Origin of the sequence: Roseimaritima multifibrata, from assembly GCF_007741495.1 — a bacterium.
Lineage (GTDB): Bacteria > Planctomycetota > Planctomycetia > Pirellulales > Pirellulaceae > Roseimaritima > Roseimaritima multifibrata.
Window position 1 is genome coordinate 5,017,415 of record NZ_CP036262.1, and the last position, 230,686, is coordinate 5,248,100.

Sequence of the window (230,686 nt, forward strand, 5' to 3'; positions counted from 1 at the left end):
AACGGAACGATTCACCAGCAGAACGGTGTACCGATTCATCTTTTCCTGACTCCAGGATTTCTCTACTCTGCATTGTCCACGGATCTCGCCGCTTCTTTCAGCGCCCGATTGGTCTGGCTACCGCTTGCAATCGTTGGATCGATTGCCATGAAAGAAAATTTCGAGCAAGGAAGACATGGTCGGCGATTCCAAAAACGATCCCAACAATATTGAAAACCGAGGTCGATGCGGGCCTGTTTTTATCTGGGCTACCGGTGTCCTGTTGTTGCTGCTCGGTTGCCGGTCTTCCTGGCTTTCCGAGCGACCATTGGAGGACGCAGCATCCACCTCCGAGGCTGTCGCTCTAGCCGACGTTTCCGGTGAGGCACTCGGTTCACGTGATCCGATCGAGGTGAGCCAAATCGCGTACACCCGTGCGCAACAACTGCGAACGGACCTGGACCCACGTTGCACAGCACATTATCTCGCTGCCAATCGTCTAGCGTGGAAAACGGCAACCGACGCATCCCTTACCGATGACGCGCAGCGGAACCTCGCGGCGGAGCTGTATCACGAAAGTCTGCGAGGATTGATCGAATCAGCGCAACAATTTGGGCAAATCGATCCGATCAAAGGCATTCGCTTGACCACCACAGAAGGCGAGGTGTCTATCCCTATCGTTTACGACGGTTTCGCATGGAAACCGGAGGATTTCAATTGCTGGATGCCAGTCGGTGAGTATCAGGACAAGCATTTGACCCACCAATACCGACGCTCGGGTTGGGGAGTTCCGCTGGTGGTGCTGCGGCAACGAGATGAGCAAGAACGATTCATGATTCCGCAAGTGCCCTTCGCGGCGACCGCGATACTTCGAAATCTCCCGATCGATGACGATCGCGAATCCGCTGAAGCCACGCCAGATCAAGTCCTGGAGGTTTTCAATCCTCTCGTACACTCTGATCTGGCGAAAGATAACGGCGGTGAAACTCCATTGGCGGCTGACCTTTCGGCGCCCATTGCTTGGTTAAGCAACAACACACCCCATCTCAATTACGAAGGCTTCATGCATCCCGATCGCCTGCACCGAAGTGGTCAGTTGTTCATGCTTGAGCCTTACCAGGCGGGCAAGATCCCGCTGGTTTTTGTCCATGGATTGGCTTCCGATCCACTCACTTGGAACGGACTGATCAACGAACTCCGCACGACCGACTGGGTCAATTCGAGATACCAGATTTGGTTGTTCGGCTATCCAACCGGTCGTCCCTTTCTCCGTTCAGCTGCCGATTTGCGACGCGAGTGTAGTGAGGCAATCGAATCATTGACGAAAACGACCGCCGACCCTGCGCTCCATCGCAGTGTCATTATCGGCCACAGCATGGGAGGATTGCTGACAAAACTGCAAGTCGCCCCGAGCGGAACATCTCTTTGGAAGTCGTTTGCCAAGCAGCCGATCGACTCATTGCAGGCGGACCAGCAGATGCACGAGTACCTCTCCGAACTGTTCTTCTTTGAACCTTCGCCGTTTGTGGAGCGAGCCATTTTCATTGGCACCCCGCATGGAGGTTCGCCCATCGCGGATGAATGGATCGGTCAATTCGCCTCACATCTCGTCTCACGTTCTCATGATTTCTCCGAGGAGTACGATACGTTTCTGGCTCGCAATCCTGAGGCGATCACTCCATTCTATTCTGAACAGATTCCAACAAGCATTCACATGCTGGAACCGGAGGATCCAACCCTGCAGGCGATGAGACAATTGCCACTTGCACCCCACATCCGTCTGCATTCGGTGATCGGAAACGGACATAAAATGCTTATCGGTGGGCCCGCCGATGGCGTCGTGCCGGTCGTGAGTGCTCGCCACCACGGTGCGGATAGTGAGCGAATCGTGCCGACAACCCATCGACGTTTGCAAAGCCATCCCGAGACGGTTGAAGAAGTGCTTCGCATCCTGAAGCTGCATTTGGACGAACCGACTGAAAAGTCGGAAATCGATCCGCTGCTAACCGAACGCGTCACTCCGTCAGCAAGCCGGTAGCGGATTGCTCTGTTTCGAATCGCTTGCGACCTATGCTGACACAGGCGGTGTGGCAGACCACTCACTCACCTGGTTTGGCAATTCCAAGAATCGATTGGCTACGCATGACGTAGCGGATGTCGACAAGACTTTCGTTTTCGAGTGCAGCCGAAACTCTTGAAGAGTTGCGCTGCAACCGTTATTCGTTAACCGAACCTGAGCTAAGCCGCTCGTTGATAAGGATGGTCGAATTCGGTCTCCATGACAATGTTCTGGGCTGCCTTCATCGCACTCGTTGACGGGAGTACTGGTGCCGGTTCCGGGGGCGCTGATTTCGGAGCAATCGGTGCACTGGTCAACCAACCGCGTCGATAAAAATAGAGGATCGTTCCGGCGACCATCGACATCATCAGCCCCAATGCGATCGGATAGGCATGCGGAAACCTGAGTTCCGGCATTTCACTGAAATTCATCCCATACACGCCTGCAAGAAACGTGGGGGGAACAAAGACGCTGGTCAGCAGGGTCAGTACTTTCATGACCTCGTTACTGCGATGTGCCACGGACGACATGTAGGTATTGACCAGCCCGCTGGTCGCTTCGCGATACATGTCGACCACATCGGCCAGTTGATTACAGTGGTCGGCGGTGTTCTGGAGGTACGTCCGGGTATCGTCAGCGAGAAAATGGCTCTCGCCAGTCAATAGGCCGAGCACCATTTCGCGTTGAGGCCAGATGCTACGTCGGACTCGGGACAACAGATTCTTGGCCGTGTGAATTTTGGAAAGAAGTTCGGGACGGGGATTACCCAGTGCTTCTTGTTCCAGCGATTCGATCGTTACCCCAAGCCCCTCTAAAAACGGGAAGCAGCCGTCGACGCACGAGTCGAGAATAGCGTAGAGAAGATAGTCAGGACCGCGACTTCTCATCCGCCCCGTGGGATTCTCAATACGATCGTGAATCGGAGCTAAAACATGATCGCAATCTTGATGAAACGTCAGCAGGAAGTTCTTGCCCAAAATCATCCCGATCTGTCCAAGTGACGCTTTGTCGTCATCACTAACGACCAAGCAATGCGAAATCACCAATTGGTGATGTTCAAACATTTCCGATTTCGGACGTTGCGGAACGTTGACAAGATTTTCCATCGCGAGCGGTGAAATCCGGTAGCGTTGGGCGATTTGTTTCAGTACCGACCCATCCCCCAGTCCATGCACGTCCAGCCAAAGCATGGCCCCGGGATTCTCATGACTGGGAAGCTCGTCGACGGATGGACATACGTAGGCCGACCGATTCTGGCCGTTTACGTAAGTAACACGAAGTTCCACAGGCGAAGCATGTGGACAGATGACTAAAGTTCCAGGAGGTGAACCAGCTTTTGGGTGTCGTTTTTTGAACATGGTTGAACTGCAAAGTTATGAGATCACGCAGAGTGCTACGGTTTTCAGGCAACCATCGCAACTCATGGCGGTCAATGTCAAGGCGAATGTCGTCTCGAGCCAAGTTGACGAAACGATCCGCCGTCTTTTAGATTCTGCCAGCGATAAAAGCAAAGGAGCAAATTTACTAGGTCTGGGCTACATTTCCATTCGTTAAGACTCAAACGACCGAGCCAAAAATCAATAACTTTGTCGAGAATTTCCCGAACGCACCGACAATCGCCAATTCTGTCCGCACATGATCCCGCTCAAGAGTCGTCCTTTTCGCCTATTTCGTCTTTTTCGCGGTTGAAACATGACAGCACACGAATCCGGATCCCCAGAAAGAATGACAACCGCGAAAGATGCGAAATACGCGAAAGTAAGGAAGTCGACAACGACTCAGAAGAATTCTTCACCCAACGAACATTAGCGGTCACCCGGTCGCCACGTTTGAACAACCATTGCCCAAGCGACACTCAAGGGCTCCGCGTGCTTCGGTTGATTCATTGGTGCTTGGAAACTACGAAAACGCGACCATGGCCCCAAACCGCTACAGTGAGTTTCCCGAACGCACTACCACGTGCCAATTCTGTCCGCACATGCTCCCGCACTTTTCGCGTATTTCGTCTTTTTCGCGGTTGAAACATGACTGCACACGAATCCGGATCCCCAGAAAGAATGACAACCGCGAAAGATGCGAAATACGCGAAAATAAGGAAGTCGACAACGACTCAGAAGAATTCTTCATCCAACGAAAGTTAACAGTCACCCGGTCGCCACGTTTGAACAACCATTGTCTAAGCGAGACTCGAGGGCTCCGCGTGCTTCGGTTGGTTCGTTGGCATTTTGAAACTGCGAAATCGCGAAATCGCGACCATGGCCCCAAACCGCTACAGTGAGTTTCCCGAACGCACTACCACGTGCCAAATCCGTCCGCACATAATCCCGCACGGGAATTGTCCTTTTCGCCTATTTCGTCTTTTTCGCGGTTGAAAAATGACTGCACACGAATCCGCATTGCCAGAAAGAATGACAACCGCGAAAGATGCGAAATACGCGAAAGTAAGGACGACGACAACGACTCATCGGAAGCGCGCCTCGTGTCTGAACCCGGTAACAGTTCGCGACAGCAATGGGAGCACTGCCATCAATGAAGACGCGGCCAACCCGAAACCGACCGTGTCAACCATTTGCCCTGACCAAGACGTTGCCGCTAAAAGAATCCTTCACCCTACAAACGTTGGTGGTGACAGGACGGCGATCGGCGATATTGCTTTCCCCAATCGACGCCGCCGCTTAGGTGCGACACACGGTTCTTGCGACGGTCTTAATGCACAACGAATGAATCGTCGGTCGCATTGATATTGCATGCCCTGCACATACGGTCCGAAACGGAGCCGATCAACAAGAATCGATACCTAGTAGTGGAGCAGCAACAACACGCACCTAGGTCGAACTCGCATCACGAGCCCTATCATTCGCGTAGATTAGCGTTATTCGCGGGCAAAAACACGCGCGCAACATTGCCCGCTAATAACGCTAATTTCGCGAATGGATGCGCCAGGTTGCTCTAGTCAGATGCGAACAATGACTGCCCGACAGACTTAGGCTACCACGAATGCGGCAAGGGACGCTGGGCCGAAAGAACCGATCGATCACCGAGAGTATTGGTTGCCAGCATGGAAGACGTGCCAGCCGGCAAAAACAAAACGCGTCACCGGGAACGCGAGGAAAGGTTTCTGCTAGCCAAATCGCTCACCTTGCGTTCTCCGGTGGACGCGATGGTTATCCGCCGTCCGGGTCCGGCCACGCATGGTGAATGTATCCAACCAGCTCGTTCGCTTCGCCATAATGTTCAAAGCGGTGACGAACGTTCAACGAGATTGCTTTCTCGTTGTGGTGCCCTAAAACGAGGCGCGTGCCCGCAGCCGTCCGTTTCATTTTTTAAATTTTGCCGTGATATCGCCTCCTTCGTCAATCCGAAAAACTGTAGCTCCCTCCGGAATGGGCAAATCACTGAAGAAGGAAACAGGAAAATCCGGGTCTACCTTGAAGCCGGTAACAGCATAAGTTTTACTCCAGATTGGCTCCTCAATTCCGTCGGACTGAATCTTACGCTTGTCGAACGCAGTCTTGCTCCAACGCGCGGGGTACCACAACCCGTCATGGACTTCCCCAAACTCTAACACTTTTCCTCGACCCACAGGAACCGTCTCAGACCATCGATACGTAAAAGCCTCGAATCTTATCGGTATGTAAGAGCGATCTGTACAGATCCACAGCCGACAGCCGACGACAGGTTTCCGTTCCGAACCTCTCACTTCGTCAGCTTGGACTATTACACAACGGAGGCCGTCGATACTCTCCTCCCCAACAATTGAGAATTCGACCTGCTTGCTTGCGTCCCAATTAGAGCCTGGAAAAGCTTGGATACTATCTCTGCCGCTAAGGTAAACACTGAGCGGAACAGTGTATTCATAATCGTGAAGAAACAGCATATGTGGGTAGAAATTCCCACGGTCAACCGCCAGTCCCTCTTGCAAATTGACTTGTTGCCTACTGACAGCTCGGGAAGTTGTCCCATCAAATTTCCGCAGCCGCTCCTGCGCAAGAAGCTGCCTATCATCTCCAACTTCCGACTGTCGACGAAATCGAGAGGACAGCATTCCATCTTGCTTAACGATCTCGTATCGCTCCGAATATTTCCGGACCGGCCGTCCCTTACCGGGACCAGGATCGTGTCTCTCGACTAGGTGCTCGTAGGTCCCTGACAACGAACATTCAAAATCTGAAAGCAATCGTTCATGGGCCGCCAGCTTTTCAATCAGTAATCTCTGTTTGTCGATCGCCTGGCCAATGGCAGTGCCGCCTGCACAGAGTGAGATAGCAAGAGCCCCAATGGAGATCCTGATGTAACAGCATTGAGCGATAGTTCCCATTGCGTTCCCTTTTTTAGTTCGATTTCAAGAGCGACGACGAGGTCACTTCGATACCACATGGAAATTCGCAGCAGTACCCAGCTTGGCTCGCAGTCATCTTAAAGCGTTGTATTCTGTGGATTGGTGTATTCCATTCGAACGGTGGCGATCGTCGGACGGCGGGAGCGGACTTGCACGCAGACGAGAAGGGCGACCACCACCGCTCCGCCACCATCGAATGGTTCGCCCCGCATTGTCAGCAGCGAGAATAGTCAAATTCTGGCGTTCGATTCTGAATCAGCTCGCCAAAAATCCAGTCTAACATCTCTGAAAACGAACCGACAACGTACGACGCTCCATTCTCATGCGACAAATACCCGGCATCGCCCGACGAGTTACAAATCATCATGTCGCCGCAGGGTGAGTTGCCAAATACCATCGTTGTGTCTGCGGGAAACGTTGGATTTATTGATGGTATACCGCAGTCGTCGAGGGAAATTTGGTTGCAATAGGGAACGATGCCGCCAGCAAAACCAATCGAATCCCAATGCACCATCGATAGGCAATCGTAAAACGAAGCAAAACAATCGTCCTCACAGTCCGAAGTCGGCGTGCCAAACATGCAAGCGTGTTGGACTAGGTGAAACCATTCGAATGCAGCAATCGTCTCGCGGTCCATCATATACGTGTCTGCGAGCAGCAGACTCCAGCGACCGTCGGCGACAAAGTTGGCCAGATATTTGCGCAGGTTGGGTATCGTTGTACGTGACGCAATTCTAGAAAAGTACGCCGCTGGATCGCTGAGCGCATCCTGAACGGAATCGGTGATCATGTCACGATGCGAGTCCGGCACGCAAGCTAAGTCGTCGCCGTCATCGAGGACCAATGTTGTGCCGCCACCATCATTTGGTCGTGTTATCATTTTAATCTGGCGAACGGTGGCGATCAGCGGGCGGCGGGAGTTGACTCACCACTTGCAGAAATGTCGTCACTGCCGCTCCGTCGCATCGCATGGTTTGACGGCTTGCGTGACGGTCGGCGAATGCACGTACGCCCAGACTCGGCCTGTACACGACGAATCCGAGCAAAAATACGGTCAAGGTCAAAACCATCATCCGCCCCAAGTTGATGGCGGATACGCTTGATTTCAGCGGTCGGGTCAGGAATCATCGAACGCCTCCAGCAGTTGTTCGGGGGTGCAAATCGTCGCCGGCTCGTAGCCCGCGTTTCGACAGATCGCGTCAATTAGGTGCTGCGTGGCAGGATTAAGTATATGCTTGAAGTTCCATGTTGCCAACAATTCGCTCCCGTTCACGGCGGCAATCGCGATGTGGGTTGCGTCCCGCGGCTCGGACCGAGGAACCGCGTTTCCATTAAGCAGCAAATCAGCGAGCGATTTTGCATGCCCTTAACATGCTGGCCGAAATGGAGCCGAACAACAAGAATCGATACCGAGTCGTGGAGCAGCGGCAACACACATCAAGGTCGACTGAGCATCACGAGCCCTATCATTCGCGTAGATTAGCGTTATTAGCGGGCAATGTTGCGCGAGTGTTTTTGCCCGCGAATAACGCTAATTTCGCGAATGGATGCGCCAGGTTGCTCTAGTCAGATACGAACAATGGCTGGTCTACAAACTTAGGCTACCACGAAAGCTGCAAGGGACGCTGGGCCGAAAGAACCGATCGCTCACCGAGCGTATTGATTGCCAGCATGGAAGGCGCACCAACCGGCAAGAACGGTGGAATCACGTGGGATGGGCGAACGACTTGCAGGCAGAACAGTAAACGCTACTCCCGCCCTCGAGTGCATTTCACTGTTCTTCCTCTCCAAGCATCTCAGGAACCAGTATTCGGCTGCCGCGGATGACAGTCAATACGCGGATTTCGTCTCTCGCGATTCGATAGATTAGTCGAAACGAATAGACAAAAACATTCATGAATATCGTCACGCCCAAATTCGGGCACGACGGATCCAGAGTTGGGATGAACGGTGAGCTGTCCGGGCCGTTCGAGAATTCGTTCGTAAACGGATTCTGCGTATGCGAGAGACTGAGCCGCGACATAGTCGAAGATACCAAGAGCGTCGGAAGAGGCTTTTTCGGTCCATCGGATATCCATCAGCCGCGATTTTCTCTTGCACGTTTATGTGCAGCAAGACGTCTCCGGATTTCGTCTGTATCGATAAGTCGCCCAGCGTTCTCGTCAACCAGTCCGGCTTCAATCTGCTGTCGAACATAGAGGTGATACTGAGCGTCTTCCAACGAAGCGTCAGTCGGAAGTAATCGAGCGATTTCGGTCAATGTATCACGCACAGGGAATGGTGAATCCGCCATGGCAGTCTCCTTTTTGGTGCCTGCATCTAGCCGAACGGAGCCGGCCAGCAAACGCGACGGCTTCAATGGCAGCCGTCACTGGCACGGAGAAACGACTTTCCATTTCAAAAACCGCGCAAGCTGTGGCGAGTAGACCGGGGTCTCTTTAGTTTAGGCGGCGAACGCCATCGCTCATCCGGTCCGAGCGTTTGTACAACCATTGCACAGGCGACACTCGGGGACTCGACGTGCTTCGGTTGGTTCGTTGGCGTTTGGAAGTTGCGAGAATGCGGCCATGGCCCCAAACCGCTACAGTGAGTTTCCCGAACGCACCACCACGTGCCAATTCTGTCCGTACATGATCCCGTCCTTTTCGCCTATTTCGTCTTTTTCGCGGTTGAAAAATGACTGCACACGAATCCGCATTCCCAGAAAGAATGACAACCGCGAAAGATGCGAAATACGCGAAAGTAAGGACGACGACAACGACTCAGAAGAATTCTTCATCCAACGAAAGTTAGCAGTCACCCGGTCGCCGCGTTTATACAACCATTGTCCAAGCGACACGCGAGGACTCCGCGTGCTTCGGCTGGTTCGTTGGTTCGTTGGTTCGTTGGCATTTTGAAACGGCGAAATCGCGAAATCGCGACCATGGCCCCAAACCGTTGTCGTGAGTTTCCCGAACGCACTACCACGTGCCAAATCCGTCCGCACATAATCCCGCACGGGAATTGTCCTTTTCGCCTATTTCGTCTTTTTCGCGGTTGAAAAATGACTGCACACTAATCCGCACTACCAGAAAAAATGACAACCGCGAAAGATGCGAAACACGCGAAAGTAAGGACGACGACAACGACTCATCGGAAGCGCGCCTCGTGTCTGAACCCGGTAACAATTCGCGGCAGCAATGGGAGCACTGCCATCAATGAAGACGCGGCCAACCCGAAACCGACCGTGTCAACCATTTGCCCTGACCAAGACGTTGCCGCTGAAAGAATCCTTCACCCTACAAACGTTGGTGGTGACAGGACGGCGATCGGCGATATTGCTTTCCCCAATCGACGCCGCCGCTTAGGTGCGCCCCCGGTTCTTGCGACGGTCTTAATGCACAACGAATGAATCGTCAATCGCTTTGATATTGCATGCCCTGCACATACGGTCCGAAACGGAGCCGATCAACAAGAATCGATACCTAGTAGTGGACCAGCGACAACACACATCAAGGTCGAACTCGCATCACGATCCCTATCATTCGCGTAGATTAGCGTTATTCGCGGGCAAAAACATGCGCGCAACATTGCCCGCTAATAACGCTAATTTCGCGAATGGATGCGCCACGTTGCTCTAGTCAGATGCGAACAATGACTGCCCTACAAACTTAGGCTACCACGCAAGCGGCAAGGGACGCTGGGCCGAAAGAACCGATCAATCACCGAGAGTATTGGTTGCCAGCATGGAAGGCGCACCAGCCGGCAAGAACGGCGGACATTACGGGGGACGGACGGAATACTTTCCACTTCAGAAACCGTGCAAGCCGTCCTCCCGTGCATGTCATGGTTCTGCCTTCTTTTTACCGAATATGGAGGCACAATTGTGCGCCGGGTAGTACCACGCAGAACTGCCGGGGATCTCGTAGTGATATTCTCCGTATAGCCTGAATTGGTGTCCAACTCGATAGTGTACCTGAATGGGAAGCAAGAACCGATTTCCGATTCGGATTCCGCTATCGGCGGCATTGTGCACTCTAATTACATTAACGTTGCAACTTCCAAGATTGCCACTAGAAGGTGGAGCACTTGATTCGATTTGGACAGTGACGCACACAAGCGTGCTGAGAAGTTCTTTGTCGCGCTGGTCCGCGTGGTACGGGAATCCATGGCCGTTCGAAATGAATTGCGAGGGCCGAATGCCCAAAACAGGAGCGTTCATTGCGTTGGCATCTTCGTCCACCAGCACATTCCGATCACTTATCTTCGCGATGCGGTCGCATCCAATTGTGCCCCACGCGATAGAGGTGAGTATCACGCACGCGAACGTGTGATTCAGTTGTGCCAAGGACTTCTCCATCACAGCAGAACGGTACGGTTCAGCGGGCCGGGAAAGTTGATTGTCCATCGTCAAAACGCTTGCAAGCCTTGCTCCGGGCGAGTAGACCGGGGTCTCTTTGGTTTAGGTTAGTGCTTTAGTTCACCGTTTACCACCGATTTCTCGATGCGGTGTGCCAAACCCCCAACTTCGTCGCATTGACCTCCGGCCCCTCTCAGATCCGGACGTGCCACTTTCTAGCATCCGGCTCCCAGACTTCACCTGGTATCGTTCTCGAAGACAGGCAGGTCACATTCGATTGCCTCTAAGCCACGCGGAGGTGTACGCGTGGACGAAACAACGTCGTGTGCTACTGAACTCCTATCTCAAAAGCGAAACTGCGATACCACTGGGGGATCACCGAGAGTCCGTCACTGAGTACGGTCGGTGCCCAAACTGCATCGCGTGAAATCCTGACCGCCTTCCCTTCACCAGCATTACCCGGCTTCATTCCACTTGATTGGTCTTCAAGCTTCTGCGGTACTATTCGGTCATCCGACTCCCTGAATGTCATTTGTCTTCGTCGCTTATTCCACTCCTAAGACATACCCGGTCGCTTGCGACTGGAGGTCGCCGAGCGAGCAAGAACATCAGGGTCTCACTGGTTGCCTGCTTGGCTTAATGTGTAGTGCGAATGGGCCGCCGACCCCGGGTCTTCCCTTGCAACTTGCCAATAATCCTGCAAACGATGTTGCCTTCAGGCGTGAACAAACCTTGGGCAGGATCCAACAGGTACAAAATTTCGGGGCAACCCCAAAATCCATTCAACGTTGCATGGCCACCTACGATCGCTCCATCCTCACTAACTTTAGGTGCACGCGGAAGCGGCGACTTCGACCAAAGGTCTTATACAGCCGCTGCAACACTCGATACTGGGCACGTGGCTAGCGTTTACCCAGGCGGGGTTCACACCCGCTAGTCAAGCAGACCTTGCCAGTCCGCACTTGCAACACATGGTTCCCCGCCTCGTTACCGAGTCGCATCCCGTTTGCGTTCAATTTCCGCGATGCAATTGCCAATGTATTCCGCATGATCGGGCCACCGATCGGCAGCCTCGCGAAACGCTTCGATAGCATCATCCCAGTCTCCCACCCTTTCAAGCTTCGATGCGGCGGCAATCGCATCATCCACGTTATCGGACAATTCAGTATCCGATTCAGCGTCGCCGAAGTCGAAGTCATCTGGCCATTCGCTGGTCCCAACGTCCATGAATGCGGTGCATTTCGGGCAGTTTTGGGTCGTGCCGTTCTGAGACGCGGGAAACTCGCTGGCAACTCCGCATTCCTCGCACTCCGATACGATAGGAGGCGAGTCGTCGAGTTCCTTGCAGCGTTGATCTCGTTGTAATTCAAATTGCCGAAGAAAGTCACCAGCACGATCGATATCGGATTTGTCCACGAACACCTGCGGTTTGTGGAATTGGCTAATCGTACCGAAGGCGAAAAGGCTAACGCCGGAGTTGTCCTCCACCGCGTAGGCCCGAATGCCGTTCGATTCAAGCCAAGTCACAATTGCGTGCGCTTCGAGATTGCCGTTCGCAGTGTATGCGGCTATCGGGTTTTTCAGTTCCACGTCGGATTGCGTGTTGATGGAGTCTTGTCGGGGAACGGTGGCGTTAACGCGGCGGGCGCGTTGGATTATGACTTCAAGACCGGCGTGATCGCCCGCTCGCGTTCAACGCTTGGTTCTGTGCCTTTGTCGTGGCGACCGTAGTCTAAATAGAGGGCGACAATCATGACGCACAAGAGTGCAGCATACCACCAACCCATGTGCGTGCGAAACAGGATGCGGAAAAACGTGAGATCATCGACGTACAGATACGAGCAGTACAGCACGGCAACAAACATCAGGAAGGAAAACCACACGATCGGTTTCCGTATGTCGGATGAAGAACGATATGACAAGCCAAAGGCGATCAACCCAGCAATCAGATTTGAGACTGAGAATATGCGAAGGTCAGCGATCAAGGCGTTCAGAGTATTGTCGTAAAATGTCCGTATCTTGTTTTTGATTGCAGCGCCCCTTTCGTTCAGTGGGTTCGCGTTTGCCGCCGGAGCATCGCGTAGCTGCTGCCGGGTAAGGTCGGCAATGTAAACACTGGGATCGCTTTGATAGTCCGCAATCTCACGGCGGATGGCAGTCTCTTGGTCATCCGATAGGAGTTTCTTGACCAGTGGTGAATCGAGTGCCTCGTCAGCCACGTCCACGACAGGCTTGGAATAGTCGAGCGTCTTCTCGGTTACGAAATCGCGAGCAAGAGAGTCGAGGTGCTGTCGGGCGACAAACATGTAAGCAAGGAAGCAGATGAAGAAAGCGACGACGATCAAGTTGAGCGCTAGTGTCGTTTTACGCATGGATCATCTTTGTCACAGAACGATTGCGACAACCGGGTGGCCGCGGTTAATCTTCCATTTGTAAACGCGCTACCGGCCACTCCGCGTTCATCGCTTAGTTACCCGCGATTTGCCGCAAGCCGAGAAATCACCCGTCGCCGGCACAAGAGCCCAATGTACAGGAACGAGGAAAGCGAGAAAACAACCCCCATGATAACGCCTGGATTCTCGACCGCCCACGACTGTGTCAGGACCGGCACGAACGAGGTGACAAAGCGAACAATGACAACCGAAGCCACAACGGCAAGAACCCACAGTGCATACACTGCGAGTCGAGCGATGCGTGTTCCGGGAAACCATTCGGCGTATGCGGCAAGTCCCGTCGTGACGATGATCGCGATGCCCATTACGTTACCGATCGGATTGTCGAGTGGATGAAGCGCATTCGACCACAATTCCGGCAGTGTCAGGAGAGCACCAAAAACACACAGCCCAAGCGACACCATCCCGTAGCGCGACACCTCTCGATGCTCATCAATTCGAGAATTCGGCGGCGAGTAGGGATTCGTCATTCTTAGGTCGGGTAACGTTGGCATTCACGTGGGTCGCGCTGGGGATGTTCTAACAACCAATTAATCTTACTCGCGATCTCACGTGCAATTCTCTGGTTATCCGCCGTTGTGAATCACAGAGGGCGTTGAAACTTCAATCCACATACCGTCACTATCTTTGAGCGGTGGAGTGTAGCGTGGCGGGTGAATAGGAGCAAGGAATTTCGTATTTCGTATGCAGCCAGCATATGTTCCGTAGCCGTCGCCCTTGAGCTCGAAGTTAGATCCCCAGTCTTTCTTGTCGACTGGGTCAGTCCACATAAAGTGTACACGAAACGTGTCATCCGTTTCGGAATACCGAACATCGGTAACTTTGCAAGGCAGTGGATGATCCGCGATATGACGATGCACCTCAGTGACGACGGCGTCAGGTGAAATCGGCATTGCGGTGAGATCGACTTGACTGAGGCTGTTTCTCAGTCGCGAAACCTCCTGTCTCGTTGTGAAGATCACGATCGCCATTGCGACAATTACTGTCAGGGAAATAAGAGAAGATATGCGGAATTGAAAGCGTTTGGCCATGTAGTTTTACAAATCGGTCAGTCGAATAACGGCAGACATCACGGGGGACGGATAGTTGATCACCCATTCCAGCAAACACCGCAACCCGTCCTCCGGTGCATGCCACTGTTCTGGCATTTGTGTGGCAGACACAGACCCACCATCGGCCGCGATGTGCATCAATGTACCATATTCATTATTCGGAACCCGTCGTTGGCGTCCACACGCTGCGACCGTCTTGATAACGAATTGGCGATCCGCCAGCAGATTTCATGTTGTACGAGATGTAGTAGCTCGCGTATTGCCACCAATCATGTTCATGATCTTCCGCTACCGGAAATGTCTCAATAGGTTCCGTTGTCTCTGACGAGAATTGCCACCATCGAAACTCGCGAACAATCCGGCGGCAGTTTCCACACAAGTGACACGACTCAAGTCGCGTTTCCCGGTGATGAGGCCTTGGCGGTATTAGCGCCACGATAACGGCGAGAACAACACCGATGGCGAGCCATTCGAGTTTGGTCGGTCGGGCAAGTCGCATTGATGATCACGATTTGTGTTCGGGTTACATACTTGCCAGCCAGAACGTCCGCCGTAACCGGGAACGGACAGTTGGCTTTCCATTTGCAAAACCTTGCAAGCCGTTCTCCGGGCGAGTAGACCGGGGTCTCTTTGATTTAGGTTAGTGCTTTAGTTCACCGTTTACCACCGATTTCTCGATGCGGTGTGCCAAAACCCCAACTTCGCCGCATTGACCTCCGGCCCCTCTCAGATCCGGACGTGCCACTTTCTAGCATCCGGCTCCCAGACTTCACCTGGTATCGTTCTCGAAGACAGGCAGGTCACATTCGATTGCCTCGAAGCCACGCGGAGGTGTACGCGTGGACGAAACAACGTCGGATGCTACTGAACTCCCATCTCAAAATCAAAACTGCGATACAACCGTGGGATCACCGAGAGTCCGTCACTGAGTACGGCCGGTGCCCAAACGGCATCGCGTGAAAACCTGACCGCCTTCCCTTCACCAGCATTACCCAGCTTCATTCCACTGGATTGGTTTTCAAGCTTCTGCGGTACTATTTGGTCATCCGACTCCCTGAATGTCATTTGCCTTCGTCGCTTATTCCACTCCTAAGACATACTCGGTCGATCATGATTGGCCTTCATGGGTCGTCCAAGGACATCAGGGTCTCACTGGTTGCCTGCTTGGCTTAATGTGTAGTGCGAATGGGCCGCCGACCCCGGGCCTTCCCTTGCAACTTGCCAATAATCCTGCAAACGATGTTGCCTTCAGGTATGCACAAACCTTGGGCAGGATCCAACAGGTACAAAATTTCGGGGCAACCCCAAAATCCATTCAACGTTGCATGGCCACCTACGATCGCTCCATCCTCATTAACTTTAGGTGCACGCGGAAGCGGCGACTTCGACCAAAGGTCTTATACAGCCGCCGCAACAATCGATACTGGGCACGTGGCTAGCGTTTACCCAGGCGAGGTTCACACCCGCTAGTCAAGCAGACCTTGCCAGTCCGCACTTGCACGGCATTGTTATTCGACAATTCGGTTTGATGCTTCATGCTGTGTGGGTTCAGCAAATTACTCAATCGTTTTTTTCAAAAGGGAATCTTCGGGGAGATCTCGCAAAAACTCAGTAATGGATTGTTCATCAAACTCTAGATTAGCCCTTTCAACATTCGCGAAGAACTCATTTACAGCTGACGACGGTTTCAGATTGCGGAAGTTGCTCTCTTCAACGAGTTCACCGCCATCGTAGTATCCCATCGACTCCAAGTTACCGTTTCTAGAAAATGCCACGTACTGGCCGTGGATTTCACCGTTTCGATAATTGGTTATATTGCTATATGTTTCCTTCAGGCCAGTAGTGAATAACAGGTCCTTCTCTCTTGCCATCACGATTGTAAAACGCGAACCATTCAGGTTTGCTACGACTGTCGGTTTTGGATACACCGCCACGCCACGCGGCGTCATCCCTAAAGAACCCTGTCAAATGCCCAAATCCGCGGCCTGACCCAACTGGAGAATCCAGCGTTTGATAGCTGTAACTTTGGCTAGAGCGAATTAGCCCCCCTAACAAGATACCCAACGGCAAGCAAACGATCGCTGTAATCGCGATCGTGGGAAATCGGTCTTTCATTTACAGGCCTCTAGCAAGTCGACGTTACCGATCAGCCGGCGGCAACGGTTGATCATCCATTTAAAAACGTCCGACTTCGCCTCTCAGTTGCATCGGATTGTTCGCCGCATTGCAGCGGGTTCGCGCCTGCCACTGCAATCGACGTTACATGAAATATAGCAATCGCATTTACCGACATCAAATCGAATCGCAATCGATCCTGCGCACGGGAAGCTGAAAAGCGAATCAGCGAACGACATGCAAGTCAATTTGGTCCGGTTCAAGTTGACGAACCACGGTGCCGGTCGGTGCGTTTGCTGATGCGAGCAAAGTCAGTATGTGCGGCATGATGCGGTTGACATCGGAAGTCTCAAACACAACGTGACAACCCTCTATCATCCCAGGCACGGCGTAGGTTCCCCCGGCGACGACATCACCATCCTCCAAGTCATCAAAAATGTCGCAGAGTGGAAGGTCGTACAGTTCGCCGCGTTCAAGCGGTTCAAGTGGCGAGGGGATGACGATCTCGAGTACAAACGGCACGTAAATCAGCGTCCAGCTTGGTTAGTCGCGGTCCGAACAATCGGCCTCATACAGCCTGTCGGCGCACGTTGGAAATCACGGAGATCGCCCCCTAGACGATCGATCAGTGGAGGCGACATGGCGATCTCGTATACATTTCATGGTTCGCCTTCATTATAGACAAGCAATCCACAATCAACTTGGTCGCCAACCAGAGATATAAGCCAACGTAAACACCAAAAAAGGCACGAGCAAAACAACAAGTGCCGATCCGACATACCATCGCCGGTAAGTTCTCCCCAATTCGGATAGCGTGTCAGTGTCCGTCAAAAAACTGCTGTTAAACCAAACCCAGCGATGGACATGGTTCATGGGACCAGAGGGTCTACTGTGCATGAGCGTTGATTCCTTGCGCATCAAGAAAAAGGTGGCGATGTTAATCAAGACGCAAACTGGTACCGCAATCATCCCGATCGAAAAGACAATGACCAAGAGAACTTTTGCAACGACAATTATCATTTTAATTCGGTCGGCGAACGTTTGGGATCAGCGGGCGACGGGAGTTGACATGCAAGCAGGCCAAACCTGTGACCACCACCGCTCTGTACCATTGTTTGGTTATCGGATATTTAGAGGTGCAGGTAACTGGCAACCAATTCAACGGATACGGTTACAATAGCATAGCCGATCAAGTAGGTCCGAGCGAATGTTCCTCGTCGGGCCATCCGTCGAAGATCGTGAACATTGAATGAACTAGTCACGCTATTGGGTTCTTGTGGAATGTACGAACCAGATGAACCAGCGGAACAAACGCGGCGCCGACCTCGATCGCAAACCCAAGCCCGTCGTATCCGACTGCACGTAGGATTGCGAACACCGCTGCGGCGATGGTGACAGCTGCAAAGATAGTACGTAAATGAAACTGCAACGACGCTGCAGGGCGATCACAATTGGATGGTTCAGCGGAATCGCGAAGGTGCTTTGGATAGCCACATGAATCACAGCTAGCGTCCCAGGCAGATCGTGGTGCGGAACAGTTTGGGCAGGGATACGATGGCGGCATTCGAGCTAGCAAGAGAAAGAAAACGCTGGAGGCAAATACGTTCGTCGGATTTCGGTTCGATAACGGCAACCGTCACCGGGCACGGAGCGACGACTTTCCATATGTGAAAACTCGCAAGCCGTGCTCCGTGGCGAGTAGACCGGGGTCTCTTTAGTTTAGGTTAGTGCTTTAGTTCACCGCTTACCACCGATTTCTCGATGCGGTGTGCCAAAACCCCAACTTCGCCGCATTGACCTCCGGCCCCTCTCAGATCCGGACGTGCCACTTTCTAGCATCCGGCTCCCAGACTTCACCTGGTATCGTTCTCGAAGACAGGCAGGTCACATTCGATTGCCTCTAAGCCACGCGGAGGTGTACGCGTGGACGAAACAACGTCGTGTGCTACTGAACTCCTATCTCAAAAGCAAAACTGCAATACAACAGGGGGATCACCGAGAGTCCGTCACTGAGTACGGTCGGTGCCCAAACGGCATCGCGTGAAATCCTGACCGCCTTCCCTTCACCAGCATTACCCGGCTTCATTCCACTTGATTGGTTTTCAAGCTTCTGCAGTACTATTCGGTCATCCGACTCCCTGAATGTCATTTGTCTTCGTCGCTTATTCCACTCCTAAGACATACTCGCTCGCTTGCGACTGGAGGTCGCCGAGCGAGCAAGAACATCAGGGTCTCACTGGTTGCCTGCTTGACTTAATGTGTAGTGCGAATGGGCCGCCGACCCCGGGTCTTCCCTTGCAACTTGCCAATAATCCTGCAAACGATGTTGCCTTCAGGTATGCACAAACCTTGGGCAGGATCCAACAGGTACAAAATTTCGGGGCAACCCCAAAATCCATTCAACGTTGCATGGCCACCTACGATCGCTCCATCCTCACTAACTTTAGGTGCACGCGGAAGCGGCGACTTCGACCAAAGGTCTTATACAGCCGCTGCAACACTCGATACTGGGCACGTGGCTAGCGTTTACCCAGGCGGGATTCACACCCGCTAGTCAAGCAGGCCTTGCCAGTCCGCACGTTCACCGCTTGGTTCTGTGAAATCAGTTCGCGTCTACACTCAACAACAGCCTGATTCTGTGTGAACGACCGCCCGTAGTTGGACGAGTCATTCGTTCAGCCGCTTTCCGATAGTCGCCATCTAATGCATTTAAATCAGCGCCAAATTCAAGCAACAAGTTTACCATTTCTAAATCCTCCTTCCAAGCAGCACGTCCTAGTGCGGTCATCGCACTGAAACCTCCCCATTCATTGATTGTTTTCGTCGCACCGTGCGAGAGCAGCGTGCGGGCCATTGGAAGGCAACCGTTTTCAACGCTCACACGTAGTGGAGAATCGCCTTCCGAATCCCGCACATTGGGGTTTGCGTTTGCCACTAATAGCAGTTTCGCGACACTAGCTAAATCCAGGGCGGCGGCTACGATTAATGGGGCACCATCGTTTCTGTCATTATTGGCGTCAACACGTGCTCCGCGAAAGATCAGCGTTTTCACCGCTTCGATCGAACCGCCTTCGGTCAATTCGTCAATGGCGGAATTTAGAATGGTCCAGTTACGATCGTTCGGATGAGTCAGATTGGGATCGCCCCCACGATCGAGGTGCGCGACCAACGCCGCGATGTCATGGCTTTCAATTGCGTCAAACAACGGAACCTCAGTCACAGAACGGTGGAAATCACGCGGGACGGGCGAACGACTCGCAAGCAGACCAAAAACCGCGACTCCCGTCCTCGCGGGCATTTCATTGTTCTGCTTTCTTGCGTTTGCGAGCGACGGAGATCTCCGCGCTCACCGGCGAGTCACCGTTCACGACGAATCGCTTGTCCCGCTGCAGATAGTGTAACAGTTCCTCATCCGAGAATGCTACGTAATCGTGCAGCCAAAGGTCGGTGTGGAAATCAGACAGTGTTCGAGGTTTGCGTTTTCTGCGGAGAAATGCGTAGCAGTCATCCGAGACGCCATGATCGAGCCGTACGATGCCTGGCGGCTCGGCCCAGTCGAAATCAGCTTCCGTTTGTCCGAGTGCAAACAATGCGTCCAGAATGTGATGCGAGAACATCCCCGCGCCGGGGTGATCACGTTCCAATGTCGCCCCAAAATCGATTGCATCTTTGTAGTTGCCGTTCAATACGTATGCCTGTAGCAAACGCTCGGCGGCGTAGAGGTCGGTTGGCGAACGCTTCACTTCGTCCATACAGTACGCCACCAAACCCACGTAATCACGCCGGTCGTGAAAATGACAGTGATCTTCCCATGATTCGAAGTCGTGCATCTCTTCAATAGCAGAACGGTAGAAATCACGGGGAACGGGCGAATGACTTGCAAGCAATTAAAAAAACAGACCACCCGTTCTCTCGTGCATTTCATGGTTCCCCGCTTTGTTCGGTGTCGGGTTTAGTCAATCGGCTCTTTCGCGTCGGGTACGGGCGTCCCGCTCTTGTCGTAGTACAGTGGGAATTCAGCATTGCCATAGACGTTTAAGTCGGGCATGTATTCGTACGTGTATTTGCTGCGTATCGTCCCGTCTTGTCGAAGATAGTAACCGACGCCGCCATTCCTCTTGTCGTAGGTCTCTGTTGCGATCTCGCGTCCGTCCGGCATAAACCATGTTGTGCGATAGACCAATCCGCGAAAATACCATTCACGCATCATGAGAGCGCCGTTGTCGTAGTGGTATTCGGCTTGTCCAGTGCCCTGCGGAAAGCCATGTTCGTTCTTGTGGTAAGTCCCTGGCAACGCGTCCCAGTATTTGTAGGCCGCAAACAGCAAGGCAGACAGTGTGACGATTTCGATTAAGGTTTTGAGGCGATATTTCACAGTGGTGCGCGTGCTAAGTCGCCAGCAGGTTGTGTCCGCATTTCAGTCGGGGAACGTCGGCAATCACGCGGTCGCCGCGGGTGATCAACCATTTCAAAAAAAGTCAACTCGGCGACTCGTCGTGCATTGCATTGTTACCCGCTTTCCACAACGTTCGGGCGGCCAAACAACCCTAGATTATCGACCATCAGGCATCGGAACGCAATCACAGACGTCACTGTCTGCGAGGTCATCCCAGCACCAAAGAAACTCGGAGCAACCTCCGTCCACGAGTATTGCGTGGATGTCACTCGCAACGTCATGAATTTGTCCCGGTGTCGCAACCACAACCGTTCCCAAGAGTCGACGGATCCAGCCCGGAGATTGTGCCGGCGCAATTTGAAGTATCCAACGTCGATCATCGCCATGGTATTGAGAAACAACAATAACAATGTTTGCTTTTTCGTGAACCAGCGGAATCAGGAATCCGGCATCCCGCCAATCATCAATCTCGCCGATCGACCAGTCGCGTGATGCTAACCCATCGGCGATTAGACGAGCGTATGATTCGCCGCGTATGCGGTCACCAATTGACTTGGGCTCGTCTCCGCGAAACGTTGCGTTCTGCGATCGAGCCATGCGTTTGTGGGGTTTTCTGTCGGGTAACGTTACGGATCACGCGGTCGCCGCGAGCGATCCTCTACTTCAAAAACCACGACTCGGCGACTCGTCGTGCATCCGATGGTTACGTGGTATTCGTCGCCTGCCATTCATCTTCAAGCATAGCGTACGTAAAGTCGTCGATCCATTCGTCGCCCTCAAGACTGGCATGAATGAAGTGAGCCTCGCGGCGCATTCCAATACGTTCCATTAGTCTCCAAGAGCGTTCGTTTCGAGTGTCAACACCCGCGAAAATGCGGTGTAGTTCCATCGCTGAGAATGCATACCCAAGTGCGGCGTTTACGGCTTCGGTGGCGAGACCACGCCCGCCGAAGTGCGGATTGAACGCGAATCCAAGTTCGCCTTGACGATCCTCGACGCTGTTAATCGTAATCTGCACTGACCCGACAAGTGCCTCCGAGGCGTTTTCGATTGCGGCGAGAGTAAACGGAACGCCTGGGTCGCCGAGGTAGACATCAGACTGAGAGTAAATGAGGTCGTTAACCTGTTCGGCCGACCAAGCCGGCGAAAACTCAAAGCGTGCATTATCTTCGTTGCCGTAAACTGCGAGCAGGGCAGCGGTGTCGTTCGGCTGCAGCCTTCTGAGTGACAGTCGCTCGGTCGTGATGGGCAATCGGTCGTTCACTGCGATTCGTCATCCCTCGTCCACGTAACGTTACGCGTAACCGGGAACGCGCGGAAAAGTCTCTAACGGCCAGATCGCTCAGTTCGCGTTCTCCGGTTCACGCGATGGTTATTTGCTATCCGACGCCAAGGTCCTCAACGAAGCGAGCGTCGGGAACTACTTCGTCAATGTCAACACCCAGTACGTCCACAATCAGTGGGCGTAGTTCGCAAAGAACATCATCGGCAGTGCGAAGCTGTAATTGTTTGGTCGCGGAAGTAACACTCACAATTTTAGTCGTGATGTCCCCAAATGTAACCCATTCTGCGGGAGGCACCGTTCGGAACGGAACCGTGACGATGTGCAACAGGAATATACAGAAGGCAGCGACCACAAGTGTCACGGGCAAAATGCGAAGGTCGATCGCTACCGCAGCAATTAAGGCGATGCCAAGAAGGGTAACTACGGAAATGCCGAGTAATTGTCGGAGTAAACGTGGGCGGCGCAAACCTCGGGGCGGCGAACCAAGCATTTCGGAAAGCCGATTCCACAGTTGACGGCGTTGGGTAACCGTCAGCCGGTCGACAATGCGTTGTCGAGGTCGAATTCGGTATGTGTGATCGCCAATCGCATCGCGAACGTTTGTCCGCAACTTCAGGAACGCGGGAAGCGTCGGACAATACGATTCGTGTGCTACGGCGATGCGACCATGTATTAGCGTGACGAGATCCGCAACGGTGCGGACATGTTCCGCCTCCGTGTTCTGGATCGTGATGCCGAAGTGGTCTTCAACATTCATTACGATTTCGACAGCATCAAGTCCCATGATTCTTGCAAATAACGTCAACGATCACGTGGTCGCCGCGAACGACTCACCACTTCAAAAACCTCAACTCGGCGACTCACGTGCATCGTCTGGTTCCCCGCCGTCCTGTATCACGGTTCGTGCTCCAGCAGGAAGTCCGTCAACGGAACGGAAATTAGACCACCACCAGAGTAGCACGATCCCTCGACGGCTGGCGATTCAGCGCACTCGTAGTCGATGTCGAGCATACGATCATAAATGCAAGTCGATAGTTTCAGGCAGCCACTCGCGGAGTTTGTCGTACCGAGTGTGTGTTTGATTTCGCCAATAGAAGCACAAATGAACCGTTTGAACGAGTCAATCAGCGGACCACTTGCAACCGGAGCATCGTCAGCGAGTAATCGAAGCTGCGAAGTTGAAAGCAAGATGGATTGTCCTGCTTCAGGGGGAATCAGCCACTGAAACGTCATTCCAGATGTATCCAAATGGGTCAGCAATGCTGCGGTGTTGTCGATTTGCATTGGATCACCGTTAGACATCGCTGCCTGGTGTGAACACGTCAGTCGGGGAACGTTACCGATCACCCGGTCGCCGCGAGAGATCTTCCATTGTCAAAACGCCCGGCTCGGCGACTCGGGTGCATCGGATGGTTCGTCTCCCCCATTGGTGCCTGCGAGTGATCCAGGCTGAACACCAAGGCGGCCAGCGGATATGTAAACGGTGTCGCACATTTTTATGGTGACGGGAGTGTCGAGCACTGGTCTATCATGCGTCCCACGAACGTTGAGGTCAACGCGGACCTGAAGATCCGTAGCGTTAAAGTCAGGCCGCATTATCCAAACCTTTGGAGGCCAAACACATTTGCGAGTGTGGTTGGATTGGAGCAAAGAGGGAATATCAGGGTAGTCGTTCCGTCGGACAAATGTGGTTGAGAACTCGTCAGGCGTCGAGATCACGAGATGATAGTATCCGCCTGAGTGTTTTGACCGCTCGGTTTTCGTCGCGTATCTGTGGACAGATAGAGTTAAGGCCACGAGAAGGACAAGCAAACCGAGTGAACGCAGAGTGAATCGCATCGGTCGCAGCACTCGCGTGCTCGGCAACGGTATCTCGATCTTGATATGACGACGTTCCATCAGGTGTGCGGTCGCGGTTAGATGCGGTCCAGTCGGCGAACGATCCATTATTCCCGGACGGTCCGGGTTGGAAAATGTTTATGCCTTGGACCATCCAGGGCATAATCCCTTTTATACCATGGTTGATCCCTGGATAATCGGCTCCCCCCGAAAGAGTGCCCTTTTTCCCAAAAATTTCTTGCTCCGCCCCCTCGGATACTGTACAAATGATTCGAGTGTACGATTGTCCTTCAGTCTTATGTCTCGGAGGGGTGCTATGTCGGTATCGAGATTTAAACGTCGATTGCAGCGGTTGGCGATTCGCAAAGCGGATCTGGATTGGTTTCCTCGGTGGCTCGACGGCTACTGCCGACACCACCACTTCGATCCCGATAGCCAGATGGAAATTTCGGAGGACCGCGTTGTCAATTTCCTGAAGTCGCTTCGTGACAACCGTTTCCCCGCCTGGCACGACTGCAGGCTGCTCGCGCCCTGGAAACTTACCAGAAGCATTTTTCGACTAAACAAAATCTAGACTTCTCTTTCATTTCCAGAAAGCTGGAGGAAGTCTCGCGATTCGAACGACTCGAATTAGGTGAAAATCCGCAGGGGCAATCGACTTTGGTTTTGGGCGAAGGGAATCCGGGACGAATCGATCCATCAGAGCCTCTCGCCGTCCGCCAGTTACGTGAACGGATGCGGGTGATCCGACACCCTAAAAGTACGGAAGATGCCTATGTCGGCTGGATCAAACAACTGGTTCGCCATATGGATGACGAACATCTGGAAAAATATGGTGAACGTGAAATCTCCGATTTTTTAACCGAATTGGCTGTAACGCGCGGAGTCGTTGCAGGGACTCAAAACCAAGCTCTCTCGGCCATTAAATTTCTTTTCGAGAAAGTCTATGGGCGGGAACTGGGCTTCATCAATTCAATGCGTGCACGTGAGAGCCTATTTCTGCCGACGGTGCTTACGAAATCCGAAATTTCCAAGATGCTGGATAAAATTCGCAACCGCAATCGCGTCATGTTTCTGCTGATGTACGGCAGCGGACTTCGGCATCGCGAATGCCGGACGCTTCGCATCAAGGATGTCTGTTTCGACAACCGCCAAATCACCGTCCGCGACGGCAAAGGACAAAAGGACCGAATCACCGTGCTTCCCGAAGTTTTAATCGAGTGCTTAAGAAATCAAATCGCCTCGGCGCGCGTGCTTCACGAACAGGACCTGGACGAAGGCTTCGGCAATGTCTATCTCCCTTTCGCTTTGGCGCGAAAGTATCCCAGCGCCGAACGTCAACTCTGCTGGCAATACGTGTTTCCTGCCGGTCGTCGCTCTCTTGATAAGCGGAGCGGGACGATCCGCCGTCATCACGTCTACGAAAACACCTTCTGTGACGGATTTAGAAAAGCGCTGCGATTAACAAACATTGACAAACCTGCCGTTCCGCATACTTTGCGACACAGTTTTGCCACCCATATGCTGGAGGACGGCGCCGATATCCGCACGGTGCAAGAACTGCTTGGGCACAAAGACGTAAAGACGACGATGATTTACACGCATGTGATGAACCGTCCTGGATTGGCCGTTACCAGTCCGCTTGACCGGCTGATGAAAGCGAACGCTTGAGTTTGCTACCATCCAGCACGCCCGCGCCGCGGAACCCGCAACGGGCGAACCGAATGGCGGTCGCCATCTGCTTCTGTATCGAAAAAATCCGAAGCGTCGACCAACCATTGCCTCCCTGGAAAGACTTCGGCATCAAGGGCATACCGTTTTCGCTAAGGCTTCGGTACTGAAACGCGTTGCGAAGGTATCACGATAGGTCTGTGCGTTGGCCGGGAACAGACTGTCGAAGGTCGAAGCCGCTACCGCGCCGCGTTGAAAACGCCTTTTCTCGAACCGAGGCATTTCAACCCCCGTCCATTCTCGAACGCCAGCGGCGACCACTTTGCCTTTAAGCGAATAGAGAAGCTCTGGATTCCATTCGGTTAATTCAACAAACGGGATTTGCTCGGCAGCTTCGATGACCGTTGGCAGCGCGTACGGGCTGAAGCCCTGGAACCCGTAGCGACGCGCCGGCGCCCAGGTCCGCACATGGCCTCGACTTTGCCCGCCGCTGTACGTCTGAGAATGTTTCAGCGCATCGATCCCCCAGCCTTCCTGGTAGAGCAACCGATTCCCGAGGACGTCTTGCATGCTAAGCGACTGGTGATCCTCTAGCGGGTAGTCCTTTAAATTTTCGTCGCCGCCATCGCCATCAATCAAATATTGCCACTCGGGATACTTGGCCCGGATCGCTCGGCACATCGCCAAGGCCATCGTCGCCGATTGGACATCCAGCGGTTTGTAGTCTTCGATCACTCCGATCGCATCGCGGTAGTCGACATCCGAAAGCGGAACCTGCATGACCTCTAGGTCTAGATCGATCCCGGTCTGTTGCAAGAATTGGCGAGCCTGCGCAACATCCTCACCCGAATCGTCTACAGCCAACGTAAAAGGGGTCAGACGCCCAATATCCTCGCCAGCTTCCTTTAGAAGATGTGCAAGGACGATCAGCACCGAACCACTATCGACCCCTCCTGAAAAGAGGACACCGATCGGTTGCTTGGGATCAAGACCTTCCAGCCAAGCCTGGCAGGCGGCCAGCAAACGGCCGACGTAACGTGACCCGATCAATGAAATATCAGCCGGCCAACGTTCCTGGGGAGGCACCAAGAACCTTTCCATCCGAGGGGCTGCCACCGGTACATCCCCCCCGGTGGCCTCATGCAACGGAAGGTCGACCTCTACCAAATGGTGGGCTGGTACCATCCGAGTGGCAGACGGTACAAACTGCCCAGCCATCCCTAACTTTGCTAATTGGCAATATATTTCGTCTATTCGTTCTGCGACGATTAGGCAGTTCTTGCCCCTAGCAGACGCTTGGTAGTACCTCATTGGGCGGGCGATGGTTCGCGCAAAACGAAGTTTGTCTTCGGCTTGCTGACAGATCGCGAATTGTCCGTTAATACCAGCAATTCCGTTGATATCGCCGTCCCTGACGGCTTGGGCAGCTTGGCTGGGCGACTGATTCAGAAGCACATTCCCGGCAGGGTCGATCAAGTCGATCCAGCGTCCGTCCGACATAGTGGAGAAGGACACGGCATTTACCTTGTAAAAGAGAACGTAGGGAACCCCGCACAGGCAGGTTATCCACAACTGGCGACAATGGTTAAACTAGCCGATGGGTGGCAACTTGGGAAAGCCTTCCACTTTTCTCCCACGATATTGATGGACTCCTACGCTTGGACGTTGGCCCGATGTTGAATTTGCAGCGTTATTTTGAAAATGGCGAACCGCCACGCACCAATTTTCTCGATATTCTTGAGTATTGGAGTGCGCAGCGTGTCGACCTGCCAGCTTTCCATTTTACCGATGGCGAAAATGAAACCGCCACGCTGTCCTACAAACAACTATGGGAAGAGGTCCGCGGGCTAGGGGGATATTTACAGTCCCAGGGAGTCACACGCAATGAGCGGGTCCTGCTTCTTTATCCGCCCGGGCTGGATTTTGTCATTGGATTCTTCGCCTGCCACGCGGCCGGAGCGATCGCGGTTCCCGCCTACCCTCCACGGCGAAATCGCAAAGCGGGCCGAATCCGCTCGATCGCCCAAGACGCCTCTTCACGATTCGCCCTTTCGATCGACTCGGTCGCCGACCAATTGGGGGGCGAAAATCGGCATCAGGACCTACAAGACATCCAGATGATCGGGACCGATCACCCGAGCAAACGCGACCTTGCCAATTGGAAACGGCCGTCGCTCAACGCCGATGACATCGCGGTCCTACAGTACACTTCCGGTTCCACGGGGGCTCCCAAGGGAGTCATGCTGACCCATCAAAACCTGATCGCGAACTGTGCCCAAATCACTTACGCATTTGAACCGATCGGGACCAAAATCGGCGTCACTTGGCTGCCGACCTACCATGACATGGGATTGGTCGGCGGCGTCCTGCAACCGGTCTTCTTTGGCAAATCAAATGTCTTCATGAGCCCGATGACGTTTTTGCAGCACCCGGTCAAATGGCTGCGAGCCATCACGCATTATGGTGCACACATCAGCGGAGGCCCAAACTTCGCTTACCAGTTGTGCGTCGACAAAGTCGGCACCGACGAACTGGAAGGCCTAGACCTATCGAGCTGGAAAATCGCCTTCAACGGTGCCGAACCAATCCGAGCTTCCACTCTGGAAGCGTTTGCGGAAAAGTTCGCCTCGGTTGGTTTTACACGTGAAGCTTTCCTGCCCTGTTATGGGATGGCGGAAACCACGTTGATCGTGACCGGTGGACCAAGTTCCTCACGCCCGTTCTACCGCTCGTTTGATCGCCATGCTCTGGACAACGGGGATGCGATAACAATCGATGCCAAGGATGACAAGGCGCGTCCCTTGGTCGGTTGCGGTGCAATCATTCCCGGAGAACGAATCGAAATCGTTGATCCTGAAACCCACCAAATCCTTCCCGCTGGCAAGATTGGTGAATTCTGGATTCAGGGGCCAAGCGTCGGCAAAGGTTATTGGCAATCCGAAGAAGCGACCAAAAACACCTTCGAAGCTCACACCGCCGACGGTGAAGGTCCGTTCCTGCGAACGGGTGACCTTGGCTTTATTTCCGAGGATCAGTTTTTTGTCAGCGGCCGTTTAAAGGACATGATCATCATTCGCGGCGTCAATCGATATCCGCAGGATATTGAACAGACCGTCGAACAAGCGAGCGATATCGTGCAAGCCGGCGCCGTGGCGGCATTTGCGATGGAACATGAAGGGCGTGAGCAACTGGTCATTGTCGCAGAGACCGTTCGCACCCGAGACATCGACCGTGACGAACACCTGCAAGCGATCCGGCGCGCGGTGATGGCGGAACATGAATTGCCCCCGGAAGCGGTCTACTTGGTACGCAATAGCTCGGTACCCAAAACCAGCAGCGGAAAAATCCAAAGGCACGCCTGCTTCGATGCCGTCCGCAATGACACTCTAAGAGTCGTCGCGAAGTGGGTACGCTGGGAAGAAGCCCAATCTTCGGCAAGAAAAAACAGTGCCCCTGCGATGCAAGCGGCTGGCACCAACCAGCCCAGCCTTAACGGACAAACCGTTGACGCCGATATCGTCGCTGCAGTGGTCGAACATGTGCGGAGCGTTGCTCAAGAACGCGCCGGCCACTTGGACATCGACACCAATATCGTGCTGGATCTAGGGCTGGATTCCCTGGAACGGATGCAGATCGCTCATTCGCTGGAACAACTGTTCGACGGCCGCTTCCCTCAGGAAGTTCTCGAGCAAGTCGAAACGATTGGCGATGTGGCTCGAGCGATTGAAACGCACATGGGCAAATCGGCACTCTCCAGAATTCGTCAACTGTCGGCGTTGGATTCTGACGAAATGCCTGCGGAGAAAAAAGAGATCACCGAAGCCTCTTACAACTTCGCTCAGTTCCCCGAATACCAGCGTCTTCAGCAAACCAAATCCCAGTTACTGATGACGGGGGTCCCGAACCCTTATTTCTCGGTCCACGAATCGGTACTGCGTGATACCACCATCGTTGATGGTAAAGAGATGGTCAGTTTTGCGGCATTCAACTACATCGGAATGTCCGGCGATCCGCAAGTCACGCAAGCGGCTCAGGAAGCTTTGCAGAAATATGGCACCAGCGTGTCCGCCAGCCGCTTGGTTTCGGGCGAGAAACCGGTCCATCGTGAACTGGAACGAAAGATCGCGGACTTTGTTGGCGTTGATTCTTCGATCACGTTTGTCAGTGGCCACGGAACCAACGAATCGACCATCGGACATCTGCTGGGACCGGGAGACTTGATCCTCCATGATTCCCTTTCGCATAACAGTATTGTCCAGGGTGCGTTGCTTTCGGGAGCGAGACGTCGTCCGTTCCAACATAATGATTTTGAAGAAGTCGACCGGATCCTACATGAATCCCGAGACCACTACCGACGTGTGATGGTCGTGGGAGAAGGGGTCTACAGCATGGACGGGGACTTCTGCGATCTGCCGGCAGCCGTTGAAGTCTGCAAACGGCATAAAGCCCTATTGATGATCGACGAAGCCCACAGCATCGGCACGATGGGTGCGACCGGTCGCGGGATCAGCGAGCACTTTGGCATCGACCCAAGAGACGTCGATATTTGGATGGGTACGCTTAGCAAAGGCCTGGGATCGACGGGCGGTTACATCGCTGGCCCAAAAGAGCTGATCGAATTGCTGCAGTACACGGCCCCCGCGTTTGTGTTCGCTTGTGGACTATCGGGACCAGCCGCCGCGGCAACGCTAAAGGCCATCGAAGTCCTTGAAGCCGAACCACAACGCGTCGCTCGATTGAAAGAGAACAGCGAACTGTTCCTTTCCTTGCTGCGGAATGCCGGCGTCGCCACGGGACTTAGCGGAGGGACGCCCGTCGTCCCCGTGATCACAGGAAATTCGTTGGTGGCGCTGCGACTGTCGCACCGCATGGCACTGGATGGTGTCAGCGTGCCTCCGATCCTGTACCCCGCGGTGGAAGAATCGGCCGCGCGAGTCCGATTTTTCATCAACTGTTTGCATACCGAAAAACAGCTGCGTGAAACCGCCGCCAAGGTGATCAAACATGCCGACGCGATGGGCCTGCTGTCCGAAAGCCCACAAGCTGCCAGTTAGCAGAGGGCGACCATCTAGCAGCATTCACACTCTCTCTCGGGGAGAGTGAACACTTAGCCCGGAGGGCGGCAGAAACTTGCCGGCGGCGAGGTTTCCGTTGGCTTACGCCACGGCAAGTATCTGCCGCCCGCTGGACTAAAAGCACTGCACTCAGACTCGGGTGGGCAGCCACTTTCACGGAGTCGCGAACCCAACTCCAACCCTAACCCACCCCCCAAACGCTCGGTTCCTTCTCTTCAAATCCCCCTCGCCGGAAAAGACTCTCCATCGAACCTGCCCTCTCCTCAGTCGATCCTGTCGAATTAGCGGCATGGCTTCGGCAGCAAGCTAGCGACCACGGATTCCATCTGTTCGGGATTACGCAGGCGGCAACTCCTAACGGTTTCCACCACCTGTCCGACTGGATTGAGGCGGGCTACGCGGCGGAGATGGACTACATTCCCAAACGGTTGACCGCGTATGAACACCCTCGCCATGTCATGGAAGGGGCTCAGTCGCTTGTCATGCTGGGGTTTCCGTACCGGACCAGTTCCCCACGGACGCCTGGCCCGCTGCAGGGAAGAGTCGCCAAATACGCTTGGGGATCGGCTGACTACCACGATCTAATTCACGCGCGGCTGAAACAAATTAAAAAAACGCTGGCGAAAAACCACCCGGCGATTGGTTGTCGCGGCGTGGTCGATTCGGCTCCGCTTATGGAACGAGAGTTCGCTGAACTTGCCGGACTGGGCTGGACCGGCAAAAACACATTGCTGATCAACAAGCTGGAGGGAAGCTATTTTTTGCTTAGCTGTCTGCTGCTAGATGTCCCCCTTCCCGCTAGCCTTCCTCATGCGACCGACCACTGTGGCACCTGCCAGCGATGCCTGGAAGCCTGTCCGACCGACGCCTTTGTTTCGCCCGGAATCCTCGATAGCCGGCGATGCATCAGCTATCTGACGATCGAACATCGCGACCCCATCCCGCATGATCTGCGGCCCCTGATGGGGGACTGGCTTTTTGGCTGCGATGTTTGCCAAGACGTTTGTCCCTGGAATCGGCGTGGGTCGGAGGCCACCGACGAAGCGTTCGAGGCCGCCGAAGATTTAAATCCCATCGATCTACCTGGATTGTTCGAATGGGATGACGATCAATTTCGCGCACGTTTTCGCAAATCGCCACTTTGGCGGACTCGTCGTCGAGGCATTTTGCGGAATGCTGCCATTGTGCTAGGCAACCAGGGCGACCCTGCAGCGATCCCGGCACTCCGCCAGGGCTGCCTGCAAGACCCCGAATCGCTGGTCCGCGGGGCCGCTGCCTGGGCGCTGGGACAAATCGCTACGCCTGAGTCCCATGCGGTGCTAATCGGGGCAGCGGAGACCGAAATCGATCCTGAGGTCCGCGAAGAGATTTCCGCTGCGATTGCTAGCATAAAAAAATAGTTTCAAAGGGATGCCGATCCTCTCTTGGTTTAGTTTAGCCATATTGGCTAAACTGCACGCCTGCCGCAGTTCGCGGCTTTTATCCAGGGAGGGAAACATGGCTGCTGAATCATTCCGTTTTTTGCACGCAAGCGACTTTCATCTTGAGCGTCCTATGGGGGACCTTGATGAACTTCCGCCGCACTTGCTGGAAACATTGGCCAATGCGCCATGGAAAGCAGCCGAAGCGGTTTTCGATGCGGCGATCGTTGAGAACGTCGACTTTCTGGTATTGGCAGGCGACCTTTTAAATCCAGCGATGGCAGGTCCACGTGGGATCTCGTTGCTGATCGATGGTTTCGAACGTTTAGACGCCGAAGGCATCTCGGTTTTCTGGGCAGCGGGCGAAACCGACGACCCACAAAAATGGCCGGAAGCGATTTCGTTGCCAAAAAACGTGACCCTCTTTCCACGCGGTCGAACCGAATCGATCCCTGTGGTTCGCGGCGGCAATACAATCTGCATGGTCATCGGACGCAGCAGTGAAGGGCGGTCAACCGTGCACGTTCCTTCGTATCGCATCGATCCGACGGACTATTTCACCGTGGCGATCGGAGTGGGTGGCGCGGATGCCGCTGCTCTGGCCGAAGGACGGTTTGATTACTGGGCCCTCGGCGGCCGCCATCAACGTCAAGAATTAGAAGACGGGGCAACCGTCGGCGCGTATTACTGTGGATCACCACAAGGACGCAGCCTGGACGAACCTGGCGCCCACGGTTATTCGATCGTGGATGTCGATTCCGACGGAAACGGACGCGTCCGCCACGTCGACTGCGACACATTCCGCTACTGCCATATCCACGGGGACGCAACCGAGATCTCCATGGCCGGCGACATTCGCCAGTTCCTCAGTCAGCGGATTCAGCGGTTGCAGCATGAACAAGGGGACCGCAACCTTCTTATCGGTTGGGATTTGGCTCTTGCCGGAGGCGACGCAATCCAAGCGGTTGGCGACCCTGCACAGCTTTTAAAATGGCTACGGCAGGAATACGGCCACGGCAAACCATCGGCTTGGACGGTCAATCTGAAAGTCCATCCGCCGAAAACCTATCCCAAAAGCTGGCAAGAGGAAGACACGATCCTGGGCGATTTTTTACGAGTCACCGAGCGGCATCGCAAGTCCTCTGGCAGCGAATTGAACCTCAAGCCGGCAACCGAAGAACATGTCGGATTGCCCTCAACCAGCGACACCCTGCTTGCGGAACCAACCGCAACGGTAAGGGCAGAATTGCTTGACCAAGCAGCGCTCCTCGGTGTCGAACTGCTGCGTGGCGGGAAGGTCAATTTAAGTTGATGATTCAGTATGATCGCGAGTTGGTTCACGGGTTTGCCATACGATTTGGCGAACGGACTAAAACATTCCACCGGCCAGGGAGGATCCCCCGGTGAAAATCCGAGACATTCAAATAGACGGCTTTGGCGTTTGGACCGGTTTATCGGTCGATTCACTATCCGAAAACATGACGTTGTTTTACGGCCCCAATGAAGCGGGCAAAACAACGTTAATGCAGTTTGTCCGCGCGATGCTGTACGGATTCACTCCGGAACGTCGTGGGCGGTACCTCCCGCCCATTCATGGCGGGACACCCGGTGGAGCGATTCGCGTTACCGGTCCCGGTGGCGGCTACGAAATCCGCCGTCGCGCCCAATTGACCGATACCGATAGCATGGGGCAGCTAACGGTCACCGGCGCCGATGGACTAAGCCAAGGGCAGCACCGCCTGGCAAGTCTGCTGGGGCAGATCGATGAATCGATCTTCAAAAACGTATTCGCAATCGGGCTACGCGAACTGCAGGAACTAAGCACGCTTGACGACACGTCGGCCGCCGACGAACTGTACAAGCTTTCGTCGGGCCTGGACCGTGTGTCGTTGGTCGACTGCATGCGTTCGCTCCGTAACGGACGAAAAAAACTGATCGGCGCCACCGTCGCCGAAGAAGAGGAACTAGGCCGTTTGGTCGGTTGGCAACGCCGCCGCGAAAAACTCCGCGACGAGATCGAAGACCTTACCCGCAGCGGTCGCCGCTGGACCGAACTGGCTGCACTAAAACGAACACAACAACAAGAAATCACCCAGCTAACCGAACGAGTCTCTCGCTGGGAACATGATGGCAAAACGGTCGAAGTCGCGATTTCGGTTTACGACATCTGGACACAGCAAGCGGCACTTCGAGAGGAAATCGAAGGATTCCAAGGGGACGCCGACCTGGCCGAGGATGCCCCTGCGCAGTTAGAGCAACTAAACGGTCAACTGGAAGAACGCAAACAGAAGCTTGAAGACCTCAAGCAAAAACGCCGTGAACTGCGTGAAAAAGCAGAGAACCTGCCACTCAGCCGCCGCCTGACCGACATGCAGGGCCGGATCGATGCGGCCAGCCAACAAGGTACCTGGATCGAAGCCCTTCAAGAACAAATCGATTCGCTTGACGGTCAAATCGCCAAAGCCGAACAGCAATTGGAAGCGGATGCCGAGAAACTAGGCCTGGACGAAGAAGATCGCTTGGCGTTGCTGGACGGCAAACAATCGGCCGTCCCCGATCTCTCGCGTGCGACTTTATCCGCCCTCTCTGAACCTGCCAAGAATGTCAAAGACCATACGTTCCGGCTGCGGCAGTCGCGTGAAGAAGGCTTGCGAGACAAAAAGGAAGTTGAGCGTTTAGAGATCAAACTTGGCGAAACCCTGGAACACGCTCACGCCACCGATCTGCAACTTGCCTTGAAACGACAGGGCGAAGCGATCGCCTCCATTCGGCAGTGCATCCAGACCGAAGAACACCTGGAAAAACTGAAACGCCACTACCGCGAACTGGAAAAAGAGTCGCTTGATCTGGCGACCGACCAAGCACTCCCCATCGAACGAACCATCCTGCTGTTCCTTCCCTTTGTGCTGGGAGGAATGAGCTTCCTTTATGGGCTGTTCCATCTGTTTGGATGGACTGCCATGGTGGAATCGCCGTCCAACAATACGGGCATGTTATGCATCATGTTCGGGATCCTCGCGCTCGGTTGGTATTACTTTATCCGCGAACGGGGCGACCGTGGCACGTCGCTCGACCTGGAAGACTGCGAACGTCAAATCGATACGCTGCGTCACCAGGTTCGCGAAGTCGAAATCGAACGGGATGAACTGCAGCGATTGCTCCCCCCGGGAAACGGTTCCTTGGAAACGCGACTGCGTGAAGCCGAAGAACTTCTTGCCGAACTAGAAAACGCCCTGCCGCACTACCACAGCCACTTGGCCGCGACCCAGCGTCTAGCGACCAGTCGCAAACGGGCCGAAGCCGCTTCCAATGGTCTGAAGGATGCTCGCCTGCAGTGGCAAAAAACGCTTGAGCAGCTTGGTTTAAGCGAATCGCTCTCGCCCAGCAGCATTCGCAAACTGAGCGAAGGTTACGAAACCTTGATGGCCAGTCGCCGCCGGGTCCAAGAACTGGAAAACGAACGATCGCAACGACGGCGTGAACTCCAGGCCCTAGCTAAGCGGATCGAAGGGTTATACCTCGAAGCCGTCGGTCCAGAAGCCGACGCTGGTGTCGCGACGAAACCGGCCCGCGAATGGGAGGACGAAGTCGATTCGGATCGAAATCCGCACGAATCGAAATTGAATTCGAAATCCAAGCAGCCTCCGAAACCGGAAACCACCGCAGGCCCGCCACTCCGCAAAGATCCGCTCGGCCAGCTCAATCACTTGAACGAAGAACTCTCGCGACAACAGCACTGGATCAAACGTCGCCGAGAATTGATCGAACAGGACCATCAGTACAAGAAACAGCAAGCCGCTTTGGTCCGCGCCATCGAACGCTCGGAACAAAACAGGCGATCGCTATGGGCGAAATGTGGGGTTGCCACGTCCGACCAATTCTATGCCTTGGTCGATCGCAAAAACAAGGTAAACCAAACGACCGAGAAAGCAGACAAACTGCAAGAACAGTTCCGCAAAATGATCGGCAACCAAGTCGATTACGACGAAGTCGTCGAACAGTTGCAGGATGCGAAGCAAACCGATTTGGAATCGCGTTGGGAACGGATCTCACAGCAGATCACCCAGTCGCAACAACGAATCGACGCGCTCCGCACCAAGCAGGGCGAACTATCGCAGGAAATGAAACAGCTGTGCGAAAGCACCCGTCTTGCCTCTGCTCAATTGGAACTGGGCTGTGTCGAACGGCAAATTGAAGGCTTGGCGCGACGCTGGCAAACGCTGGCCATGACCAGCTGCCTGTTGGAAGACGTCTGCAAAACGGTTGAAAATGAGCGTCAACCCGAAACGCTACGTGAAGCGTCCGGCTTCTTAGCGCAATTGACCGACGGCAAATACACTCGCATCTGGACTCCTCTGGGAACCAACTGCCTGAACATCGATGCCAGCGAAGGTGGATCGCTTCGACTGGAAGTCCTCAGCCGCGGCACACGTGAAGCGGTCTTTATTGCCCTGCGTCTTTCGCTTGCCGCTGCCTATTCACGTCGTGGTGTCATGCTGCCGCTTGTCCTGGACGATGTTTTGGTCAACTTTGACCGAACTCGAGCCCTGCATGCTGCACGCACGTTGCAAACGTTTGCGGAACTGGGGCACCAGGTGATGATGTTCACCTGCCATGAACACATTGCCGACATCTTCCATGAAATCGGCTCGGAAGTGCGTCTGCTTCCCGAACAGGGAGCCCCTGGTGCGGCAACCATCATGGAACCGCCCGAATACGAAGAAGACGAAGAGGAGTACGCCGAGTACATCGAAGAGGAGTCGGAGCCCGAACCCGAGCCGGCACCTGAACCAGAACCGGTTGCTGAAATCGAACCAGAGCCGGAACCCGAACCGGAACCTGCTCCACAACCACCACCGGCTCCGGTCGTAATCATTCAGCCGCCCGCCCCCAAGCCAGTGCCACCACGGCAGCCGGTTGCGCCACCTCCTCCACCACCACGCCCTGAACCGGTTGTCCGCAAACCGGAACCTCGCCCAGAACCGGTCCGACCAGCGCCCCGCCCGGAACCGGTTCGTCCCGAACCACCCGTAGCGCCCGAACCGGTCTACAAGGCTCCAGAGCCCGAACCGGTCTATGAACAAGAATCGGCTATCGACTGGATGTGGTACGAACGTGAAGAAGCAGACCTACCAGCTCCGGAAACGTTCCAACGGCGTGAAGAAGAGATCCAGGAAGACCGCCCTAGGGATGAATCGGAAACCGAAGCGATGCGAAGAGCCTTAGCACAAGTCGAAGCGGCTGGTGCAAACCACCACTGGGCCCCCGAAGGGGAGTCGCAGAATCCTGAATCACCTTCCAATAACATGGAACCGCAGGATGAAGCATGGTGGGACAAACAAAGGTCACTGAACGGCAAAGCCCCGAAATAGCGAGGCGACCTAAGATCAAGCCGCAACCGTTTTCGAAGCGAGTTGTTGGTAGCCTTTTTGAGAAAACGTTCTTTCGCGGGGGACGTGAAATCTATAAATGAAGGGTTTGCAGCCGTTGACGAGTCTAGTTGGGCCGAGTGAACACGTAGCCCGGAGGGCGGCAGATACTTGCCGCCGGAGTGGGTATCGCGAAAAGGAAAGCCCAGCGGGCGACAGAACCATCCTTGTCTGTCGCCCGCTGGACTTTCATGCGCACGCTCGCTAGGTTTCCGCCCGCTGGGCTAAAAGCACTGCACCCAGACTCAGATGGGCAGGGTTGAAATCGTCCCCTATAAGTTTAACGTCCCCGAGCCGAAAGCGGTCGTCCGCAAGGCTTTCGGTTCGGAGAACCGAGCGACATTGATTGTTCCGCTATGATTGAATCCTGCAGCAATAAAATTCACGTCGCGGAGCGAATGGCGACTAAAAGCCACTTTGCCTTTCACCAGGTCTTTACAGCCGGGGAACCAACCACTTGGCGGTTTCGTCAGCGATCACGTTATAGCCCGCGAGGTTCGGGTGGCGATCGCTGTACCAGCCTGGCAACTGCCCAAGAATGGCATCCAGTTCGTTGCCCATCACCATCACTTGATCGCGATGCACAAAAGGTTCCACCAGGGTGTGATAGTTCGCGGGAACTTTGGCGAGCGAGTAACGGCGGTAATTCAGCATATTGTACCCTCGTTCAAGTTCCGCAGCGTAGCGTGGGTAGATGTCAAACAGAGGCAGATCGGCCTGTTCGGCGACCGCTCGCACATGAGCGTTTATCTCCGCACTCGCCTCCTCGCCGGAAAATGGAATGACAGTCATCAGCACAATCTGAGCCGAGGGGTGGTCCTTCTGCAGGAGACCGATCAGCTCGTGAAAGTCGGCGGGAAATTGTTCATTGAAGTTATCCAGTCGAGCTCGATCATTCAGACCATAGCGAACGAAGATCCAGTCCAGACCTGGGAGTTTTTCGACGTCTCGTTTGTACCGTCCACCGTCGATCAGGCGGCGGATGTATTCTCCGCTCACGCCTGAATTGATGGCGTGGCACGGAGGTGTTTCTTCATTCGCCGCCAACAACTGTTCCAAAACCTTTTCTAGATGGGGACCATCGGGACGCAGAATCCGTGGAATGCTCCCTTCGGTAGTGCTATCGCCCAACAGCAATATCTGCACCTTTCCATCATGCTCCGCCCAAGCCGTTGAAACCAAACCAGGCAAGCAGAGAGCCACAACGACCAACAGCGTTCGACGAGCAATCAACGAAAGATTCATAATCGGGTAACCTTAAAACCGAAGAAGGCATTTATATTAAATCGGGCACAACAAAGCAGGTTAACAGTGTAGTCCCCCCACCGCGTCCATTGTTTGTCGCCTTTCGCTCCGCGAAAGAATGTTTTCAGCCCAGCGAACTGGCAAATACTTGCCCCCCACTAGCACAAAACAGATACAAGCACGAAGCACAAGCGAGTAAACAAACGACTCGCCGGCGCGAATCCAATTTACTCGCTTGCGCGACGGTCCTGGATACTCGCCTGCGCTTCGTGCTTGTAAACTTTGCCATTGCACTCCATTGATTCGATCTTTCCGGAGGAACCTCATCGCTTTATCTAAAACCAAGACGCCGATCCGTAAAGACGTCGACAATGCTCCCGCCCATAGCATTCAGGTGCGTGGTGCGCGGGTTCACAATCTTAAAAACGTCGATGTCGATTTGCCTCGAAACGCGATCGTAGTCTTCACGGGGATTTCGGGTTCGGGGAAGTCCTCGTTAGCTTTTGGAACTTTGTTTGCGGAATCACAGCGTCGGTATCTTGATTCGGTCTCACCCTACGCGCGGCGATTGATTGACCAAGTCGGCGAACCGGACGTCGATTCGATTGATGGGTTGCCTCCGGCGGTAGCCCTGCAACAACAACGTGGGACTCCCTCTGCGCGGTCTTCCGTGGGAAGCGTGACAACGATCTCCAATGGCCTCCGGATGCTCTATTCGCGTGCGGGGACGTACCCTCGTGGTCAATCGATTCTGTACGCGGACGCGTTCTCGCCGAACACTCCCGAGGGAGCCTGTCCCCGATGCCATGGGATCGGCCGCGTGTTTGACGTCACGGAGCCGATGTTGGTGCCCGACGATTCGCTCTCGATCCGCGACGGAGCGATCGCTGCTTGGCCGCCTGCGTGGCAGGGAAAAAACCTGCGTGGCATCTTGGTCACGCTTGGCTACGACATCGACAAACCGTGGAAGAAATTGTCCCGCAAGGCCCGCGACTGGATTCTGTATACGGATGAAACACCCGAGGTGCCTGTTTATCCGGACCGGGATTGCGAACAAGTGCGTGAGGCGATCAAGCGGGGCGATTCCCCCAGCTACATGGGCACGTATTCAAGTGCCAGAAGGTACGTGCTGCAATCGTTTGCGACGACTCAAAGCCAACGGACCAAGCAACGAGTATCGCGGTACATGCAGATTTCGCAGTGCCCTGACTGTCACGGCAAAATGCTGAAACGAGAATCGCTGTCGGTGAAATTTGCCGGGCTGGATATTGGTGAACTATCGCAGTTGACTCTGACCGACATGGCGGCAAAACTTCGCGGAGCCATTGCGGACCCGCCGTGTGCAGAGGACAAAAATCCTGAAAAGACAATCGTGGCAACGCGAATCACCACAGATATCCTGGCGCGAGTGGAATCGCTAACAACGCTTGGATTGGGATACCTGTCGCTACACCGCAGCACCCCCACCTTGTCACCGGGAGAACTGCAACGGTTGCGGTTAGCGACGCAGCTTCGTTCCCAACTGTTTGGTGTCGTCTATGTCCTGGATGAACCCTCCGCAGGTTTACACCCGGCCGACACCCAAGCCCTGATCGCGGCCCTTGATGAACTGAAGCAAGCGGGCAATTCCATCTTTGTCGTCGAACATGACACCCGGGTCATTCAGCACGCCGACTGGATTGTCGACATTGGTCCGGATGCCGGGCAACATGGTGGCGAGGTGATTTACAGTGGACCGATCGAGGGACTGCGTAAGGCTAAGCAGTCACATACCGCGAAATACCTGTTCAACCATAAAGCGACAGCAAGTTCGGCAGCGGAATCGAGCGTTCGCGAACCTGCAGGCTGGCTGAACCTGGAGGGATTAGAACGAAACAATTTGCACGGGCTGAATGTTGATTTCCCCCTCGGCGTCCTAACGACCGTGACCGGAGTATCGGGGTCGGGCAAATCCAGTTTAGTCAGCCAAGCACTTGTCGAACTGGTGCGACAGTCGCTGGGACAAAAACTGGAAGTGGAAGTTCCCAGCACCGAAACCGATTTACTGGAACAGAGCGAGGAGGTTTCGACCGGTGGGCAGATCGCAGGCGGGATGGATCACGTCCGGCGTTTGGTCACCGTTGATCAGAAACCGATTGGTCGGACGCCGAGATCAAACCTGGCGACCTACACAGGACTGTTTGATCATGTTCGCAAACTGTTTGCGGCGACAAGCAAAGCGAAATCGCGTCGATACGATGCCGGACGATTTTCGTTTAATGTGGCGAAAGGCCGATGCTCTAACTGCGAGGGGGCCGGATTTGTCAGCGTCGAATTATTGTTCTTGCCCAGCGTCTACGCACCTTGCCCCGCCTGTCACGGGCAACGTTACAACCACAAGACTTTAGAAATTACCTACCGCGATAAAAACATTGCAGAAGTACTCGATTTGACGGTCGAAACAGCTCATGATTTTTTTGCCGAGGTAGCGCCCGTGCAGCGAGCTCTCGAGGCGTTGTTGCAGGTAGGACTTGGCTATCTACGGTTGGGGCAACCCGCCACCGAGCTTTCCGGCGGCGAAGCCCAACGCATCAAACTTGCCACCGAATTGCAGCGGAATCAGCGAGGCGACACCCTGTACATTTTGGATGAACCGACCACCGGTCTGCATCCGCTAGACGTGTCCATGCTGATGGCACAATTGAACGGGTTGGTGGATGCCGGCAACACCGTGATTCTGGTGGAGCATGACATGCAGGTAGCCAGCCATAGCGACTGGATGATCGACGTCGGTCCGGGAGCCGGAGACAAAGGGGGCCGCATCGTCGCCCAAGGCCCGCCGAAAAAAGTAGCCCGTTCCAAGAAAAGCCGCACCGCCCCCTTTCTGCGCGAACTGGATCCGTAGGATAGGCTGCCAGGCTGTCAAACCAGTCCGGGCAAGCGGTGTTTTTTAATGGCAGCATCCAAATAGTGTGCTGCGGTAAGGCAACGAATCAGAAAATCCCAACCCGCTGCGTAAGCGAGGGACCGAGAACACGGTCTGCAATCCCTCGCTTACGCAGCGGGTTGGGATTAGTTGCGTCGACGCTCCTAGCCCGAAGGCTTCCGAAAGAGTTCCGTTTCCGGGCCTGCCCCGGCGGACTCACAACTGGCAGCTACCCACATATGCAATCGAAATGCGGTTCTCCGCCAGCCCCGAATCGCCTAGGCGATTCGGGGCTGGCGGAGAAGGATGAACGATGACGCAGCAATAGGGTAGCTGCCAGTTGTTGTACCGACTGAGACAAGCCCAGCGGAAACAAACAGCTGCCGAAATCCTCCCCCGCTGCGGCAGCGACTTAGGAACTTATGATCCTTCGCCGCACGACAGCAAACGTCATCAATACTTTTTACGTCCCCCGCGAAAGCGACAAGCAATAGAACCACCGTCTGGCGACGGTAGCTACGGCTGCGAGGTCGCTTAACGATTCGCTGATATCCACTGGGCTAGCGTTAACAGATTTTTCCGGAACGTGACGCTGCGAATCATATCGGCTTCCTGGTCCTCCTTGTGGTACGCCAGTCGTCCCGGTTCCACCCAAGCTCCACGAGCATCCTGCTGCGCGATTATCTTTTGCACCTGACTATCGAATTTCGGCGACCGCTTGGCAACTGCCCGCGGCTTTCGAACGTTGAGCTTCTCCACGGGGGTTTCGAGCAGTTTTTGATACCTCCGTTCAATACTATTCAGACCAGACGTAACGATAAAACCGTAGTGGGTGGGCATGTTCGTATCTTCGTACGTCAGCTGATAATCAAGCGTAAAGTACAATGGCCGATTCGTCTTTAATTCATAGAACCGAGCCAATTTCCCATCGGACCGAAGCGACTTTTTGAAATAGGCCAACGCATCGGGGACCGGTTCGAGAAATCGTTTCGCATCCTTTTCATCGGCGGCCGTTCGTTGGTACAGATCCAACAGAATCCGAAGCACTCCCTGGCTCTCACCACCCGAAACGGCGGGCGGTTCGAACTTGCGTGCCCATACCGGGTGCATGTCCGCATCGTACTGCTGTGCCCAGCCAGGTTGTGGCTGCGGCAGCTGAGCCCAACGCAAGAAATCTCCGCCTCGGACCGCTCCTTGCAAATAGGCTTTGTCTCCATAGACCTCCCACGCATCCAGCAGCGTTTCGATCAGATCACTGATCGTATTGTCATTCAGCGTATAGAAAACGCCGTAACTGGTTTTGGTGTAGGTGCGTGACCAAGTCTCCGGAAACGAAGCTTTGATCGGTTTGTCGGGCGTCGCGGCCAATTGCCCTTGGTAACTTTGCGGCCATGCGCCGCAGGGGTACTGGGATTGCAACACGGCATCAAGCGAGGTCATCGCACATTTGTGAACCGCGGCATCCTTGAACTGCAGTTCTTTGTCCAACTGCATCATGAACCGAATCGCCGATTGTGTTTTGTCATCGTCGAACGTGGTGCGATTATTCGCGTTTTTCGCATGCGTGCCATCGACTCGATATGCGTAGCGTTTTCGATCCTCGGGGGCATATTCGATCTTGGTATCCCAGCCTCCCGATTCCAGCTGTCCACGGATCAGGGCATTTGCGGTTTCCTTGGCCGCTTCCAATAGAACGGGTTCGCCCGTCAATTGATACGCTTCTAAATAGGCGCTGCCAACCGAAGGAGTCGCTGGCGGTTCCATCCAAGCCGTAGTCGTACCGACAATCCCTTCGCCTTCGCGTCGTTTCAGGTCGGAAGTGATCTGAAAAACATAGCCACCTCCCGCGGACGCGTTTTCACGAAAGAAAGCAACGGCTTTTAGCATCGCGTCGGTCGCTTCCTTTTCCGTCGGTGCCTTAGCTTGGCAGTCCTCCACAAACGACCCTGTGATGGACAGAACCGATACCACTAGGCATACAAAAATGAAAGGGCAAGAACGCATTACAAGTCCTGAAGCGAGGTGTAACCATTACCGTATCGTCGATACGCGATTTCAAACCGGCAGCCTCAATTCTAGCCTCAGGGAACTTCAACAAGCAATCAATTTTGCAAGTAGCACAGGCTGGCAGCCTGCGTCTACCAACGCAGATGTTTCGGTGATAACGCTCCGGCGTGATCGGCGCCGCAAGACTGAATTAGCCCTGCGACACGTTCGAATGGAGTTCGCAACAGCTCTTCGGCTTGAGCTAAGTAGGGATTGGCCAACGAAGAACGATCCATAGATCCCTCCGTTTGCATGGCCTGAGTGATCAGAGGCTGGCACCACCAATCGATCGCCACCGCCTGGACACCAAGAGCAAACATTTTCACGCAGTCGTCGGGTGTAGGAGCATCGGGCGGCACCACCCACAGATCGGTATTGTCCGATTGCCGGCTAAGTTGCTCCGTCGCTTTCAGCAGTAGCGACGTTAATCGTTCTTCCCTCAGTTCATCACTATCGTCCAGCCGCAAGATCACGATATCGGGTTTCGCAGCAAGGACAGCCGGCAGTTCATTGGCAAGCCGATAAGGCCCCAAAGAAACAGCACAACGAGCGTTTGGTTGCAGGCAGTGGAACTGTTCGATTTTGCGACAGAGCAGAGAAGTGTCTTTGAATTCGGGCAACCAACCGGGTGCCGACACGGATTGCGATTCCGGCACGGAAGGGTTTGCATCCTCATCCCCCGCTAAATCCAAACCGAGCCAGCGCGACATTTGTTCGTCCGAATAGGCGTACCGACCTTGCCAATCACGAGTGCGGGCGAAGCGGAGATCGATCACGTTGGCCGCCATCAGATCTTTGATCCCCAGTCCATAGCGATCGGGGCGATACGGAACCAAGGAGTGTCCCAGCATCAAATCGCCAAGGTCGTTTTCTCCCAGTTCACATCCCAGGGCGGCTACGGGGACTCGCAGGGCATCGACGGCCATCACAATCGAGGCAGCGGTTTGCGGCGAAACGTAATACCAAGGCGGGTCATACCAAAAGAACCGCCCTGGGCTGCCAGCCGATTCAGCACGCTGCCGTACTCCTTGCAGCGGCAGCAGGTCCGTCCACATCTGATCGATGGGCGGTGGCAGAAGGCCAACGTTAGGAAGTAGATCGACTGAGGGCACCCTGAGTCTCCGCGTAGGAAAGGAAGCGGCTACCGCCAGCTTGGATCGATTTCGCCCCGCGGGCGATTTTTCTCTTCTTCGTAAATCGCTTTGGGAACGATCCGTCGGAATTCGTTGGCGTCCCCTTTGATCGCCGCATTGATCAGCAGCAGTCCCAACCGCAACCGTTCGCGTTCCCGCAGTCCGGTTTCGACGACTCCGGGCGCCAGCGATTCGGCTTCACCGCGGATATAGATCGTCGCCTGACCGATCGCTTCGCCAACGCGATTCCCCGCGTTACCACCGACGACGATTGTCCCGCGTCGAGCTCCTACGCCTAGTTGGCTGCCGACGTCACCACGCACAAAGATCTCGCCGCCACACATCGCGGCACCGCAACTGTTACCAGCGTGTCCATAAACGGCCAGCGTTCCGCCACTCATCGCGACTCCGACACCATCGCCGGCACGACCGTAAACGCGAACGGCGCCACCGGTCATCCCATCGCCGACGCCGTTTCCGACATTCCCGCGAATCATCACCTTTGCCGCTTGGTTATAGGCACAAGCGAAATCGCCAAGATCTCCACCGACGTTAACGCGAATGGATTGGCTCAGCCCCATTAAAGCGGAGTGCTGCCCGGCCGTGTCGAGGGCATGAACGACCAGCATCGCCCCCTCGTCGGCTTTGACGTTGGTCAACAAAGATTGCAAGGCCAACTGCAAGGCTCGTCCCGATAACTGGGACGCCTGGAGCACCAAATCGGGAGAAGCTTTTGAGGTCTTTTTAGCCATGCTTCCCATCGTATCATCCTTTCCGATCCACTTCGATGTGAATTACTTCCACTTCGATGGAGCGGGAACGTAGCGGTCGATGGCCTCTAAATCAGAACCGTCTGATTCGCTAGCGAACTGAACACCGATCTGAGCGATTTCGTCGGCAGCGGCAGAAAGAGGGCCGGCGTTGCCTAGTTTTAGTTTGATCGAACCGTAGACGGCCAAGACTTCAGCCAAACGGCGGTTATTCAGTTTTCCTTGAGCACTCTTCAAACGTTTTGCGGCTCGGTCGGCCCGTTTCGCTACGGTGACTCCAAAAGTATCCTTCACCGTTGCCGACGCGACGGCTCGCAGGCTACTTTCCAAGTCGGCGATCAAGCCCGCGACAAACATCACTCGCAAGCGTTGTTTGGTGCTCGCTTCATTGGATTTGCCATTGCTGCGAACAAAGTTATGGCGGACCAGTCCCTGAGACCAAGTCACCATTTCAAAATCAAGACTGCCTGCGGTATGGCCTCCGACGTTGACCAGTTCTTCATCCCCAACGGTATGACAGCGATAACAGCTTTGTGCCATCCGGTAGAGGTTATGTGGATTTCGCATCCCGTTGGCGATGCTATTTTCTAGACGTTGTTGGCGATGAGCGGGCGATTCGCTCTCACGTGTCGCTTGGCTGCCACCGTAATCGTGGTGGATATCCAGCCAGTCCTTGGCCGCTCCATGGCATGATTCGCAGGAGACACCGGAAATCGCGGAAACCTGGTTACCGGCGGCGGGATCGGCTTGTTGGGTATAGTGACAAGCGACGCAGCGGCCATCGTATTTGATCGACGAGACATTCAATTTGGCAGCAATTTCACGGGCTTCTGGCCGGCGATGGAGCTGTTCGAAGGTCTGGGAATGGGGCGTTTTCTTCCAGACTTCGACCTCGGAAGCATGGCATTTGACACAAGTCTGCACGCCCAGCACCGAATGTGGGTCGGCAGCCACGGCCGAATCGCTAGGAGCGGCCATTCCCGACGGGTCAGCAGCCAGGCAGGGAAGGGCGGTTCCCAGCAGCGAAACCAGGAAAAAACCTAACGCAGCGATTGGATTGATCAATGGAAAAGATTTCATCAGATAATGTCGATCAACAGGTCAGAAGCAAGGCAATGGCGGGGGAACCGCCGCTCAACGGATACTAAAACCTAGGTCACGAATTAGTTCCTGCGCCCTAAACCGACAGGTTTCAGGGCCTTCATTGCCGTTACAATAGTTTTCTCTTGCCCCCCGACACCTTTTCTCCCCAACCTCTGCATGCACGACCCCTCCCAGCCCGAACAAGAGGACAACGACGTCGACGTGGCATTCGCCGCCTACTTGCAGGCGTGTGATAGTGGGACCCTTCCCAGCCGCGAGGATTTCCTTGCCCAGTTCCCCAGCCTATCCGAGGAATTGGGGAAACTGATGGAAGCGATCGACTTGGTCGAAACGGCAACCAATGGGAATGACTTGCCAGAAACGCAACTCCTCCCCGCCATCCCCTCCGACGCCGAAACCATCGGTACGGCGACCGGGGGCAGTTTCTACGATGGGGCAGGGCCGGGTAGCCAGTCTGGACAATCCCAGTCAGACGCGGGGATGCCTCAAACGCTTCCCGTCGCCAAGCGGCAAGCGGGCGACAATGGACCAACCCTTCCTTACACGCTGGGCGACTACCAACTGGTCAGCATGCTGGGCCGCGGTGGCATGGGCGTCGTCTACCGCGCGATCCAACAGCCACTTCAACGCGAAGTCGCCGTCAAGATGATCCGTTCAGGCATGTTGGCCAGCGGCGCCGAGGTCAAACGTTTTTTTGCAGAAGCACGAGCCGCTGCGAAACTTCATCACCCGGGGATCGTAAGTGTCTTCCATTTTGGCCATCGCGATGGACACCATTTTTTCTCAATGGAGTGTATTCGAGGAACCGACTTGGCTCGGCGTATCGACCATTCTCCGCTCCCGCCTGAAGAGGCCGCGCGGTACGTTCGCGATGTGGCCGAAGCCATCGACTATGCCCACCGCCACGGAGTTCTGCATCGCGACTTAAAACCGGCCAATGTCCTAATCGATGAACAAGACCAAATTCACATCACCGATTTTGGATTAGCCAAACAGATCGACAGCGACAGCAGCTTAACGGGCAGTGGCGTCGCGGTTGGAACGCCCAGCTACATGGCGCCAGAACAGGCAAGCGGGCACAGTGACCGCGCGGGCCCGACCACGGATGTCTACTCCCTGGGTGCGATCCTGTTTGCAGCGCTGACCGGCGAACCTCCGTTTTCAGGATCGACGGTCCTCAAAACGATGATGCAGGTGATCCATTCCGATCCCCCGCGTCCGAGCAACTTGGTTCCAGACATTCCGGCGGACGTCGAAACGATCTGCTTGAAATGTTTAGAAAAAGACCCCGGCAAACGTTACCGATCGGCCGCGGCGCTTGCCGAGGATTTGGCTCGGTTCCTAGCGGGGCGTCCAATTTTGGCGCGTCCACGTCCGGCGGTTGTCCGCGCGATCAACTGGATGGAAAGCGTCCCCTTGGTCGCTGCCGTCACCGGCCGTCGCCAGCTTTCGGAAGCGAGCCAGGGGCATCGAAGATTCCAGGCGGGGATTTTGTTGCTTGCGATGCTGATCCCATTGCTGATTGCCGGATTCGTCACCGTTCGCCACTCGGTTGCGCAAAAGATGCCCAGGGAGATCCACCTTGGTGGCGGCCTGGAAGGGGGCGCCTACAGCGAAGTCAGTGAACTGCTTGCCAAGCGGATCCACAAACGTGGCAGCCTGCCGGTGACGGTAAGCAAGAGTGGCGGTTCGCACGACAACAGCAAATCGGTCTTAGACGGAACCGTCCACTTGGCCCCCATGCAAGCGACTTCGATCACGGGAGCGGACCTGAGTGTTGCAGCCCCGCTGTTCTACGAAGCTGCCCACGTGCTGGTGCGCCGCGATTCCAACATCCACAGCATCGAAGAACTTGCCGGCCATGCCGTGGCGGTAGGCCCCGATTCCAGCGGATCCAGGCAGGTCGCGGAGTACTTGCTCGACTCGTATGCGCTTGCTCCCCAATCGGTCCCGCGAAAGGTCATCCCCTGGCCGCAATTGAATTCAACAGAAAATCTTGACGCTGCGGTGATCTGCATCGGGCGGCGAAGCAAACTAATCGGCGACCTGCTGGACCAAGGATGGGGACTGTTACCAGTGCAGCAAGCGATCGAGGTTTCGCTTCAGCATCCGACGCTGCGGACGATGACGATCCCGCCAACCGATTTTCCTTCCGCCAACCTTCCGCCGGGCGGAATCCCCACGGTTGGGACGACCGCATTTCTAGCGGTCCGAACCGACCTACCCGATAAACTGGTCACGCTGACCCTTGAATCGCTTTACGAATCGCCTCCCTTGTTCCCGGGAATGATCCCACGCCTAAATGCCGCAGAATGGCAAGGACTCGTTTTTCATCCCGCAGCCCGCAAGTACTACGCACAGTCACAGGCCAAAGATGAACCGGTCGCCAAGTGAAAAGTTTCCGGGGCGGTTTCCCAGCGGGACGTGCAATATATAAGTTGACGATTTCCGCTCAGGCTGCTCTTGTTTGCTTCCGCCGGGCTCGTCCCGGTCGGTACAACAACTGGCAGCTACCTGAATGCCTACCCCCACTCGATCCATCATGCCAACGTCCTCCAACGCCGACTCCACCGATTCGACCACCGCGTCTGGTGAAGCGTTCGCAGAATCGGCGTTTGAGCAGAGTCCGGGTTTGGTCCGTGAATTCTGGGATTTTTTGCATGACAACAAAAAATGGTGGCTCGTTCCTATCCTGTTGTCGATCGCCTTGTTATCCCTGTTTGTTACATTGGCGGCTTCGTCCGTTTCACCTTTTTTATACGTGCTGTTCTGAGGCTTTCTGTTGACCCGCCAAATAAATGCCAAACCTCACGTCGTGATCGTCGGTGGAGGGCTTTCCGGATTGACGACGGCCTTTTATCTGCAACGCGCTATCGCAGACATTCAGCTGAGCATTCTTGAATCCGCACCACAAATCGGTGGGGTCATTCAAACTGAGCAAATGGACGGCTACCTGGTGGAGCACGGTGCGGACATGTTTGCAACGCAGCCAGGGGATGCTTTTCAACTCTGCCAAGATCTGGGGATCGAAGAGGAACTTTTGGTTCCCAATGTGGAGGGACGCGGTGCCATGATCGTACGCGGCGATCAACTGCATCCCGTTCCAGAAGGGTTCGTGTTGATGCGTCCCACACGAACGGCTTCGATCCTGAAGACTCCTTTGCTTTCTCTATCGGGGAAGATGCGGCTGTTGGGTGAACGGTGGATCGCCACACGGAAAGAGACGACCGACGAAAGCGTTGCGGACTTTACCAGGCGACGCCTGGGACAAGAAACCTTAGATCGGATCGTGCAGCCATTGGTCGGGGGAATCTACACCGCGGATCATGAACAACTAAGCATGGCCGCGACGATGCCTACATTCGTCAACATGGAACGCCAACACACCAGCCTTGCTGCAGCGACCGCAGCGCGCCAACGACGTAGCGAAGACAGCCCCGAACGCAACAGTAGCGGAGCCCGCTACTCTCAATTCCGTGGTTTTCCAAAAGGGATGAGCTCTTGGCTGCAGACGATTGCCGATCGCCTTCCCAAAGACGCGATGCGACTGCAGACCTCCGTCCGATCGGTGACTCCGACAGCAACCGAAGGTCACGACCAGAGATGGGATGTCGAAACGAGCGAGGGAAAACTGCCTCAAGCCGATGCCGTCGTGCTGGCAACTCCCGCCGCCGCGGCAGCCAAACTATGTGCTCCGTTTGCATCCTCGATAGCGGAACCCTTGAGTAGTTTAAAAACCGCCAGCTCGGTGATCACGATCATTGCCGCGGCGAACAAGGATATCGCTCGGCTTCCCAAGACCTTTGGATTTGTGGTTCCAGCTGCCGAAAGCAAATCGATCCTAGCCTGTAGTTTTGCCAACCATAAATTTGCCGGAAGGTGTCCCGAAGATACGACACTGATGCGTATCTTCATGGGAGGTGCGTTGCGAACCGATTTGCTGGAGCGAACCGATGCTGAACTATTGGCGTTGATCCGCGAGGAGCTGGGCACTTGGATCGGCTGGAATGGAAAAGCGATCTGGACCAAGGCGGTCCGCTGGAACAATGCGATGCCGCAGTACCATGTGGGACATCTTGATCGAGTCGGTAAAATCGAAAGCGGTTTGGCGGCCTACCCAACGATGGCACTTGCCGGCAACAGCCTACACGGCGTGGGGATTGCCCCAGTCATTCGTACCGCAAAACAAGCCGCTGCCAGAATCGCGGCTTCACTCGCCGTGGACAGCGAAAGCGGCGTTCCAAAGCCCTGATTCGGCACTCAACCGCAAGATCGGTTCAACCTTGGCGTAAGGAACCGTTCGGTCGGTGCGAATGCGGACCGGCGCCTCATCGCCATGCTTGTCTCGATGGCTGGCCAAAATGGCCGCCAAACGAGGCTCATCGGCTTCGGTCCCCGCAACCAACCAGCGCCCGTCCTCATCGACATTGATCGTCAGGACATTTCGGGGATCGATTTCTTCTAGGTGCGTATCCGCAACGGGAAGCGCCAACGGCAGATGGGCTTCCTGGCGGGCAAGGTGGCTGGAAACCAGAAAAAAGATGATCAACAGAAACACGACATCGATCATCGGCGTCATGTTTGTCGCCAAGCGATCGCCATCGTCCGATGGGGGAATTCGCATCCAACGCCCTCCTTTTTGTCGCGACTAAGAAGGTTCGCGAGGTGGTGGCGGTGGATTGCCTGGTCGTTTTGCAGCGGGAGGCGCGGGTGGCGGCTTTACCGATTTGACCGGTTTGGTAGGTGGCGAAGCGACCACTTGTTGTGGCGTCACCGTGCGGGGCGGCGATGCACTGCCGGGCTTTGCTGGGCGACCTTGTCGCCGCTTAATCGGAGCCAACGCATGTTGTGCCTGATAGGCCGCTTCGGCGATCAAAGTGTCGACGCGATTACGAAAGACGGCGTACGCTGCCAACGATGGAATGGCTACGATCAATCCTCCAACGGTCGTGACCAAGGCCTGATAGATCCCCTCGGCAAGGTCACCAGCGCCGGCGGCCCCCTGGGAACCAGCGACTTGTTGGAAAGCAAAAATCATCCCCGTGACCGTTCCAAGCAATCCTACCATCGGGGCAATATTGCCGATCACCGAGAGGTATTCGATCTTTCGCATCAAACGTGCCGATTGATCGGCCAGCCCATCCTCGACCGCCTTTTCGACCTCTCGCCAGCCAAAATCCATTTCGGCGATCCCGTTCAGCAGCACAAAACTGAGCACACTAGGGGACCGTCGGCAGGCCGCGTCGGCTTCGGGAATGCGGCCGGTGAGAAGTGCTTGGCGGACCGCATCGGAGACCCCCTCGGGGAGGATTTCGTTATGCCGCAAAGTCATGATCTGATCAAAGACCAAATAGGCCGCCGACACGCTGAGGGCGAACAATAACAACAGGATCGCCAGACCAATCCAGCCACCGCTAAAAATAATCTCACCGATCCCGCTCATCACTCGCCTTAGGGTCCTGCAGCCACAAAGGAACGTGTCCCTCCGTAGCCGATGCCTGCAAACATTGACAAAGTTTGCTTAACGATTGCGGACCTAGATCCTCATTAGCTTAAACAAACCGATTCACTCTGCTCCGCAGCATCGTAGCCGATTGCGGGGCGGTTGTGGTAACCATTCTCTCCCAACCAGTTCCAAGAATCGATAATACAGGTGTCCAGCGATGGGATCGAATACCCCAGGCGATCGATCGCTTTCTGGCTGTCATAGAAGTGATCGTCGACGGCTGCCTGGATCGCAGCACTATTAAACGAAACCTCGTCCATTCGCAGCATGGAAATCATGTCACCAACCGTCCCGACCAGCCTTCTTGAAACAGGCCCCATCGAAAGTCTCGGTGCACGTCGCTCGGTCAATTCGGCGATACGATTCCAAAGCACAGCAATCTTGATGTTGTTTCCTGCGAGGATGAAATGTTCGCCGACCTGCAAGTCTTCGCACAGCGATACGATCGCATCTGCAACTTGTTGCACGTGACAGACACTCATTCCCCCCGGGGGAACCATCAGCGGTTGGTATTCGGAAACCTCCAATAGCATCCGTCCAGAAGACGGCGCCCAGTCCCATTTACCTAACATGAACCCTGGATGAACGACGGTCGCCCGGAGCCCCTCGGCGATCGCCGCATCCACGACCTCTTCGGCCGCAATCTTGCTGTCGACATAGCTGCTGGAAGCTTTGCGGTGACGGGGCGATTCTTCGTTGATCCATTGGCCCGGATGCTGGGCGGAGCTCAACGTGTCGACAGACGAGACATAGACGAGTGCAACGTCCTGTTTGCGGGCAGCCGCAACAATATTTTGGGTACCCCCTACATTGATAGCAAAGGATTCATCCCTCAATCCACTGCCAATATGTACCAAAGCGGCAGCGTGAACGACACAATCGACCCCCTCGACAGCACCAGCGACAGCCCCCGCGTCTCGCACGTCTCCAAGGACGATTTCGACCGGCAATCCTTCAAGGGTTTCCCGGTTACTGGTACCCCGCAACATCGCCCGCACGGAGATTCCTGCAGCAATTAACTGTCGTACGACGTTGTTCCCTACCAAGCCGGTCGCTCCGGTGACCAAGACTCGCATAACGTATCCCTCGTTTATGAACTAGCCCGCGTTTCCAGCCGCTTGCCCTCAAGGGAGGGACCAAGCCTAAAAACGTACCAAGCGGCGTAAACATCCGTGCAAACGCCGGGCCAAATCCCGGCCGCAAACGACTCAGCTTAAGCGTTCTTTCCAGATTGCAACTTGCTGAGCAACTCTCTTGGGGGAGGTTGATCCTTCGCTGACGAAGGCTTCCACCGCTTGCTTCGACCCCAACACCTCTCGCACCGAAGCATCCAGCTCAGGTGCATGCTCCTGCATCACCTCGAGCGGCAGATCGGAGAGCGTTACGCGACGGCGCATCGCTTCGCCAACAATCGCGCCGACCAAATGGTGTGCTCGGCGTTGAGGCATCCCCTTGCGAATCATAAATTCCATCAACGAGGTGGCATCCAGATACCCCTCTTCAATCGAAGCAGAGATTCGCTCTCGCTGCAGTTCTGCACCGGCGACCAATGGGGCGGCCAATTGCAGGCAAGCTTGGATCGTGTCGAACGAATCGAAGAGCGGAGGTTTATCTTCCTGGAGGTCACGGTTGTAAGCCAACGGCAAACCTTTGACCAACACCATTAACGTCTGCAGGTTCCCAAGAACTCTGGCCGATTTTCCACGCGTCAATTCCAGGACATCCGGATTGACCTTTTGCGGCATGATGCTGCTACCGGTGCAGAACGCGTGTGGCGATTTGATGAAACCGAATTCGACGGTGCTCCAGAGAATCCACTCCTCGGCCCAGCCGCTTAAGTGGGTCGCAATCACGCCTAGCACAAACGCGCTTTCCAAGACGAAATCTCGGTCGCTGCTGGTGTCCAAACTGTTGGCGGTCATGCCTTCGAAATCAAGCGATTTAGCGGTCGCGTTGCGATCGATCGCGATACTCGTACCCGCCACCGCGGCGACCCCCAAACTGCACTGATTCACTCGCTTGCGACAATCCTTAATCCGCTGCCGATCGCGTTCAAATTTTTCGATGTATGCCAACCAATAGTGCGGCGCCAGCACCGGCTGAGCCCGTTGCAGGTGGGTGTAGGCGGGCAGGATCACATCGGCATCGGCGTCGCAGCGACTGAGGAAGGCCTGCTGCAGTTCAAGCAGCAAGCGATCGATATCATCCAACGCATCGCGAACCCACATCCGAAAATCGGTCGAAACCTGATCATTGCGGCTACGGCCGGTATGCAGTTTGCGGCCGACATCGCCCAAACGTTCGATCAACGCTTGTTCGATATGCATATGGATATCTTCCAGCTCGATGCGAAGAGGCAATTCATCCGCATCCAGTTGTTTTTCAATTTCATCCAAAGCGGTGCAAATCTGCTCCGCTTCGTCGTTCGAAATCAGCCCTTCGCTGGCCAGCATTTGGGCATGCGCTTTCGAGCCACGAATATCATGTCGATAGAGTCGGCGATCAAAACTGATGCTCTCAGCAAATTGTTCGACGCGAGAGTCGGTTCCTTCGCTAAACACACCGCCGCGGGATGGGCTTTCCAAAACGAATGTTTCCTAAACAAAGAAGGGGAAGAAGTCTGCCATAAATCGTAACGTTTTTGACAATTTTGACGAGCCGTCGGATGGAGCTTTGAAATCCGTCGACAAGATCGTTTTTTTTGGTCGTGATATGTCTGAAAACTCGCGATCATAAAATACCCACCTACAATGGGGTCGGCAAACGACTCTACCCCCAATGAATCTCCACGAGGACAAACCTAGTGAATAAGGCTTTGGTAACCGGAGCGACCGGATTTATCGGCACGCAGCTGTGCGAGCGATTATTGTCCGCGGGTTACCAGGTTCGCGCCACCGTCCGCAAAACATCCAATCAAGAGCGGTTAATCAAGCTGGGGGTCGAAACGGTTCCTTGCGATCTGGCCAGCGAATGCCCGACGCCGCAGCAGCTTGACGGGATCACTCACGTGTTCCATCTGGCAGGCCTAACGACCAGTCCAAACCTAGAGAAACTTCGCAGCGTGAACGTCACGGGGACCGCAAACCTAGCAAAGGCCGTCGCCTCCCTTTCCAATCCCCCCAAAATCATTCACGTTTCCTCCATCGCAGCCTCCGGTCCAGGCAAACGCGATCAAGTTCGATCGTCGAATGAATCTCCCAAACCGGTCTCCAATTATGGACGCAGTAAACTGGAGGGAGAACAAGCGATTGCCGCGATCGCCGATCGGACGTCCGTCAGTATCGTGCGTCCCGGATTGGTGTTTGGTCCCGGAGACCACGAAGGACTTCGGATTGCCAAACCAATTGCACGGGTCGGTATCCACATGACTCCCGGCTTTCGAACGCCGCCGCTAAGCGTCATCTATGTGCATGACCTAGTCGATATTCTGATGCGGACCGCAAAGCAGGGTTGCAAGCTCCCGTCGGCCTCGTCGGCAGATCTTAAAGGACGTGGCATCTATATCGCGGCGGCATCCGAACACCCCACCTACCGCAAGTGGGGGCAAATGATTGGTGCAGCTTTGCAGCGCAAAATGATCGCTTGGCCCATCTTCCCCAACGTCGCTCGAGTGGTCGGACTGGTGGCGCAGGCCATCGGCAGTGGGACGCTGCACTACGACAAAATTCGCGAAGCTTTGGTTCCCTCCTGGGCTTACTTCGATCCACAACTGGAAACCGACCTGGGATTCCAACCCTCCGCCACCGTCACCGACCAATTGGCCGACACCATTGCCTGGTATCGCCAGGAAAAAATGCTTTAAGCCTGCACCGCGGCACCAGCACATCTTGCCAGCTCTCTCGCGTCGTTGTGTTTTACTCCGCTTCCTCAGCGGTAAAGACCACTTTGTATTCTCGATCGGTATCGCAGGATCGTGGATTAGGCACCAATATAAAGTCATCGGTGATCACGGGATTCAGATCTTGGCCTGCGGTCACCGTCGCGGTCTTGATGCGATTGGGCAGCCACATGACTATCGGGCGCCAGCCTCGCTGCGAGCCGTTCTCATTGATCGGTTTAAAGGAGTCTTCACCAGCCTGCGGATCGATCGTAAAGGTGTAGACTCCGTTTTCAATCGTTAGATTTTGCTCGTAAGCTTTTGGCATCGCGTGCATCCGAGCCTCCCAGGCCGGATCCCCATAAAAGGCTACGACGTCCCGGTCCCACATCAATCCGGTAGCATCATGTTGCGTCAACCCCAACGATTTGCCTCGCGGCGTTGTTTGAATCGGCTTGCGCAACTGGACTCCTGGGCGACCTTCCACTTGATGCAGGTTACTGAAACCAGTTTCCAGACGATGGATCAGAGCATGATGATTTGCGTGAAATGCTTCGGCCAAAGTGTAACGTCCGGGCTGTTCCACAAAGTAATCCAGCACGCCCCAACCTCCGTACCCATACCAAGTCGTAACGGTGTACCCGATCATCTGATGAACGCCAACGCTATTCATCCAAGCCAACGCCATCGCGTCCTTTCCATCAATGTGCCCCATCAAGCAATTGCCGATCGGCAACAGGACCTTGGGATTCTTGGAATCGATTTCAAACCGCTCGCCGGTGGTTGTCTGGCCAAACATCTGGCCATCTTGAGACCGAAAGTATCCGTTTCGATAGGCGAAACCGATTTGCCAATTTCGTTCGGTCGCGTGCCCCGAAGTCACAAACAGATCGGCATGATAGGAGGTTAACGTTTCGGCCAGAGCACGGGTCGTATCTTGGGGGCCTTGCCGTTGCTCCGCTGGCGTTCCAGGCCGCCGGACAACATGTTTCTGCGGAACCAATTCATCATACAGGTCCGCTTCCATGCACATCTTCCAAGCAACCTCCGTCCCGCCGGCCACCTTTTCAATGATCAGCGGATCGCTCCGCTTAGCGATCAGGTTAGCGTTTTCAGCATCGAATCCTGTCAACACGCCCCACAGCGTATCAGTGTAAGGATCAGCGTCGAACCGCCGTGTCAGTTGATGCACATCGGCCACGAACTGCCGGCCCGCCTCTTGGGGTGTCGCGACGAAACAGGTGTAACGAGGATGCTGGACCTTCAATTCCTCCAACGCTTCGTCAACCTTTTCTTTCCAGACAACCAACTTTGCTGCGGGATGTTTCTCTTGCAGCGTTTGCGTGACAGCTTGCCACCGAGGATCTTGGTGCGTTGATTGCGAAACGACAATCGCGTAAGAATCGGCAGCAAAAACGACTGAGACTTGCGAAAGCAGGACCAGTAAACCGCCCCAGCGGCAAAAAGACGAATACATAGATTTGGCGACCCGGGAGAACAATGAATGAAAGCGGCATTGGCCCGTATTGAATCCAAAGGTACATAGCGACCGGAATACGGGTCCGAACCGCCCCTTCGACCAGAGCACGCAAGAAGCACCCGCAACCGAGAAGAGCGACAGCCCAGGGTGCGAGAATGCCCTCTGTGCGGATTATAACTTCTGAAGCGATCGCATGGTGGGCAGTTACGTTGGTGATGCAATTGCTGGTATGCCATGTCCCAACTAGGTTACTTAGATCCTTAGTCGTTTATTGACTTTCCCGCGGTCTCCCTTTTCTTTTTAAACTCCAACCTCATCCCCAAATGGCACCCAGTTCATCGTTATTGATGAGCGTTGCGCGCGCACTGATCGGCCGCGGGTTGGGGGCTGCTGCGCAGTTGGTGGTGACGTTTGCCCTCGGACACCTATTCGGTGCCGACGGGACGGGGACGTTTATGCTGGCGTTGACCTTTTTCCTGGTCTGTTCGCTGCTGGGCCGTCGAGGCTTAGATTTTGCGTTGCTGCGAATTGCCAGCGAAGCCTGGGGAGCCGGGGAGAACGACCGATTTTGGAGCAACGTGTGGGCGGCGATTAAGGAGTCACTGATCTACTCCGTCGCCATCTCTACCTGCCTCTTGTTGACAACCGGGTGGCTGGCTGAATCTGTCTTCCATGACCAGGCCCTTCGCCAGGTATTGCCATGGATCGCTTTAGCAATTCCGGGGTATGCGGTCCTGGCACTCTGCAGCGAATGCCACAAGGCCATCGATCGCCCCGGAAGCGGCAATTTTTATCACACGGCCGCCGTCCCAATCATGTTCGTCGTGGTGTTGGGGATTCAGTACGCCTTTGAGCTGGAATCATTGCAGGGCGCTGCGATCGCTTATATGGTCGCCACGTACCTGGCCGCGGCCGTCGTTGCCGTATCCCTCTGGAAACATGCCGCTCCACCAAACGGAACACAACGCTTTCAGTCCCAGACCAACGAACTGCCTGCGATGCGAAAGGCAAGCATCCCGCTGATGGCGTATAGTTTGTTCTCAATGGCAGGAAGCTGGTTGCCATTGATCTGCTTGGGGATCTTTGCGACTTCCGACCAGGTGGGGCAATTCGGAGCTGCCAACCGGCTGTCGATCGCGATCATGTTCATTCTGTTGGCTTTCAACAGTGTGATTCCCGCTCGCTTCGCCCGGTTCTATGCAAAGAAAGATCTTGCCGCGATCGATCGGCTGGCTCGCAGCAGTTCGGCAGTGATGACCGCCGTCGCGTTGCCGCTAACGCTTTTCTATATTTTAAAAGGAGCTTGGATCCTTTCTTGGATGGGCCCCGATTTCCAGCCCGCGGTCTATGCGATTGGAATCCTGGCAGTCGGTCAGTTGATCAATGTCGCCACCGGTTCGGTTGGCTACCTGTTAATGATGACCGGACATGAAAGAGAACTGCGACGCGCGGCAACGCTGGGGTTCGCCGTTAATTGCCTCGGCTGCCTGACGATGATTCCCTTTTGGGGAATCGAAGGTGCCGCCATCGCAGGTGCATTGGCGATCATTTTCGAAAACGTATCGGCAACGGTGTTGGCCTATCGCAAACTGGGGATTCTCTCGCTCCCTTGGCCTCGATTCCAGACGTCTCCGCTTGATTTCCCGAGAAGCGATATCCAACCACTGGAGAGAGAGACCAATGTCTGAATCGACCCTATCGGATCGGGCGGAGATTCCTCTTCAACGTCCCCTCGAACACCATGCTCGCGGCGCGCTGGTTCAGCGTTTTGCTGAAATCGTCGTGCTGCTATTAGCGGTATTCGTTCCAATTGTGGTCGTTCCTTTGGGAGACCGATTTGGGACAAGCGATTTGATGCTTCCGGCGATCACCGGCATCCTACTATTCAGTCGTTTCCGAGGACGAGTGGAATGGAGCCACTGGTTGTTGGCGCTCTTCTTGGCAAGTGCGGCGATCTCTTTGTTGCAGATCACAGACGGCCGGCTGCAAATGAAATCGAGTCTAAAGTGGATTCGATTGCTGGGCATCTGTGCTCCCTTTTACCTCGGGGTCCGGATGCATGTTGACGAACGGCTTTTAAAGAAAGTGGGCTGGGGATTATTTTGGGGCGGCCTGGTGGCAATCCTGATCAGTTTGGCGGTCTGGTGGTTACAGATTCCAATCCGCGATTCGCAACAAAAGCTCTGGTATCGGGGGAGCGGGGCGGCGCTTCGGGCGGGTGGCTTAGTGGGCGAAACGACTCACTTCGGACACCTGACCGCAACTTGGATGACGCTGTCGGCAAGCCTGCTTGTTTTTGCAAATCGAGTGCGACAGTGGCGGTGGGTTTTAGCGATCCTGCTGGGGTTTGGATTGTTCGCCATTTTTGCGGCGTCCAGTCGGTCTGCGATTATCAACTTGGTGGGAACCGTGATCGGCGTGTGGCTTAGTTTTCGCTTCCACCCCCGCAGCCTTTCGAATGTGGTGATCGGAGCGTTTGCCGTTCTGATGCTACTGGTTTCAAGTTTCGTCGTGCTGCAGATCGCAAATCGCTCGGGGGCTTTGCCGTCGTCCTCGCGAATCGGTCATCAAATCGACCGTTTCTTGCCATCCGAATCGAACAGCGTGAACCGCTTTTCCAGTGGCCGCCTGGAATCATGGGAACGCTACCTGCGACTGGCGAACAAACATATTCTGCTGGGCTGCGGCTATAAAAACAGCCCGTCCTTGATCCCTGGCCGAGTCCCCGACAACAGTATCCTTTCGGTGTTATTAGAAACGGGTACCGTTGGCCTAAGCCTAATGGTTGCCTTTGTCGGTTCATTGCTTTTGGTGCTGTTCCACTGCGGACGCAAAGGCAATCCGTATGCGGTGCTGCTAACAGGGGTCTGGTGTGGGCAAGCGATGCAAGCGTTACTGGGGGACACGTATACGTTGTGGCTGTCGATGCCGGTGCTGTATCTGGTGACGGGGCTTGTCATTCAGTACCCCCGTGAGGACGAGTACACCTGATGCGAATCTTACAAGTTGTTGCAGATGGGACTCCAGGGGGCGGAACCACCAACGTGCTGGCCCTTAGCGAAGACCTGATTGAGCGAGGCGTGCAGGTCGCGTTCTGCACCCAGCAGAACTCATACGCCAGCGAACACGCGGCGAGCCTCGGTGCCCAGGTGGTTGGCGACATCGATTTTTTCAAAGGGCGTTTAGACCGCCAGGCGGCCGCTAAACTGGGCGATGTGGTGCGAAATGCGAAAGCGGATATCGTCCACCTACATGGTGGTCGAGCCGCCTTCTTTTATGCTCGTAGCGGTACATGCAAACTGGGGCTCTCGGCGTATACGGTTCGCGGTTATCACTTCCTTCGCAAACCTTTCTGGCAACGGCAACTGGCCGCGATGGCGGAACGTCGAAGCAGTCGCTGTATCGACCAGACCGTTTTAGTCTGTCACTACGACCAACGCTTGGCCGCTTCCTACCGCTTATTGCCAGCGGGAAAACAGGGGGTGGTTATCCATAACGGAATTCGAATTTCCGACATCCCGCTCCAAAGTCCAACTGCCGACATGCGGCGGATTGCGGTCCTAGGACGTTTAACCTTACAAAAAGATCCTCACCTTGTGCTGGATATCGCTCGCCGCATGCAACCGAGCGGATTTCATTTTGACCTTATCGGCGGCGGGGATTTAGAAAAAGAGATCCGTTCACGGATAACCGATCAGCAAATCGACAATGTGACCGTCCATGGTTCATTGCCCCGCGAACAAGCTTTGGCAACGATGCAACAGTGTGGTCAATTTTTGTTAGCATCTCGCTGGGAGGGCCTGCCAATCGCTCCGGTCGAAGCAATGCAGATGGGGCTGGGCGTTGTCGTTAGCGATGTCAGCGGAAACGGGGAGGTTGTTGACAACGGAGCCACCGGTTTTGTGGTGAAACAAGACGATATCGAAGGCTACGAAACAGCCTTGCAATTCCTGGCCAATGATCCCGCGCAGCGTGATGCGATGATCGAAGCAGGACGAACAAAAGTTGCATCTCACTTCACGCGGCAGCGTGTTGTCCGTCAATACTACCAAATGTACGAAGACCTACTAAAACATGGACACGGACGCTAACGAACCTTCCTCACGTCTACAGTGTCAAGGAACGGTCGATCCACTTGGAGTGCAGGCGATCCGGCAGATCCTCGCTAATGGAATCTGCCAAACCGCCGCTTACCACGAAGCGACTTCTTCTACCAATACATGGGCACTGAACGAATCCGTCGAAGCCGATTCGTTGCCACGATTAGTCGTCGCGGACAGCCAGACCGCCGGCCGCGGACGACTGGGACGCAACTGGCATTCGGATCAAGGGACGCTGACGTTCTCGCTGCGAGTTTCGGCAACCGCACTGAATCTGTCGTCAGCGGTTAGCCCGATGATCGCCTTAGCCGCGGGGATGGGCGTCGCCGACGCTATCGAGCACCGTCTAGCTCCGCTGCGGGTGCAACTGAAATGGCCCAATGACGTTTATCTGGGAAACCGTAAGATTGCCGGGATCCTGGTCGAAGCGACTGGCCCCAAAGCCGAACGCGTCGTGGTCGGAGTCGGCATCAATATCGATACGCGATTCGAGCAAGCGGCTGAGCCGTTATCCGCGACGGCAACGTCTCTATCCGAAGCCGCAACCACGGGGCTTACGCGATACGAGCTACTCCCTTCGGTCGTGCAGCAAATCGTTGCTAGAATCAACCAACTGAATCAGCAGACTAGCGAATTTTTGGATGAATACCGCACACGCTGCTACCTAACGGGGAAAACGATTCGGATCGAACGCCCCGACCGGATCTTCACCGGCACCGTGCAGGGAGTGGCTACCGATGGCGGCCTAACCGTCGTGACCCCAACAGGGCCAGAAACCATCTATTCTGGTGTCATTGAAATCCTCGCCGCGAAGTAAACGCCCCCTTTAGCAAACCAACAAGGACCTCTTCATGGAAGCGATCATTGACTGGCTTTCTTCGCTGCAATGGGAACGCTTGATCCCCGAATGGATCGGCAAAGCACTCGGTTTCCTTTCTGGTTTTGTCGCCAGTTGGTTCCTGCTTTTCCGGCGGCGTCTAAATGCGATTCAGAAAGCCCAATCCGGGGATTCGGACGACATCATCTTCCAAATGCATGTTCTCCACCCGAACCCTTCAGAGGATACGGGGCAGCGTGACGAGGAACAGCCGAATGCCAGCGATTCAGAGTTGCAGCCAGAAAATCCTGGCCCCACGAAAGCGACTGCGAAAAGGCATGCCAGTCACACGCTATTATTTCGCAACATCGCCCCTAAGACGACCTTGAACCAGTTGTATGACAACATCGCAGTCCGCGAGGAACTACAGAAGTTTGCGGATCAAACATCGCTTAATGATCCTGTACTGGACACCACCGGGACGCTCGGTTTTGAAATACTGAACGATGCGTTGGGGCACATCGCAGGCTTGATGGCGATCACCTCGGAACCGCGTGAACCATGGCTATTCGCGATGACCTGCGAAGACCGGCAAGTCGTTCGCAAACGGTGCATCCGTTGCTTCTTAATCCGTCCCGAGGATCTCGAGAAATTTGCAAACTGGACCTGGTGCCAAGAAGAGGTCGCGGTCGAAAAACCTTGGCATTGGTTCCGCGTAATCGCGTTGCACCGGATGGCCATTTTGTGGCGAAGCGAACAGCAAGCGACCCTCCGGTCTGGGCAGTCCGACGAACGAGCCATGCCGATGGTCGATTCTCAAACCAAACATGACCGCGTCCGTACGATCTCGGTCGGAATGAACACTCAGGAGCAACCGATCGGTTCGCCTCATCAAATCGACTGGACGGCTCATTTACCTGACCTCCAAAAACTTGGCATCGAACTGGTTTCGCAAGAATGAACTGGGAAGACGTAGCCTCCGCCACTTTGACGCTTGTTTTGATCATGGATCCGCTGGGAAACGTGCCGGTCTTTCATGCCGTGTTGTCTCAGGTCCCCGCAGAGCGACGCATCAAAGTCCTGACTCGCGAGCTGGGGATTGCGTTCATTATCCTGCTCGGTTTTTTGCTGACAGGAAATTTCCTTCTTGCTTTCCTAGGGCTAACGCAGCCCTCGCTTAACATCGCAGGGGGAGTTTTACTGTTCATTATCTCGCTGCGGATGATCTTTCCTGGGCGGCACGAAGCGAGCGAGGAAACTGAATCCGACGAGCCTTTCATTGTGCCGCTGGCGGTACCGTTGATAGCCGGACCGTCAACGATCGCCGTGCTCCTTCTGTTAAGTTCCAATCAGCCCGAGAAATTGCTGGAATGGGGCATCGCCCTCTGTATCGCGTGGCTTGGCACGACCATTCTGCTGGTCGCATCGCCAAGGATCATGCAACGAATCGGCAACCGAGGGGCTCGAGCGATGGAGCGTCTGATGGGAATGATTTTGGTCATCCTAGCGACTCAAATGCTGTTAGACGGAATCCGTGATTTCATTACCAGCCTGTCGATCTAGCATCCGGTCGAAGCCCTCAAGCGGTTTTCAGCTTGTGAAGTTTGGGCGGCCGAATTACTGCGAATTTTTGGGCAAGAAAATGGGGGCAAGAAAATGAGAGCCGGTACCAGTCTGAACCAATTCGGATATCCGAGCCCAGCTTTCCATACGATCCTTGTCATTTTCTTGCCCCCATCTTCTTGCCCCATTTTCATTCACCCAGCAAACGATGAAGTTCGCACGACCGATCGCGATAAGAAATATTGCATGCGTTGTGTAGATTTCGTAGGGTTCCGCTAAGAACGTTTCGATTTCGTCTTTCGGAACACATGTCACAGACGCAAAAGCCATTCGCTTTTGAAGCTTTCCCTCGGAGAAACGACGATGCGGAATCGCATTTTCATTGCTGGAATCCTGTTCGCCACCTGTTTGTTGCCTACGGTTTGGGCTAATTCAGAAATTAGCCAAGAGAAAAAAGAAGAAGTCCGGTACCGCTGCGTTGAATGGCAAACCAAGCACATCCACGAAGCCGACCAAGCAAAAAAAATCAGCAAAACCTTGACCGACCTTAAATGCGAAGTCAAGCAAGAGCAGCACAATGGCCATGTCGACCTGAAATATCGTTGCCCTGAATGGCGGCGGATGCTGTTGGATAGCCACGACGATGCCCACAAGTGGGAAAAATGGTTGAAAACTTACGGTTTTCAAACCGAGCATCACCACTAAGACCGTCGGACTCTGACGTTCAGAGACCGAAAAGGGGTGGGCGAGATTCCTGCCTCGGCATTTTCGTTGAATGCACGACAACCACGGTGAGTCGTGCGGAGAAGTGTCAAAAATCAAGATTCCAAGAAAGCTTGGCAAACCCTCGACTGTGCAAATTCGGTTAAAATCGAAGGATCTTGTTTTCACAATGCCTTCCTGACCACCGAATGCCCACCGATGCCTCACCCAGGTTCTTTAGTTAACACGCTGGCGCTGACTCTTGCGTTGAGCTTTCCCGCCGCGTCTGTGCTTGCTCAGCCGGCTTCGTTCTCCTTCCAGAATAACGATCGCGTCGTCTTTCTTGGCGATGGCTTGATCGAACAAGCTCAATATTCGGGCTGGATTGAAACCGCTCTGACGGCTTCGGCAAGTGACAAAACGCTGACATTCCGAAACCTGGGCTGGAATGGAGACACCCCCGCGGGCGATTCCCGCTTTGGACTTAGCTTGGTCCAAGCCGGTCACGCCCCCGCTGACGAAGGCTGGAAACAACTACAAGCTCAGCTAGAACTGACCCAACCAAACGTCCTGATCATCGGCTACGGGATGGCCAGTTCCCTCGAAGGAGGGCCCGATGGCATCGCCAAATTCATCAGCGACTACAAACGACTGTTGGAAACGGCCCGGAAAATCTCGCCGGACGTTCGCTTTGTTTTGCTTTCTCCTTTGAACCGAACCGACAAGGTTCCGCACGCCCAGACCCTTGTGGCGTACTCCGAAGCGATCCAAAAACTTGCCGCCCAGCAAGATGCAACCTTTATTGACCTATCCGGCGCGGCGAACGATTCCAAACTTCGCCAAGATCCGATTCATCTGAATTCGGACGGGTACCGGCAGATCGCCAACGTCATCGACAAATCCCTGACCGGTGGCGAAGCAAACTGGCAGGAGAGCCCGAACACCGACGCGCTGCGTCAAACGATTCTGCGAAAGAATACCTGGTGGTTCCACCGTTCACGCCCGGCCAACATGGCTTACGTGTTTGGATTCCGAAAACGCGAACAGGGGCAAAACGCTGTCGAAATCCCACGTTTCGATAAACTAATCGAGAAAGAAGAAGAGCTGATTGCTCAGCTGAGTTTGCTGCAAAACGCTGCGATTCAGATGCCTCCGAAACAAACCGAATCGCAATATGCTGAATTCCAGGCTCAACCGACGCCCGAATTCACGATCGCCGACGACTGGGAAGTCACTTTGTGGGCCGAGAACCCGCAATTGAACAAACCGATTCACATGAACTTTGACCCCCAAGGTCGGCTGTGGGTCGCCAGTAGCGAAGCCTATCCGATGATCGAAGTCGGCCAATCGGCTCCGGACAAAATTTTGGTACTGGAAGATACCAACGGCGACGGCAAAGCGGACAAATCGACCACGTTTGCCGACGGGCTGCTGATCCCGACCGGAATCGCCCCTGGCGACGGTGGCGTTTATGTTGCTCAGTCAACCGATTTGTTGTTTTTAGAGGATACCGATAACGACGGCAAAGCCGACCGCAGGACGCGAACCCTCAGCGGTTTTGGCACCGAGGACACCCACCACAACCTGCACACGTTGCAGTGGGGCGTCGACGGCCGGCTGTACATGAATCAGTCGGTTTACACGCGAACGGACACGGAAACGCCGCATGGTGTGGTCCGCTTGAAAGCAGGTGGTGGGTTCATGCTGGACACCGATCGAAAACAGATGAACATCCTGTTCCGCGGTTTATGGAACGCCTGGGGGCACCAATTTGATGCCTACGGGCAATCCTTCCTGACCGACGGTGCTGGTTTTCAAGGAATTGCCTGGGCTTTTCCGGGAGCAGCGTTTAATCCGATCCCACGCGGACGCCGCGTTCTGGACTTGATCAGCCCCGGCAGTTACCCCAAATTTGCTTCGGGCGAAATCGTCTACGGGCCAAGTTTCCCTGCCGATTGGCAAGGGTCGATGGTGACCTGTGACTTCCGAGCCAACCGAGTCACCCGGTTCGACATCGCCTCACAAGATGCCGGTTTTGTGACTTCGCAGGCCCCCGACCTGTTGCGCACCTCGGCCAGCACGTTCCGTCCGATCGACATCAAACAAGGTCCAGACGGGGCTTTGTATATCGCTGACTGGTCCAATCCGATCATCAATCATGGCGAAGTCGATTTCCGCGACCCACGCCGTGACCGTTGGCATGGACGCATTTGGCGTATGCGATGGAAAGGGGCTCCTGAGGCAAAACCTCGCGTCGACCTTGCTCAACTGTCGACCCCCGTGCTCCTCGATAACCTTTTATCCGAAGACCGATATGTTCGCGATCAATCTCGACGGGTCCTCAGCGAGCGAGAAACGTCGGATATTTCCGCTGCACTAACGACCTGGCTGACCACCCAGGAAAGTCCTGAAGCGAAACTGCAGGCTCTGTGGCTCCGCCAGACGCATCGCTCGGTCGATCGCGAATTGCTGGACGAACTACTGGCTGCCGAAGATCCAAGGATCCAAGCCGCTGCGGTTCGCGTCCTCGCCGACTGGTCGCTTCCCTCGGGATCCGACGCTCCTTTGCTGGGTTCGGACGACAATCCGCTTGATCGATTCCGCCCGTTGGTGGCCGCGGCACATCCACGCGTTCGTTTAGAAGCGATTCGTGGTCTGGCAGGTTTCGAAAGTGCCGCTGCATCGTTGTTGGCCCTCAAAGGCCTTGAACATCCGATGGACCGTTTCCTGCAGTTTGCGTTGGCTCAGTTGGTCGACGACAACTCTCAACCGATCATGAACGCGATTGAATCCCAAGAATGGTCGACCGAAGGATCCCAGGCGGCGGCTCGACTGGAATTTGTTCTGACCAACATCGCTCCCGCTCAAGCAGAGAATTTCCTGCAAAGCTATTTGGCAGCCAATCCAATGCCAAGCGATGGTTCGGGCCCCTGGATCGAACTGATCGGTTCAGCAGGCGGACCGGCTCAGCTGGACAAATTGCTGACTCAGACGGCCGAAGGCGGCTTCAACAGTGGGGCAACGGTCCGAGCGTTGACTGCACTAACGTCGGCTCAGCGATTAAAGAAACGACGTCCAAGCAAGAACCTTGGACGCATCGGCAGTTTGCTGAAATCAAAAGACCCTGTCGTTCAAAAGGCTGCGATTTCACTTGCTGGGGCTTGGCGTCTGAAGGGGCAGATCCCTCCGATCGCGGCGTTCGCTGCAGCGGATTCCCAGGAAACCGGACTGCGGCTGGAAGCGATCGCAGCCCTTCAGTCGATCGGTGAAGGGGAGGGCATCGCCAAACTGGCTGAACTGACGGAATCGACCACCGGCGAAGTCCAAACAGCAGCGATCCTCTCGCTTGCGGCGCTGGCTCCACAGCAAGCGGCGCCGCTATTTTTCAGTCAATTAAGTGAAACCGAAGACGAAGCGGCCGCAACCGCGCTTTGGCGGCGAGCCCTCAGCAGTCAGGAAGCGGGCAAAATCCTTGCTCAGGCGATCCCCCAGGACGGCCTTCCCGAACATGCACTGCGAGCCGGCGTCAGAGCGGCGCAGCAAAGCGGACGCCCGGAGGAAGCATTGCTGGCGGTCCTGGAACCTCGCATTGGTCAAGCAATGACCGCCGCGGAATGGTCCCCCAAGCAAATCGCTGCTTTGATCGAAAAAGTCCAGACCAAGGGTGACCCTCACCGAGGTGAAGCGATTTACTGGCGCGAGAAACTGCAGTGCGTCAACTGCCACGCGATCGGTGGCGTCGGCGGCCGAGTCGGCCCCGACATGACCAGCCTGGGTGCCAGTGCACCAGCCGACTACATCGTTGAATCGCTATTTGCTCCGGATGCCAAGATCAAAGAGGGCTTCCATTCGATCGTCGTCGCCACCGAGGATGGCTTGGTGGTTACCGGCGTCAAAGTCGAAAACACCGGCGAAGAACTGGTCCTCAGGGACGCGACCAATAAACTGGTCCGCATCCCGACCGCCGATATCATCGCGAAACAGGCCGGTCGTTCCTTGATGCCTGTCGGCGTTGTCGACCGTCTGTCTGCCGAGGAACAGATCGATTTGATTCGTTTTTTAACGGAGCTAGGCAAACCGGGGCGTTTCGATTCCAGCCGTGGCGGCGTCGCTCGGGTAACCGAGGTCCTTGCCGGCACGCACCGAGTCGAACAGGAGGGGATCCAGCGGATTCTTGACGGAGCCCCTGGATTGAAGTGGCAACCGGTACTGACCCGCGTTGACGGGACCCTCACGGCCGCTCAGTTAAAAGCCGCGACCGTGCACCCGAGCCGAATGTCCCTGATTCACGCGTATATTCGTACGGAAATGAGCGTTAGCGAGCCTGGGATCGCGAAATTTACGATCGCTGGAGCGACGCATGTTACGGCCTGGATCGATGGCGTGGAAATCCCGCAGCTTGCCAATCCAGAAGGTTCAAAAGAAAAAAACATTCAATTCGAAAAAGATCTTTCGGGGGGAACGCACACTCTTTTGCTCCGTTTGGATGCTCGCGAGCTTCCAGAAACCCTGCAAATTCGTTCATCAGACGTCACATTTGCAGTCGAATAGGGCAAGTCAGGCTCTCTGGCAAAAACTTGCAAAAATCATGTTTTTTTTGGAAGTGTCCCCATTGAGCATTTTGGGTACCAAACACTATATTCTTCGATCTTGCTAGTACGACCCCGGCGGTGGTAAGTGCCTCCGTTCTGTCCCTGGTCGCGAAGAAAACCCTTATGGAGGCTTCGATATGCCCCGTTTGATGGGCGTCGACATCCCCAACGACAAACAAATTCAATATTCACTGACTTACTTGTACGGTGTCGGGCTGCATACAGCTCGTGAAGCGTGCGAGAAGTTGGATATTGATCCAACTCGTCCCGCCCGTGATTTGGGTGAAGACGAAGTAAGTCGATTGGCGGCATTACTGGAACGTGATTATACGGTCGAGGGACCACTGCGTCGCCAGTTGACCCAAAACATCTCGCGGCTACGCGAAGTCAAATGCTACCGCGGAATCCGACACCGAGTTGGTTTGCCGGTCCGTGGGCAACGCACGAAAACCAATGCCCGAACTCGGAAAGGCCCTCGCAAGACGGTCGCCGGGAAAAAGGGCGTCAAAGATTTGCGTTAGTCCGCTAATCGCCTCGAACCATTCTGCTTTTGCATCGGAGAGCCAGTTAGGTGGCAAAAACAAACAAAAAGAAACGCGTACGTCGCAATGTCCTTGCCGGCGTAGCTCATATTCACGCAACCTTCAACAACACTTCGGTGACCATCACCGATCCCAAAGGGGATACCTTGTGTTGGTCGACGGCTGGGACCTGTGGCTTCAAAGGAAGCCGCAAGAGCACTCCGTTTGCTGGACAGTGTGCCGCACAACAAGCTGCCGAAAAGGCACTCAAGTTTGGCATGAAGGATGTAGAAGTACGAGTCAAAGGTCCTGGGTCGGGACGTGAAAGTGCAATCACTTCGCTTCAAGCCGCTGGTTTGAACGTCAAGTTGATTGAAGAAGTCACACCGATCCCGCATAACGGCTGCCGACCGCGTAAAAAGCGACGCGTCTAGGCTCGTTCTTTCCATGGCGACCATCGTGTGGTGGTCGCCTCCATGATCTACTTTTTTGAGGCATAGAACGACCATGCATATTCGATGGCGTGGAATGGAATTGCCCAGCACTGTCGAAGCCGACGCCGATACGATGTCGAGCACGTACGGCAAATTCATTGCCGAGCCGTTCGAACGCGGTTTTGGTACAAGTGTTGGAAATAGCCTACGACGAGTTCTCCTGTCCAGTTTGCAGGGGAGTGCTGTTACCCAGATCAAAATCCGTGGTGCACAGCACGAATTCACGACTATCCCAGGCGTTTTGGAAGATGTCACCGACATCGTCCTGAATGTGAAAAGCTTGGTCGTTAAGAACAACAGCGAAGCGACCCGCGTCATCACGTTGGAAGCGAACAAAGCCGGCGTTCTGACCGGTGCCGACGTTCAGGTCGACTCGGATGTGGAAATCATTAACAAGAACCACGTCCTAGCCACCCTGACCGAAGACGTTCCTTTCATGATGGAAATGGTCGTCGAGAACGGTCGTGGTTACGTTTCGGCAACGGAACATAGCACCGGCGATCACGAAATTGGCATCATCCCAATCGATGCCGTATACAGTCCAATCACACGAGTTCGCTACGAAGTCGAAGAGACTCGCGTTGGACAAAAAACCAACTACGATAAACTGACCCTGGAAATTTCGACCGACGGATCCATCTCTCCTGAGCTGGCCCTGGTGGAATCTTCCAAAGTCCTTCGCAAGCATCTGAATCCTTTTGTTCAGTATCGCGAGCTTGGACCAAGCATCTTCTCCGCTTCACGCGGTGGTGCTGGATCAGCCGAAGCTCAACTGGATGCCAAACTGAACATGACACTGGGCGACCTTAAACTGTCGGTCCGTGCCAATAACTGCTTGGAATCCGAAGATATTCAGACCGTTCGCGATCTGGTTCAACGCAACGAAGACCAATTGCTGGAAGTCCGCAACTTTGGTGAAACGACTTTGAACGAAGTTCGCGAAAAATTGGCTCAATATGGCCTGCACCTGGGAATGCGAGTTCCCAACAGCAGCGGCGCGATGCCTTAAGAAGACGCGCAGCATTTCTTTCATCGAACTACCGAATCAAGTCACCGTTAAAGAGTTTCCGTCATGCGTCACAGACGACGAGGCCGGGTTTTGGGCCGTAGCCCAAGCCACCGCAAGGCACTGTTCAAGAACATGGCCAGCGCGCTGTTCCTGACCGAACGCGATGCCGAATTGGACGATAACGCTCCCAAGGTTAAAGGCCGGATCATCACGACCGTCCATAAAGCCAAGGAAGTTCGTCCGTTGGTTGAAAAATGTATCACCATCGCGAAAAAATCGCTTACCGCACAATCCGAATCGGAACAGTTTGGCACGACCGCCGAACGCGGTAGTGACGAGTACAAGCAATGGCGGAAAAGCGAAAATTGGAAAAAATGGGCGGATACCCGCGCTCCAATGATCACCGCTCGCCGCCGCTGCCTCCAATTGCTTGGCGACAAGCAAGCGGTCAGCATCCTGTTTGACACCATCGCCGAACGTTATACCGATCGCCCGGGTGGATACACCCGAGTCGTTCGCCTTGCCAAACCCCGTTTGGGTGACGCAGGTCAACGAGCCATCCTTGAATTGGTTGGTGTGAGCGATAACTCAAACAGCGAACGCCCAACTTTTGACGATGACGAAGCGGGTTCGGAAGAAACCGTCGCCGCCGGAGCCAGCGAAGGTTCGGAAGACTCGAAAGAGTAGTCGCGACAAACCTTCTTAGCAGAAAACGAACAGCCCCATTCGGTCTCGTACCGCTTGGGGCTGTTTTCGTTAGAATGACTTAGGTTCTCATCCATCGCAACAATCGACTCTTTTGTGGGCGATCTGCAACCGCCCCCGCTGGCAAGGAAATATGAGCGAAGATTCAAACCCCGAAAATCCTTCACCGGAACCGACCCCCGATGGATCCCACCTGCGGGCCAGGATTCCTGACCACATCGCCGGAGGCACGTTCAGCTCCGGTGCGATCGTGATGACCGGGCCTAGCGAGTTCGTCATCGATTTCCTGCAAACGATCGGTCGCCCCCATCGGGTTGCTTGCCGTGTCGTGCTGCCGCATCCGGTTCTGCCGCAGTTCATCACCGCGCTGAAAACGAATATCGAACTGTACGAAAAACGCTTCGGGCCGGCTCCGAAACCGTTGACGCCCCCCAATGATGGGCGCCGACCAACGCCGCAAGAGATCTACGACGACCTGAAACTCCCTGATGAAGTCCTCAGTGGATCTTATTCAAACGGAGTGATGATCGGACACGGTGCAAATGAGTTCAGCCTCGATTTCCTAACCAGCTTCTTCCCTCAATCGGCAGTCAGCGCCAGAATCTATTTGGCTGCGGGACAGGTTCCTCGCTTCCTCGATTCACTCGAGAACGCTGCAAAACAACTCCAGCAACGACAGCAGCAACAAAACATCGATCCAAGCCCACCATTTTTACCTTCTCAGGATGACGATTCATCCCCTGAGGATCCTACCGATACGGACAATCCACCACAGGACCCACCGCCTGAAGATCCGCCAGCGGGGAGCGGGGGAAGTGGAGGGATCTGGGTGTGAGCGATACCAATTTGTTTGCCGATTTGCCGCGTGGAACGGTCGCTTCGGGACTGAACCTGATCCTTGCCAGCGGTTCCCCACGTCGCGCGGCACTGCTTCGCGCGGCCGGATATGATTTTGACGTCCAGCCTGCGGACGATGAAGTCGAATGCGGAATATGCAGCCGTGAAACGCCGCCCGAAATGGTCGCCCGCTTAGCTTTTCGCAAAGCGGCCGACGTTGCCCAACACCACCCATCGGCTTTGATCCTGGCAGCCGACACCGTTGCCAGCTGCCACGGCAAAATTTTGGGCAAACCAGAAAACCGCAAACACGCCGAGGAAATGTTACGCCTGCTGCGCGGCCGACCTCATGCCGTCTTTACCGGTATCTGCCTTTGGAATACGCAAAGCAGCCAAGGGGTCGTGGAGGTCTGCCACACCGAATTGACCATGGATGCCGTTAGCGATTCCCAGCTGAACGAATATTTGGACACTCGGCTATGGGAGGGCAAAGCGGGCGCGTTTGGATACCAAGATGGCGTCGATTGGTTGCGGGTGACCAAGGGGAGCGAAACCAATGTCGTCGGTCTCCCAATGGAACGGTTAGCAGAGATCCTCGATCAGTTCCAGCAGATTGCTCAGCCGCTAGGGGCGTAGCGACCTGATTGTCGCCTTTCACTCCGCACAAGAACGCCCTCTTCAAGCGACGTCCTGCGGGGGACGTGAAATCAATAGGTGACGTTTTGCCGGTCGGTCCGCGCACTGGCGAGCGTAGCTACGGGATTAATCGCGTCGCACAACCGCGAACCGCTGGTTCATCTGGCATAACCGTTCCTGTTTCTCATTATCTGTCAAGCTGTACGGACTCTTTTGGATGTCTTAGCGTTGCAACCGCCAACAGCCGAATGACTCGCATATCACGTACATCCTTGATATCGAGAAGAACAGTATGCCCCGCACCGGTCTCCGCTTGAAAATAGTGCTATTCATCGGCATCACTGGCTGCTTTGGATATGTCCACGCGCAAGACGCAGGGGCTCAACTCCCAAACGCTCCCATCGCCAATGCCGACGATGCCTCCGCGGAGACCGTTCAAGAAGCAGTGAACGGGGACGCCGATCCGGAAACGTTCGACACGTTGCCAATGGCCCCGGAAACCACGGTGACTCCGCCTCAAAATCGCTCCAGCAACACCGGCTCTGGATCTCCGCTGGCCAATCCCGGAAGTGCTCCCGTTGCCGTGCCGGCTCAAGTGAGTTCAAACGATACCGGGAATTCGACTTCGGCCAACGGAACCTCAAACGTTCCCTCGAACTCGGTCGTCACCGATTCACGGTCGCTCCGCCCCGGCAACCAAGTCGGCAGTTCGATGACGGTGATCAGTCGTGAAGCGATCCGCAACACTGGTCAGGCAAGCGTTGCGGCGGTCCTCCGCAGTGTGCCTGGACTGGATGTGGTTTCGCAGGGAGGCCCAGGCCAACAGACTTCAGTCTTTATGCGTGGAGCGAATAGCAACCAAACCAAAGTGATGCTTGACGGGATGCCGATGAACGATCCAGGCAGCCCAGGTCGCGGCTTTGATTTTTCGACCCTCACCGTGGATGAAGTCGAACGGATTGAAGTTCTTCGGGGCCCCCAAAGCACGCTTTACGGCAGCGATGCCATCGGCGGTGTGATCAATATCATTACTCGCAAAGGTGGTGAACCGATCACCGTCGTCAGCAGCGAAGGCGGATCGTTTTCAAGCTCAAGAACAACCGCCCGCACGGCGGGCGGAAATGACCGTCTCTACTATGCGCTGGGAGGCAGCTACAACGACACAAACGGCTTTTCCGCCGCAGCCTTGCCCCCCGGGAATACGGAAGCCGACTTCTATCGAAACGGGACCATTTCCGGGCGACTTGGATGGCAGGCAACCGAACAGCTTGCAGTCGATATCGTTGCTCGGCACACCGATTCCGATACAGGAACCGATGGTTTTCCACCGCCAACCTTCACGCTCCAAGACGACCTTTCGTCCCTGGAACAGGTTTCCACGGTGATGCGTGCACAGGCGACCTGGACGACGGCCGATGGGATCTGGAGTCATCGGCTGGGTAGCGGGTATTCCGAATTTGAACGAACTTTCTTCTCCGATTTCGGAGGCACTTTCTACGGACGAACCGGGCGACTGGATTGGCAGAACGACCTCCTCCTGGTCGACCAAGAGGACGTTCGCTGGCAACTCACCAGCGGGATCGATTTCCTGGAAGAAGTCGCTCGGAACGATACGGTTCCCCAGGCAAGGCAGGGGAACTTAGCTGGATACTTCCAAACCAATATCGATTTAAATGATCGCTTGTTCCTCGGTGCCGGTGCCCGCTGGGACGATTACAGTCGAGCTGGTTCTGCGTTCACGTACCGGATTACCGGCCGGTACAATGCAACCGAAGCAACCGCATTGCACGGAGCAATCGGGACCGGATTCCGAGCTCCAGCACTCGATGAACTGCTCGGTTTAGTTGGCAACCCGCTGCTCAATCCGGAACAGAGCAAAGGCTGGGAAGCGGGGGTTCAGCAGCGCCTTCTTGATCAGCAAATCACTTTGGACGCGACTTACTTTCGCAACGACTTTAACGATCTGATCCAGTTCGAATTTGATCCACTGGCCCCCGGGCCGTTCGGCGGGACCCTGCAAAACGTCAAACAAGCACTCGCCTCCGGAGTCGAATTAACCAGTTTGTGGGCCCTGACCGATGAAACGACCCTGTTCGCCAACTACACCTTCACCGACACTCGAGACCGCTCCACAGGCGATCCGCTGTTGCGTCGCCCCAAGAATAAGTGGGCGTTTGGATTCAGCCGATACTATCCCAACAACCGAGCCAACGTCACCTTGCAGGCACTGTATGTAGGCGACCGAACGGATGTTGGCACGGTCCTGGATGACTACTGGTTCGTCAACCTTGCAGCCTGGTACCGGTTCAATGAATCATGGCGAACCTTTGGACGCATCGACAACCTCCTAGCCCAAGACTACCAACCGGTCGCCGGCTACCAAGGGACACCGTTTTCAGCCTACGCCGGACTGGAACTGAGGTTCTAGCGGCGGAGTGGTAGTAAAAAACCGAAGCCGCCGAATGACAGCCTGTTTGCTTTCCTTGGGCTCACCCCGGAAAGTGCAACAAACATTGACGAACCAATCGGCCTGGCACAACGTCCCCTTGTCGGTTTACCCGACAGGAACGAAAGATTTGAAATTAGAAGCGGTCACCCACAGCGTATTGCCCGCGGTTCGGCTTGCCGCTGAAAGCGGCAAGCCGAACCGCGGGCGGGAGCTATTCAAAACATGTGATCTAACTTCAAATCTTTGCTTCATGCCAGACAAGCTGGCATGGGGCCAATGCCACGTAGAGACCTGCAAATCGCTCACTAATAAATCGGACGTCCCTCGCGAAAGTAGCATTGGGCGACGCGACTTTTGGAAATGACCGTTCCCTAGCGGATTGCTGCTGTGCGGGCAATCCATCAGCCCCCAACTCGCAAGGCAAGCGAAAAGCGTTGCCGCTATCGCATTCCAACCGACAACCAACCATCCGTGCTGGTGATATCCCGAGGATAAATCAAAAGGCTTTCGACTTCTTGCATCGGAATTTCCACGGGGCGATTGAGGATCGCTTTGGGGAATGCTTCGGCGAATGCGGTCTGGATGTTCCCTTTGATGGCTACCTGTGAAACGCTAAGCGTTCCGCGTCCAGGAAAGTCGACATCGACTCCACCCTTTCGCAACAAGTAAACCTTGTCCTCGAACTTAACAGGCTCGTAGACCGCGGTGATCTCAATCGGCCTGGCCAACTCGCGTCCGCTCTGGCTGAAACGTGTTCCACGAATCCCAAATCGCAGCTGATTATCACGGGATTCGAAAATGACGGGGCGGAACCGAGCAAAATCGATCTCGTAGGGCTCGACAAGTTTCTCTTCGCTGGCATCCGCTGCGTCAGCTTCAGAATCTTCTGGAGGATCGATAAAGGGGGGCAACTGTTTGGAAGCATCCTCAGGCTGCAAACTTTCCAGCAAGTCGTCCAACTGTTTTTTGGTCATCGTGCGTCCCGCCAAAACTCGCGAGGCGACGTTATCGATAACCGATTCATGCAACTGAACCGAAAGGTAATCGTTCGCGACGTAGCTAGGCGGAAGGGTTAGTGCAGCGACTTGACCTTCAGCGGCCTGGTGGAGATCCAGGTAGACAAAATCGTCTCCTGCATACAACTGCCTATCCGGCGTCGGCAAATCCAGACGCTGCAGAATGACTTGAAGGTCGTTTAACGGCTGATCCATCCGCCGACCACCGAACTCGGCTGTCTGGCGATCAAATTCGCTCGCAACCTGGCTCTCCAGTTTCCGCACGGCGATCCGTTCGGCCTGCGGTTTCTGCTCGGCAGCCCGTTTCGAGGCGATTTTGCGAACCAGCTTGAGCGGGTGATTGATCCGCAGGATGTCCGTATGCACGTTGGCACTGGCGGCCACCGGCTGCAAATGGATTCCCGATTCGTTGATCAGCAACAGCCGAGACGCAGTGACGCTACCACAACCGACCGTATCCACACTGACCGGACCGTTGTAGCCAACATTTTGGCTCGAAAAATTAGCCGCCAAAGTCAATCGGAGCTGGATGGTTTCCTGTGATGGAAGCAGGTCGGCTTGGACCGAACCATTCAGGCTTGCGGAACCTTTGATACGAGTTCCCAAAATACAATCATTGACCGACTGGCAACGTTGAATGTTTCGAGAGGCGACTCGGTTGATCATATTTTCGCCAACCATGACCCGTGCGTTAGGCCGACGGGGCAGCGCTTTGGTAATCGCGGTGAGGGCTTCTTCCTGGTCCGACAATTCCAACATCGTCATCACCACCGAAAGGGCAGCGGCGTCATCGGGTGAGGGGACCGCTTCCATTTCACGCACTCGTGTCGCCAAGCGATCAAGCTGAGTGCTTAACTGGGTGATGGTTTGGTCATGCCGACGAAACCGGACAGCCGCCTGCATGTGCTCGGCCGCGGTCCGCAAACGCCGCAGGGCGGTCAGATTTAAACCGTCCAAATTGCGGCTCATGCGGTGCTGCAACGCCTGAGCCATTCGCCCTTGGTCAGCGGGAGACGCCCCGGATTCAATGGCATCGATCACTGTTTCGGGCTGCAAATAAGCGAACCAAGCGTCGCGGTTCGCATCGCTACTGGTTTGGCTTAGAAATGTATCCAGACTTTCAACCGCCTGGAGAAATTCAGCCTGAGCCGATTCCAGGTCAGGCAGTTGCTCGACATCCAGCAAATCGATGGCTGCGGCCAATTGATCAGCGGCCCCACTTCGCTCTTCCTGAGTCCACTCCGCGAGCGCAAAATTCGGTAAAAGAGCAGCGATAGCCAAACAAACAACCTTTGGCATCCCAACCGACCAGTGCTTCCTGTTCAACCAATGACGCATAGTTCCCATCCTTTGCCGATAGCAAGTCTTCAACGTTTCCTTAACTAACCCTCATTCTCGCCTCAATCGCCCTATATTGTAAACAGGATGGGCTCGCGAAAGAGCCGCATTAATGCGAAATTAGGGGGGTAATGCCAGCTGTTACATGCTGGTCCCTCATCTGCTGAAATTCCTAGTCCATCCTCTTTCCAACGACAGGTGTATTAAATGTCAAATGATTTCCAAGCTGCTGAAAAGAAACTGAACCAACAGTTTTACGCAGATGTGAATGAAGAACTGATGGAGGACCTGCATCGTGACATTGATTCGGTTGAAGAAGCCGAAGCGCTTGCCGCGGTAACGGGGATCTCCGACCGCAATTTATTGATGGAACTGGTGACGTTGAAGGTTTCGGCAGAGACTTTTGCGGCCTTTCGGATGGCTCCTTTGGTTGCCGTCGCATGGAGCGACGGGCAACTACAAAAGCAGGAACGTGAGGTTTTGCTGGATGCCGCCGCCCGCAAGAACATCCAACACGGCTCGCCAGCCTACCGCCTTCTTGATGAATGGTTGGACCGACGGCCTCCCGAAGAACTGATGCGAGTCTGGTTGGTCTACGTTGAAGAAATCTGCGATGCCCTGTCCAACTCCGCCGTATCGGTGCTACGCGCCGAAGTGATCGGGCAAGCCGAAATGGTCGCCCAAGCCGCAGGCGGATTCCTTGGAATCGGCGCAACCAATCAAGCAGAAAAGTCTGTGTTGACGACGATTCGAAATGCCTTTCCTCGTGAAATGACATAGCCCAAAACAGACGATGCTCTTCACGGCTGCGGCTACAGCAAGCGGTGCTGCGAGGCAAACCCTTCGACCTCGGTAGCCGACTGCAAGACATTTAAGCTCAGACGGTACACAACCGTCCCGCCCGGTTCGAGGCTAACGATTCGTCCGGCGGCTTCCTCTTGGCTGCGTTGGTTCGGCAAATTGGTCGCCGGTTCCAATCCGACGACATACCCATCCTCAACCGCAGCGGTGTTTTTCCACATCACCAAGTGGGGCAGGGTCGTCGTATCAAAAGCGACCCCCAGCCCTTGCTGGGAATCGGCCGACTGAAGAAGGGCGGCCGACCAATCGCCGGTGGCCTCTGGGGCGATGAAATAAACCCGTTCGCCATATCCAGAAACGGGCGGTCCGACCTGATTCCATTGTTCGATTTCCGCCTGGGATGTGGCGTCTTTTCCGGTCACATCGGTACTGGCGATCCGGACCTTGGCGCCAGCGGACAACAGCGGGACGCCCACATTGATGTGGTACAACATCTGAGTCTTGGCAGGCTGCGACATCCGGTTGGTCACGCGGTCTTCGACCTGAACCTGCGACTGGCCGGCAGTGACCGTCAGGCACGATTCCAGTTGCAGATTTTTGAAAAACAATCGCGATTCATTGACCTGTCCCGAGAGTGTCAAACGTCCGCTCTCAGCATCGAATTCAACCTTCAGATTTCCGGCTGGCAGGTTGGCGATTCGCCCGTGCAGCGGATAGATCAATTTCCCATCGGCATCCCACTCGGGGGCTCCGTTACTTTCCAATCCGCAGCGGACCAGCAATTCGTCAAATCCCTCCAACCAGCCAATCCCACTGTCGTCATGGATTGGTACCAGAGCAGGATGGACCGGCCCTTCGACAGGCGATTTCCATCCCAAGGTCTGCTCGCCGGCCTGAATCTTCCAGATCCCCATTCCTCGGGTAGGCAAGACCCAAACACAAATGGCGCCGGTATCGATCTGAATGACTTCAACGCCGTCGGCCGCACCTGAGACAAAACGTCCGCGTCGCAAACTTACGTTCGCATCCGCTGCTCCACTAACTCGCTGCACAACCTCGCACAACGTTGGCGTTTGCTCCCACTGAATCGCGGAATCACTCGAAATCTGCATTTTTGACACCTATGGTAAATGGGTCCTCCAATTATCAATGAAAAGAGTTCCAAGCCCAGCCCACATCAGAAGTGCATCTGAATTCGAGCCAAACATTCGCTTCCTCGGCGTTTTAAGCAGGGCGAAGGAGGCGATGTTTATAGGTGACGGTTTTTGAAGCCTTTCGCGGAGGGCGTGAAAAGAATAAATGAAGAAAGTCTGGCTCCCCTCGCCCTCAAAACAAGCTCGCCTAAAACAGGTTTGATACAAGACCAACGGTTCGCCAGCTAATGCAATTAAGGTCGATTCAAAGGCTTATTTTGGGGGAGAGGGGCTGGGGGAGAGGGGCCGACAGCGTTGGGCAAGGCCTGGCATAATCGCTTCAAATCCGAGGCGTTCACCACGTCTTCGCTGCAAAATCGCCGCCTGGAAATCTCCCCCTCTCCCCCAGCCCCCAAGCAAGCTCCACTAAATCAAACAAAGAGGCAGAGATCACGCAATGAGCTAGCAGAGATTTCTTCCGCAACAAAGAGCTCGCTTAGGGGCGAGGGGAGCCAGACTTTCTTCATCTATAAATCGCACGTCCCGAGCGAAAGGCGACAATCACATTGCTATGCTCGCCAGTGCGCGGACTGACCGGCAATCGATTGCAGGTCCCAGCGTTGAATCAATATCTGAACGAGGTTGTCCCGCGACTTCTATTCGCTTTCCAGTTCATTACCGTCCCACCACCAATGATCCGATGGAGTTGGCTTGGAGGCTGCCGGAGATCGCACGCTGGCCAACGTTTGATAGGTTTCCAAATTTGGCTGAAGCGTGTTTGTTGGATCCAAATGGATGCCTCCGCTGGCGACAATGATGTGGTGTCGTTTACTGCCGTGACGCACCGATTGCATTACCGCAATCGAATCCACACTGGTCGGCACCGGCAGCGGGCTGATCGTGGTGGTATTTCCACGGACCAGAAACGGAGCCTGCATAGGCCGCCGAACCTGGTCGGGAACATGCTGTTTTAGCAACTGGGCAACGGCGGCCATACGGTACAAATTCTGCAGCGAATGATAGATCGGATACTGTCGAGAAATCGCAGGCAGATGCTGATTGAAATCGCGGACGAAGCGATGACTTCGGGGATCGGTTGCGACCGGCCTACGATTTCCGTTGACGTCCGGCCGCTGATCTTCGGAAACCAAGCGACAGGGAACGCCTGTCACTTTAAAGACCGTCCGATCCGCGTCCGCCTGGACCGATAACGGCTGACCGGTGAACCACAATCGCAACAACGTACCACTGGGCACTCCTTGACCGATCATCGCGGTTACTTGATCTAAGTAACTGGGGACACTGTCGGGAAGCGGGTGCTGCTCCAACGCCAATTGTTTCATGTGCCGATCCGCATCGACCAAAAACCAGGCCAGCATGCTGTCGGGTTCCGTCCCAAAAACCTCCACACGTTGTCGCCCCAGCGCCTCTCGCATTGCCTCCGCAGCGTCGGCGACCGGGATCTGTTTATTTCCAATCCGTTCAGCCACCTGCAACGACTGAGCAATTCCTTTGTTGGTCGGATCGATCGTGCAGCCAAAGGACTGCCCCGATTCAACCGCTTGAACCACCGCCAACAGCATCGGTAACTGCCAGGGTACGTTTCCCGTCAGACGATCGCGAGGCCAATCATCGGATGTAACGATTCCGCCAACGGGCCCACTCAGCACAACATCTTCATTGACCGAATCGATAAAGACGTAATCGACTTCCGATAGCCCAGCTAAGTTATAAAGCGAAGCGGAGGGAGCTTTCCCCAGGGCCTGAATCCGCACCCACTCCGCCCCCAAACGCTTCAGTGAAACGTATCGTCGTTTCGCGGGCCGCGTCCAATCGGGCAAGAGGCTGTCGTTTGAACGACCTGCATCCGCACTGGGGGCCAATAATAGGTCCGAGGGAAAACCGGAGCGATTCCGTAGATTTTCCGAGGTCACCAGTTCGGTCACCAAGCCGCTTGAATCGACCACGATCCCGCCATAGTAGGGCGCCATCGTGGAGGGCCCTCCCATCGTTTCTTCCCATGATTCCGGCGCGACGGTGGTCTGAATCAGATTCATCAAGGAAGAAAAATCCGCAAGGCTACCGGCTCCAAAACGATTGTCGCGGACGGCTCGAATCCCTGCAGCCTGATCAGCGGGATCAGCGACATGGGAAAGCGATCGCGATGCCCCCGTCCAAGCCCTCGCAGCGGCTTGCTGTTCAGCTAAGCCAGCCCATCCAGGATCACGCTGATTCGCGGGCGCTTGTTCCAACGCCGCTCGAGCAACCGCAAATTCACCGGCAGCCGCCGCGCTGACGACCGCTTGAGCGTGAACGATTTCAACGGAGACAAGCGAGCTCAATCCCACGACCAGAACGCCGAAGAGGACGTCTCGCCAAGTTGTCGTTTTCAGTCCACTCACAAATTCCATCGCAGCCCTCTCGGCAAAAATCCGGTTAGCGAAGACAAACGTCCTCTGCAGTAACAAAAGACTGCTTCCCTTCTTTCTACCAGAGACGCAGCGGAAACCGCAAATTTTGTATTCAATCAAAACTGGTGACGATCGCGACGCGTCCGTGCTTAGGAACATCGACTACCCCACGGGGTGGGACGTGAAATCATTCAGTGACGGTTTCCAAGGCGGGTTGCTGAGATGCGACAAGGCATCAAAAGATCCCAACCCGCTGCGTTAGCGAAGGATCGTGCCTGGCTATTGCTGTCCCTCGCTTACGCAGCGGGTTGGGATTTCGACAGCTGAACGGTCCCTGTCTGCTTCCGCCGGGCTAGTCCCGGTCCGGGGCAAGCCCGGAAACGGAACTCTCGATATTTGGAGCTAAAAAGGTGACGATTTCACGCCAGCCCATCCGAGTCTGAGTGCCGTGCTTTTAGCCCAGCGGGCGGCAGATACTTGCCGTTGGCGCAACGGCTTGCTGAATTAGTGATTGTTGCCTTTCGCTCGGGACGTGCGATTTATAAATGAAGAAAGTCTGGCTCCCCTCGCCCCTAAGTGAGCTCTTTGTTGCAGAAGAAATCTCTGCTAGCTCATTGCGTGATCTCTGCCTCTTTGTTTGATTTAGTGGAGCTCACTTGGGGGAGAGGGGGAGATTTCCAGGCGGCGATTTTGTAGCGAAGACGCCGTGAAAGCCTCGGATTTCAAGCGATTATGCCACGCCTTGCCCAACGCTGTCGGCCCCTCTCCCCAAAAACAAGCCTTTGAATCGACCTTAATTGCATTCGCTGGCGAACCGTTGGTCCAGTATCAAACCTGTTTTAAGCGAGCTTGTTTTAAGGGCGAGGGGAGCCGGACTTTCTTCATTTATAAAACGCACCTCCCCCGCGAAAGTAACTTCAAGGGACCGTTCTTTCGCCTACACGCGTTACCTAGACAGGAACGCCAACAGGGGGACGTTGACTCGTGCCAATCGCTTGCCTAGGCTATTTGTTGTTCGTGGTGACCTGAGGGTTCGTTAAACCTTCAGGTAAACAGGGAATACCGGTGAAATTCCGGGACGGTCCGGCCGCTGTGTGTCACTGGCAATTCTCACAGGAGAATTGCTCCCGTTGCTCCTTCTTTGGAAGTGCCATTGCTCGCGTTGCGAGTGAGAAGGCAGTGAGCGATTGGAAAGGTGGCGAGTCAGAAGACCTACCACGACAAAACGATTAAGTGCCCTCTCGGATTGGGGCGGTCGTTGCAGTGAGTTTATGTGTCTTCGTACTTGATTCCATAAGCCCACTGATCCCCGTTTCCACGGATCACCCCCCGGGACTTTCGTTTTCAACAGCTTTGTTCACCCCGCTTTCATTGTTACGTTTTTAAACAAAGACGCTAACAACCGGCTGAAGGTACGCGCGAACAGAAAGTCTGTTGATCGAAAACGGCTGTCCCGGTTTCCCGGACACCGACAATGCCAGATTTTTCGTTACCCGGACCTCAAGCCTTTCGGCCTGTGCCGTCCCCGTGCATCAAAATTTGCAAGCTGAACCAAGATCAAATCTGCACCGGCTGCGGAAGGTCTCGAGCCGAAATCGGAAACTGGTCGAATTGGTCCAATCCAGCGCGTCGGGCATGCCTCCAACGCGCCGAGGATCGACTGAATGCTGCCGACTGGCTGACCGATACCCAACCGGAATCCGACGCCCAAACCGACAGCAAACCACCTCGATCCGGCTTCACACTTGTCGAACTGTTGGTGGTGATAGCGATCATTGGAATTTTGGTCGGGCTGCTTCTTCCCGCGGTGCAAGCGGTCCGCGAAGCGGCAAGGAAAACACAGTGCAAAAACAATCTCCATCAGCTGGGGATCGCTTTGCACATGTACCACGACGTTCATAAAAGCCTCCCCATGGGCTGCTTGGAATGGCGCAGTTTTTCCTCCCCTCCAACGCACCGGCAGATGGCTTGGTCGGCGATGCTGTTGCCCTTTTTGGAACAGCAAAACGTTCACGACCAAATCGATTTTGGGCTCGCCTTTGATGCCCCCGAAAACGCTGCCGCAGCCGCTCAACGAATCTCCGCATACGAATGCCCAACGGCCCCTGAAAAAATCCAAACTCGCGGCCGAACCGACTATGGCGGGCTGTATGGCGAACGGATCAATGACTCGATCCCCGAAGACGGGCTGTTTCTTTATGAGACCGCGATTTCTTTCCGCGGCATTCGCGATGGATTGACTCAAACGCTGGCCGTTGCCGAGGACGTTGGCGGCCCGGACAGCGAATGGATCAACGGTCGAAACGTGTTCGTCCAAGCCTACGGAATCAACGATCCGGAAGCCTGGGTCGGAGACAACGAAATCCGCTCATTGCACCCCAGCGGAGCGATCGTGTTATTCGCCGATGGACGAACTCAGTTCATGGCCGAAACCATCGACAAAACGATCCTCGGCAAATTGATCACTCGATCGGGCGGAGAAACCGTGTCGGCATCCGACTTTTAGTCGCCAACGTTTTCAAGCGTCCACTGAACAACCATTTTTCAAACTTTCTTCATTATTCCTCCAGAGAAACCACCACGATGAACGCTTCACGATTCCTTTTGATTGCCTTGGCGACCACCGTTTTGCCACTGTCAGCTTCCGCAGCAACGATGATCAGCTTTGACGAATTATCGCTCAGCCCCAACAGCTATTTCGATGGCCATGGCGCCGGTGCGAGCTCTGGAACCTGGACATCGCAGGGAGCCACCTTTAACACAGGGACTTACGGCCCTGGCTGGAGCTATTCCAACGTCTCCGACAACACCACCGCCGGCCACACCAACCAGTGGTCTGCCGTCCCGGGGACCGACGCAAGCGGTAGCGGGAACTACGTTATCGGCACCACGTTCAGTCCCAACGGCGCCTATTTTAATCTTCCCGGCAGTGAAAAGATCTCTTCGATCGCGGTCACGAACGCCACCTACGCCTACCTCTCCATGCTTAATGGTGACGCGTTCGCAAAAGAGTTTGGGGGGACGACCGGCGACGACGAAGACTTTTTCCAAGTCACCTTCACAGGATTTGACAGTTCAAACGCTGGAGGTTCGTCTCTTGGTTCGGTCGACTTCTTTTTGGCCGATTACCGTTTCGCGGACAATGCAGACGACTACATCATCGATAGTTGGCAGACCGTTGACCTATCCTCGCTGGGGAACGCTCGCTCGATCGGCATCTCATTGGCCAGCAGTGATGTAGGGATGTTTGGGATGAACACACCCGCCTACGTTGCCATCGATAACATTGCATTCCAAGCGGCCGCCGTCCCTGAACCAACCAGTCTGTTGTGCATAGGAGCGTTGGTATTAGCCACTAGCGCTCGCCGAATCCGCAATCGATTCGCGTCGCTCGCCAGCTGACGCCAAGCAATGCCGTCTACTTTCTTAGCGGAACGGCGCGAGCCGTCCGGCCCGGCAACCGCTCCATAAAAAAGGCCGGACGACTTGCCGCATGTCGATTTAGTCGAAAGCGGAGGGAGGTTGTAGCCTTTCGCGGGGAACGTCGCATCAATAAATGGCGTAGTGGACGAGGCAACGAGTCCGGCAATATGGGACTCGTTGCCTCGTCCACTACGCTAATGAGAGCGAGGCACCAGAAAACCCCAACCCGACGCGTCACGGGGCGGACGGCTTAGGACCAATGTCCCGAAACTTAGGGTCAAACGGTTGCTTTACCGTATTAAATTTCGAATGGCGGCCCTTCAAACATTCGGCGAAAAACGGGCCTGCGGAAAATATCTTTTTTTGTTGCTAAGAAATCGGTTGGTAGGGCGTTGTCTGGAGTGTATTCCTGAAGCGTCTGCTTATCCTTTCGAACGTTGGAATGATCCAACGCCCTACGAAGGAAACCGAATTGTCATCGAACTCGGCCCCCGATCATCACCAGCAAATCCAAGGCTGGGTGGAGCGTTACGAACGCCCTCTGCTTTCGTACGCGCTGAAGATGAACGGTGGGAATCGCGAAGCGGCTCAGGATGCGGTGCAAGAGACCTTCTTGCGATTGTGCCGCGAAGATTCCTCTCTGCTTGAGGGGCGGATCGCGGCTTGGCTGTTTACCGTCTGCCGAACTCGGGTGATTGACATGCAACGTCTCCATACGCCACAGGTTTTAAAACCGGACCAGATGTCTCAGGTGGAAAGCGAGCAGGGAAGTCCCTGTGATGCCGCCGAACAAGTTGACGAACAACGGCGACTTGCCACCTTGGTCGCCGACCTGCCGGCTCGCCAAAAAGAAGTCCTCCGGCTGCGACTTCAAGCCGGCCTCAGCTACCGCGAGATTGCGGAGGTGACGGGCATTACCGTCAGCAACGTCGGCGTCCAATTACACGCCGCCGTCACCACGCTTCGCTCCCGCTTGCGGACGAACTGAAGCGAGCTTCCTCTTTTAGACATCTCCTATCCTTCGTTTTAGGGTATCCACAATGACCGATTTAAATCCCAACGATCCCCGCATCACCGAATATGTGATGGAAGGGATGACGGCCGCCGAGCGGGCCGAATTCGAGCAACAAATGGCTCAAAATCCGGAACTCCAAGAAGCGGTTCGCGAAGTCACGATGCTTTCGCAAGACCTGCGCGGACTCTTCGGCAGCGAAGAATCGCCAGCCCTCGATCCAGCACGCCGGCAATCGATCGCACAAGCCTCCGTCGCTCAAGCCTCACCTCCCGCTCCGATCCGAACGCATTCCAATAAAACTTGGTTAAGCATTGCGGCGATCGGGATCCCATTGGTCGCATGCCTCGCAGGAGGAAACTATGTCTATCGGTCGCTGCAGTCGGGATCGACTGGCGATGTCGCGTTCAATTCGTCAACCGATTTGGGTGGCGACACCGAATTCACTCCGGCAACCGACGCACCAACCCAGCTAAACGTTCCCGATTCGGCAAGCATCGCTTCCGCGGAACAACCGCTAATTGAAAGCGTTGCCGAAAGTGCGGGTCGCAAAGAGTCAGAGCGTCAACAGTCCCAACAAAGCAATGAACTCCATTCGCTCCAAGCAGGAGGAATTCCGGGCGTCCCACCGCGAGCCACCGAATGGGCGCCAAGTGGCTTGCCCGGGATGGAAATGGATATGGAGGGCGACATGGGCATGGAAATGGGTAGGGGCGGCATGAACATGGGCATGGCAGGCGGCATGGGCACCGAAGGCGGCATGGGCATGGCAGGCGGCGGGGACGCCCCCTTCAGTTCTCCCTCGGCGGACGATTCTTCCAAGTCTTCTGACGCCCCTCAACCGTCAGCGCCCCGTTTTGAATCGCAACTTCAACCGGGCACCGATTCATTGTCCACCCGCCTGGCAAAATCCCCTAACACTGACGAAAGGGGACGTGGAGTTGCGGGGATGCCAGCGGCCAGCCATCCCGAACTTGAAACTTACTCCGTCGAATTACGCACCACAAAAGACTCCGCAGAATCCATGATGCAGATGGTCACCCCACGCATCATCATCCAAGAGGAAGAAGAACTTGCCCAGACCGGTTTTGAAATCGCCGAAGGTTCCTCCGGCGACCGCTTTAAATCGATTACCGACAATCCCTTCATGCCCGTCACCAAGGCACCTCAAAGTACTTTTTCGATCGACGTCGACACGGCCTCTTACAGCAAAGTCCGCAGCTACATCCGTCAAAATCACCTTCCGCAACCTTCCGCGGTCCGGATCGAAGAATTAATCAATTACTTTAACTACGACTACAGCCAAGCGACCCAACCCGAGGCGATCGAACGTGGCTCCGCAGAGGGTGGCTCGGCAGAGGGTGCCAACGAAAAAATCGAATCCGACGACGCCGATTCAACTCCGCCGGTTCCCTTTGGCGCCTCGGTTGAAATTGCGGCCTGTCCCTGGAAGCCCGAACATCGGCTCGCTCGCATCGGCATCCAAGGCCGAGAGATCGCCAACGAAGATCGTCCGGCCAGCAACTTGGTCTTTTTGCTGGACGTATCGGGATCGATGAACCAGCCCAACAAACTTCCCCTGGCGGTGAAGGGAATGCAGATGCTGCTGAAACAATTGGGTGAAAATGATCGGGTGGCGATAGTCGTCTACGCCTCGGCAACCGGGTTGGTCCTCGATTCGACTTCGGCCGACCAACACGCCACCATTTTCAAGGCTCTGGAACGGCTATCGGCCGGGGGGAGCACCAACGGCGGGGATGGGATTCGTCTGGCCTACAACGTCGCTCGCGACCACTTCATTGAAGGGGGCGTCAACCGAGTCCTGCTTTGCACCGACGGCGATTTTAATGTCGGCACGACCAGCACCGATGATCTTGTCGAACTGGCCGAGAAAGAATCCAAAGGAGGCATTTTTCTTTCGGTTCTGGCGTTTGGGATGGGAAACCATAACGATTCGATGTTGGAACAGATCAGCAACCGCGGCAACGGCAACTACGCTTTCATCGATGCTGCCAACGAAGCCCACAAGGTTTTTGTCCAGCAGACCAACAGCACTTTGGTGACGATCGCCAAGGACGTAAAAATCCAAGTTGAATTCAATCCCAAGGAAGTCAGCGCCTACCGCCTGATCGGTTACGAAAACCGGATGCTAAAAACAGAAGATTTTAATAACGACGCGATCGATGCAGGCGAAATCGGAGCAGGGCACCGCGTCACGGCCCTTTATGAAATCACTCCAGCGGCCAACGATGCCGAAATGGACCAAGTCCCCGGTCCGGACGTCGACGACTTGCGTTACCAGCAGGAAATCAAACCTTCCAAACGAGCCATGGAACTTTCTAAGCAAGCGAAGAATGGCGAATTGCTGACTTTGAAAATTCGGTACAAGGAACCCGAGGGTCAAACCAGCTCCAAACTAACCTTTCCGGTTCGCGACTCCGGTCATTCGTTCACCGAAGCGAGCGAGGACTTTCAGTTTGCCAGTGCCGTCGCCGGGTTCGGAATGCAGCTGCGGAATTCACCCTACAAAGGGGATTGGTCTTTAGCGGCGATCGAAGAAACCGCCGAAAGCGCCTCCAGCCCCGATCCCTACGGCCTGCGAAACGAATTCATAGACATGGTGAAAGCGGTCCGAGCGATCACAGGCGAAGAGGAATAAATAAGACGGCAAGGGCCGTGCTTGTTTCAGGGGAAACTGGACCACGCTCTGGCGAGCCGTAGCTACGTGCTCGCCGTAGCTAGTGTCTGCCAGACGGTGGTCCTTGCTCGGAAACCGTCCCTTATTGATTTCGCGGCTCGAGCGAAAGTAGCTTTAGTCTCCAGAGCGTTCTTTCGCGGCGCGAAAGGCGACAATCCCTAACTCACCACCCCCGATCTGCTACTTCTTGCCCATCGCTCGTTTGCTGGCGAAGAAATCGGTTAACAATTTGCCGCAGCGTTCTTTGAATAAGCCCGCCTGAACTTCGCAGCGATGATTTAGGCGTGGGTCGTTCAGCATCTGATACAAACTGGTCACGGCTCCGGCCTTAGGATCGGTTGCACCAAACACGACGTTGGGGACTCGGCCCTGCAGAATCGCTCCGGCACACATCGGACAAGGTTCCAAAGTCACGTACAACGTGCAGCCTTCCAGACGCCAATCGCCAAGGGCCTCGGCCGCCTGCGTGATGGCGATCATTTCGGCGTGGGCCGTCGGATCATGCAAAGCCTCTCGCTGGTTGTAAGCGGCTCCGATGGCTCGCTTATTGTGCACAATCACCGCGCCGACGGGGACTTCGTCTTCCCGAGCCGCTTGCATGGCCAATTCAATCGCCATCGACATCCAGCGGGCATGCACGGCATCGCTATCGGGATCACCCTCAAAGCTGAAATCCATCCCCGAGAAAGAGGAGGAAAAACCTCCCTCGTCGATCACGACTCACTCGCGGGTGACTGACTTGCTTTCTTCGTTGCGTCGGCACTTTTCTTCGGTTTGGCAGCGGGTTCCAACTTTCGCCAACGAAGATTACGCAGCTCCGACTTCACCTGGAACGCGGCGATTCCAATGGGCAGCGAGGGCTCCATTTCGTCTCGAATCGTAAACTTATGCCCTTTCCGTTCGACTTCGGCGTAGTTTTTCCCATCGATCCAACAACGGATATGGTCGTCCACGCGAATGCGAACGGTATACCACTGCCCATTTTCGAAAGTCATGAACGAAGTCGTTTCATTTTCCGAGGCATCAAAACCGTCGATACTGCTGACCCCAACGACTCCGCCCGACCAACCTCCCAGCACAAAACTAGCCGCCCCATCTTTGCCGACGGGGAAGGTCAAACCGCAGAAGAAATCAAATCCGTTGACGCGTCGCGCCTGAAGTTCGATCTCAAAATTCTCGGTCGGGAACCAAGCTTCGTCGTCTTTATCCTTCAACCGGATTCCGGTCAGCGGATCGCCCATCTCCATGACAATCGATTTTGGTGCGAAAACGACATCGCCATCCCCACCAAAATTACAAACCTCCCAGACGCCCTCTTTACCCGTAGGCAACGGCAACCATTGAACGGCTTCCGCTTTTGCTTCCGCAGGGGCGACCACTTTGCCAGTTTCCAGCTGCCCGGACGGCGGCTCCGCTGACATTGCTACACAGCCACAAAAACCGGCGGCGCCAAACAGCACCGTACGCAAGCTGAAAATATTCATGGTGGATCATCTCTAAAGATCAAAAGGGCAGGGGATGGCCAGCTCAGACGTATTGCAGGTCAAATACGTTGCCAAGGAATACGGCAAAGCATTAGGAATTCCCACTATAAACGCTTAGCTGTTCACTCGCTCGACATATTCACCCTTGCGAGTATCCACTTTGATCACGTTCCCTTCCTTGATGAAACCGGGGACGATGAATTCGGCTCCCGTTTCGCACTTGGCAGGCTTGGTCACATTGGTGGCGGTATCTCCCTTGGCTCCGGGAACACACTCGACGACTTCTAGTTCGACGTGATTTGGCGGTTCGATCACAATCGGGTTGGAATTGTAAAGCGTCATCGAGCAAACCATGCCGTCCTTGAGAAATTTCCAGATATCTCCGGCGGTATCGTTACTGACTTCGTACTGTTCAAAAGTCGTCGCATCCATGAAGACATAATCTTCACCTTGACGATACAGGAACTGGACATCGACGGTCTCGACGTCCGCACTTTCCAGCGAATCGCCCCCTTTGTAGGTTCGATCGAGGATCGTTCCACGAACCAGATTTTTCATCCGGCACTTGTAGAACGCGTTCCCTTTCCCCGGTTTGACGAAATTCATGTCCGTCATCAGGTAGGGTTCGCCGTCGATCTGGATCTTCAGGCCTTTGCGAAAATCACTAGTATTATAAGTTGCCATGTTTTCATGTCTCCGCGTCGTACGTCGGCCGCGGCATCCGTCGAGCGACGGCACCAGCGAAACCAGAGGAATTGATTTTGTGGACGAGATTCTAACGAGCGATCGACGGTCTGTCCGCGCCCATTCCGATCCCTCGATTTTTGTCTCGTGGCAGCAGGCGATGAAACAAGCCATTCGAGACGGCCGAGAACTGTGCAATCGGCTGGACCTCCCCCCCGAATTGGCCTCCGACGCGGCAGGGAATGCCTTTCCCGTCTTTGTCCCGCTGGAATTTCTGGCAAGGATGAAAAAGGGAGACCCCGATGACCCTCTCCTCCGCCAAGTCTTGGGTTTGTCGGCGGAAACCGAATCGGCGGCCGGCTTTCAAACCGATCCACTGGCGGAAAAGGACTCCGAACCGCTTCCGGGACTGCTCCATAAATACCACGGGCGTGCGCTTTTGGTCACAACAGGAGCCTGTGCGATCCACTGCCGATACTGTTTTCGGCGACATTTCCCCTACGCTCAGGTCCCCAAAGGCAAAGAGGCATGGCAGGGAGCCATTGATTACCTGGCACAGGATCCCTCGATCTCCGAAGTCCTGCTCAGTGGCGGCGACCCGCTGACGCTTGCCGATTCGATGCTCGGATCGTTGGTCGATTCACTCACGGCGATCCCTCACATCCGGCGATTGCGATTCCACACCCGGCTGCCGATTGCGATTCCACAGCGGATCACCAGCGACCTGATCACACGCCTCCGCTCCACTTCCGCCACCATCTGGTTTGTCGTCCACTGCAACCATGCAGCCGAACTAGACGAACCGACGCTGGCAGCCCTCGAACGTTTAATCGACGCAGGAATACCGGTGCTGAACCAAGCGGTATTGCTGAAGGGGGTCAACGATTCGGTGGCGGCCCTAGCTGAACTGAGCATGCGATTGGTCGACCATCGCATCCAACCATACTATTTGCATCAACTTGACCGGGTCAGCGGAGCCGCACATTTCGAAGTCCCCGCCGAAACCGGAATGGACCTGGTCGAGCAATTGCGAAAGCAACTGCCCGGCTACGCCGTTCCGCAGTATGTCCAAGAAATCGCTGGCGACACTTCCAAACGACCGTTCTAGTAAGCGTCAATCGCCGCCGCCTTGCTGACAGCGCGATCGGCGTGCTCGCGCTGCCTAAACCATCAGAATGACAGGGTTTCCTTCGATACTGGCGGTAAAACGTTTCGTTTGCGAAATCTCTCCGCTACAGAACACCCAAGCGAAGCCCAATAGTTTGACGACGCAGACGCGACCGACGCGACGCCGACTGAGGGAACGATGCACGTGGATCGAAGCCTTATTCCAAGGCTGAATGATGACCGACAGGCGTTGGTATCCCCGCGACTGCAGATCCTCTGCGACAAATCCGAGCAGCTTTTTATAAAGCCCGCCCCCTCGTGCCTCTCTATCCACAAACGCACAGTACAACCACGCTTGTGAGGGCTGCAGGTCGATCCGGAATCCCAAATCGGCTTCGCTGAAACTGCCCGTTCCCGCCCAGACTCCGCCGACATAAGAATAGCCCTCGGCTGGGTCTGGGGGCGAATCCACCTCGGACGTTTTTAAGACGGCGTATCCAAAATCATCCTGGGTCGATTCCAACGGGACCGAATTCCAGGTGAATTCCCGCAGTGCCAACCGGGCGTTCTCGTCCTCGATGCAGGCCATCGAGCCGTCGCCGGAGAGTGGACGACCGGCAGATTCTTGCAACAACTGGAAATCCAGATCGAAGACATCCCCGACCGAGAAGCGAAAAAGCCACTTCGGAACCAAACGATTAAAAACCGTCTCCGCCGTGTGCAAAATCCCACGGCGCCTTAGTCGTTTAAGCAATTTCCAGTCTCACTATCCGATGCGGCGCCGAAAGGTCCTCGGCGACGAAGGACGTGCCTTAACTTGTTGGCACGATCTGGGCCGCAACCAAGTCGCCTTTCAGAACGCGAAAGGCGACAATCACTCGATCAACAGCCCGCTCGCGGTGCTAACCGACTGCAGCAACCGGGCAGAGGGCTCGCGTCCTGCCGCTAAGCATTTTCCCTATAACCGAGCGGCTTGTGCCGCTCCGGTATCGTTTTGGGAATCCTGCGTCTTTTAACGCAACCCATCCAGTTCTTCGCCAAGCTGAGCCACCTGCACGTTGTGGCGAACGACTTTGCCCTTTTCGTCGACCAGCAACATGGTTGGCAGGGTTTGGACCCCAAGCTCGTTAGCCAAGCGACTCGATTCCAAGCCACCTTCGCTAAACAGTTGTGGCCAAGGGAGCGGGTTGCTCTTCAGGAAAGCCTCCGCATCTTCGCGGCGTCCATCGACACTGATCCCTACGACCTGCAGCCCAGCCCTCTGATACTGAGCCTGCAACTGACGCAGGCGTCGCATGTCCTGTTTGCAAGGTTCGCACCAAGTCGCCCAGTAGTGGATCACAACGGGTTTGCCGCGAAGCCGAGAAAGCTGGAAGTTCTTTCCATCGAGCGTTTCCCCTTGTAATTCGAGAACCTTACCGACCGATTCCAAGCGACGAACCGCTCCGGCAGCCTTCTCGCCAGCAGGGTTGCCTGAGAATTCTTTGGCAACGCGTCGGTACCATTTCAACGCTTCGGCTTCGTCCGCTTCGAATTCTTTGCTCAAAGCCAACTGCATCATCGCCTGTCCCGCTTCTGGCGATCCTTCATTTTCGCTAACAAATTTGTTTAGTTCTTCCAGGTACCATTCCTGAATCTTCGCGAAATCCTCTGGCTTCGAACCTTGCAGTCGAGCCGCATATTCCGCCGAGACGATTTGGAAACCGATATAAGAACGCAGGCCAGCGTCTCTGCTACCGACGCCTTTACTAAGCGCGTTCAGGCGATCGATCCCGCCCGGGTAGGTTCCTTCTTGAACCGCCGCGGCCACGGTATCGACCAACTGCTGAATCCAGGTTTGGCGTTCTTCGGGACTGCTGGCGGCGGCCGCCAATTTTTCCACGATATCGGCACGGGTCGCATTGAGTTTCGGTTTGTCTGCGGCACTTGCCGTCGCCAACGACAAATCGATTTTCTCCAGCTGAGCCACCAATTTCTGAGCCTGCTCGCCACCCGCTCCCGCGGGCATCGCGGCAACGGCGGAAGAGACGGGATTGAAGAAATAGCCACTGCTTCGAGCAATTTGATCTTCGCCAACAATCTGCGGCAGATCGATCAATCGCCAAGCCTGACCGAGCCGAACCAGAGTCCCTACGACCAATTGCCCTGGTTTATCGGCACTCTCGAACATCGCGACTGCATTTTCGTACACGACCAAGTCGACCTTCAGGCCTTTATCGCCTGCGGGAACAACGCCAGGCTTAGCGGCAGCGAACTGAACCCATTTCGCGTCGCTCCCAACCACTTTCTGGCGAGCGGCAAACGGTTTGAACTCTTCGCTCGCCCGCGTGATTCGAGAGCCAAGCTTTTCGGCTTCCGCTTTTTCAAAACCGAGCGACCCCAATTCCTTGGGAGTCAACAGAAGACGTTGGAAACGGTCTTGGTCTCCCGAAGCCAACGCTGCGATCAATTCCGCGGTCGCTTCTTCTGCCGAAATTTGCTTCCAGGATTCAATTTCCCCGTCTTCATCGTTATCCATACCCCAGCGGATGCCGGCGGTCCCCAACCAGCGATACTGGTCCGCTTTGCCGTTAAAGTCCGCATCCACGTCGCGGTAAACTTCAACGCCATCTTTAAAATAAGACCAGAGGTCGACCTTCTTGTCCCCGTTGGTGTCAGCAAAACGACGCAGCGTCGAACCGTCGGAAGCCGAAACCTCCCAGCCGTTCCAGTCCCCCTCAAGGTCTTTCAACTTGCACGAATCATACTGAGACTCCGGAACCTGCTCGTACTCAACTCCCTCCTGAATTGGCTTTAGTCCCAGCGCAGCCGAAATCGGAGGCGCGGCGGACAACGAAAGGGGAGCCGCCAAACTGGCGACCAAAGGTAGAACGAACAGCGCAGCCTTGCGTGGCATCGAACGGTACTCCGAGTAGTGGTGCACGAGAAACTTTATGAGTCGAGATCACGGTTAGTGAATTACAGATTCGGTTTTGATGGACCTGAAACGACCAAAGTCGCCTTTTAACCTATTTCGGTTATCCACCGAACCAAACGAGCAAAGAAATGTCGGTATAGAGCAGAATCAACTAAAAAGTCAATAAAACCTTGCCGCAACGCGTCGATCGGGAGCCGAAAAGGGCCGCTCGAAACGCTTGCAAAGAAGGAATTTTGAATTTAAACCCCATTTCGGGCCCAAGAGCCTTTGACAGGACGGATTAGATTCGTAAACTTCTCCCCTCACCGAGTGTGAAACAGGTGTCAGGGAGTTTCACTCCCACCAGTCGACATTCGGGCGTATAGCTCAGTTGGTTAGAGCGCGTCGCTGATAACGACGAGGTCCCAGATTCGAGTTCTGGTACGCCCACTTGTTTGAAACGCTGGCGACGATTAAAAATCCGACCGCCCCTAGTCGAAAGACGAACTGCGGTGTATTTTTGAGACTCGAAAAAACAGCGACAACAAAAGTTAAAAAACGCGAATTGAAACTACAGTCCTCGCTCTGATGAGCCGAAGACTAGACCTTCAAAGAGACCGACAAGGCATCGCCTTGAAAGTGGAGCGTAAAGAAGTGAACGGCTTGACAAGAGCCGCTCGAAAGAAGAAGACATTGCAGCGTAGAGAAGTAAGGGGGTGTAGCTCAGTTGGGAGAGCATCTGCTTTGCAAGCAGAGGGTCGTCGGTTCAAGTCCGTCCACCTCCACTTACCATTGTTTTTTGTTCTTCATTTTGAAAAACACGAAACATTAAAAAAAGCGAAATGGAGCCCTTGACCATTTCTGAGAGGCGTGTAAACTCCGCCCCTCACAAAGAAAACATCAGTGACCAACCGTTCACTCAGCTAACAAAAGCTGGCTGAGCGGCAGTTCACTGAACTGCGTCCCCTGGCTTGCCAGGGCAATGATTTTTGACAATTAGGTTGTTTGGTAGAAGGCATCTAAAGAACACCACAGTTCTTGAGGCCTTTGATGATCTTTCCGTTCATCAAATGAATCAAGAATACTGTTCTCAGGAGCGTTCAGCGATGGTCTTTTAGAGACGAAACTTGTTTCGGATCTAAATGACTTGAACTAGCGATCTTGCATAAAATTCTCCATTGGTTGCCGCCAAAAAATGATTCGATTCATCGTTTGTTCTTTCACGAGAGCTTTCTTTGAGGACTTCATCTGGAATCGGCTTCTAATGTAAAAAAATGATATCGTTGGTAGAATTCTATCGGTTGATTGTCGTTGCTTGGCATTTGCTAAGTAGCGAGTTCAAGATTCCGATGGTCAAGCTACCAAGGGCACATGGGGGATGTCTTGGCGTCAAGAGCCTATGAAGGGCGTGGAAGTCTGCGAAAAGCTTGGGGAAGCTGACAAACGAGCGATGATCCCGAGATACCTGAATACTGCATACTGAATACATAGGTATGCAAGTGGCAACCCAGGGAACTGAAACATCTAAGTACCTGGAGGAATAGAAAGAAAAATCGATTCCGTAAGTAGCGGCGAGCGAAAGCGGATTAGCCCAAACCGAAAGGGTTTCCCTTCCGGTGTTGTAGGGCACATCGTATGGCGGCAAAGAACGAGTAACAGAACGGCTTGGAAAGGTCGGCCACAGAGGGTGACAGCCCCGTAAGTGAAACTCAATTAATTGTCGTCGGTGTGTTCCTGAGTAGGTCCAGTCACGTGAAACCTGGATTGAACCCGCGGGGACCATCCCGCAAGGCTAAATACTCCTTGACGACCGATAGCGAACCAGTAGGGCGACTGAATGATGAGAAGAACCCCTGCTAGGGGAGGAATGTGAACCTGAAACCATGTGCTTACAAGCGGTCGGAGCCCTATATCTCTTCGGAGACACGGGTGACGGCGTGCCTTTTGCATAATGATCCGGCGAGTTGTGGTATGCGGCTTGGTTAAGTCCTTACGGGACGTAGCCCAAGGGAAACCGAGTCTGAATAGGGCGAAATTGTCGTATGCTGCAGACGCGAAACCTGGTGATCTACCCATGAGCAGGTTGAAGCGCGGGTTAAACTGCGTGGAGGACCGAACCCACTTAGGTTGAAAACTGAGGGGATGACTTGTGGGGAGGACTGAAAGTGTAATCAAACCAGGAGATAGCTCGTTCTCTCCGAAATATCTTGAGGGATAGCGTCGAGCCACTATTTATCGGGGGTAGAGATACTGAATCGGATGGGGGCCCCTCCCGGGGTACCCCACCGAACCAAACTCCGAATACCGATAAAACTATCTCGGCAGTCAGTCCGCGGGGGATAAGCTCCGCGGTCGAGAGGGAAACAACCCAGACCATCAGCTAAGGTCCCGAAGTATTACTTAGTCACTAAGGAAGTTGAATTGCTAAGACAGCTGGGATGTTGGCTTAGAAGCAGCCACCATTTAAAAAGTGCGTAACAGCTTACCAGTCGAGCAATTCTGCGCCGATAATGAACGGGAGTAAGTAATACACCGAAGCTATGGATGCTAACCTTATGGTTAGCGTGGTAGGAGAGCGCCGATGGACAGATACAAGCCATACCGTAAGGAGTGGTGTCGGGTCCATCGGGTGATTATGCCGGAATGAGTAACGATAAAGCAGGTGAGAATCCTGCTCGCCGAAAGCGTAAGGTTTCCTGGGGAAGGTAAATCCGCCCAGGGTTAGCCGGTACCTTAGTCGAGGCCGAAAGGCGTAGACGATGGATAACAGGTCAATATTCCTGTGCCGGTTGTACATTCGATGCTGGGACGGCGTCCGGAAAGTGAGCGGTACGAATAGAAATGTCCGTAGCAAACACTGAGGCGTTGGGGGTTAAATGACCCGACATAAACCAAGGTTAAGCTCGAGAGCGCTTAAGTTCTCGAAGTCATTGGAAGGACGTCCAAGAAAAGCAGCTAAGTTATGTGTACAACTGACCGTACTAAAACTGACACAGGTACGTGAGACGAGTAGTCTAAGGCGCTCGGGAGAACGGTGGTTAAGGAACTCTGCAAAATGGCCCCGTAAGTTCGCGATAAGGGGCGCCCCCGATGGTTTACGCTGTTGGGGGCCACAGAAAATCGGCTCTAACGACTGTTTATCAAAAACACAGGTCTCTGCTAACACGTAAGTGGATGTATAGAGACTGACGCCTGCCCGGTGCTGGTAGGTTAAGGAAGAAGGTTAGCCTCACGGCGAAGCTTGCGACCGAAGCCCCAGTAAACGGCGGCCCTAACTATGAGGGTCCTAAGGTAGCGAAGTTCCTTGTCGGGTAAGTTCCGACCTGCATGAAAGGCGTAACGATTGGAGCACTGTCTCAACCACCGACCCGGTGAAATTGTAGTTGTGGTGAAGATGCCACATACCCGCGGTTAGACGGAAAGACCCCGTGAACCTTTACTGTAGGCAGTTATTGGGTTGAGTTATGTTCTGTGTAGGATAGCTGGGAGGCTTCGAAGCAGGTGCGCTAGCACTTGTGGAGCCGTCCTTGAAATACCAGCCTGGTCATAATTTAATTCTAACCTTGATCCCATGAATCTGGGCAAGGGACAGTTGCTGTCGGGCAGTTTGACTGGGGCGGTCTCCTCCCAAAGAGTAACGGAGGAGTGCAATGGTACACTCAGCCTGGTCGGTAATCAGGCGAAGAGCGTAAAGGTATAAGTGTGCTTGACTGCGAGACCCATAAGTCGAGCAGGAACGAAAGTTGGTCTTAGTGATCCGGTAATCCCGAATGGAAGGGTTATCGCTCATCAGATAAAAGGTACTCCGGGGATAACAGGCTTATCGCCACCGAGCGTCCACAGCGGCGTGGCGGTTTGGCACCTCGATGTCGGCTCATCACATCCTGGGGGTGTAGAAGCTCCCAAGGGTTTGGCTGTTCGCCAATGAAAGTGGTACGTGAGCTGGGTTCAGACCGTCGTGAGACAGGTCGGTCCCTATCTGCCGTGGGCGTTCGAATCTTGAGGAGATTCAACTTTAGTACGAGAGGATTTAGTTGGACGAAGCTCTGGTGTACCAGTTGTCGCGCTAGCGGCACGGCTGGATAGCTAACTTCGGAAAGGATAAACGCTGAAAGCATCTAAGCGTGAAGCCCGCTCCGAGATTAGGATTCGTAGTCGCGCAAGCGACGAGAGCCCCCTGGAAGACTACCAGGTTGATAGGCTGGATGTGTAAGTACCGTAAGGTATTGAGCTAACCAGTACTAACGGGCGAAGGCTTGACCATCGATATCTTGCACTCGCATAGAACATCAATGATCTTCTGAGAATCTTTAGATAAAACCTACTACCAAACAACTGGCTACCGGCAAGGTGAAATATTCCTTCCGGTAGTCTTTCCGGCGACCATATCAGAAAGGTCACACCTGTTCCCATCTCGAACACAGTAGTTAAGCTTTCTGAGCCGATGATAGTGCATACCAGCGTGAAAGTAGGTATTGCCGGATTTTTAAAACCTCTTCTGTCTAACGACAGAAGAGGTTTTTTTATGCGCGAATAGAAACATCGCCGATGCAAAACCCGCTCGCCAAAAGAGAAGCGTCCGTTGTCGCGGCTCGGAAATTCCAGGCTACGACGAAAGCCTCGCTCCCCTCGCCCCTAAGCGAGCTCGTTGTTGCGAAAGAAACACTAGCGAGATCATTGCGTCATCTCTCGCTTCTTGTCTGATTTTGCGGAGCTTGCTTGGGGGAGAGGGGAGCCAGACTTTCTTCACTTATTCTCACCCAAGGCGTGACCAATATCCGCCACTTATAAATCGCACGTTCTTCGGGCGTATCTCGAGGGAGCCTAAAGGCTCCACTCTTTCCAGGCCCGAAGGGTCGACACAATCTCTGCCGGGGGTGAAGCCCCCGGAACAGGAACATTCGATATCGAAAAGGCCCGAAGGGTCGACACAACAAAACTGCGACAGGATCCACCGTCTGCACGGAATTAGCTGGCGAACCGTTGATCCAGTATCAAACCTGTTTTAGGTGAGCTTGTTTTGAGGGCGAGGGGAGCCAGACTTTCTTCACTTATTCTCACCCAAGGCGTGACCAATATCCGCCACTTATAAATCGCACGTTCTTCGGGCGTATCTCGGGGGAGCCCAAAGGCTCCACTCTTTCCAGGCCCGAAGGGTCGACACAATCTCTGCCGGGGGTGAAGCCCCCGGAACAGGAACATTCGTTATCGAAAAGGCCCGAAGGGTCGACACAACAAGACTGCAGCGGCAACCAGCTAGCTACGCTCTAGCGATGTGTCACGAATAAATTCCACGTCCCGCGCGAAAGAAGCTTGAAAAGAGGGTTCTCTCGCGGCCCCAAAGAAGCCAAAGATTCCGGATTCTGGCTTGAGGAAAGGCCAGCGTTTCTGGCCTCTCTCGTGCTATGAAAATTGGCACCGGCAGACGGGAGCGAAAGAAGGATCGGCTCCTTCTCTCGACTCCACATCTGAACACTTTTCTAAGTCTTAGGCTTCGACGTATAGGTACCGGTCGGGGTCACCATCTTGATGGGTGTTTTTCCGATACCTTCCATCGCCTCCCAAACTCCCTTCGGACTCAGCCGAACGTTTTGCTCGGGAATCAGGGTGACGGACTTCTTTTCGATGCTACAAAGCACCTTGGAAATACCTTTGACACCTTCAAAACGTTTGGTGATCTTCTTCACGCAACCGCCGCACATTTCACCAACGGTCATCTCGATATTCGACTTCGCTGGCTCGGCTGCCTGAGCAGGCGAACTGACGAAAAGCGAAACGGCCAACAACATCACCCCAGCCACCAAACCAGTACTACGCAATAACTTTGACATGCCAATAATCCTTCTTGGGAAAGGCATCACAGAAAACAGGTGCTCAAACGCACGTGACCTTCACATGCCGATTCAAACAACAAAATATTTAGAAAACATGGCTCGCTGCAACCACCGGTTCACTTGAAAGATTCGCTCACAAGCGATCACAACAAAGCATTCGAGCAGTTCAGATCAACCAAGATTGGTGAGCCACACGCACTTCGCGGCCGCCAAGAAATTTCCCGAGAGGGAACGACAATCGACGCAAGAAAATCGCAATCCGATTTCCCAAAACCTGCTGTTCCGACTTCGAGGGCTCTAGCCAATCGACGGTCTCAACCGCTCGATCGGGCAATTCCACACACGTCTCGACAACCGCGCCTTCGCAGATACAACCTTGGCAATCACAATCGCCGCCACATGGCTCTGGCACTTCGGAAGGGGAAGCCTCTTGATCGTGCGAGCAGCAAACACAGGTCTGCGCACACTCCTCACCCACCGTCCCTTTCGCTTCGCACGAAAGGCAGCGCACCGGACACGCCAACAGGTTGACGATCAACAGCAGGGCAAGGAATGGACTTCGCATAACGCCAAACAGTACTGAAAAGGGAAGGGCGTCGCAACATGTACGACCGGTCCCCACCTGGACATTCGTCCCCGTTGCCTAACGGCCAATGCCATTTACTTTCTTAGCGGAACGGCGTGAGCCGTCCGGCAATCGTATTGAAAACAGAATGAATTTGCCGACCGGCAAGGAAACCGCCCGCGGATGCTAAAGTAAATGACATTGGGCTGGCGGGTTCGGTATGTTTTTCAATGGCCGGAGCGTCTAGCAGCCCCTGCTGGGAAACTGCATGAAGATGTCTCAGCCTCCGTCGCTTCCACCAAACAACACCCGGGTTTCCAGCGAAACGACCAGAAAACAACATCGCTTGTCAGCAGAGCCCAGCCGGACCAGCCCCCATTCGGCGAAGGCTTGCCGGCCCGTTTTTTTTACAAGCTAAGTTCCTTCACGGCGAACTCGCCCACCAGTGACCATGTATGATGAGTCTATCAAAACGCACCGTTAAGGCAGAATTCACATGCGAAGTCCCAACATGGATCCCAGCCAAAACCGGACTAGCGTAAGGCTCTCGCTTGCTGCAATTGGACTCGCATTCCTCCTCTTGATGGCGCCGACTTCCATCGCGGAAGCCGCCTCTCCAGCAGACCCCGCGGTCTCCGACGGAAATAGCGAGGTCGTCGAAAAAGAGAGTCCGCGTAAAGAACGTCGACGAAAACGGGCTGCTAAGAAACGCAAACAACGTCGCGACCGGCAGTCGCAGGAAACTCCGCCTCCTCCCTTTGGCCAGATCCAATTGCACGGTTCTTTTGAGCTGAATTTTGGCGGAACCAACGTGGTACAAGGCGAGGGGAAGCTTTCAATCGAACTCGATCGCGAGACCGTGGAAGGTTTAAGCACTCTCTTAAGCGGAGCGGGCACGCTACCTGCGTCCGGGCTAGACAATTGGATCCGGGCATTCCAACAGCTTCCCGAAACGCTCAAGACAACAAATGAAATTCTCAATCGCCTAAGCGACCCTCAAACGCAAAAACAACTGAAACAGGTGGAACAGCTCCTGCAATTTTTGCCACGCAAGGCGGAAACACCCGCCTCCTGATGGCAAGCGATCCAATCACGACTGGCTCAGATCCTCTGCCTCCCCAGCGGAGCCGATGCCTACTCCGTAAATGGACTACGAAGACCAAATCGGGATACGTCGACAGAATCAATGCTTGGCGGCAAAACTTAGAACTGCCATCCAAAGCCGACATTTGAGAAGAAGTTCGCAGACTGTTGATTGAATCCCCATCCCGTTCGAACTCCCACCTCTAGATCAGGCGTCAGCAGGTAGTGAACTCCGGGACTGAAGTAACTTTTGGCGGTCGCGTTTTCCTGGCCATCGGAGAACAAGCCAAAATACTCTGCGTGAACCTTCGTTCGCTCTCCCAAAGGGATTTTCAGAACCACCGACGGTGCCCAAATATTGAAATCGTCCTCCTCCAGACTCCCCGTCGCATACCGAAGTGCGGATGCGAGCTCCCAGCCATCTGAAAATTCCCAGCCCATGGTTGCGGATGTGACCAATTGAGTTGCCGTCGACTCGCCCGCCGTTGGTGTCTGGCCCATCACCGTCACATTACTTTGCGGCCTCCAACCGTCTTGTTCCTGCAAAAGAAGTTTGAAGCCATAGAGGACTTTCGCTTCCTCCTCCAATCCATTGGCACTTCCGCCTGGTTCAAATTCGAAGCCCCCACTTCCCGAGGTCGTACTGGATTCGCCACCGATTTCGTAATTGGTTCCGAACCGCAATTCGAAATTCTCGGTCGCTCCGAAACGCAGCAACAATTCAGGAAAGCTATGAGTCTCCTTGGCATTCCGATTATCGACGAACGAATACGAAGATTCGACCATCAGTAGGCCTTTATCGACGGTCGACAAAGCGGGAGTGAAAGAGTCGCGATCGGTCTCTATCTCGCGTTCCTCCTGTCCATTTGCCGCGCAAGCCAAAATGCTCAGACCGACACTCGCTGCCAGCCGCACTACAAAACGAAGACGTCGATCCATCTCAAATTCCTTCACTTGCCAGAGCCAATACGGTCCATAGGTTTACATGGGCTGAGCCAATCTCCTAACCAACATCCATCGCTGGCCGGCCCCTTCTCCAAAATCGGAACCGACCTGTGGTGCAGGACACAAAACCTGCCGGTGAAGACACAATCGTTTTCACCCTAAATCGCGTCTTCATCTAGGTTCCGATCTCCGCCAAGAACCGCCATCTGGTTTGGCGGGCCGTAAAGCTAGCCGCGAGGGATGTGCGATATATAAGTTGACGGTTTGACAGCAGCTGGCACCTGCCCAGACATCCAAGCGCCACGTCCCCTCGTCGGTTTACCCGACAGGAACGCAAGATTTGAAATTAGAGGTGGTTGTCCCCACGGTTTTCGCTTCCCGTTCGGATTGCCGCTGAAAGCGGCAATCCGAACGGGAGGCGTTTTTCTAGAGCCATGCGAACTAATTTCAAATCTTGGCTTCATGCCAGGCAAGCTGGCATGGGGCCTTTTCTCCCTGCCACACTCACTACTTATTTATCGCACAACCCAAGAGGCTGGGGTTTTGAAACCAAACCGAGCAACGCTGCACGTGCCGATTTAGAAACAGCTCGCTAACTCGGTTTCGCACAGGCGTTTTATCGAACGGAATGAGCGTCTGGGGGTTTTCACACCTATAGACATAGCGTGATCAGAACCACAAAAACCGAATGACGCAGGCTATCGACCGGCAAGATCCGCAGGACCGGATTCCACTCATTTCGATTCGTTACGAGAGGCCCCAAAGTCGATAGTACCAATCCGGCAGCGAAGGAAGGCCCCACGGGAAAACCAAACCAGAACAGAACCGATCGTTTTACGGGCAATTGGGAGCCAAGAATCGGGAAAATCAGCTGTCCACCCAGACGTTTTTGACATCGAACCAAAGGTTCGCGGAAAAAAACAAACGGCTAACCGGGCAACGACCCAGTTTAACAATCCAGCGTTTTCCCTAGCAAAAACGCCCAACAAAGAGCGTGCAAGAGAAGCAAAAGATGAAGCTTTCGAGTGGTTCTCTTTTTATTTTCGCAGAACTGGTCGTAAGCCATTGACGGTCCCCGGGGAGGGCACTAAGATTCCGCCTCAACAGCAGTGAACCACCTTTCACTCAGACTTAACCGGCCGCTTAACCAAGCGTGCGAAGGGCTAAATAACTGAGCGAAAGGCAGTTCACTGAACTGCGTCCCCTGGCTTTCCAGGGCAATGATTTTTGACAATTAGGTTGTTTGGTAGAAGGCATCTAAAGAACACCACAGTTCTTGAGACCTTTGATGATCTTTCCGTTCATCAGATGAATCAAGAATACTGTTCTCAGGAGCGTTCAGCGATGGTCTTTTAGGGACGAAACTTGTTTCGGATCTAAATGACTTGAACTAGCGATCTTGCATAAAATTCTCCATTGGTTGCCGCCAAAAAATGATTCGATTCATCGCTTGTTCTTTCACGAGAGCTTTCTTTGAGGACTTCATTTGGAATCGGCTTCTAATGTAAAAAAATGATATCGTTGGTAGAATTCTATCGGTTGATTGTCGTTGCTTAGCATTTGCTAAGTAGCGAGTTCAAGATTCCGATGGTCAAGCTACCAAGGGCACATGGGGGATGTCTTGGCGTCAAGAGCCTATGAAGGGCGTGGAAGTCTGCGAAAAGCTTGGGGAAGCTGACAAACGAGCGATGATCCCGAGATACCTGAATACTGCATACTGAATACATAGGTATGCAAGTGGCAACCCAGGGAACTGAAACATCTAAGTACCTGGAGGAATAGAAAGAAAAATCGATTCCGTAAGTAGCGGCGAGCGAAAGCGGATTAGCCCAAACCGAAAGGGTTTCCCTTCCGGTGTTGTAGGGCACATCGTATGGCGGCAAAGAACGAGTAACAGAACGGCTTGGAAAGGTCGGCCACAGAGGGTGACAGCCCCGTAAGTGAAACTCAATTAATTGTCGTCGGTGTGTTCCTGAGTAGGTCCAGTCACGTGAAACCTGGATTGAACCCGCGGGGACCATCCCGCAAGGCTAAATACTCCTTGACGACCGATAGCGAACCAGTAGGGCGACTGAATGATGAGAAGAACCCCTGCTAGGGGAGGAATGTGAACCTGAAACCATGTGCTTACAAGCGGTCGGAGCCCTATATCTCTTCGGAGACACGGGTGACGGCGTGCCTTTTGCATAATGATCCGGCGAGTTGTGGTATGCGGCTTGGTTAAGTCCTTACGGGACGTAGCCCAAGGGAAACCGAGTCTGAATAGGGCGAAATTGTCGTATGCTGCAGACGCGAAACCTGGTGATCTACCCATGAGCAGGTTGAAGCGCGGGTTAAACTGCGTGGAGGACCGAACCCACTTAGGTTGAAAACTGAGGGGATGACTTGTGGGGAGGACTGAAAGTGTAATCAAACCAGGAGATAGCTCGTTCTCTCCGAAATATCTTGAGGGATAGCGTCGAGCCACTATTTATCGGGGGTAGAGATACTGAATCGGATGGGGGCCCCTCCCGGGGTACCCCACCGAACCAAACTCCGAATACCGATAAAACTATCTCGGCAGTCAGTCCGCGGGGGATAAGCTCCGCGGTCGAGAGGGAAACAACCCAGACCATCAGCTAAGGTCCCGAAGTATTACTTAGTCACTAAGGAAGTTGAATTGCTAAGACAGCTGGGATGTTGGCTTAGAAGCAGCCACCATTTAAAAAGTGCGTAACAGCTTACCAGTCGAGCAATTCTGCGCCGATAATGAACGGGAGTAAGTAATACACCGAAGCTATGGATGCTAACCTTATGGTTAGCGTGGTAGGAGAGCGCCGATGGACAGATACAAGCCATACCGTAAGGAGTGGTGTCGGGTCCATCGGGTGATTATGCCGGAATGAGTAACGATAAAGCAGGTGAGAATCCTGCTCGCCGAAAGCGTAAGGTTTCCTGGGGAAGGTAAATCCGCCCAGGGTTAGCCGGTACCTTAGTCGAGGCCGAAAGGCGTAGACGATGGATAACAGGTCAATATTCCTGTGCCGGTTGTACATTCGATGCTGGGACGGCGTCCGGAAAGTGAGCGGTACGAATAGAAATGTCCGTAGCAAACACTGAGGCGTTGGGGGTTAAATGACCCGACATAAACCAAGGTTAAGCTCGAGAGCGCTTAAGTTCTCGAAGTCATTGGAAGGACGTCCAAGAAAAGCAGCTAAGTTATGTGTACAACTGACCGTACTAAAACTGACACAGGTACGTGAGACGAGTAGTCTAAGGCGCTCGGGAGAACGGTGGTTAAGGAACTCTGCAAAATGGCCCCGTAAGTTCGCGATAAGGGGCGCCCCCGATGGTTTACGCTGTTGGGGGCCACAGAAAATCGGCTCTAACGACTGTTTATCAAAAACACAGGTCTCTGCTAACACGTAAGTGGATGTATAGAGACTGACGCCTGCCCGGTGCTGGTAGGTTAAGGAAGAAGGTTAGCCTCACGGCGAAGCTTGCGACCGAAGCCCCAGTAAACGGCGGCCCTAACTATGAGGGTCCTAAGGTAGCGAAGTTCCTTGTCGGGTAAGTTCCGACCTGCATGAAAGGCGTAACGATTGGAGCACTGTCTCAACCACCGACCCGGTGAAATTGTAGTTGTGGTGAAGATGCCACATACCCGCGGTTAGACGGAAAGACCCCGTGAACCTTTACTGTAGGCAGTTATTGGGTTGAGTTATGTTCTGTGTAGGATAGCTGGGAGGCTTCGAAGCAGGTGCGCTAGCACTTGTGGAGCCGTCCTTGAAATACCAGCCTGGTCATAATTTAATTCTAACCTTGATCCCATGAATCTGGGCAAGGGACAGTTGCTGTCGGGCAGTTTGACTGGGGCGGTCTCCTCCCAAAGAGTAACGGAGGAGTGCAATGGTACACTCAGCCTGGTCGGTAATCAGGCGAAGAGCGTAAAGGTATAAGTGTGCTTGACTGCGAGACCCATAAGTCGAGCAGGAACGAAAGTTGGTCTTAGTGATCCGGTAATCCCGAATGGAAGGGTTATCGCTCATCAGATAAAAGGTACTCCGGGGATAACAGGCTTATCGCCACCGAGCGTCCACAGCGGCGTGGCGGTTTGGCACCTCGATGTCGGCTCATCACATCCTGGGGGTGTAGAAGCTCCCAAGGGTTTGGCTGTTCGCCAATGAAAGTGGTACGTGAGCTGGGTTCAGACCGTCGTGAGACAGGTCGGTCCCTATCTGCCGTGGGCGTTCGAATCTTGAGGAGATTCAACTTTAGTACGAGAGGATTTAGTTGGACGAAGCTCTGGTGTACCAGTTGTCGCGCTAGCGGCACGGCTGGATAGCTAACTTCGGAAAGGATAAACGCTGAAAGCATCTAAGCGTGAAGCCCGCTCCGAGATTAGGATTCGTAGTCGCGCAAGCGACGAGAGCCCCCTGGAAGACTACCAGGTTGATAGGCTGGATGTGTAAGTACCGTAAGGTATTGAGCTAACCAGTACTAACGGGCGAAGGCTTGACCATCGATATCTTGCACTCGCATAGAACATCAATGATCTTCTGAGAATCTTTAGATAAAACCTACTACCAAACAACTGGCTACCGGCAAGGTGAAATATTCCTTCCGGTAGTCTTTCCGGCGACCATATCAGAAAGGTCACACCTGTTCCCATCTCGAACACAGTAGTTAAGCTTTCTGAGCCGATGATAGTGCATACCAGCGTGAAAGTAGGTATTGCCGGATTTTTAAAACCTCTTCTGTCTAACGACAGAAGAGGTTTTTTTTATGCGCTGACAGAAACAACCCAAATCCAAAACCCGCTCTCCCAAAGAGAAGCGTCCGTTGTTGCGGCTCGGAGATTCCAGGCTACGACAAAAGCCTCGCTCCCCTCGCCCCTAAGCGAGCTCGTTGTTGCGAAAGAAACACTAGCGAGATCATTGCGTCATCTCTCGCTTCTTGTCTGATTTTGCGGAGCTTGCTTGGGGGAGAGGGGCTGGGGGTGAGGGGGAATTTCCAGGCGGCGATTTTGCAGCGAAGACGCGGTGAAAGCCTCGGGTTTCAAGCGGTTATGCCACGTCTTGCCCAACGCTGTCAGCCCCTCTCCCCCAGCCCCTCTCCCCAAAAACAAGCCTTTGAATCGCACTTAATGGAATTAGCTGGCGAACCGTTGGTCCAGTATCAAACCTGTCTTAGGCGAGCTTGTTTTGAGGGCGCGGGGAGCCAGACTTTCTTCACTTATTCTCGCTCAAGGCGTGACCAATATCCGTCACCTATAAATCGCACGTCCTTCGGGCTTATTTCGGGGGAGCCCAAAGGCTCCATTCTTTCCAGGCCCGAAGGGTCGACACAACAAAACTGCTACGACAATCACCTAGCGACGCTCCGGCGATGCGTCACGAATAAATTCCATGTCCCGCGTGAAAGAATCTTGAAAAGAACGTTCTTTCGCGGCCCAAAAGGCGACTCAATTCATTCCATCCCAGTCGGCGCAAAAACTGCGGGGAAGAACCAGAACGTCAGCTTTAAAACCCACGACTGAAAGAGAGACAAAAACGGTTCGGATCCGACTCTTTAATACGGGCGCATTTGACTCGCTTGCCCACTACACATCGGTTCTTCAGAAGCCCACAATGCTCTTCTTTCCGAGACGAAATTTGTCTCCGTTTTTCACTTCGTTGTTTGCCCATTTCCCTTTCGAAAAATGACTTTTGCTAATGTCTATAGCCACCGGCAGTCGCGCTTGGTCGACCAGTGAATCCTCCGAGCTTTATGATGTTTCGCGTTGGGGAAATGGCTATTTTTCGATATCCGATTCGAGCGGAAATGTGTTGGTTCATCCCGATCGAGATCCTGCAAAGGGTGTCGATCTGAAGGACATTATCGATCGACTTCAACAGCGCGGTTACGAGCTCCCCATCCTGCTGCGATTTAATGGCATCCTGCGTGATCGCTTGCGGGAAATGCGTGATTGCTTCGCAACAGCCATCAAAGAGAGTGATTTTCAAGGAGACTATCGCTGCATCTTTCCAATCAAAGTCAATCAACAACGGGAAGTGATTGAGAAACTGGTTGAGTACGGTGTTGAAAGCGGGATCGGACTGGAAGCAGGTAGCAAACCGGAATTGATGGCGGTCGCTGCATTATGCGATCGAGACATGCCGATTGTTTGCAACGGGTTTAAGGATGACGAATTCATTCGCTTGGCAATGATCTGTCAGAAACTTGGGCGGACGGTCATCCCGGTCGTCGAAAAGTTCACCGAGCTCGCCTTGATCTTGAAACATGCAAAACAGTTAGGGGTCAGACCCAATATCGGAGTCCGAGTCAAACTGGCCTCTCGCGGCCAAGGACGTTGGCAATCTTCCGGTGGCTATCGCTCCAAGTTTGGATTGACCGTCAGCGAAGTGATGAAGGTCGTGACGGTGCTGGAAGCGGAGGGAATGGCCGACTGCTTTAAACTGTTGCACTTTCATCTTGGCAGCCAAATCACGAACATCCGTCCAATCAAATCGGCGATTAACGAGGCGGTCCGAATCTACTGCGACCTGCACCGCCGAGGACTCGGCCTGCAATACCTTGACGTTGGTGGCGGGCTAGGCGTTGACTACGACGGTTCGCAAACCAACTTTGAATCGAGCATGAACTACTCGACGCAGGAGTACGCGAACGATGTGGTCTATCAAGTCAAAACGGTCTGTGACGAAGCGGAGGTTCCGCATCCAACGATCTTCAGTGAGAGTGGACGCGCGGTGACGGCCCATCACAGCGTGTTGGTGTTTGGAGTTTTAGGCGTGACCCGGCAAGGTGCGTCTCAGGAACTTCCCGGCGAGATCTCAACCGATTTCGAACAACCCGTTCAGGATCTGTGGGCGACGTATCAGGAAATCAATCCACGCAATGCCGTCGAATCTTTCCACGACGTGCAAAGCAGTTTAGATATGGCGATGAATTTGTTCTCAACGGGCTACCTGCCTCTTGAGCAACGAGTCCTTGCCGAAAACCTCTTCTTCGCCAGCTGCCAGCGGATCCGCCGCTGTGCCAAGGAAATGGAATACGTACCGGAGGACCTGGCAGGGCTAGACCAGATGTTGTCGGACATCTACTTCTGCAATTTTTCGCTTTTCCAATCGATCCCCGATAGCTGGGCGATTCATCAACTGTTCCCGATGATGCCGATCCATCGCCTGGAAGAAAAGCCAGATCGTCACGGAGTCCTAGGGGACATCACCTGCGACAGCGACGGAAAAGTAGATCGATTTACAGATCGCCGGAATGTCAAAACGACTTTGGAACTTCACGACTTCGATGGTTCGCCTTATTACCTAGGCGCATTTTTGGTGGGAGCCTATCAAGAAATTTTGGGGGATCTCCACAACCTGTTTGGGGACACCCATGCAGTCCATATCGATGTTGAGCAGGGGCAAGCTGTCATTCGAGACATCGTCGCCGGGGACACCGTCCGGGAAGTATTAGGATACGTGCAGTATGACGAGCGTGACCTCGTCCGCCGGATCCAAAGTTTTGTCGAGCAAGCGGTAGGCGAAGGCAAAATCGACAATAGTGAAGCAGGGCAGTTCATCCGCTTCTACGAAAAAGGCCTATCAGGTTACACCTACCTAACCGGCCCCGAAGAAACAAACGCCCCCCCACCACCAAAAGATCCCTCCTAAGCCAACCAACCGCCCACAGCCATTTTCGGAGGATTGTTAGGAGCAGCTTTTTTGGGGCAAGAAAATGGGGGCAAGAAAATGAGAGGATTTAACATTTTGCTGTCTTTATCTTTTATCGTGATGGAGGATATCTGCGTGTTTGACGCCTAAAAATCAGGTGTCACGACGGGGCAATTTTGAGTCAGATAGGAGGCAGAAAAATGCCGGTGAAGTGCGAGTACGTTATGGAACGTGCGTCAGCGGAGGCGTTCGCGAAACTGGACTACTTGGTCATGGGGCAGGCCTTTAAGTGCCACAATCAGTTCGGACGATTGGCCGATGAGAGAATTTATGAAAGGAACCTGGTAGCACGCTTGGTAGAGATTCCGGTGAGTACCGCCCGGCAAGTTCCGGTGGTTGTGTCTCACCGTTCTTTTAGAAAGATGTATTTTCTAGATTTGATCGTTTCACGCCTGGGGCTCTATGAGCTTAAGACGGTCACGGGGTTGAACAATGAGCATGTCGCTCAACTGCTGAACTATCTATATCTACTGGATTTGCCACGCGGGAAACTTATTAATTTCCGATCCCCAAAGGTGCAGTCAAGATTCGTAAATGCACCGTTGTCGCGTGAGCAACGCACCTCGTTTTCGATCAAAAAGGATCGGTTTAACGGCGATCCCTATTTGCTCGACATGACATTAGAGATGGTTCGAGACCTCGGCACAGCGTTGACGAGTTCGTTATATCAAGAGGTCTTGGTCGCGCTGCTTGGAGGTGAAGACGCTGCCATTGCCATGTTGCCGATGAAGGCGAACGGAATCCCTCTTGGCAAGCAGCGTTTCCATTTGGCATCGCCCTCTGAAGGGCTTTGCGTGACCTGCTTTCGTCACATCCCTGTTGACTATGAGTATCAGGTTCGCTCGCTCCTTCGACATAGTCCACTCACCGCGACTCAGTGGATAAATATTGATTCAGGTTCCGTCACCTTCAAAACAATTCGCGTCTAATCCGATTTAGCATGCATAGTGCCGACGTAGCCACTCCCTTTCGGCACAGCCTATCGCGAGCTCTTCGCAGCAAAATTTTTCATTTTCTTGCCCCCATTTTCTTGCCCCCATTTTCTTGCCCCCATTTTCTTGCCCCCATTTTCTTGCCCCCCGTTTCCGGGTCAACTGATCGCTGTTTTCTTTGAAACCAGATCGCTAGCCTTTGACAGACTTGGCCTAGTGCGCTCACTCCTATTCCTATTCGTGTGACTCTTGGTTCTACCCAGAACGCTACAAACAGACAGGAGAAGAATCCACACCATGGTATGAACCGCGGGTCCCGCCAAATTCGCAGCGATCCCAATGCTGACGAAAGCCCCTGTCCCCAAGATGGAACCGAGCCCCATCATCGTCGCTCCGACGATTCCGACTTGGCGTTGAAGCCGACCGGACTCTGCCGATTTTTGATTCGCGACTCGCACGACCAGTTAGCTCTCCAGGGGAGCAAAATGAGGCGTGCAATGACGCTGATTTGCTAACCCTACCAAGCTTGGCCTGCAGCGGAAGTTCGGCACAAACGTCATCCAATCGCCGGGGGATTTTGCCGCCCGCTTCCGCCGGGCTTGCCCCGGTTCGGGGCGTGCAACTGGCAGCTACCTCCAAGCTAATCAAGAGGCATTTGCAAAGACCTCCGTTTTCGGGCTTGCCCCGGCGGAGTCAGCGACTCACTTGGCGGTGATTTACTCTTCGCTGGGCTTTTCGGCGGGGATGATTTTACCGAATAGGTGGCCCCCTTTGTCGCCGTGATCCCATGTCCCGGCATAGCGTCCGTGATGGATAACAACCCTTGATGAAAAAGTCCCCAGCCCTGGGATCCAGAGATTTTCGAGCGTGATCACGGGGGTTTCTCCCGCCCATTTGACTTCTAAGTCCATTGGGACTTCGGTATCGGTGTCGCCGTACCGAATCCTTGCGGTAAAACGAAAGCGGTCCAGACCGGGCAGTTTTTCACATTTCGAAATGGTGTACTCTTCTTCGGGCATTTTGCCGTCCGCGTTATTCATCACCGTGAAGCGGCCAACAAATTTGGCTCCGGTCATGTACTTGGCGAACTTAGCCTCTCGTTCCGTTGGCTGAACATCGGTTTTCTTTGCCTTGGCTTCGGTTTGCTTGCTGGCGGGTGGCTGTGCCGTCGCTACCATTTGATTTCCGCAGCAGAGCAGGAGAATGAAGGTCAACGAGTGAATGCGTAACATGGGAGTCCTCGCAATGAATGGAATTGAGTCAGGTCAGCGACGGGTTAATCGACGTTGTAACCCCGCTTCGTTAATTCTTCAGCCAGCACCTTCTTGGCATGGTACTCGCCATGCACCAAGCGAATCTTCTTGGGACGAGTTTCAAATTGCTCGACAAAATCAATCAATTCATTTTTGTCGGCATGCGCAGAATACCCGGAAAGCTGGTGAACTTTTGCACGGATCGGAAACTTACGACCGTCCAGCCGCACGAATTCTGATTTTCGCTGAATGAATCGTCCCGGCGTTCCGTGGGCTTGAAAGCCGACAAATACGATATCGGTTTCGGGCTCGCCCAGAAAACGTCTCAGGTAATTTACCACTCGGCCGCCCGTACACATTCCGCTTCCCGCCACCACGATGGCAGGGAGCTTATGTTGGGCCAAGTGTGCAAGCGTATCCAGATGCTCGCGATGATCGCCGACGGTCGTCAGGTTTTCAAAGACCAATGGCTGGTCATCCATTTTCAAAACCTGCTGAGCTTCCTCGCCCCAGTACGGTTGCAATTCTTTAAAGAGCTGTGTGAACCGAGTTGCCAGCGGGGAATCGACAATCACGTCGATCGCCTTCATCAGACTACAACCATCTTCTTTTTGGATTCGTTCGAAGATGTTATTCATTTCGAACAGCAAAGCCTGGGTCCGTCCCAGACTAAACGCAGGAATGATGGTGACGCCCTTATCATCAAGCGTGTTCCGCAAGATCGCCTCGAGATGGTTTTGGCGATTTTCGACCGATTCGTGCAGGCGATCTCCATAGGTACTTTCCAGCACCAGTAAATCAGCCTGAGGAGGACTGGTCACGGGATTCAAAAGAGGAGCGTTTCGACTGCCGATATCCCCGGAGAAAACGGCGATTTCACCATTGGGTGTTTTGATTTCAAAAACGGTCGACCCGAGCACATGGCCTGCGGGGCGGAGCCGAAGTTCGGCGCCTCCGTCGATCGCATGCCAGTCGCCGTAATCGAGCGGCCGCAGCCATTTGCCGACATGTTTTAAGAAACTGTCGATCATCCGGCGATTTCGCGTAAACCCGATTCGGATCGCATCTTCCATTACCAACGGAAGCAGTTTTGCGGTTGGATGACTGCAGTAGATCGGTTTTTTAAACCCGGCGCTCAGCAGATAAGGGATGCGGCCGCAGTGATCGATATGGACGTGCGTCAGCAGCAGCGCCGCAATTTTATCAAGCGAAAATTTGATCTCAGGATTCGGATGCCGCTTCGCATCGTCTCCCTGGAACATTCCGCAATCAACTAGATAGTCCTGGCCGTTATCCATCTTCAACCGATGGCAGGACCCCGTCACTCCGTTGTGTGCACCGTAGTGAGTTAACTTCATCAGGCTGGCAATCGCGAGGAGGACTACAGTAGTTTTTTGGCCGCTTCCAGAATCGCTTCGGGTTCAGCCATTCTACCAGGTCCTTTGCGTCGACAGCTAAGCCAACCGTGGTCGGGGCCGATCATCTGGATGCCATCTTCACGCAGCTGGGCGACGTTTCGTTGTACGGAAGGTTTCTCCCACATCACATTGCTCATCGCGGGCGCCAGCAGAAGAGGGCATTCGGCCTGCAGCCACATCGTTGTCAGCAAGGTGTCGGCGATCCCGTTAGCGAATTTACCCAGCAGGTCGGCGGTTGCCGGTGCAACGATCAGCAGATCGGCATCCTTGGTCCATTCGATATGGGTACCGAGAGGGTGGTGTGCGGGATCAAAACGATCGCTCGCCACCGGGTGACCACTCAACGCAGCCAGCGTGGCCTGCCCAATAAATTCTTGGGCTCCAGAAGTCATCACAACGCGAACCGCAAAGTCCTGTTGGACTAAGCGGCTGACAAGCGTTGCCGATTTATAAGCGGCGATCCCTGCACCGATCGCCACCACGACATGCCGAGGAGGCATGTTATAGGTCCATTGAATCGAGATCTGGACCTTCGGAACTAGCGGCCATTTCTTCAAGCGAAACGACCTTGTTGTCCATGTTCAACATGATCTTATCCTGCATGATTTCTTTCAGCACGATCGACATTTTGTCATGGGTATCCGCGCTTACCAACGCGCGACTACCTTGATTCAACTGGACCAATCGTTTTTGAATCAACGTGCTCAATTTGAACCGGCCACCGACCTTTTTGACGATCTCTTCTTCTTTTAGTTCTTCAAGCATGCTTTAGGTTCCCTGCGATTGGCGGAGGATGCTGCAGATTTCGTCGACCGCCCGTTCGACGTCATCGTTAATTATTGCGTATTGGTAGTGTGCGAGGGACTTCATTTCCTCGGCCGCTGTCTTCAAGCGGGCCTGGAGGTCCTGTTCGGTTTCGGTGCCGCGTGCTCGCAAGCGTTTTTCAAGTTCTTCGTGGCTGCCGGGGTGAATGAACAGAGTAATCGGGTCCAGATCACTCGCCATCACCTCGATCGCCCCTTCAACATCTATCTCTAGAATAACCCACCGCCCCATCTTTAGGCCAGTAGCAACCTGTTCATGCAGGGTTCCGTACCACCTGCCCAGGGAAAAAACCTCTTTGGATTCCAAAAAGGCTCCCTCTTGCCTCAGTGCTTCAAAACGCTCAGGCGAGAGGAAATGATACTCTTTGCCATCGGTTTCGCCTTCCCTTGGAGCCCGCGTGGTCGCCGAAACACTTAATTCGAGAGGCAACTGGCAGCATTCGATCAACCGCCTGACAACGGTCGATTTACCGGCTCCGCTGGGGCCCGAAACGATAATCAGCCGACCCGGCGGCGGTACAGTCACTGAAGCTTACTCTATGTTTTGAATCAATTCTCGCATGCGTTCGAGCGCACACTTTATTTCGACAACGTCTGCTGAAATCTGACTATCGGAAGCTTTACTACCGATCGTGTTGGTTTCTCGCCCCATTTCTTGGATCACGAAATCCAATTTACGGCCGTTGGCCCCGGACGCTTTCAGGTGCTTTTCGAAAGCCTTGCGATGCGCATCCAAGCGAGTGACCTCTTCACTAATATCACTTCGATCGGCAAACAATTGGATTTCACGCAGGATTTCAACCTGAGCCACCACCAGACCTTTTTCGGCCAGGTAGGTATCCACTTTTGATTCCAAGCGATCGCGATAAGCCGAAACGACATCCGGACGTCGCGCCGCAATCGACGCCAAATGCGTCTCAATCACCGCCAAATCCTGAAGAAGTGCCTCTTGCATCGCACTTCCTTCTTCATCCCGCATCCGATTGAGGTTCTCAATCGCCTCACACAGGACGTCTTCAACCGCTTTCCAAACTCCTTCGTCCTGCTTCCCTTCGTCATCAGCCTCGTTCAGCACTCCAGGGAACTGAGCGATCCGAGCAAGGTCCAGCGGGGCGAGTGAGCCATCGAATTCGCTACGCACCTGTTCGAGTTGCCGGCAGTAACTTAGGAGCTGCTGGGAATTGATCGAATAGGCCGAGCCCGAATCACTACGATCCAAGCGAACCTTCAACTGAACACTTCCACGATGGACATGCGATCGCAGAACCGCCTCAACCTGCGGTTCAAAGCAGGCCAGCGTCTCACTCACGCGAGACACGATCTTCAGTCCTCGATTGTTTACCGTGCGAATTTCCACAGAGAGGAGCCCATTGGGTCCATTCTGTCGAGCCTGCCCTTGGCCGGTCATACTTCGCGTCATGTAACTCCCTCCTTACACAAGGAATCACTCAAACTACGGAGTTTCATCGGCAGGGGTATCGGCTTTCGCAGGAGTTTCCGTTTCCGCTTTAGCAGGAGCCTCGGCTTCGGTTTCTGGAGCAGCAGGAGCTTCGGTTTCTGCTGGAGCAGGCGTTTCCGCTGGAGCTTCGGTTTCCGCTGGGGCTTCCATCTTGGGTTCTGCGTCGGCTGGTGTCAGTTCGACATCACCTTCGACAGTTTCTTCAGATTCGATCTCCGAAAGGCCTGGGAAAGACAGATTGCCGAGGTCTTCGTCCCCTTTGCCTTCGATGACTGCAATTTCATCGTCAGGTTCTTCAGCAAGCGGTTTGACTCCCATCGATGCGGTTGCGATCGCACAGAGGCCAATCCACAGCAACGCGGTAACACTTGTAATTTTCGTGAACATGTCCCCGGCTTTGCTACCGAAAGCGCTTTGCCCACCAGGACCACCCAAGGCTCCTGTCAGACCGCCGCCTCGCCCCCTCTGGACCAATACCAGAAGAATCAAAAAGACGGACAACAAGGACATGGTCCAACCCAAAAAGAAGCCAACGAGGCCGAACAAAGGGGTCATCGTGAAAATCTCTTAACGAAAGTATGGGTAAAGGAAGGAGAGGACTACCGAACTAGACGGCGTTGATAATACCGAGGAAGTCTTCTGCCTTTAGACTAGCGCCTCCAACGAGGGCACCATCAATATTTTTCTGTCCGAGCAATTCAGCCGCGTTACCCGGTTTGACGCTTCCGCCGTACTGTAACCGGATTTGGCCTGCGACGTCTTCGCCAAAATCATCCGTCAGGATACCACGGATAAAGGCGTGTACCGCTTCAGCCTGATCAGGAGAGGCTGTCAGCCCGGTTCCGATCGCCCAGACAGGTTCGTAGGCGATCACAATCCCAGCAGCCCGAGCTTCATCAAGGCCGGCCAAGGAGCCTTTCAGCTGGTCGCTGACGACCTGTTCGGTTTCGTTATTTTCGCGCTGTTCTTGGGTTTCGCCGACACAAACGATCGGAATCAAATTACCCGCGAGGGCCGCGTGCAGTTTTTTGCTGACGTCCGCATCGGTTTCGCCCATCAGCTGACGGCGTTCGCTGTGGCCAAGGATGACATAGCTGCAACCGATATCGGTCAGCATGCCCGCATTCACTTCGCCGGTGAAGGCTCCGTCTGCCGCGGCGTAAAGGTTCTGGCCGCCCAGACCGACAGGCGAACCGACCACACACTCCGAAACGGTCCCCAAATAGACCGAGGGAGGACAAAGGGCGATTTCGACGGCGCATTCCTTGGGAATGCCATCGACAACGCCTTTGGCCAAAGCCGCCGCATCGCGACGACGGGTATTCATTTTCCAGTTACCAGCAATCAGAATACGTCGAGTCACGCTGCAACCTCAGGGTTCGGTGGGGAGATAGTCTTACCTAGCAGTTCGGCCATTTTTCGCATCCGGCCCGCTAATTCTTGATATTGTTCGGGTAGCAACGCCTGGGGGCCATCGCTCTTGGCAACTTCAGGCTCGTCGTGGATCTCGATATGGACCCCGTCGGCTCCGGCAGCCAGCCCGGCGAGGGCACAGGCGGGGATCAGATCAGGACGACCGGTCGCATGACTGGGGTCGACGATCACGGGCAAATGGGTCAAGCCAGCCAAAACGGGGACCGCAGCCACATCAAACAGATTCCGTGTGGAGGGATCAAAACTCTTGATCCCTCGCTCGCAAAGCACCACATTTGGGTTCCCCTGCGAGAGAATGTATTCGGCACTCATCAGCAGATCTTGGATCGTGGCGCTCATCCCGCGTTTCAGCAGGACCGGGCGGGACGATTTACCAACTTCGGTCAGGAGGACGAAATTCTGCATATTCCGTGCTCCCACCTGAAGCATATCGGCATATTCACTGACGATTTCAACGTTTCGAGGGTCGGTCACTTCGGTGACCACGGGCAAACCGTACCGGTGACCAGCCTCTTTCAAAATTTTTAAACCTTCGACGCCCAATCCCTGAAACGCATAAGGGCTGGTGCGTGGCTTGTAAGCCCCCCCACGAAACAGGTTGGCCCCCGATTCGCGAGCCGACTTTGCTAGCCGATCCATCCGCTCAGGTTCTTCAACCGAGCATGGGCCAGCGATCATGCCCAAATTGCCTCCACCCACCAAAACGCCACTTACATCGACAACCGATCGCTGCGGATGGGCTTCCAATGAAGCGAGTTTGTAGGGAGGCAAAACGGGAATCACTTGGGCAATACCTGGAATTGATCGCAGCGAATCTTCAGAAACCTTGCTCTCATCACCAATCACCCCGACGATCGTCCGGAAAGTCCCCCGGCTCAGATGGGCCTGCAAACCCAACGCTTCAATGCGTTCGATCACATGATCAATTTGCTGATCACTTGCACCCGATTTGAGAATGACAATCACGGCAGATTTAACGGTTCAGAAGGCAAAATGGAATAAAATGTTTCGGATTTAGGTGCGTAATGTAACAACTGACGGGGATCTCCCACAGCCCACCCTTATCGAGGCCCCAAAACGGTGCAGAAGCCTACTATTTCAAGTGATAAACAGCGGCGGAGGCTTCCAACGGCCGCGGAAACAGCGGCGGACGGCAAACACTGGCGGAGAGACGTCTGAATGAATCGTGATGGATTTCAAATCGCCGCTGGATCGGGCATGGTGATCCGATCGCGGAAAGAGCGATCCGCCTTCACTTTGCCGGTTACTTTCAGGGGTCCAGACGGAATCGACAACCAACCCGCGTGACCTTGGGTTCCCGCTGGCGTAGAATAGAAGGTGATGATCATTTCAAAGATTAGCGACTCCTAAAAAAGCCGCTATCCGCAATACTATCCCACCTCCCTGGAGACCTCTCCCATGCGATTCCTTTCTTACGCTGTCGCCGTTCTCGTTGCTGCTGGTTTGATTTATTACGTCGGACAGAACCCTAATACCGACACCGAAGCAGCTACAGAGACCACCGAAGTGGCAGTCGCCGCAGAAGCGACCACGACCACCGACTCGGCAGAACTTGAAGGCCAACTGGTCACGCTGCATGTCCCCAAAATGCATTGCCCCTTCGCCTGCTACCCCGCTGTGAAGGAAACTTTGGAAAAGACACCTGGCGTCGTCACGGTTGTATTGGCAGAGCAGAAGGACAAAAACGCGATCGATAACCCCGAAGTCAAAATTCAAGTGAGCGAAGACTTTGACACGGAAGCCGCGATTGAAGCCTTAGCATCCGCTGGGTTCAGCGAAACGACCAAAGTGCAGTAGTTCGTGAGCAAAACGGGGTTATTACTCGTCGGTCATGGCACACGCAACGACCAGGGCGCCGAACAATTCCAAGTTTTAACCGCAGTCCTCAAAAAACAATTGCCCCACTTTGTTGTGGCAGGCTGTTTTCTGGAACTGCGGCCTCCAACGATGGAACAGGCTTGGCAGACCTTGATCGAGGCAGGTGTTACGGAGGTTGCGGTGCAGCCTCTGCTGCTTTTTTCCGCTGGGCATGCCAAGCAAGACATTCCCGACGCGGTCGATAAATTGGCCACCCCCGACATTCCGGTCCGCTATGGCCGGCCGCTCTCTCGTGAACGCAACCTGGTCACACTCGTTTGCCGAACGGCAGCGAACCTACTTGCCGAATTGTCGCCTCCGCAGGGGTCGGTATCGCGGACCGCATTGGTCATGGTCGGTCGCGGAAGTTTCGATCCATGTGCTCAAGCCGACATGCGATTGCTTGCGGAAACGGTTTGGCGAACGGTCAACGAACAACTGCCTAGCGGTTCGGCTGGATTCTTATCGGTCGACACCGCCTTCTACGCGATGGCTCAGCCTCGCCTGCCCGAAGTCTTGCGTGAAGTCTGCAGTCGTGGGAATGTCCAAGACGTTATCGTTCAGCCTCATTTGCTTTTCGCCGGTCAGTTGCACTACGCTATCGAAGCTCAAGTTCAGGAAGTCGCCGACCAGTTTCCCAGCAAACGGATCCTTGTGGGACAGCCCCTGGGCCCCGACCCATTAATCGCAGCCTCCGTCTGCAATCGCATCCAAGAATAAAGACCAACCATGCCCGCCCCCAAAGTACTGATTGTCATTGGTGACGCCTCGGAAACGCTGGATACGATGTATCCGTTCTACCGACTACAAGAAGCGGGTTTTCAACCGGTCGTGATCGCTCCGGAAAAACGTCTGTACCAGATGGTGATGCACGAAGTAAAACCGGGCTGGACCATCACCAAGGAGTGGGAGGGATACACCCTTCAAGCCGACCTAGCCTTCGCCGATGTCGATCCCGAAGCGTACGCGGGGATCATGTTCTCCGGTGGAAGAGCTCCCGAGTACATTCGCTACGACGAGAATCTGGTTCGCATCACCAAACACTTTTTCGCCACCGACAAACCGATCGCAAGCGTCTGCCACGGAGTCGAGATTCCTGCCTACGCCGATTGTGTCCGTGGACGAAAAATGGCGACCGTTCCCAAATGCAAATTCGATTTGGAAGTCTGCGGTGGTGAATTCGTCGACGCCCCATGTGTGATCGACGGGAACTTAGTCAGCGGACGAACGTTCCACGATAACGGGCACTACATCGGCCCCTGGATTGAACTGTTGCAAGCGGCGGTTTAGTCGAGCGATGGCGAAAGACGGGTCGCGATAAACCGGCATGCGTCGAGGGGAATCCTTTTTGTTAGCGGATCGGCGCGAACCGACCGGCAAAGACGTGTGGGTTTCCAGGGCGACGGCCGGACGGCTTGCGCCGTTCCGCTAAGAAATGCGAAAGCGCGAGCCGTCCGGCCTGTGCGCATCGTTTTCAGGACAGTGGCCGGACGGCTTGCGCCGTTCCGCTAAGAAATGCGAAAGCGCGAATCGTCCGGCCTGTGCGCATCGTTTCCAGGACAGTGGCCGGACGGCTTGCGCCGTTCCGCTAAGAAGGGTGTGCTAGGACAATCCGGCTAGCTCGCACAGGTGAGATTGCGCGACCGGTTGCGGGCAGCTCCAGACCAAAAAGAAGAGCGCCTCCTGACACCAGCGGCCGACTGGATGTCCGGCGACGTATCCGGCTCCTTTCGCTGACATGAGTGCCGCTTGGGTGGCTCGCAGCACCAAGCGGTTTGCTTCGCCACGCAGTTCGGCAAGATCGCATGCGGGATTCCCCGCGGCAGCCGACAACAGCGTTGCTTCGACTTGCTGAACATCTTCAAGCATGCGGCCGGCAATGTCCTGCAAATCTTCTCGCCGCTCCGATTCAACACTTAGAAATTCGATAGCCGCCTTCGCCAAACCGATCGCAAGTGCCGAGGTTTGAATGCCTCCAGTCATTCCACCGGTCCCTCCTTGCATGACGTTTTCGATCGGTCCGGCTAAAACCTGTTCGCCCTGGGCGAAGACATTGTCAAAATCGACTCGTGCGGTACAGCTTGCAGACAACGCCACCAAGGATGTTCCTGGCGAAGGTTTTACCCCTTCGGCATCCGCTGGAATCGCGGCCAATAATTGTTCGCCGCTGCGCAGGGTAGCTCCGACGACAAACAAATCCGCGTACGGTGCTGCCGTCACCCAAGGTGAAAAACCGCTCACGCGGAATCCGCTTCCGCTTGCCTCGGCGCGCAAAACCGGTTCCCGCAAATGCTGCCGACTGGTCGTTAAGTGACTGATTCCCACGGTTGGATGTGCCGTCCCCTGCAGCAAACGCGGCAGCCACTGTTCGGCAACGCTGGAGTTCGGACTCCCCGCAATCCGGCGACAAGCTCCGATCGCCTGCGTGATGACAAACGTGGTCGTCAGATCGGCTGCGGCCAAGCGGAGGAAACCGCGGGTTTGATCTTCGACATCCCATTCCAATCCGCCGACAGATTTCGGGAGAAACCAGCGATAGACACCGGCATCCGCACACCACTGCAAGGCTTCCGCCGGCCAGTCCGAAACGGTTTGTCGATCGTTGGCTGACCGGGCAAGACGCTCACACAAATGGTCCAGAGCCGCCGACTGAGGGGACAAAACAAGCGCAGACATCAGGGTTCGTTTCGAAAGGGTTTGTTCAAAAAATCAACTTGCCAGAATTCTCTTCCAGGCGGCAGGAAACGCATCGATCAATTCGGTCACCAGCATCGCCTGTGCGGTTTTCTCCGTCGCGACGATATCCGCCGCTAAACCATGGAAGTGAGCCGCAAACTGAGCCGCTGAAAACGCTTCCATGCCCTGAGCCAGCAACGCTCCGATCAATCCGGTCAGCACGTCGCCCGCCCCGCCACGAGCAAGACCGCTGTTGCCGGTTCCATTGACGGCCAGTCGGTCGCCATCGGTGATGACCGTTTGAGCCCCTTTCAACAAGACGACCGCGCCGGTTTGCCGGGCAAATTTTACCGCGACGTTCTCTCGGTCACGCTGCAGTTCTCGCACTTCGATTCCCAGCAACCTTGCCAGCTCACCGGGGTGAGGCGTCAAAACGCGAGGTGCCTCAAGTGCACAGGCCAACTGGTCCACATGGCCAACAAAAGCGTTAAGTCCATCGGCATCCAAAACCAGCGGCAACGGACAACGCGAATAACAGACTTTTACCAGATCCGCGACCTCGGGCGTTTGCCCCAGCCCAGGACCAACGGCCAACGCGGTTTTGCGTTCCCACGCCGACTCGATCACTGACAGCGATTGCAAACGGCAGCAGCCATCTTGCTCGGCAAGTGGCAGCGTCATCCAGGCAGGGTTTTCGGCGGCAACGATTCCCCAAACCGATTCGGCAGTGGCGACCGTTAGCAGACCGACGCCTCCTCGGAGTGCCGACAATGCGGACAGCCGCGCGGCCCCGCTCATCGTTTTGCTTCCCGCGACCAACAACAGATGTCCGAAGGATCCCTTATGAGATTCCGAATTCCGCGCCGGCGGAGCGGGTAGCGTGGCGACACGTTCAATGGCGTTCAAGATTCATCGCTTTCCAGTAAAGGATGCAAAGTCGGCATCGGCGGGGAAGCGGTAAAGATCAACGGCAGACGGACATAAAACGTACTACCGCGTCCTAACTGACTTTCGAAACTAACTTCGCCGCCAAGTAATTTGCTCAGTTCTTTCACGATCGAAAGGCCCAGTCCGGTTCCCGAAAACTCACGCGTCAGCCCTTCGCCATCCAGCACTTTACGACTCTGACGAAATTTCTCGAAAATGATTTTCTGGTCTTCGCTAGCGATCCCAACTCCGGTGTCGGAGACCGACAATTCGAAACGGTCTTCGTCGCAGAGTGCCAGCCGAACGTTGATCATCCCTCCTTCGGGCGTGAACTTAATCGCGTTACTAAGGAGGTTGGTTAGGATCTGGCCAAACTTATTTTGGTCTTGTTTGGCTTGAGGGAGGTCGTCATCCGCTGAAACCGTCAGTTGAATATTCTTGTCCTCCGACAAACTTCGGACCATATCGGCCTGAGCTCGGACAAGCATTTCCAGATCGAACGGGACAGGTCGAACCTCCATCTTGCCAGCTTCAACCTTCGCCAGGTCCAGAATGTCGTTGATCATTTCCAGCAACACACGACCACTTTTTTGAATATTGGTCGCATAACGCCGCTGCTTGTCATCCAGCGAATCGATCCCACTAAGGACTTCGGAAAAACCGATGATACTGTTCAGCGGAGTCCGTAGTTCGTGGCTCATGTTGGCAAGGAAATCGCTCTTTAATCGATTGGCCTCATACAGCTGCAGGTTTAATTGTGCCAACTGATCGACGCGTTGATCCAGTTCATTGTTGACCAACTGAATCTGTTCGCGCGTTTCGACAAGGTACCGGAGCATTCGGTTAAACGCGTTCGCCAATTCGCGGAATTCGTCTTCGGTGTCGATCGATGCGCGTAGGTTTGTATCGCCGTGGGTAATCGCATCGCTGACGTCTCGCAGATGGTACAGCGGATGCAGAACCAGATATCGCATGATCCGATGCAACACGACCACCGTGATCGCGATGATCAACATTGCCACGGCGATCACCACCGCTCGGATCCAATTATTCGCTTCCTGGGTCGCGTTGTAGGGCATGCTGACCCGAATCACACGAAACGGGTACTGCTGAGCCAATAATTTGGGATCGGCATCGGGAGCAAACGAGACGGGCACTTTGGGGCTGTGGCAGCTAACCAAGCATTCCGGTTCACTAAAGACCGGCGTGTAGTGGATGTAGCGTCCATCGATGGGGCCGCGTTCCAGGGACAGCGGTTGGCGGCCTGGCGCGATTTGCGTGAAGGCTTCGTTTTCCTCCAGCAGCATTGGACGCTGGACCAAATCGGGGCGATCCTTGGCCAGATATTGTTCCAACCGGAGATAAAATTTGTCTCGCAGCTGTTCCAGCAGCTCCCGTTCGGTCTCGTCATCCGGCTGCGTTGCGTCGGTCAAATTGTCGTAGGTCGTTTCTTCTCCGAGGCTGAGGACCGCGTACTCATACTCGGGACGAAGCAGTTTCAGTTCGAGGTCATTCAGCACTTCCAGGCTGGTCTTCCTCACATCGGGGCTCAGCTCGACCCCGTAGATAGCGTCGCAGTGGACCCGCATTAACTTGGCAGCTCCGAAGTCCCTCGCCACCTGTCGCGTCCGGTCGATCACCAATTTTCCAGCCAAAAGCTGCACGACCCAAAATGCGGCCAGCATCAGCGGGACCAACGCTGACACGAACAACAAGACCGATTTCCGTTCCAGGCTCATCGACGCAAAAGCGTTCTGCAGCAGCCGAATCATTGAGTGGCGACCCTTCGAATTCACAGTAAAGAGGGCAAAAAAACGCGATTTGAAGGATTCCGCCACAATCCTTGCAAAGCAAAACATCCCCCGAATCACTTCCCACGTCAAAATTCCGGGTAAACTACCTTGAACGTATCGCTTGCCGCTCGCTAGTGGCACAACTAGCATAGCGGTAACAGCTTTGCCTTCCAACTTCAGATTTTTCAGCGAAAATCCTCGCCAGTACCACCGACTCCGATGGAGTCCACCCGCAATAGCGGAGGAGTAATTTAGTGATGAGCCGTAAGTCCCGTCGTTTCCTGCAAGCCTCAATCGTCGGCCCGTTGGTATTGGTCCTGAGCGTCAGCCCCGCGTCCGCTGGCTGGCTGAAGAAACATTTGCACTGCGCCCCACCTCCTTGCCCGCCGGTTAATTGCGTTCCTGTCTGCCCACCAGCACCTGTCTGCTGCGACCCAGTGCCAGTGGAATGCGTACCAGTAGTCCCTGATTGTTGTGGTTCGGTACCGGTTTACGCAGAGCCGATGCACCTCGAACCGACTCCGCTAGAGCACCACCCATCCGAAGAGTCCCTGAAGCCAGCGACCGACGAAACCGCTCCGGCCCCTTCCGACGAAGTCTTTGACGCAGCTCCACCTTCGCTTCCTGCAGAAGAAAAGGCACCGGCCGAAGAGGTCACTGCCCCAGCTCCGAAGGAAGCTGCTCCTGCTCCCGCTCCTGAACCAAAGGAAGCTGCTCCTGAACCAAAGGAAGCTGCTCCTGAACCGAAGGAAGCTGCTCCCGAGCCAAAGGAAGCTGCTCCTGCTGTTGAAGAAGCCGCACCTGCTGAAGACATTTTTGGAGCTCCAGTAGAAGAAGCCGCTCCTGCGATGGAAGCTCCCGCTGCAGAACCCGCTCCTGCCGGTGACGACATCTTCGGTGCTCCAGCTGAAGAAGCCGCTCCAGCGGGTGACGACATTTTTGGTGCGCCTGTTGAAGAGGCCGCCCCTGCGATGGAAGCTCCCGCTGCAGAAGCCGCTCCTGCCGGTAACGACATCTTCGGTGCTCCCGCCGAAGAAGCCGCTCCTGCGGGTGACGATATTTTTGGTGCCCCTGTTGAAGAGGCCGCTCCTGCGATGGAAGCTCCCGCTGAAGAAGCGGCTCCTGCCGGTAACGACATCTTCGGTGCTCCCGCCGAAGAAGCCGCTCCAGCGGGTGACGATATTTTTGGTGCCCCTGTTGAAGAGGCCGCCCCTGCGATGGAAGCTCCCGCTGCAGAAGCCGCTCCTGCCGGTGACGACATCTTCGGTGCTCCAGCTGAAGAAGCCGCTCCCGCTGGCGACGATATTTTCGGTGCCCCAGCTGCGGACGCTCCTGCCATGGAAGCCCCTGCCGCTGGCGATGACATTTTTGGTGCACCAGCCTCTGATGCTCCTGCCGCAGGCGACGACATTTTCGGAGCCCCGCCAGCAGACGCTCCTGCCATGGAAGCTCCCGCCGCTGGCGATGACATCTTTGGTGCACCTCCTGCAGGCGACGACATTTTCGGAGCCCCACCAGCAGACGCTCCTGCCATGGAAGCTCCTGCCGCTGGCGATGACATCTTTGGTGCCCCTCCAGCAGAAGCCGCCGAAGACGACATCTTTGGTGCTCCTTCAGCCGAAGCTCCTGCAGCCGAGCCACTGGACAACGACATCTTTGGTGCGGCCCCTGCAACGGAACCAGCTGAAGTGGCTGTTCACGCCGCGGTGAATGTTATGGACACCACGGAAATGCGAGTTTGGATTGACAACACCGGAGGGTTTTCCACCACGGGACGCCTGATTGAAATCCAAGACGATTTCGTGCGGCTCCAGAAAGAAAACGGCCGGACCTGTACGGTTCCAGCTCGTCGCCTAAGCCCAGCCGACTCGGCTTATGTGGAATCCATCGCCAATCAATTGCCATCGGAAACGATCGCAATGTTGATCAACAACTAGGTTCTCTATGAGCCTCCCAGTCCGACTGTCGCACTACGACCCCAGCTGGCGTCAAGAATTCGAGCAAACCCGCTCGAGTATCTTGATGTCGTGCTCGGGTTGGGTGCAATCGGTCGAGCACATTGGCGGAACGGCCATCCCCGGCTTGATCGCTCAGGCGATCGTTGACTGCGTCGCTGGCGTGGTCGCCCCCGAAGGTCTGGAAGCGGCCTCGACAGCTATCGAAGGGCTCAATTACCGACGCGAAAAACTTCCCACGTGGGTCGACGATGGGATCCTTTTTACGAAACCGCGTCACGGCCCCACGACCCATCGAATCTTTCTGACTCGTATCGACAGCCCGCTTTGGAGCCGAGTCCTACGCGTCCGCGATTGGTTGCGAGAGCATCCTGAGGTCGCTTACCGATTCGAAGATGCCAAGGTCAAACAGTGGAAGGCGGCCGGTGGAGATCCCTGCCGTTATGCTCACGCCAAGGCAATTTTCTTTGCCCACCTAGAAGACCAAATTCACACGACCGGCTAAAGGTGAGGCATCTGTGATCAAACGGAAGCAGATGACTGCCGCCGACTACGCGGCGTTAGCGGTTTGCCCAAGCATGATCGTGATCATGCTGACCGCCCTGACTCACTTCTTCATCCTCTGTGTCTACCGTGGCGAATACTCGTTGCGGATCACTTACATCCTCTTCATGTTCATCATGGGAGCGACCGGGATTGCTCGAATTTCGGTGGAATCGGGGAGGCTGTACGCGACCGGTTATGCCAGCGCGCTCGGCCTAGCGACGGTGTTTGTCCTTTCCGGATTTACCAATCCTCTCTTTGCCGTCGTAACCGTGGCAGCGATTTGGTTTTTAGCCGACCATATCACCCACGACTGCACCGTTCTTCATGACCAAGAAAGCAGCGGAGACGAAGGGTTGCTGGCCCCCAGCACACTCTTTCGTACCAGCAGCCCCCAACCAGCGGTCGATGTCAGTCTGGACGGAACGACTCAAATCGACGGCGACGAAAGCGACTCGCGAGCCACCCCATCCAAGCGAGGAAAACGCAAAGCGAAACCAAAACCAAAAAAACATGGTCGCTCCGTCTTCTTTCTAGCACTCGCCTCCCTTCCGCTTTTTGGATTCGGTCAGTGGTTGCTGCCAGACAATGACGCGATTCGAAACCGAGCCCTCTGGGCGCTCGGGTTTTACCTCTTTGCAACCCTAATGCTGTTGGTAACCACCAGCTTCTTAGGCTTGCGGTCCTACCTTCGGAAACGAGGCGCTGACATGCCCGCCGAAGTATCGCTCAGCTGGATCGGCGGTGGTTTTCTGCTGACACTAGCAATCCTAGCCGTCTGTTTTATCCTCCCCCTTCCAGGACGTACGATTGCTCAACTGGAACTTCCAGCCAGCCTCGATTCACCCGACTGGCTGAAGCCAAGTCGATTCGGTTGGGGCGAAGAAGGGGTGGAGGGGGAGTTGGGAGAGGGGGAGTCGGGAGAAGGGGAGTCGGGAGCGGCGAGTGGGGAGAAGGGAAAGCAGGGTGGAAAGCAGGGTGGGGAACAGGGTGGGGAGCAAGGTGGGGAGCAAGGTGGGGAGCAAGGTGGGGAGCAAGGTGGGGAGCAAGGTGGGGAGCAAGGTGGAGAGCAAGGTGGAGAGCAAGGTGGAGAGCAGGGTGGGGAGCAAGGTGGAGAGCAGGGTGGAGAACAGGGTGGGGAACAGAGTGGGGAGCAAGGTGGAGAGCAGGGTGGGGAACAGGGTGGAGAACAGGGTGGTGAGCAGGGTGGGGAGCAGGGTGGAGAACAGGGTGGAGAGCAGGGTGGAGAGAAAGGTGGGGAACAGGGTGGTGAGCAGGGTGAGGGGAAAAGTGATGCTCAGGGTGGTGAAGAACGAGAATCTTCTTCGGGGGCTGAGCAACAGCCTCCTCCGCCTCCTCCTTCCAGTTTTGATCCGATGCAATGGCTGCCTGGACTGACCTCGCTCCTGAAAGCGTTTTTGATCCTTGCCTTAGTCGGATTCCTGTTGTGGTTTGTCTATTTCAACCGAGCCTGGCTGGCGAAGGCCTGGGCAAATTTCTGCGAATTCTGGAATGGAGTTCGCCGCGATGTCGACGCACAGTTCGAACCAGCCAAAACAGAGGAGCAGGCTCGGGTCTATCGCCGATTCGCGTCTTTCACGAACCCCATTCAAAGCAAACAAAATCCACAACAAGTGATCGTCATCACCTTCCAAGCACTTGAGGCTTGGGCACGCGAAGCGGAGTCGCCACGTGATCCCGACGAAACTCCCGGCGAATTTTCTCGGCGACTAGGGCGGGAACATCCGGTGCACCGCGAAGAATTTGCCCGTTTGGCAAACGCCTACAACAATATCGTCTATGGTCGAGGGCAAGCGGACCGCCAAGAGATCGGTGCCGCGTCGCGTTTATGGAAATGGATGCAACAAGGCCTCCCGCCCAAAAAAGAGCCCCAGGAAACGGAATCTCCCGTCACCTGAGGCTTTGTTGTCATCAGCCCATCACGGGGCTATGGACGCTTCGCTTGCAGAGGTCTCTTATACGACGCCTAGCGGAGGCCTCGCAGCTTTGATTCAAGCGTCCCCAAGTAGGTGCTGGCCGACGGCAGTTCGCTTACCAACTTGCTCTTCAGTTCATCGATTTGCAAATCGGCTTTCGCCAGAATATCTCGCGTCGCCATATGTTGTTTCCCAAGCAGATCCTGCAGCTTAGCCATTTGCTGTTGATGTTCGACTTGGATCCGAGTGTTCAATTTCTGTTTTGCATCTGCAATCTGAACGTTGAACGCTTCTTTCATTCCTTCCGACAGGACTCCCGTCAGATTCGTCGACAGACTCATATCCAAATCGCTCCACGTTCCAGAAAACTCCGCTTGGACTTCCAGTCGGTCGATCGACGACAGTCGCGATTGTAAAGATTGCACCGCGGCCAGTTCTGAAATCTTCGCAGAAGTCTCCAGTGCCAAATGGGTGTCGGCCTGCCGAGAAATCAATTTGCCGTGCATCTCATCGCCGATCGCTTCGATCTGAACATACAGGTCTAGGTCTCCGCCACGAATCGCCAATTGTGCGTCATCGGAATTGCCGATGTGATGCGGCCGCACTTCAAGATTAGGCCAATGAATCGTTAGCACATCCCGAGGCTTCGGACGTTTCTCGTCGAAGTAACGCTGGAAATCGACACGTACGACTCGCGGGCCTTCCAGTCGCATCCGAGCCCGTAGCGGTTCGGTCAACCGTTCGGTCTGCGGTGTCAGGTTTTCCAGGATCCCGGTCATCGTATAAACTTCGTTGTTGATGCTCAGGTCACCATCGATCTGGCACTGCTGAACGAGCAACGAAGGGGGCAAGGGACCGGCAACCAACCGGATGTCATCCCCTCGAGTCCGTTCGACATCGATCGGTTCGGTGATGGTCCATCCTGCGATTTCACGCGCCGTATCCAGATGGCTTCGCACGCGATCGATTTGCCCTTGGACAATTCCCTTAAACAAGTCGGGACCGATCTTATCGGTATCTCGAAAATCTTGGGGGACAAATTCCTTCACGCGGTTCAGGTCATTCTGTTTCGCTTGTTCCATTGCCAACCAGTCCACCTGGACTTGCTGTGGCAACGAATCCAGTTTTGAACGAATCGCAATTAGCTCTTTGCGAACCGCTTCGGCGCGGGCAATGGTTGCCTGCAACCTTGGAAGGTCTCGAAGCGGATTATCGATCCCTTTTGCCTCATCACGAATCGCGCGGACTTCCACTTCCAACGATTCCGCTCGCATCTTCAAAGAAGCGTATTCAGCTTCCCAGCGTTGACGAATTTCTTCGCTCCGCTGGTACGTTTCCAGGTCTTTGCCAAAGCTCTCCAGGCCGTCGACCGCCTGGTCTGTGAAACCACCCAACCATTGCCCTAACATCGAAGGGCCAGCCGGTTCTTCGATAACTTCCGGTACTTCTAAGTGCCCGGAGGAGTCACGACCTTCACCTATTTTCAATCCTGAAATCCGCCCACTACGAGCGACCCAGCGGCGTTTCAGCAAAGCATTGCCATCCAATTCAAACGACACGAGGTCGGCTTGAAAAGCATTTGTATGTGATTTGCCTTCACGTGGATCGCCGATCTGCAGACCGGCATACTCCAGTCTTGGAGGGAACAAGCCAACCGTGGTGCTGGCAATATCGACTCGTGCGCCAACGCTTGCTTCCAAGGCCTGAACACTTGCGTATTGGACAATGGGCCCAATCGACCAACGCAACAATGCGATGACGACCACAACAATCAAAATACGGGGAATTAGGAATCGCCAACGAATCATGACGTTTTCTCCTGCTGCGCTTGACGCAATCGTCGGAGTAGATAATTGAGAGCTTGATTGATTTGAGCGTTGTCAGCATCACTAGCTGGCGAAGTGACCTGCATATGGGCCCCGTCGATGCGCCGCCCATTTTGCGATCCCTTTTCGGTACCGCTGGGTTGTCCGCCAGCACCTCGATCGGCAACGCGAATCACGTCGATCCGAGTTTCCATCCCGACGGGTACCGTCGATGGCGGAACCGGTGCTTCCGAACGGGTTTGCGTCGCATCACGTTTCTTACCAATCGCAAGCGGAGCGGGAACGTTTTTTGAAATCTCAGCTGACGTCGGATCCGGCGTCTCAGTGACCGCGGGAACGGTCAGTGAAAAACCAAAATAGCTAAGCACGTAAACGGGAATCAACGCCACGATTCCAAGCAGCAGGCTGCCCATTACCACGGTATTGTTCAAGTCGGTCCAAGGAACAAACGGCAACTGCCAAGCCTGAGCAAGCGGTGCCACCATCTGAGGATGATGGAGAACATACTCGCCCAGTTGATGAGAATAGGGGTCCAATTTGACGGCAAAAAATGAAATCGCCAGTCCCGCCAAACCGGTCATCGCATGGTTCAGGTTTAAACACAGAACCATCACCACTAAACCGATGGCTAGCAAATTGCCGTGTGGGATAATGCCTAGCAAAACCCCAAACGCTAACCCCCAAGCCAACTGGTGAGGGTGCCGTCGCCCCGCAAGCGCGTTTTTCACCGCAAAAATTTGTTTGATCAACCAAAGGAACATAGCGGGCGCCTCCCGCGCACCAAAATCACAAAAAAGAATTCGTTCCAGGACTCCGTATCGGCTTGCCGTGGCCATTAAATTAAGCACAACCCGAAAAACCGGCAAACTTAGCCTGTTTGTTTCAATCGCTTTGGATTTGGCATGTATACGATTTTGTTCCTAGCCTTATTTCCGATAGGGATCTTCCTTGCGTTTGTGGTCGTGACGGTCATCATCACCCTCCGTGAAATTCACTACGTCTGGTACCTAGCACCTCAGGAATCAGTGTCCGATTCGGTGTCAGCCAGCGATACCAGTTCCCGGGCACTGAACGCAAGAGTTGACATCCCTTACCAGCCTCCCGCCTACCAACAACCAACCCTCCCGTTGACTCCTTATGCAGGGCAAAAATGTCGCGATTTTGATAGCATGCAGTATGAGTACTTAGGCGATTTCCGGCATGCCAAAGGTGGCATCTATAAAATTCGCTACGACGTTTGGTGGTCGAAAGATCGTTACGTTCTGGCGTTGATCGAAGCGGGAAAAGTCGCGGGGATCCCTGTTTCCAATGTCTCCCTGATAACCCTGGGAAATCCGACTCACAAAGGGCACCCCGGCAGCTCACCGCCCCAGTCAGCCAAAGACCTCCCGTCCATCTGCATCACGACCATTGTCACCGAAGCGGCTTATGAACCGGACCTGACGGGGGCGACGCAAACGATGTTATTTCCCCATGCCAATTCTGGCGATCAACAACGGTTTCATTACCAACGGCTGAAGTTGCCATCAGCAGTCCCGTTCTCAGCGAATCCGTTGGAGGACCTATACCAATTTCGTATCGCGGACGCAGCGCGAATTTTCGAATCCGGAAACGCTCAACACATCGAAACTTCACAAAAAATGTGGCGTCCAACCCTTCGCGGAACCATGCGTATCGTTGCCGATCAGTACGCATTTATGCTGGCCCGTCGCTTTTACTCCGACAAACGCAGACTCCGCAAGCAGTTAGGGAAACTGGAGTCCGAAAGCAGTAGAATGAGCCCTACTTAATAACCAGCCTATCCAAATGCTTCACACCGCGTTCCACGCTCTCACTACCTGGATTTAAGAAGATGCCACGACTGCAACTCTGGGGGATTGCCCCTTCCAACGAACACGGGACTTCCAACACCTTTCGATTGCTAGGCCTCTTCCTAGTGACGCTGGCGTCCGCTCCATTTGCGTTTGCAGCGGAACCAGCTGCCGCGAATCTTCCTCAGTCTTCCAAAACACCCAAGGTCCTGCTAATCGGGATCGATGGACTTCGAGTCGACGCACTCAAAAAAGCGAACACCCCGGCACTCGATCAACTGGCCGCCGCCGGATCCATTCGCTATCAAACTCGGGTTATTTCCGAGCAAGTGCCCGATAGCGATACGATCAGCGGTCCTGGCTGGACGACTTACCTGACCGGGACCTGGGCTGACCGACATGGCGTCCTAGACAACTCCTTCAAAGGTCGTAAAAGCGATCAAGCCCCACACCTATTTCGTTTGACCAAGCAAGGCAATCCAGACCTGTTGACCGCATCCTTCTTGGACTGGACTCCGCTGAATCAACATGTCACGACCGATGCAGATGTGAACGTGATTGTTTCGCCAAACGCAAAGATGGACGAATACGTCGGCGGTGACGAAACGATCGCCCACATGGCGGCCGCCTTATTGGCCAGCCGCCCGATCGATATCGCTTTTGTCTACCTAGGGGCCGTTGACGAAACCGGTCATAAACATGGTTTCCATCCCACGGTCAAACCATACATGGACCAAATCGAAACGACCGACCGACATATCCAACGACTTCTCGAAGCGATTGCCGCCCGTCCCACCTACGATCAAGAAGACTGGTTGGTGGTTGTTGGATCGGACCATGGTGGTGAAGGAACCGGACATGGTGGGGGACGAGAGAATTCGATGGTCTATCACACGGCGATGATCGTCAGTGGTGACGCGGCATTGCCCAACTCAAAAACCGATGAAACGCCTTCGGTGTCGACCACCGATATCACGGCCGTTGCCCTGACTCACCTGGGGATCACATTGGAACCGGAATGGAAATTAGCCGGCGACGCAACGCTATGGCTGAAACCTTCGGACCGCCAATAAGCGGCGTCCGCGGGCGGGCAACCTTTAAAAACGACTCGGACACCTACGCGACGCGTCGGCATCGCCGCCGACGACAAGCGCGGTGGGGGTGTTATAGAGTGTCGCTTTTCGCCCGGAACGCGAGAAGTATTGCTGAGGTTTTCCCAATAGGTTGCTGAAGTGCGGCAAGGCATCGAAAGATCCCAACCCGCTGCGTCAGCGCGGGATCGTGTCCGGTTATTGCTGTCCCTCGCTCACGCAGCGGGTTGGGATTTCGGCATCTTAACGGCCTCTGTTTGTTTCCGGGCTTGCCTCTGCGGGCTCGAAGCGTCGACGCAACGGATTCCAGAGCAAGCGGGGCGGAAGCAAGCCCAGCCGATTCGCAGCAAGACTTTTGTCCGTTGAAATCCACGTCCCGAGCGAAAGGCGTCAAGCAATCGAACCAACGTCCGGCGACGGCAGCTACGGCAGCTACGGCAGCCACGCGTCTACCGCAACCGCCTTCTAAGCAGGCGAGTTGGCTTGGGCACTTCTCTTTGGAAGTGAGCGTTTACCGACCGATGGCACTCTGCCACCGCTTAAAGTCTGCATCGCCAACGGGAAATACCGCGTGGTAAGTACGGCAGCGACAAAACAGCCCACCACCACAAGGGGTGTCAAAACCCAACAGGTATACGGATGCGGTACCACCTGGTCCGCACCGCGAACCAAAATCGCCCGAAGCGGGAATTCGTGAACCAGATAAACGAAAAACGCTGCTCCCGAAAGACGCATCAAAATCGGATATCGCAGGCGGTACGCCACCCCAAATAGGGCAACCCCGCCGACCAGGATCGCCGTTTTGTGTGCAAACAGATCAAGCCAGCCGTAACTATCGGAGTACCAAAGATCAAAGTCCGCCCGCAGGTTGATCCGCAGCAACAACAGCACTCCCCACAAGCCAAGTAGCCCGCATACCCCGACGGTGGAAATTCGGCATATCGATTCCAGCCAATCGGGATATCTTGTCGCGACAGCCCCTAAAGCAAAAAAGAAAAGGGTTTCGATATGGAGAAAATGCCAGCCCACCAGAATGGGAAACGGTTCCCACTGCAGGAACCAGGCTCCTCCTAGAATCAGAATCACCACAGCCGCCCGCAAACCGCTTGCCCCAAGTGCGAACCGGATAACTGGAGCGATCAGAACCAAGACCAACAGATCTCGCAAAAACCACAACTGCTCGGCGGGGGGATGAAGCCACCAAGTCGCCACAAACTGTGGCCAATTCATGTTAGCCGGATCATTGGTCAAACGGCGAATCATCAGCCAAGCGAAGATGGCAACGGAAGCGACAATAAAGTAGGGCAGCCCCACCGATCGTCCGCGCTGTCCCAATTTTTTTAAATAGCATCCCCAGGTTCCGTCATCACTGCGGTAATAGAAAAAACCTGCAGCAAAAGCAAACAAAGGGACGGCGACGCGTGCGATTCCACCAAACAAAAAGTCTTGGGTCAACGCATTCCAAGTTGCGTCGGCTGCCTCCGCCGACAGGGGGACTGCAGACTTGTAGTGAATCCCGACCACCATTACAGTCGCAATCAACGCTACAACCTGAAACGTTTCTTTAACGGAAACGGAAACATCGTGGTGGCGGTACGGTGCACTCATTTTTAGTGACGGGTGTTCCCACCCATTAGAGAAGCTCTGCTCATAAACCCGCTCAACGATAGGTTATTTCCTGGCCCGAGATTACAGAAAATCAGCAATCGATCATCGTAATTTTCCGGCCAACGGCTATGCTAGAAACCTTAGCGCTTCCAAAGCGTCCCACCTAAAAACCCCGCCACCTCCCCTCCGAAAAAGCATAACCCTCTGCAGCGGGAAACCTCTCCCGCTACTCAGTGCGAGTTATGTGCAATTGGTTATTTACATTCATTCGATCGAATGGGTCGTAAAGAACCTTGCTATCTACCCCCCCGCTATCCATCAGTATTTTGTTTTCTTTTTGATCAATTGGAGTGACACATCATGAATAAAAGACCAACACGAGGTTTCACGTTAGTCGAATTACTTGTCGTGATTGCGATCATTGGCGTTCTGGTCGGGCTGTTATTGCCTGCCGTCCAAGCAGCGCGCGAGGCAGCGCGTCGAATGCAATGTTCGAACAACTTGAAACAACTTGGGTTAGCGCTACACAACTATCACGATTCCCATCGCTCGTTTCCTGCAGCCGGAACGCTTCCGCGCGGGACCAACGTGGCCAAATACTACCCGGGCATCATGGTTTCCTTGTTTCCGTACATCGAACAAGGAGCACGCTATGACCAGATCCAAGACCGGCTGCGGATCACATCGGATCCCTGGTCGGCACTGTTTACCGGTTCGCCATACGACATGACATTGCCGGCGTTGCTTTGTCCGTCCGAGCCGAATGGAGATTCCCCCTCGCCACATGCCTCCAACGCGCGTATCAACTACATGTTCAACATGGGGGATGGAATGCTCAAACTGGACGCGGCATGGCATCACCCCAATTACATCAGCAACCAGTACGTTCAAGCGCAGAACCGCGGCCCCTTCCACATGGATTCATGGAAAAAGTTTGCATCGATCGTCGATGGAACCAGCAACACCTTGGCTTTCAGCGAATCCGCTTCAGCTTCGCAAGGCTATTGGTCGCGTGAAGTCAAAGGTGGCGTAGGAATGAACTCGGCTTTGCTTGAACCCGATGGTGCTCAACCAATCATCCACCCAGACGTCTGCATGACCGGCACGATCGACCCCAACAATCGTCGCCAATACTTGACACCGACAGACACCTGGCGTGGTAACTTTTATCAGATGGGAACTCCATGGAATGGCTTCCATACCGTTGTGCCACCAAACGGCCCAAGCTGCATGGACAGTCTAACGGGCCTTTACACAGCGATCTTCACTCCAAATAGCTACCACCCATCGGGTGTCAATGCCGTCTATATGGATGGCTCGGTTCGCCTGATCACCGACACCGTTGATTCGGGGGACCTCACTCAAACGCAACCGGTTGCCGGCCCCAGCCCATACGGCGTTTGGGGAGCCATGGGAACTCATGCTGGCGGTGAAGTCCAGTTCTAGTGCGATAACCAGCAAATAAAAAACGGCTTGACTATCTTAAATAGTCAAGCCGTTTTTAAGTCGCAACAATAAAATTCATCCGCGTGTTACTCAGCGACGGCGGATTCGCCCATCGGTACATAGTCAGCACTGCCACCACCTACTGCACTCGCTTGCTGATCCTTTTCTTTGACGGCCGCCCCCACATCAAGGGTGTAGGAATTCTCTGCATCCGGCGAAACGGTAACGGTCAGAGAGGTTTTATCGGCTGTCCGAAATTCCTTTTGAACGACCTGGAAACTCTCTCTTGATCCCGTCTTAATTGCCCGGTCATACGCTGCACGTTCTGCAGGTGATGCATCGGCCGCAGGCGATTCGGGAATCGGATCCCCTTCATGGACGGTTTTATTCACCATCACTTTGAATATACCTGCGGGGACGCCTTCATACTTCCCATACGTCACCAATTCGACATTGCCTGAGGCATCGGACATTCCACCAACAGGCCATCGCGTCAGAGATGAATTTTCGGGATAGAGACTTACCATTGCATCAGCTAACGGTTCACCATCCTGCGTGACAACTAAAGTTACAGGGTAAAGATCAGGAAATCCGTCAGGGCGAAGCTCTCCGCATCCGAGCGTCATTAGGCAAGCCATCGTTGCACAACCGGAGAGGAAGCTATTCAATAATTTTTTCATTGGTGATGCCGATTAAAGATCAAAGTGCGAGGCCATTAATACATGGAGGCCCCTTGCTATCGCTTTATAAAGTATCAATAGAAAACCGCAATCCATCAATGCTTGAATCACGCGGCATTACACCTTTTTCTAGCATGAAGCAGACGACCAGAATGCCGCGAGCTGCTGGGCTTTCTAACGTTACGGAGACGTAACGACGGGCTGAGCGACCGTGCTGCCAATACTTGGATGTCGCAGCAATAAAGGAGGCAGATTTGCGTTTGGCGAATCAGCAACCTGCGGCGAGTGCAGCTGTGCGATGGGACCTGCCGCCGGGTACGAAGCAGCACCGCCTGCGGCAAGTTCATTGCCCGCTGCATCGGCGACTCGATCCGTGGCATCCAGCTCGGCCATGTGCTCCAAGAGAATTCGGCGAACCTCCAAGATGGTTTGACTTTTCGTGTGCACACTCGTGTGATCCGAATTCACCACAATTTCGCTATCAGCGTTTTCTAGATGGGCACTATCAAATTCAACAATCCCATCACTCCCTTCGATAATACGCCCAAACAAACCATGCTTTTCGACCAAGCCCACGATGTTATGCAATTTCACCTCAGAGGATTCCTGGGCGCGCATCATCACGGGGAAAATGGGAGATTCGGGTGCCAACGAATCGATCGCGTTGGATGTCGTTAGCATCTTCGTATCTTTAAAGAAGCCAGGGTTCCGGGCTGCCAACAAGGTGCCCGTATTTACCGCCATCCGTGGCAACCGAATGAACTTCCTAGCCAACCAACGTGTGTAGTCATTTGCGAAATCGCTTCCCCGGTGTGGGGTCGCTATCGTGACGACTCTTTGCACCGACTGGTTCGGTTTAAAGAACAGGGCACTTGCTAGTTTGGCTTTCGTTTCCGAAGGCCCCTGCAGTTCCTGGACCGGTTGATTACTAACGATATTCCAAAAGTCTTGGTGGCTATCGATGGTCTGCATCCGACTGACCAAGCCACCCATGCTGTGGCCAACCAGGACCATCTGATCCATGGTTCGATCATGGTGCATCGGGTCGAACGCATCGCGAACGTTCGCTAGATCCGCTCGCATTTCAGTGGCACTGTTCCAAAAAGGTTGCCCCGATGGATACATATAGAACCAGAACTGGTATCGCTCCCGAATCGCCGGAAAGGATCGCAGGTCGTTAAACATGTCCATCCAGGTCAAAGGACTGGACCACAATCCATGGACCATGACGACAGGAATCCGCTTAGGGTCATACGGTTCCAACATGTACAGCCCGCGAGTCTCCTGTGACTTGGCCGGATTCAGCAATCCTTGTGTCGCATTGTCCCGCTCGCGGAATTGGGGACTATCTAAATAGTATGCCAGCGGAGTCGTTAAGTCGGTTTCCAGAGGGACCCAACGATTGGCTAATTCAACATGGTTGTGACTTAACGGATCAAAAAATTCCAACACACAATGCTTGGGGGGTTCGCCCGGTTTCCGATCAATGTCGGTACATCGAAGCAGGGCGGTTACGGCATAGCTGAGCCCGTCGGGATAATACTTTTCGCGATGTGGGTCACCATCTTTGGGACGCCGAACCGCTAGAAGTGGGACCCCTAATCCGTAGGTCACGTGGCGGTTATGAAGGGTTTCTACCTTATAATCGCTGACAAATTCGTAGCGTTCAAATTCGGCAGCAGGCCATTTGCCACGCGCCACCGTGTCGATCGTAAAAGTCCGTTCCGGGGTTTCGATCGTGTAATTCTGCCCGGGCCGCAACTTGTTCTCGGCACAAAGCAGTCGCAGCATGTCCTCTAAAGATTCGTTATACAGTTCGCAAGCTTCACGGAACTGAGGATCATAGGGATTGCGGGTTGCATCCAGATCGGCAGCAAACAGGTACTGGTAACTGTTTGACATCGCCATCCCGTAGTGATGCAGGGCCGTACTTTCAATGCCCGCCCGCTCCGCTTTGACCCCTTCGACGTAAGACAGTTCCCCGACCGCAAACGTTAACTCCTGGTCCTGGCTCATCGCCATTTGCTGCAGTTTTTCCAGCGTCGCTTTGGGATCCTTCTCGTACTGGTCAAGCAACCCGAATCGCGTTAACTGCAAACTGGTTCGCTCCGAAAGGGATGGCCCCTTCCAACGCATCAGGTTTAAAGACGTATTGAGAGCATTCTCGCGGACATGACGCTTCGAGATATAGCGAGTGGTGGTGCAGCCACTGGTCAACCCGATCACACAAGCCCATAGCAACCCCGTCGCTACCGCGATCTGCCATGAGGAGCGAGACGGGGACTGCGCTGGCAACATGAAGGCGTTACGTCATTTGGGGTACATCAATAGGATTACATTGCACCAATTTAAGGAGCGGGAGGAGAGTAGGCGGAGCCGACAAATGGTGTCAATGCGAATCCGATTTCCATCGAAACCAATCTTGCTAGCAAAGCAGCAAGAGAACGGCGAAAGAGAGCATTATTTGAACAAGGTTGGCAGCCGCATATCAAACTGACTGCGCGTCAAAACCAATTCAATTCCAGCCTCTCGGGCGGCTTTCAGTTTACTGACCTGAACATGAGGCCCATAAGCGAGCCAAGTGGCATGAGGAAATCGATTCCGCGAATCGGCATCCAGGGTAGGTAGCATCCCGCCACGCGTCGACAGATCAAGAATCATCCAGACCGGATCGAGCGAGCGATTTTCTGCCGAAGTCTGATTTTCGGCATCCTTTGGTTCATCGGATGCTTCCGATCCCACGGTTCCCGTTGGAAGTCCACTAGACATTCGGAATTCCAACCCAGCCGCTTCCGCCGCGGCGCGAATCCGAGACCCAAACATTAGGTCCCCGGACAGGAACCAGACGGTTGGTTTGGCGGGAACAAGGGAGACCGAAGAAAACGCGGGGGTTTCCCGTTCACGAAAAACGACATCGCAGCGTTGCCCATTTTGCAGACTTTGAGTGATCGCTTCCAATGTTTGCTGGGTATCAAGCGTCTGCTGTTGATAGATTGCAAGATCCGATTCCGGTTTCGTAAATCGCAGCAGCATCGCCTGTTCCTGATTGCCCTCAAACGAATGAGATTCGGCCGCCCCCGTCCGATCATGGCTCCAAAAGCGGGCTTCACGCTCGGGCCAAGGACGCGTGAAATCATCGCACACGATCGATCCGGAATCGCCGGCGACTTCGAACCACTTACGAGTCGTCACATCGTACCCACAGTTAATCGTCGCGGTCACATCATCGGGGAACCACATCATCGCGGTCATTCGGTACGGAACCCCATGACGCATCACGGCCGTCGCATAGACCGACAACGGGCGACCGGCAAACCAGATCGGCAACCCAACGGCATACCACCCCAGATCAAGCACGCAGCCCCCTCCCAACGATGCATCCAAACGATGGTCGCCGGACTGAAAAGGTTCGTAGAAGGAAACGGCCGAGCTAAGGTGTTTCAGCGTCCCCAGTTTCCCGCGTTGTTCCAAGCCAGAGAAGTTTGCCGTCCGAGGATGATGTAACCATCCAGTCGCATCCAACCAACGAACCTGCTTCTCCTGGCAAACGGCGTCGACGCGATGGGCTTCCTCAGCGGAGATCGCTAACGGCTTTTCACAAAGCACGTGTTTCCCATGTTCGGCCGCCGCGACGGCCCACTGACAATGCATCGACGGCGGCAAAGCGATATAGACGGCATCCACATCATCGCGGCCGAGCAACGCTTGGTAACCTTCGACTCCCGTAGCAATCCCGTACTGTTGGGCGTACCAATCCGCGCGATCGACATCACGACTGGCGATCGCAGTCACCTGCACCCCCGCAGTCGATTGCAAGTCCGCTACCAAACGACGAGTAATTCGCCCCGTTCCCAAAATCCCAAAACGCATAGTGACACAATCAAAGGGGCTAAAGATTAACAAGCAGTTCCAACATCTCACTAGCGGTTGCAATCACTCGGGATGAAGCCTGGAAGGCCCGCTGGTAAGTGATCATTTTGATCGCTTCTTCGTCTAGATTAACACCTGTGATCGACAGGTGTTGAGCTCGCAACGTTTCATAAAAATCACTGACGCCATCGGCGCTGCTGCGTTGCACGCTGACCCGCTGGGCAATCGACCCCAACGACCTCTGCTGGAGCGACTGCAGCGACAATCCTCCAAACTGTTCCTGCGGCTTTTTGATCAAATCGACCAGGTCTGCCAACGCGTTGGTATCCTGGCCGACGCCCGATTTACTAACCGACAGCTGGTCAGGATTATCGACCAAATAGCTATTGACCGAGATCGTGCTAGCGGTGGTTCCCGTAAAGAACGTATTCAATCCTGCAGCCGCCAAAAAACCACTGTTATCATCGGAGAACGTGAACCCCATGCCGGGGCTTTCCGATTCAATCTGAATCGTTCCACTACCATCGACGGAAGCTTGAATCCCGTCGATCGCGTCGATGTCGGCGACAATCGAATTGATTGTCGAATCACCGATGATATCTAACTTCTGCACATTGATTCGGTGCGTGCTGACCAAATCCCCATTCGCATCCACCACTTGGATATCAAAGGTTCCATTGGTGGGTTCGGTCTGCAGCCCCGCACGCTCAAGTGGCACGCCAGGTTCAAGATTCTTCACCCCCGACATCGAGGTGTGCCCTAGGCTGCCTTGTCCCTGCGAATGGACCTGATTGAAAACACTTGCAAGATTTGCGGCGAATTCGTCTAGTTCCTCAACGTACGCGCCCCAGACCTCATCACGGGCGGCCGTCGTGGCACCGACCATTCCTCCTTTGGCCTGAAGCGGTGAATCGGTTTCGACGATTCGGATTTCCTGTCCTTGAGTGTCGCTGTCATAAGCCGTATAGACTTCTCGGGCATATTTTTCCGAGACTAGGTAATCGCCGCCGACAAACACGCTGACCGAACCGCTGGCTTGTTCCTGGACATTGATATCAACAATTTTCGCCATCTCTTCCAACAACTGATAACGTTCGTCACGGAGGCCGGTCGCGTCACTGGAAAGAGCCCGCCCCCCCTCAAGCACCATGATCTCTAAATTAAGATCCGCAATCCGCGAGGTGAGCGAATTCAGTTCAATAGCCACGCCGGGCAATTGATCGTTGGCACGCTCCATTCCAGCGGTCGCTTCCTGGTACGTCTGATTGATCATGTTGGTCAAAGCAGAGGCTTGTTCCAGTACCAGCTCTCGAGCAGCCGGATCGGCCGGTGCATTGGACAGATTATGTAAGGCTTCATTGAAGGTATCCAGCTGAGCCTCCAAGCCGCCTCCGTTTAAACCTCCGACTAAATCTTCTAGCTCCGTATACGCTGCCTGCAGACTATCGGCTCCCGCGGCCGCAGTGCTCGCGTTCCACATCCGCTCAGCGAGCGCCTGATCGATGATCTGCCGGGTTGCCTTGGGGATCACCCCCTGCCCGATGATCAATTCCCCGACGCGAGTCGCCGAGGCCGGGATTAACTCTAGCTCTTGGCGGATATAGCCCGGCGTATTGGCATTGGCAATGTTATTGCCAACAACTTGCAAGCCCATCTGTGACGCACGAAGGGCGCCCGCCGACTGATTGATGGTGCTAAAAAGTGACATGCCAAGATTACCCTAAGACACGGTGATCCTTCGAAAAGGACGGTTCGTACTCAGTTTCATCGACATGCATAACCGGTAAAGTTCACCCAAACTGGACAAACCCGATCGAATCGACTTGCCGTCCCGGCACTGTCGGTGGACCAATTGGCCCAACTTCGATCGCAGTGCAAAGACCAAAGTCAACTTCCAAACCGACACATTGCGTGGGGACATCGTCCACTAGCGGGAGTGCAAGGAGTAGCGATTCCCACAATGTTTGCCTCTTTAGGCGGCTCGCGAAGAGGGCAGAATATGACGGCCTAGCGTTTCGATTTCCAACTTCAGCAACTGATCCACGACCTTGGATGCCGTAGGACGATCCTGCGGGCGTGGCGAGAGAAGTTGACCGATTAATTGCGAAACCTGCTCGGGCCGACCTTCATCGTCGATCAACTGTTCCATGATTTTCCCCAAGGAGAAAATATCGGCTGCCGCTGTCAGGGGACCTTTGCCCGCAACAATTTCAGGAGCCGCATACGCGGGGGTTCCGCGGAAGACAGGGTCTCCCAGCATGGTTTGCTGCGTCGCGAAACCTAGATCAATAAGGGTCACATGCCCCCGATCGCTCACCATCACATTCGAAGGTTTCACATCGCGGTGCAACCACCCAGCGGAATGCAGGGCAAGCAGAGCCTGCGCGGCTTGACGGCACCACCACAGCCCGACGGGCAAAGCCTGCGATGGTTGATTCTGAAGCCGGAATTCAAGCGTATCCCCTTCGATACGGGGCATCACACAATAGGGAAGCGAAGCCGATAGACAAGCGTCTAGAACGGGCACCAAATTGGGATGCGACGCGTCGCTTGCCGCCGCCGCTTCGGCGCGAACCTGCAGGCTCCCTTCGGCTTGCCCCTGCGTCGTCTGCCGAGCAATTTTCAACACGTAATCGCAGCGCGGGCTACCGACGGCATCGGCGGGCTGTGCCAGAAAGAGTTCCGTCCACGGACCTTGATGCAAACTGGACACCAATCGCCAGATCCCCACCGTCCGTGGCAAGCTGGCTTGCTGCGTCTGCATGGTCTGCTGCGAATTTGTGTGCATAGTTGGAACAGCTGGCTCGGTTAAACGAAACGGCATGCGACCCTACCTCGAAGTGCAATCCAAAGAAGCTTTATCTCGATTCTTATCGTCCCCCTGCCAGAAGAGTCCTCAAAGCCAAATTCACGATCGACAAAATCCCCCTATCTAACCCGGACCACCATCACTGCCGGCGCGCTAGCATCGGCCGTCGTTTCGCTTACAATGCGATACTCACCAGCACTAATCGCCACCCAGAGGCTCACCAATGCCCTTTGAACGCTTCCACGTCTCCTTTTCCATTGCCGTCCTGTCTTTGGTTTGCCTGCTCGGCTGCGATTCGTCACCACGCCCTGGAGCGAACGCCACTCGCGTCGGCGAAAATGGCGGTACAGCCTCCGGTCAATCTTCCGATCGGTTTCCGTTAACCGCCGGCAAATACACGATTCTCGATATTTTGACGGACCGGCAAGACAATTCATTGGCTAAGGGGAATGTCGAATCAACGCTGCTGGCCCACTCCGACGTCTCCTGCCTAGTCGGATTGTGGAGTGCCAACACGCCAGCGATTTTGGCGGCTTTAGAGAACAGCGACCAACTGAATAAGATCACCGTCGTTGGATTTGATGATCACCCCAATACACTCAAAGGGATCTCCGACGGGCACGTTTACGGGACGATCGTCCAGCAACAGTATGCCTTTGCGTTCCGCTCGATTGAATTTCTGACGGCGATCGCCAGTGGTGGAACGGTTCCTGTTCCCGAATCCAAGCGAATCTTCATCCCGTTTAAGGAAATTACGGCGGACAACGTTGACGAATTTGGTGCAGAAGTCGACGCGATGAATGCTGGTAACGGGCCGATCTTAGAACCACTGGCCACCATGGGCGACAAACAGGAGGGAATCTCCGTCGCCTTCATCACCAACGGGACTGATCCCTTTTGGATATTGGCTCATCGAGGATGCGACAAGGCGGCAGAACACTTTGGGGTCAACGTCGAATTCCAAGCGCCCAGCGTATCGACGCCGGAAGAACAAAAAAGACTTCTGGAATCGAACGTCGTCAAGAAATTGGATGGGATCGCAATCAGCCCCATCGACCCAGCCAATCAAACACAAATGATCAACGAAGCCTGTGCAGCGATGCCGTTGATTTGCCACGATAGCGATGCCCCGGAAAGTGACCGCAGGTTTTACCTGGGAACCAGCAACTACATGGCGGGCCGCGCGGCGGGCAAAATGATCAAACGAGCGGTCCCCGACGGAGGCAAAGTAATGATGTTCGTCGGCTTAATGGAAGTTCTCAATGCGCAAGAAAGAAGCCAAGGCATCATCGACGAACTTTCCGACGCCCCCATCCCCAAGATTTACCAATAACGTTTGGGCGGTGGGAACCGGCCAAGCGAATCGGTGAATGAAGGTTGATCGGCTTGGCGAACGGCGACACTCTATGATTCGCTGCTTCTACTTGCTGGCGATTTTGCGAATGGCTTCGGGTAAGGCTAGACACTCTTCTTCGAAGACTCGAGCCGCTAGGGTCTCGGCGGTGTCGGTCGGTTCGACCGGGCAAGATCGCTGCAAAATGATCGGGCCGTTGTCGTAGTGATTGTCGACAAAGTGGACCGTACAACCACTGAAATGGACGCCTTTGTCAATCGCCGCTTGATGGACTCGGCGACCGTACATTCCCGGACCGCAGAAGGCTGGGATCAACGAAGGATGAATGTTGATGACTCGACCTTCGTAGTCCTCGGGAATCAGGACGTGTTTTAAAAAACCGGCCATCACCACCAACCCGATTCCCCGTTCTCGACAGGGATCGAAAATCGCTTGACTGTAGTCTTCGTCGCTCGGATACTTCGATTTTTGAACCACTGCCGTAGCAATCCCCTCAGCGGTCGCAAAATCGAGCCCTTTCGCGGACGCGGAACTGCTGATAACCAACCGAATATCAGCCGGCAAGTTCCCTTCTTTGCGAACCGCCAGGAGGTTTTTCAAAGTCGTTCCGCCGCCGGAAATCAGAACCGCTGTTGGTACATCCATCAGGAAGTCGCTTGGAATGGAAAAAGAAGAACCCAAAGGTCGTGAATCGTAACGAATTTCAGCTTCTTCGAAACCCATCGGCGGCCGCAACCTGAAGATCGTGCGGTTCATTTAGTGGCGTGTTTGGCCGATGGTGGCGGTTTTGTTACGTGCTCTCTACAAATTAGAGCAGCGAAGGAGATCGAAACACCGCCCCAAGCGAGTCGACTGCGGCGTCCTCCGGAGGGCCCGCCCGCGGCGCAGCCCGGCAGCAAGATGCTTGGCCCTCCAATCCAAAAGGCCAAGACATCTCTCTAACCGGCTGACTCCGTTCCCATTTCGATCTCAGGCAATCCTCTTTGGTTATCGCGGAGCGGTCTCGGCTCCCGAATCCATGTCCTGCATTCCTTGCATCGCCTCCTCTTCACTGGCAACCGGTTTCGAACCTCCGCAACCTGCGACTCCAAACAGCATGGTCATCCCCAACGCCAACCCCGCGATCCAATGCACCGAACGTATCATGCTTAAAACCCTTTTCTGCAAACCAAACGGAAAATGTAAAAGAAACGCCTGCCGATCGTTAGGCAATCGGCAGGCGTGAGAGGCTTAGCTAAAAGCCAAATCAAGGAATGCTTTCGGCCGATTCATACGAACCCTGCCCATGGCCAGCACGGGTGTGAATGGCATGCCAAAGATTGTTGTTCCCAGCTTGCCCGCTATGCATGTTGCTGGCCTGAATCGTTTCGGAAATGAAACGTACCGAAGCGTCTGCCAATGTGAATTGAGCTCCACCTGGATGCAGACTACCCGAACCTCGCCAATCGGCGTTCAATCCGGTTCTTGAACGGTAGGTCGGTTTCCAAACATGCGCCTGGCCACCGTTCCACCAAGCTGAAACAATTTCCTGGTTTCCATTGGCACTCAACAACGGTTGGTTCCCGTTAACCGATTTCGCCAAAGTGTGTCCGCTGAAACCGGTATCGACCATGGTTGCCACGAAAGCAGCCCGCACCACGCGACTAGCACCTTGACGAAGCTGACCCGAGCCCCCCTCTGACTCATCCGATCCCGCAGGACGACAGCAGAACGACACCGTCGTCACTTCGCCAATGGCAATCGTGTTCGAAGTTCCATCCAGAATATTGGAGAACCGACACGTCCTCGCGGTGGGGAAAATACCGGTATGGATGTCCCCCGCGCGAGCATGCTCATCCCAGCCTGAAGCGCCGGCATACGAAGTCAAAGCAAAACCGTGTGGCAACGCATCCCAAACCGGATCGGTAGGGCAAAGATAACTCTGAATCTGAGTACTACGAATCAAGTCGCCGTTACTGTTTGCTTGGTTCATAATCGAATCGGCATAGTTGATCTGATCATGCAATGGAGCCTGTTCAATGAACGGCAAAATGAAAGAAAGCCAAGTATGATTCCGAACCTGCAACCCTGTTTTGTCCCCCAAATTTCGGTCGTTGGAAAAGATTGAAAAGTGTCATGATAGTTGTGGATCGCCAAACCCAACTGCTTCATGTTGTTCCCGCAGGACATCCGGCGAGCCGCTTCGCGAGCGGCTTGAACCGCCGGCAATAGAAGTCCTACCAGGACTCCGATGATGGCAATGACCACCAACAATTCAACGAGTGTAAAACCCGCTCGAGAGAAACGTCTTGGATTTTTCAAAACCATAACCAAACTCCAGAAAAGAAAGAAAAGATGTCGCCCGCAAACCCCCGGGTAAAGGCACCCATTCCCCCTCACCGGCGGCTGTGGCATTCTACCGCACACCATCTAGGTAAATGCAACAGAATTCTGGGGGTTTTTTCGAACTTAGCCGAACTAAACCGTTTCAGCGGAGGCGTTCAAACAGCAGCAAAAAGCCAAAGAGGAAACGCAAAACCAAACGATTGCATTGTTTTGTGAACGAAACCGATGGCTGAACGCCTCGATCGACAATGCATCCGCCTAGCGCATCCGCGACAGATAGACCAGAATTCCGGTCCAGACAAACACGAAACCGACGATCCGCCAGACCCCGAAGGTCTCGCCTGCGATCAAGGTGCCGACCAATAACTGAAGCGTCGGCCCGATGTACTGCAGAACGCCCATCGTCGATAGCGAGACACGATGGGAAGCGATCGCAAAAAGTGCCAACGGGGCGACGGTGATGACACCGCCAAACATCAGCAAGGCTTGAGTGCTTAGCGTCCCGGCGAGAAAAGCGGTCCCGCTCGTCCGCTCCATCATCCCCAACAGAATCAATGTCGGTCCGGCCAGGATCGCGGTTTCCAGCCATAACCCCAGCAACGCGGGAAGCGGGGCCTGCTTTTTCAGCAATCCGTAAATCGCAAAGGAACAAGCCATCCCAAGTGCCGGCCATGGAAGTCCTCCGCCAGCGACGGTCATTACCGTCACCCCGATCGCTGCTAAACCGATCGCAACCCACTGCGAACTGGCCAACCGCTCGCGAAGAAAAATAACGCCTAACAAGACGTTTAAGAGCGGGTTGATGTAATACCCCAAAGAGGCATCCAAGATGCGTCCGTTAGTCACCGCATAGACAAAGGAAAGCCAGTTGATGGCAATCATCAACGCCGCCGCAGCGTAAATCCAGAGAACGCGCCGCGTGCAAACGGCTTTCAAGAAAAGCTCCCACCCTCCCCATACCTTCAGCGAAAGAAGGATAGGCAGCAGGACCGAGAGCAGGACAAAGGACCACAAGACTCGGTGCGAGGTTAACTCCAACGGGTCAACCATCAACAAGTTCCGCCAATACAGCGGAAACAGCCCCCACATTGTGTGAGCCAATACCGCGCATCCCATCCCAATTCGGCGATGACTTCTATCGTCGTGTGGGAGCATGCAGGGAACCTAGCGGGTCAATTAGCTGGCTGAATCGTCATCATCGTCCGAAGCGATAATCACCGCAGCGACAACGCCTGCGATTAGCAGCGTGCCAACCAAGCCCATCGACATCCCATTCCAAAGCTGCCCGCGAGCGACTTCGCCATCGACCTTGATGACGGCGCCTTGCTTGACAGCAACACCTGGTTGAGCACGATCGACCACTTGATAGCGATTCAGCCCATCATAGGTAGCGATAAGGCATTCGCCCAGCGGGACATTTGAGAACTCAAAACGTCCATCGGCACCCGTTTTGGTTTCTCCGATAACCTGTCCGCCACGCACCAAAGCGACAGGTGCTTGGTCAACCGGTTTCCCGCTCGCTTCGACCATCACGCCTTGAAGCGATCGATCATGACGAAGCTGAACCATCCCTTGCTCGATCAGACGCAACGCATGTTTTTGCTGAGCTTGACTTGGTGCATGAACCGCGGCCTGGGCTGCCTGAATGGTTTGAGGACAAACGATCCCAACCGCGGCGAAGGCGACGGCCAAACTTCCGATCCAGTTGAAGGCTTTCTTCATTTCAGTTCATCCATGTCACAAGGGGGGGAGAAGATCTGCGCTAAGGCATATTGATTTATCGGCCGCAAAATCAGCATCCTTTACCTAATCGGCAAATATTCCCAAAAACGCAAGCAGGGCTGATCAAGGCCGGACCTGCGGCGCACGACCTTCTTCGGTACTAGTACTCAGCGCCGCGGTACTCGTACTCAGCATCGCGGTACTCGTACTCAGCATCGCGGTACTCGTACTCAGCATCGCGGTGCTCGTACTCAGCGTCGCGGTGCTCGTACTCAGCGCCGCGGTACTCGTACTCAGCGTCGCGGTACTCGTACTCAGCGTCGCGGTACTCGTGCTCAGCGTCGCGGTGCTCGTGCTCAGCATCGCGGTGCTCGTGCTCAGCGTCGCGGTACTCGTGCTCAGCGTCGCGGTGCTCGTACTCAGCGTCGCGGTACTCGTACTCAGCGTCGCGGTGCTCGTGCTCAGCATCGCGGTACTCGTGCTCGATTGCCGCGTTTTACTCGACTGCCGGGTCATTGGTGCCCCGATTCGAGCAGGAGTACGAGCACCGGGCTGCGCCCTGAGCACGAGCCCTGAGCACGAGCACGAGCACGAGTAGGATTAGGAGTAGGATTAGGATTAGGAGTAGGAGCGATTGCCCAAAACGGTCCTGGAGCCGATTCGCTACAGACGCACTTCACGGCAGCGAGATCAAATCCCGGCCTATCGAGTCTGCTTCTTGGCGGCAATTACAATCGCCGCAGGCCGTCTTCGGTCATTGGGGAGGGGATATCAAAATCGATCGCGTCGATTCGTTCCAGCGTCGAGGCATCCAAATGCAACTCTGAAGCTTCTAAAGACTCTGCTAGCTGATCTACCGAAGTTGCTCCGACGATTGTTGACGCGACAAAATCGTGCTGTCGTGACCATGCCAGTGCGAGTGCGGGCAGCGAAACGCCAAGATCCTCAGCTAGCACTGCAAGCCTACGGGTCGTTTCCAAGGTCCTCGGATTCACAAACCGTTCAGCCATTCGGCGCTGTCGTTCACCACTTCCTGTGAGGTACTCGGTGAAGCGGCCATCGGCTGGCAGGCCATCGAGATACTTTCCGGTCAGCACGCCCCCTCCCAGTGGAGAGTAGGGGAGCAAACTGACTTCTTCGCGGCGACAAACCTGAGCCAATTCGCTTTCACAACGTCGATTGATCAGGCTGAAATTATTCTGAACCGTTTGATAGCGGTCGACGCCCGACTCTTTGGCCGCCCACAAACTCTTCATGACTCCCCATGAAGTTTCGTTGCTACATCCGATCACACGTACTTTGCCAGCTTGCCGAAGTTCGGTGAGCGCTCCCAAAACCTCCTCGTATGGCATCCCATGATCGGGCCAATGGGTCTGATAAAGATCAAGATGGTCGGTTTTTAACCGGCGGAGTGATTCATCACATGCCTGATGGATTTGGCGGCGATCCAAAGCGGTCCGCCCGTGACGGACCGGTGGGGAGAACCAACCGTGCCCAGGTCCCGTCACTTTACTAGCAATGACAACCGCGTCCCGCGGCTTTGTCTGCATCCATCGCCCGACAATTCGTTCGGTTTCGCCGACCGTTTCTTTGTTAGGAGGAACCGGATAGATTTCGGCAGCATCGAAAAAATCGATTCCCGCTTCGAAAGCGTGATCCATGATCGCGAACGATGTCGCTTCATCACACTGCGCTCCAAACGTCATCGTCCCCATACAAATATCGGAAACGACCAATCCACTTGCCCCTAAACGTCGGCGCTGCATCACGGGCCTCTATCAATTGCAATCGAAACAAAACGGTGAGAATCCCGTTATTAGAACAGGTTTCGCAGTCGGTCGGATAGCCCTTGATCCGCCGTCGGGTCGGTCCCGTTTTCAAGATAAGCAACCCAAACCGCCGGATCGTTGCCAAGCGATTTGCCAGTGACCGATTCCAATGACTGGACGGCGGTCAAGCGGATCGCAGGGTCGCGGTCCTCTAGTGCTAGCTTTAAAGAATCGGTAACGACCGTCCCTTTGTGCTGGCCCAGCCCACGGAGTGCTGCCTGCCGCACATCTCCGTTGGTCGATTCGCCGATAATCCTCGCCAAAGTTTCGGCGGCCGCCGGTTCCTCGCGACTGCCCAGCACATCGCAGGCGGCCATACGAACCTTAATACTAGGGTCTTCAAGCCCCATTTCAATCAGGTTTCGTGCTGCAGGCCCCTGAACCGGAGCCGCCGCACGTATCGCCAGATGCCGCATTTCAGCACTCGCGTCCTGCTGCATGATCTGTTCCAGATGAACCAACCACTGAGCCTGATCGGCCGGCGATTCATTGGGCATGGTGCGGACAAGCAGCTCCAGCTCTTTCTGCCGCTGAAAGTCGGTCGTACCAATCGCTTCGTCCTGGTTCCATTGATGGACGAAAAACGGATTGGCATGCTTGAGTGCGTAAAGCGGCCCATCATGACAACCGGTGACAGCCAAGCATGTTCCGGCGATTAGAATACGCAAATGACGCAGCATTTTGGATCTCATCCAGAGTATTTCAGCAAGTATGGGTGCCCTGTACCAAAATTCGCAAACCGATCGGAAGAGAGATTCTTCTTCAAATCGACGGTATCCAGGCCTGTTATCGAACTTTCTATGAGAAACCCATTTGGATCCGGACCTAACGTGTCCTAGCCCCATGCGATAACTCCTTCTGTCAGCCAAGAGCCACGCAAGCAACCGTCGCAAAGTGAGACATGTTTTCTCATTCCAAGACGAGGCAAAAATCGCGTGAACCTTCTGACTTCCTACAGCATCCGTACTGAATCGGCTGTCTGAAGGAAAAAATGAAACAATTCCGGTTATTCGGAAAGATTTAATCATGACGGCACAAAACCTGCTCTTTGAGACCTCTCAATCAAGCAGAAAACGAATCGAGTGATCGTCAGACCGCAAGAGTCACCCCCATCCTGGAAGGAATCCTTGAAATGTTGGTTCTAAGTCGAAAAGAAGGCGAACGTCTGGTAATTGGCGACAACGTGACCATCACCGTTAATCGGATTAACGGTAATCGCGTGACGTTGGGAATTGAGGCCCCCCGCGAAGTCCGTATCGTCCGAGGCGAACTGGACAAACGGGAATCCGCTAGCGAGACGCAAAATGCTGCAGCTAGCAAGCAAAACCCCGCCGAGCCGACACGTGAAGAAGCTCAAATGACCTTTCTAGAATTAGAAATCGGCCAGCTTGAATCACTGGTAGGCTAATGCGAGTGCCAGACGGCATCGCTTCCTCCCCCAGTGCGTGCCCGACGACCAACCGGTGTGTAAGCAAGTCTTTTGGCAGGCGTATTTTCGATCTGAAACAAGCCTGAAAGACTCGCCCGGTCGGATCGAGCGGGCGGTTAGAGTGGGCCGATTTAGCGGTACATGCCGCCAGCGATGGCTCGTATTCCAGTCGCGTTGCTTACAACGCGTTCTCAGCAGACTCAGCATTTACATTCGATGCCGTGTTTGCTTTAGCTGCCGTGCTAGACCTAGATGCTTTGGAAGCGAACCTCGCCTCCGACGATCGTTTCAGTAATCCGTCCGTACAGTTCGCAACCGAGCAGCGGGGTGCTACTGCATCGCGAACGGAAAGAGGATTCGCTGACGGTCCAAGCAAAGTCAGGGTCGATAATAACGACGTCGGCGGGATCGCCGACCTGTAAGCGGCCCCCCTTAATCCCTGCGACCTTTGCCGCAGCGGTCGACATTCGGTCAATTAAGGTAAGCCAGTCCAGCACCCCACTTCTTACCAGTGCGGTCGCCGACGCAGCTAAACAGGTTTCTAAAGAAGTCATTCCAAAGGGTGCGAGATCCAGATCATCCATCTTTTTCTCTCGGGCTCGTGGCATGTGCCCGGTTTGAATGACATCGATCGTGCCATCGGCGACCGCCTGCCGTAGCGTTTCAACGTGCCGACCGCTCCGCAGCGGTGGGTGCACTTTGTAACGAGCGTCGAAGGAGCGTAGTTTCTCGTCGGTTAACCCCAAATTGTGCGGACAGACCGATGCCGTTACCTGAATGCCTCGGCTTTTAACGCGAGAAATCAAATCGACACTCCCCATCGTGCTGACAGGACCGACATGCAAACGACCTCCGGTCGCCTCCGCTAATCGGACGTCTCGGGCGACAGCCAAATCTTCCGCCTCGGTAGGCAACCCCGCCAACCCCAGCACCAACGAATGGCAGCCTTCGTGCATCACGCCACGACCGGCAAGTTCGGGGACTTCAGGTCGATCAAAAATCGGGCGGTCGAACATCCGGCAGTATTCGAGGGCGCGGCGGAGCAACGCACTATTTGCCAGCGGGGCAGGGGAGTCGCTAAAGGCAACCGCTCCCGCGTCGACCAGCAATCCCAATTCCGCCATCTCCTGTCCCTGGCGTTGTTTGCTAACGCACCCCGTCACGTGGATCCGAGGCCCACGTGCCTGAGCCGCTTTTTGGCGAACAAATTCGACCGCTCCAGGAGAATCGATCGGCGGGTGGGTGTTGGAACTGCAGAGGATCGATGTGTACCCACCTGCTAACGCAGCCAAAGCTCCCGACGCAATCGTCTCATCTTCGTCCCGGCCCGGTTCGCGCAGTTCGGAGCATAAATCGACCAACCCTGGGGCGACAATTTTCCCTGCCGCGTTCAATCGCGGAATGCTTGGCGGAAGGTCACCATCAAGCGGATCGATGGCGACAACATACCCGTCATCGATCAGCAAACGAGCCACCGCATCGTGTTGAACTGACGGATCGACCAAGCGACCATTTTCAATCAGCAGACTATTCATGAAGTGGGGCTCGTCGCGTTATCAGAAGCATTGGAAAGTAACCATAGCGCCGCCATGCGGACCGCAATCCCATTGGTCACTTGCTCAAGGATGACCGAATGAGGACCGTCGGCAACCTCCGGAGTGATTTCGACGCCTCGATTAATTGGGCCGGGTGCCATGATCAAAATGTCTTTTTTACTGCGAGACATACGCTCGCCATTCATCGCATAGAGTGCGGCATATTCGTGAATACTAGGGAACGGCCGAGTCACCTGCCGTTCGAATTGGACTCGCAGCAGGTTCAAAACATCGCAGCGAGGCAAAATATCATCCAAGCTATGCGCCACTTCAAACCCGAGCTCTTCCCATCGCGGACTGACCAAAGTGGAAGGCCCACAAACAATCACATGAGCCCCCAGCTTGCTCAATCCCCAAAGGTTGCTTCTGGCTGTACGACTGTGTGCGATATCTCCGACCAAGGCGACCGTTAGCCCTTCGAAGGACTGGCGATGCTGCCGGATTGTCAGCATATCCAGTAAGCCCTGCGTCGGATGCTCGTGAGGCCCGTCGCCAGCATTCATTACCGAACAGGCAAGTTCCCGGGCGAGCAAATGAGGCGTCCCGGGCGTGGCGTGCCGAGTCACCACCCAATCGACCCCCATCGCTTCAATGGTCTTGGCCGTATCGACAAACGTTTCGCCTTTAGCAACACTACTCCCTGCACTGGAGAATTCGACAGTGTCCGCCCCCAGTCGCTTGGCTGCCAAAGAGAAACTGTTTCGAGTGCGCGTGCTATTTTCGAAAAACAAGTTCGCACATGTCTTTCCGGAAAGGAGCGATAGTTTTCGCCGGCAATTTCCCGTGGCATCTTTCATCTGCTGAGCAGTGTCCAACAGAATCGTAATCTCCTCCGCCGTCAACGTTTCCAAATCAAGCAAATGACGCCGCTTCCAGGCGGTCGGAAAAACAAATTCAGAAGCAGAAGAGGCAGCCATCAATTCGTCCAAGAAGTTTTTTTAACGAGAGGAACGGTAAACCGCTTTTCCCGCAGCGAAAGCTAGTCCAAACCACCCCCCGATTAAACTCAATCCGCCCAGCGGAGTAATCATCCCAAACTTTGGCTGATTGAACATAACCAGCAGGTACAAACTGCCACTGAATAAGCCCACTCCAATCACCCAACTACAGAGGACCATCGAACGCTGGCGCAGCGAGAGTGGGAAGGGGATCGCAAGGCATGCTAGCAAAGCAACCACATGAAGCAAGTGATAGTGAACGCCGACGCCCAATTGGTCGACCCGTTTCGCGATCACATCGGCGGGAATTTCCCGAGCTTCCAGATAGGCAGGCAGCCCATGGGCTCCGAACGCGCCTATCAGGACTCCTAAACCGCCAAGCAAACCAATCACGCACAACCATCGAGCGGTTGAAGCTTGGTTCATTGCAGCGGCAGGGGCATCAGACATTGTCGGTTTCATTCAGCAAGCGGTGAACCGAGTGGATCAGTTTTTCCATCGCAAACGGTTTGCGAAGGTATTCGTTTACCCCCAGCAATTCTGCGTAGGCTTTATGGCGACTTCCCTCGTTACCTGTGATCATGATCACAGGCAGCGGTGCATCGCGTGTCCGGCGTAATTTTTCCAGGACCAAGAATCCACTTCGCTTGGGCATCATCATGTCCAAGATCATCAGATCTGGATTCTCACGTTCGGCGAGGGCCAAACCTTGATTTCCGTCCCGGGCGATCACAACATTCAGTTTTTCGCCTTCCAAAGCATACCGAATCGACTCAACGATTTCCTGATCATCATCAACGATCAGCACCGTTTTTGCTTGGGAAGAAGAACCAACCGGAGGGGTGGAAGATGATTCGGTAGGACTCATGGCGGGTCAGCGTTTACAGCGGGAGGGAGAGCGGACCTAACGATTGGTGAATAACCACCACATGCTCGCCCCTTAGCGTAACGCGTAACGCTCCGCTGGGAAACGGTGCCTGCAGGACAACCACCTCATCAAAAAAACAACGGCCGCCAAAGCCACCGTAAAAGGCATTGATAAAGAGTGATCCATCGCCAGGTTTTCTTTTGCACGAATGCCCCGGGGCAAGCAAACCGTGCCTCCGCAACGAAAACAGCCTCGAATGAGGCTGTTTATTGATCGCGTTGATTCTGGATTTTATAAAAAATCGACAGAGATTCTTGCGAGGTCTTAATTGGCCGAAAATTCAACCGGCACGGTGTCCCAGTCGGGAACACACCTGGGCTGTGCCTGCCCGGTTACCTGGCTCATCAGCCACTGATCCATGCTTCGCAGAACAGGGACCATCATTTCGTCATCGGAAGCGAACTGGCTGATTTCAACCTGCATTTTCGCCGCATTCAACAGTCGCAGACCTTCGCTCATTGCATCGGCCGAAAAATCAGGACTTTCGGTCGCAAATGCCATCCACAACTTAAGATCGCGAAGCTGCTTAATATTTGCTAGCGGACGACAACCGACAGGAAATTCGCCTCCCAAAGAAACGACTCCGGCAAATTCACGGGGGCGGCTGAGGGCGATCCGCTGAGCCATGGTCCCGCCTGACTGATAGCCTGCGATGAAGACGCGTTCCGGGTGGATCGAATACTGCAACGAGGCCTGTTCGACCGCTTCCATGACGATCTGCTCGGCAGAGGCGATTCCGTTTGCGGTTTGCTGCCAATCGTATTGATGTCCTGCTGCGTCACAGGCTCGAGTCCCCCGGACTCCGACACCGACATAGTTCTGCAAACTGATGTGCGGCATGACCTGCGATAGCTGTCGTTCGCTGGCTCCATCCTGGTGCAACCAAACAACCAAGGGGTACCGATAATTTGCTTCGTAGCGAGCGGGCAAGAAAAAAGCGAGCGGTGAATCGACCTGACTGTCGTTTTTAAAGACCTCACAAACTGGCTGACGACCTCGCGAATCTTCTTTTCCTAAATTGGATATCCAGGCTTGCGAAGAAGGCAATCGGTTCATTTCAAGAGACCAAGAAAAGGAAAGAATAGTCGCCGCAGCGTTGCGTGTTCGGCCCTCTAGTTAACGAGGACCCGAAGCCGCTAATAAACGCTCTTCATGGGTCGAGAATCTAATGTGCTGCGACGACGGGTGTCAACGGTAATCACCGCAACTTTTAAGAAGAGAGTAAACCATCCATCGTTGCGACCAATGATTTCACTGCTTCGACGCTACGACGAAAATCCCCTTGTTCCTTCTCGGTCAAATCAAGTTCGATAACCTTTTCAATTCCGCCACTTCCCATCACGACAGGAACCCCAACGTAGTAGCCACCAACGTTATACTGGGAATCGCAGTAGGCGGCGGCAGGGATCACGCGTTTCTTGTCACGAACGATCGCTTCGACCATCTGTGCACAAGCGGCAGCCGGAGCGTAATAGGCGCTTCCGGTCTTTAGCAACTGAACGATTTCGGCACCTCCCTTGCGGGTCCGGTCAACGATTTCTTCCAGCCGTTCGCTGCTGATCAACTGGGTGATCGGGATCCCGCCAACACTGGTGCAGCTAGGAATTGGTACCATGGTATCGCCGTGGCCGCCCATCAGCAGCGCGCTGATGTCTTCAACACTGACGCCCAGTTCCATCGCTAGGAAAGTGCGATAGCGAGCGGTATCCAAAACGCCGGCCTGTCCGCAAACGCGTTCTGGTGGAAAGCCCGTAACCTTCCACATCTGCTGGACCATCGCATCCAAAGGATTGCTGACGACGATCACGATCGCATCGGGAGCACAGTTTTTAATTTCAGTACCAACCGCAGTCACAATCCGAGCGTTGGTGTTCAGCAAATCGTCGCGGCTCATCCCTGGTTTGCGAGGAATCCCTGCGGTGACGACGATCACGTCACTGCCAGCGACATCGTCGTAGCTGTTCGTTCCAATCACATTGGAATCAAATCCCATAATCGGCGAAGCTTGCATCAAGTCAAGCGCTTTGCCGCGTGGCATATCTTCGGTTTGTGGAATATCGAGCAAAACGACATCCCCCAGCTCCGCCGCAGCACACCAATGAGCACAGGTTGCCCCTACATTTCCAGCGCCGACAATCGAAATTTTGGCTCGTCGAAGTGACATCAATAGATCCTTATTTATGGGAATGAGATTAGCTTGAAAACATTTTCAGACTGAACAGCATATCGTCGACGTTCCACCGCAGGGGTCAAGTAGGCCCCGAAGGTCGCATCGGTCCCGATTTTTCGTCCGGCGAAGCCAAATTAAAATCCAAATCCTGATATTCAAGGTGCCGCTGCCTAGCAATTTCGCGGTCCTTGCGGGCGGTCCACCAAGTGATCGCGATGATGGCCGCCAAGCCCAGCAAAAAACAACCGGCGACGATCCCTTGCCAGGAGCGTCCCTGGTTGGCAAGCGGCGAATCCAAAACTTTCATTTTTGAAACAATCACCAACGGGCCAAATTGTTGCCCGCCGCCGCGTGAACGCATGAATTCAGTGTCGTAGCTCCATTGGCGATAATAAAATCCATCCAGCAACACCTGCCGGCGGACCATCGCCACCGTCGCCTCCTGCCCGGCCGTTTGATCGACTTCCTTGTGTAATTCAGGCGGCAATTCCAGGACCACCAGCGATACCGGATAGCGTCCAGAGAATTCAATTGGGGGCGGAATCGTGCCGTCCTCCTGCGGCAACGATTCGACCAGCACTTTTCCGTCGACTTTTCCAATCGCATCGATTTGCCAATAGTGGTCTGTTCCCACCGCGGCTTCCTGCGGATTTTTATTGTCCAAAAAGATTTTTGTGACGCGAACGGTTTCCACTTTCAATCGAATCCATTCCCCCACATACCCGCTGGAATCGCGCAGCAAATCAATTGGCTTCACCGATTTACCGGCAGCAACGTCAGCGTCCTGACGGGCGGTTGCTGCCAACAACTGATAAAATGGTTCTTCCGCCTGCAGCGGCTGCTTGTCGTTTCGTCGCAAAGGTTCCAGCAAACTGCAGTCGACCCCCAAGGCGGCCAGGCGATGCCAACCCGCCACAGGAACCGGCTCGTTTTCCAGTGGGAACCATTCAAAAGCCGAAGTGGCGACGACGGTCGGCTGCCCAGCGGAATCGGTTGCAATCACAATCCCTGTCAGGCCGACTCGGTGCGGTATTTTTGCGTCTTGCAGCCAAGATCGCAGCATCTGGTTGGTCAGCACCTGGACCTCGCGTCCGGCCTTCAGGTCGCTTCCCCCCTCGGGGAACTGACCTGCAGGAATCGATTCCACCCGCAAGTCGTAACGACTGATTCCGCTGATCCCCAGCACATCCCTGAGCGTTTCGGACAACGGGTAACGGTCTTGCAACGTGGCTTCGCCGGTCAACACGATTGCGTCCCCCGGCTGCCATCGATACCCCTTAATCTCGCTGGCCGAAAAACGTCGGCTGCGAACCGCTGGCGTGCCGGCGCGCTGCAACTGGAACAGGACTCGCCCGGCGATTCCGTTTTTTTCCGCATCCCGCTTATCCAAGTCGGCGGCGGGAAGCAAGTCTGCCGGTTCCGCAAAACCGTTCAGCAATTCCAAAACCGATCCCGACCAAGCGGCTTGTGGAATTGCGATCTGCAACACCCCCAAACCAATGACAACAACAACTATTTTCAAAGAAGGCACAACGACCATTCCAAAGAGTTCCAACTAAAGACCAAGCGTACCGTCGATCGATTCATCATCCGAAATCGAAACCATCCGCAAGCTGCCACGTATTTTTCTTAACCGAACGGTGCAAGCCGTGGGGCACTCGCCCGACAAACTTCGTGTGTTTCTTTTGGCCTGCGCCGATTCGCGACGAAAACCGTTCGCAAGACGCCAAAGCAAATGGCAGCGGGCGGCATCCACGGCGTTTGCCCGCAAGAACTTATAAATCACACGCCATAAGTGATAGGCGACCATCAGGGGTCCTCCTCCGTCTTAACGACGTACTGCGGATCGACAACTTCGTCATCCAGTTTGCGATCTCGCACATCACTGGCAGCCAGCGAAGCGGCAAATTCAGGCGCCATCGACAAGGAGGCTTGGCGAACGCGTCGGGTCTGCTTCGCAGCGACCGTACTTCGCCAGAACAACCCAGCAGCCAGCGTCACCCCAAAGATTCCAGCCAGCGCCACGACCATCATCCAAGGCGGCTCCGAGCGAGGTGCCGTGACAACATCCGCAACCGTCGCCTCCTGATCCCAAACACGTCCCACGATCACGGGACATTCCGTGGCGCCCCCAACGGCCGCGTACAGCCTTCGTTTCAAAAAGATCCCCGCAACCGCAACATGCGGCCCCGACTGCAGGGCGGAATCGGAAGGAATTTGCTTCAGCGCCGCCGAGACTTCAGGCGTGTACAGCACCACCGGACGCTCGGTCCCATCCTCAGGGCGCAGCCAAACCTCGTAGTATTCATTGACGCCAAATCGATTCCGATTCGCTTTCGATTCTGCAACCGTCACCGGCACAACGCGAGCCACTTGTGCGGTCAACCAAACTTGCGTCCCCAAATAGGCTTTCGGCTGCTGCATCAACGGAACGACACCAACCTGCCGAGGTGCAGGCTTTGCATTCCAAAAGTGAGTCGTAAAATTTTTCTGCGATGCCAGTTCAAGGTACCTGTAAAAAGCATCGAAATCGGCGGGGCGAAATACCGCTCCATCGACCACGCGATCTTGATAGGTTCGATCAAGCTCCGCCTGCAAGGCTTGCCTGCCACGAACAGAAAGATCGACTAGCGACTGCGGAATGGGGCGTTTCGTTTCCGGATCCAGTTCATCGGTCGTCCCATTTGCCGGCTGCGATTCAGGCGACACAAACAGTTCGGTCAACGAAAACGTTTCATCCGAACGACCGGGCTGTGCTTGATCGGGCTCCGTTTTTTCGTGATCGCGATGACGCAACTCCCACAGCCAGACCGACAACTGCCGCTGCTGTGGAAGGGACAATTCGTCAACCGCCTTTTCAAAAGCGTGATTGACGAAGGCACCGCCGGACGTTCCCTCGTCGCCGTCAGCGGAATCCAAAATCGGAACCTCCGAAGCGGCAGCTCCGGGCGAACCAGGATCGACGGCCCCAGAAACGCCCCCCGCTACAGCAGGGGGAACGAAAACCGAATGCCCCGCACCTGACACAGCGGGTGGCACGGCAACCCTCGATGGGAAAAACGGGGTATAGATCTTGGGATCGGCCGCCTTCCGCATCACCCAGACGACCACGATCAGCATCAGGACCAAGCGGAACAGCCGCCGCATTGCGAACGGGGTCTTCCGCGCCCCATGAGTACGTTCCCGGTACAGATTGCGTTCATGTAGGTCCGAAGGGATCCGCATCGGTGCGGGACTCGCTGAAGAAAGGAATCAACAGATCAAAAACAGACGTAAGGACGCTTTAATCGCTACATTCCTCAGCATAGCGGATGGTCGATTGATTGGCTGCGGTCCTAGAAGTGTGAATTCCCGGTCAGATCGGTTATTCTAAGGAATGATTCGATGCGATTTCTCATCCGTAGCAGACGCGGCTATTCTCAGCGTCTAAAAAAATACAGGTAGAACTCAATGCAAACCTGCAACCCCGTTCGGTCGACACCCCATGTTGGCGATTGCCAATCATGGATTCAGAGGGGATTCAATACCGCCGCGGTGTTTGCTGGAACTTTTTTGATGGGTCTTGCCGGTCCAGCCAACGTTCAAGCGGACGAACCGGCAGAATTGTTTTTACAGCAACTTCGCGCCGCAGAGTACTTCGATGTCGCGCTGGATTACCTGGCACATCTAGAAGACTATCCCGGAGTCCCGGCGGAACTAAAAACCTCCGTCGACCTGGAAAAAGCTCAGGTTTATCTAGAAGCTGCCGGCGCTGCCCGAGTGGCAGACGAACGAGACGGTTACTTTGCGGAAGGGGAAGCGGCGTTACAGAACTTCATCGCCAACAGCCCCAGTCATCCTCGGCTTTCCGAAGCCCGCATGATGTTGGGGACGCGGCAGCTGATTCGAGCGATGGTCCTGATGCAGGATCCTCGGATGAACGACGAAACTCGCGTCAAAGCTCGCGAAGAATATCTGAAAGCCGCCAAAACCTTTGACACCAGTATCGAATCGCTTCGTGAGGCCTTAAAAGCGATGCCGACGGGAGCGATCGATCCCGAAAAAAATCCTGGGCTTCAAGCCCGCCGCGAACAGTACCGCGGCGAATACATGCAGGCTCAATTACAGGCCGGGCAATCGCGACGCCTTGCGGCAGGCACCTATAAAGACCCAGCGAAAGAGGGCAAACCTCTGCTTGAAGAAGCCCTAAAACGGCTGGTCGCGTTCAGCGAAAAATACAGCAGTTTTCCGCCGGGTGCCAAAGCAACCCTGTACCGCGGACAGGTCCAACAGGTCCTCGGGCAAAACAAAGAAGCTCTGGAAAGCTACCAACGCGTCCAAGAACTGATCGAAGATGACCGCCTGCGGATTCCCAAAATTGAAGCGGCGCGCGGAACGATCCAGCTGTACCTTGCCGAAAAACCACCCAAGGTAAAACCGGCGATCGAACGCGGCCAACCCTGGATCGATGCCCTTCGTCCCAACGAAAAAAGAGCTCCTGAAGTCCAAGAGTTGCGGCTCGCCCTCGCCAAGGCCTACCAGATGCAAGCGAAAGCGTCTGAAAAACCAGCCGAACGGAAAGCGGCCGCCACCTCTGCACGGCAATTATTGACCGCCGCCAAAGCCGTCCCTGGATCGCATGCGGAAGAAACCCTTCAGCTGTTGGCGGAAATGGGCGTCGACACGACGGTAGAGGCTCCTAAATTCGAACGCCCTCGTTCACTTGATGAAGCCCTCGCCGCAGCGCGAACCATGATCGAATCGGCCGATCAAATGGGACGCGCCGAAGACCTCCTCAAGCAAAAACTTAAAGAACCGGATGCCGATCAAGCGGCGATCCAAAAAGAACTGGACAACCTAAGCACCGACCTCGTTAGCAATCGCGAAAACGCCGCGAAAATCCTGCAGCAAGGTTTGGCGTTGGTAAAACCTGGCGATGATGTTGCGCAAATCAACCAAGGACGCAACTTCTTGGCCTACGTGCTGTTTCGGCTAGAACGTTTTCGAGAAGCGGCCGCCGTCGGTGAATTCTTGGCGGTCACCAGCCCTGGCGATCCACTGGGCCTGAGTGGTGGAGTGACCGCGTTAAACGCGATGCAGACTCTGTCGCAGCAGGCCTCCGAAGGGCAACGCGAAGAAATCCTGACCGGACTCAGTTCGATCGGTTCACTGTTGATTGAACATTGGCCTAACGAGCCAGCGGTATCGGCAGCCCGTGGGTCCCTGATCGCCGTCGCGCTCAATCAAGAGCGGTGGGATGACGCTCGCAAGCACTTGGACAACATGCCCGACGATGCTCCCGACAAAGCCTATTTCCTGCGGGTCATGGGAAATCTGATGTGGAACCGATACCTCATTCGTTTACAGAATGATCCCGAAGACGCCACCGCAGCCAACCTGCTACCGGATGCTGAAAAAGACTTAATCACCGGGCTGAAACCGGTCACCGCCAAAGCACTCACCTCACGCGAACTGGATGCGTCGCTTGTTTTGGCAAAAGTCTTGATCCGCCAAGGCAAAGAAAACGACGCCTTAAAAGTTCTTGAAAACAAAAACTATGGGCCGTTAACCCATGCCGACAAAGGCGATCAAGACTTCCAATTGAAAGCCTACACCACGGCACTGCAGGTGATCGTTGGCCAGATGACGGCCGAGAAAGCGGACATCAAAGCACTGACCGCACAATCCGCGGACATCGTCGCCAAGATGCAAAAAGCGACCGCAGGCAAACCGGATGCCCAAACTCAAATGGCCAATCGATTCAAAGCCTTGGCCGTCGAAATCCGGGACCAAATGCAAGGGGCTCCGGCGGCGAAGAAAGAAGCATTAATGACCGCTTTCCAAACCCTGATGGGAGCCTTAGCAGCGGCCAACGATTCGCCAGAAACCCAACTGATGGTCGGACAGTCGTTTGCCCAAATCGGTGAAGGAGCGATGCCCAACGACATTGGTCCGGCAACAGGCAAAGCAGCGGAAATGCTGACCAAAGCAACCGAAATTTTGAAAACAGTGATTCCCGACATCGAGGATCCTGAACAGAAAATGAAAGTCCAGTACCAGCTCGGTCGCGCCGAAAGGCTGCTGGGCGATTATTCTGGAGCCTTAAAAACGCTCACCGAAGTGGTCACCTTTAAACAGACAATGTTGACCGCTCAAGAAGAAGCCGCACTGACTTATGAGCAGTGGGGCATTCAGTCTGCAGCGACTCCGAACCGAGCGGCCAAGGCACACGCCCTTGCGATCCGCGGCTCGCGACCGGACGCCAAAGGCAAGCACCAAATCTGGGGCTGGGGCACGATCAGTCAGCGAACGAGCAAGAACCCTGCGTTTAGAGAATCGTTTTTCCAGGCCCGCTACCACTTGGCCCTTAACCGATTCCTGGAGGGACAGGCGGAGAAAAACGACGCCAAAATGAGGGACGGAATCAAATTCACGAAAGAGTTAAAAGTCTTTTATCCTGACTTAGGCGGCAAAGCATGGGCTCCGAAATTTGAAGCGCTTGTGCAACGCATCCAGACCGCCGTTGGCGATCCACCGGTAGGACTTGAATAGCTCACTTGAATCATCCCGCAATCCATCGCGTCGCATCCGCCGCGTCCATTACGCCCATCCAATAACACTCTTTTCTAATCTCCATGACCAACATCATGCATCGATACTATCCATCTGGAACGGCTACCTTGGCAGGCATCCTGCTGCTCTGCATGGCGGCCCCAGCGTCCGCGCAGAACGACCGGATTTTCCCTGTCACAGGCTCGCCGATTTCTGGCCAAATCGAAACCGAATCTCGCAACGGGTTGGCGGTAAAAGCTGGCGGGGGAACTCAGAACATCCCTGCCAACAGCATCGTCAAAATCATGTATGCGGGCGATCCATCCAACCTGACCAATGGGCGTGAATTCGCACTCGATGGGCAATACGACAAAGCGCTCGAAGAGCTAAAGAAAATTGACTTCAGCAAAATCCGCCGTGAAATCATCACTCAGGATGCCAATTTCTATCGCTTGAAATCGGAGGGGATGCTTTCCCTCACAGGACAAGGCGATCGCGCTCAGGCGATTGCCGCGTTGGGTGGTTTCATCAGTAAACAAGGAGACAGCTGGCACTACTATGAAGCGGTCCGCTTGCTGGGCGAATTGGCTTACGCCGAAGGGAACATGGATCTTGCCAACAAATCTTTCCAGGCCCTCTACAGTGCAGCGGCCTCGGAACTGAAGATCGAATCGGTCTACCTGGTCAGCCTGTTGCAACTTCGCAACGGCGAATTCGATAAAGCCCTTGCCGGGTTTGATCGCATCGCCTCGGCCCGCGTCAGTTCACCAGCAGTTGGTTTGTTTGTCAAACTTGGCAAAGCAGGCCGCGTTGCGGTCCTGGGACAAAAAGGGGACCTGGATGGGGCGATCAACGAATCGAAGCCTCTGATCGCGGAACTATCGCCAACCGATATTGAACTCGCCGCCCGAATCTACAACGCACGCGGATCGGCTTACGCCAAAGCCGGTCAAAATGAAGCGGCCATCCGAGCCTACCTACATACGCACTTGATGTTCTCGGGAATTCCAGACGCCCACGTCGAAGCGCTCCAGGCCCTGGTCCAATTATGGCCTGCGGTTGGCAAAGCCGATCGCGCCAACGAGATGCGACAAATCCTTCAACAATCCTATCCAGGGTGGGGCGGCTAACAGAAAACTTGACCGTGACCGCCAGCGAACGATCTAACGAAGCGATTCCTTCGATCGAACATGGCGAAACAAAAACATTTTTCAAACCTGACGTCACACTCCCAACGAACTCCCTACTACTGAAACTTCTCGGAGCCCCGCTCATGAATCAGCTTTTCGGCAAATCGGCCATTCCTTTTCGACTTCACTTTTTTGCGATTGCCTTTGTAGCAGTCACAGCGATCGCCACGGCGATGACCGGTTTTGCTCAAGACGAACTGGGAGGAGATCCTGTCGATGAGGCTCCACCGGCTGTCGTAGAAGACGTGGAGATTGTTGGCGAAGTCAACGACGCCCCAGCCAACAACGCTGGTGGCGGTGGTGGTGCCGAAGAACCACAATCCGCGTTGGGCTGGGTCTACGAGTCACTCGGTCTGGGCTACGTTTTGATCTTCTTGGCGCTTTCGTTCACACTTGTCTCCCTGTTGGTAATGAACCTGCTGGCATCGCGCCGGGACAACTTGGTTCCACAAGAATTGATCGATGGTTTTGAAGAGAAACTAAACGAGAAGGATTTCCAGTCGGCTTACGATATGGCTCGGACCGACGAATCGGTTCTCGGGCAGGTCCTTTCCGCTGGGCTGGCAAAATTGTCTCGCGGGTACAACCGAGCGCTTGAATCGATGCAGGAAGTGGGCGAAGAAGAGAGCATGAAACTGGATCATCGCCTGAGTTACATGGCGTTGATCGGCAACCTCAGCCCGATGATCGGCCTGTTCGGAACGGTCCACGGAATGATTCGCTCGTTCCAGGTGATCGCTCTTTCAGGAGCGACCCCGGAACCCGCAAAACTGGCCGGTGGTATCTCCACCGCTTTGTTGACCACCCTGGTTGGACTGGCGATCGCGATCCCCGCACTGGCCGCTTACAACATCCTCCGCAACCGAGTCGCTCGGCTGCTACTAGAAGTAGGCGTCAGCAGTGAAAACCTGATGAGCCGCTTTGAAGACGTGCAACCACAAGCCGCAAAAAAGTAAGTAGCCCCCATGCGAGTTCAACGTAAATCTACCGAGTTGGCGGAAGCCGACTTGACGCCGATGATCGACATGACGTTTCAGTTGATCGCGTTTTTCATGGTGTTGATCAATTTTGCGCAGACCGAATCTCACGACGAAGTCACGCTTCCGCAAAGCCGTTTGATCAAACCGCCGGAACAGCCATTTGAATTCCCGATCATGCTGCACATCACCCGCGACGCAACGGTCTATTTGGGTGGGGAAGCCTATTCGGCCGATACACTGAACCGAGGCCTAAACGGTGAATTGGCCGTTGCTCGAGCTCAAAACATGGATGCCAGCGATGCAAATGTCATCATCCGGGCACATAAGGATGCCGCCGCTGGCGAAGTCCAGGAAGTGATCCGAGCCTGTCAGGCTCTGGACTTTGTCAATTTTGGCCTCCGGGCTAAAGAAGACCTCGGCCAAAAAGGAGCCGGTTGATGAAAATTCGCAACCAACAAGACCCTGCCAAGAACGAACTGTCGATGACCAGTATGATCGACGTCGTCTTCCTGCTGCTAATCTTCTTTATCCTCACGTTCAAAGTGGTGGAGCAAGAAGGGGACTTCGGCATCAACATGCCGCTGGCAGGACAAGCCAGCAGTGCGATGGAGGATCTGGAACTGCCGATTACGCTGCGAATGCATGCCGATCCCGATGGCAATCTGACTTCGATGGAATTGAATGAACTGCCGATGGGGACCAGTTTTGAAAACCTGCGAGCCAAGGTAACGGAACTGGTCGGGAACCAACCCGGGCCGAGCGATGACGACGAAGACGGAGGCCCCGAAGTCGAAATCGATACCGACTTTAACCTTCGCTATGAATACGTGATCGCAGCGATCACCCACGTCAGCGGTCGCAAGGACGGAGACCAAATCATCAAGCTGGTCGAAAAAATCAAATTCGCCGCTCCACGACGGTAACTTGCCACTCGCAAAATACAAATACAAGCACGAAGCGCAAGCGAGTAAATAAACGTAATTGTCCTAAATACTCGCTTGGGCTTCGTGCTCGTAAACGGTTTGTATCCTCGTCCCGAGAGACGCGGCATCCGTGAGGTAAGTCCGCGCGAGCGAGGTGTTGTTGTCGCATCGATGATTGGCTGCACAAAATCATGCAGCCTTCACGCCGGGCGTCTTGCAATGACGTCCCGAGCGAAAAAGCGACACGTGTTGGCTTGGCCCTTACGAGTACAACTGGATCGCTTTGATGATGTCGTCCAGTTCGTTGGGCACGGCGATCGCTCGGTTGGCGTGACTTGCCTTCTTCACGCCTCGGCTGCCCAAGACCTTGTTGAACATCTCTTGATCGGCCGAGTGATAGGCGACCGTTGCGGTCGGGTCTTTCAGTTCATGTCCCGTCAAGACACAGACGACTCGGTCACTTGGAGCGATCACCCCTTCGCGGCGAAGCATTTTTGCCCCGGCAACCGATGCGGCGGAGGCGGGTTCACAGCCGAAGCCACCGGCACCGACCTGCGCCTTGGCATCCAAGATTTCTTGATCGCTGACTTGGCGGACGACTCCGTCCATCCCTTCCAAAGCTCGCAAGCATTTTTTCAGGTTCACGGGCCGGTTGATCTCGATCGCACTGGCGATCGTATCGGCTTTAGCGCCGGTGCGATCCAGTTCGTCGTAGTACTGGCGAATGGGATCCATATCGACCTGGCCGCCATTCCAGCGGACTCCGCGACGCTCGAACAATTCGTAAAGCGTGTCGGCGCCGCGGGCGTTGATCACGGCCAAGCGAGGGATTCGATCGATCAGCCCCAGCTGCTTCAGCTCTGCAAAGGCTTTTCCAAAGGCGCTGCTGTTACCTAGGTTTCCGCCCGGAACCACGATCCAGTCAGGAATTTCCCAGCGGAGGGCTTCCATGATCCGGAACATGATCGTCTTTTGTCCTTCCAAACGGAAAGGATTGACGCTGTTCACCAAGTAGATCCCCAGTTCATCGGAGATCTGCTTAACGCGGATCATCGCATCGTCAAAATCGCCAGCGATCTGAACGGTAAGCGCCCCATAGTCGAGCGCCTGGCTCAGTTTGCCGTAAGAGATCTTTCCGCTGCCGATAAAAATCACGGCCTTCATTTTCTTGGTGGCACTGCAATACAACGCAAGGGAGGCACTCGTATTTCCCGTGCTGGCACAGGCGGCTCGCTTGGCATTCATCATGCAGGCATGCGTAAACGCGGCACACATCCCGTTATCTTTGAAGCTGCCCGAGGGATTCATCCCTTCGTACTGCAAATGCAATTTACCGGCGTTCATGCCAACAAATTTGCCAACCGAATCGGTTTGCTGCAGCAGGGTTTGCCCTTCGCCGACGGTGACAATTTCATCTTGCCCACAAAACGGGAGCAATTCATGGAAGCGCCAGACACCGCTGAATCGGACCGGATCGTAGCGACGTCCCCACATCGCTTCGAATTCATTCATTTGCTTAGGAACTTCCGCCCGATCCCATTCATACAGGATGTCCAGCAGATCGCCGCAGCGATCACAGGACGTCCGTACACTACGGGCCTCATACGTGGCCGCACAGGCGGGGTTGATGCATTGCTGGAACGCAATGTCCAGTCTTTTGGATGAGGCGAGGTTGGAATTGGCCGACTGAAGCATTTCTGTCACTTTAACTATTCGACGACGAGAGGCGAACGTTCTCAAAAACGAAGCACCTGTCAAGTTCACGGTTTGCTATAGGTTAGATCGTCCTTGCTGCCGCGACTCTGGACGCAAATCCAGATCAATCCCTATCGTATACCATTCAGCGGGGAACGAACTAGTAGTTTGCCCCCTCTGGTAAGCTAGGAAGAACGAGAATTCCTCCCGTTTGGCGAGCCTCTCACTGCCAAGCACCGTCCCCATTTTACGAAACCATTGGCGAGCCTGAACACATTCCTTCCCTAGCTTCCCCCGTCCCAACCTGATGCCGAAGAAAAAAGAACGCGATTATCGCCCGTTTGAGCAGATGCTACGCTCTCTTCGCACCCGATTCCGAGACGATGTCCAGTCGATGTCCGATGCGGCACTGCATTCCTCTGAGGATTCGTCGGCAGAAGCCTCCAGAGCCCCAAATCATCTGGCCGACATCGGATCGGACGCCTTCGACCAAGAATTTACCCTTTCTTTGGTCGAAAATGAGGAGGAAACGCTCCAACAGATCGAAGCTGCTCTTGAGCGGCTGGCTCTGGGACAATACGGTACCTGTGCCGATTGCGGAAAGCTGATTCCGAAAGAACGTCTGGCGGCCATTCCCTTTACTGCCCACTGTGTGCGTTGTGCCAGCAAGCTCCAACATCCCTCCTGAATCGCCGAACCCCGAAAAAGCGGTTTCTAAAACAGCGATCTCGGAAGCGCTTTCGCCCGATCCGATTCCCCGTAATCGTTGGGTCGTGTTCCTGACGATTGCCTTGCTCGGAGCGGCCGCCGACCTGCTGACCAAACAGTGGATGTTCTCCTGGCGTGGGCTTCCCGGGACTCAAGACCCCTGGTGGCTGATCGAAAACTACGTGGGGATTGAAACCGCGGTCAATCCGGGAGCCGTATTCGGCATGGGAGCCGGCCGTGGGCTACTGTTTGCTTCCCTTTCGGTCGTCGCCGGAATTGGCATCATGGTTTGGTTATTCGCCTTACGGGCGGCCCACCAGTGGTGGCTGACGATCGCCTTGGCATGTGTCATGGCAGGAATTTTCGGGAATTTGTACGATCGCCTTGGTCTTTGGTGGTTCCCCGAATACCCACAAGAATGGAAAAGCGGAGTTCGGGACTGGATCTTGTTTCAAGCCAGCCCCGCTTGGAAATGGCCCAATTTCAATATCGCGGACAGCCTGCTTGTGACCGGGGCCGGGATGTTGCTGTGGCAGTCGTTTTTCCCAAACAATTCAACCGATCGCCCCACCCACACCAAAAGAGCTCCGATCTTGGGTCCCCATAAAACCTCCTGAGCTCTCCCCTAAATCCTTCCGTTTGAATCCAACCACCCTGAAGCCCCAACAAGAATATGCGATCTCCCGACAACTGGTCTGAGCTTCACGACGGCCGCCTAGAAAAACTGATCCCCATCGCTGAAGCGGCTGGCAACAGCACGCTGGCCTACTTCGGAAATTCCGAACTAGCGGTCGAAGCCAAGAAAGATTCCTCCCCCGTCACCGCCGCCGATCGTCATGCGGAACAACTGGTCCGCAAAAAAGTGGCCGAGTTCTTCCCGGACGATGAAGTGCTGGGCGAGGAATTTGAAACCCAGCCCGGCACAAGTGGCTATCGCTGGATCGTCGACCCGATCGATGGAACAAAATCCTTCGTTTGCGGCGTCCCCCTTTATTCGACCTTGCTGGCACTGGAATACCAAGATCAGACGGTTGCCGGCGTGATCTTCCTGCCGGCGTTGAAAGAGTGCGTTGCAGCGGCAAACGACCAAGGCTGCTGGCACCGTCCCGCAGGCAAACCGGACTGGAAAATCGCTCAGGTATCGGACCGCAAAAAACTATCCGAAGCGGTCTTCCTCACCTCACAAGTCGACTCTTTCGAAGGACGCGGGGCAGAGGCCCAGTACAAGACAATCGAAAAAGAAGCCTGGATCAGCCGATCTTGGGGCGATGGCTACGGCTACCTACTGGTCGCCACGGGACGAGCCGATGTGATGGTCGATCCGGAGGTGAGCGTCTGGGACGTTGCCGCCATCCGACCTGTCATCGAACAAGCCGGAGGTAAATTCACCGACTGGAATGGCCTCGCGACCAGCCGCAGTGCCGACGCCGTCGGAACCAACGGCAAACTGCACAAAGAAATTCTAGCGACCCTGAAAAACGCCTCAGCGGTCAAATCGTAAGGCCGGTTCCGACAGACCACCATTCCGCAGGGCCGGCTTCCGCCGGCCTTACAGCGGCATGCTTAGCGTCGACGACGGCTTTTGCGGTTCATTGGATTGAGACGTTTCCGCTTAGGCTGATCGGGATCGACCTCGGCAGCGGCAACCGGTTCGGGCGGCGCTTCGACCGCTTCGAAATCGTCCATTTCATCGCGAATCAACTCTTTGTTGATCCGCTGTTCGACCGAGGTCAGGAAATCGCCTTCGCCTGGGACGATGAACGTAAACGCTAGGCCGTCTCGGCCCATTCGTCCGGTTCGTCCTACGCGGTGAACGTAGTCGTCACAGTCTTGCGGGATGTCGTAGTTAACGATGTGTGAGATCGTGCTGACATCGATGCCACGGCCGACGACGTCGGTTGCGACCAAGACTTTCAATTTCCGATCGCGTACCGCCTGCATAACGCGGTCGCGTTCACGTTGCTGCATGTCGCCATGGATACAGCCGACACCCTCAAATTCTCGGCTGAGGGCACGTTGCAATTTATCGGTGCCACGTTTGGTACGACAGAAAACGATCGCCTGAGCTGGATTTTCGCGTTTCAGCAAACGAACAAGCAAACTGCGTTTCCGGTCATGCGCGATCGTGAAATAACGCTGTTCGATCGTTTCGACCGACATTTCGTTTTCACTGCAATCGATCACGTCCGGCTTGTACATGTACGATTCGGCCAAACGGCGAACCGTTGGAGTCAACGTCGCCGAAAGGAACAACGTCTGCCGATCGCGTGGACAGCAACGGAGGATCCGTTCAATTTGAGGACGGAAGCCGATATCAAGCATCCGATCGGCCTCATCCAGGACCACGCACCAAATTTTGTCGGTCCGCAGTGTTTTGCGTTGGATATGGTCGTGAACTCGACCTGGGGTCCCGACAACCACCTGGACACCATTATTTAGGTGACGCAGCTGGCCATTCATGTTCTTACCGCCGGCCAGGACGCAAATTTCCGTGGGCACACCAAACGCCAAGCGTTCGAGCTCACGGCCGACCTGATCGGCCAGCTCGCGAGTCGGAACCACGATTAGGGCCTGTGGATCGCGACACTCCTCTAGGGAGTCAAGCTGTTCGAGAATAGGAATACCAAACGCAGCGGTTTTGCCGGTCCCGGTACGGGCCTGCCCGATCACGTCTAAGCCATCGATGGCCAAGGGGATCAGTTGGGCTTGGATGGGCGTGGCCTCGGTAAAACCGGCACGGTCCAAGGCCCGATGCATAACGGGTGATAAATCGAGGTCTTTGAACCGCGTGGGCTGAGAGCCCGCAGGCTTGTCCATTGACACTAGGGGATAGGAGGGATTCGAAAGAAAAAGGTTAGCACAAATGTACTCGATTTCCCCCCTTGCCGACCAGTAGGCCGCACGATATCGGGCTAGGAAGTAGCCGCAGAATCGACCGCATTTGCTTTGGCAGCCAACTGTTTTCGAAGCGTTATCCGCCGCATGACCTCGTCAAAAACAACGCCTGCAAAAAGGGCTCCTCCGATCACCACAAACTCCCATTCTTTGCCAATTCCTAGTAAATCGATCGATTTATACAAGCAACGCATGACGGCGGCCCCGGCGATCACTCCCAGCAGTGCCCCTTGTCCACCACGCAGCGAGCAGCCTCCTAAAACGGCCGCAGCAATCGCATACAATTCGTAGAAATTTCCTGCCGTACTAGGGGCCATTGTGGTCCAATCGACCAAAAACAGGACCCCCGCTAAGCCTGCAAGTGTCGAACAAACGACATAGGCCAACACCGTCAGCCGCCGCGTAGCAATCCCACTATAAAGCGCAGCTTGTTCACTTTGCCCCAACGCCAGCAGATGCCGCCCATAAACCGTTTTGTACAAAAACACCCAAGCAGCCAAAGTCACCCCCGCCAACAAGACTCCGGTCAACGGAAACTCGATCCAAGTCAGCCAGTTTTCGCTCACTCCGGAAATTCTGCCAGCAAAAGGAAGCGGAAACTCGAACGCCGCCCCCCCCACCAACTGCCTAAATCCGATCATCGCATCGCCAAATCCTTTGGCCGTGTCATCCGATAGGATCCTTGCCATTCCACGATAGATCAGCAACCCACAAAGCGTCACAACAAACGGTTGCAACCGTCCCCAGGCGACTAGCAAACCGTGCAACAAACCGATCAATGCACAAAACCCCAGCACGACAGCCGTGCACAGCCAAGGGCTTCGATGGGCCGTGATCACATGCCGCAGCGGCTTGCCAACGCGGTACAGTTCGCCTAACTCGCCAACCTGTGGCTTATCGTTATTCGCTTTTAACAGCAACCATTTTTCCCGCGCGATGGTCTGGACGCCAACGACTCCCCACACCTTCCCAGCACTGCGAAACTGGTCTCCGGGTTGCACGTCGGGCAACCGCCCCTTCAGCTGCACCGCCAAATCTTTCTTCCCCGCCTGCTGCAGGTTGGGATCGATCGAATCCGGCACTTGGTCACGTGTCAGCGTTTCAAGTACCGCGACTTGCACAATCGGATCTTGATGGTCGACTTCATATTTTTGGATATCCGCAACGGTAATAAAAACCACTCCGGAAAGCGCAATCAGTGAACCGATCGACAAATCGATCCCGCCAGTGATGATCACAAACGCTACCCCGATCGAGATCAATCCATACAGACTGGTATCTCGAATCAGAGCGCGAATATTGGAAGGGTCGGCGAAAACTCCATTCAGGCACGTCGTTAGAACAACAATCGCCATCAACAACAGAAAGATGCCAAGATTTTTAGTACGCATGCAATGCTTTATTCAGTGCGGTGTTCAATGAGTTCAGTTTTGGTCAATGTTCACGGTAGTGATCCCTCGCTTACGCGGGCGGGTTGGGATTTTTTGCGTCTGCAAATCTTAGGACGTTGCTGCCACTTCACCGACGGCCAACCTCATCATCGCATCTTCACTCAATTCAGACCTCTTTAGGTGCCCGGCGATTCGTCTTTCGTGCATGACATAAACGCGATCGGCCATCCCCAGCACCTCTTCCATTTCACTTGATACAAACAAGATCGCCACCCCTTCGGCCGCCAACCCTTCGATCAATTCATAGATCTCATGTTTCGCGCCGATATCGACGCCACGTGTCGGCTCATCAAGAAGCAACACAGCCGGTTTGCGTAGCAACCATTTCCCCAACGCTATTTTCTGTTGATTCCCACCGGACAACGTCACCACTTTTGTTTGCTGGGACGCCGTGCGAATCCCCAACCGTTCAATCGCCTGAGCCGTCACCTGCCGTTCCCAGGAAACCGAAATCCCGGGGGCTGCCGGAGCCGACGCGAGCGCGGCCAACGTTGTATTCTCACAGACAGAAGATTCAAGCAACAATCCGGTCGACTTGCGATCCTCGGTGACCAGTGCGATCCCGCGCTGAATGTTATAGCGAACATCACCGCTCCGCAGCGGTTGTTGATCGACTTCGACACGTCCGGCGAGGGCAGGGCGAACGCCGAAAATCGTTTCGACCAGTTCGGTTCGTCCCGCACCGACCAAACCGGCCAACGCAACAACTTCTCCCCCGCGAACTTCTAAACCAATGGCATGCGACGGAGAATCCACCATTGTCAGGTCAGCGACCCTCAACCGCACCTCTCCCGCAGGATGCGATGTGTGCGGAAAAAACTGGCTTAGATCCCGACCGACCATGCGGGTTACCATCGCATCGTGAGTGATCTGATCCCCAACCAAACGGCCCACATTTTTACCATCACGAAGAACTTCCACACGGTCGGCCAACTGCTGGACCTCTGCCAAGCGGTGCGAGATGTAGACGATACTGACGCCGCTGTGACGAAGATGCTGAACGACTTGAAACAGTTTTTCAGTTTCGCGCAGTGAAAGACTGCTGGTCGGTTCGTCCATAATCACAAGACGTGCCCGGGCCGACAAAGCCTTGGCGATTTCAACCAACTGCTGTCCCGCAAGCGGCAATTGATGCAGCGGGGTGGCGGGATCTATATCCAAGCCGACCTGTTCCAAAAAAACCGCCGCTTCGTCCTGCATTTCGCGTCGCTTCAACCAGCCCCAAAAATGTGGCTCACGCCCCAGAAAGACATTTTCCGCAACACTTAAATTCTCGGCCAGGTTCAATTCCTGGTGGATCAACGCAACCCCATGCTCAATCGCATCGGCCGGCGAGCTAAAGGAAACAGCCTTTCCATCCATCCGCAACGTACCATCGTCGGGAGGCTGAATTCCCGCCATGATTTTCATCAGCGTGCTCTTACCAGCTCCATTTTCCCCGATCACTGCCAGAACCTCTGCCGGCATCACATCCAGCGATACCGACTGCAAGGCTTGGACACCGGGAAATCGCTTACTGACTTGCTGGACCCGCATTCGTGGCACTACGGATGCGTTCGTCGAATCGGTGCAAGAGGTTTCCATGCCGGTCAGCCAGTGCGGAATCAAAAGAGAAGATCGTCCACCAATAGGTTAACGTTTCCCGGAACCGTGTGGGCCCTCAACGCGTGCATCCTGAACCGCTAGAACAGAACACAATGGAAACCGTGTTACCTCTCGGCCGCAGCATCAACGGGACCTTTGAATCCCGTCTTCCCCAACACTCCTCGCCCGGAAGCGGATTCACTCCTCGGGACTTTCTGTCGCGTTATGTATCGACTGAAGGAGAGAGCGGTATTGGTGATTGCGAGGCTGAAGCCTTGCCGCATACAGGGCTTCGCGGAGGGCCTCCTCGCGTCGTCCAATTTTCAACAGAAGGGCGGCAAGTCGAGCTCGCAATTGATGGTTTTCGGGCTGAAACCGAAGCGCTTCTTGAAAACGTTCGACCGCGCCCGCCGCATCCTGCCGCAACAGCTGCACTTCACCGGCAAGCTTTTTCTGGAAGGCTGCGTGCTGAACACTATCCGCGGGGCGCGACAGTATTTCATCGACTCGCGTCAGCAACATTTCACGAGCCTCCGCTTGTTCCGGTTCCGTGTACTGACGAGCGGCCACCATCGTTAGCAGTTCCGCATCATCGGGAAGCACCATCCCGTTGATATCCTGCGGCGACATCTGCTCGCCAACCACCGCATAGATTTCATCCCAATGTTTTGTATCCAGATCCAAGCTTTGCCGCCAAGCCGCCAGCCCTTCTTCCTGCAGACCGATCGCCAACATCCTCCGGCCGACCTCGTACTGCATGTCCGCCGAACCGGGCGCTAGTTCGGCCACCTTCCGAAAGGCCGACTCCGCTTCCTTTTCGTCATCTCCTAAAAAGGCAAGTTCGCCAATGCGAAGATGGGCCTGCGGCACCAACGACGAAAGGGATCGTGCAGCTAGAAAATGGTGGCGAGCGGACACAAGGTGTTCCACCACAAGCGGCTGTTGCTGAATCTCTTGAGCCAGAACATCCTGCTTTCCATCCTGAACCAACGTCGTCGCACGTTGCAGCAAAACAATTGGATCGGTCCACTCCCAATAAGCCATCGCCTCCTCTTGCGACCAATCGTTCTCGGCGGCCAACTGCTGAAGCGCTTGCTGCCGGAACCGAGTGATTTGAAGTTCCCCCAAAGCGAGCGGGACTCGATAGTCATCGGTTTGGGAAACCTGTTTTTCCAGTGGACGCATCGCCAAATCCAGGGCGTCGGATTCGAATCCGGCCTGCAAGGTTCCCCATGGAACGCGTTGAACCGCCTGATCGGCCAGATACCACTGACGCCCTTCATAGGTTGCCCAGCCACATCCCAGCAACGCAAACAACATCCAACCGCGCTGGAGCGTTCGAATCGCAAACGTGTCGTTTGACGAACCTCTCAAACCAGGCGTCCCCACCGTCTGAACCACGGCTTCATGCATTGGCTCCGCGTCACGCGACAAACGACAAACGGCGCCCATCAGAAAAGCGAACAGGATTGCCGTCGCAGGCAGATACAGCACATAGTCAAGGGAAGCGTGAATCACGGTCGCGGCAAACACGAACACGCCAAGCATGGCGACGTAGCGAAGGCTTTTTCGTCGCCGTCTCGCTAACTTCCATATCGCTCTTCCCGTGAAACCGATGGTCAGCAGTAATAGCACCAGCCCCGGAATCCCCATATCGACCCAGGTTTCCAGGTATTGGTTATGAGCCCTCAAGAAGGCTCGCTCAATCGCCGTTTCCTGGTAAAGCCGATGGACATGCTGATAGACTCCGGCACCGGCTCCCCAGCCACCAAAATCAAGTCCTGCCTGCCAGCCATCCTGCCAATGAGCCAAGCGAGAGTTATCAAGCAACTGCTCGCTCTGAAATAAGGTCGCATAACGCCGACTGATCGCATCGCCCATACGAAAGAAAAGGACGACCAATCCCATTCCGACCAACGCCCCAACCAGCACGCTGCCCCCCGCCTTCCAGTCCCCCTTGGGTCTTACAACCAGCATTGCGATAATCGCAGCGATCACGGCCGACACCAATGCTCCCCGGGAAAGCGTTAACAGCAGACCGGCACCGTTCAGCACCACACATCCGATCGCCAACAAAGGCAGAGGACGCAACCAACTCTGCCAGCCCGATTCGCGGCTTAAACGTATCGACGACTTCGCCACGGAGGAACGTTTATTCGGCCGCCGTGTACTGGATTCACCCTCCGAAAAAGATTCGGCGGTGAGCATGCAGTAGACCGCCGCTCCAAAACTGATCAAGAGGATGGCTCCCGCCTGATTGTGGTAAACCATCGGTCCAAAGACCCCCTGAGGATGGCCCACAGGAATGCTCCAGTACAACTGACCGTTCCAGGTTGCCTTGGCAAGCGTCGCGAACAGCGTCATCACGGCGCCGCCAAGCGAAATCGCCCAGCAGCTCCACTGCAGTAAACGAATTTGGTCGACCAGCAGGAACGCGGCCCAAAAGACCGCAAATGCCATAAACCACAGCGCCAACGTCTGCTTGGTTGCATGCTTATCCAAAGTCAAAGGAAAATACTGAGAACTTGCTTGAGCAGATTCCCCGCTAAGAACAGCGTCGTCTAAATTTGCTTCACCGGTCCCTGTTTGCGACTGGGGCTCGGCAAGACAAATCCGCTGCGAAACGGCAGCGGGATGGACGTCACCGGCGACGGACCAGACCGGCAGCAATTGGGCAACCAGCACCCCCCCTCCCAGCAACAGGGGAACAGCAACCCAAGGCAAAGGAAATCGGCCGCCTGATTTCCAGCATGCCGCTGCGGCCCACGCCAACCCAAGTCCCGCCCAAGCGAACAGAATGACCTGCACCAACGGATCCGCACCTCCATTCGCCCAAGGCGCCAGGACGGCGAGGGCCACGAGGATTATCAGTGCCGGATTTCGTGACATATTCAGAATAATCGAGTAGGCATCAAGAGGGACGGCGGCCCCAACCGTTCGTCGACAAAGAGAGCAGGGGAGTCCTAAGTTGCAATATAGTTGCCGCCACCTTTGATTGCGGTCCGAACCAATTCTTCCCTCTATTCGCTAGGACCGTGAAAATTCTTCACCGCTACAACCGTCAAGATCGTCAGACGATGGCGAAGGAGTCAGCGAGAACGATGATTTAGGGAATGCTCCGCTGAACGATTTGTTTCAGCCGTTCCGAATCGCCGATCAAACGAAGGAGCCAATCCCCCCGATTCAGCTCGTCGCTAGCTCACTACGACAGAGGAATTCCACATGCCGACCCTGCCCAAGCAATCCAGCTCGATTCGTCCTTCATCGCAAAATTCGGTCCCCGCCCCGAGTCGCTCGACTTTGGCGTCTTCTCCCATTCCGTCCCGGGATCGAAACGCCGCGTTGCAAATAGCAAGTCGACTGCTAGGGGAAGCGGCCCACGACCTGCGGTCTCCCTTGTTCGCCGTCCGGGAATCGGCCAGTCTGCTAAGTGACGGCTACCTCGGCCCGACCACCGATCAGCAGCTATCGTGCCTGCAGGGCATCATCGAACAATGCCAGGAAATGGATCAGTTGGTCGGCGACATGCTGGCTATCGAACAAGTCCAATCGGGGATGCCCAAAATGCACCGCCGCTGGTTGAACCTGGCGGAAATCCAATCTCAGGTTCAACGAACAGTTTCACATGTAATCGCCCAGCGGCAACTGACACTTACGTGGGACCGACCCGACGGGATCCCAAAAGTCTTTGCCGATCCAGGGAAGATTGGACGGTTGCTGCTAAATTTAGTTGGAAATGCGGTCCGCGTCTTACCTGCCGGCGGACAGATTTTGATCCGCAATAAGTTTCTTTCCGACCAAGGGGTCCTGCAATTGCAGGTAATCGACCAGGGACCAGGAATCGCTCCGGAAAACCTTGAACGTTTTGCGGAACGTGGCGAATCGGGGACAGCGGGAACCGGACTGGGATTGGTGATCAGCCGTCAGTTGGCGGCATTGCATTTCAGCCCTCTGGAAATGACTTCGCGCGTAGGGAAGGGGACCTGTGTCGGATTCCAGATCCCTGCGGCAGGCCCTGCCTCGGTCGCCGACGCTTGGCTTCGCTGGCGTGCAAGGTTTATCCATGCCGCTTCCGTCTCCACCGGGCTCCGTATCGACCCACCTGAATTACCACGTCCCTGGCAACGAAAATCTCCATCACACCTCAGCCAAACAGCGCAGCCAGAAAACCACGTCGCGCTTCAGCACGACGGACCTCCGCCACGAAATCCAGGGCAAGCGGCAGCGGTCTGTGTTCGGCTTGGCGGCGCCGTGGCATCGGAGGTCGCCGAACGCCTAGATCTGCTGTTGCAAGCCGACATGCAGAACTTTGAACTTGGCTACCGCGCGGCCCAGCGAGAGTGGATCCTGCTGTTGGACGCAACATCCTCGCAAGCGAAAACGCGGCTTGCGAACCTTCAAGATCGCATCCAGCGTGAACTTCCCTCAGCCCGGATTCGTCTATCAAACGGTCTGCAGTTACAGCTGGCAGGCAATACGGCTCGAGCTAGCCTCCGGGACCTCTTCGTGCGCAGCTCTCTAAATGTTTCCTCGGAACTCTCGACGGAAATCTCGCGTGATTCGCTGTCAGAGATTCCAGCAGGGGAAGATTGCACCATCCCTCAACAGCGACTTGAAGCGGAGCTAAGAAGACTAGCCATCCGTTCCAGCCGCCACAAAGAGAACCTGATCGATCAAGCGAAGGCCCTCCGCCTAGTGCAATAGACAGCCAGCTCCCTTCAGCTATTTCACCAGTAGAAAGGGACGGCATTTGTCCAGTGTCTTGGGACCAATCCCCGGAACGCGGACAAAATCCTCTACCGACAGGAAGGGGCCATTGCGTTTTCGGTCGGCCAGAATCCGGGCAGCCGACACCGGTCCAATCCCAGGCAGCAACGCCAGTTCCGCTTCGGTCGCGAGGTTTAAATCCAACTGCAACAGCGGCAGTGCTGCTTCGCGCGGGGCGTCCGCACTACGGTGCTGCTGCCATTCGAACCTTCCCGCCAGGCATCCGATGAAGATGCACAGCAACAAGCACCCTGCCAGTGCACAATACTGTGTGGCGGGCCGATCGATTTTCGCGGTTCCATTGGCCGAAGCTGATCGATTCAGTCCTGCCGCTGTCGTTTCGCTTGACATAAAACACGGGCCATAAAAACGCTCAGGTTCTTAACCGCTAGAATTTTACTACGATAGAGAATCACTTGCAGAGATTCCCTTGCCTTCAGCGACACCACCAGCCAGAACGTTTCCGCGACCGCACGATTTCACGTCGACAGGCTGCAGGTCCTGTTTGCCCGGACGGATCGTGCCGGCCAGATAATCCCGGCATTCTGAAATACGAAACACTTGCCTCCCAACCTTGAACGAGAATTCCAGATGCGACGCGACTATGCCAAGGTCCTACCCGACGAAGCCATGCAAGATGATTGCCGGCAACTGGTGCGATTGGCCGTCCGCGAGGACCTGGAACGATCGGTGGACTGGACGACCGTTTCCATCGTCCCCGCCGAACGCAGGGGGTCGTGTGCTGTCGTCCCACGCGAGACAGGAATCTGTGCCGGCCTGGTGACCGTCCCTTGGATCATCGATGAAATGGAAGCCGATCTGACAGCGGAAGTCATCGGGCAAGACGGAACGAAAATGACCGCTGGCGAATCGATCCTGAATCTGACGGGCAACGCTCGGGACCTGCTGACCTGCGAACGATTGATCCTTAACGTATTAAGCAAGCTGTGCGGAATCGCGACGTTGACCCGGCGGTACGTCGACCGCCTGGAGGGATGTTCTGCACGCTTATACGACACGCGAAAAACCACACCGGGCTGGCGTCGGTTGGAAAAATACGCCGTCGGCTGCGGGGGAGGGCACAACCATCGAACGGGGCTTTTTGACGGATTCCTGATCAAGGACAACCATCTTGCCTTGGCAAGCAACACGCCGGGGGAGTCCCTTTCCACACGCGAAGCCGTCGAAACGGCACGGCGATGGGCAGGCGGACGAGCCGACATGACGGGAGCTCCGGAGATCGTTGAAATCGAAGTCGATTCGATGGACCAGTTCGCAAACGTGCTACCAGCAGGCCCGGATATCGTGCTTCTGGATAATTTTTCATTGCAGCAACTGACCGCTGCGGTTCGACTTCGCAATGCCGAAGCCCCCGAGGTGGAATTGGAAGCGAGCGGCGGTGTTACAATCGAAACACTTCGCGAAATTGCTTTAACCGGTGTGGATCGGATCAGTAGCGGCGCTTTAACGCACCAAGCGGTTTGGCTGGACCTCGGATTGGACTGGCGGAGCGAAAACGCAACCTAGAGTAGGACATTCACTATCATTCCGCAGGCAGTACGGTGGTTCCCAACCCTAACAGGAATCACGATCGTAACGCTGCACAGGAACCCTATGTATGTCCCCAAATACGACAATCCGTAGCCACCGTTCCATCTGGGAAGTCATGCAGCCGTTGCTGGATGCATGTGGCATCATGGCATCACTGGGGATTGTCAAATGGCTATCCGGGTACGCGGTCGATGATCTTGATCTAGCGATGGGATTGGTGGCGGTGGTGTTATTTTTATTAACATCCCAGTGGACCGGTCTTCGCAATCACTTCAGCGGCGAATCGTCCGACCGAGAAATCCTCGCCGTTGTCGGCACCTGGATCGTGACGGTACTGGGCTTGGCAATGCTGGGGATCGCAACTCGCTACAACACCTTTTTTTCACGAGCCACGCTGGCAGCATGGATCGTGGCGGCTCCTTGCATGATCGCTCTGGTCCGCATGGCGTTCCGAATCCTGCAACGCAGTTTTCTGGAACGAGGCTATGGATCGCGAACCGTTGCGATCGCCGGCCTGAATCCTCTGGGAATCTCCACCGCTCAAGCGATCGCCGATGATCCGGGACTTGGACTTCGGATGGTCGGATTTTATGACGACCGTGAACGAGAACGCTTACCGGAATCGGTTCCCGACGATGTGGCGCTCGCTGGCGACCTCCGCAGTTTGGTGAAGAAGGCTAGGGATGGTGAAATTGAAAGCATTTTGATCACCCTGCCAATGCGAGCCGAAGACCGAATACGATACATCCTCGACCAGTTAAGCAACTCCACCGTGTCGGTCTATATCGTCCCTGACTTTTTCGTCTTCGAACTGCTCCACGCCCGTTGGACTCAGGTTGGCGGCCTGCCAGCGGTCAGCGTTTTCGAAAACCCACTGTATGGTGTCGACGGGATGGTCAAACGGATCGCCGATGTCGCCTTGTCGCTTTGTGCATTGGTTGCCGCGGCTATCCCAATGACCCTGATTGCCATCGCCGTCAAATGGACTTCACCCGGCCCGGTCTTTTTCCGCCAACGCCGGTATGGGCTGGACGGACGAGAAATCAAAGTCTGGAAGTTTCGATCGATGAAGGCCTGCGATGATGGGCCCGTCGTCCAGCAGGCAACGAAGTCGGATCCACGTATCACCCGGGTTGGTGCATTCATTCGCAAAACCAGCCTGGATGAGCTTCCTCAGTTATTCAACGTCATCGAAGGATCGATGTCCCTTGTTGGCCCTCGGCCTCATGCCACGGCCCATAACGAAGAATACCGCGGTCTAATTCATGGCTACATGCTTCGCCACAAAGTGAAACCGGGGATTACGGGGTTGGCCCAAGTGTCGGGCAGCCGCGGCGAAACCGACACGATCGATAAAATGCAGCAACGAATCGATTTCGATCATCAATACATTCGTCGCTGGTCGCTCTGGCTGGACATCAAAATTCTCTTCAAAACCCTGTGGGTCGCGTGGCGACAACCCGAAGCCTATTAATCCACCGCAAGCGATTGGAGTTCTTCCAGCGAAGCAAACTCCAATGCCGAAATATGCGTCGCCGCCAAGACTACCTGCGGGGCCATCCCCTCATCAAAAGCTTCTTTCCAGCGAGCAGCACACAGGCACCAACGATCGCCCGACTTAAGGCCCGGAAATTCGAATTCCGGAATCGGGGTCGAGAGATCGTTTCCGCGGAATTTGCTAAACCGCAAAAAATCGTCGGTCATGACCGAGCAGACAACGTGCAAACCAACGTCGCCGGCTCCCGTCTGGCAACATCCGTCGCGATAATAACCGGTCACCGGGCTGGTGCTGCAAGTAATCAGAGGGTCGCCAAACACATTTTTGGGGGTCCGTACTGCCATCGAAAACGTGACTCAGGTTCGGTAGGAAACAAACGGGAGAGGAAAGCGTTCCCCATCCTAACCTTCTTCGCACGGACAAAGTAGCTGGACGACAATCTAATTGCTCCCAGCTCAAACAGTGCGGGCACCCCTTAGCGGAACGGCGCGAGCGGCTTGTTGATTTAGTGATTGTCGCCTTTCGCTTAAATCAACAGCCCGCGAACCGTTCGGCGATTCGCCGGATTTCAAGCCCGCTGACACCCTGCCGCCGGCAATTCGCCCCACATGTAATGGACCTTGGCTGCTAGCCCTTGGGTGATCAGCGCGTAGAATGAACCACTCAAAGCCTGCCTGCGGTGCGCTGGCGCCAAGAATGGATGTAGCAAGAGGAAAAGTGGTGGAAACCAATAGCCAACAACTAACCGCGGCCCAACAGGAAGCGGTAGCGCACCAAGATGGTCCGATGCTGATCCTGGCAGGGCCGGGAAGTGGTAAGACCCGTGTGGTCACCCACCGCATCGCCAATCTTCTGCAAATTGGCGTTCCCGCCCATCAAATCGCCGCGTTGACGTTTACCAACAAAGCGGCTCAGGAAATGGGAAATCGACTGGCGACCATCGCTCCGGGGCAAGACGTCTGGATGGGAACGTTCCATCGATTCTGTGCCCGCCTGCTTCGCCGTTACGCATCGATGGTCGGATTGGCCGAGAATTACTCGATCTACGATACCAGCGACAGCAAACAGGCGATGAAGCGTGCCATCGCCGCAGCGGAAGTGTCCACATCCCACACTTCCGCAGATCAAATTGCGGCGGTCATCAGCCGAGCGAAAAATCGGTTGGTCAGCCCCGAAATGATGCAGGGTCAATCCTTGCGGCATAACGAAGCGGTGGCGGCTCGAGTCTATCCGGTCTACCAAAAACAGCTGCTGCTCTCCAATGCGGTCGATTTTGATGACCTGCTATTCCATGTGGCAAACCTTTTGCGAGAGAACCCGGAACTTCGCAGCGAACTGGATTCTCGCTATCGATACATCATGGTCGACGAGTACCAAGACACCAACCTGGCCCAGTACGCAATCGTTCGCTCCCTATCGGTCGACTACCCGAACCTGGCTGTCACCGGAGACCCCGACCAATCGATCTACGGATGGCGTGGGGCGGACATCAACAACATTCTTGATTTTGAAAAAGACTACCCACACGTCAAAACGGTTCGTTTAGAAAAGAACTACCGAAGCGCGCCGAACATCCTTCGGATTGCCGACCAATTAATCAAGCACAATACCCGGCGGAAGGACAAGCAACTGCTAACCGACCGGGAAGAAGGGGCCCCGGTGGTCCTGCGGATGTACGAAGACGGCTACCGGGAAGCGGATGACATTGCCGACCAAATCACCGCCGCCATTCAAAACGAAGGCTGTCGCCCACAAGACTTTGCCGTCTTCTGCCGGATGAATGCACTAACCCGCTCGGTCGAACATGCGTTTCGCTCGCGAGGGCTACCCTACCAAATCGTCAATGGCGTCGAATTCTACCAGCGGAAAGAGATCAAAGACCTGCTGGCTTACTTTCATTTGGTCAACAATCCAGCCCACGATGTCGCTTTGCAGCGAGTCATCAACGTGCCAACGCGTGGGATCGGCGCCAAGTCGATCGAACGCCTGCGCGACTTTGCAGACGGCAATGGATTGACCTTGCTGGATGCCGCTCGAAACAGCGATCAAATTGAAGCACTGCCGACTCGCTCGGCGACGAAAATCCGGCAGTTTGTCGAAATGTTTGACCGCCTTAGCTTGAAAGCGACGGGGTCACTGGAAGAACTGTTGCTGCATCTGCTGGAACAGACCGACTATCGTGCCTTCCTGCGAAAATCATCGGTCGACGAACAAGACAACAGCCCGCTGGCCAATGTCGACGAACTGCTAACGGCCGCCGTCGAATTCGATCGTCAATTCCCTGAGGACGGTTCGCTAGAAGCTTTCCTGGAACAGGTTGCCCTGGTGTCGGACACCGACGCATTCGATGAAGAAAACGACCGCGTAACCCTGATGACCATGCACGCGGCAAAGGGTCTGGAATTCCCACGAGTCTTCATCATCGGCGTCGAAGATGACCTGCTGCCCCATTACCGCAGCAAGGAGGATCCGATGCAGGTCGAAGAGGAACGTCGACTGCTGTTCGTCGGGATCACCCGCGCCGAGGAGCGGCTTCAGCTGAGCTGCTGCAAACGGCGGGCTCTTCGCGGAGACCTACGCCCGGTTGTCGGCAGCCCCTTCCTGATGGAATTGCCCCGTGAAGAGATGCGTTTCATCGAACCAGAAGACTCCAATCAGTTCTTTGATTCAGGCGACGAATTTGGCGACGAGAGCTTTTCCGTCGACGGGGACGCCCCAGAAATCTGGGACCAGTCCAACGATTCTGCCACGACCAATGAAATCGACGAGGTCTGCCAATTACCGCCTGACGAACTGCCAGCGAAAAAAGCGGCAAAGAAACCTGCGTTGATTCCCGCAGGATTAAAGACGGCCGCAAACCTGCTGAATGAACAGAGCAACGACGACAAGATACCGTTAAACGATTTTCGCAATGGAATGATTGTCCATCACGAAGAATACGGTGCGGGGAAGGTTACCGCCGTTTCCGGGCGGGGCCCCAAACGAACGGCAACCATCGAATTCTCTTCAGGTGCCGCACGTTCGTTTCGATTAGCCTTCGCCAAGCTGACGCTTGGCGAGCAATAAAACTTCAAAGGAATCGGTGGCGGTTACTAGAAGCCAACGTTTCCTTGCCCCTGACCGACGCCCGAACCACCGAATCCACCACCACCACCGGTGTCAGGTAGGTTTTCCGAGTCACCAGAAACAAAGTTAAACGTGCTAACGTTTCCGATCTGCGAGAAGGTTGGAGTCGGGGTGATACGAACATAACGTCGATCTGCGGAAATAATCGCGATCGCTGTCATGCTCGCTCCTTCAGGCAAAACTTCGATTTCAGGTTCAAAACCGACAGCACCACCACGTCCGAATGGCTGACGACCTCCGACATTCCCACCAAAGCGGCGGATGTCTCGGATCATGTCTCCAGCAGACGAAAGGCTAGAACCGCCTGCCAGCTGTGCCAACATAGCGCCACCCATCTTGTCTTTAGCGGCACCGATATCGGCTAGCTGAGCTTCAGCGATTCGTTCTTCACGGCGTCCGTCTTTAACTTCAAAAGTAAGCAGAGCGTTTTTCTCTTTCAGATCGATCTGTTGCTGAATCAATCGCTGGGTTGGACGCCCAACATCGGTCAGGATCGAAACCGTCGCGTTGCCTGTGGAAACATCTCCCCACACGCGTCGCACCGACAGTTGATAAATCCCGCTGAAGCCTTTTGAACAGACATAGGTTTCGGTCACATTTCCGTCGTCCGTCGTTCCAGGCAGTGTATCCCCTAACAGGACTCCACCAGCGGCGGTCTGCGGGTTCTGCAACGAGCAAACGGTACCGGCAGGTTCTTGAACGGCCAAATCGACATCGGCATCGCCGGTCCAAGTAACCCGAATGATGACATCGTGTGCGGTGGCAACTTCAAGCTTCTTAGCAAACTCAGCCGCCGCGTCGTATTCACCACGTTCCTGTAACGTCTGGTAGGTCGCTCGGGCGATCAGACGAACTTCTCGTTCGAAAGATTCTTTTTCTTTTGGCCACGCTTGGCTGAGCACGCCAGCACAAGCCCAAGTCAAACCATCGATATCATCCAAATCACGAGCGATTCGCAAGCCGCTGATATAACAGTCTTGGCGATAGGGATGCAGACGCGACACGTCCTGACACAAGCGAAGAGCCGCCTTTTTGGAACCAACGGCTTCCAGGTGGGTCGCTACATTCATAACGTCTTCGGGGGTATCCGCAAAATCGACCGCCGAAAGTAAGGCTCGCTCGATTTCGGTCTGATCGCCGTCGGTTCCCATCAGTGCCAATGCGTAGGCTTCGTACATCCAAGCCTGCACATTGCCGCTTGCGATCGCGGCGGAGATCAGATCCCGCATTTCAGCGAAATGGATCTTTGCAGTCTCTTCGTCATCCTCCGACGCAGCCTTCGAGGCTTTGTTATTCATCGTCCGGATCGTACTACGGATCCGTTGATCATGAAGCGTTTCTTCAGCGGCCGTTTCAAAGGAAAGCCCCTGAAAATACTCTTGCCAAGCTTCGGCAGTCGTCTGGGAATCGTTCGGAGTCAATTTGATCGGCCCAGGACCAATCAGGACATCCGAATCATCGACGCTTTTGGAAGTGGCTTTGCCGGACAGAGAGATGTCGTCAGGAATGACGAACATACCGCCACCCATGCCGCCGCCCATACCACCCATGCCGCCGCCCATGCCACCCATGCCGCCGCCCATACCGCCCATGCCGCCGCCCATGCCACCCATGCCGCCGCCCATGCCGCCCATGCCGCCGCCCATGCCACCCATGCCGCCCATGCTGATCACAGGAACCACAAGGTCGCCGACCGGATAAACTTTGGTGACCAAATTGGCCTCAGCAGTGGTAATGGTCGTAATTTTCAAAACTTCGTCATCGATCATGTAAGTCAGATCAAGATCTTCCAACATCAATCGCATGAACGAGCGAAGCGTCGTTCCTTTGATATCGATCGTGACAGGCATGTCGCCACTCAAACCGTCTTCTTCCAAAGCACGACTATCGATTCGAATCGGAATGTCGTGAGCTTCGGACAGAGTCCGAGCGACCTGCGTTAGAGGCTCTTCCAAGAAAGGACCGGAGGTTGCTTCATCATCCAAAGCGGAATAGATACGGCGTTCGATTGGGTTGTCACCCGACAGATCCAACGATCCGTAACGTTCCAGACGGCGGCGACTGAGTCGCTGCCAAGTTTCCGCTTCTGGGTAAACGATGGGGGGTTCATCGACGAAAGGAATAAACGCTTTCTCGACAAGGCTCAACGCGTCAACGAAACCGCGTTCGCGAAGGTCCTGATAACGGCGGTGACGTTCAACCGTCGAAACGATATGCGAATTCTCCATCGCGTGCTGAGAAATGACTCGACCGGTTCCCGCCAGATCGGCAAGATCTGGAGCGAGCGAATTGGCCGCTTCGTCGTAACGACCTTCCCGCATCACAGCGTTCATCTGCTGCGACAACTGAGAAATCCGAGCTTCATCACGGAAGGTATCGGCCAACATCCGTTCAACCGCTTCGGCAGCAGCCACCTGCTGCTGGAGCGTTTCCTGATCGGCCATGAATGCCTTTGTCCGAGCCGACGCGGTTTGCAGTGCGGAATTCACGTCACCGAGAAGTTCCTCACGAACGTCTGGATCGATATTTGGTTCACTTTCAACGATCGCTCGCAGAACTTTTAGGCTTTCGGTCACCTGCGAAGGATCCCGTTCCATCTGCCGGCGAGCCGCCGACAAACCGCCCAGTACTTCGGCACGCAAACGTCCTGAATTCTTTTGACGTTGTGCATCGGTTTCTTCCAACAACCCGCTGGGCTGTTCCTGGACTTCATCACCTTGCAACTTCGGAGAATTCGCACTCTCCTGAAGCATCGAAGTCAGACGTCCTTGATCGGAAGCCAAACGAGAGATCATCTGTGCGTTTGCATTGTTAGGATCGCTTGCCAAAGCCAAATCGGCGACGACGGATGCCCCGCGAGCGTTCCCTTGCTTCAAAGCCAAAGTTCCGGCTTGAACCATCTGGTCCGCCCGAAAGTTCATCGCTTTGGCGATCGACTGCAGCGCCCACGATCCGGGCGTCGGCAACAGCAGGCCTTGGTTGTTGGCCGAGTTACCAACCAAACCGGGAAGGAATGCAAAGTCAGGATTTGCCGGTTCCGCAGTGGCGTCCATTGCGACTTCGAATGGGACTCCACCAACGTGGCCGTCAACAACGATGTTCCCTTCGACCTTGGGCTCCATCTGTCCGATCAAGACCGTATCACGATCGATCCGGACAGGTGGCAAGCGACCGGCTTGAACGGTTTTCATTCCAGTGGGCAGTTTCAGGTCGTCGATCCACATGGGAGCGGTCACCGAAGCGTCGGCAAGCTGACGCCCGAAGGTACCCGCAAGATTTAAATTTTCTTCGGTCGGAGCAAGCGTCACTCCACCGGTCTGATTGGCAAGGGTTGCCAACAGTTCAACATTCGTTGTCGGGCCAACCGCCAAACTGTGGATACTGATTTTGTCGGCTCGGAGCGCGTCGATCAGTGTCACGAAGGATTGCTGGTCGCGAATTTCGCCCAGCGACGAACCGTCGCCGATGTAGACGATACTGTGCGTTCCGGGCTGGCCCACCAATTCGGCTCGAGCCGAATGCAACGCGGTCGACAGGTTCGTGTTGCCCAGTGGCAGACGACGCTGTAGTTTGCTGACCGCTTCGCGGGTTGTTTCCGCGGTTCCCGATGCAAACGAATCGCTTAGCGGAGCCGCATTGACGTCGACCGCATAGATTTTGACCTCATCCGTCGGACGCAATTGCTCTAGCAATGACTGCACCGCCAGCGAAGCCGCCCCACGATAGGTGCCAACCTGGCTGGCCGACGTGTCGACCACCACGACGACCCTCGCCGGACGCGATCGAGCCGCCTGCAGCAATGCAGGATCCGCCGATGGCTGAACCGATAAGGCAAAATAATTGTCGCCGGCAGGCGTGGCGTAAGTCGCCAGTCGATTTGAGCCCGCTACCGGATCGGCGGCGGTCAGGCTGGTATTTGCCAACAAGGCACTCACAGCCACGAGTTGCATGACGCGTCGCAGTCCCATGCGTCTATTCTCCGAGAAAAGTTTTCCGAATCGTTTGGATGTCGATCTAGACAGTGTCTGTATCATCTATGCAGTCTATTTGGAGGGAGGTGATTAAGCGAATTTATTCCGCACGAATTCCCTTATCCGCAGCCTTTTCATGGCCGGTTATAACTGTTGCAAGTTGCAACAGGTGTTGCATTCCGCAACACCGTTCTGCCCCGCAATATAGGTCTTGTGGGTAATCTAAACTAGAAAGCGACTGGCGTGCCAATTCCGCGTCGATATAGATAACATAGGTGCAAACCGAACAAATTCCCTCAAAAAAGAGCTTTTCCGCCGATGGGACGCGTCACCGAAACTGTTGCCACCGTCAATAGTGCGATTCGCACGGTCCTCGCCTCGGTGGTTCTATTCTTCCTGGGGGGCACCGGTTGGGTCGTCTATGACAAAGTTACCCGAGACGAGCAAGAGCTAAATATGGCTCGTTCGCAGTTGGCAAATGTTCAGGTCGAACTGGACGGAGCCCAGCAGCAAATCGTCGGCCTAGAAGAAAACCTAGAGGACGCCGCCGAAAAAATTGTCCAGCTAGAAACCTCGATGAACCTACTGAAAACCAACCAGCGACTGGCTCAATTGGACGTCCTGGACCAACAGACCGAAGAAAACGGAGATCTGACAACCAAGGTCCGCTTCAGCGAACTTTCTCCCGAAGGCGAAATAGTGGGCGAGCCGCGGGAATTCACCATCCAAGGGGACGTTATCTATCTGGATAACTGGATTGTCAAATTTGAGGACCGGTTCGTCGAGGAAGCCCACCTGCAGCGGGGAACGTCCCTGGTCCTCTTCCGACGTATTTTTGGCGAACAACAGAAACCGATCGATGGTTTTGAACTGGATGAAATCGGCCGGATGCCTCAAGCCTACGCTCGAGGCGGGGTCCCTTCCGATTTTGAAAAAGAGATCTGGGATGATTTCTGGACGATCGCCAACGATTCCAAAATGGCCAAGGAAAAGGGAATCCGAGCCGCTCACGGCGAAGCGGTCTCGATCAAAACCGAAGCGGGCCGAAGCTACCGCATCCTGCTTCGCGCCAGCGATGGCCTTTCCATCGTCCCCATTACTCCGTAGGTCCTGCGATGGCAAATGCTTCCCTCCTTCCCGATGACTGGGGCGTTCCGCTCACTTTTCGGCTGCGTCTGGGAACCCGGGTCGGACGGCAGCGGATGATGACTGCTGAGGGACACCTACTGTTGATCCTGCACGCCCCTCCAGAACTTCACCAGGAAACGCGTGCCGGCAGGTTCTTTTGGCGGCTTCCCGACGGAACCTGGAAACATCATTCGCCGGCGGGCAGCGGCGTCGCGATGGCGGACCACTTGAACGAATACGAGAACCACATCGATCTGCTGGACAAAAAAGAACAGAAAGCACAAAGCTCAAAAGACTATTTCGCGGTCCTGGAAGCGATGGCTCCGATTCTTCGGGCGACACGGAACATGGAGAAGGTCCTTCAAGAAGCGAGACGCGAAATCGCCGCTGCCCGCGAATTAATTGATTTTCGAGACCGCGCGTACCAACTGGACCGAACCGCCGAACTGCTGGTCACAGGAGCCAAACACGCACTCGATTTCAAGATGGCTCAGCAAGCGGAAGAGCAATCGCGAGCCAGTGAACAGATGGCCCAATCGGCCCACCGACTGAACGTCCTGGCCGCATTCTTCTTTCCCCTCGCCACCATTTCTGGATTGTTCGGAATGGACATCCGAACGGGGATCGGCGACCTATCGCCTCCCGTCGTATTCATCGGCGTGCTAGTGGTTGGCCTAATACTAGGCGGGGTTTTGACGCAGTACGTGCGCGTTCCTGGAAATCACCGTTCCAAGGATTAACGCCAAAAGACGTGGCCTTCAATCCAAACATGCCATTCGCCGATCGACGTGAAGGCACAAAAAAAGAGCGAGGGAAATCAATCCCCTCGCTCCCTAGACTTGTGTGTCCCTATCGCGGAACTATTTGCTTGCTAGTTCTTTTTCAATTGTCGCGACAAAAGTTTCGTCGGTCGGTTTGGTTCGCGTTTTGAAACGTGCAACCAATTTGCCGTTGCGATCGATGACAAACTTTTCGAAGTTCCAGCCGACAGGTCCGGCACCGGCAGGTTTGGCATCTTGGGCGGACAGTTTTTTGTACAACGGATGAGCTTCATCGCCTTTCACGTCGATTTTGCTGAACATCGGAAAATCGACATCGTAAGTCGAAGTGCAGAATTCCAAGATGTCGGCGTTGCTGCCTGGTTCTTGCTTGCCAAATTGATTGCAAGGGAATCCAAGAACGACCAATCCTTTGTCTTTGTACTTGGCGTACATCGCCTGCAGATCAGCATACTGCGGCGTCGCACCACAGCGACTGGCAACATTCACGATCACGACGACCTTGCCTTCGTAGTCCTCTAGATCGACTTCTTTGCCCTCGATCGTCTGAGCCTTGAAGTCCAGATCGCATTCATGGGATTCTTCCGCAGTCACTTGGCTACCTAGGGCAAGAGTGGTCAACATTGCCGCCGCAACAAAAATTCGCATCAATTTCATCTGAAGACTCCAGTGGGTGAGTTTTAAGGAGGGCTTACTTTTTTCGAAAGATCGGAAGCATTATCGCATGCCGACCGCAATATTGTAGCGAACCGGCAATCGATTGCCCTGCAATACGCCCCCTTTTCAAAAATACGCCCAGACGGGGAGCGGGCAGAAGCGTGTCGCTGAGAAACTCGCCAGCGAAGCTGGCTTAGAACCAGCCTCGCTGGGCTCGTTTTTGCAATCCAGTCCTAGGTCGCTACCGGAGTCTCCTCGTCGGCGGCCGGTTCCTCTTTTTTCCCTTCGCTATCCAAGACAACCGGTTTGTAACCTCCCTGAGAGATGTAGTAGATCAACAGTCCCAGGAATCCAATCGCCATCGCAAAAGGAAGGGCGGCAGTTAGCGTCAACGCACTCCGTCCTCCTGACAGGTAAGCGGCCTGCACGGCAGGAATATCCGTAGCCGCATGAGCCAACATCACTTCCTTCTCTTCGGGACTTAGCAGGTCCGCATCTTTGATCGAATCAAGATTCCCGAAGCCACCATCCTTAAGTTCCTTCACCTTATTGACCGCCCCCAGTTTTGCGGGCGCCAACGGAATGTAGTCGTATCCCCAGCTGCTGACAGGTTCCGGAGCTTTATAGCGTTCAAAGGTTTCAGGAGCATTCTGTTCCAGCGATTCAGACATGTGATACCCTTGCTGGGCTCCGATCCGCGGCCCACCGATCTGGCCGACGGTCAACATCCCGGCGGCACCCAGTGCCCCCATCGCGATCGCTCCACTTTGTGGGTATCGCTCTCCGGCGACGCCCAGCATGGTCGGCCACAAGAATGCCTTCCCGAAACTGTAGAAAGTCGCTGCGGCGAAGATCATTGCCACACTATCCGTCGGCATTCCCAACCAAAGAAGTCCCAGGCAGGCGACCACGGAACTGACCAGCAATAAACCAATCGGATTGATTTTATGGACAATCGGACCGGCGAAGAATCGCAAGACAAACATCAGTGCCGACGTGTAGACCAAGATCAAAACCGCGTTTGGCAACACGTTTTCCATCAACTTGGTCATCCAGGAATCAACGCCCAATTCCATGTATCCGATCATCGCGTGCAGCACGATCAGGACCAGGAAGGGAATCGATGCAAAGCACGAGAAGACCGTTGCAAACCCGCCCTTGGCAGTTTCGCCAACCGTTTCGGGGAACTTCTCGGGGAGTGCCAAAATCCCGTAAGCCAAAACAAACAGGACAAAACTAGACAAAGCCCACTGCCAAGGGATCTGAACAAACCAAGATTCAGGACCGATGAAACCAGCGGCAAACAGTCCCCCAAGAATCATCCCCGCAGGCCAACCGGCATGCAGAATGTTCAAATGGTGTGTTTTGCTTTCAGGATAGATCTGAGAAATCAACGGGTTGATAACCGCTTCATATAACCCTTGGCAAATGGAGAACAGGAAGGCACTCCAGAACAGCAGATTGAACACTTTGGTCGATGCGGTTCCCGGATCGGCTTCCTGCCACATAACAAACAATGGCGAAGCAAGAAAAAGCATCGCGGCACTTGCCAAGTGCATCACGAAGGCAAGCGTTAGCAGCTTCTTGTATCCAAACTTCTCGACCAGAATCCCGCCGAAGAAGATCATGATTCCAAAACCAAGAAAACCGGCTCCAAGAATAGCGCCGAATCCTCCACCACCAATCCCGAACTCCGTTTCCCAGTCACCCCCTGCAGCCGTTCGAGTCGCAAACCCAACTCCCGAGGCAACCAGGGTTAGAAAGCTGGCAAGCATTAGCTTGCCACGCGAAATTTGCAAATCCATGAAGAACTCCAGCGAATAGGAACAGTAGAGGGTGGCGGGACTATGCTCAGCAAAATGCCATTAAGCTTAGATTTGAACGGAGTATAGTTGCCTAGAGGGGCCTCTGACAATCATCAAGCTAGCTATGGCAAGTGATATTGTCGAACAATTCGGCCCCAGCAGCGACCAGCCCCTGGCGGAGCAACACACTCACCACGCCCAGTCCATGCATAGCCCACGACCAGTCCACGCCTTCCCGTAGCTACCGTCGCCAGAGGGTGGGATTTCTGCGAAGCGAACCGCCTGGCGGTTTGCGATTTCGGTCCGGTCGCTACAATGCCTGTTGCATTCGGGAATCCCCCTCTCTTTATTGCACCTGCTTTTACTCAACTTCGTATTGGATCGTTTTACCGTGTTACGCACTCATACCTGTGGCCAGCTCCGCAGTGAACATGTTGGCCAAGATGTCACCCTTTGTGGTTGGGTTGAAAGCAAACGCGACCATGGTGGATCGGTCTTTATCGATCTCCGTGACCGCTATGGACTGACTCAAGTCGTTGTCGGCCCTCCGGAAGCACAATCCGACTTGATTGATATCGCAGGCCGCGTGGGAACCGAATCGGTCATCTTGGTTCGGGGCAAGGTTTCGCCTCGGCTGGAAGGCAAAACGAATGACAAACTGGAAACCGGAGCCATCGAGGTTCGCTGCGAGCACTACGAAGTCCTCAACCCTTGCCCGACGCCTCCCTTTACTCCCAGCCAACAAGAACTTCCCGGCGAAGACCTTCGCCTGAAGTACCGCTTCCTTGATCTCCGGCGTCCCGCCATGCTTCGCAGCATGGAACTGCGTAGCCGGATCATCAAGACCATGCGTGACTACTTCGCCGAAAACGATTTCATCGACGTGGAAACCCCCATCCTCGGACGCAGCACTCCGGAAGGAGCCCGCGATTACTTGGTTCCCAGCCGAGTCCATCCAGGAAGTTTCTACGCACTGCCACAATCGCCGCAGCTGTACAAACAGATCTTGATGGTTTCAGGATTCGACCGCTACGTCCAAGTCGCAAAGTGCTTCCGCGACGAAGACCTTCGCGCCGACCGACAACCCGAATTCACTCAGCTGGACATGGAAATGTCCTTTGTCGATCAAGACGATGTGATGGGCATGATCGAGGGACTGGTTCAGCGAACGGCCCTCGACCTGAAGGGTGAAGAAGTTGCGACGCCCCTTCCTCGGATGACCTGGGACGAATCGATGCGTCGCTTCGGCACCGACGCGCCGGACCTTCGCTTTGGAATGGAGATTGTCGACATTTCGGAAATTTCCGCAGAAGTTGAATTTCGCGTATTCCGCGGAGCCGTCGATAACGGCGGGTTCGTTCGCGGATTAAACGCCAAAGGCCAAGCGACCGAATTCTCTCGCAAACGGATCGACGAACTAACCGAATTCGTCAAACAGAACTCCGGCGCGAAAGGCTTGGCTTGGTTCCGCGTCGAACCGGATGGAACGCTTTGGTCCCCGACCAGCAAAAACTTCACCGCGGAACAGTTGGCCCAAATCGGGACAGCCATGAAAGCCGAAGTAGGGGACCTGTTGCTGTTCCTTGCCGACAGCTGGGAAGTCACCTGCAAAGGATTGGCTGGCCTGCGAAAACGTTTGGGTGCCGAACTGAAATTGTACGGTCCGGAAGCGATGAGCTATTCCTGGATCACCGATTTCCCAATGTTCGAACACGATGCCGAAGAAGACCGCTGGGTCGCGATGCATCATCCGTTCACCGCTCCCTTGGCTTCCGACCTTGCGAAACTAAAAGAGAACCCTGCGGAATGCCGTGCCCAAGCCTATGACTTGGTCATCAACGGCAGCGAAGCGGGTGGCGGAACCATCCGAATCCACGATGGGGAAACCCAACAGCAAGTCTTTGACCTGCTGGGAATCGATGCCGAAACGGCTCGCGACCGCTTCGGATTCCTTCTGGACGCACTGAAGTATGGGGCTCCACCGCACGGTGGGATCGCCCTTGGCGTCGATCGCTGGGTGATGCTGTTCGCAGGCCTGGACAATATCCGCGAAGTGATCGCGTTCCCGAAAACGCAAAAAGCGAACGACCTGATGACCGAAGCCCCAGGGCAGGTCGACAGCAAGCAGCTGCAAGAGCTACACCTGCGAACGGTCAAAGCTTAGTTAGCGGAAACTTTCGCTAAAGGTACATACCGACGAAGCCACCCGCTTCGTCGCTTTCGGCCTGCAGTCGCTGGATTCGTTCCTCTGCCTGCTGCAGGTCGCCAGCTTCGATGTAACTATCGAATTCAACCAAGACCGCTTGGCGGACGCTTTCGGACAAATATTCGACCATCGGTTCGCTTAGCCACGAACAGGTCTCTTTTTCCAGCGTCACAATCAGGTCCGACTGTTTTGCATGCCGATCGTTCTGATCGGTCAAAACGGTCCCTTCAAATGCAAACCGAACCATCCCACGCAGCGGGTCATTGGTGAGGTGATAGGTACAGCTGGCGGCGTATAAATAATACGTATTCATCATGCCGTGCTTCTCAATCGCCGCTTTGACGCGAAGCACAAACTGCTCGTATTTTGGCGAAGCGTCCACCGGCACATCCAACCGCGTCACGGTTCGCAACGGCCGGCAATCGAATTCAATTTCTACCCATTTTCCACGCATGCGAATCCTTCTCCATCGGTCTTGAATGGTTTTGTATCAGCATAACATTCCCGGCAGAGCAGGGGAGTACCGTCGGTCGATTCGGCGGCACGCTGCAACAGGAAGCGTTCACACGATTCGCCGACCGCCCAAATCGCGTTGATTCCAGGCAGCCAAACGAAAGAGACGGACCGTTTCCATTCGAGGCACGCCCAAGCAACAACGGGTTCAGCGGCAGCGCTGCCGACGTCTACTCACCCTTGGGCGGAACCCGCCCCGAGGGGAAAGCGTGAAGGTTACAATGGGCCTCCTTCCTTTCCCCATCCTCAATGAGATCTCCATGCCTGCCAAACTATCTCGATGTCTTGTTTTAACGGGATGTCTATTGTCTCCCTTCGGGATCGCCGCAAACGATGCAACGGCTCAACCGGTCGCTCCCAAAACAAAGATCGAAGCGACCGCACCAGTCGTTAAGATCGCCGGCGATTTTGCGTTCACCGAAGGCCCCGCCGTTGCTGCCGATGGGACGTTGTACTTTACGGACATTCCCAACGAAACGATTCATATTTTAAAGCCGGGTGGCAAGATCGAAGCGTTCACGGAGACGTCCGGACATGCCAACGGTCTGTGGATTGACGAACAAGACCGATTGCTGGCGTGCGAGATGGACGGGCAATTGGTCGCCTACGATCGCAACAGCAAAAAGCGAACGGTCCTGGCAGATTCCTATGAAGGGATGCGTTTCAATGCTCCCAACGACGTCGTCCCCGATCGTCGCGGCGGCCAATACTTCACGGACCCTCTGTACCGCGCCCCGGAACCACTGCCTCAGAAAATCCAGGCGGTCTACCACGTCAGCAAAGAGGGGACCGTGACTCGCATTAGCGATGCGATCGCCGCCCCCAACGGGATCGGGCTCTCTCCCGATGGCAAAACCCTTTACGTGATCCCCAGCCAAACCTCTCAAATGCTCTCTTTTCCTATCTCCGAGGATGGAAGCGTTGGCCCCGAAGCTCCGTTTTGCCAACTCCAGCAGCCCGCGGGCAAAGCGCAAACGGGCGGAGACGGGATGGCCATGGACGTGGAGGGGAACCTTTACATCACGACTGAACTTGGCATTCAAATCTTCAATCCTGAAGGCGAGCAAATTGGCTTGGTCGCCATCCCCGAACATCCGGCCAACGTCACCTTTGGTGGCAAAGACCGAAAGACGATGTACGTCACCGCCAGAACCGGCCTGTACTCCGTAGCGATGCCAATCGCCGGACTATAATCGGTGCTTCCTAACTCTTATCGACTCCCTGCCACTGGATCATCCAATGAACCAAAACTCAAACGACAACAACCCACCGGCTCTCGACAACCGCCGCGATGTTTTAAAACGATCCCTCTTACTGGCTTCCGCTGCGACCGCCTTCCCACTGGTTGGAAACGCGTTCCAGGCGTCGGCGGCTCCCGCCCCTCTTGCTCCAGAAATCGAACCCAATCAAGTGATTCTGTTCCAAGGGGACTCAATCACCGACGCCCATCGCGACCGAAAACGGGCAGGAGCCAATGACCCGGCGGCACTTGGCAACGGATACCCAATGTTCGCCGCAGGTGGAATCCTCGCCAGCCACCCCAGCGCCAACCTAAAAGTTTACAACCGCGGCATCAGTGGAAACAAAGTTCCCGACCTGGACAATCGTTGGGAAAAAGACTGCATCGATTTAAAGCCAAACGTTGTCAGCATCCTGATCGGCGTGAATGACATCTGGCACAAAATGGCTGGACGTTACGACGGAACGGTCGAAACCTACCGGGACGGATACGCAGCCCTAATTGAACGAACCCAGAAGGCTCTTCCCGACACACGCATCGTGGTCTGCGAACCGTTTGTGCTTCGCTGTGGCGCCGTGAAGGACGACTGGTTCCCCGAATTTGACCAACGCCGTGAAGCCGCCCTTGAGGTCGCCGATCGATTCAAGCTGACCGTCGTTCCGTTCCAAACGATGTTCGACGAAGCGATCAAGACTACCGAACCGGCCTACTGGGCAGCTGACGGAGTCCATCCGACAATCGCCGGACATGCATTGATGGCAACCAAGTGGCGAGAAGTCGTCGGCATCTAGAAAACGCCTGCTCGAATGAAACGCCCCCACATTCGCCAGGATGTGGGTGGCAAAAGCGTAGCGTCAAACGGAAAACGCTCACTTAGCGTCGCCTTTCGCTCCGCGAAAGCAGCTCCAAAAAGACGTTCTTTCGCGGAGCGAAAGGCGACAAATCTTCTCCGCTTCCGATGAAAACGCCAGCCCGTTAAGCCAGGCGATCGGTCGCGATGTGATACTGCGGGTCTTCCGATAAATTGACCTCGACTAGGTCTCCCGCATTGTTCAGCAGACGGCGGCACTCGGGACTTAGATGAGTCAGGTGCAGACGCTTGTTTGCGGCTTCATATTTTTCGGCCAGTGCACTGATCGCTTCTAAGCCCGATTGGTCATAGACCCGGCTGTAGTAAAAATCGATAACGACATCTTCGGGATCTTCCGCGACATCGAACATCTCTTTGAAACTGGAAACCGAAGCGAAGAACAACGGCCCGTGCAGCTGATAAATCTTGCTACCGAATTCATTGATTTTGACTTCCGCACCGATATGGGTCGCGTGTTGCCACGCAAAGACCAAGGCGCTGACGATCACTCCAAGAATCACGGCGGAGGCCAAATCGTGCATCACCACGGTGTAGCCAGCGACCAGAACCATCACAAAGACATCGCTACGTGGCATTCGGCGAACCATTTTCAACGATGCCCATTCGAACGTTCCGATCACAACCATGAACATCACGCCAACCAGTGCGGCCATCGGAATCTGCTCGATCCATCGTGCCAGAAAAAGAACGAACAACAATAAGGAGATCGCTGCGGTTGCACCCGACAGTCGGCCTCGACCGCCCGAGTTCACATTGATCAAGGACTGTCCGATCATCGCACAGCCCCCCATTCCGCCGAACAGACCGCAGATAATATTGGCGGTCCCCTGACCGACGCACTCGCGATTTCCTTTGCCACGCGTTTCGGTGATTTCATCAATCAACGTCAACGTCATCAGCGATTCGATCAGCCCCACGCCGCAAAGGATAATTGCGAACGGAAAGATGATTTTCAACGTTTCCAAGCTAAACGGAACCGAAGTGTATTTTTCATCGAGGAAATACGGGATGGGCAAACCACCACTGATCCCGGCCGTTTTCCCTTCGTTTTCTTCTAAGACGCGAGCAACCAACAGCGCGTCTTCTTTTTCAGCTCTCTTGGCTTGAACCGGATCAACGGCTTCGGCAAGGTCATAGCTGGCCGCGACGTTCGCATTTTTACCAACCATCCTTCGCGGCCGTGGCTTCGCGGCTTCCGCTTCCTCACGGGCATCTTTGATCTCCGCGGCAATCGTGTTGGTCTGCAACATGTCACCGACCGTCGCCAAGACGTTTTCCTTGCCGGGCGTGTTCATCGAATTGTTGATCGCCACCGACAGCAAGGTTACCGTCAAAATCGCTGCCAACGAGGCGGGAACCGCCTGAGTCAATTTGGGCAGAAGCCAGATAATGCCCATGGTCAACAAGACCAACGCCAACATGATCCATAACGAAGTTCCCGTCAGATAAACCAAATGAAGGTCTGGCGACAACGTCTTAAAACTACCCAGCTGAGCCATTCCGATCACAATCGCAAGGCCGTTCACAAACCCAAGCATGACGGAATGGGGAACCATCCGGATCAATTTTCCCAGGCGACCAACGCCGATCAAGATCTGCAAAATACCGCACAAGATGACGGTCGGAAAAAGGTACTCGACGCCGTGCAACGCAACCAAGCCAACAACCACCACCGCCATCGCTCCGGTCGCTCCGGAAATCATTCCAGGACGGCCACCAACAATCGCGGTGATCAATCCGATAAAGAAGGCCGAATAGAGACCAATTAACGGAGAAACCCCCGCGACAAAGGCAAACGCGATCGCCTCGGGAACCAAGGCCAAAGCGACCGTCAGCCCCGAGAGGACATCATTCTTGATCGAACCAGATTGTTGTCGAAAGAAATTCAGCATAGTGCATCTTATTGGTGGGATCTTCGCCAGAACGGGAATCGATTTGGATTCCGGGGCGCGAGTCAGATATCGCACCGCAAGAGACCATTCCAAGCGAATCGCCAAAGAAAAGTCTTTAAAAAAGGCGTTAGTCGACTATAGGTTGTCCTTCACGGGGGTCAATAACGCTATTGAGTCTCCGCGCGCGTCATCTCTTCATCAAACCACAGTCGCTTCCCCGCTAAGGAAAGTTACCGACCACTAAAGAGCCGCACGGCAACATGCCAATCCAGTAAGAACAAATCCGCAGAAATTAGACGGTGGTTTTTTTTCTCAACGGGTAGCCGCAGGTGGGAGGTGGGAGGTGGGAGGTGGGAGGTGGGAGGTGGGAGGTGGGAGGTGGGAGGTGGGAGGTGGGAGCTGGGAGCTGGGAGCTGGGAGCTGGGAGCTGGGAGGTGGGAGGTGGGAGGTGGGAGGTGGGAGGTGGGAGGTGGGAGGTGTCACCGAAGCTGGGGGTGCACCTGTGCGAAAACGAATCAGACCAGGAGACCAGGAGACCAGGAGACCAGGAGACCAGGAGACCAGGAGACCAGGAGACCAGGAGACCAGGAGACCAGGAGACCAGGAGACCAATCGATTTAGATCTTTTGGGCTCTTCGTCCACGCCTTACGAATTGATCTCGTATGGCGTGGGCGATGGTTAGCGGGCGTCTCTTACAAGTTCATCTTGCGGATGGGGCCGACGACGTATCCGGGGTGCTGACGCAAAGCGATGTAGGAGGCTGCGCGGCTGTCGGATGCAGGGACGGCGACCCGAATCGTTCGCCCGTAACCTCGAGGCCGCAATTCGACTTCCCAGATATCGATAATCCCCGCGTTAGTGGCTAATAAATTCAGTTTCAGCATTTGAATTTGCTGACGCTGCGCTCGATCTTGCTGGTATGCGTGAGCCTGTGAAGCCATCAGAAAACTTTCCTGTTCGGCGGCTTCTTGATCCTTGTGCTGCGCGACCCATGCTTCCCAACCGGGCTTCAAAATGGCCATTTCTTCAGGAGTAAACATAAAGAAAGGGATGCTGATTTCGTCGCCGCTTTCCAGCTGCATCTTGACCCCTTCCAAGTTGTAGGTCTTTCCTCGAGCAGTCAGAGCCGACGCCCAATTGAGGAGTGCCTTCTCATCGGTTAGCTGAACCCCTTCTAGTTTCGAAATAACCCGAAGGATCACCTTCTGCTGAAGAGGTGAAATCGTAGAAAACAGCTGATCGGCAACGTACAGCTTTCCCAATCGCCGTTGGATAGTCACTTCGCGGCGGCCGTAGGCCTCCACTCGGCCTCGAATTTTCAGCCCTTCGTCGGTCGTCCACGTTTGCATTTCCTCAGGATTATCAGTATTTCCTTTGTCCTTAGCGGCAATGTACTCACGATCCGCTTCGGATAGCTCGGACAGTGAAACGGCTACCAAACTGCCGTCCGACTTCTTCAAAACGACCAATTTGTCATTGAAGGCAATCTCTTCCGCCTGCAGGGTGTACTGTCCGTGAGGACTGGACCAAGTCCGCACCTCCGCCGAGCATGGCTGTGGCGCCGCCAAAAAACCGGCTACGCAGATAGGAAATAGCAAAAGCAGAGAACGCATCGTCAGGGCTCCGAATCGAGCAGGCTAAGGGACCAATGCCGTTATTCTAGTTCGCAGCGGACAACAACGCACCTACCAGGGTGAAGAGTCGATCCACATGACTCTCCAGAAATCGTCTCAATCGACACAATGCTCCCGAATCCGAGCGGATCAACCGCCAACCAGCCGATCCAAATCAAAATGCGTCAGCGAGATGCTTCCGGCGAAACAACTTTGAACATCCCCTCCGGGGACTCGCGGGCGACAGTGATAGCTGGTGCTGAACTGACACTCCGCTTCGCCCATTTCGGCCCAGTCGAGCTGAAAGGGAGTCGGATCCACGTCACAGTCGATGATTCGCGGCTGTGCCCGGTCACCAACGGCAGATTCCAGCGGCAGATTAACATTGCGTAAAAACGGCTTTGCCGCGGCCACGTCCAAAATCGCTCGAGCGATCAAGGGTGAAATCCAGGCGGGGACGTGATCCCAAGCCACCGGAAAATCGGGATGCCGAATCTGCGAAAAAGCGACCGCAGGCACCCCCCGCAGGGCCGCTTCCTTGGCAGCCGCAAAAGTCCCACTGGTCAGTAAATCGACCCCCAAATTCCCGCCGTTATTCACCCCCGACAGCACCAAGTCGACAGGCGAAATGAATTGACTTATCCCAACCCGGACGCAATCGACAGGGGAACCATCCAGTGCCCAGCGACGATTTGCTCCGGTGATGATCCGCAGCGGCCGCCCCAAGGTTGCCTGATGCCCACACTCACTCCGTTCTCGGTCAGGGGCGATGGTCGATACCGCGATCTCCAGATCCTCTAACATTGGATCACGACAAGCCATTGCTAATGATTCACAAAGCGCAGCGATTCCCGGCGCATCGATCCCGTCATCGTTGGTCAATAAAACATGCATTCAATACCCAACCAGTCTCCAAAAACAAATCAGACAACGCGAACGAACCGAGCTAAGCTTAGCCCCGACTTTGCATTGACATCTGAGCAAACATCCAGGAGGCGATCGCCTCAAGATTCTCTGTGGAAGCCATCAAAACGGGGTGATCGAGCGTCAACAACCTAGCCCCGGCCTGCTGAGCATTCACCAACGGAAACGGCTGTCGACAACGCTTGGCTGAAACCGCTCCAGCCGATCGATACCCAGCCCGCCACGGCAACCCCACCTGTTTCGCAGCCTGAACGACGCTCGCCCGAATCGATTCCGTCGGCGCCCAACAGGCCCATTTATAATAGTCCTGCCGAAAAGCCCCCTCTGCCAGCCCTTCTTGTGGGGAACCTTCTGCTTCAGCGTCCGCAAAAAACCAGCCCGCCGGAGCCCGTGAACGAAAATAGGTTGACAGCTGACGTGCCCCGGCCCGTCGCTTTGCAGCGTTTGCGTCCAATTCGAAGACCTGTGGCAACACGGCGGCCGCTTGCAGTCCGCTTAGCGGCGTCGCATCGCTGGGGCGTTCGGCATGAATCTTACAACGCTGCGCCAAACGGGAATCGGAAGTGAAAAGGGCTCCTCCGTTCCCGCACGTCAATGCCTTGCTGCCTCCAAAACTGATCACTCCCGCATCCCCCCAAGTTCCCGCCGGACGCCCATCGACGATTCCACCGGGAACATGGCACGCATCCTCAACCAGAACCACTTGGTTTGCATCGGCCCATTCGCGCAGCGGCCGCATTTGGACGAAATCGCCATACAGGTGCGAAACGACAACCGCTTTGGTCTCGGGGGTCGCCGCAGCGATGACCTGGGAAACGTCGATCGCGGTCGAACCCTCCAAGCAATCGACCAGCACCGGGCGAAACCCTGACAGTTCGACCGTTCTGCGATTGCCCGGGAAATCAAAGGCACTCAATATCACCTCGGCGCCAGCCGGTAACCGAGCGCTTCGCAGAACGGTTTCCAACGCAGCGGTCCCACTGCAGCACAACTGCACATGAGGGCCCCCGAACCGCTTCGCCAGCTCCGATTGCAATTCGGTGGTGATCGCCGAGTGATACGCGCCCCATTGCCCATCTGCCAGGACCGCCGCTACGGAATCGCGGATCGCGGCAGATTGGGGTGGCCAGGAAGGCCAGGCAGGAAGGGAATGCATTGGCGGTCGGAGCAATCGAGCTGAAAGGGACCGGGAAGGGGGACATCCCAAAAGCCTTGTGAATCAGGCTGGGCTTGCCGCTTATTTTAGTCGCCCTTATTATGCCGCGTTTGCACCTTTCCGCCGACCCTGATTGATATGTCGTTTCAGCCAATCGAATGGATGACCAGCCGTCTCTTCTCCCAAGCTAACAATTTCTGGTTATTCGCCAATGAGGCGGCCGGAAATGCCGCCGAAGCTGGAGCGGGCGGCGAAGGGGGAGCACCTGGCGACCAACCTGTCGATTTTTTCCAGCAGGTCCTCACAAGCCCGTTTTTGCTTGGCGGAGGCCTCTTGGCATTGTTTTATGTCATGGTTTTGCTGCCAGAAAAACGCAAAAAAGCCAAGGTAGCCGAGCGTTTAAGCGCTCTGAAAGCCAATCAACGGATCGTGACGATCGGCGGGATTCACGGCGTCATCGTTTCGGCCGCGGCCGATTCGGACGTGGTCACAATCAAAACGGACGAAGGGTCGGGAAACCGAATGAAGATCAATCGATCGGCGATCGCGACCGTATTAGAAGACGAAAAATCGGGTTCGAAGAAGGATTCGTAAGGATCCTCAAACCTTCCCGCTGACAAAAAAACCACCGAAAAACAAAAAACGGGAAAAAGTCAGGGAGATTCGTCTCCTCGGACGTCCATTCCTGTTTGTAAGACTGCTATTTAACTTCTCATTTCCCCCACGCACCTGCTCGATTCCATGATGGATTTATCTTCCCCCACCGTCTGGGCAGACTTCGGTCGTGCCGCACTGACGGACCTGATGCTGTTTGCCAACCAAGCGGAAGGCACCGAGCTGCCCGCTGAAGAGGGCATGAATTTCACCAAAGTTCTCTGGTTGGTCGGAATTGCAGCCGTCCTTATCCTCCCATTTGTGGTGGGGAACGCGATCGCCAAACAGCTTCGGCTGCCAGCCGATGGAACGCGTCTGGGGATTATCCTGTTGGCGATCACCGCCTCGGTTAGCGTGCTGAGCCTAGGAACCCTGAAATACGGTGTTGACCTTCGTGGGGGAACGATCCTGGTCTACGAAATGGACCCGGAATCGGCCAAAGAACGAGCCGCAGCGAACGAGCAACGGATCACCGCAGAAGATTTGGTCCCCTCGCTCGTAAAACGAATCAACCCTTCGGGAACTCAAGAAATTGTTGTTCGCCCTTATGGTGAAGAACAAATTGAGATCATTATTCCTGAAGTCGATCAATTTGAAGTCGATCGAATCAAGGGTGTCATCGAACAGGCCGGTATCCTCCGCTTTGCAATCATCGCAAATGGTCGTGACGATTCCGAACTGATCGCATTGGCTCGCGAACGAGCCAACAGCGAAGACATCAACGACCGAATGGCGAAATCTTTCACCAACCGAAAAGGAACCTCGATCGGGTTCTGGGCAACGGTCGACCGCGAAACCAAAGCCGGAAAGTCGGGCGTTCAGCCGCTGCGAGTCGCCGTCAGTGGTGTCACGGTTCGAAACCGGGCAACCGGCGAGATCCTAGACATTCCACCGGCAGTCGCTGGCAACACGGAAACGACCGCAGCCTACCTGCAATCGATCGGGGTCCAAGAAATCCAAGCCCTGATGGCAACGCGTCCAGGCATGGACGTCACTGGCGAAGACTTGGCGATGTCCTCGCGAGGCGTCGATGAAAAAGGTAGTCCCGCCGTCAACTTCAAAATGGACGGACCTGGCAGTCGCCGCTTTTTGCGGCTGACCTCACGCAACAAACCGGACGGAAACTTCTTCCGCCGTTTGGGAATCGTGCTGGACGATGACTTGCTGTCCGCCCCGCAAATCAATTCACCCATTAACGGTACCGGGATTATCACCGGTGAATTCACCGCCGAAGAAGTCGATCGACTTGTCGACATCCTTCAAGCCGGACAACTTCCGGCCGCTCTGACCAAACAACCAATCGCGGAAAACCAAATCGGTTCAACCCTTGGTCACGACACGATCACCAAAGGTGTCTGGGCCATCGGCGGTTCGCTGTTTTTGGTCCTCGTGTTCATTGTCTTCTATTACCGGTTTGCTGGAATCATTGCCTGTTCGGCACTGATCTTGAACTTGGTGATGACCTTGGCAGTCATGATTTTGATCAATCAACCGATCACCCTTCCAGGTCTGGCCGGTTTGGTTTTGACCGTCGGTATGTCGGTCGATGCGAACGTTCTGATCTTCGAACGCATCCGCGAAGAATTGAAGAAGGGTGCGGCAGACCGAATGGCCATCCGCAACGGTTTCGCTCGAGCAACCACAACGATTGTCGATGCTAACCTGACCACCTTGATCACGGCGATCGTTTTGTACGCCATTGGTACTGACCAGATTCGCGGTTTCGCTGTGACTCTGATTTTGGGCATTCTGTTCAGTATGTTCACCGCGATTTACATGTCGCGAACCTTCTTCGACATTGCCGACCGTCGTGGATTTGCAGACCTTCGGATGTCCGATTTGGTTACACAGCTCCGAGGCCAAGGCCCTGGATTCAATTTCATCAATTTGGCTCGGGGAACTTTTGTGGTGTCCGCTCTGCTGGTTGTCGGTGGAATCGCCGCAATCTTTGCTCGTGGTAGTTCGATCCTCGATATCGACTTCGCCGGTGGTTCATCGGTTACTTTTCAACTGCAAGAACCGGTTAAAGCTAACGAAGTCCGCAAGTTTGTTGACGAAGCTTTGAACCCCAATGAAGATGAAGATCCGATTGTCTTCACATTGAACAGCGTGACGATCAACTCGCTGGGCGACAACGCAAGCGAATTGGTTTACAAGGTCGACACCGGCTTGGAAGACGTCAACGAACTGAAGGCCAAACTACGAGACGGATTCTCAACGAATCCTGATATCGCATTGGTGACCTATGACGTGAATGTTAGCGATGGAAACATTGCTCCAACGCCACCGGCCGATGCCGACAAGCCTGCCCCCAGCGCAAGTGATTCGTCGTACATCTCTTCCGCAACCGCCACCCAGTTTGTTGCTTTCCGAAGCCAGGACGAAGGTGTTGAACCGGAAACGCCGGCGGAACCAGAAGCTCCAGCGGAACCAGAAGCAGCCCCCGCTGAAGATGCAGCCCCTGCCGAACCGGCAGCTCCGGCTGACGATGCAGCTCCGGCCGCTGAAGTCGATCCTGCGACACCACCGGTTGGTGTATTGGCACCTCAGCCAGCGGTTAAAAGCGAGGCTCCTCGTTTTTCAGCAAACATCACCTTGGCGGTTGAAGGAAACGAAGACGCCGATACCGCTCAGATCAAAGCCGAAGTCCTGCGGGCTCGCATCTACGATGCCGCTAAGAAGGTTGGCGTGGAACTGGGTGAACGAGCGGTCGAAGTCAGCCCTACCGGTGAAGGGACCGAACAGTGGAATCGTGATTCCGCATTGACGTTCAGCCACTGGAATATCGAACTTCGCACCGATCCTGAAACAGGCCTGTTGGTCACTCAACAGCTGAAAGAATCGCTCGGCAGTGATCCGGTTTGGATTTCCAGCAGCAGCATCGGTAAGCGAGTTGCCGGAGACATGATTCGCCGAGCCGGTGGCGCGATGTTCGCCAGCTTGCTTTGCATCATCGGCTACATTTGGTTCCGTTTCCAACACGTGATGTACGGCCTGGCTGCCGTCGCCGCGTTGGTTCACGACGTGATCATTACGCTAGGTGCAATCGCCATCAGTTTCTGGGTTGCGGACGCACTCGGATTCCTGCTGATCGATCAGTTCAAGATCAGCCTGACGGTGGTGGCAGCGTTGCTGACGATCGTCGGGTATTCATTGAACGATACGATTGTGGTCTTCGACCGTATTCGTGAAACCAAGGGCAAGAGCCCTCGCTTGACCGAAGACATGGTGAATTCCAGTATCACTCAGACCCTCAGCCGTACATTGCTGACGTCGTTGACCACGTTGTTTGTGGTCGCGGTTCTGTACGCCTTTGGTGGAGAAGGGATTCACGCCTTTGCGTTTGCTCTGGTCATCGGTGTTTTGGTCGGTACTTACAGTTCGATCTTTGTCGCCAGCCCCATCCTGTTGTGGATGATTCAGCGTTATCAGCCAGAAGCTAGAAATGCCTAACTTGGCTGAAACCAAACTCCGCACGCTGCGAAAAATCAGCGTGCGGATTCGCGGAAGGAACGACACGTGCTAAAAGATCGACTTCGCTCCTCTGCGATTTTGCTGACGTTTGTTTTCCTGATGGTTTGGCTGGATGCCCGCCACGCTTTATTTGGCGTGGGAGGGATCTGGCTGCTTCCGATGCTGATGTTGCTGACGCTGGGAACGGCTGTCGACATTTGCCGTTTACTGACAGGCGCGAACCGATTGGTTCGCCAACCTGTCACAGTGGTAGCGACGATGTTGGTCCCGCTATTTGCCTGCATTCCCTACATTTGGGAGATCAGCGGAAACCTCTACCCGGCCGACTGTCCTGTGGGACGCGTCGGTTGGATTGGAATCGGAATCTTCGTTGCCGCTGGGATCGCACTGACAGCGGAAATGATGCATTACGGACGTGGCCCCGTCGGCGCAATGGACCGCCTGCAAGCAGGCATTTTCGTGGCAACCTACGTCGGGGTCCCGATGGCCTTCCTGGTCGCCGTTCGTAATCTGGGATCTGGCAACTGGGGATTGGCTGCACTGTTAACCCTGATTGCAGTGACCAAAGTATGTGACGCGGGGGCCTACTTTACCGGCAGCATGATCGGCAAACATAAACTCATCCCCCGGCTTAGCCCTGGTAAAACCTGGGAGGGGGCATGTGGTGGAATCGTCGCATCGATCGCGGTCGCTTACGGTTGTGTCCACTGGCTGTTTCCGGCAATGGTAGAAATTCCGTTCACCGCTGCCCCCTGGTGGGGACCGGCCGTGCTGGGAACGATTTGTGCGATTACAGGGATGATGGGGGATTTAGCTGAATCCCTTGTGAAACGGGATACCGGCGCCAAAGACAGCGGAACCACCCTTCCGGGGCTGGGTGGGGTGTGGGATGTAACGGATTCACTGATCGCAACGTCCGTTCCCGGCTTTTTGTGCTTCGCAGCAGGGTTGGCGGGTGCATAGCTTGTCAGTAACGAAGCACCCTATAATATCGGAACCCTCGTCAACGTCTTCAAAGACAATCCAGGCTCTATGACTGAAGCGACTCTTCCCGGCACACACCCCGACGAAATACTTAATATTTTTGGTCCTCGTGATCAAAACTTGAAAGTGCTCCGGCGGATGTTCGATGTTGCAATCACCCATCGAGATGGCCGGATTCGTATTACGGGGGATTCGGACCGCGTCAAACAGGCGACGCGTGTCCTAGAGCAACTGCGCGGACTTGCCCGGCGACGTGGCCTGCTGTCGATCGAAGACATTGAAGCGGTCGCGGCTGGCGAAACCGTCCCGCCAGCCCTCCCTAGTCGCTTGCCAACAGAAGAATCAAACACAAGCGGACAAGGCCGTCCGCCGCAGCCGGCCGGATCGGTCGATGTCAAGCAAGCGGGTCGCAAGATCAAACCCCGCACCAAAGGACAAGCCGCCTACGTCAGTGCGATTCGCAAATATGATCTCACCTTCTGCATTGGGCCCGCAGGTACAGGGAAAACCTACCTGGCAGTCGCAACGGCTGTCGAAGCTTTAAAAAGTCAACAGGTCCGGAAGATCGTCTTGGTCCGCCCGGCCGTCGAAGCGGGAGAAAGCCTTGGTTTCCTTCCCGGAGACCTTCGAGCCAAATTAAATCCCTACCTGCGACCGCTTCTCGACGCATTAAGCGACATGATCGATTACGATCAGACTCGAAATTTGATGGAATTGGATGTCATTGAAGTCATTCCGTTGGCCTACATGCGTGGGCGGACGCTGAATGACGCGTTCATCATTTTGGACGAAGCCCAAAACACGACCGTCGCCCAAATGAAAATGTTTTTAACTCGTCTGGGCGAACGAAGTCATATGGTTGTTTCGGGCGACATAACCCAACTGGACCTTCCAAGAGGAACCACCAGCGGGTTGTCCGATGCTCTAAAAAGACTTTCTTCGATCGATTCGATCGGGACGGTTTATCTTGGAAAGACCGATATCGTTCGTCATGCTTTGGTTCAAAAAATCGTCACCGCGTACGAGGACAATCAGAACGAAACGTAGTGCTTCACTGCGGTTGGTTCGTCTGCCATGAGCAGTACTCCATCGAAACGAACACGGTCCGAGCGAGCCCAGTCACTGGGAACGCATCCACCCCGTCTGAAAAAGTTGATGCAAGACTTTTCGGATCGAGGCATTTGGACTCGATTGGCGATCGCCGCCTTGGCTGCGGGTTTGATGCTGTTTGCATGCGAGACTTGGAAGCCTCCTTTTGCCTACCGAACGGGTTTCATTCCTCCTCGGGACCTGGTGGCGCGGATCAATTTTGAAGTCCCTGATCTGGCCGGCACCCAAGTCGCTCAGGCTCGAAAACGAGCCGAGGTGATCACGTTCTACCGCAATGATCCTCAACCGTTAAACCAGCGCCGCGAGAATCTGAAGAACCAACTGTTTGTCATTCTTGATGCCGCTTCCTACGAACAGATGAGCGAGGAAGAGCGGCAGGTCTTTGGCGAATTCTGGACCGGAGACGAAACGTCGGAAGGGGCCGATTCCCACGCGGCCCAGTTCGCCGCCCTCAAGTCAACGCTGGCAACCGATACCGCACTATCGGACTTGGATGCTAGTTTAAAAATGGCGATGGATACGATGTATACCGACGGGCTACTGCAAGTCCCGACGCACAGCATCGACCAAGGCAATCAACGTGTGATTTCGATCTATCCCGCGGGAAGACCTGATGAAGCCCGCCAGGTCGAAGTGGCCAGCGTCCGGATCGCGCAAGCTCGCGATGAACTGACCACCAAATTGGCCGAACAATTTCGACTCCGCTTCGGGGACAAACCGGCCTACGAAACCGCGGCGAAAATGATCGCTCAGTGGATGAACAAAGCCCTTCCAGAAACCCTCACCTACGACGATCAGCGAAGCGAAAAAGCTCGAGTCGCAGCGGCGGAGTCGGTTGGAACGGTCATGACGGCGTACCGCAGCGGCACCACCCCGATCGCAACCGCCGGTCGCCCTATCGATACAACTCAGCTGGACGTATTGCATACGGAATGGAAAGTACTAACGGACAACATGGAATGGACCGATCGTCTGCTCCGAGTCGTTGCCTATCTGGGGATGATCATCGCACTCTATCTGCTGTGCGGGTCCTACATCTACTTCGTCGACGATCGCCCCCTCTTAGCTGATCCTCGGAAACTATCATTGCTGCTTGGGTTGATGTTCCTGACCGTGTCGCTCTGCCACTGGACGTCCCGTGAGCAGTGGCAGGCCGCAACCATCCCGCTGGTAATCGCATCGGTCACAGCAGTCGTTGTCTACGGCCGCGAACTGGCGCTCCTGCTGATGTCTTCGGTCTGCCTGGCGGTAACGCTGTTTAACGGCAGTGACTTGGCCGACTTGGTCACAATGACCGCCGCTGCAACCAGCTGTATCCTGCTGCTGGGACGTTTGCGCAGCCGCACCCGATTGCTGTATCTGGGAATTACAGTTGCCGCGGTCGTCGCTGCGACGGTGATCGGTGTCGGAATTGTCACCGGACAATCGCTGTCGGCAGGGAACGCGGGCGCCGGCCAAGAAGGATTGATCCAGTCCTCCCTGTTAAGTGATTTACTACGCACGCTTTTAGAAGAAGCGATCTGGATTGGCGGTTGCGTGATCGTCTCCTGTTTGGCCACCACCGGGCTGCTGCCGGTTATCGAACGTGTGTTCGGAGTTCAAACGGACCTAAGCCTGCTGGAATTGGGGGATGCCGGTCACCCGTTGTTACGCCAATTGGCACAACGAGCCCCCGGAACCTACAACCATTCGATCAATGTCGCATCGATTGGCGAAGCGGCCGCCGATGCGATCGGAGCCAATGGATTATTGGTCCGCGTGGGAGCTTACTTCCATGACATCGGCAAGATGTTCAAACCGAACTACTTCATCGAAAACCAAGGACAGGGCCCCAACCAACACGATTCCCTGCAACCGGCGATGAGCACGTTGGTGATCATTGCCCACGTGAAGGACGGTGCCGACCTTGCACGCACCCATCACCTGCCAGAATCGATCATCGACTTCATCCTCCAGCATCACGGCACCACGCTGGTCGAATACTTCTACCGCGAAGCAACCAAACGAAGCGAATCGGACCCCAACGGTGAGGAAGTATCGGACAAAGACTTCCGCTACCCAGGCCCCAAACCACAGACGCTGGAAGCGGCCGTGATGATGCTGGCCGACACCGTCGAAAGTGCCAGCCGAACCCTGGTCGACCCCACCCCCGCTCGGATCAAAAGCCTTGTCGAGGCGATCGCGATGAAGAAGCTGAGCGATGGTCAGTTCGACGAGTGCGGTTTGACCCTCATGCAACTGGACCGAATTAAACAAAGCCTCGTGAAATCGCTAACCGCGATTTATCATTCCCGCGTCAAGTATCCAGGACAACAGACAGCCTAAAGTGAACAAACTGACAACCTCTTCCATTGAGGTCGAAATTAACGACGCGACCGATGCGTCCGCCGAGTTGCTGGAATCCATCCAAGCAGCGGTTCGCAGCGCTGCGGCGATACGGCAATTCTTTACCGGTTCCATCGGTGTTGCAATCGTCGATGACGATGCCATTCAGACGATCAATCGCGAACATCTGCAGCACGACTATCCGACCGATGTGATCAGTTTCGCGTACGCTGAGGATCCGCCCCACGTTGAGGGAGAACTGGTGATCAGTCGCGAAACGGCTCGCCGCGAAGCCGAAGAACTTGGCTGGCCCCCCGAACACGAGATCTTGCTGTATGTCATTCATGGCACACTGCATATTTGCGGGATGGAAGACCAAACGCCTGCGGAGCGATTAGAAATGCGGCAAGCGGAATGTTCCGTCCTTGCAGCACTGGGCATCGAAAATGCAAATCGGTACGGTGCCGATGGTCCGATGGATGCGCAGCCCAGGGGGCCAAACTGATGACCAGTCTATTTGTCCTTTTTGCACTGTTGGGATTTATTGCCGGTGCAGCCGGTGGTCTGGGGGCGGAATTACTGGACCGCTTTGCCGGCCGTTCTTTAGAGGCCTACTGCCGTCTGCGGCATCGTCGCGAGCGATTTGGTGCCGTCCTCGATGGCTTTGAAGAAGCGATGCGAGCGGCGGAGTACCTGCGAGTTATCGGATCGGTTGTCTTTCTGATCTGCGGTACCGCAACGCTCTACCTTGATAATGCGCCGCCCACGGGCAACCACTTGATCTTATGGGGCATCAGTGCGACAGGCCTGATGATGCTGACCCACCTCTGGCTTCCCGGCGCGGTGACTCGATTCGCTTCGTCGCCGCTGCTGTTCCATACCTGGCCGTTTTGGAAGTCCCTTTCCATCGCGATGCGACCGTTTGCGGCGCCCGACTTGCTGTTCTCTTTAGTGACACGGCGTTTGGCCGGCAAAATCGAACACGAAGACGAAGAGGAAGAACAGCTTGAAGACGACATCCGGACGATGGTCGCCGCGGGGACCCGGGAAGGGTTCTTTGGCCCCGGTGTCCGTGAAATGATCCAAGGGGTGATGGACCTGGACGACGATACCGTCGGCCATATCATGACCCCGCGCAGCGAAGTCAACGCGATCGAAGTCAACACGCCTTGGCCCGAGGTCCTACGCTTCGTCATTGAGTGCGGACGAACGCGAATGCCCGTCTACGACGGAACGCTGGACCAGATCGTGGGTGTTCTGTATGCCAAAGACCTAATGGAAGAATTGATCGAAGATGGCAATCCGAAGGTCCCCTTGGCTAAATTGCTAAGAAACGCCTGGAGCGTCCCCGTCGACAGAACCGTCGAACAACTGCTACGCGAATTCCTGCACAGCCGTAGCCATATGGCGATCGTCGTCGATGAATTCCATCAGACCGTTGGCGTTGTCACGATCGAAGATGTTCTGGAAGAAATTGTCGGCGAGATCGTCGACGAATCGGACAAACAAGAAGAGTCGCTAGTGCGAATCATCGACGACCATACAGCCGAAGCTTCGGGTCGCGTCATGGTCGACGACCTGAATGAACTGCTGGGCTGGGATCTTCCAGAAAGCGAAGATTACGAAACCATCGCTGGCTACATCCTGCATCATACGGGCGGAATCCCCGAGGATGGCGAACTGCTGGAAATCGGCTCGATCACCGCCGAAATCATCCAGTCCACGAACCGGCAAATCGAAAGAGTGCGGTTGGTGCACCAAGCCAACCGAAAACGCGAAGCCGTCTAGTCCGTCGGTCCCGCAGCCATTCCACGATCGACGCTGGATCAAAGCCGCAGCTACGCTCGCCCGAACGTGGACAAGACGGCAATCCACCGCCTGGCGACGGTGGCTATGTTTACAGGGAAACACTTAGAAGGAACTATCTTCGATTTTGGGCGACAATCCAATCTTCGAATAGCAGATTCCAATCTTCGTCAAACAGCTTTTGAGCGCCCGCCGTCCAATCCGTTTTCGTAAAGGCACCGTTGACTAGTTCTTTTTCGTCCACCCTGGCAACCTTGCATTCATCGCCAAACTGCCATTGAAATGCGAGGTTTAGTTCCAGATCAATGTCTTGCGCAGCATGTACATACTGAATCGCTCTGAAAGTGTCTGGAACGGCGATCGAGAGAGGTGCGTCTCCGTCTTGGTTCGCCCCTTCGATCTGAAAGGTCTTCCAAGAGGTCTCCGTCGCGCTGTAGGGCACCAGCTTTTGAGCGGATTCGATATTCTCCACTTTCCCGTGACTTCTCCGCCAGACGATTCGAATGGGCAGCGGTTTATCTCCCTTAGAAAAAGTGACCTCCGCGCAACTGCCGGTTTCACGACCGATATGCCAATATCCGACCACGTTTCCATTTTTATTGGGCTTCTGGCCAAGGAACCGTGCATTAAGAAGAAAGATCTTCATCCCGAAGTCAGCGTCAATAGTGCTACCCAGAAAAGCTCCCATCGGGGCAAGCGGGACATAATAGAAGTCGACAATTCGAGCCGTGGAAGAAAGCTCACCTTTGTTCCTAACTACGACATGGCCTCGAATACTACCAGCGTTCCAAACACGAGCGTCCTCTTCTTTCCGAAAGACCCATTGTTCCCATCTCCGATAGTCGACCAGATCAACAGAGCCCATGTTTTCTGTCATTGCATAGTAGCGATAATCGTTTGCGGTCTCCCGGTAATCGATCGCAAGAATATCTTGTTCTCTGATGCCTGTGTCCACGTGGCGGATCAATTTACCACGGACGACCGTGCAGTATCTGCCAGAGAGGTCCTGTTGGTTGACCAGATAATCCGTCATTGCCGATTCGACATCGGGCAGATCGGTTTTAATGGCTCCCTCTTGCCCCGGGGAAAGTCCCGCAGTTCCCACTAATAAAAAGAGGCTTCCCACTACCGCTACGAACGTGTGTCGTCTCATGGCGAACGATCCCTTTTTTCGTTCACTGTAGCAAACGAAATAGGGACGTCAATTTTTTCGGTCGGTTTAGGAGCAGCAGCCCTGGCACGACCGGCAGAGAAATCAAAGCCGCAGCTACGCTCGCCCGAACGTGGACAAGACGGCAATCCACCGTCTGGCGACGGTGGCTATGTTGGATGTCTTTGATCGAATTGATCGCTAGGCTTACTCTCTGCTTGCGATCTCTTTTGCCGCTTTCACGGTATTGCCTAGCAGCATTGCAATGGTGAGTGGTCCCACGCCGCCGGGGACAGGGGTTACTGCACTGGCGACCTGCATCGCTTCATCGAAACAGACATCGCCTACCAACCGATCTCCAACGCGGTTGATTCCTACATCGATGACGACGGCACCCGGTTTTAACATTTCTCCACGGATCATTTCGGGACGACCGACGGCGGCTACGACGATGTCAGCCTGACGGATGACGTCAGCCAAATTCGCGGTCCGACTATGCGCCAAGGTGACCGTGGCATTGGCGGTTGCCGGGCCGCAGGGACCGTCTTTAGCGACCAACAACATCGCCATCGGCTTGCCAACGATATCGCTTCGTCCAACGACAACGACATGCTTTCCAGAAACTTCAATCTGGTAGCGATGCAGCAACTGCACAATCCCGGCAGGCGTACAGGGCAAAAACCGTGGGCGTCCCTGCATCAGCAGGCCAACGTTATAGGGACTGAAAGCATCAACGTCTTTGGCAGGATCGATGGCATCCAAGACTTCCCGTTCGTCCAGACCGGCTGGCAAAGGGAGCTGCACCAAAATTCCGTGAACCGAGTTGTCGGCATTTAAATCGGCCACCAACTGCATCAGCGTGGCTTGGTCGGTGTCAGCAGGCAACCGATGCAACCGCCCTTCGATCCCGGCTTTCTCGCAGGCTCGTTGCTTATTTCGCACATACACTTGGCTAGCAGGATCTTCGCCAACTAGCACCGCGACCAAACAAGGGGAAGGGCCGCCATCGGCAATGAACTGAGTGACTTCTTCAGCAATTTCTTGCCGGATTGCCAAAGCCGTTTGCTTACCATCTAAGATTTGCGCCGACATATGATTACCAGTTGACTCCATTTAAATTCGCAAGTGCTAACAACAGTGCTTGGGTTCCATCACGACCATGACCTTGAGCCTGCACGGCCCTGTAAAGCTGATTAGCCAGCGCCAAACCAGGCAGACACAAGTCCATCCTCGCCGCTTCTTCTAAAGCGATTCCCATATCTTTCAAAAAATGTTCGACATAAAAGCCAGGGTCGAAATCATGGGCGACCATCCTCGGTGCGAGGTTGGACAGCGACCAACTTCCCGCCGCTCCTGAGCTGACCGATTGCAAGACGGTCGGAATATCCAATCCCGCCTTTTGTGCATACAACAACGCTTCGCAGACACCGATCATCCCGCTGGCAATCAAAGTTTGATTCACCATTTTCGTATGCTGCCCAGCTCCGGCGGCCCCTTGGTGCACCACGGTCTGCCCGAGCACTTTCCAGATCGGATCCAGCGCGTTGAAGACTTCAACATCCCCGCCAACCATGATCGACAATCGCCCTTCGCGGGCTCCGATATCGCCGCCACTTACCGGGGCATCAAGCGAATGGACACCTTGTTTTTCGGCCGCTGCCGAGATCTCCACCGCCAACTGTGGGCGGCTGGTCGTCAGATCGACCAAGACCTGAGGCAGGTCGTCTGCGGAAAGCACTCCTTCGCTGCCGAGGACGACCTCCGAGACATCTTGCGGATAGCCGACCATCATCAAAACGAGGTCGCTTGCCGAAGCCACTTCCGCGGGACTGTCGACGACCTTTGCGCCAGCGGACGCCAAAGAGTCTGTTTTAGAACGCGTCCGATTAAAAACGGTCATTGAATAGCCGGCGTCCATCAGACGTCGACACATCGAAGTCCCCATGACTCCGGTTCCAATCCATCCTAAACGCGTTTTCTCCGGTGTAAACGAGGCCGAAAAATTTGGCATGAGCTAACTACTTTTCCCAAAAATTGCTTCGAGGTTCTAAGATTTCGCGGAGCAACACAGCTTGCCGCAGCCCGTTTGGCGAACGGAGCAGCCGAAGCAGATCGATATTTACGTTCTCCCCCGGACGAATTTGTGCAGCATTATCCGACACCGAGGCTCCGCCACTAAAGCGATTCTGTTCGCGTTCAAGATCCGACCGATCGGTCGCCTCACGACTCTTGCGAAGGTCACTCAGCGAAGGGGTCGCCACGACGGCCTCGACTTCATCATCTTCTTCGATGATCTCGGCCATGATCGGCTGCACGGGGACCGCTTGTCGCACCCGCTCTCTCCGCCGGTCGGTGTACTGAGGAGCGGATCGCTGCGGTGGCTGAGCGGGCTGTGCTTGTTTCTGGTTGGCTTGCTGCTGCCGGCGTTGAGCCGCCCGCCGGAGAAAATCCTCAATATCGCCTGCCATATTAGACTCCTCTTAAGGAATTTCAAAAATCAACGCGTAAACAATGGGTCATCATCTCGCCCTCAAACGACGGCAAGCGAACAGGTTACCGTCGTTGATTGTTATCAGAATAGGCATCCGAGTTATCTTTTGTGGTCACCGCCAGCGCCTTCCGCATGTCGGTATCGGCACTGATGTTCTGCAGTTTGAAGTAATCCAGAATGCCTAAGGTTCCGTTTCGGAAGGCATCGGCCATCGCTTCAGGAACGGCTGCTTGAGCGAGCACCAGTTGGGCGCGGCTCTCTTCGACCTTCGCTTCCATCTCTTTTTCCGCAGCCACTGCCGAAGCACGTTTGTTTTCGGCTCGAGCCCGAGCGACCTGCGTATCGGCTTCCGCTTGATCGGCTTGCAGGCGAGCTCCGATATTTGCTCCCACATCGATATCTGCAATATCGATCGAGACAATTTCAAAGGCGGTCTGCGAATCCAATCGTTTGGCGAGCACGGCTTTACTGATCACATCAGGATTTTCCAGAACCGCTTTGTGGTTGGCGGCACTACCAATCGCACTAACGATCCCTTCGCCGACTCGGGCGATGATCGTTTCTTCGGTGGCTCCACCGATCAATTGCTGAAGGTTTGCCCGCACCGTTACCCGTGCCTTCACCTTCAACTGAATGCCGTCTTTTGCCACCGCATCCAATGAAGCTTTGACCGCTCCACGAGGGGGACAATCGATCACCTTGGGGTAGACACTTGTTTGAACGGATTCCAGCACATCGCGTCCGGCCAAATCGATTGCGGTGGCTTCTTTGAACGTCAGGCTGATCGTCTTCGCTTTCTTAGCGGCGATCAAAGCTCGCGTTACCTGTTGCACATTCCCGCCGGCCAGGGCATGTGCTTCCAACGCCCGCGTGGTCAGATCTGGATCGATCAAACCGGCTTGGACGGCCATGATTTTGGCTCGCACAATCCGTCGGGTATTAACCTTTCGAAAAGTCATCCCCAGCAAATCGGCGAATCCGACTTTGGCACCGGTCAGCGCCGACTGGATCCACAACCCGAAATAGCTGGCGAAGATAGCGAACAGGACCAGCACAAAAGCGACGATCGCAACCGACGCGACGACCAACCAAATGAAGGAACTTGAATCTTGTTGGGCCACCAACAAACCGTTCAATATCAACACGATGGTCACTCTTCAAAAAAATACGGCCGGGGAGGAAATAGCTTGTCCTATCGTTATAAGCCATACCACCGTCGCTGTGGGATAGGGGGCAACATTCGACCGCTTATGCAGTCCCTTTTCTTCAAAATCCTGGGCTTAACACTCCCTACAAGACATCGTTCCAGGATCCATCAACCCTCCGCTGCTGCGGCGCAAAACGGGCCTTGTAATTCAGATGCTGATTCTCAGCGACATACAGCCCCAGATACAGGAATTCTTTGCCCGTTTCCTGGCACCATTCAATTTGTTTAAGAATCGAATAGGTCCCAATCGAAAACCGACTGAAAGCCGGATTGAAATAGGTGTAGACCGCGGAAACCGCTGACTCGCCAACATCAACGATCGCAATCCCGACCAATTCTTCTTCAAAATGGAACCGAAATTCCTGAGTCTGGCAAAACGAATCGATCAGAAAGGCGTGATACCCATTGGCATCCGTCTGATCCCCACTTTCGCTCAATCCACGTTGATTCCGGTGGTCATTGAAGAGCGTTAATCGTTGGGTATCCAGAATGGGCATCCCAATGGAAACGCTTAACGCTGCATCGCCTCGATTCAAGACCCGGCGTTGCGACGTCCGCATTTGAAAGTCCGCCACCGATAACCGCGTTGGCTGACACGCCTGACAGGCTGGGCACTGCGTTCGGTATAAGAAACCGCCGCTACGCCGGTAGCCAGCGGCTAGAAAAGCATCCACCGCTTTTCCTGGATACCGTGCTCCAGGCCACTGCAACGGCATCCGGGCAACTTGGCCAGGCAGGTAAGGACAGGGCTGGAGTTCATCGCTCACCAGCAACAGACGCCCTTCATCGAATTCGACTCCATCGGCGGGCCGAGGAACATACCTGCCTGATGGACCAACCATATCAACCTATCCGCTACGGAGTCGTCGGTTTCGCGGGCACAACGGTACCGGTTACCAACATCTCAGCATACCGATCATTTGGCAAGTCAGAGACGACACGAATCTTCTGAGCGATCGCGGCGGCATCCTCTCCTGCTTGGAAAGTTAGCGGCAGGAAGTGAATCTTTTTCTTTCCTTCAGGAGCCTTAAACTGAAAACGATCGTCAGGGCAGATGACTTCTTTGATCGCAAACGGTTCGTCGGCTCGCACGATCAACCTTCGTTCGAAGACACCTTTCGTCGCCACCCCGCCCATGCTGAGCGCCCCAGGATTGATACTCAAACTAGGGCGAACGACTCCGCTGACACACATGTCAACATTGGCACTGCTGGGATCATTGGTCACCAGAGAGACCTGTTCATGAATCTCACCAACCGGCATCGATTCTTTCAAGGAAAGCGTCAGGTCGTACTTCACGCCTCGTCCCTGCTGGATCGGCGGCGACAACTTTACCAACATGTCGGTGCACTGGCTGCGGACATCGGTAATTCGCCAATTGGGACGATTCAGATTGCTCACAGACAGCTTGATTTCTTTGGTTGTCCCTTCTTTGACTTCGCCAAAATCAGCTTCACCTGGAGTGAACATCACATCGGTTCGGATATTCCCAGCAACCGTTAACTGAACTTCGGCGTAGTAGGGTCGATCAAACACGACGGTAACCGTCGCGGACTTTGGACCGGTGTACGACGAAGTATTAAAAGTCGCAACAATCGCTGACTTTTCCCGCGACCCGACCGTTGACTTGGTGACCGTCGGAGTCGTGCAACCACAACTGCTCCGGACCGCCGAGACATGCAGGTCCTCTTGGTAGAGATTTTCGAATTCGAAATGATGCACGACTTTTGCACCACGCGCCACGGCGTGGAAATCATGATTCGTTTCTGGAAACATTTTGCGAGCCCAGTCCTGCCCGCGAACGGTGCAGGGCATCAGTAGCAAACAAAACAGAGCTCCGCGAATTAAATTGTGCATAAGTCGAATAACAAGTCGGCGAAACGAAATAGGTAGGAATATACTTCTCGTGCGGCAGGACCGAATTAGGCTCTTAACATCGTATTATCGATTATCTTGACTCTGGGAAGCAACCTCTAGAGGAGGCAGCACCCCAAGATAACTCATCAGATCACTAATTTCTTTCAGTGTCAGAGCATCCAATCCGCCGGTCGGCATGATACTGCTTGAACTGGGTAGAATCTGATCCACATCCGCTTCATTGATCTCGGTGATTTGGTTATTCGAATCACGAATGGTTAACACACCACGACCGTTTTCTGCTAACAAGCCGACATAGACTCTTCCGTCCAATGTCAACACTTTTCGACTCATGTATTGATCGCTAACGACGTGCGATGGATACAAAATCGATTCCAATACTTCCCGTCGAGTAAACCGTCGCGCCAGACTGGTCAGGTCAGGACCAACGGATTGCCCTTGGTTTCCGAACCGGTGACAGGAATTGCAATTCGCCTTTGCGAACAATTCGGCACCCTGGCTCGGGTCTCCATGTCGTCCTTCGGTCGATTCCAGATACTCGGCCAGCTGATCAAAATCCCAACGGGCTCCTTCTCCTGGTTCGGGCAAGAGAGCCGCTGGTCGATCAGGATAGGTTTTTGCATACCATTGTTGCCAAACATCCATCGTCGGTTGTTCGTTATCGGTCGCTTGTAGGCCGGTCCAATGAACTAACAATTTTTGGGCGGGCTGTGTCGATCGTCCCGATTCCTCAGCGCTTAATCCAAGCAAAATTACCTGGCGCAGCGCCTCTGGGTCGTCGGTGGCAACCGGCACAGTGGCCAATTGTTCAAGTACATCCTTCGCGGATTCGCCTTCAAGAATGTTCAAACTGCGAACAAGATAATCCCAGTTCTGACCATCGGGATGCATTGCCAATCCCATCGCAATCGGCTGACGACGTTCCGGATCTTGACGCCAAACACGCCGCAAGTGAGCCAACGCTTTTTCATCACCGGTCATTGCCAACATCGCCACGATTCCCGTCCGCAATCGCTTGTAGACGTCTCGAGTATGTTCAGGTCCCGAGATTTTTTCGTCCAACCCAATCAATAAGTCCTGTGTCTTCTCATCGGCGGGACGTGGAATTTTGTACAACGAAGCAAGGGCAGCGTTCGGCCACTTGTCCCCTTTTTCTAAAATCGCGATCGCATCATCACGCGTTAGATGCTTTCCGAAATCTCGAGTCACATTCATCAGATACAAAGGAACACTGCTTCCTTGATCTTCGGTGGAAGCCTGTTCGTAAAATTTCAGCAATGTGAAACGGTCTTTGGCAGTCCATTTTTTGTCCAAGAAACGTAGATACATTGCCACATGGACACGATCGGCCAACGGAGCGTCTCCGTCGATATATTCAAGGGCACGCGTAGCGGTTGAATCGGCTTGCAAGTAGGCAGCCAGTCGCATCAGTTCACCATTCATACGCGAATCTCCGGAGGGAAATTCTTCGGCGATCTGATCTCGCAGTGGCTGCACCATTCCCGGATCAATTTCTCCGCGTGCTAATGCGACCTGAGTCACGCGGAGCAAATCAACGAAGTCGGCGTCGCTCAAGAATCCGCTCATCAGTTGACTCATCCGACTGAGCACCAACAAAGCGGTTTCCTTGTCAGGGCGAACCGAAACCAGTGCCAACGATCCCAGAATGGCAATTCGAGGCTGGTCGCTTTGCAGAACAGTCTCCTGCCATTGGTCTGCAGGAATCGTTTCTAAAACGCGTCTGGCCACAAACGCTAACGTGCGATCGTTCTCGTCTAGGAGCGGCAAAATCAACTGGGGGTCGGGGACCTGTTTGCTGCGAAGCATCGCTTCACAGGCAAGCCGGCGAACTCGCAAATCGCGATCCTCCAGCAAACTTTCCAGTTGACGTGCCGTCGCTTTCGAAGGGTGTAATCCCATCATCATCACAACTTTTGCACGAACCGCTTCACTTTGGGCTTTGCTTAATTCAATCAACAGTTCTTCACTTGGAATGGGCCCGAACAATTCCATCAGGTCCAACGCACGGGTGCGATAATGGGCTGGGTTTTCATCGCTAAAGGCAACCCCGGCAACCATTTCATTCCACTCAGCGCCAAGTTCCTTTTTGATTCCCGCCAACTTCTGGCGACTCCACGCCGAAGCGGGCTGAGGCTGACGAATCGCCGCGGCGATCCCCGTCCCTAAGTTATTGACCTTTTCTGGAATCGGACCTTGCCAAAAGACACGGTAAACACCTCCGGCCGTTCCTCGACCACCGGTGCAAAAATACATCGCCCCGTCGGGACCGATATCAAGGTCGGTGACATTCAGCGGCTGACCTTGCAAAAAGACTTGGCTGTCTGCGGTGTAGCTGGCCCCGTTTGGCTTCAGACGGACGTTTAAGATTCGCCCTTCCGACCAGTCGGCCAGGAACAAACTGCCTTGATAACGCACAGGGAAGGTGTAGTGTTCATAACAAATTGCACCACTGGGCGATCCACGCCCCGTGTCCAGAACGTTCGGCAAGCGGTCGGCATAATACTCAGGCCATTTGGCCCAGCCACTTCGCCAGCCAAATTCTCCTGCTTCCGTTACGTCATACAAAGCGGTTCCACGATACCAAGCGGCACCGATATCCGATTCCATATCACTGTCGTGAATAAAAAGTGAACCATCGGTATGAAAGGCGAGGTCATAGGCATTTCGAATACCACCCGCAATCCGTTCGACACGTTTCCCATCAAGCGTCGTCCGAATGATCGTTCCGCCCGGAGCCTTCACGCCCCGTGCATGCCCACCTGGATCTTCATATCGAGGCGTCACAAGGTCCCCTTCGTAGGCCGGCGGTAACGTTTCACCTTTGCCGCCATGACCCACGACCTGCATATGATTGCCGACGGTTACATACAGCATTCCGTCAGGGCCCAGCACAATTCCATGCGGGCCGTGTTCACCGGGAGTTCCGGTGAATTTCAAGATGGTTTTGACTTCTTCCAGCGTTCCGTTACGGTCCTTGTCACTCAGCCGGTACAACCCGATACCTTCGGGGCCTTCGCCGGTGACAAACACATCCCCGTTCAAGGGCAGAATCCCTTGGCAGGATTCGACTTGATCGCAATAGGTGCGGACTTCATCGGGAATCGCATCGCCGTCTTTATCGAACATCAACAGCAGCGGACCACGCTCACGCGCTGCCACGATGTGGCCAAATTCGTTGAACGCCATTGCAATCAACGATCCGGTTTCCTCGTCGTCAAAGAGACGCTGAACACCAAATCCATCCTGAATCTGGAATCGCGTACTTTCTTGGTGCTGTTCCTCGCTCGCGACATCCTCTTGACGATCCCAGGGGACGGTATCGCCCAACTGACCAAATTCCTGAGCATTTCCCCAGCGGCTGTCGTTATAGGTTGCCGTCTGCCACATCGACGACGCTGACAAACTGGTTTTCCAATTGGAATCGGTACTGAAGTTGTACCACTGCGAAGCCCCTTCAGGGCGAATACTGATTCGTGCGGCCAATGCGGCCGTCGTCCCGTGCGTGTTGTCCACTTTGACGGCGATCACGTTGCGGCCGCGAACAAGCAATTCGGAGATGTCATATTCGGTCAATTTGCGAGCCGAACGGCCACTCCCGACGCGGCGACCGTTGACGAACAACTCAAACACGTCGTCTGCGGCAATGGTGACCTCGCCAATCGCCTCGGTTCGCAGATTGATCGTTTTGCGAAAATAACCGCTGGTTCCCGTAGGAACTTCATTTTTGGCAGTTCCGCGGTCCCAAATCCACTGAGCTTCTGCGGCGCCCGCGTCGCGAGTAGGAACGCCGTTGACCAATAAGCCAAGCAGTATCAACCCCAACAACGAACGAATCGAGTTGCCATCCATGGCTGTAACTCTCCAGAGCATTTTTATAGCGGAAAAGGTTCAAATTGATTGATTCACGCAAGGACCTTATCCAATATTGCCATTTCAACGCAAGACGAACCCGGAACCATAAATTCGGTATTTAGGTCACCAGGGCAACCTCGATTTCCAATCCAGGCCCAAATCCCAACATCACCCACGGTCTGGGGACATCGGCATCTTCAAATCGCTTTAATACGGCACCCAATGTTGCTGACGACATGTTGCCATGATCTTTCAGCACCCCTCGCGAGATCGCCAACTGGTCATCGGCCAGATTCAACGAATTTCGCACGGCGTCCAAAATTCGGCTTCCACCAGGATGAACCGCCCAGCCGCCAATGGACTGAATGGTTTGGCCGTTTTGGAACAACCAGTCGGTCATGTAAGCCAACAGATTGTCCTCGATCAGAAGTGGGACGGCGGCACTCAGCGTCATCATAAAACCGTGGTCACCGATCTTCCATGTCATCGCCTCTCGACTGCCAGGAATCAAACACGATCCCGTGGCTGCAATCTTTGGCAAATCGATTTTGGCGTCCGAACATTCAAAGTCGCTTCCCACTACCACCACCCCCGCGGCACCATCGGAAAACAAGGATCCCGAAACAATTCGCTGGGCATCGTAGCCGTATTGATAGTGCAGGCTGCACAATTCCACACTGACAACCAACACACACGCCTTTGGATCCGCCGCGACAAAACCACGAGCCGCCCGCATCGCGTTGATCAATGCATGGCAGCCCATAAAACCAACCTGCAGGCGTTCAGTGGTCACGGGCAGACCGAGCGATTCAATCAAGTCCACGTCCAATCCCGGCGAATAAAATCCGGTACAGGTTACCGTGATCAAATGCGTCACATCGCTCGCTTGACATCCACTAGAGGTGAGTGCTTCGGCGCCGGCTTGAATACCAAGCTGAGGGGCATGAAGCGCGAACCGTTCGTTGCGTTCGCAGGTCGTCGGACCGCTACTTTCCTCCGCTAACGGCGGAAAAAACGGGACCGAAAGTTTGCCGGACTGTTCCTCGCGTTCCAACAATACGCTGCCGCGATTTTGAACCCCGGTGCGGCGATAAAGCTTGGCCAGTTTGGTAGCTTGCGATTCGGTTTCACACGACAGTAACTGGGCTTCTGCAGTCGCAAGGTCCAAATCGACCGACAGTTCGGGAACCACCGAAACGCAGGATAGGATCGTTGCCGTCGGCAACTTCGGTTTCGTCATGGTGGGCTTTCGTGTTGTAAGATCGCGTGGAAAATCTGGAAAGGCTTTAACCATCGGGAGCGTCACTAGTCGATTCAAAACGAGGGCCTGCTGCCACCCCCCACGTCAACGGCTTGGCCATCCAACCAGCATAAGACAGCCCAATCCGCGTCACCCGGCGAAAGTTGCGATAACGAAGTGCAGCGGTAACAAGCCCACAGAGAACACGCCGTTTGGTTTGAATCGCGGGTAAATGCCGTTGCCATAACCGAGCGAAATCTTCGCCGTTGGCGTCGTCAACCTTTGGCGACAACGGTCCTGTCTCGCCCATTCGATGCAATAGGTCGGCCACCGCGATGCCGCTTTCGATACCCCATG

The 230,686-nt window shown here is 54.7% G+C and carries 179 protein-coding genes, 2 tRNA genes, 4 rRNA genes, 3 pseudogenes and 1 riboswitch (1 of these 189 only partly in view); of the genes and pseudogenes, 79 read left to right on the forward strand and 109 right to left on the reverse strand.

All coding sequences use genetic code 11. The annotated features are described in order from the left end of the window. Positions 1–175 precede the first annotated feature (175 nt). Positions 176–2,017, forward strand: coding sequence for an esterase/lipase family protein (locus FF011L_RS18120; RefSeq protein WP_145353021.1), 1,842 nt, complete (start codon positions 176–178; stop codon positions 2,015–2,017). A gap of 200 nt (positions 2,018–2,217) precedes the next feature. Here the strand turns inward: FF011L_RS18120 and corA are convergent, their stop codons facing one another. Then, complete coding sequence (gene corA / locus FF011L_RS18125; protein WP_218932715.1) at positions 2,218–3,228, reverse strand: magnesium/cobalt transporter CorA; 1,011 nt, start codon at positions 3,226–3,228, stop codon at positions 2,218–2,220. A 115-nt stretch (positions 3,229–3,343) separates the two neighbouring features. Here corA and FF011L_RS18130 point away from each other — a divergent pair, with 115 nt between their 5' ends. Then, on the forward strand, positions 3,344–3,592 hold the full coding sequence (locus FF011L_RS18130) for a hypothetical protein (RefSeq protein ID WP_218932716.1): 249 nt from the start codon (positions 3,344–3,346) through the stop codon (positions 3,590–3,592). Positions 3,593–5,354: 1,762 nt separating this feature from the next. On the opposite strand, the gene FF011L_RS18135 is transcribed toward FF011L_RS18130, so the two are convergent. The 7 genes and pseudogenes from FF011L_RS18135 to FF011L_RS18155 form a co-directional block, all read right to left on the reverse strand. Further along, positions 5,355–6,356 (reverse strand): hypothetical protein, encoded by a 1,002-nt coding sequence (locus FF011L_RS18135; RefSeq protein WP_145353027.1) that lies wholly within the window; start codon positions 6,354–6,356, stop codon positions 5,355–5,357. Between the two features lie 98 nt (positions 6,357–6,454). Further along, entirely contained in the window at positions 6,455–6,589 is a 135-nt protein-coding gene (locus FF011L_RS27080; RefSeq protein ID WP_261342546.1) for a hypothetical protein, read from the reverse strand. Between the two features lie 2 nt (positions 6,590–6,591). After that, complete coding sequence (locus FF011L_RS18140; RefSeq protein WP_145353029.1) at positions 6,592–7,257, reverse strand: hypothetical protein; 666 nt, start codon at positions 7,255–7,257, stop codon at positions 6,592–6,594. A 23-nt stretch (positions 7,258–7,280) separates the two neighbouring features. Continuing rightward, positions 7,281–7,505, reverse strand: coding sequence for a hypothetical protein (locus tag FF011L_RS18145; RefSeq protein WP_145353031.1), 225 nt, complete (start codon positions 7,503–7,505; stop codon positions 7,281–7,283). Between the two features lie 643 nt (positions 7,506–8,148). Further along, positions 8,149–8,274 carry a hypothetical protein gene (locus FF011L_RS27085; RefSeq protein ID WP_261342547.1) on the reverse strand — a complete coding sequence of 42 codons (126 nt, stop codon included), beginning with the start codon at positions 8,272–8,274 and terminating at the stop codon, positions 8,149–8,151. A gap of 52 nt (positions 8,275–8,326) precedes the next feature. Then, positions 8,327–8,455 (reverse strand): annotated as a pseudogene (locus FF011L_RS27270) (hypothetical protein); the annotation flags it as partial. After that, entirely contained in the window at positions 8,455–8,670 is a 216-nt protein-coding gene (locus tag FF011L_RS18155; protein ID WP_145353035.1) for an SET domain-containing protein, read from the reverse strand. The gene FF011L_RS18155 and the pseudogene FF011L_RS27270, both read right to left, overlap by 1 nt. Positions 8,671–9,603: 933 nt before the next feature. On the opposite strand from FF011L_RS18155, the gene FF011L_RS26450 reads away from it, so the two are divergent. Beyond that, positions 9,604–9,768, forward strand: coding sequence for a hypothetical protein (locus FF011L_RS26450; RefSeq protein WP_218932717.1), 165 nt, complete (start codon positions 9,604–9,606; stop codon positions 9,766–9,768). Positions 9,769–11,703: 1,935 nt separating this feature from the next. On the opposite strand, the gene FF011L_RS18160 is transcribed toward FF011L_RS26450, so the two are convergent. The 15 genes from FF011L_RS18160 to FF011L_RS18220 form a co-directional block, all read right to left on the reverse strand. After that, positions 11,704–12,306, reverse strand: a complete 603-nt coding sequence (locus tag FF011L_RS18160; RefSeq protein ID WP_246109491.1) for a putative signal transducing protein — start codon at positions 12,304–12,306, stop codon at positions 11,704–11,706. Between the two features lie 65 nt (positions 12,307–12,371). Continuing rightward, on the reverse strand, positions 12,372–13,088 hold the full coding sequence (locus FF011L_RS18165; protein WP_145353039.1) for a hypothetical protein: 717 nt from the start codon (positions 13,086–13,088) through the stop codon (positions 12,372–12,374). 98 nt (positions 13,089–13,186) lie between these two features. Beyond that, positions 13,187–13,639: a hypothetical protein gene (locus tag FF011L_RS18170; protein ID WP_145353041.1), complete on the reverse strand. Its 453-nt coding sequence runs from the start codon at positions 13,637–13,639 to the stop codon at positions 13,187–13,189. 96 nt (positions 13,640–13,735) lie between these two features. Continuing rightward, complete coding sequence (locus tag FF011L_RS18175; RefSeq protein ID WP_145353043.1) at positions 13,736–14,200, reverse strand: hypothetical protein; 465 nt, start codon at positions 14,198–14,200, stop codon at positions 13,736–13,738. 6 nt (positions 14,201–14,206) lie between these two features. Next, positions 14,207–14,332, reverse strand: coding sequence for a hypothetical protein (locus tag FF011L_RS27090; protein ID WP_261342548.1), 126 nt, complete (start codon positions 14,330–14,332; stop codon positions 14,207–14,209). Positions 14,333–15,082: 750 nt separating this feature from the next. Continuing rightward, positions 15,083–15,223: a hypothetical protein gene (locus FF011L_RS26455; RefSeq protein WP_218932718.1), complete on the reverse strand. Its 141-nt coding sequence runs from the start codon at positions 15,221–15,223 to the stop codon at positions 15,083–15,085. A gap of 554 nt (positions 15,224–15,777) precedes the next feature. Beyond that, on the reverse strand, positions 15,778–16,170 hold the full coding sequence (locus FF011L_RS18180; protein ID WP_145353045.1) for a toxin-antitoxin system YwqK family antitoxin: 393 nt from the start codon (positions 16,168–16,170) through the stop codon (positions 15,778–15,780). Between the two features lie 391 nt (positions 16,171–16,561). Then, on the reverse strand, positions 16,562–16,858 hold the full coding sequence (locus FF011L_RS18185; protein ID WP_145353047.1) for a hypothetical protein: 297 nt from the start codon (positions 16,856–16,858) through the stop codon (positions 16,562–16,564). A gap of 2,080 nt (positions 16,859–18,938) precedes the next feature. Continuing rightward, the gene (locus FF011L_RS18190) at positions 18,939–19,541 is read right to left on the reverse strand and encodes an ankyrin repeat domain-containing protein (protein ID WP_218932719.1); all 603 of its coding nucleotides are present in this window, start codon (positions 19,539–19,541) and stop codon (positions 18,939–18,941) included. 94 nt (positions 19,542–19,635) lie between these two features. Continuing rightward, on the reverse strand, positions 19,636–20,166 hold the full coding sequence (locus FF011L_RS18195; RefSeq protein ID WP_145353052.1) for a hypothetical protein: 531 nt from the start codon (positions 20,164–20,166) through the stop codon (positions 19,636–19,638). A gap of 122 nt (positions 20,167–20,288) precedes the next feature. Then, a complete protein-coding gene (locus tag FF011L_RS18200; RefSeq protein ID WP_145353054.1) occupies positions 20,289–20,711 on the reverse strand; it encodes a hypothetical protein in 423 nt (140 codons plus the stop codon). Between the two features lie 177 nt (positions 20,712–20,888). Then, positions 20,889–21,329 carry a hypothetical protein gene (locus tag FF011L_RS18205; RefSeq protein ID WP_145353056.1) on the reverse strand — a complete coding sequence of 147 codons (441 nt, stop codon included), beginning with the start codon at positions 21,327–21,329 and terminating at the stop codon, positions 20,889–20,891. A gap of 106 nt (positions 21,330–21,435) precedes the next feature. After that, the gene (locus tag FF011L_RS18210; RefSeq protein WP_218932720.1) at positions 21,436–21,996 is read right to left on the reverse strand and encodes a GNAT family N-acetyltransferase; all 561 of its coding nucleotides are present in this window, start codon (positions 21,994–21,996) and stop codon (positions 21,436–21,438) included. A gap of 115 nt (positions 21,997–22,111) precedes the next feature. Continuing rightward, entirely contained in the window at positions 22,112–22,801 is a 690-nt protein-coding gene (locus FF011L_RS18215) for an acyl carrier protein (RefSeq protein ID WP_145353060.1), read from the reverse strand. Positions 22,802–22,911: 110 nt separating this feature from the next. Continuing rightward, positions 22,912–23,301, reverse strand: a complete 390-nt coding sequence (locus FF011L_RS18220) for a hypothetical protein (protein WP_246109492.1) — start codon at positions 23,299–23,301, stop codon at positions 22,912–22,914. Between the two features lie 1,221 nt (positions 23,302–24,522). On the opposite strand from FF011L_RS18220, the gene FF011L_RS18225 reads away from it, so the two are divergent. After that, positions 24,523–25,527, forward strand: coding sequence for an integron integrase (locus FF011L_RS18225; RefSeq protein WP_261342573.1), 1,005 nt, complete (start codon positions 24,523–24,525; stop codon positions 25,525–25,527). 132 nt (positions 25,528–25,659) lie between these two features. Here FF011L_RS18225 and FF011L_RS18230 read toward each other — a convergent pair whose 3' ends face one another. Continuing rightward, the gene (locus FF011L_RS18230; RefSeq protein WP_246109493.1) at positions 25,660–27,042 is read right to left on the reverse strand and encodes an asparagine synthase-related protein; all 1,383 of its coding nucleotides are present in this window, start codon (positions 27,040–27,042) and stop codon (positions 25,660–25,662) included. Between the two features lie 158 nt (positions 27,043–27,200). Here FF011L_RS18230 and FF011L_RS18235 point away from each other — a divergent pair, with 158 nt between their 5' ends. The 4 genes from FF011L_RS18235 to FF011L_RS18250 all read left to right on the forward strand — a co-directional run bounded on the left by FF011L_RS18235 (position 27,201) and on the right by FF011L_RS18250 (position 37,395). Next, positions 27,201–30,581, forward strand: coding sequence for an aminotransferase class I/II-fold pyridoxal phosphate-dependent enzyme (locus FF011L_RS18235; protein ID WP_145353064.1), 3,381 nt, complete (start codon positions 27,201–27,203; stop codon positions 30,579–30,581). 266 nt (positions 30,582–30,847) lie between these two features. Continuing rightward, entirely contained in the window at positions 30,848–32,002 is a 1,155-nt protein-coding gene (gene queG / locus FF011L_RS18240) for a tRNA epoxyqueuosine(34) reductase QueG (protein WP_145353066.1), read from the forward strand. A gap of 97 nt (positions 32,003–32,099) precedes the next feature. Then, positions 32,100–33,335, forward strand: coding sequence for a metallophosphoesterase family protein (locus FF011L_RS18245; RefSeq protein ID WP_145353068.1), 1,236 nt, complete (start codon positions 32,100–32,102; stop codon positions 33,333–33,335). 91 nt (positions 33,336–33,426) lie between these two features. After that, positions 33,427–37,395 carry an AAA family ATPase gene (locus FF011L_RS18250; protein ID WP_145353070.1) on the forward strand — a complete coding sequence of 1,323 codons (3,969 nt, stop codon included), beginning with the start codon at positions 33,427–33,429 and terminating at the stop codon, positions 37,393–37,395. Between the two features lie 492 nt (positions 37,396–37,887). On the opposite strand, the gene FF011L_RS18255 is transcribed toward FF011L_RS18250, so the two are convergent. Continuing rightward, a complete protein-coding gene (locus FF011L_RS18255; protein WP_145353072.1) occupies positions 37,888–38,697 on the reverse strand; it encodes an SGNH/GDSL hydrolase family protein in 810 nt (269 codons plus the stop codon). Positions 38,698–38,995: 298 nt separating this feature from the next. Between FF011L_RS18255 and uvrA the strand changes: the two genes are divergently transcribed. Next, positions 38,996–41,581: an excinuclease ABC subunit UvrA gene (uvrA, locus tag FF011L_RS18260; RefSeq protein ID WP_218932722.1), complete on the forward strand. Its 2,586-nt coding sequence runs from the start codon at positions 38,996–38,998 to the stop codon at positions 41,579–41,581. Positions 41,582–42,136: 555 nt separating this feature from the next. Here uvrA and FF011L_RS18265 read toward each other — a convergent pair. The 4 genes from FF011L_RS18265 to FF011L_RS18280 all read right to left on the reverse strand — a co-directional run bounded on the left by FF011L_RS18265 (position 42,137) and on the right by FF011L_RS18280 (position 46,631). Then, positions 42,137–43,606 carry a pectate lyase gene (locus FF011L_RS18265; protein WP_145353074.1) on the reverse strand — a complete coding sequence of 490 codons (1,470 nt, stop codon included), beginning with the start codon at positions 43,604–43,606 and terminating at the stop codon, positions 42,137–42,139. Positions 43,607–43,740: 134 nt separating this feature from the next. Next, positions 43,741–44,760, reverse strand: coding sequence for a hypothetical protein (locus FF011L_RS18270; protein ID WP_145353076.1), 1,020 nt, complete (start codon positions 44,758–44,760; stop codon positions 43,741–43,743). Positions 44,761–44,789: 29 nt separating this feature from the next. Then, positions 44,790–45,533 carry a tributyrin esterase gene (locus FF011L_RS26900; RefSeq protein ID WP_246109494.1) on the reverse strand — a complete coding sequence of 248 codons (744 nt, stop codon included), beginning with the start codon at positions 45,531–45,533 and terminating at the stop codon, positions 44,790–44,792. 42 nt (positions 45,534–45,575) lie between these two features. After that, a complete protein-coding gene (locus FF011L_RS18280) occupies positions 45,576–46,631 on the reverse strand; it encodes a cytochrome c family protein (RefSeq protein ID WP_145353080.1) in 1,056 nt (351 codons plus the stop codon). Between the two features lie 180 nt (positions 46,632–46,811). On the opposite strand from FF011L_RS18280, the gene FF011L_RS18285 reads away from it, so the two are divergent. The 3 genes from FF011L_RS18285 (at position 46,812) to hemG (ending at position 50,907) form a co-directional block, all read left to right on the forward strand. Then, positions 46,812–49,049 carry a serine/threonine-protein kinase gene (locus FF011L_RS18285; RefSeq protein ID WP_145353082.1) on the forward strand — a complete coding sequence of 746 codons (2,238 nt, stop codon included), beginning with the start codon at positions 46,812–46,814 and terminating at the stop codon, positions 49,047–49,049. A 124-nt stretch (positions 49,050–49,173) separates the two neighbouring features. After that, complete coding sequence (locus FF011L_RS18290) at positions 49,174–49,428, forward strand: DUF5989 family protein (protein WP_218932723.1); 255 nt, start codon at positions 49,174–49,176, stop codon at positions 49,426–49,428. A gap of 9 nt (positions 49,429–49,437) precedes the next feature. Continuing rightward, positions 49,438–50,907, forward strand: coding sequence for a protoporphyrinogen oxidase (hemG, locus tag FF011L_RS18295; protein WP_246109495.1), 1,470 nt, complete (start codon positions 49,438–49,440; stop codon positions 50,905–50,907). Here hemG and FF011L_RS18300 read toward each other — a convergent pair. The 4 genes from FF011L_RS18300 to argH all read right to left on the reverse strand — a co-directional run bounded on the left by FF011L_RS18300 (position 50,866) and on the right by argH (position 54,746). After that, entirely contained in the window at positions 50,866–51,279 is a 414-nt protein-coding gene (locus FF011L_RS18300; protein ID WP_145353085.1) for an ExbD/TolR family protein, read from the reverse strand. The two genes, hemG and FF011L_RS18300, sit on opposite strands and share 42 nt — an antisense overlap. Before the next feature lie 24 nt (positions 51,280–51,303). Then, positions 51,304–52,098, reverse strand: coding sequence for a MotA/TolQ/ExbB proton channel family protein (locus FF011L_RS18305; protein WP_145353087.1), 795 nt, complete (start codon positions 52,096–52,098; stop codon positions 51,304–51,306). A gap of 104 nt (positions 52,099–52,202) precedes the next feature. Further along, a complete protein-coding gene (locus FF011L_RS18310; protein WP_145353089.1) occupies positions 52,203–53,237 on the reverse strand; it encodes an NAD-dependent epimerase/dehydratase family protein in 1,035 nt (344 codons plus the stop codon). A gap of 132 nt (positions 53,238–53,369) precedes the next feature. Continuing rightward, a complete protein-coding gene (argH, locus tag FF011L_RS18315) occupies positions 53,370–54,746 on the reverse strand; it encodes an argininosuccinate lyase (protein WP_145353091.1) in 1,377 nt (458 codons plus the stop codon). Positions 54,747–54,964: 218 nt separating this feature from the next. Here argH and FF011L_RS18320 point away from each other — a divergent pair, with 218 nt between their 5' ends. Further along, on the forward strand, positions 54,965–55,963 hold the full coding sequence (locus FF011L_RS18320; RefSeq protein WP_218932724.1) for an NAD-dependent epimerase/dehydratase family protein: 999 nt from the start codon (positions 54,965–54,967) through the stop codon (positions 55,961–55,963). A 52-nt stretch (positions 55,964–56,015) separates the two neighbouring features. On the opposite strand, the gene FF011L_RS18325 is transcribed toward FF011L_RS18320, so the two are convergent. Next, positions 56,016–57,455: a hypothetical protein gene (locus FF011L_RS18325; RefSeq protein ID WP_145353096.1), complete on the reverse strand. Its 1,440-nt coding sequence runs from the start codon at positions 57,453–57,455 to the stop codon at positions 56,016–56,018. A 350-nt stretch (positions 57,456–57,805) separates the two neighbouring features. On the opposite strand from FF011L_RS18325, the gene FF011L_RS18330 reads away from it, so the two are divergent. Genes FF011L_RS18330 through FF011L_RS18355 form a run of 6 tightly spaced genes read left to right on the forward strand, consistent with a single transcriptional unit; the run spans position 57,806 to position 63,938 of the window. Then, complete coding sequence (locus FF011L_RS18330) at positions 57,806–59,146, forward strand: lipopolysaccharide biosynthesis protein (RefSeq protein WP_218932725.1); 1,341 nt, start codon at positions 57,806–57,808, stop codon at positions 59,144–59,146. Then, positions 59,139–60,449, forward strand: coding sequence for an O-antigen ligase family protein (locus FF011L_RS18335; protein WP_145353100.1), 1,311 nt, complete (start codon positions 59,139–59,141; stop codon positions 60,447–60,449). Before FF011L_RS18330 ends, FF011L_RS18335 begins: the two co-directional genes overlap by 8 nt. Continuing rightward, positions 60,449–61,549 carry a glycosyltransferase family 4 protein gene (locus FF011L_RS18340; protein WP_145353102.1) on the forward strand — a complete coding sequence of 367 codons (1,101 nt, stop codon included), beginning with the start codon at positions 60,449–60,451 and terminating at the stop codon, positions 61,547–61,549. Before FF011L_RS18335 ends, FF011L_RS18340 begins: the two co-directional genes overlap by 1 nt. Then, positions 61,533–62,375 (forward strand): biotin--[acetyl-CoA-carboxylase] ligase, encoded by an 843-nt coding sequence (locus FF011L_RS18345; protein WP_145353104.1) that lies wholly within the window; start codon positions 61,533–61,535, stop codon positions 62,373–62,375. Before FF011L_RS18340 ends, FF011L_RS18345 begins: the two co-directional genes overlap by 17 nt. Positions 62,376–62,409: 34 nt before the next feature. Continuing rightward, a complete protein-coding gene (locus tag FF011L_RS18350; protein ID WP_145353106.1) occupies positions 62,410–63,336 on the forward strand; it encodes a hypothetical protein in 927 nt (308 codons plus the stop codon). Then, on the forward strand, positions 63,333–63,938 hold the full coding sequence (locus FF011L_RS18355) for a MarC family protein (RefSeq protein WP_145353107.1): 606 nt from the start codon (positions 63,333–63,335) through the stop codon (positions 63,936–63,938). The genes FF011L_RS18350 and FF011L_RS18355 overlap by 4 nt, the downstream gene beginning before the upstream one ends. 54 nt (positions 63,939–63,992) lie before the next feature. Here FF011L_RS18355 and FF011L_RS18360 read toward each other — a convergent pair whose 3' ends face one another. Then, the gene (locus FF011L_RS18360) at positions 63,993–64,268 is read right to left on the reverse strand and encodes a hypothetical protein (protein WP_145353109.1); all 276 of its coding nucleotides are present in this window, start codon (positions 64,266–64,268) and stop codon (positions 63,993–63,995) included. A 33-nt stretch (positions 64,269–64,301) separates the two neighbouring features. Between FF011L_RS18360 and FF011L_RS18365 the strand changes: the two genes are divergently transcribed. From FF011L_RS18365 to FF011L_RS18405, 9 genes are all read left to right on the forward strand, one after another. Further along, positions 64,302–64,643: a hypothetical protein gene (locus tag FF011L_RS18365; RefSeq protein WP_246109496.1), complete on the forward strand. Its 342-nt coding sequence runs from the start codon at positions 64,302–64,304 to the stop codon at positions 64,641–64,643. Between the two features lie 216 nt (positions 64,644–64,859). Beyond that, positions 64,860–69,191: a PVC-type heme-binding CxxCH protein gene (locus FF011L_RS18370; protein ID WP_145353111.1), complete on the forward strand. Its 4,332-nt coding sequence runs from the start codon at positions 64,860–64,862 to the stop codon at positions 69,189–69,191. A 190-nt stretch (positions 69,192–69,381) separates the two neighbouring features. Then, entirely contained in the window at positions 69,382–69,753 is a 372-nt protein-coding gene (gene rpsM, locus FF011L_RS18375) for a 30S ribosomal protein S13 (RefSeq protein ID WP_145355558.1), read from the forward strand. 50 nt (positions 69,754–69,803) lie between these two features. After that, complete coding sequence (gene rpsK, locus FF011L_RS18380) at positions 69,804–70,187, forward strand: 30S ribosomal protein S11 (RefSeq protein WP_145353113.1); 384 nt, start codon at positions 69,804–69,806, stop codon at positions 70,185–70,187. A 73-nt stretch (positions 70,188–70,260) separates the two neighbouring features. After that, complete coding sequence (locus FF011L_RS18385; protein WP_145353115.1) at positions 70,261–71,256, forward strand: DNA-directed RNA polymerase subunit alpha; 996 nt, start codon at positions 70,261–70,263, stop codon at positions 71,254–71,256. Between the two features lie 63 nt (positions 71,257–71,319). Continuing rightward, complete coding sequence (locus tag FF011L_RS18390) at positions 71,320–71,943, forward strand: bL17 family ribosomal protein (RefSeq protein WP_145353117.1); 624 nt, start codon at positions 71,320–71,322, stop codon at positions 71,941–71,943. 151 nt (positions 71,944–72,094) lie between these two features. After that, positions 72,095–72,796, forward strand: coding sequence for a DUF3467 domain-containing protein (locus FF011L_RS18395; RefSeq protein WP_145353119.1), 702 nt, complete (start codon positions 72,095–72,097; stop codon positions 72,794–72,796). Next, the gene (locus FF011L_RS18400) at positions 72,793–73,434 is read left to right on the forward strand and encodes a Maf family protein (protein WP_145353121.1); all 642 of its coding nucleotides are present in this window, start codon (positions 72,793–72,795) and stop codon (positions 73,432–73,434) included. Before FF011L_RS18395 ends, FF011L_RS18400 begins: the two co-directional genes overlap by 4 nt. A gap of 292 nt (positions 73,435–73,726) precedes the next feature. Next, a complete protein-coding gene (locus FF011L_RS18405; protein WP_145353123.1) occupies positions 73,727–75,862 on the forward strand; it encodes a TonB-dependent receptor plug domain-containing protein in 2,136 nt (711 codons plus the stop codon). A 461-nt stretch (positions 75,863–76,323) separates the two neighbouring features. Here FF011L_RS18405 and FF011L_RS18410 read toward each other — a convergent pair whose 3' ends face one another. Beyond that, positions 76,324–78,237 (reverse strand): hypothetical protein, encoded by a 1,914-nt coding sequence (locus FF011L_RS18410; protein ID WP_145353124.1) that lies wholly within the window; start codon positions 78,235–78,237, stop codon positions 76,324–76,326. Positions 78,238–78,444: 207 nt separating this feature from the next. Here FF011L_RS18410 and FF011L_RS18415 point away from each other — a divergent pair, with 207 nt between their 5' ends. Further along, positions 78,445–79,017, forward strand: coding sequence for a hypothetical protein (locus tag FF011L_RS18415; RefSeq protein ID WP_145353126.1), 573 nt, complete (start codon positions 78,445–78,447; stop codon positions 79,015–79,017). Between the two features lie 32 nt (positions 79,018–79,049). On the opposite strand, the gene FF011L_RS18420 is transcribed toward FF011L_RS18415, so the two are convergent. After that, positions 79,050–80,150 carry an aldose 1-epimerase family protein gene (locus FF011L_RS18420; RefSeq protein ID WP_145353128.1) on the reverse strand — a complete coding sequence of 367 codons (1,101 nt, stop codon included), beginning with the start codon at positions 80,148–80,150 and terminating at the stop codon, positions 79,050–79,052. A 677-nt stretch (positions 80,151–80,827) separates the two neighbouring features. Beyond that, entirely contained in the window at positions 80,828–82,582 is a 1,755-nt protein-coding gene (locus tag FF011L_RS18425; RefSeq protein WP_218932727.1) for a DUF1598 domain-containing protein, read from the reverse strand. 1,001 nt (positions 82,583–83,583) lie between these two features. Continuing rightward, a riboswitch (cobalamin riboswitch) is annotated at positions 83,584–83,816 on the forward strand. Positions 83,817–84,056: 240 nt separating this feature from the next. Here FF011L_RS18425 and FF011L_RS18430 point away from each other — a divergent pair. From FF011L_RS18430 to FF011L_RS26905, 4 genes are all read left to right on the forward strand, one after another. Next, positions 84,057–85,088, forward strand: a complete 1,032-nt coding sequence (locus FF011L_RS18430; RefSeq protein ID WP_145353132.1) for a DUF1559 family PulG-like putative transporter — start codon at positions 84,057–84,059, stop codon at positions 85,086–85,088. A 77-nt stretch (positions 85,089–85,165) separates the two neighbouring features. Next, the gene (locus FF011L_RS18435) at positions 85,166–85,984 is read left to right on the forward strand and encodes a DUF4465 domain-containing protein (protein ID WP_145353134.1); all 819 of its coding nucleotides are present in this window, start codon (positions 85,166–85,168) and stop codon (positions 85,982–85,984) included. A 463-nt stretch (positions 85,985–86,447) separates the two neighbouring features. Next, positions 86,448–86,993 (forward strand): RNA polymerase sigma factor, encoded by a 546-nt coding sequence (locus FF011L_RS18440; RefSeq protein ID WP_145353136.1) that lies wholly within the window; start codon positions 86,448–86,450, stop codon positions 86,991–86,993. A gap of 52 nt (positions 86,994–87,045) precedes the next feature. Next, on the forward strand, positions 87,046–89,676 hold the full coding sequence (locus FF011L_RS26905; protein WP_246109497.1) for a YfbK domain-containing protein: 2,631 nt from the start codon (positions 87,046–87,048) through the stop codon (positions 89,674–89,676). A 219-nt stretch (positions 89,677–89,895) separates the two neighbouring features. Here the strand turns inward: FF011L_RS26905 and tadA are convergent, their stop codons facing one another. The 3 genes from tadA to efp all read right to left on the reverse strand — a co-directional run bounded on the left by tadA (position 89,896) and on the right by efp (position 91,883). Further along, positions 89,896–90,393, reverse strand: a complete 498-nt coding sequence (gene tadA / locus FF011L_RS18450) for a tRNA adenosine(34) deaminase TadA (protein WP_145353138.1) — start codon at positions 90,391–90,393, stop codon at positions 89,896–89,898. Positions 90,394–90,428: 35 nt separating this feature from the next. Then, positions 90,429–91,199 carry a family 16 glycoside hydrolase gene (locus FF011L_RS18455; protein WP_145353140.1) on the reverse strand — a complete coding sequence of 257 codons (771 nt, stop codon included), beginning with the start codon at positions 91,197–91,199 and terminating at the stop codon, positions 90,429–90,431. Between the two features lie 114 nt (positions 91,200–91,313). Beyond that, positions 91,314–91,883, reverse strand: a complete 570-nt coding sequence (gene efp, locus FF011L_RS18460; RefSeq protein ID WP_145353142.1) for an elongation factor P — start codon at positions 91,881–91,883, stop codon at positions 91,314–91,316. A gap of 79 nt (positions 91,884–91,962) precedes the next feature. Between efp and epmB the strand changes: the two genes are divergently transcribed. Continuing rightward, on the forward strand, positions 91,963–92,991 hold the full coding sequence (gene epmB, locus FF011L_RS18465) for an EF-P beta-lysylation protein EpmB (RefSeq protein WP_246109498.1): 1,029 nt from the start codon (positions 91,963–91,965) through the stop codon (positions 92,989–92,991). Between the two features lie 54 nt (positions 92,992–93,045). Here epmB and FF011L_RS18470 read toward each other — a convergent pair whose 3' ends face one another. Together FF011L_RS18470 and FF011L_RS18475 are read right to left on the reverse strand one after the other, a co-directional pair. After that, positions 93,046–93,624 carry a GNAT family N-acetyltransferase gene (locus FF011L_RS18470; protein ID WP_145353146.1) on the reverse strand — a complete coding sequence of 193 codons (579 nt, stop codon included), beginning with the start codon at positions 93,622–93,624 and terminating at the stop codon, positions 93,046–93,048. Between the two features lie 378 nt (positions 93,625–94,002). After that, positions 94,003–95,886, reverse strand: coding sequence for a TlpA disulfide reductase family protein (locus FF011L_RS18475; RefSeq protein WP_145353148.1), 1,884 nt, complete (start codon positions 95,884–95,886; stop codon positions 94,003–94,005). Positions 95,887–96,262: 376 nt separating this feature from the next. Between FF011L_RS18475 and FF011L_RS18480 the strand changes: the two genes are divergently transcribed. The 4 genes from FF011L_RS18480 (at position 96,263) to rrf (FF011L_RS18495) (ending at position 100,370) form a co-directional block, all read left to right on the forward strand. Continuing rightward, a tRNA-Ile gene (locus FF011L_RS18480) sits at positions 96,263–96,336 on the forward strand. 262 nt (positions 96,337–96,598) lie between these two features. Continuing rightward, positions 96,599–96,671, forward strand: a tRNA-Ala gene (locus FF011L_RS18485). A 566-nt stretch (positions 96,672–97,237) separates the two neighbouring features. Further along, positions 97,238–100,150 (forward strand): 23S ribosomal RNA (locus FF011L_RS18490). Between the two features lie 111 nt (positions 100,151–100,261). Beyond that, positions 100,262–100,370: ribosomal RNA gene (gene rrf / locus FF011L_RS18495) — 5S ribosomal RNA — on the forward strand. Between the two features lie 996 nt (positions 100,371–101,366). On the opposite strand, the gene FF011L_RS18500 is transcribed toward rrf (FF011L_RS18495), so the two are convergent. Both FF011L_RS18500 and FF011L_RS18505 read right to left on the reverse strand, forming a co-directional pair. Continuing rightward, the gene (locus tag FF011L_RS18500; protein ID WP_246109499.1) at positions 101,367–101,717 is read right to left on the reverse strand and encodes a heavy-metal-associated domain-containing protein; all 351 of its coding nucleotides are present in this window, start codon (positions 101,715–101,717) and stop codon (positions 101,367–101,369) included. A gap of 169 nt (positions 101,718–101,886) precedes the next feature. Next, positions 101,887–102,285: a hypothetical protein gene (locus FF011L_RS18505; protein ID WP_145353150.1), complete on the reverse strand. Its 399-nt coding sequence runs from the start codon at positions 102,283–102,285 to the stop codon at positions 101,887–101,889. A 496-nt stretch (positions 102,286–102,781) separates the two neighbouring features. On the opposite strand from FF011L_RS18505, the gene FF011L_RS18510 reads away from it, so the two are divergent. Continuing rightward, positions 102,782–103,360 (forward strand): hypothetical protein, encoded by a 579-nt coding sequence (locus FF011L_RS18510; RefSeq protein ID WP_145353152.1) that lies wholly within the window; start codon positions 102,782–102,784, stop codon positions 103,358–103,360. A gap of 128 nt (positions 103,361–103,488) precedes the next feature. Here FF011L_RS18510 and FF011L_RS18515 read toward each other — a convergent pair whose 3' ends face one another. Further along, positions 103,489–104,307, reverse strand: coding sequence for a transporter (locus tag FF011L_RS18515; protein ID WP_145353154.1), 819 nt, complete (start codon positions 104,305–104,307; stop codon positions 103,489–103,491). 1,595 nt (positions 104,308–105,902) lie between these two features. On the opposite strand from FF011L_RS18515, the gene FF011L_RS18520 reads away from it, so the two are divergent. The 4 genes from FF011L_RS18520 (at position 105,903) to FF011L_RS18535 (ending at position 112,951) form a co-directional block, all read left to right on the forward strand. Next, positions 105,903–108,815 (forward strand): 23S ribosomal RNA (locus FF011L_RS18520). Between the two features lie 111 nt (positions 108,816–108,926). Continuing rightward, positions 108,927–109,035 (forward strand): 5S ribosomal RNA (rrf, locus tag FF011L_RS18525). A gap of 971 nt (positions 109,036–110,006) precedes the next feature. Beyond that, the gene (gene speA / locus FF011L_RS18530; protein WP_145353156.1) at positions 110,007–111,962 is read left to right on the forward strand and encodes a biosynthetic arginine decarboxylase; all 1,956 of its coding nucleotides are present in this window, start codon (positions 110,007–110,009) and stop codon (positions 111,960–111,962) included. Between the two features lie 200 nt (positions 111,963–112,162). Then, complete coding sequence (locus tag FF011L_RS18535; RefSeq protein WP_145353158.1) at positions 112,163–112,951, forward strand: GxxExxY protein; 789 nt, start codon at positions 112,163–112,165, stop codon at positions 112,949–112,951. Positions 112,952–113,670: 719 nt separating this feature from the next. On the opposite strand, the gene FF011L_RS18545 is transcribed toward FF011L_RS18535, so the two are convergent. The 10 genes and pseudogenes from FF011L_RS18545 to FF011L_RS26465 all read right to left on the reverse strand — a co-directional run bounded on the left by FF011L_RS18545 (position 113,671) and on the right by FF011L_RS26465 (position 120,691). Continuing rightward, positions 113,671–114,186, reverse strand: coding sequence for a hypothetical protein (locus tag FF011L_RS18545; RefSeq protein WP_145353162.1), 516 nt, complete (start codon positions 114,184–114,186; stop codon positions 113,671–113,673). Between the two features lie 44 nt (positions 114,187–114,230). Then, positions 114,231–115,565, reverse strand: coding sequence for an MBL fold metallo-hydrolase RNA specificity domain-containing protein (locus FF011L_RS18550; RefSeq protein ID WP_145353164.1), 1,335 nt, complete (start codon positions 115,563–115,565; stop codon positions 114,231–114,233). Positions 115,566–115,588: 23 nt separating this feature from the next. Beyond that, the gene (locus FF011L_RS18555; RefSeq protein ID WP_145353166.1) at positions 115,589–116,125 is read right to left on the reverse strand and encodes a flavoprotein; all 537 of its coding nucleotides are present in this window, start codon (positions 116,123–116,125) and stop codon (positions 115,589–115,591) included. Between the two features lies 1 nt (position 116,126). Then, positions 116,127–116,390, reverse strand: a complete 264-nt coding sequence (locus FF011L_RS18560; RefSeq protein ID WP_145353168.1) for a DNA-directed RNA polymerase subunit omega — start codon at positions 116,388–116,390, stop codon at positions 116,127–116,129. After that, positions 116,375–116,975 (reverse strand): annotated as a pseudogene (gmk, locus tag FF011L_RS18565) (guanylate kinase). Before gmk ends, FF011L_RS18560 begins: the two are co-directional and overlap by 16 nt. 6 nt (positions 116,976–116,981) lie before the next feature. Further along, the gene (locus FF011L_RS18570; RefSeq protein ID WP_145353173.1) at positions 116,982–117,869 is read right to left on the reverse strand and encodes a YicC/YloC family endoribonuclease; all 888 of its coding nucleotides are present in this window, start codon (positions 117,867–117,869) and stop codon (positions 116,982–116,984) included. Positions 117,870–117,902: 33 nt separating this feature from the next. Beyond that, a complete protein-coding gene (gene secG / locus FF011L_RS18575; protein WP_145353175.1) occupies positions 117,903–118,463 on the reverse strand; it encodes a preprotein translocase subunit SecG in 561 nt (186 codons plus the stop codon). A gap of 52 nt (positions 118,464–118,515) precedes the next feature. Continuing rightward, a complete protein-coding gene (tpiA, locus tag FF011L_RS18580; protein ID WP_145353177.1) occupies positions 118,516–119,271 on the reverse strand; it encodes a triose-phosphate isomerase in 756 nt (251 codons plus the stop codon). Continuing rightward, the gene (gene aroF / locus FF011L_RS18585; RefSeq protein ID WP_145353179.1) at positions 119,268–120,308 is read right to left on the reverse strand and encodes a 3-deoxy-7-phosphoheptulonate synthase; all 1,041 of its coding nucleotides are present in this window, start codon (positions 120,306–120,308) and stop codon (positions 119,268–119,270) included. Before aroF ends, tpiA begins: the two co-directional genes overlap by 4 nt. Before the next feature lie 230 nt (positions 120,309–120,538). Next, positions 120,539–120,691 carry a hypothetical protein gene (locus tag FF011L_RS26465; protein ID WP_218932728.1) on the reverse strand — a complete coding sequence of 51 codons (153 nt, stop codon included), beginning with the start codon at positions 120,689–120,691 and terminating at the stop codon, positions 120,539–120,541. A gap of 70 nt (positions 120,692–120,761) precedes the next feature. Between FF011L_RS26465 and FF011L_RS18590 the strand changes: the two genes are divergently transcribed. From FF011L_RS18590 to FF011L_RS18600, 3 genes are read left to right on the forward strand one after another with little or no spacing between them, the layout of a single operon-like run. Beyond that, entirely contained in the window at positions 120,762–121,160 is a 399-nt protein-coding gene (locus FF011L_RS18590; protein WP_145353181.1) for a hypothetical protein, read from the forward strand. Between the two features lie 3 nt (positions 121,161–121,163). Next, a complete protein-coding gene (locus tag FF011L_RS18595; RefSeq protein ID WP_145353183.1) occupies positions 121,164–121,940 on the forward strand; it encodes a sirohydrochlorin chelatase in 777 nt (258 codons plus the stop codon). A 9-nt stretch (positions 121,941–121,949) separates the two neighbouring features. Then, a complete protein-coding gene (locus tag FF011L_RS18600; RefSeq protein ID WP_145353185.1) occupies positions 121,950–122,510 on the forward strand; it encodes a DJ-1/PfpI family protein in 561 nt (186 codons plus the stop codon). Positions 122,511–122,822: 312 nt separating this feature from the next. Here the strand turns inward: FF011L_RS18600 and FF011L_RS18605 are convergent, their stop codons facing one another. Genes FF011L_RS18605 through FF011L_RS18615 form a run of 3 tightly spaced genes read right to left on the reverse strand, consistent with a single transcriptional unit; the run spans position 122,823 to position 126,595 of the window. Then, positions 122,823–123,896, reverse strand: a complete 1,074-nt coding sequence (locus FF011L_RS18605; RefSeq protein ID WP_145353187.1) for an acyl-CoA dehydrogenase family protein — start codon at positions 123,894–123,896, stop codon at positions 122,823–122,825. Positions 123,897–123,929: 33 nt separating this feature from the next. Beyond that, on the reverse strand, positions 123,930–124,802 hold the full coding sequence (locus FF011L_RS18610; protein WP_218932729.1) for an NAD(P)H-hydrate dehydratase: 873 nt from the start codon (positions 124,800–124,802) through the stop codon (positions 123,930–123,932). Next, entirely contained in the window at positions 124,799–126,595 is a 1,797-nt protein-coding gene (locus FF011L_RS18615) for a sensor histidine kinase (RefSeq protein WP_145353191.1), read from the reverse strand. Before FF011L_RS18615 ends, FF011L_RS18610 begins: the two co-directional genes overlap by 4 nt. Positions 126,596–126,873: 278 nt before the next feature. On the opposite strand from FF011L_RS18615, the gene FF011L_RS18620 reads away from it, so the two are divergent. From FF011L_RS18620 to FF011L_RS27095, 3 genes are read left to right on the forward strand one after another with little or no spacing between them, the layout of a single operon-like run. Then, a complete protein-coding gene (locus FF011L_RS18620; protein WP_145353193.1) occupies positions 126,874–128,553 on the forward strand; it encodes a nucleoporin in 1,680 nt (559 codons plus the stop codon). Between the two features lie 7 nt (positions 128,554–128,560). Continuing rightward, on the forward strand, positions 128,561–129,076 hold the full coding sequence (locus FF011L_RS18625; protein WP_145353195.1) for a GrpB family protein: 516 nt from the start codon (positions 128,561–128,563) through the stop codon (positions 129,074–129,076). A 13-nt stretch (positions 129,077–129,089) separates the two neighbouring features. Beyond that, positions 129,090–131,033 carry a DUF4129 domain-containing protein gene (locus FF011L_RS27095; protein ID WP_145353197.1) on the forward strand — a complete coding sequence of 648 codons (1,944 nt, stop codon included), beginning with the start codon at positions 129,090–129,092 and terminating at the stop codon, positions 131,031–131,033. A gap of 68 nt (positions 131,034–131,101) precedes the next feature. Here the strand turns inward: FF011L_RS27095 and FF011L_RS18635 are convergent, their stop codons facing one another. After that, entirely contained in the window at positions 131,102–132,859 is a 1,758-nt protein-coding gene (locus FF011L_RS18635; protein ID WP_145353198.1) for a TIGR03545 family protein, read from the reverse strand. Next, positions 132,856–133,605, reverse strand: coding sequence for a TIGR03546 family protein (locus tag FF011L_RS18640; RefSeq protein ID WP_218932730.1), 750 nt, complete (start codon positions 133,603–133,605; stop codon positions 132,856–132,858). Before FF011L_RS18640 ends, FF011L_RS18635 begins: the two co-directional genes overlap by 4 nt. Before the next feature lie 174 nt (positions 133,606–133,779). Here FF011L_RS18640 and FF011L_RS18645 point away from each other — a divergent pair, with 174 nt between their 5' ends. Together FF011L_RS18645 and FF011L_RS18650 are read left to right on the forward strand one after the other, a co-directional pair. After that, positions 133,780–134,667 (forward strand): hypothetical protein, encoded by an 888-nt coding sequence (locus FF011L_RS18645; RefSeq protein WP_145353202.1) that lies wholly within the window; start codon positions 133,780–133,782, stop codon positions 134,665–134,667. Positions 134,668–134,729: 62 nt separating this feature from the next. Next, positions 134,730–135,761, forward strand: a complete 1,032-nt coding sequence (locus FF011L_RS18650; protein WP_145353204.1) for an alkaline phosphatase family protein — start codon at positions 134,730–134,732, stop codon at positions 135,759–135,761. Between the two features lie 483 nt (positions 135,762–136,244). On the opposite strand, the gene FF011L_RS18655 is transcribed toward FF011L_RS18650, so the two are convergent. Beyond that, entirely contained in the window at positions 136,245–137,387 is a 1,143-nt protein-coding gene (locus tag FF011L_RS18655) for an acyltransferase family protein (RefSeq protein WP_145353206.1), read from the reverse strand. Positions 137,388–137,747: 360 nt separating this feature from the next. On the opposite strand from FF011L_RS18655, the gene FF011L_RS18660 reads away from it, so the two are divergent. Further along, positions 137,748–138,833, forward strand: coding sequence for a DUF1559 domain-containing protein (locus FF011L_RS18660; RefSeq protein ID WP_145355566.1), 1,086 nt, complete (start codon positions 137,748–137,750; stop codon positions 138,831–138,833). Between the two features lie 86 nt (positions 138,834–138,919). On the opposite strand, the gene FF011L_RS18665 is transcribed toward FF011L_RS18660, so the two are convergent. The 5 genes from FF011L_RS18665 to FF011L_RS18685 form a co-directional block, all read right to left on the reverse strand. Next, positions 138,920–139,513 (reverse strand): hypothetical protein, encoded by a 594-nt coding sequence (locus tag FF011L_RS18665; RefSeq protein WP_145353208.1) that lies wholly within the window; start codon positions 139,511–139,513, stop codon positions 138,920–138,922. Positions 139,514–139,693: 180 nt separating this feature from the next. Continuing rightward, positions 139,694–141,811, reverse strand: coding sequence for an esterase/lipase family protein (locus FF011L_RS18670; protein ID WP_145353210.1), 2,118 nt, complete (start codon positions 141,809–141,811; stop codon positions 139,694–139,696). 162 nt (positions 141,812–141,973) lie between these two features. Next, complete coding sequence (locus tag FF011L_RS18675; RefSeq protein WP_145353213.1) at positions 141,974–143,383, reverse strand: Gfo/Idh/MocA family protein; 1,410 nt, start codon at positions 143,381–143,383, stop codon at positions 141,974–141,976. A 19-nt stretch (positions 143,384–143,402) separates the two neighbouring features. Beyond that, on the reverse strand, positions 143,403–145,091 hold the full coding sequence (gene flgK / locus FF011L_RS18680) for a flagellar hook-associated protein FlgK (protein ID WP_145353214.1): 1,689 nt from the start codon (positions 145,089–145,091) through the stop codon (positions 143,403–143,405). A 264-nt stretch (positions 145,092–145,355) separates the two neighbouring features. Further along, entirely contained in the window at positions 145,356–146,207 is an 852-nt protein-coding gene (locus FF011L_RS18685; RefSeq protein ID WP_246109501.1) for a protein kinase domain-containing protein, read from the reverse strand. 208 nt (positions 146,208–146,415) lie between these two features. Here FF011L_RS18685 and FF011L_RS18690 point away from each other — a divergent pair, with 208 nt between their 5' ends. Beyond that, the gene (locus FF011L_RS18690) at positions 146,416–147,525 is read left to right on the forward strand and encodes a substrate-binding domain-containing protein (RefSeq protein WP_145353216.1); all 1,110 of its coding nucleotides are present in this window, start codon (positions 146,416–146,418) and stop codon (positions 147,523–147,525) included. 87 nt (positions 147,526–147,612) lie between these two features. Here FF011L_RS18690 and purN read toward each other — a convergent pair whose 3' ends face one another. The 5 genes and pseudogenes from purN to FF011L_RS18710 all read right to left on the reverse strand — a co-directional run bounded on the left by purN (position 147,613) and on the right by FF011L_RS18710 (position 151,593). After that, a complete protein-coding gene (gene purN, locus FF011L_RS18695) occupies positions 147,613–148,191 on the reverse strand; it encodes a phosphoribosylglycinamide formyltransferase (RefSeq protein ID WP_145353218.1) in 579 nt (192 codons plus the stop codon). A 342-nt stretch (positions 148,192–148,533) separates the two neighbouring features. Further along, a complete protein-coding gene (locus FF011L_RS26475) occupies positions 148,534–148,692 on the reverse strand; it encodes a hypothetical protein (protein WP_218932731.1) in 159 nt (52 codons plus the stop codon). 100 nt (positions 148,693–148,792) lie between these two features. After that, positions 148,793–149,955, reverse strand: a pseudogene (locus FF011L_RS26480) (DUF1559 family PulG-like putative transporter). Positions 149,956–150,129: 174 nt separating this feature from the next. Beyond that, positions 150,130–151,026, reverse strand: a complete 897-nt coding sequence (rarD, locus tag FF011L_RS18705; RefSeq protein WP_145353220.1) for an EamA family transporter RarD — start codon at positions 151,024–151,026, stop codon at positions 150,130–150,132. A 21-nt stretch (positions 151,027–151,047) separates the two neighbouring features. After that, a complete protein-coding gene (locus tag FF011L_RS18710; protein WP_145353222.1) occupies positions 151,048–151,593 on the reverse strand; it encodes a carboxypeptidase-like regulatory domain-containing protein in 546 nt (181 codons plus the stop codon). Between the two features lie 241 nt (positions 151,594–151,834). Here FF011L_RS18710 and FF011L_RS18715 point away from each other — a divergent pair, with 241 nt between their 5' ends. Further along, complete coding sequence (locus FF011L_RS18715) at positions 151,835–152,191, forward strand: hypothetical protein (protein ID WP_145353224.1); 357 nt, start codon at positions 151,835–151,837, stop codon at positions 152,189–152,191. 130 nt (positions 152,192–152,321) lie between these two features. Here FF011L_RS18715 and FF011L_RS18720 read toward each other — a convergent pair whose 3' ends face one another. Further along, positions 152,322–153,359 (reverse strand): aldo/keto reductase, encoded by a 1,038-nt coding sequence (locus FF011L_RS18720; RefSeq protein WP_145353226.1) that lies wholly within the window; start codon positions 153,357–153,359, stop codon positions 152,322–152,324. A gap of 50 nt (positions 153,360–153,409) precedes the next feature. Further along, positions 153,410–154,102, reverse strand: a complete 693-nt coding sequence (locus FF011L_RS18725; RefSeq protein WP_246109503.1) for a HEAT repeat domain-containing protein — start codon at positions 154,100–154,102, stop codon at positions 153,410–153,412. Between the two features lie 368 nt (positions 154,103–154,470). On the opposite strand from FF011L_RS18725, the gene FF011L_RS18730 reads away from it, so the two are divergent. Continuing rightward, complete coding sequence (locus FF011L_RS18730) at positions 154,471–154,830, forward strand: carbon storage regulator (protein WP_246109504.1); 360 nt, start codon at positions 154,471–154,473, stop codon at positions 154,828–154,830. A gap of 269 nt (positions 154,831–155,099) precedes the next feature. Here the strand turns inward: FF011L_RS18730 and FF011L_RS18735 are convergent, their stop codons facing one another. The 9 genes from FF011L_RS18735 to FF011L_RS18775 form a co-directional block, all read right to left on the reverse strand. Further along, complete coding sequence (locus tag FF011L_RS18735) at positions 155,100–156,386, reverse strand: dihydroorotase (protein ID WP_145353230.1); 1,287 nt, start codon at positions 156,384–156,386, stop codon at positions 155,100–155,102. Then, on the reverse strand, positions 156,383–157,363 hold the full coding sequence (locus FF011L_RS18740) for an aspartate carbamoyltransferase catalytic subunit (RefSeq protein ID WP_145353232.1): 981 nt from the start codon (positions 157,361–157,363) through the stop codon (positions 156,383–156,385). The genes FF011L_RS18735 and FF011L_RS18740 overlap by 4 nt, the downstream gene beginning before the upstream one ends. 21 nt (positions 157,364–157,384) lie before the next feature. After that, the gene (locus FF011L_RS18745) at positions 157,385–157,834 is read right to left on the reverse strand and encodes a DUF423 domain-containing protein (protein ID WP_246109505.1); all 450 of its coding nucleotides are present in this window, start codon (positions 157,832–157,834) and stop codon (positions 157,385–157,387) included. Continuing rightward, positions 157,827–158,252 (reverse strand): response regulator transcription factor, encoded by a 426-nt coding sequence (locus FF011L_RS18750; RefSeq protein WP_145353234.1) that lies wholly within the window; start codon positions 158,250–158,252, stop codon positions 157,827–157,829. Before FF011L_RS18750 ends, FF011L_RS18745 begins: the two co-directional genes overlap by 8 nt. Positions 158,253–158,576: 324 nt before the next feature. Further along, the gene (locus FF011L_RS18755; RefSeq protein ID WP_145353236.1) at positions 158,577–159,368 is read right to left on the reverse strand and encodes an alpha/beta hydrolase; all 792 of its coding nucleotides are present in this window, start codon (positions 159,366–159,368) and stop codon (positions 158,577–158,579) included. 154 nt (positions 159,369–159,522) lie between these two features. Next, the gene (gene mdh / locus FF011L_RS18760) at positions 159,523–160,476 is read right to left on the reverse strand and encodes a malate dehydrogenase (protein WP_145353238.1); all 954 of its coding nucleotides are present in this window, start codon (positions 160,474–160,476) and stop codon (positions 159,523–159,525) included. Between the two features lie 85 nt (positions 160,477–160,561). Continuing rightward, complete coding sequence (locus tag FF011L_RS18765; protein WP_145353240.1) at positions 160,562–162,013, reverse strand: hypothetical protein; 1,452 nt, start codon at positions 162,011–162,013, stop codon at positions 160,562–160,564. 24 nt (positions 162,014–162,037) lie between these two features. Further along, a complete protein-coding gene (locus tag FF011L_RS18770) occupies positions 162,038–162,292 on the reverse strand; it encodes a hypothetical protein (RefSeq protein ID WP_145353242.1) in 255 nt (84 codons plus the stop codon). Beyond that, positions 162,292–163,707 carry a hypothetical protein gene (locus FF011L_RS18775; RefSeq protein WP_145353244.1) on the reverse strand — a complete coding sequence of 472 codons (1,416 nt, stop codon included), beginning with the start codon at positions 163,705–163,707 and terminating at the stop codon, positions 162,292–162,294. The genes FF011L_RS18770 and FF011L_RS18775 overlap by 1 nt, the downstream gene beginning before the upstream one ends. 225 nt (positions 163,708–163,932) lie before the next feature. On the opposite strand from FF011L_RS18775, the gene FF011L_RS18780 reads away from it, so the two are divergent. The 5 genes from FF011L_RS18780 (at position 163,933) to FF011L_RS18800 (ending at position 170,106) form a co-directional block, all read left to right on the forward strand. Beyond that, positions 163,933–167,013, forward strand: a complete 3,081-nt coding sequence (locus tag FF011L_RS18780) for a hypothetical protein (protein WP_145353246.1) — start codon at positions 163,933–163,935, stop codon at positions 167,011–167,013. Between the two features lie 83 nt (positions 167,014–167,096). Further along, the gene (locus FF011L_RS18785) at positions 167,097–168,143 is read left to right on the forward strand and encodes a tetratricopeptide repeat protein (RefSeq protein ID WP_145353247.1); all 1,047 of its coding nucleotides are present in this window, start codon (positions 167,097–167,099) and stop codon (positions 168,141–168,143) included. A 143-nt stretch (positions 168,144–168,286) separates the two neighbouring features. Beyond that, entirely contained in the window at positions 168,287–169,159 is an 873-nt protein-coding gene (locus FF011L_RS18790) for a MotA/TolQ/ExbB proton channel family protein (RefSeq protein ID WP_145353249.1), read from the forward strand. Positions 169,160–169,168: 9 nt separating this feature from the next. Next, positions 169,169–169,621: an ExbD/TolR family protein gene (locus tag FF011L_RS18795; RefSeq protein WP_145353251.1), complete on the forward strand. Its 453-nt coding sequence runs from the start codon at positions 169,169–169,171 to the stop codon at positions 169,619–169,621. Continuing rightward, positions 169,621–170,106: an ExbD/TolR family protein gene (locus FF011L_RS18800; protein WP_145353253.1), complete on the forward strand. Its 486-nt coding sequence runs from the start codon at positions 169,621–169,623 to the stop codon at positions 170,104–170,106. The genes FF011L_RS18795 and FF011L_RS18800 overlap by 1 nt, the downstream gene beginning before the upstream one ends. Before the next feature lie 261 nt (positions 170,107–170,367). Here FF011L_RS18800 and thrC read toward each other — a convergent pair whose 3' ends face one another. Continuing rightward, positions 170,368–171,801, reverse strand: coding sequence for a threonine synthase (gene thrC, locus FF011L_RS18805; RefSeq protein ID WP_145355578.1), 1,434 nt, complete (start codon positions 171,799–171,801; stop codon positions 170,368–170,370). A 307-nt stretch (positions 171,802–172,108) separates the two neighbouring features. Here thrC and FF011L_RS18810 point away from each other — a divergent pair, with 307 nt between their 5' ends. Genes FF011L_RS18810 through hisN form a run of 3 tightly spaced genes read left to right on the forward strand, consistent with a single transcriptional unit; the run spans position 172,109 to position 174,010 of the window. Beyond that, a complete protein-coding gene (locus tag FF011L_RS18810) occupies positions 172,109–172,489 on the forward strand; it encodes a TraR/DksA family transcriptional regulator (protein ID WP_145353254.1) in 381 nt (126 codons plus the stop codon). Beyond that, positions 172,461–173,126: a signal peptidase II gene (locus FF011L_RS18815; RefSeq protein ID WP_246109506.1), complete on the forward strand. Its 666-nt coding sequence runs from the start codon at positions 172,461–172,463 to the stop codon at positions 173,124–173,126. The genes FF011L_RS18810 and FF011L_RS18815 overlap by 29 nt, the downstream gene beginning before the upstream one ends. A 56-nt stretch (positions 173,127–173,182) precedes the next feature. After that, a complete protein-coding gene (gene hisN / locus FF011L_RS18820) occupies positions 173,183–174,010 on the forward strand; it encodes a histidinol-phosphatase (RefSeq protein WP_145353256.1) in 828 nt (275 codons plus the stop codon). A 62-nt stretch (positions 174,011–174,072) separates the two neighbouring features. Here hisN and FF011L_RS18825 read toward each other — a convergent pair whose 3' ends face one another. The 4 genes from FF011L_RS18825 to FF011L_RS18840 form a co-directional block, all read right to left on the reverse strand. Beyond that, positions 174,073–175,326 (reverse strand): DEAD/DEAH box helicase, encoded by a 1,254-nt coding sequence (locus FF011L_RS18825; protein WP_145353258.1) that lies wholly within the window; start codon positions 175,324–175,326, stop codon positions 174,073–174,075. 95 nt (positions 175,327–175,421) lie between these two features. Further along, positions 175,422–176,795 (reverse strand): ABC transporter permease, encoded by a 1,374-nt coding sequence (locus FF011L_RS18830; protein WP_145353260.1) that lies wholly within the window; start codon positions 176,793–176,795, stop codon positions 175,422–175,424. A 108-nt stretch (positions 176,796–176,903) separates the two neighbouring features. Continuing rightward, positions 176,904–178,439, reverse strand: coding sequence for a sugar ABC transporter ATP-binding protein (locus tag FF011L_RS18835; protein WP_145353262.1), 1,536 nt, complete (start codon positions 178,437–178,439; stop codon positions 176,904–176,906). A 198-nt stretch (positions 178,440–178,637) separates the two neighbouring features. After that, on the reverse strand, positions 178,638–181,328 hold the full coding sequence (locus tag FF011L_RS18840) for an O-antigen ligase family protein (RefSeq protein ID WP_145353264.1): 2,691 nt from the start codon (positions 181,326–181,328) through the stop codon (positions 178,638–178,640). 333 nt (positions 181,329–181,661) lie between these two features. On the opposite strand from FF011L_RS18840, the gene FF011L_RS18845 reads away from it, so the two are divergent. Next, the gene (locus FF011L_RS18845) at positions 181,662–183,143 is read left to right on the forward strand and encodes a sensor histidine kinase (RefSeq protein WP_145353266.1); all 1,482 of its coding nucleotides are present in this window, start codon (positions 181,662–181,664) and stop codon (positions 183,141–183,143) included. A gap of 18 nt (positions 183,144–183,161) precedes the next feature. On the opposite strand, the gene FF011L_RS18850 is transcribed toward FF011L_RS18845, so the two are convergent. Together FF011L_RS18850 and FF011L_RS26485 are read right to left on the reverse strand one after the other, a co-directional pair. Beyond that, on the reverse strand, positions 183,162–183,557 hold the full coding sequence (locus FF011L_RS18850; RefSeq protein ID WP_145353268.1) for a ComEA family DNA-binding protein: 396 nt from the start codon (positions 183,555–183,557) through the stop codon (positions 183,162–183,164). Between the two features lie 48 nt (positions 183,558–183,605). Continuing rightward, entirely contained in the window at positions 183,606–183,767 is a 162-nt protein-coding gene (locus tag FF011L_RS26485) for a hypothetical protein (RefSeq protein ID WP_218932733.1), read from the reverse strand. A gap of 30 nt (positions 183,768–183,797) precedes the next feature. On the opposite strand from FF011L_RS26485, the gene nadC reads away from it, so the two are divergent. After that, positions 183,798–184,733 carry a carboxylating nicotinate-nucleotide diphosphorylase gene (gene nadC, locus FF011L_RS18855; protein ID WP_145353270.1) on the forward strand — a complete coding sequence of 312 codons (936 nt, stop codon included), beginning with the start codon at positions 183,798–183,800 and terminating at the stop codon, positions 184,731–184,733. Between the two features lie 91 nt (positions 184,734–184,824). Next, positions 184,825–186,231: an undecaprenyl-phosphate glucose phosphotransferase gene (locus FF011L_RS18860; RefSeq protein WP_246109507.1), complete on the forward strand. Its 1,407-nt coding sequence runs from the start codon at positions 184,825–184,827 to the stop codon at positions 186,229–186,231. On the opposite strand, the gene FF011L_RS18865 is transcribed toward FF011L_RS18860, so the two are convergent. Further along, complete coding sequence (locus tag FF011L_RS18865; protein WP_145353272.1) at positions 186,228–186,599, reverse strand: DUF2237 family protein; 372 nt, start codon at positions 186,597–186,599, stop codon at positions 186,228–186,230. The genes FF011L_RS18860 and FF011L_RS18865 overlap by 4 nt on opposite strands. A gap of 376 nt (positions 186,600–186,975) precedes the next feature. Here FF011L_RS18865 and FF011L_RS18870 point away from each other — a divergent pair, with 376 nt between their 5' ends. Continuing rightward, positions 186,976–189,321 carry an ATP-dependent helicase gene (locus FF011L_RS18870; protein WP_145353274.1) on the forward strand — a complete coding sequence of 782 codons (2,346 nt, stop codon included), beginning with the start codon at positions 186,976–186,978 and terminating at the stop codon, positions 189,319–189,321. 26 nt (positions 189,322–189,347) lie between these two features. Here the strand turns inward: FF011L_RS18870 and FF011L_RS18875 are convergent, their stop codons facing one another. Then, the gene (locus tag FF011L_RS18875; RefSeq protein WP_218932735.1) at positions 189,348–193,349 is read right to left on the reverse strand and encodes a VWA domain-containing protein; all 4,002 of its coding nucleotides are present in this window, start codon (positions 193,347–193,349) and stop codon (positions 189,348–189,350) included. A gap of 321 nt (positions 193,350–193,670) precedes the next feature. On the opposite strand from FF011L_RS18875, the gene FF011L_RS18880 reads away from it, so the two are divergent. Together FF011L_RS18880 and FF011L_RS18885 are read left to right on the forward strand one after the other, a co-directional pair. Continuing rightward, positions 193,671–194,459: a hypothetical protein gene (locus tag FF011L_RS18880; protein WP_145353278.1), complete on the forward strand. Its 789-nt coding sequence runs from the start codon at positions 193,671–193,673 to the stop codon at positions 194,457–194,459. Positions 194,460–194,467: 8 nt separating this feature from the next. Further along, the gene (locus FF011L_RS18885) at positions 194,468–195,220 is read left to right on the forward strand and encodes a CorA family divalent cation transporter (RefSeq protein ID WP_145353280.1); all 753 of its coding nucleotides are present in this window, start codon (positions 194,468–194,470) and stop codon (positions 195,218–195,220) included. A gap of 120 nt (positions 195,221–195,340) precedes the next feature. On the opposite strand, the gene FF011L_RS18890 is transcribed toward FF011L_RS18885, so the two are convergent. Continuing rightward, on the reverse strand, positions 195,341–195,916 hold the full coding sequence (locus FF011L_RS18890) for a glutathione peroxidase (RefSeq protein ID WP_391560886.1): 576 nt from the start codon (positions 195,914–195,916) through the stop codon (positions 195,341–195,343). 233 nt (positions 195,917–196,149) lie between these two features. Then, a complete protein-coding gene (locus FF011L_RS18895) occupies positions 196,150–197,721 on the reverse strand; it encodes an MFS transporter (RefSeq protein ID WP_246109508.1) in 1,572 nt (523 codons plus the stop codon). 391 nt (positions 197,722–198,112) lie between these two features. On the opposite strand from FF011L_RS18895, the gene aspS reads away from it, so the two are divergent. Then, positions 198,113–199,885 (forward strand): aspartate--tRNA ligase, encoded by a 1,773-nt coding sequence (gene aspS / locus FF011L_RS18900; RefSeq protein ID WP_145353283.1) that lies wholly within the window; start codon positions 198,113–198,115, stop codon positions 199,883–199,885. Between the two features lie 16 nt (positions 199,886–199,901). Here the strand turns inward: aspS and FF011L_RS18905 are convergent, their stop codons facing one another. Beyond that, the gene (locus tag FF011L_RS18905; RefSeq protein ID WP_145353285.1) at positions 199,902–200,381 is read right to left on the reverse strand and encodes a hypothetical protein; all 480 of its coding nucleotides are present in this window, start codon (positions 200,379–200,381) and stop codon (positions 199,902–199,904) included. Between the two features lie 319 nt (positions 200,382–200,700). Here FF011L_RS18905 and FF011L_RS18910 point away from each other — a divergent pair, with 319 nt between their 5' ends. Next, positions 200,701–201,633 (forward strand): SMP-30/gluconolactonase/LRE family protein, encoded by a 933-nt coding sequence (locus tag FF011L_RS18910; protein ID WP_145353287.1) that lies wholly within the window; start codon positions 200,701–200,703, stop codon positions 201,631–201,633. A 46-nt stretch (positions 201,634–201,679) separates the two neighbouring features. Then, on the forward strand, positions 201,680–202,471 hold the full coding sequence (locus FF011L_RS18915; RefSeq protein ID WP_145353288.1) for an SGNH/GDSL hydrolase family protein: 792 nt from the start codon (positions 201,680–201,682) through the stop codon (positions 202,469–202,471). 184 nt (positions 202,472–202,655) lie between these two features. On the opposite strand, the gene FF011L_RS18920 is transcribed toward FF011L_RS18915, so the two are convergent. The 4 genes from FF011L_RS18920 to FF011L_RS18935 all read right to left on the reverse strand — a co-directional run bounded on the left by FF011L_RS18920 (position 202,656) and on the right by FF011L_RS18935 (position 208,137). Then, on the reverse strand, positions 202,656–204,443 hold the full coding sequence (locus FF011L_RS18920; protein ID WP_145353290.1) for a SulP family inorganic anion transporter: 1,788 nt from the start codon (positions 204,441–204,443) through the stop codon (positions 202,656–202,658). 693 nt (positions 204,444–205,136) lie between these two features. Then, positions 205,137–206,057, reverse strand: coding sequence for an SHD1 domain-containing protein (locus FF011L_RS18925; protein WP_145353292.1), 921 nt, complete (start codon positions 206,055–206,057; stop codon positions 205,137–205,139). Between the two features lie 150 nt (positions 206,058–206,207). Further along, complete coding sequence (gene surE / locus FF011L_RS18930) at positions 206,208–206,951, reverse strand: 5'/3'-nucleotidase SurE (protein ID WP_145353295.1); 744 nt, start codon at positions 206,949–206,951, stop codon at positions 206,208–206,210. Between the two features lie 58 nt (positions 206,952–207,009). After that, the gene (locus FF011L_RS18935) at positions 207,010–208,137 is read right to left on the reverse strand and encodes a DegT/DnrJ/EryC1/StrS family aminotransferase (protein WP_145353297.1); all 1,128 of its coding nucleotides are present in this window, start codon (positions 208,135–208,137) and stop codon (positions 207,010–207,012) included. Positions 208,138–208,275: 138 nt separating this feature from the next. Between FF011L_RS18935 and FF011L_RS18940 the strand changes: the two genes are divergently transcribed. From FF011L_RS18940 to FF011L_RS18970, 7 genes are all read left to right on the forward strand, one after another. Beyond that, positions 208,276–208,731: a preprotein translocase subunit YajC gene (locus tag FF011L_RS18940; RefSeq protein ID WP_145353299.1), complete on the forward strand. Its 456-nt coding sequence runs from the start codon at positions 208,276–208,278 to the stop codon at positions 208,729–208,731. Between the two features lie 150 nt (positions 208,732–208,881). After that, entirely contained in the window at positions 208,882–212,244 is a 3,363-nt protein-coding gene (gene secD / locus FF011L_RS18945; RefSeq protein ID WP_246109509.1) for a protein translocase subunit SecD, read from the forward strand. A gap of 66 nt (positions 212,245–212,310) precedes the next feature. After that, on the forward strand, positions 212,311–213,228 hold the full coding sequence (locus FF011L_RS18950) for a phosphatidate cytidylyltransferase (protein WP_145353301.1): 918 nt from the start codon (positions 212,311–212,313) through the stop codon (positions 213,226–213,228). A 69-nt stretch (positions 213,229–213,297) separates the two neighbouring features. Beyond that, positions 213,298–214,296, forward strand: coding sequence for a PhoH family protein (locus FF011L_RS18955; RefSeq protein WP_145353303.1), 999 nt, complete (start codon positions 213,298–213,300; stop codon positions 214,294–214,296). A 27-nt stretch (positions 214,297–214,323) separates the two neighbouring features. Beyond that, the gene (locus tag FF011L_RS18960; RefSeq protein ID WP_145353305.1) at positions 214,324–216,684 is read left to right on the forward strand and encodes an HD family phosphohydrolase; all 2,361 of its coding nucleotides are present in this window, start codon (positions 214,324–214,326) and stop codon (positions 216,682–216,684) included. A 1-nt stretch (position 216,685) separates the two neighbouring features. Further along, the gene (gene ybeY, locus FF011L_RS18965) at positions 216,686–217,189 is read left to right on the forward strand and encodes an rRNA maturation RNase YbeY (protein ID WP_218932736.1); all 504 of its coding nucleotides are present in this window, start codon (positions 216,686–216,688) and stop codon (positions 217,187–217,189) included. Then, positions 217,189–218,472 carry a hemolysin family protein gene (locus FF011L_RS18970; RefSeq protein ID WP_145353309.1) on the forward strand — a complete coding sequence of 428 codons (1,284 nt, stop codon included), beginning with the start codon at positions 217,189–217,191 and terminating at the stop codon, positions 218,470–218,472. Before ybeY ends, FF011L_RS18970 begins: the two co-directional genes overlap by 1 nt. Positions 218,473–218,605: 133 nt before the next feature. Here the strand turns inward: FF011L_RS18970 and FF011L_RS18975 are convergent, their stop codons facing one another. The 10 genes from FF011L_RS18975 to FF011L_RS19020 all read right to left on the reverse strand — a co-directional run. Continuing rightward, entirely contained in the window at positions 218,606–219,643 is a 1,038-nt protein-coding gene (locus FF011L_RS18975) for a hypothetical protein (protein ID WP_145353311.1), read from the reverse strand. Between the two features lie 204 nt (positions 219,644–219,847). Then, positions 219,848–220,732 (reverse strand): bifunctional methylenetetrahydrofolate dehydrogenase/methenyltetrahydrofolate cyclohydrolase FolD, encoded by an 885-nt coding sequence (gene folD / locus FF011L_RS18980; protein ID WP_145353313.1) that lies wholly within the window; start codon positions 220,730–220,732, stop codon positions 219,848–219,850. 4 nt (positions 220,733–220,736) lie between these two features. Beyond that, positions 220,737–221,651 (reverse strand): NAD(P)-dependent oxidoreductase, encoded by a 915-nt coding sequence (locus FF011L_RS18985; protein WP_145353315.1) that lies wholly within the window; start codon positions 221,649–221,651, stop codon positions 220,737–220,739. Between the two features lie 7 nt (positions 221,652–221,658). After that, positions 221,659–222,108, reverse strand: a complete 450-nt coding sequence (locus FF011L_RS18990; RefSeq protein ID WP_145353317.1) for a hypothetical protein — start codon at positions 222,106–222,108, stop codon at positions 221,659–221,661. An 85-nt stretch (positions 222,109–222,193) separates the two neighbouring features. Continuing rightward, positions 222,194–223,225: a flotillin-like protein FloA gene (gene floA / locus FF011L_RS18995; RefSeq protein ID WP_246109929.1), complete on the reverse strand. Its 1,032-nt coding sequence runs from the start codon at positions 223,223–223,225 to the stop codon at positions 222,194–222,196. 196 nt (positions 223,226–223,421) lie between these two features. After that, complete coding sequence (locus tag FF011L_RS19000) at positions 223,422–224,180, reverse strand: arginyltransferase (RefSeq protein ID WP_145353321.1); 759 nt, start codon at positions 224,178–224,180, stop codon at positions 223,422–223,424. A gap of 13 nt (positions 224,181–224,193) precedes the next feature. Next, positions 224,194–225,195 carry a DUF1573 domain-containing protein gene (locus FF011L_RS19005; RefSeq protein WP_246109510.1) on the reverse strand — a complete coding sequence of 334 codons (1,002 nt, stop codon included), beginning with the start codon at positions 225,193–225,195 and terminating at the stop codon, positions 224,194–224,196. An 84-nt stretch (positions 225,196–225,279) separates the two neighbouring features. Next, positions 225,280–229,086 (reverse strand): DUF7133 domain-containing protein, encoded by a 3,807-nt coding sequence (locus FF011L_RS19010; protein ID WP_145353323.1) that lies wholly within the window; start codon positions 229,084–229,086, stop codon positions 225,280–225,282. A gap of 121 nt (positions 229,087–229,207) precedes the next feature. After that, positions 229,208–230,329, reverse strand: a complete 1,122-nt coding sequence (locus FF011L_RS19015) for a type III polyketide synthase (RefSeq protein ID WP_145353325.1) — start codon at positions 230,327–230,329, stop codon at positions 229,208–229,210. 46 nt (positions 230,330–230,375) lie between these two features. Beyond that, positions 230,376–230,686 carry the 3' end of an NAD(P)/FAD-dependent oxidoreductase gene (locus FF011L_RS19020; protein WP_246109511.1) on the reverse strand. 1,144 nt of this gene lie beyond the right edge of the window, so 311 of the gene's 1,455 nt are visible here — the last part of the coding sequence; the start codon falls outside the window, past its right edge; it ends in the stop codon at positions 230,376–230,378.

Excerpts from the sequence above, each read along its gene's own strand:
- FF011L_RS18120 (WP_145353021.1), top strand. The coding sequence starts at position 176 with ATGGTCGGCGATTCCAAAAACGATCCCAACAATATTGAAAACCGAGGT.
- corA (WP_218932715.1), bottom strand. The coding sequence starts at position 3,228 with ATGCTTTGGCTGGACGTGCATGGACTGGGGGATGGGTCGGTACTGAAA.
- FF011L_RS18130 (WP_218932716.1), top strand. The coding sequence starts at position 3,344 with ATGACTAAAGTTCCAGGAGGTGAACCAGCTTTTGGGTGTCGTTTTTTG.
- FF011L_RS18135 (WP_145353027.1), bottom strand. The coding sequence starts at position 6,356 with ATGGGAACTATCGCTCAATGCTGTTACATCAGGATCTCCATTGGGGCT.
- FF011L_RS27080 (WP_261342546.1), bottom strand. The coding sequence starts at position 6,589 with ATGCGGGGCGAACCATTCGATGGTGGCGGAGCGGTGGTGGTCGCCCTT.
- FF011L_RS18140 (WP_145353029.1), bottom strand. The coding sequence starts at position 7,257 with ATGATAACACGACCAAATGATGGTGGCGGCACAACATTGGTCCTCGAT.
- FF011L_RS18145 (WP_145353031.1), bottom strand. The coding sequence starts at position 7,505 with ATGATTCCTGACCCGACCGCTGAAATCAAGCGTATCCGCCATCAACTT.
- FF011L_RS27085 (WP_261342547.1), bottom strand. The coding sequence starts at position 8,274 with ATGAATGTTTTTGTCTATTCGTTTCGACTAATCTATCGAATCGCGAGA.
- FF011L_RS18155 (WP_145353035.1), bottom strand. The coding sequence starts at position 8,670 with ATGGCGGATTCACCATTCCCTGTGCGTGATACATTGACCGAAATCGCT.
- FF011L_RS18165 (WP_145353039.1), bottom strand. The coding sequence starts at position 13,088 with ATGCGTAAAACGACACTAGCGCTCAACTTGATCGTCGTCGCTTTCTTC.
- FF011L_RS18170 (WP_145353041.1), bottom strand. The coding sequence starts at position 13,639 with ATGACGAATCCCTACTCGCCGCCGAATTCTCGAATTGATGAGCATCGA.
- FF011L_RS18175 (WP_145353043.1), bottom strand. The coding sequence starts at position 14,200 with ATGGCCAAACGCTTTCAATTCCGCATATCTTCTCTTATTTCCCTGACA.
- FF011L_RS26455 (WP_218932718.1), bottom strand. The coding sequence starts at position 15,223 with ATGAAGCTGGGTAATGCTGGTGAAGGGAAGGCGGTCAGGTTTTCACGC.
- FF011L_RS18180 (WP_145353045.1), bottom strand. The coding sequence starts at position 16,170 with ATGACGCCGCGTGGCGTGGCGGTGTATCCAAAACCGACAGTCGTAGCA.
- FF011L_RS18195 (WP_145353052.1), bottom strand. The coding sequence starts at position 20,166 with ATGCACGACTTCGAATCATGGGAAGATCACTGTCATTTTCACGACCGG.
- FF011L_RS18205 (WP_145353056.1), bottom strand. The coding sequence starts at position 21,329 with ATGGCTCGATCGCAGAACGCAACGTTTCGCGGAGACGAGCCCAAGTCA.
- FF011L_RS18215 (WP_145353060.1), bottom strand. The coding sequence starts at position 22,801 with ATGGGACTTGATGCTGTCGAAATCGTAATGAATGTTGAAGACCACTTC.
- FF011L_RS18220 (WP_246109492.1), bottom strand. The coding sequence starts at position 23,301 with ATGCAAATCGACAACACCGCAGCATTGCTGACCCATTTGGATACATCT.
- FF011L_RS18235 (WP_145353064.1), top strand. The coding sequence starts at position 27,201 with ATGTTGAATTTGCAGCGTTATTTTGAAAATGGCGAACCGCCACGCACC.
- FF011L_RS18245 (WP_145353068.1), top strand. The coding sequence starts at position 32,100 with ATGGCTGCTGAATCATTCCGTTTTTTGCACGCAAGCGACTTTCATCTT.
- FF011L_RS18255 (WP_145353072.1), bottom strand. The coding sequence starts at position 38,697 with ATGAATCTTTCGTTGATTGCTCGTCGAACGCTGTTGGTCGTTGTGGCT.
- FF011L_RS18265 (WP_145353074.1), bottom strand. The coding sequence starts at position 43,606 with ATGCGTTCTTGCCCTTTCATTTTTGTATGCCTAGTGGTATCGGTTCTG.
- FF011L_RS26900 (WP_246109494.1), bottom strand. The coding sequence starts at position 45,533 with ATGGCTAAAAAGACCTCAAAAGCTTCTCCCGATTTGGTGCTCCAGGCG.
- FF011L_RS18280 (WP_145353080.1), bottom strand. The coding sequence starts at position 46,631 with ATGAAATCTTTTCCATTGATCAATCCAATCGCTGCGTTAGGTTTTTTC.
- FF011L_RS18285 (WP_145353082.1), top strand. The coding sequence starts at position 46,812 with ATGCACGACCCCTCCCAGCCCGAACAAGAGGACAACGACGTCGACGTG.
- FF011L_RS18290 (WP_218932723.1), top strand. The coding sequence starts at position 49,174 with ATGCCTACCCCCACTCGATCCATCATGCCAACGTCCTCCAACGCCGAC.
- FF011L_RS18300 (WP_145353085.1), bottom strand. The coding sequence starts at position 51,279 with ATGCGAATTCCCCCATCGGACGATGGCGATCGCTTGGCGACAAACATG.
- FF011L_RS18305 (WP_145353087.1), bottom strand. The coding sequence starts at position 52,098 with ATGAGCGGGATCGGTGAGATTATTTTTAGCGGTGGCTGGATTGGTCTG.
- FF011L_RS18310 (WP_145353089.1), bottom strand. The coding sequence starts at position 53,237 with ATGCGAGTCTTGGTCACCGGAGCGACCGGCTTGGTAGGGAACAACGTC.
- FF011L_RS18325 (WP_145353096.1), bottom strand. The coding sequence starts at position 57,455 with ATGTATTCGTCTTTTTGCCGCTGGGGCGGTTTACTGGTCCTGCTTTCG.
- FF011L_RS18330 (WP_218932725.1), top strand. The coding sequence starts at position 57,806 with ATGAGCGTTGCGCGCGCACTGATCGGCCGCGGGTTGGGGGCTGCTGCG.
- FF011L_RS18335 (WP_145353100.1), top strand. The coding sequence starts at position 59,139 with ATGTCTGAATCGACCCTATCGGATCGGGCGGAGATTCCTCTTCAACGT.
- FF011L_RS18340 (WP_145353102.1), top strand. The coding sequence starts at position 60,449 with ATGCGAATCTTACAAGTTGTTGCAGATGGGACTCCAGGGGGCGGAACC.
- FF011L_RS18345 (WP_145353104.1), top strand. The coding sequence starts at position 61,533 with ATGGACACGGACGCTAACGAACCTTCCTCACGTCTACAGTGTCAAGGA.
- FF011L_RS18350 (WP_145353106.1), top strand. The coding sequence starts at position 62,410 with ATGGAAGCGATCATTGACTGGCTTTCTTCGCTGCAATGGGAACGCTTG.
- FF011L_RS18355 (WP_145353107.1), top strand. The coding sequence starts at position 63,333 with ATGAACTGGGAAGACGTAGCCTCCGCCACTTTGACGCTTGTTTTGATC.
- FF011L_RS18360 (WP_145353109.1), bottom strand. The coding sequence starts at position 64,268 with ATGGCTTTTGCGTCTGTGACATGTGTTCCGAAAGACGAAATCGAAACG.
- FF011L_RS18365 (WP_246109496.1), top strand. The coding sequence starts at position 64,302 with ATGCGGAATCGCATTTTCATTGCTGGAATCCTGTTCGCCACCTGTTTG.
- FF011L_RS18370 (WP_145353111.1), top strand. The coding sequence starts at position 64,860 with ATGCCTCACCCAGGTTCTTTAGTTAACACGCTGGCGCTGACTCTTGCG.
- rpsM (WP_145355558.1), top strand. The coding sequence starts at position 69,382 with ATGGGCGTCGACATCCCCAACGACAAACAAATTCAATATTCACTGACT.
- FF011L_RS18385 (WP_145353115.1), top strand. The coding sequence starts at position 70,261 with ATGCATATTCGATGGCGTGGAATGGAATTGCCCAGCACTGTCGAAGCC.
- FF011L_RS18390 (WP_145353117.1), top strand. The coding sequence starts at position 71,320 with ATGCGTCACAGACGACGAGGCCGGGTTTTGGGCCGTAGCCCAAGCCAC.
- FF011L_RS18395 (WP_145353119.1), top strand. The coding sequence starts at position 72,095 with ATGAGCGAAGATTCAAACCCCGAAAATCCTTCACCGGAACCGACCCCC.
- FF011L_RS18405 (WP_145353123.1), top strand. The coding sequence starts at position 73,727 with ATGCCCCGCACCGGTCTCCGCTTGAAAATAGTGCTATTCATCGGCATC.
- FF011L_RS18410 (WP_145353124.1), bottom strand. The coding sequence starts at position 78,237 with ATGCGTCATTGGTTGAACAGGAAGCACTGGTCGGTTGGGATGCCAAAG.
- FF011L_RS18415 (WP_145353126.1), top strand. The coding sequence starts at position 78,445 with ATGTCAAATGATTTCCAAGCTGCTGAAAAGAAACTGAACCAACAGTTT.
- FF011L_RS18420 (WP_145353128.1), bottom strand. The coding sequence starts at position 80,150 with ATGCAGATTTCGAGTGATTCCGCGATTCAGTGGGAGCAAACGCCAACG.
- FF011L_RS18425 (WP_218932727.1), bottom strand. The coding sequence starts at position 82,582 with ATGGAATTTGTGAGTGGACTGAAAACGACAACTTGGCGAGACGTCCTC.
- FF011L_RS18430 (WP_145353132.1), top strand. The coding sequence starts at position 84,057 with ATGCCAGATTTTTCGTTACCCGGACCTCAAGCCTTTCGGCCTGTGCCG.
- FF011L_RS18435 (WP_145353134.1), top strand. The coding sequence starts at position 85,166 with ATGAACGCTTCACGATTCCTTTTGATTGCCTTGGCGACCACCGTTTTG.
- FF011L_RS18440 (WP_145353136.1), top strand. The coding sequence starts at position 86,448 with ATGATCCAACGCCCTACGAAGGAAACCGAATTGTCATCGAACTCGGCC.
- FF011L_RS26905 (WP_246109497.1), top strand. The coding sequence starts at position 87,046 with ATGACCGATTTAAATCCCAACGATCCCCGCATCACCGAATATGTGATG.
- tadA (WP_145353138.1), bottom strand. The coding sequence starts at position 90,393 with ATGGATTTCAGCTTTGAGGGTGATCCCGATAGCGATGCCGTGCATGCC.
- FF011L_RS18455 (WP_145353140.1), bottom strand. The coding sequence starts at position 91,199 with ATGAATATTTTCAGCTTGCGTACGGTGCTGTTTGGCGCCGCCGGTTTT.
- efp (WP_145353142.1), bottom strand. The coding sequence starts at position 91,883 with ATGGCAACTTATAATACTAGTGATTTTCGCAAAGGCCTGAAGATCCAG.
- FF011L_RS18475 (WP_145353148.1), bottom strand. The coding sequence starts at position 95,886 with ATGCCACGCAAGGCTGCGCTGTTCGTTCTACCTTTGGTCGCCAGTTTG.
- FF011L_RS18500 (WP_246109499.1), bottom strand. The coding sequence starts at position 101,717 with ATGTCAAAGTTATTGCGTAGTACTGGTTTGGTGGCTGGGGTGATGTTG.
- FF011L_RS18505 (WP_145353150.1), bottom strand. The coding sequence starts at position 102,285 with ATGCGAAGTCCATTCCTTGCCCTGCTGTTGATCGTCAACCTGTTGGCG.
- FF011L_RS18510 (WP_145353152.1), top strand. The coding sequence starts at position 102,782 with ATGCGAAGTCCCAACATGGATCCCAGCCAAAACCGGACTAGCGTAAGG.
- FF011L_RS18515 (WP_145353154.1), bottom strand. The coding sequence starts at position 104,307 with ATGGATCGACGTCTTCGTTTTGTAGTGCGGCTGGCAGCGAGTGTCGGT.
- speA (WP_145353156.1), top strand. The coding sequence starts at position 110,007 with ATGTCTATAGCCACCGGCAGTCGCGCTTGGTCGACCAGTGAATCCTCC.
- FF011L_RS18535 (WP_145353158.1), top strand. The coding sequence starts at position 112,163 with ATGCCGGTGAAGTGCGAGTACGTTATGGAACGTGCGTCAGCGGAGGCG.
- FF011L_RS18545 (WP_145353162.1), bottom strand. The coding sequence starts at position 114,186 with ATGTTACGCATTCACTCGTTGACCTTCATTCTCCTGCTCTGCTGCGGA.
- FF011L_RS18550 (WP_145353164.1), bottom strand. The coding sequence starts at position 115,565 with ATGAAGTTAACTCACTACGGTGCACACAACGGAGTGACGGGGTCCTGC.
- FF011L_RS18555 (WP_145353166.1), bottom strand. The coding sequence starts at position 116,125 with ATGCCTCCTCGGCATGTCGTGGTGGCGATCGGTGCAGGGATCGCCGCT.
- FF011L_RS18560 (WP_145353168.1), bottom strand. The coding sequence starts at position 116,390 with ATGCTTGAAGAACTAAAAGAAGAAGAGATCGTCAAAAAGGTCGGTGGC.
- FF011L_RS18570 (WP_145353173.1), bottom strand. The coding sequence starts at position 117,869 with ATGACGCGAAGTATGACCGGCCAAGGGCAGGCTCGACAGAATGGACCC.
- secG (WP_145353175.1), bottom strand. The coding sequence starts at position 118,463 with ATGACCCCTTTGTTCGGCCTCGTTGGCTTCTTTTTGGGTTGGACCATG.
- FF011L_RS26465 (WP_218932728.1), bottom strand. The coding sequence starts at position 120,691 with ATGATCATCACCTTCTATTCTACGCCAGCGGGAACCCAAGGTCACGCG.
- FF011L_RS18590 (WP_145353181.1), top strand. The coding sequence starts at position 120,762 with ATGCGATTCCTTTCTTACGCTGTCGCCGTTCTCGTTGCTGCTGGTTTG.
- FF011L_RS18600 (WP_145353185.1), top strand. The coding sequence starts at position 121,950 with ATGCCCGCCCCCAAAGTACTGATTGTCATTGGTGACGCCTCGGAAACG.
- FF011L_RS18605 (WP_145353187.1), bottom strand. The coding sequence starts at position 123,896 with ATGTCTGCGCTTGTTTTGTCCCCTCAGTCGGCGGCTCTGGACCATTTG.
- FF011L_RS18615 (WP_145353191.1), bottom strand. The coding sequence starts at position 126,595 with ATGATTCGGCTGCTGCAGAACGCTTTTGCGTCGATGAGCCTGGAACGG.
- FF011L_RS18620 (WP_145353193.1), top strand. The coding sequence starts at position 126,874 with ATGAGCCGTAAGTCCCGTCGTTTCCTGCAAGCCTCAATCGTCGGCCCG.
- FF011L_RS18625 (WP_145353195.1), top strand. The coding sequence starts at position 128,561 with ATGAGCCTCCCAGTCCGACTGTCGCACTACGACCCCAGCTGGCGTCAA.
- FF011L_RS18635 (WP_145353198.1), bottom strand. The coding sequence starts at position 132,859 with ATGATTCGTTGGCGATTCCTAATTCCCCGTATTTTGATTGTTGTGGTC.
- FF011L_RS18645 (WP_145353202.1), top strand. The coding sequence starts at position 133,780 with ATGTATACGATTTTGTTCCTAGCCTTATTTCCGATAGGGATCTTCCTT.
- FF011L_RS18650 (WP_145353204.1), top strand. The coding sequence starts at position 134,730 with ATGCCACGACTGCAACTCTGGGGGATTGCCCCTTCCAACGAACACGGG.
- FF011L_RS18655 (WP_145353206.1), bottom strand. The coding sequence starts at position 137,387 with ATGAGTGCACCGTACCGCCACCACGATGTTTCCGTTTCCGTTAAAGAA.
- FF011L_RS18660 (WP_145355566.1), top strand. The coding sequence starts at position 137,748 with ATGAATAAAAGACCAACACGAGGTTTCACGTTAGTCGAATTACTTGTC.
- FF011L_RS18665 (WP_145353208.1), bottom strand. The coding sequence starts at position 139,513 with ATGAAAAAATTATTGAATAGCTTCCTCTCCGGTTGTGCAACGATGGCT.
- FF011L_RS18670 (WP_145353210.1), bottom strand. The coding sequence starts at position 141,811 with ATGTTGCCAGCGCAGTCCCCGTCTCGCTCCTCATGGCAGATCGCGGTA.
- FF011L_RS18675 (WP_145353213.1), bottom strand. The coding sequence starts at position 143,383 with ATGCGTTTTGGGATTTTGGGAACGGGGCGAATTACTCGTCGTTTGGTA.
- flgK (WP_145353214.1), bottom strand. The coding sequence starts at position 145,091 with ATGTCACTTTTTAGCACCATCAATCAGTCGGCGGGCGCCCTTCGTGCG.
- FF011L_RS18685 (WP_246109501.1), bottom strand. The coding sequence starts at position 146,207 with ATGCCGTTTCGTTTAACCGAGCCAGCTGTTCCAACTATGCACACAAAT.
- FF011L_RS18690 (WP_145353216.1), top strand. The coding sequence starts at position 146,416 with ATGCCCTTTGAACGCTTCCACGTCTCCTTTTCCATTGCCGTCCTGTCT.
- purN (WP_145353218.1), bottom strand. The coding sequence starts at position 148,191 with ATGGATGTACCAACAGCGGTTCTGATTTCCGGCGGCGGAACGACTTTG.
- FF011L_RS26475 (WP_218932731.1), bottom strand. The coding sequence starts at position 148,692 with ATGATACGTTCGGTGCATTGGATCGCGGGGTTGGCGTTGGGGATGACC.
- rarD (WP_145353220.1), bottom strand. The coding sequence starts at position 151,026 with ATGCTCCCACACGACGATAGAAGTCATCGCCGAATTGGGATGGGATGC.
- FF011L_RS18710 (WP_145353222.1), bottom strand. The coding sequence starts at position 151,593 with ATGAAGAAAGCCTTCAACTGGATCGGAAGTTTGGCCGTCGCCTTCGCC.
- FF011L_RS18720 (WP_145353226.1), bottom strand. The coding sequence starts at position 153,359 with ATGCAGCGCCGACGTTTAGGGGCAAGTGGATTGGTCGTTTCCGATATT.
- FF011L_RS18725 (WP_246109503.1), bottom strand. The coding sequence starts at position 154,102 with ATGCTGCGTCATTTGCGTATTCTAATCGCCGGAACATGCTTGGCTGTC.
- FF011L_RS18735 (WP_145353230.1), bottom strand. The coding sequence starts at position 156,386 with ATGAATAGTCTGCTGATTGAAAATGGTCGCTTGGTCGATCCGTCAGTT.
- FF011L_RS18740 (WP_145353232.1), bottom strand. The coding sequence starts at position 157,363 with ATGGCTGCCTCTTCTGCTTCTGAATTTGTTTTTCCGACCGCCTGGAAG.
- FF011L_RS18745 (WP_246109505.1), bottom strand. The coding sequence starts at position 157,834 with ATGTCTGATGCCCCTGCCGCTGCAATGAACCAAGCTTCAACCGCTCGA.
- FF011L_RS18750 (WP_145353234.1), bottom strand. The coding sequence starts at position 158,252 with ATGAGTCCTACCGAATCATCTTCCACCCCTCCGGTTGGTTCTTCTTCC.
- FF011L_RS18755 (WP_145353236.1), bottom strand. The coding sequence starts at position 159,368 with ATGAACCGATTGCCTTCTTCGCAAGCCTGGATATCCAATTTAGGAAAA.
- mdh (WP_145353238.1), bottom strand. The coding sequence starts at position 160,476 with ATGTCACTTCGACGAGCCAAAATTTCGATTGTCGGCGCTGGAAATGTA.
- FF011L_RS18770 (WP_145353242.1), bottom strand. The coding sequence starts at position 162,292 with ATGGTCGCCTATCACTTATGGCGTGTGATTTATAAGTTCTTGCGGGCA.
- FF011L_RS18775 (WP_145353244.1), bottom strand. The coding sequence starts at position 163,707 with ATGCGGATCCCTTCGGACCTACATGAACGCAATCTGTACCGGGAACGT.
- FF011L_RS18780 (WP_145353246.1), top strand. The coding sequence starts at position 163,933 with ATGCAAACCTGCAACCCCGTTCGGTCGACACCCCATGTTGGCGATTGC.
- FF011L_RS18785 (WP_145353247.1), top strand. The coding sequence starts at position 167,097 with ATGACCAACATCATGCATCGATACTATCCATCTGGAACGGCTACCTTG.
- FF011L_RS18790 (WP_145353249.1), top strand. The coding sequence starts at position 168,287 with ATGAATCAGCTTTTCGGCAAATCGGCCATTCCTTTTCGACTTCACTTT.
- FF011L_RS18795 (WP_145353251.1), top strand. The coding sequence starts at position 169,169 with ATGCGAGTTCAACGTAAATCTACCGAGTTGGCGGAAGCCGACTTGACG.
- FF011L_RS18800 (WP_145353253.1), top strand. The coding sequence starts at position 169,621 with ATGAAAATTCGCAACCAACAAGACCCTGCCAAGAACGAACTGTCGATG.
- thrC (WP_145355578.1), bottom strand. The coding sequence starts at position 171,801 with ATGCTTCAGTCGGCCAATTCCAACCTCGCCTCATCCAAAAGACTGGAC.
- FF011L_RS18810 (WP_145353254.1), top strand. The coding sequence starts at position 172,109 with ATGCCGAAGAAAAAAGAACGCGATTATCGCCCGTTTGAGCAGATGCTA.
- hisN (WP_145353256.1), top strand. The coding sequence starts at position 173,183 with ATGCGATCTCCCGACAACTGGTCTGAGCTTCACGACGGCCGCCTAGAA.
- FF011L_RS18825 (WP_145353258.1), bottom strand. The coding sequence starts at position 175,326 with ATGGACAAGCCTGCGGGCTCTCAGCCCACGCGGTTCAAAGACCTCGAT.
- FF011L_RS18830 (WP_145353260.1), bottom strand. The coding sequence starts at position 176,795 with ATGCGTACTAAAAATCTTGGCATCTTTCTGTTGTTGATGGCGATTGTT.
- FF011L_RS18835 (WP_145353262.1), bottom strand. The coding sequence starts at position 178,439 with ATGGAAACCTCTTGCACCGATTCGACGAACGCATCCGTAGTGCCACGA.
- FF011L_RS18840 (WP_145353264.1), bottom strand. The coding sequence starts at position 181,328 with ATGTCACGAAATCCGGCACTGATAATCCTCGTGGCCCTCGCCGTCCTG.
- FF011L_RS18845 (WP_145353266.1), top strand. The coding sequence starts at position 181,662 with ATGCCGACCCTGCCCAAGCAATCCAGCTCGATTCGTCCTTCATCGCAA.
- FF011L_RS18850 (WP_145353268.1), bottom strand. The coding sequence starts at position 183,557 with ATGTCAAGCGAAACGACAGCGGCAGGACTGAATCGATCAGCTTCGGCC.
- nadC (WP_145353270.1), top strand. The coding sequence starts at position 183,798 with ATGCGACGCGACTATGCCAAGGTCCTACCCGACGAAGCCATGCAAGAT.
- FF011L_RS18860 (WP_246109507.1), top strand. The coding sequence starts at position 184,825 with ATGTCCCCAAATACGACAATCCGTAGCCACCGTTCCATCTGGGAAGTC.
- FF011L_RS18865 (WP_145353272.1), bottom strand. The coding sequence starts at position 186,599 with ATGGCAGTACGGACCCCCAAAAATGTGTTTGGCGACCCTCTGATTACT.
- FF011L_RS18875 (WP_218932735.1), bottom strand. The coding sequence starts at position 193,349 with ATGGGACTGCGACGCGTCATGCAACTCGTGGCTGTGAGTGCCTTGTTG.
- FF011L_RS18880 (WP_145353278.1), top strand. The coding sequence starts at position 193,671 with ATGGGACGCGTCACCGAAACTGTTGCCACCGTCAATAGTGCGATTCGC.
- FF011L_RS18885 (WP_145353280.1), top strand. The coding sequence starts at position 194,468 with ATGGCAAATGCTTCCCTCCTTCCCGATGACTGGGGCGTTCCGCTCACT.
- FF011L_RS18890 (WP_391560886.1), bottom strand. The coding sequence starts at position 195,916 with ATGAAATTGATGCGAATTTTTGTTGCGGCGGCAATGTTGACCACTCTT.
- FF011L_RS18895 (WP_246109508.1), bottom strand. The coding sequence starts at position 197,721 with ATGGATTTGCAAATTTCGCGTGGCAAGCTAATGCTTGCCAGCTTTCTA.
- FF011L_RS18905 (WP_145353285.1), bottom strand. The coding sequence starts at position 200,381 with ATGCGTGGAAAATGGGTAGAAATTGAATTCGATTGCCGGCCGTTGCGA.
- FF011L_RS18910 (WP_145353287.1), top strand. The coding sequence starts at position 200,701 with ATGCCTGCCAAACTATCTCGATGTCTTGTTTTAACGGGATGTCTATTG.
- FF011L_RS18915 (WP_145353288.1), top strand. The coding sequence starts at position 201,680 with ATGAACCAAAACTCAAACGACAACAACCCACCGGCTCTCGACAACCGC.
- FF011L_RS18920 (WP_145353290.1), bottom strand. The coding sequence starts at position 204,443 with ATGCTGAATTTCTTTCGACAACAATCTGGTTCGATCAAGAATGATGTC.
- FF011L_RS18925 (WP_145353292.1), bottom strand. The coding sequence starts at position 206,057 with ATGCGTTCTCTGCTTTTGCTATTTCCTATCTGCGTAGCCGGTTTTTTG.
- surE (WP_145353295.1), bottom strand. The coding sequence starts at position 206,951 with ATGCATGTTTTATTGACCAACGATGACGGGATCGATGCGCCGGGAATC.
- FF011L_RS18935 (WP_145353297.1), bottom strand. The coding sequence starts at position 208,137 with ATGCATTCCCTTCCTGCCTGGCCTTCCTGGCCACCCCAATCTGCCGCG.
- FF011L_RS18940 (WP_145353299.1), top strand. The coding sequence starts at position 208,276 with ATGTCGTTTCAGCCAATCGAATGGATGACCAGCCGTCTCTTCTCCCAA.
- secD (WP_246109509.1), top strand. The coding sequence starts at position 208,882 with ATGGATTTATCTTCCCCCACCGTCTGGGCAGACTTCGGTCGTGCCGCA.
- FF011L_RS18955 (WP_145353303.1), top strand. The coding sequence starts at position 213,298 with ATGACTGAAGCGACTCTTCCCGGCACACACCCCGACGAAATACTTAAT.
- FF011L_RS18960 (WP_145353305.1), top strand. The coding sequence starts at position 214,324 with ATGAGCAGTACTCCATCGAAACGAACACGGTCCGAGCGAGCCCAGTCA.
- FF011L_RS18970 (WP_145353309.1), top strand. The coding sequence starts at position 217,189 with ATGACCAGTCTATTTGTCCTTTTTGCACTGTTGGGATTTATTGCCGGT.
- FF011L_RS18975 (WP_145353311.1), bottom strand. The coding sequence starts at position 219,643 with ATGAGACGACACACGTTCGTAGCGGTAGTGGGAAGCCTCTTTTTATTA.
- folD (WP_145353313.1), bottom strand. The coding sequence starts at position 220,732 with ATGTCGGCGCAAATCTTAGATGGTAAGCAAACGGCTTTGGCAATCCGG.
- FF011L_RS18985 (WP_145353315.1), bottom strand. The coding sequence starts at position 221,651 with ATGCCAAATTTTTCGGCCTCGTTTACACCGGAGAAAACGCGTTTAGGA.
- FF011L_RS18990 (WP_145353317.1), bottom strand. The coding sequence starts at position 222,108 with ATGGCAGGCGATATTGAGGATTTTCTCCGGCGGGCGGCTCAACGCCGG.
- FF011L_RS19000 (WP_145353321.1), bottom strand. The coding sequence starts at position 224,180 with ATGGTTGGTCCATCAGGCAGGTATGTTCCTCGGCCCGCCGATGGAGTC.
- FF011L_RS19005 (WP_246109510.1), bottom strand. The coding sequence starts at position 225,195 with ATGCACAATTTAATTCGCGGAGCTCTGTTTTGTTTGCTACTGATGCCC.
- FF011L_RS19010 (WP_145353323.1), bottom strand. The coding sequence starts at position 229,086 with ATGGATGGCAACTCGATTCGTTCGTTGTTGGGGTTGATACTGCTTGGC.
- FF011L_RS19015 (WP_145353325.1), bottom strand. The coding sequence starts at position 230,329 with ATGACGAAACCGAAGTTGCCGACGGCAACGATCCTATCCTGCGTTTCG.